Origin of the sequence: Enterobacter sp. BIDMC92 (assembly GCF_001030225.1) — a bacterium.
Lineage (GTDB): Bacteria > Pseudomonadota > Gammaproteobacteria > Enterobacterales > Enterobacteriaceae > Enterobacter > Enterobacter sichuanensis.
Genome location: NZ_KQ087598.1, coordinates 3,539,375 through 3,770,060, shown reverse-complemented (window position 1 = coordinate 3,770,060; position 230,686 = coordinate 3,539,375). Strand labels below are relative to the sequence as shown.

207 protein-coding genes, 4 tRNA genes, 3 rRNA genes, 1 other RNA gene, 7 pseudogenes and 1 other annotated feature (2 of these 223 cut by a window edge) are annotated in these 230,686 nt (G+C 55.2%); of the genes and pseudogenes, 135 read left to right on the top strand and 87 right to left on the bottom strand.

What is annotated here, in order from left to right:
• The 4 genes in view from hypD to hypA are tightly spaced (at most 2 nt apart) and all read right to left on the bottom strand, a layout consistent with a single transcriptional unit that may run on beyond the window.
• A protein-coding gene (gene hypD / locus SP99_RS17615) for a hydrogenase formation protein HypD (protein ID WP_047959344.1) crosses the window boundary here: on the bottom strand, positions 1-929 show its 5' portion. 193 nt of this gene lie to the left of the window's left edge; 929 of the gene's 1,122 nt are visible here — the first part of the coding sequence; the start codon lies at positions 927-929; its stop codon lies beyond the left edge, outside the window.
• 2 nt (positions 930-931) lie between these two features.
• On the bottom strand, positions 932-1,204 hold the full coding sequence (locus tag SP99_RS17610) for a HypC/HybG/HupF family hydrogenase formation chaperone (protein ID WP_047959343.1): 273 nt from the start codon (positions 1,202-1,204) through the stop codon (positions 932-934).
• Positions 1,195-2,058: a hydrogenase nickel incorporation protein HypB gene (gene hypB / locus SP99_RS17605; RefSeq protein ID WP_047959342.1), complete on the bottom strand. Its 864-nt coding sequence runs from the start codon at positions 2,056-2,058 to the stop codon at positions 1,195-1,197. Before hypB ends, SP99_RS17610 begins: the two co-directional genes overlap by 10 nt.
• Before the next feature lie 2 nt (positions 2,059-2,060).
• A complete protein-coding gene (gene hypA, locus SP99_RS17600; protein ID WP_025757091.1) occupies positions 2,061-2,411 on the bottom strand; it encodes a hydrogenase maturation nickel metallochaperone HypA in 351 nt (116 codons plus the stop codon).
• A gap of 211 nt (positions 2,412-2,622) precedes the next feature.
• Between hypA and hycA the strand changes: the two genes are divergently transcribed.
• From hycA to hycI, 9 genes are all read left to right on the top strand, one after another.
• A complete protein-coding gene (gene hycA, locus SP99_RS17595; protein ID WP_025757092.1) occupies positions 2,623-3,087 on the top strand; it encodes a formate hydrogenlyase regulator HycA in 465 nt (154 codons plus the stop codon).
• Positions 3,088-3,157: 70 nt separating this feature from the next.
• Complete coding sequence (locus SP99_RS17590; protein ID WP_047959341.1) at positions 3,158-3,766, top strand: 4Fe-4S dicluster domain-containing protein; 609 nt, start codon at positions 3,158-3,160, stop codon at positions 3,764-3,766.
• Complete coding sequence (gene hycC / locus SP99_RS17585; RefSeq protein WP_047959340.1) at positions 3,763-5,577, top strand: formate hydrogenlyase subunit 3; 1,815 nt, start codon at positions 3,763-3,765, stop codon at positions 5,575-5,577. The genes SP99_RS17590 and hycC overlap by 4 nt, the downstream gene beginning before the upstream one ends.
• 1 nt (position 5,578) lies before the next feature.
• Positions 5,579-6,502, top strand: a complete 924-nt coding sequence (locus tag SP99_RS17580; protein ID WP_047959339.1) for a respiratory chain complex I subunit 1 family protein — start codon at positions 5,579-5,581, stop codon at positions 6,500-6,502.
• 15 nt (positions 6,503-6,517) lie between these two features.
• Entirely contained in the window at positions 6,518-8,227 is a 1,710-nt protein-coding gene (locus SP99_RS17575; protein ID WP_047959338.1) for a hydrogenase large subunit, read from the top strand.
• A 9-nt stretch (positions 8,228-8,236) separates the two neighbouring features.
• On the top strand, positions 8,237-8,779 hold the full coding sequence (locus tag SP99_RS17570) for a formate hydrogenlyase complex iron-sulfur subunit (protein WP_047959337.1): 543 nt from the start codon (positions 8,237-8,239) through the stop codon (positions 8,777-8,779).
• Positions 8,779-9,546, top strand: coding sequence for an NADH-quinone oxidoreductase subunit B family protein (locus SP99_RS17565; RefSeq protein WP_047959336.1), 768 nt, complete (start codon positions 8,779-8,781; stop codon positions 9,544-9,546). The genes SP99_RS17570 and SP99_RS17565 overlap by 1 nt, the downstream gene beginning before the upstream one ends.
• The gene (locus SP99_RS17560) at positions 9,543-9,953 is read left to right on the top strand and encodes a formate hydrogenlyase maturation HycH family protein (RefSeq protein WP_047959335.1); all 411 of its coding nucleotides are present in this window, start codon (positions 9,543-9,545) and stop codon (positions 9,951-9,953) included. The genes SP99_RS17565 and SP99_RS17560 overlap by 4 nt, the downstream gene beginning before the upstream one ends.
• Positions 9,946-10,401, top strand: coding sequence for a hydrogenase maturation peptidase HycI (gene hycI, locus SP99_RS17555; protein ID WP_047959334.1), 456 nt, complete (start codon positions 9,946-9,948; stop codon positions 10,399-10,401). The genes SP99_RS17560 and hycI overlap by 8 nt, the downstream gene beginning before the upstream one ends.
• A gap of 81 nt (positions 10,402-10,482) precedes the next feature.
• Here the strand turns inward: hycI and SP99_RS17550 are convergent, their stop codons facing one another.
• Positions 10,483-11,907: a 6-phospho-beta-glucosidase gene (locus tag SP99_RS17550; RefSeq protein WP_047959333.1), complete on the bottom strand. Its 1,425-nt coding sequence runs from the start codon at positions 11,905-11,907 to the stop codon at positions 10,483-10,485.
• A gap of 18 nt (positions 11,908-11,925) precedes the next feature.
• Entirely contained in the window at positions 11,926-13,377 is a 1,452-nt protein-coding gene (gene ascF / locus SP99_RS17545) for a PTS cellobiose/arbutin/salicin transporter subunit IIBC (protein ID WP_047959332.1), read from the bottom strand.
• 214 nt (positions 13,378-13,591) lie between these two features.
• Here ascF and SP99_RS17540 point away from each other — a divergent pair, with 214 nt between their 5' ends.
• From SP99_RS17540 to SP99_RS17525, 4 genes are all read left to right on the top strand, one after another.
• On the top strand, positions 13,592-14,605 hold the full coding sequence (locus tag SP99_RS17540) for a LacI family DNA-binding transcriptional regulator (RefSeq protein ID WP_047959331.1): 1,014 nt from the start codon (positions 13,592-13,594) through the stop codon (positions 14,603-14,605).
• A gap of 134 nt (positions 14,606-14,739) precedes the next feature.
• Positions 14,740-15,285, top strand: a complete 546-nt coding sequence (gene hydN / locus SP99_RS17535) for an electron transport protein HydN (RefSeq protein WP_047959330.1) — start codon at positions 14,740-14,742, stop codon at positions 15,283-15,285.
• Positions 15,286-15,291: 6 nt separating this feature from the next.
• The gene (gene hypF, locus SP99_RS17530) at positions 15,292-17,508 is read left to right on the top strand and encodes a carbamoyltransferase HypF (RefSeq protein WP_047959329.1); all 2,217 of its coding nucleotides are present in this window, start codon (positions 15,292-15,294) and stop codon (positions 17,506-17,508) included.
• A gap of 1 nt (position 17,509) precedes the next feature.
• On the top strand, positions 17,510-18,532 hold the full coding sequence (locus SP99_RS17525) for a HoxN/HupN/NixA family nickel/cobalt transporter (RefSeq protein WP_047959328.1): 1,023 nt from the start codon (positions 17,510-17,512) through the stop codon (positions 18,530-18,532).
• On the opposite strand, the gene SP99_RS17520 is transcribed toward SP99_RS17525, so the two are convergent.
• From SP99_RS17520 to srlA, 10 genes are all read right to left on the bottom strand, one after another.
• A complete protein-coding gene (locus SP99_RS17520) occupies positions 18,505-20,169 on the bottom strand; it encodes an SgrR family transcriptional regulator (RefSeq protein ID WP_047959327.1) in 1,665 nt (554 codons plus the stop codon). The two genes, SP99_RS17525 and SP99_RS17520, sit on opposite strands and share 28 nt — an antisense overlap.
• Positions 20,170-20,300: 131 nt before the next feature.
• Complete coding sequence (nagE, locus tag SP99_RS17515) at positions 20,301-21,791, bottom strand: N-acetylglucosamine-specific PTS transporter subunit IIBC (RefSeq protein WP_047959326.1); 1,491 nt, start codon at positions 21,789-21,791, stop codon at positions 20,301-20,303.
• A gap of 217 nt (positions 21,792-22,008) precedes the next feature.
• Positions 22,009-22,167, bottom strand: coding sequence for a hypothetical protein (locus SP99_RS24930; RefSeq protein WP_164881264.1), 159 nt, complete (start codon positions 22,165-22,167; stop codon positions 22,009-22,011).
• A gap of 236 nt (positions 22,168-22,403) precedes the next feature.
• The gene (gene gutQ / locus SP99_RS17510; RefSeq protein ID WP_047959325.1) at positions 22,404-23,369 is read right to left on the bottom strand and encodes an arabinose-5-phosphate isomerase GutQ; all 966 of its coding nucleotides are present in this window, start codon (positions 23,367-23,369) and stop codon (positions 22,404-22,406) included.
• On the bottom strand, positions 23,362-24,135 hold the full coding sequence (gene srlR, locus SP99_RS17505) for a glucitol operon DNA-binding transcriptional repressor SrlR (protein ID WP_047959324.1): 774 nt from the start codon (positions 24,133-24,135) through the stop codon (positions 23,362-23,364). The genes gutQ and srlR overlap by 8 nt, the downstream gene beginning before the upstream one ends.
• Before the next feature lie 63 nt (positions 24,136-24,198).
• Positions 24,199-24,558 (bottom strand): transcriptional regulator GutM, encoded by a 360-nt coding sequence (gutM, locus tag SP99_RS17500; protein WP_047959323.1) that lies wholly within the window; start codon positions 24,556-24,558, stop codon positions 24,199-24,201.
• A 67-nt stretch (positions 24,559-24,625) separates the two neighbouring features.
• The gene (gene srlD / locus SP99_RS17495) at positions 24,626-25,405 is read right to left on the bottom strand and encodes a sorbitol-6-phosphate dehydrogenase (protein ID WP_047959322.1); all 780 of its coding nucleotides are present in this window, start codon (positions 25,403-25,405) and stop codon (positions 24,626-24,628) included.
• Between the two features lie 14 nt (positions 25,406-25,419).
• Positions 25,420-25,782 carry a PTS glucitol/sorbitol transporter subunit IIA gene (gene srlB / locus SP99_RS17490; protein WP_024907705.1) on the bottom strand — a complete coding sequence of 121 codons (363 nt, stop codon included), beginning with the start codon at positions 25,780-25,782 and terminating at the stop codon, positions 25,420-25,422.
• 12 nt (positions 25,783-25,794) lie between these two features.
• Positions 25,795-26,754, bottom strand: coding sequence for a PTS glucitol/sorbitol transporter subunit IIB (gene srlE / locus SP99_RS17485; protein WP_047959321.1), 960 nt, complete (start codon positions 26,752-26,754; stop codon positions 25,795-25,797).
• Positions 26,751-27,314 (bottom strand): PTS glucitol/sorbitol transporter subunit IIC, encoded by a 564-nt coding sequence (gene srlA, locus SP99_RS17480; protein ID WP_025757117.1) that lies wholly within the window; start codon positions 27,312-27,314, stop codon positions 26,751-26,753. The genes srlE and srlA overlap by 4 nt, the downstream gene beginning before the upstream one ends.
• A gap of 250 nt (positions 27,315-27,564) precedes the next feature.
• Between srlA and mltB the strand changes: the two genes are divergently transcribed.
• The 17 genes from mltB to SP99_RS17395 all read left to right on the top strand — a co-directional run bounded on the left by mltB (position 27,565) and on the right by SP99_RS17395 (position 41,788).
• Entirely contained in the window at positions 27,565-28,665 is a 1,101-nt protein-coding gene (gene mltB, locus SP99_RS17475; RefSeq protein WP_047959320.1) for a lytic murein transglycosylase B, read from the top strand.
• Between the two features lie 307 nt (positions 28,666-28,972).
• On the top strand, positions 28,973-29,626 hold the full coding sequence (locus SP99_RS17470) for a metal ABC transporter ATP-binding protein (RefSeq protein WP_047959319.1): 654 nt from the start codon (positions 28,973-28,975) through the stop codon (positions 29,624-29,626).
• Positions 29,623-30,483, top strand: coding sequence for a metal ABC transporter permease (locus SP99_RS17465; RefSeq protein ID WP_047959318.1), 861 nt, complete (start codon positions 29,623-29,625; stop codon positions 30,481-30,483). The genes SP99_RS17470 and SP99_RS17465 overlap by 4 nt, the downstream gene beginning before the upstream one ends.
• Before the next feature lie 14 nt (positions 30,484-30,497).
• Positions 30,498-31,376 carry a metal ABC transporter substrate-binding protein gene (locus SP99_RS17460; RefSeq protein ID WP_047959317.1) on the top strand — a complete coding sequence of 293 codons (879 nt, stop codon included), beginning with the start codon at positions 30,498-30,500 and terminating at the stop codon, positions 31,374-31,376.
• Positions 31,377-31,505: 129 nt separating this feature from the next.
• The gene (gene pncC, locus SP99_RS17455) at positions 31,506-32,003 is read left to right on the top strand and encodes a nicotinamide-nucleotide amidase (RefSeq protein WP_025757122.1); all 498 of its coding nucleotides are present in this window, start codon (positions 31,506-31,508) and stop codon (positions 32,001-32,003) included.
• An 89-nt stretch (positions 32,004-32,092) separates the two neighbouring features.
• Positions 32,093-33,151: a recombinase RecA gene (gene recA / locus SP99_RS17450; RefSeq protein WP_025757123.1), complete on the top strand. Its 1,059-nt coding sequence runs from the start codon at positions 32,093-32,095 to the stop codon at positions 33,149-33,151.
• Positions 33,152-33,219: 68 nt separating this feature from the next.
• Complete coding sequence (gene recX / locus SP99_RS17445; RefSeq protein WP_047959316.1) at positions 33,220-33,720, top strand: recombination regulator RecX; 501 nt, start codon at positions 33,220-33,222, stop codon at positions 33,718-33,720.
• A gap of 131 nt (positions 33,721-33,851) precedes the next feature.
• Positions 33,852-36,479 carry an alanine--tRNA ligase gene (gene alaS, locus SP99_RS17440; RefSeq protein ID WP_045286060.1) on the top strand — a complete coding sequence of 876 codons (2,628 nt, stop codon included), beginning with the start codon at positions 33,852-33,854 and terminating at the stop codon, positions 36,477-36,479.
• Positions 36,480-36,720: 241 nt separating this feature from the next.
• The gene (csrA, locus tag SP99_RS17435) at positions 36,721-36,906 is read left to right on the top strand and encodes a carbon storage regulator CsrA (RefSeq protein ID WP_000906486.1); all 186 of its coding nucleotides are present in this window, start codon (positions 36,721-36,723) and stop codon (positions 36,904-36,906) included.
• 342 nt (positions 36,907-37,248) lie between these two features.
• A tRNA-Ser gene (locus SP99_RS17430) sits at positions 37,249-37,341 on the top strand.
• Between the two features lie 4 nt (positions 37,342-37,345).
• A tRNA-Arg gene (locus tag SP99_RS17425) sits at positions 37,346-37,422 on the top strand.
• A gap of 64 nt (positions 37,423-37,486) precedes the next feature.
• Positions 37,487-37,563 (top strand) — tRNA-Arg (locus SP99_RS17420).
• A 117-nt stretch (positions 37,564-37,680) separates the two neighbouring features.
• The gene (yqaB, locus tag SP99_RS17415; protein WP_025757126.1) at positions 37,681-38,247 is read left to right on the top strand and encodes a fructose-1-phosphate/6-phosphogluconate phosphatase; all 567 of its coding nucleotides are present in this window, start codon (positions 37,681-37,683) and stop codon (positions 38,245-38,247) included.
• Entirely contained in the window at positions 38,244-38,672 is a 429-nt protein-coding gene (locus SP99_RS17410) for a YqaA family protein (RefSeq protein WP_025757127.1), read from the top strand. Before yqaB ends, SP99_RS17410 begins: the two co-directional genes overlap by 4 nt.
• Before the next feature lie 83 nt (positions 38,673-38,755).
• Positions 38,756-40,300 carry a glutamate--cysteine ligase gene (gene gshA / locus SP99_RS17405; RefSeq protein ID WP_047959315.1) on the top strand — a complete coding sequence of 515 codons (1,545 nt, stop codon included), beginning with the start codon at positions 38,756-38,758 and terminating at the stop codon, positions 40,298-40,300.
• Between the two features lie 153 nt (positions 40,301-40,453).
• Positions 40,454-40,969, top strand: a complete 516-nt coding sequence (gene luxS, locus SP99_RS17400; protein ID WP_025757129.1) for an S-ribosylhomocysteine lyase — start codon at positions 40,454-40,456, stop codon at positions 40,967-40,969.
• A 54-nt stretch (positions 40,970-41,023) separates the two neighbouring features.
• Positions 41,024-41,788 (top strand): AraC family transcriptional regulator, encoded by a 765-nt coding sequence (locus tag SP99_RS17395; protein ID WP_047959314.1) that lies wholly within the window; start codon positions 41,024-41,026, stop codon positions 41,786-41,788.
• Here SP99_RS17395 and leuA read toward each other — a convergent pair.
• From leuA to SP99_RS17330, 13 genes are all read right to left on the bottom strand, one after another.
• Entirely contained in the window at positions 41,775-43,430 is a 1,656-nt protein-coding gene (gene leuA / locus SP99_RS17390) for a 2-isopropylmalate synthase (RefSeq protein ID WP_047959313.1), read from the bottom strand. The genes SP99_RS17395 and leuA overlap by 14 nt on opposite strands.
• 146 nt (positions 43,431-43,576) lie before the next feature.
• A complete protein-coding gene (gene emrB, locus SP99_RS17385) occupies positions 43,577-45,124 on the bottom strand; it encodes a multidrug efflux MFS transporter permease subunit EmrB (RefSeq protein WP_025757132.1) in 1,548 nt (515 codons plus the stop codon).
• Between the two features lie 16 nt (positions 45,125-45,140).
• On the bottom strand, positions 45,141-46,313 hold the full coding sequence (gene emrA / locus SP99_RS17380; RefSeq protein WP_045286064.1) for a multidrug efflux MFS transporter periplasmic adaptor subunit EmrA: 1,173 nt from the start codon (positions 46,311-46,313) through the stop codon (positions 45,141-45,143).
• 126 nt (positions 46,314-46,439) lie between these two features.
• Complete coding sequence (mprA, locus tag SP99_RS17375) at positions 46,440-46,970, bottom strand: transcriptional repressor MprA (protein ID WP_047959312.1); 531 nt, start codon at positions 46,968-46,970, stop codon at positions 46,440-46,442.
• A 314-nt stretch (positions 46,971-47,284) separates the two neighbouring features.
• Positions 47,285-48,469: an MFS transporter gene (locus SP99_RS17370; protein WP_047959311.1), complete on the bottom strand. Its 1,185-nt coding sequence runs from the start codon at positions 48,467-48,469 to the stop codon at positions 47,285-47,287.
• 201 nt (positions 48,470-48,670) lie between these two features.
• Positions 48,671-49,666 carry a glycine betaine/L-proline ABC transporter substrate-binding protein ProX gene (proX, locus tag SP99_RS17365; protein ID WP_047959310.1) on the bottom strand — a complete coding sequence of 332 codons (996 nt, stop codon included), beginning with the start codon at positions 49,664-49,666 and terminating at the stop codon, positions 48,671-48,673.
• Positions 49,667-49,675: 9 nt separating this feature from the next.
• Positions 49,676-50,740 (bottom strand): glycine betaine/L-proline ABC transporter permease ProW, encoded by a 1,065-nt coding sequence (gene proW / locus SP99_RS17360; protein ID WP_047959309.1) that lies wholly within the window; start codon positions 50,738-50,740, stop codon positions 49,676-49,678.
• Entirely contained in the window at positions 50,724-51,935 is a 1,212-nt protein-coding gene (gene proV / locus SP99_RS17355) for a glycine betaine/L-proline ABC transporter ATP-binding protein ProV (RefSeq protein WP_045286363.1), read from the bottom strand. Before proV ends, proW begins: the two co-directional genes overlap by 17 nt.
• 330 nt (positions 51,936-52,265) lie before the next feature.
• Positions 52,266-53,225, bottom strand: a complete 960-nt coding sequence (gene nrdF / locus SP99_RS17350) for a class 1b ribonucleoside-diphosphate reductase subunit beta (RefSeq protein WP_045286361.1) — start codon at positions 53,223-53,225, stop codon at positions 52,266-52,268.
• Positions 53,226-53,234: 9 nt separating this feature from the next.
• Entirely contained in the window at positions 53,235-55,379 is a 2,145-nt protein-coding gene (nrdE, locus tag SP99_RS17345) for a class 1b ribonucleoside-diphosphate reductase subunit alpha (RefSeq protein ID WP_047959308.1), read from the bottom strand.
• Positions 55,352-55,762 (bottom strand): class Ib ribonucleoside-diphosphate reductase assembly flavoprotein NrdI, encoded by a 411-nt coding sequence (nrdI, locus tag SP99_RS17340; protein WP_021241965.1) that lies wholly within the window; start codon positions 55,760-55,762, stop codon positions 55,352-55,354. Before nrdI ends, nrdE begins: the two co-directional genes overlap by 28 nt.
• The gene (gene nrdH / locus SP99_RS17335; RefSeq protein WP_047959307.1) at positions 55,759-55,998 is read right to left on the bottom strand and encodes a glutaredoxin-like protein NrdH; all 240 of its coding nucleotides are present in this window, start codon (positions 55,996-55,998) and stop codon (positions 55,759-55,761) included. The genes nrdI and nrdH overlap by 4 nt, the downstream gene beginning before the upstream one ends.
• A gap of 252 nt (positions 55,999-56,250) precedes the next feature.
• Positions 56,251-56,577: an ElaB/YgaM/YqjD family protein gene (locus tag SP99_RS17330; RefSeq protein ID WP_025759729.1), complete on the bottom strand. Its 327-nt coding sequence runs from the start codon at positions 56,575-56,577 to the stop codon at positions 56,251-56,253.
• Positions 56,578-56,737: 160 nt separating this feature from the next.
• Here SP99_RS17330 and SP99_RS17325 point away from each other — a divergent pair, with 160 nt between their 5' ends.
• Complete coding sequence (locus tag SP99_RS17325; RefSeq protein WP_008502568.1) at positions 56,738-57,082, top strand: DUF2002 family protein; 345 nt, start codon at positions 56,738-56,740, stop codon at positions 57,080-57,082.
• A 32-nt stretch (positions 57,083-57,114) separates the two neighbouring features.
• On the opposite strand, the gene alaE is transcribed toward SP99_RS17325, so the two are convergent.
• Positions 57,115-57,564, bottom strand: a complete 450-nt coding sequence (alaE, locus tag SP99_RS17320) for an L-alanine exporter AlaE (RefSeq protein ID WP_025759727.1) — start codon at positions 57,562-57,564, stop codon at positions 57,115-57,117.
• Positions 57,565-58,056: 492 nt separating this feature from the next.
• On the opposite strand from alaE, the gene stpA reads away from it, so the two are divergent.
• Entirely contained in the window at positions 58,057-58,461 is a 405-nt protein-coding gene (gene stpA / locus SP99_RS17315; RefSeq protein ID WP_047959306.1) for a DNA-binding protein StpA, read from the top strand.
• Between the two features lie 38 nt (positions 58,462-58,499).
• Here stpA and SP99_RS17310 read toward each other — a convergent pair whose 3' ends face one another.
• The 3 genes from SP99_RS17310 to SP99_RS17300 form a co-directional block, all read right to left on the bottom strand.
• Positions 58,500-58,679, bottom strand: a complete 180-nt coding sequence (locus tag SP99_RS17310; protein WP_025759725.1) for a hypothetical protein — start codon at positions 58,677-58,679, stop codon at positions 58,500-58,502.
• Between the two features lie 79 nt (positions 58,680-58,758).
• Positions 58,759-59,280 carry a rhodanese family protein gene (locus tag SP99_RS17305; protein WP_047959305.1) on the bottom strand — a complete coding sequence of 174 codons (522 nt, stop codon included), beginning with the start codon at positions 59,278-59,280 and terminating at the stop codon, positions 58,759-58,761.
• A 9-nt stretch (positions 59,281-59,289) separates the two neighbouring features.
• Positions 59,290-59,589: an ArsR/SmtB family transcription factor gene (locus SP99_RS17300; RefSeq protein ID WP_045286358.1), complete on the bottom strand. Its 300-nt coding sequence runs from the start codon at positions 59,587-59,589 to the stop codon at positions 59,290-59,292.
• 178 nt (positions 59,590-59,767) lie between these two features.
• Between SP99_RS17300 and SP99_RS17295 the strand changes: the two genes are divergently transcribed.
• Positions 59,768-59,926: a YqaE/Pmp3 family membrane protein gene (locus SP99_RS17295; RefSeq protein WP_045286357.1), complete on the top strand. Its 159-nt coding sequence runs from the start codon at positions 59,768-59,770 to the stop codon at positions 59,924-59,926.
• Here the strand turns inward: SP99_RS17295 and SP99_RS17290 are convergent.
• A complete protein-coding gene (locus SP99_RS17290) occupies positions 59,923-60,852 on the bottom strand; it encodes a LysR substrate-binding domain-containing protein (protein ID WP_025759721.1) in 930 nt (309 codons plus the stop codon). The genes SP99_RS17295 and SP99_RS17290 overlap by 4 nt on opposite strands.
• Before the next feature lie 318 nt (positions 60,853-61,170).
• On the opposite strand from SP99_RS17290, the gene SP99_RS17285 reads away from it, so the two are divergent.
• The 6 genes from SP99_RS17285 to SP99_RS17260 all read left to right on the top strand — a co-directional run bounded on the left by SP99_RS17285 (position 61,171) and on the right by SP99_RS17260 (position 68,739).
• Positions 61,171-61,776, top strand: a complete 606-nt coding sequence (locus tag SP99_RS17285; protein ID WP_025759719.1) for an ankyrin repeat domain-containing protein — start codon at positions 61,171-61,173, stop codon at positions 61,774-61,776.
• Positions 61,777-61,883: 107 nt separating this feature from the next.
• Entirely contained in the window at positions 61,884-63,425 is a 1,542-nt protein-coding gene (fdrA, locus tag SP99_RS17280) for an acyl-CoA synthetase FdrA (RefSeq protein WP_047959304.1), read from the top strand.
• On the top strand, positions 63,425-64,840 hold the full coding sequence (locus SP99_RS17275) for a YlbE family protein (RefSeq protein ID WP_047959303.1): 1,416 nt from the start codon (positions 63,425-63,427) through the stop codon (positions 64,838-64,840). Before fdrA ends, SP99_RS17275 begins: the two co-directional genes overlap by 1 nt.
• Before the next feature lie 11 nt (positions 64,841-64,851).
• Positions 64,852-66,405, top strand: a complete 1,554-nt coding sequence (locus tag SP99_RS17270) for a hypothetical protein (RefSeq protein WP_047959302.1) — start codon at positions 64,852-64,854, stop codon at positions 66,403-66,405.
• Positions 66,402-67,358 (top strand): carbamate kinase family protein, encoded by a 957-nt coding sequence (locus SP99_RS17265; RefSeq protein ID WP_047959301.1) that lies wholly within the window; start codon positions 66,402-66,404, stop codon positions 67,356-67,358. Before SP99_RS17270 ends, SP99_RS17265 begins: the two co-directional genes overlap by 4 nt.
• Position 67,359: 1 nt before the next feature.
• A complete protein-coding gene (locus SP99_RS17260) occupies positions 67,360-68,739 on the top strand; it encodes an amidohydrolase family protein (RefSeq protein ID WP_047959300.1) in 1,380 nt (459 codons plus the stop codon).
• A gap of 104 nt (positions 68,740-68,843) precedes the next feature.
• Here SP99_RS17260 and SP99_RS17255 read toward each other — a convergent pair whose 3' ends face one another.
• Positions 68,844-69,446, bottom strand: a complete 603-nt coding sequence (locus SP99_RS17255; RefSeq protein WP_025759711.1) for a short chain dehydrogenase — start codon at positions 69,444-69,446, stop codon at positions 68,844-68,846.
• A 97-nt stretch (positions 69,447-69,543) separates the two neighbouring features.
• Between SP99_RS17255 and SP99_RS17250 the strand changes: the two genes are divergently transcribed.
• The 3 genes from SP99_RS17250 to SP99_RS17240 all read left to right on the top strand — a co-directional run bounded on the left by SP99_RS17250 (position 69,544) and on the right by SP99_RS17240 (position 72,236).
• The gene (locus SP99_RS17250; protein ID WP_047959299.1) at positions 69,544-70,431 is read left to right on the top strand and encodes a LysR family transcriptional regulator; all 888 of its coding nucleotides are present in this window, start codon (positions 69,544-69,546) and stop codon (positions 70,429-70,431) included.
• Positions 70,432-70,451: 20 nt separating this feature from the next.
• The gene (locus SP99_RS17245; RefSeq protein ID WP_025759709.1) at positions 70,452-71,633 is read left to right on the top strand and encodes an aminotransferase-like domain-containing protein; all 1,182 of its coding nucleotides are present in this window, start codon (positions 70,452-70,454) and stop codon (positions 71,631-71,633) included.
• Between the two features lie 84 nt (positions 71,634-71,717).
• The gene (locus SP99_RS17240; protein WP_047959851.1) at positions 71,718-72,236 is read left to right on the top strand and encodes a DUF6622 family protein; all 519 of its coding nucleotides are present in this window, start codon (positions 71,718-71,720) and stop codon (positions 72,234-72,236) included.
• A 2-nt stretch (positions 72,237-72,238) separates the two neighbouring features.
• On the opposite strand, the gene SP99_RS17235 is transcribed toward SP99_RS17240, so the two are convergent.
• On the bottom strand, positions 72,239-72,658 hold the full coding sequence (locus SP99_RS17235; RefSeq protein WP_047959298.1) for a hypothetical protein: 420 nt from the start codon (positions 72,656-72,658) through the stop codon (positions 72,239-72,241).
• A 69-nt stretch (positions 72,659-72,727) separates the two neighbouring features.
• Here SP99_RS17235 and SP99_RS17230 point away from each other — a divergent pair, with 69 nt between their 5' ends.
• The gene (locus SP99_RS17230; RefSeq protein WP_231584252.1) at positions 72,728-73,486 is read left to right on the top strand and encodes a helix-turn-helix domain-containing protein; all 759 of its coding nucleotides are present in this window, start codon (positions 72,728-72,730) and stop codon (positions 73,484-73,486) included.
• 14 nt (positions 73,487-73,500) lie between these two features.
• On the opposite strand, the gene SP99_RS17225 is transcribed toward SP99_RS17230, so the two are convergent.
• The 7 genes from SP99_RS17225 to SP99_RS17200 all read right to left on the bottom strand — a co-directional run bounded on the left by SP99_RS17225 (position 73,501) and on the right by SP99_RS17200 (position 90,871).
• Entirely contained in the window at positions 73,501-73,848 is a 348-nt protein-coding gene (locus tag SP99_RS17225) for a HigA family addiction module antitoxin (RefSeq protein WP_045286350.1), read from the bottom strand.
• Positions 73,849-73,858: 10 nt separating this feature from the next.
• Positions 73,859-74,158: a type II toxin-antitoxin system RelE/ParE family toxin gene (locus tag SP99_RS17220; RefSeq protein ID WP_047959297.1), complete on the bottom strand. Its 300-nt coding sequence runs from the start codon at positions 74,156-74,158 to the stop codon at positions 73,859-73,861.
• A gap of 189 nt (positions 74,159-74,347) precedes the next feature.
• Positions 74,348-74,524, bottom strand: coding sequence for a hypothetical protein (locus SP99_RS24760; protein WP_156167805.1), 177 nt, complete (start codon positions 74,522-74,524; stop codon positions 74,348-74,350).
• A gap of 327 nt (positions 74,525-74,851) precedes the next feature.
• Positions 74,852-76,021, bottom strand: a complete 1,170-nt coding sequence (locus SP99_RS17215; protein ID WP_156167815.1) for a beta-barrel domain-containing protein — start codon at positions 76,019-76,021, stop codon at positions 74,852-74,854.
• A 10-nt stretch (positions 76,022-76,031) separates the two neighbouring features.
• Positions 76,032-78,224: a type I secretion system permease/ATPase gene (locus SP99_RS17210; RefSeq protein ID WP_047959295.1), complete on the bottom strand. Its 2,193-nt coding sequence runs from the start codon at positions 78,222-78,224 to the stop codon at positions 76,032-76,034.
• Positions 78,221-79,624, bottom strand: coding sequence for a TolC family outer membrane protein (locus SP99_RS17205; protein ID WP_047959294.1), 1,404 nt, complete (start codon positions 79,622-79,624; stop codon positions 78,221-78,223). The genes SP99_RS17210 and SP99_RS17205 overlap by 4 nt, the downstream gene beginning before the upstream one ends.
• An 81-nt stretch (positions 79,625-79,705) precedes the next feature.
• Positions 79,706-90,871 carry a BapA/Bap/LapF family large adhesin gene (locus SP99_RS17200; protein WP_047959293.1) on the bottom strand — a complete coding sequence of 3,722 codons (11,166 nt, stop codon included), beginning with the start codon at positions 90,869-90,871 and terminating at the stop codon, positions 79,706-79,708.
• Between the two features lie 765 nt (positions 90,872-91,636).
• Here SP99_RS17200 and SP99_RS17195 point away from each other — a divergent pair.
• From SP99_RS17195 to SP99_RS17185, 3 genes are read left to right on the top strand one after another with little or no spacing between them, the layout of a single operon-like run.
• Positions 91,637-92,164, top strand: a complete 528-nt coding sequence (locus tag SP99_RS17195) for a tetratricopeptide repeat protein (protein ID WP_047959292.1) — start codon at positions 91,637-91,639, stop codon at positions 92,162-92,164.
• A 7-nt stretch (positions 92,165-92,171) separates the two neighbouring features.
• Entirely contained in the window at positions 92,172-92,702 is a 531-nt protein-coding gene (locus tag SP99_RS17190; protein WP_082137917.1) for an RNA polymerase sigma factor, read from the top strand.
• A complete protein-coding gene (locus SP99_RS17185; RefSeq protein WP_047959290.1) occupies positions 92,699-93,490 on the top strand; it encodes an anti-sigma factor family protein in 792 nt (263 codons plus the stop codon). Before SP99_RS17190 ends, SP99_RS17185 begins: the two co-directional genes overlap by 4 nt.
• Here the strand turns inward: SP99_RS17185 and SP99_RS17180 are convergent.
• Together SP99_RS17180 and SP99_RS17175 are read right to left on the bottom strand one after the other, a co-directional pair.
• Positions 93,482-94,039 (bottom strand): YceI family protein, encoded by a 558-nt coding sequence (locus SP99_RS17180; RefSeq protein ID WP_047959289.1) that lies wholly within the window; start codon positions 94,037-94,039, stop codon positions 93,482-93,484. The genes SP99_RS17185 and SP99_RS17180 overlap by 9 nt on opposite strands.
• Positions 94,040-94,196: 157 nt before the next feature.
• Positions 94,197-94,553 carry a hypothetical protein gene (locus SP99_RS17175; protein WP_008502540.1) on the bottom strand — a complete coding sequence of 119 codons (357 nt, stop codon included), beginning with the start codon at positions 94,551-94,553 and terminating at the stop codon, positions 94,197-94,199.
• Between the two features lie 535 nt (positions 94,554-95,088).
• On the opposite strand from SP99_RS17175, the gene SP99_RS17170 reads away from it, so the two are divergent.
• Positions 95,089-95,865: an isocitrate lyase/PEP mutase family protein gene (locus tag SP99_RS17170; protein ID WP_047959288.1), complete on the top strand. Its 777-nt coding sequence runs from the start codon at positions 95,089-95,091 to the stop codon at positions 95,863-95,865.
• Positions 95,849-96,895 carry a bifunctional transcriptional activator/DNA repair enzyme AdaA gene (locus SP99_RS17165; protein ID WP_047959287.1) on the top strand — a complete coding sequence of 349 codons (1,047 nt, stop codon included), beginning with the start codon at positions 95,849-95,851 and terminating at the stop codon, positions 96,893-96,895. The genes SP99_RS17170 and SP99_RS17165 overlap by 17 nt, the downstream gene beginning before the upstream one ends.
• Before the next feature lie 132 nt (positions 96,896-97,027).
• Here the strand turns inward: SP99_RS17165 and SP99_RS17160 are convergent, their stop codons facing one another.
• Positions 97,028-97,495, bottom strand: a complete 468-nt coding sequence (locus SP99_RS17160) for a hypothetical protein (protein WP_053060164.1) — start codon at positions 97,493-97,495, stop codon at positions 97,028-97,030.
• A 298-nt stretch (positions 97,496-97,793) separates the two neighbouring features.
• On the opposite strand from SP99_RS17160, the gene SP99_RS17155 reads away from it, so the two are divergent.
• The 9 genes and pseudogenes from SP99_RS17155 (at position 97,794) to SP99_RS17120 (ending at position 104,193) form a co-directional block, all read left to right on the top strand.
• Positions 97,794-98,240, top strand: a complete 447-nt coding sequence (locus SP99_RS17155; RefSeq protein ID WP_047959286.1) for an STM2901 family protein — start codon at positions 97,794-97,796, stop codon at positions 98,238-98,240.
• The gene (locus SP99_RS17150; protein WP_047959285.1) at positions 98,240-98,554 is read left to right on the top strand and encodes a DUF1493 family protein; all 315 of its coding nucleotides are present in this window, start codon (positions 98,240-98,242) and stop codon (positions 98,552-98,554) included. Before SP99_RS17155 ends, SP99_RS17150 begins: the two co-directional genes overlap by 1 nt.
• Before the next feature lie 97 nt (positions 98,555-98,651).
• Positions 98,652-98,812: pseudogene (locus SP99_RS25125) on the top strand (phage polarity suppression protein); the annotation flags it as partial.
• Between the two features lie 94 nt (positions 98,813-98,906).
• Positions 98,907-99,230 (top strand): hypothetical protein, encoded by a 324-nt coding sequence (locus SP99_RS17145; protein ID WP_047959284.1) that lies wholly within the window; start codon positions 98,907-98,909, stop codon positions 99,228-99,230.
• A 185-nt stretch (positions 99,231-99,415) separates the two neighbouring features.
• Positions 99,416-99,759 (top strand): annotated as a pseudogene (locus tag SP99_RS17140) (transposase); the annotation flags it as partial.
• Positions 99,760-100,479: 720 nt separating this feature from the next.
• Positions 100,480-101,988 (top strand): group II intron reverse transcriptase/maturase, encoded by a 1,509-nt coding sequence (gene ltrA / locus SP99_RS23980; protein ID WP_047959925.1) that lies wholly within the window; start codon positions 100,480-100,482, stop codon positions 101,986-101,988.
• Positions 101,989-102,068: 80 nt separating this feature from the next.
• Positions 102,069-102,526 (top strand): annotated as a pseudogene (locus tag SP99_RS17135) (IS3 family transposase); the annotation flags it as partial.
• Positions 102,527-102,564: 38 nt separating this feature from the next.
• Positions 102,565-102,747, top strand: a pseudogene (locus SP99_RS25385) (hypothetical protein); the annotation flags it as partial.
• A gap of 198 nt (positions 102,748-102,945) precedes the next feature.
• Positions 102,946-104,193 (top strand): HNH endonuclease, encoded by a 1,248-nt coding sequence (locus SP99_RS17120; protein WP_231584251.1) that lies wholly within the window; start codon positions 102,946-102,948, stop codon positions 104,191-104,193.
• Between the two features lie 70 nt (positions 104,194-104,263).
• Here the strand turns inward: SP99_RS17120 and SP99_RS25120 are convergent, their stop codons facing one another.
• Complete coding sequence (locus tag SP99_RS25120) at positions 104,264-104,902, bottom strand: hypothetical protein (RefSeq protein WP_231584250.1); 639 nt, start codon at positions 104,900-104,902, stop codon at positions 104,264-104,266.
• A gap of 633 nt (positions 104,903-105,535) precedes the next feature.
• Here SP99_RS25120 and SP99_RS24425 point away from each other — a divergent pair.
• Positions 105,536-106,269: pseudogene (locus SP99_RS24425) on the top strand (IS3 family transposase); the annotation flags it as partial.
• A gap of 170 nt (positions 106,270-106,439) precedes the next feature.
• Entirely contained in the window at positions 106,440-107,609 is a 1,170-nt protein-coding gene (locus tag SP99_RS17105; protein WP_047959281.1) for a PIN domain-containing protein, read from the top strand.
• 69 nt (positions 107,610-107,678) lie between these two features.
• Here the strand turns inward: SP99_RS17105 and SP99_RS17100 are convergent, their stop codons facing one another.
• The 4 genes and pseudogenes from SP99_RS17100 to SP99_RS23975 all read right to left on the bottom strand — a co-directional run.
• Complete coding sequence (locus SP99_RS17100) at positions 107,679-110,000, bottom strand: AAA family ATPase (protein ID WP_047959280.1); 2,322 nt, start codon at positions 109,998-110,000, stop codon at positions 107,679-107,681.
• Positions 109,963-110,649 (bottom strand): ABC-three component system middle component 1, encoded by a 687-nt coding sequence (locus tag SP99_RS17095; protein ID WP_047959279.1) that lies wholly within the window; start codon positions 110,647-110,649, stop codon positions 109,963-109,965. The genes SP99_RS17100 and SP99_RS17095 overlap by 38 nt, the downstream gene beginning before the upstream one ends.
• Positions 110,639-111,877, bottom strand: coding sequence for an ABC-three component system protein (locus tag SP99_RS17090; protein ID WP_047959278.1), 1,239 nt, complete (start codon positions 111,875-111,877; stop codon positions 110,639-110,641). Before SP99_RS17090 ends, SP99_RS17095 begins: the two co-directional genes overlap by 11 nt.
• A gap of 151 nt (positions 111,878-112,028) precedes the next feature.
• Positions 112,029-112,298: pseudogene (locus SP99_RS23975) on the bottom strand (integrase); the annotation flags it as partial.
• A gap of 231 nt (positions 112,299-112,529) precedes the next feature.
• Between SP99_RS23975 and hxsD the strand changes: the two are divergent.
• From hxsD to SP99_RS17065, 5 genes and pseudogenes are all read left to right on the top strand, one after another.
• On the top strand, positions 112,530-112,802 hold the full coding sequence (hxsD, locus tag SP99_RS17085; RefSeq protein ID WP_047959277.1) for a His-Xaa-Ser system protein HxsD: 273 nt from the start codon (positions 112,530-112,532) through the stop codon (positions 112,800-112,802).
• Positions 112,802-114,190, top strand: a complete 1,389-nt coding sequence (gene hxsB, locus SP99_RS17080) for a His-Xaa-Ser system radical SAM maturase HxsB (RefSeq protein ID WP_047959276.1) — start codon at positions 112,802-112,804, stop codon at positions 114,188-114,190. The genes hxsD and hxsB overlap by 1 nt, the downstream gene beginning before the upstream one ends.
• Complete coding sequence (gene hxsC, locus SP99_RS17075) at positions 114,183-115,295, top strand: His-Xaa-Ser system radical SAM maturase HxsC (RefSeq protein ID WP_047959275.1); 1,113 nt, start codon at positions 114,183-114,185, stop codon at positions 115,293-115,295. The genes hxsB and hxsC overlap by 8 nt, the downstream gene beginning before the upstream one ends.
• Positions 115,292-115,927, top strand: a complete 636-nt coding sequence (hxsA, locus tag SP99_RS23970; protein ID WP_072060280.1) for a His-Xaa-Ser repeat protein HxsA — start codon at positions 115,292-115,294, stop codon at positions 115,925-115,927. Before hxsC ends, hxsA begins: the two co-directional genes overlap by 4 nt.
• 68 nt (positions 115,928-115,995) lie before the next feature.
• Positions 115,996-117,808 (top strand): annotated as a pseudogene (locus SP99_RS17065) (DUF6119 family protein).
• On the opposite strand, the gene SP99_RS17060 reads toward SP99_RS17065, so the two are convergent.
• The 4 genes from SP99_RS17060 to smpB form a co-directional block, all read right to left on the bottom strand.
• Positions 117,795-118,211 (bottom strand): hypothetical protein, encoded by a 417-nt coding sequence (locus tag SP99_RS17060; RefSeq protein WP_047959272.1) that lies wholly within the window; start codon positions 118,209-118,211, stop codon positions 117,795-117,797. The pseudogene SP99_RS17065 and the gene SP99_RS17060 overlap by 14 nt on opposite strands.
• 38 nt (positions 118,212-118,249) lie before the next feature.
• Positions 118,250-119,479 (bottom strand): integrase domain-containing protein, encoded by a 1,230-nt coding sequence (locus tag SP99_RS17055; protein ID WP_047959844.1) that lies wholly within the window; start codon positions 119,477-119,479, stop codon positions 118,250-118,252.
• Positions 119,480-119,644: 165 nt separating this feature from the next.
• Positions 119,645-120,008, bottom strand: a transfer-messenger RNA (tmRNA) gene (ssrA, locus tag SP99_RS23965).
• Between the two features lie 89 nt (positions 120,009-120,097).
• The gene (gene smpB, locus SP99_RS17050) at positions 120,098-120,580 is read right to left on the bottom strand and encodes an SsrA-binding protein SmpB (RefSeq protein ID WP_024908331.1); all 483 of its coding nucleotides are present in this window, start codon (positions 120,578-120,580) and stop codon (positions 120,098-120,100) included.
• Positions 120,581-120,736: 156 nt separating this feature from the next.
• On the opposite strand from smpB, the gene SP99_RS17045 reads away from it, so the two are divergent.
• On the top strand, positions 120,737-121,174 hold the full coding sequence (locus SP99_RS17045; RefSeq protein WP_003863117.1) for a type II toxin-antitoxin system RatA family toxin: 438 nt from the start codon (positions 120,737-120,739) through the stop codon (positions 121,172-121,174).
• Positions 121,164-121,451, top strand: a complete 288-nt coding sequence (locus SP99_RS17040) for an RnfH family protein (protein ID WP_025759268.1) — start codon at positions 121,164-121,166, stop codon at positions 121,449-121,451. The genes SP99_RS17045 and SP99_RS17040 overlap by 11 nt, the downstream gene beginning before the upstream one ends.
• Before the next feature lie 103 nt (positions 121,452-121,554).
• Here SP99_RS17040 and bamE read toward each other — a convergent pair whose 3' ends face one another.
• The 3 genes from bamE to nadK form a co-directional block, all read right to left on the bottom strand.
• Positions 121,555-121,893 carry an outer membrane protein assembly factor BamE gene (bamE, locus tag SP99_RS17035; protein WP_008502502.1) on the bottom strand — a complete coding sequence of 113 codons (339 nt, stop codon included), beginning with the start codon at positions 121,891-121,893 and terminating at the stop codon, positions 121,555-121,557.
• 138 nt (positions 121,894-122,031) lie between these two features.
• On the bottom strand, positions 122,032-123,693 hold the full coding sequence (gene recN, locus SP99_RS17030; RefSeq protein WP_047959271.1) for a DNA repair protein RecN: 1,662 nt from the start codon (positions 123,691-123,693) through the stop codon (positions 122,032-122,034).
• Between the two features lie 85 nt (positions 123,694-123,778).
• On the bottom strand, positions 123,779-124,657 hold the full coding sequence (gene nadK / locus SP99_RS17025; protein WP_008502500.1) for an NAD(+) kinase: 879 nt from the start codon (positions 124,655-124,657) through the stop codon (positions 123,779-123,781).
• Between the two features lie 122 nt (positions 124,658-124,779).
• Between nadK and grpE the strand changes: the two genes are divergently transcribed.
• Positions 124,780-125,373 carry a nucleotide exchange factor GrpE gene (gene grpE / locus SP99_RS17020; RefSeq protein WP_008502499.1) on the top strand — a complete coding sequence of 198 codons (594 nt, stop codon included), beginning with the start codon at positions 124,780-124,782 and terminating at the stop codon, positions 125,371-125,373.
• Positions 125,374-125,425: 52 nt separating this feature from the next.
• On the opposite strand, the gene SP99_RS17015 is transcribed toward grpE, so the two are convergent.
• Together SP99_RS17015 and SP99_RS17010 are read right to left on the bottom strand one after the other, a co-directional pair.
• Positions 125,426-126,712: an HlyC/CorC family transporter gene (locus SP99_RS17015; RefSeq protein ID WP_025759264.1), complete on the bottom strand. Its 1,287-nt coding sequence runs from the start codon at positions 126,710-126,712 to the stop codon at positions 125,426-125,428.
• A gap of 18 nt (positions 126,713-126,730) precedes the next feature.
• Positions 126,731-127,522, bottom strand: coding sequence for a cytochrome C assembly family protein (locus SP99_RS17010; protein ID WP_032623031.1), 792 nt, complete (start codon positions 127,520-127,522; stop codon positions 126,731-126,733).
• A 166-nt stretch (positions 127,523-127,688) separates the two neighbouring features.
• On the opposite strand from SP99_RS17010, the gene ffh reads away from it, so the two are divergent.
• From ffh to SP99_RS16975, 7 genes are all read left to right on the top strand, one after another.
• Entirely contained in the window at positions 127,689-129,050 is a 1,362-nt protein-coding gene (ffh, locus tag SP99_RS17005; RefSeq protein WP_008502496.1) for a signal recognition particle protein, read from the top strand.
• A 116-nt stretch (positions 129,051-129,166) separates the two neighbouring features.
• The gene (gene rpsP, locus SP99_RS17000) at positions 129,167-129,415 is read left to right on the top strand and encodes a 30S ribosomal protein S16 (RefSeq protein WP_003863133.1); all 249 of its coding nucleotides are present in this window, start codon (positions 129,167-129,169) and stop codon (positions 129,413-129,415) included.
• 15 nt (positions 129,416-129,430) lie between these two features.
• Positions 129,431-129,970, top strand: a complete 540-nt coding sequence (rimM, locus tag SP99_RS16995; RefSeq protein WP_021241995.1) for a ribosome maturation factor RimM — start codon at positions 129,431-129,433, stop codon at positions 129,968-129,970.
• 31 nt (positions 129,971-130,001) lie between these two features.
• Positions 130,002-130,769 carry a tRNA (guanosine(37)-N1)-methyltransferase TrmD gene (trmD, locus tag SP99_RS16990; protein WP_008502493.1) on the top strand — a complete coding sequence of 256 codons (768 nt, stop codon included), beginning with the start codon at positions 130,002-130,004 and terminating at the stop codon, positions 130,767-130,769.
• Between the two features lie 43 nt (positions 130,770-130,812).
• Complete coding sequence (gene rplS / locus SP99_RS16985) at positions 130,813-131,160, top strand: 50S ribosomal protein L19 (RefSeq protein WP_002914145.1); 348 nt, start codon at positions 130,813-130,815, stop codon at positions 131,158-131,160.
• Between the two features lie 132 nt (positions 131,161-131,292).
• Positions 131,293-131,697: a DUF2946 domain-containing protein gene (locus SP99_RS16980; protein ID WP_047959270.1), complete on the top strand. Its 405-nt coding sequence runs from the start codon at positions 131,293-131,295 to the stop codon at positions 131,695-131,697.
• A gap of 38 nt (positions 131,698-131,735) precedes the next feature.
• Entirely contained in the window at positions 131,736-133,106 is a 1,371-nt protein-coding gene (locus SP99_RS16975) for a PepSY-associated TM helix domain-containing protein (RefSeq protein ID WP_047959269.1), read from the top strand.
• A 2-nt stretch (positions 133,107-133,108) separates the two neighbouring features.
• Here the strand turns inward: SP99_RS16975 and SP99_RS16970 are convergent, their stop codons facing one another.
• The 4 genes from SP99_RS16970 to SP99_RS16955 form a co-directional block, all read right to left on the bottom strand.
• The gene (locus SP99_RS16970) at positions 133,109-133,594 is read right to left on the bottom strand and encodes an OmpA family protein (RefSeq protein ID WP_047959268.1); all 486 of its coding nucleotides are present in this window, start codon (positions 133,592-133,594) and stop codon (positions 133,109-133,111) included.
• A 12-nt stretch (positions 133,595-133,606) separates the two neighbouring features.
• The gene (gene dgcN / locus SP99_RS16965) at positions 133,607-134,827 is read right to left on the bottom strand and encodes a diguanylate cyclase DgcN/YfiN (RefSeq protein WP_047959267.1); all 1,221 of its coding nucleotides are present in this window, start codon (positions 134,825-134,827) and stop codon (positions 133,607-133,609) included.
• Positions 134,820-135,308 (bottom strand): regulatory sequestration protein YfiR, encoded by a 489-nt coding sequence (locus SP99_RS16960; RefSeq protein WP_224753061.1) that lies wholly within the window; start codon positions 135,306-135,308, stop codon positions 134,820-134,822. The genes dgcN and SP99_RS16960 overlap by 8 nt, the downstream gene beginning before the upstream one ends.
• Before the next feature lie 201 nt (positions 135,309-135,509).
• Positions 135,510-135,884 (bottom strand): DUF2799 domain-containing protein, encoded by a 375-nt coding sequence (locus tag SP99_RS16955; RefSeq protein ID WP_025759255.1) that lies wholly within the window; start codon positions 135,882-135,884, stop codon positions 135,510-135,512.
• A gap of 214 nt (positions 135,885-136,098) precedes the next feature.
• Between SP99_RS16955 and aroF the strand changes: the two genes are divergently transcribed.
• The 3 genes from aroF to SP99_RS16940 are packed head-to-tail and all read left to right on the top strand — an operon-like array spanning position 136,099 to position 139,234.
• Positions 136,099-137,169 (top strand): 3-deoxy-7-phosphoheptulonate synthase AroF, encoded by a 1,071-nt coding sequence (gene aroF / locus SP99_RS16950; protein WP_025759254.1) that lies wholly within the window; start codon positions 136,099-136,101, stop codon positions 137,167-137,169.
• 10 nt (positions 137,170-137,179) lie between these two features.
• Positions 137,180-138,301 carry a bifunctional chorismate mutase/prephenate dehydrogenase gene (tyrA, locus tag SP99_RS16945; protein WP_025759253.1) on the top strand — a complete coding sequence of 374 codons (1,122 nt, stop codon included), beginning with the start codon at positions 137,180-137,182 and terminating at the stop codon, positions 138,299-138,301.
• A 60-nt stretch (positions 138,302-138,361) separates the two neighbouring features.
• Positions 138,362-139,234: an SMP-30/gluconolactonase/LRE family protein gene (locus tag SP99_RS16940; RefSeq protein ID WP_025759251.1), complete on the top strand. Its 873-nt coding sequence runs from the start codon at positions 138,362-138,364 to the stop codon at positions 139,232-139,234.
• On the opposite strand, the gene pheA is transcribed toward SP99_RS16940, so the two are convergent.
• The 4 genes from pheA to bamD form a co-directional block, all read right to left on the bottom strand.
• Positions 139,231-140,391 carry a bifunctional chorismate mutase/prephenate dehydratase gene (gene pheA / locus SP99_RS16935; RefSeq protein ID WP_047959266.1) on the bottom strand — a complete coding sequence of 387 codons (1,161 nt, stop codon included), beginning with the start codon at positions 140,389-140,391 and terminating at the stop codon, positions 139,231-139,233. The two genes, SP99_RS16940 and pheA, sit on opposite strands and share 4 nt — an antisense overlap.
• Before the next feature lie 30 nt (positions 140,392-140,421).
• Positions 140,422-140,547, bottom strand: a sequence feature (Phe leader region).
• Positions 140,499-140,546, bottom strand: a complete 48-nt coding sequence (gene pheL, locus SP99_RS24750; protein WP_100249759.1) for a pheA operon leader peptide PheL — start codon at positions 140,544-140,546, stop codon at positions 140,499-140,501. It overlaps the preceding feature by 48 nt.
• A 110-nt stretch (positions 140,548-140,657) precedes the next feature.
• Positions 140,658-140,999 carry a ribosome-associated translation inhibitor RaiA gene (gene raiA / locus SP99_RS16930; RefSeq protein WP_008502470.1) on the bottom strand — a complete coding sequence of 114 codons (342 nt, stop codon included), beginning with the start codon at positions 140,997-140,999 and terminating at the stop codon, positions 140,658-140,660.
• Between the two features lie 268 nt (positions 141,000-141,267).
• Entirely contained in the window at positions 141,268-142,005 is a 738-nt protein-coding gene (bamD, locus tag SP99_RS16925; protein ID WP_023308867.1) for an outer membrane protein assembly factor BamD, read from the bottom strand.
• A 131-nt stretch (positions 142,006-142,136) separates the two neighbouring features.
• Between bamD and rluD the strand changes: the two genes are divergently transcribed.
• The 8 genes from rluD (at position 142,137) to SP99_RS16885 (ending at position 153,459) form a co-directional block, all read left to right on the top strand.
• Positions 142,137-143,117 carry a 23S rRNA pseudouridine(1911/1915/1917) synthase RluD gene (rluD, locus tag SP99_RS16920; RefSeq protein WP_047959265.1) on the top strand — a complete coding sequence of 327 codons (981 nt, stop codon included), beginning with the start codon at positions 142,137-142,139 and terminating at the stop codon, positions 143,115-143,117.
• The gene (yfiH, locus tag SP99_RS16915) at positions 143,114-143,845 is read left to right on the top strand and encodes a purine nucleoside phosphorylase YfiH (RefSeq protein WP_025759247.1); all 732 of its coding nucleotides are present in this window, start codon (positions 143,114-143,116) and stop codon (positions 143,843-143,845) included. The genes rluD and yfiH overlap by 4 nt, the downstream gene beginning before the upstream one ends.
• 129 nt (positions 143,846-143,974) lie before the next feature.
• Entirely contained in the window at positions 143,975-146,548 is a 2,574-nt protein-coding gene (gene clpB, locus SP99_RS16910) for an ATP-dependent chaperone ClpB (RefSeq protein WP_025759246.1), read from the top strand.
• A gap of 430 nt (positions 146,549-146,978) precedes the next feature.
• Positions 146,979-148,518, top strand: a 16S ribosomal RNA gene (locus SP99_RS16905).
• An 85-nt stretch (positions 148,519-148,603) separates the two neighbouring features.
• Positions 148,604-148,679: transfer RNA gene (locus tag SP99_RS16900), tRNA-Glu, on the top strand.
• Positions 148,680-148,862: 183 nt separating this feature from the next.
• Positions 148,863-151,766 (top strand): 23S ribosomal RNA (locus SP99_RS16895).
• A gap of 70 nt (positions 151,767-151,836) precedes the next feature.
• Positions 151,837-151,952, top strand: a 5S ribosomal RNA gene (rrf, locus tag SP99_RS16890).
• The 16S, 23S and 5S rRNA genes sit together here with 1 tRNA gene alongside, the layout of an rRNA operon.
• 211 nt (positions 151,953-152,163) lie before the next feature.
• A complete protein-coding gene (locus SP99_RS16885) occupies positions 152,164-153,459 on the top strand; it encodes an MFS transporter (RefSeq protein WP_047959264.1) in 1,296 nt (431 codons plus the stop codon).
• On the opposite strand, the gene SP99_RS16880 is transcribed toward SP99_RS16885, so the two are convergent.
• From SP99_RS16880 to trxC, 5 genes are all read right to left on the bottom strand, one after another.
• A complete protein-coding gene (locus tag SP99_RS16880; protein ID WP_047959263.1) occupies positions 153,456-153,779 on the bottom strand; it encodes a YfiM family lipoprotein in 324 nt (107 codons plus the stop codon). The genes SP99_RS16885 and SP99_RS16880 overlap by 4 nt on opposite strands.
• Positions 153,780-153,824: 45 nt before the next feature.
• On the bottom strand, positions 153,825-155,180 hold the full coding sequence (pssA, locus tag SP99_RS16875; RefSeq protein WP_047959262.1) for a CDP-diacylglycerol--serine O-phosphatidyltransferase: 1,356 nt from the start codon (positions 155,178-155,180) through the stop codon (positions 153,825-153,827).
• Between the two features lie 110 nt (positions 155,181-155,290).
• A complete protein-coding gene (locus SP99_RS16870) occupies positions 155,291-157,954 on the bottom strand; it encodes a bifunctional acetate--CoA ligase family protein/GNAT family N-acetyltransferase (RefSeq protein WP_047959261.1) in 2,664 nt (887 codons plus the stop codon).
• A gap of 35 nt (positions 157,955-157,989) precedes the next feature.
• Complete coding sequence (gene tapT / locus SP99_RS16865; protein WP_047959260.1) at positions 157,990-158,688, bottom strand: tRNA-uridine aminocarboxypropyltransferase; 699 nt, start codon at positions 158,686-158,688, stop codon at positions 157,990-157,992.
• Positions 158,689-158,757: 69 nt separating this feature from the next.
• Positions 158,758-159,177, bottom strand: a complete 420-nt coding sequence (gene trxC, locus SP99_RS16860) for a thioredoxin TrxC (RefSeq protein WP_025757627.1) — start codon at positions 159,175-159,177, stop codon at positions 158,758-158,760.
• Between the two features lie 204 nt (positions 159,178-159,381).
• Here trxC and SP99_RS16855 point away from each other — a divergent pair, with 204 nt between their 5' ends.
• Positions 159,382-160,467: a tRNA/rRNA methyltransferase gene (locus tag SP99_RS16855; RefSeq protein ID WP_025757629.1), complete on the top strand. Its 1,086-nt coding sequence runs from the start codon at positions 159,382-159,384 to the stop codon at positions 160,465-160,467.
• Positions 160,468-160,506: 39 nt separating this feature from the next.
• Here SP99_RS16855 and ung read toward each other — a convergent pair whose 3' ends face one another.
• Complete coding sequence (ung, locus tag SP99_RS16850) at positions 160,507-161,196, bottom strand: uracil-DNA glycosylase (protein ID WP_047959259.1); 690 nt, start codon at positions 161,194-161,196, stop codon at positions 160,507-160,509.
• A gap of 313 nt (positions 161,197-161,509) precedes the next feature.
• Between ung and grcA the strand changes: the two genes are divergently transcribed.
• Positions 161,510-161,893: an autonomous glycyl radical cofactor GrcA gene (gene grcA / locus SP99_RS16845; RefSeq protein ID WP_008502190.1), complete on the top strand. Its 384-nt coding sequence runs from the start codon at positions 161,510-161,512 to the stop codon at positions 161,891-161,893.
• Between the two features lie 49 nt (positions 161,894-161,942).
• Here grcA and srmB read toward each other — a convergent pair whose 3' ends face one another.
• Positions 161,943-163,271 (bottom strand): ATP-dependent RNA helicase SrmB, encoded by a 1,329-nt coding sequence (srmB, locus tag SP99_RS16840; protein WP_047959258.1) that lies wholly within the window; start codon positions 163,269-163,271, stop codon positions 161,943-161,945.
• A 132-nt stretch (positions 163,272-163,403) separates the two neighbouring features.
• On the opposite strand from srmB, the gene trmN reads away from it, so the two are divergent.
• Positions 163,404-164,141 carry a tRNA(1)(Val) (adenine(37)-N(6))-methyltransferase TrmN gene (gene trmN / locus SP99_RS16835; RefSeq protein WP_047959257.1) on the top strand — a complete coding sequence of 246 codons (738 nt, stop codon included), beginning with the start codon at positions 163,404-163,406 and terminating at the stop codon, positions 164,139-164,141.
• On the opposite strand, the gene nadB is transcribed toward trmN, so the two are convergent.
• Positions 164,126-165,745, bottom strand: a complete 1,620-nt coding sequence (gene nadB, locus SP99_RS16830) for an L-aspartate oxidase (protein ID WP_025757635.1) — start codon at positions 165,743-165,745, stop codon at positions 164,126-164,128. The two genes, trmN and nadB, sit on opposite strands and share 16 nt — an antisense overlap.
• Positions 165,746-166,088: 343 nt before the next feature.
• On the opposite strand from nadB, the gene rseD reads away from it, so the two are divergent.
• The 12 genes from rseD (at position 166,089) to acpS (ending at position 175,502) form a co-directional block, all read left to right on the top strand.
• Positions 166,089-166,172: a rpoE leader peptide RseD gene (gene rseD / locus SP99_RS25380; protein ID WP_141237592.1), complete on the top strand. Its 84-nt coding sequence runs from the start codon at positions 166,089-166,091 to the stop codon at positions 166,170-166,172.
• Complete coding sequence (rpoE, locus tag SP99_RS16825; RefSeq protein WP_006176728.1) at positions 166,169-166,744, top strand: RNA polymerase sigma factor RpoE; 576 nt, start codon at positions 166,169-166,171, stop codon at positions 166,742-166,744. The genes rseD and rpoE overlap by 4 nt, the downstream gene beginning before the upstream one ends.
• Positions 166,745-166,775: 31 nt before the next feature.
• The gene (gene rseA / locus SP99_RS16820) at positions 166,776-167,426 is read left to right on the top strand and encodes an anti-sigma-E factor RseA (protein WP_025757638.1); all 651 of its coding nucleotides are present in this window, start codon (positions 166,776-166,778) and stop codon (positions 167,424-167,426) included.
• The gene (gene rseB, locus SP99_RS16815; RefSeq protein WP_025757639.1) at positions 167,426-168,379 is read left to right on the top strand and encodes a sigma-E factor regulatory protein RseB; all 954 of its coding nucleotides are present in this window, start codon (positions 167,426-167,428) and stop codon (positions 168,377-168,379) included. Before rseA ends, rseB begins: the two co-directional genes overlap by 1 nt.
• Entirely contained in the window at positions 168,376-168,852 is a 477-nt protein-coding gene (rseC, locus tag SP99_RS16810) for a SoxR-reducing system protein RseC (RefSeq protein WP_045284608.1), read from the top strand. Before rseB ends, rseC begins: the two co-directional genes overlap by 4 nt.
• Positions 168,853-169,037: 185 nt before the next feature.
• Positions 169,038-170,837: a translation elongation factor 4 gene (gene lepA / locus SP99_RS16805; protein WP_025757641.1), complete on the top strand. Its 1,800-nt coding sequence runs from the start codon at positions 169,038-169,040 to the stop codon at positions 170,835-170,837.
• 15 nt (positions 170,838-170,852) lie between these two features.
• On the top strand, positions 170,853-171,827 hold the full coding sequence (gene lepB, locus SP99_RS16800) for a signal peptidase I (RefSeq protein ID WP_045284607.1): 975 nt from the start codon (positions 170,853-170,855) through the stop codon (positions 171,825-171,827).
• Between the two features lie 222 nt (positions 171,828-172,049).
• On the top strand, positions 172,050-172,730 hold the full coding sequence (gene rnc / locus SP99_RS16795) for a ribonuclease III (RefSeq protein ID WP_003860711.1): 681 nt from the start codon (positions 172,050-172,052) through the stop codon (positions 172,728-172,730).
• Positions 172,727-173,632: a GTPase Era gene (gene era / locus SP99_RS16790; RefSeq protein ID WP_025757643.1), complete on the top strand. Its 906-nt coding sequence runs from the start codon at positions 172,727-172,729 to the stop codon at positions 173,630-173,632. The genes rnc and era overlap by 4 nt, the downstream gene beginning before the upstream one ends.
• A 17-nt stretch (positions 173,633-173,649) precedes the next feature.
• A complete protein-coding gene (gene recO, locus SP99_RS16785; RefSeq protein ID WP_045284606.1) occupies positions 173,650-174,357 on the top strand; it encodes a DNA repair protein RecO in 708 nt (235 codons plus the stop codon).
• Between the two features lie 33 nt (positions 174,358-174,390).
• Positions 174,391-175,122: a pyridoxine 5'-phosphate synthase gene (gene pdxJ, locus SP99_RS16780; protein WP_025757646.1), complete on the top strand. Its 732-nt coding sequence runs from the start codon at positions 174,391-174,393 to the stop codon at positions 175,120-175,122.
• Complete coding sequence (gene acpS, locus SP99_RS16775) at positions 175,122-175,502, top strand: holo-ACP synthase (RefSeq protein WP_025757647.1); 381 nt, start codon at positions 175,122-175,124, stop codon at positions 175,500-175,502. Before pdxJ ends, acpS begins: the two co-directional genes overlap by 1 nt.
• Here acpS and SP99_RS16770 read toward each other — a convergent pair.
• Together SP99_RS16770 and SP99_RS16765 are read right to left on the bottom strand one after the other, a co-directional pair.
• Positions 175,499-175,759 (bottom strand): YfhL family 4Fe-4S dicluster ferredoxin, encoded by a 261-nt coding sequence (locus SP99_RS16770; RefSeq protein ID WP_047959256.1) that lies wholly within the window; start codon positions 175,757-175,759, stop codon positions 175,499-175,501. The genes acpS and SP99_RS16770 overlap by 4 nt on opposite strands.
• 46 nt (positions 175,760-175,805) lie before the next feature.
• Positions 175,806-176,654, bottom strand: a complete 849-nt coding sequence (locus tag SP99_RS16765) for a MurR/RpiR family transcriptional regulator (RefSeq protein WP_047959255.1) — start codon at positions 176,652-176,654, stop codon at positions 175,806-175,808.
• A 118-nt stretch (positions 176,655-176,772) separates the two neighbouring features.
• Between SP99_RS16765 and murQ the strand changes: the two genes are divergently transcribed.
• The 4 genes from murQ to tadA are packed head-to-tail and all read left to right on the top strand — an operon-like array spanning position 176,773 to position 180,242.
• Positions 176,773-177,666, top strand: a complete 894-nt coding sequence (gene murQ, locus SP99_RS16760; RefSeq protein ID WP_047959254.1) for an N-acetylmuramic acid 6-phosphate etherase — start codon at positions 176,773-176,775, stop codon at positions 177,664-177,666.
• 11 nt (positions 177,667-177,677) lie between these two features.
• On the top strand, positions 177,678-179,039 hold the full coding sequence (locus tag SP99_RS16755; RefSeq protein ID WP_047959253.1) for a PTS transporter subunit EIIC: 1,362 nt from the start codon (positions 177,678-177,680) through the stop codon (positions 179,037-179,039).
• A gap of 3 nt (positions 179,040-179,042) precedes the next feature.
• Complete coding sequence (gene yfhb / locus SP99_RS16750) at positions 179,043-179,678, top strand: phosphatidylglycerophosphatase C (RefSeq protein ID WP_025757653.1); 636 nt, start codon at positions 179,043-179,045, stop codon at positions 179,676-179,678.
• Between the two features lie 24 nt (positions 179,679-179,702).
• Entirely contained in the window at positions 179,703-180,242 is a 540-nt protein-coding gene (gene tadA / locus SP99_RS23220; protein ID WP_032672482.1) for a tRNA adenosine(34) deaminase TadA, read from the top strand.
• On the opposite strand, the gene mltF is transcribed toward tadA, so the two are convergent.
• Positions 180,130-181,680, bottom strand: a complete 1,551-nt coding sequence (gene mltF / locus SP99_RS16745; RefSeq protein ID WP_047959252.1) for a membrane-bound lytic murein transglycosylase MltF — start codon at positions 181,678-181,680, stop codon at positions 180,130-180,132. The genes tadA and mltF overlap by 113 nt on opposite strands.
• 267 nt (positions 181,681-181,947) lie before the next feature.
• Between mltF and purL the strand changes: the two genes are divergently transcribed.
• The 5 genes from purL (at position 181,948) to glnB (ending at position 190,262) form a co-directional block, all read left to right on the top strand.
• Positions 181,948-185,835: a phosphoribosylformylglycinamidine synthase gene (purL, locus tag SP99_RS16740; RefSeq protein WP_047959251.1), complete on the top strand. Its 3,888-nt coding sequence runs from the start codon at positions 181,948-181,950 to the stop codon at positions 185,833-185,835.
• 532 nt (positions 185,836-186,367) lie between these two features.
• A complete protein-coding gene (gene qseE / locus SP99_RS16735) occupies positions 186,368-187,795 on the top strand; it encodes a two component system sensor histidine kinase QseE/GlrK (RefSeq protein WP_047959250.1) in 1,428 nt (475 codons plus the stop codon).
• Position 187,796: 1 nt separating this feature from the next.
• Positions 187,797-188,534, top strand: coding sequence for a two-component system QseEF-associated lipoprotein QseG (qseG, locus tag SP99_RS16730; RefSeq protein ID WP_025757659.1), 738 nt, complete (start codon positions 187,797-187,799; stop codon positions 188,532-188,534).
• Positions 188,521-189,858, top strand: a complete 1,338-nt coding sequence (gene glrR, locus SP99_RS16725) for a two-component system response regulator GlrR (RefSeq protein ID WP_047959249.1) — start codon at positions 188,521-188,523, stop codon at positions 189,856-189,858. Before qseG ends, glrR begins: the two co-directional genes overlap by 14 nt.
• A gap of 65 nt (positions 189,859-189,923) precedes the next feature.
• A complete protein-coding gene (gene glnB / locus SP99_RS16720; RefSeq protein ID WP_003860685.1) occupies positions 189,924-190,262 on the top strand; it encodes a nitrogen regulatory protein P-II in 339 nt (112 codons plus the stop codon).
• A 62-nt stretch (positions 190,263-190,324) separates the two neighbouring features.
• On the opposite strand, the gene hmpA is transcribed toward glnB, so the two are convergent.
• On the bottom strand, positions 190,325-191,515 hold the full coding sequence (gene hmpA, locus SP99_RS16715) for an NO-inducible flavohemoprotein (RefSeq protein ID WP_047959248.1): 1,191 nt from the start codon (positions 191,513-191,515) through the stop codon (positions 190,325-190,327).
• Positions 191,516-191,819: 304 nt separating this feature from the next.
• Between hmpA and glyA the strand changes: the two genes are divergently transcribed.
• Positions 191,820-193,073 carry a serine hydroxymethyltransferase gene (glyA, locus tag SP99_RS16710; RefSeq protein ID WP_025757663.1) on the top strand — a complete coding sequence of 418 codons (1,254 nt, stop codon included), beginning with the start codon at positions 191,820-191,822 and terminating at the stop codon, positions 193,071-193,073.
• Positions 193,074-193,127: 54 nt separating this feature from the next.
• Here the strand turns inward: glyA and SP99_RS16705 are convergent, their stop codons facing one another.
• Positions 193,128-193,550, bottom strand: coding sequence for a DoxX family protein (locus tag SP99_RS16705; RefSeq protein ID WP_023615984.1), 423 nt, complete (start codon positions 193,548-193,550; stop codon positions 193,128-193,130).
• 173 nt (positions 193,551-193,723) lie between these two features.
• On the opposite strand from SP99_RS16705, the gene SP99_RS16700 reads away from it, so the two are divergent.
• Positions 193,724-194,869: a 3-phenylpropionate MFS transporter gene (locus SP99_RS16700; protein ID WP_047959247.1), complete on the top strand. Its 1,146-nt coding sequence runs from the start codon at positions 193,724-193,726 to the stop codon at positions 194,867-194,869.
• On the opposite strand, the gene csiE is transcribed toward SP99_RS16700, so the two are convergent.
• A complete protein-coding gene (gene csiE, locus SP99_RS16695) occupies positions 194,864-196,141 on the bottom strand; it encodes a stationary phase inducible protein CsiE (RefSeq protein ID WP_047959246.1) in 1,278 nt (425 codons plus the stop codon). The genes SP99_RS16700 and csiE overlap by 6 nt on opposite strands.
• A 125-nt stretch (positions 196,142-196,266) precedes the next feature.
• Between csiE and SP99_RS16690 the strand changes: the two genes are divergently transcribed.
• Together SP99_RS16690 and SP99_RS16685 are read left to right on the top strand one after the other, a co-directional pair.
• On the top strand, positions 196,267-196,905 hold the full coding sequence (locus SP99_RS16690; RefSeq protein ID WP_047959245.1) for a DUF1007 family protein: 639 nt from the start codon (positions 196,267-196,269) through the stop codon (positions 196,903-196,905).
• The gene (locus SP99_RS16685) at positions 196,896-197,876 is read left to right on the top strand and encodes a nickel/cobalt transporter (protein ID WP_047959244.1); all 981 of its coding nucleotides are present in this window, start codon (positions 196,896-196,898) and stop codon (positions 197,874-197,876) included. The genes SP99_RS16690 and SP99_RS16685 overlap by 10 nt, the downstream gene beginning before the upstream one ends.
• A 49-nt stretch (positions 197,877-197,925) precedes the next feature.
• Here SP99_RS16685 and suhB read toward each other — a convergent pair whose 3' ends face one another.
• Positions 197,926-198,729 (bottom strand): inositol-1-monophosphatase, encoded by an 804-nt coding sequence (gene suhB / locus SP99_RS16680; protein ID WP_003860668.1) that lies wholly within the window; start codon positions 198,727-198,729, stop codon positions 197,926-197,928.
• 131 nt (positions 198,730-198,860) lie between these two features.
• Between suhB and trmJ the strand changes: the two genes are divergently transcribed.
• The 11 genes from trmJ (at position 198,861) to sseB (ending at position 207,639) form a co-directional block, all read left to right on the top strand.
• The gene (gene trmJ / locus SP99_RS16675) at positions 198,861-199,586 is read left to right on the top strand and encodes a tRNA (cytosine(32)/uridine(32)-2'-O)-methyltransferase TrmJ (protein ID WP_047959243.1); all 726 of its coding nucleotides are present in this window, start codon (positions 198,861-198,863) and stop codon (positions 199,584-199,586) included.
• Between the two features lie 214 nt (positions 199,587-199,800).
• Entirely contained in the window at positions 199,801-200,292 is a 492-nt protein-coding gene (iscR, locus tag SP99_RS16670) for a Fe-S cluster assembly transcriptional regulator IscR (protein WP_047959242.1), read from the top strand.
• A 119-nt stretch (positions 200,293-200,411) separates the two neighbouring features.
• Entirely contained in the window at positions 200,412-201,626 is a 1,215-nt protein-coding gene (gene iscS / locus SP99_RS16665; RefSeq protein WP_047959241.1) for a cysteine desulfurase, read from the top strand.
• Positions 201,627-201,650: 24 nt separating this feature from the next.
• Positions 201,651-202,037, top strand: coding sequence for a Fe-S cluster assembly scaffold IscU (gene iscU, locus SP99_RS16660; RefSeq protein WP_003860661.1), 387 nt, complete (start codon positions 201,651-201,653; stop codon positions 202,035-202,037).
• A 13-nt stretch (positions 202,038-202,050) separates the two neighbouring features.
• On the top strand, positions 202,051-202,374 hold the full coding sequence (gene iscA / locus SP99_RS16655) for an iron-sulfur cluster assembly protein IscA (protein WP_003860659.1): 324 nt from the start codon (positions 202,051-202,053) through the stop codon (positions 202,372-202,374).
• An 80-nt stretch (positions 202,375-202,454) separates the two neighbouring features.
• Positions 202,455-202,970, top strand: a complete 516-nt coding sequence (gene hscB / locus SP99_RS16650; RefSeq protein WP_047959240.1) for a co-chaperone HscB — start codon at positions 202,455-202,457, stop codon at positions 202,968-202,970.
• A gap of 14 nt (positions 202,971-202,984) precedes the next feature.
• Complete coding sequence (hscA, locus tag SP99_RS16645; RefSeq protein ID WP_047959239.1) at positions 202,985-204,835, top strand: Fe-S protein assembly chaperone HscA; 1,851 nt, start codon at positions 202,985-202,987, stop codon at positions 204,833-204,835.
• 1 nt (position 204,836) lies between these two features.
• On the top strand, positions 204,837-205,172 hold the full coding sequence (gene fdx / locus SP99_RS16640; RefSeq protein WP_003860652.1) for an ISC system 2Fe-2S type ferredoxin: 336 nt from the start codon (positions 204,837-204,839) through the stop codon (positions 205,170-205,172).
• Between the two features lies 1 nt (position 205,173).
• Positions 205,174-205,374: a Fe-S cluster assembly protein IscX gene (iscX, locus tag SP99_RS16635; protein ID WP_003860650.1), complete on the top strand. Its 201-nt coding sequence runs from the start codon at positions 205,174-205,176 to the stop codon at positions 205,372-205,374.
• Between the two features lie 60 nt (positions 205,375-205,434).
• Positions 205,435-206,721: an aminopeptidase PepB gene (pepB, locus tag SP99_RS16630; RefSeq protein WP_047959238.1), complete on the top strand. Its 1,287-nt coding sequence runs from the start codon at positions 205,435-205,437 to the stop codon at positions 206,719-206,721.
• Between the two features lie 141 nt (positions 206,722-206,862).
• On the top strand, positions 206,863-207,639 hold the full coding sequence (sseB, locus tag SP99_RS16625) for an enhanced serine sensitivity protein SseB (protein WP_047959237.1): 777 nt from the start codon (positions 206,863-206,865) through the stop codon (positions 207,637-207,639).
• Positions 207,640-207,657: 18 nt separating this feature from the next.
• On the opposite strand, the gene SP99_RS16620 is transcribed toward sseB, so the two are convergent.
• The 4 genes from SP99_RS16620 to SP99_RS16605 all read right to left on the bottom strand — a co-directional run bounded on the left by SP99_RS16620 (position 207,658) and on the right by SP99_RS16605 (position 212,288).
• Positions 207,658-208,428: a MurR/RpiR family transcriptional regulator gene (locus tag SP99_RS16620; protein WP_047959236.1), complete on the bottom strand. Its 771-nt coding sequence runs from the start codon at positions 208,426-208,428 to the stop codon at positions 207,658-207,660.
• The gene (sseA, locus tag SP99_RS16615; protein WP_047959235.1) at positions 208,428-209,273 is read right to left on the bottom strand and encodes a 3-mercaptopyruvate sulfurtransferase; all 846 of its coding nucleotides are present in this window, start codon (positions 209,271-209,273) and stop codon (positions 208,428-208,430) included. Before sseA ends, SP99_RS16620 begins: the two co-directional genes overlap by 1 nt.
• Positions 209,274-209,363: 90 nt before the next feature.
• Positions 209,364-210,731, bottom strand: coding sequence for a 6-phospho-alpha-glucosidase (locus tag SP99_RS16610; protein ID WP_047959234.1), 1,368 nt, complete (start codon positions 210,729-210,731; stop codon positions 209,364-209,366).
• Between the two features lie 12 nt (positions 210,732-210,743).
• The gene (locus tag SP99_RS16605; protein ID WP_047959233.1) at positions 210,744-212,288 is read right to left on the bottom strand and encodes a PTS transporter subunit EIIC; all 1,545 of its coding nucleotides are present in this window, start codon (positions 212,286-212,288) and stop codon (positions 210,744-210,746) included.
• A gap of 286 nt (positions 212,289-212,574) precedes the next feature.
• Between SP99_RS16605 and SP99_RS16600 the strand changes: the two genes are divergently transcribed.
• The 11 genes from SP99_RS16600 to SP99_RS16550 form a co-directional block, all read left to right on the top strand.
• Positions 212,575-217,527 (top strand): alpha-2-macroglobulin family protein, encoded by a 4,953-nt coding sequence (locus tag SP99_RS16600; protein ID WP_047959232.1) that lies wholly within the window; start codon positions 212,575-212,577, stop codon positions 217,525-217,527.
• A gap of 1 nt (position 217,528) precedes the next feature.
• Entirely contained in the window at positions 217,529-219,853 is a 2,325-nt protein-coding gene (gene pbpC, locus SP99_RS16595) for a peptidoglycan glycosyltransferase PbpC (protein WP_047959231.1), read from the top strand.
• A 156-nt stretch (positions 219,854-220,009) separates the two neighbouring features.
• Complete coding sequence (gene ndk, locus SP99_RS16590) at positions 220,010-220,441, top strand: nucleoside-diphosphate kinase (RefSeq protein WP_003860625.1); 432 nt, start codon at positions 220,010-220,012, stop codon at positions 220,439-220,441.
• Positions 220,442-220,610: 169 nt separating this feature from the next.
• On the top strand, positions 220,611-221,777 hold the full coding sequence (locus SP99_RS16585; protein WP_047959230.1) for a dual-specificity RNA methyltransferase RlmN: 1,167 nt from the start codon (positions 220,611-220,613) through the stop codon (positions 221,775-221,777).
• A gap of 291 nt (positions 221,778-222,068) precedes the next feature.
• Positions 222,069-223,100, top strand: a complete 1,032-nt coding sequence (gene rodZ / locus SP99_RS16580; protein WP_047959229.1) for a cytoskeleton protein RodZ — start codon at positions 222,069-222,071, stop codon at positions 223,098-223,100.
• A 26-nt stretch (positions 223,101-223,126) separates the two neighbouring features.
• On the top strand, positions 223,127-224,245 hold the full coding sequence (gene ispG, locus SP99_RS16575) for a flavodoxin-dependent (E)-4-hydroxy-3-methylbut-2-enyl-diphosphate synthase (RefSeq protein WP_025757688.1): 1,119 nt from the start codon (positions 223,127-223,129) through the stop codon (positions 224,243-224,245).
• A gap of 80 nt (positions 224,246-224,325) precedes the next feature.
• Positions 224,326-225,600 carry a histidine--tRNA ligase gene (gene hisS, locus SP99_RS16570; protein WP_047959228.1) on the top strand — a complete coding sequence of 425 codons (1,275 nt, stop codon included), beginning with the start codon at positions 224,326-224,328 and terminating at the stop codon, positions 225,598-225,600.
• 13 nt (positions 225,601-225,613) lie between these two features.
• Positions 225,614-226,234 carry a YfgM family protein gene (locus tag SP99_RS16565; protein ID WP_047959227.1) on the top strand — a complete coding sequence of 207 codons (621 nt, stop codon included), beginning with the start codon at positions 225,614-225,616 and terminating at the stop codon, positions 226,232-226,234.
• A gap of 10 nt (positions 226,235-226,244) precedes the next feature.
• The gene (bamB, locus tag SP99_RS16560) at positions 226,245-227,423 is read left to right on the top strand and encodes an outer membrane protein assembly factor BamB (protein ID WP_025757693.1); all 1,179 of its coding nucleotides are present in this window, start codon (positions 226,245-226,247) and stop codon (positions 227,421-227,423) included.
• Between the two features lie 112 nt (positions 227,424-227,535).
• Positions 227,536-229,011, top strand: coding sequence for a ribosome biogenesis GTPase Der (der, locus tag SP99_RS16555; RefSeq protein ID WP_047959843.1), 1,476 nt, complete (start codon positions 227,536-227,538; stop codon positions 229,009-229,011).
• Between the two features lie 300 nt (positions 229,012-229,311).
• Positions 229,312-230,686, top strand: the 5' portion of a protein-coding gene (locus SP99_RS16550) for a peptide MFS transporter (protein WP_047959226.1). It continues 170 nt past the right edge of the window; 1,375 of the gene's 1,545 nt are visible here — the first part of the coding sequence; the start codon lies at positions 229,312-229,314; the stop codon falls past the right edge of the window.

Here is a 230,686-nt window from a genome sequence, read left to right as displayed (position 1 = left end):
GGGCGGAAATGCGCTTCGGCGTCGAGCGCGCGATAGGCCGGTGTCAGGCGCACGCCGGATTCGGCAATCAGCCCCAGGCCACGCCATTCGCTGTCGCCTTCGACGCAAAACACGTCGGCTATCGCCTGCTGTGCCCGTTCATTTCCTGCATCCGGCACCACGCGGCGGTACTGGTTTTCCACGGTACTCAGGGCCGCTATTTTCTGCTCAACCAGCATGGTGACACCTTGCAGTAGATCAAGAGGTTCGAAACCAGCGACCACTAACGGACGATTGTACTGTTCAGCGATAAAACCGTAGGCATCTGTGCCAATCACCATGCTGACATGGCCCGGCGCCAGGAAGGCGTCAATCCCGTTTCCCGGCGCTTCCAGCAGGCTGCGTAGCGTGGGGATGAGCGTGATGTGCTGGCAGAAGAAGAAAAAGTTATCGACGCTGCGCGCTTTCGCCTGCTGCAGCGTAATGGCGGTGGCGGGCATGGTGGTTTCAAACCCCAGGCCAAAAAACACGATTTTGCGCGTGGGGTTATCCGCTGCCAGCGTCAGGGCATCCATCGGCGAATAGACGATCCGAATGTCGGCTCCGCGTGCTTTTGCCTGCAGCAGCGAGCCGTTTTTTCCCGGAACGCGCATCGCGTCGCCAAAGGTGCAGAAAATGACGTCGGGCCGGCTGGCAATCTCGATACAGCTGTCGATGCGCCCCATCGGCAGCACGCAGACCGGACAGCCGGGGCCATGGATAAACTCGATGTTCTCCGGCAGCAGCTGGTCGAGGCCAAATTTGAAAATGGCGTGCGTATGTCCGCCGCACACCTCCATGATCCGCAGCGGGTTTTCCGCCGTGTAGTCCAGCAGCGCCGCACGCGTTTTCAGATGCCCGATAAGCTGTAGCACCTGCTCGGGCGCGCGGTATTCATCCACATAACGCATGATTATCGCTCCTCGCCATACAGCAGCGCCCCCACGTCCGGCTCCACGTCGAACATGTTCTGCAGCGCCTCCAGCGTGTCGCGGGCTTCCGTTTCGTTAATCACGCTCATGGCGAACCCCACGTGGACCAGCACCCACTGGCCGAGACGCGAGACGCCGGTTTCATCGCTGCTGCCCACCAGCGTCAGGTCGACGTCGCGCAGGATGCCGCAGACCTCGACTTTGGCCTGATTACCGTCAATGGCATAAATCTGTCCCGGTACGCCTATGCACATCGTTCGTTCTCCAGCCAGTGTAACCAGCTGTCCATGCCGTCGCCGCGGGTAGCGGAGACCAGCAGGATCTCAATATCCGGGTTCACCTCGCGGGCCCAGGACAGGCATTTATCCACGTCGAAGTTCAGGTACGGCAGCAGGTCGACTTTGTTGAGCAGCATGATGGAGGCGGCGGCAAACATATGCGGGTACTTCAGCGGCTTGTCTTCGCCTTCGGTCACCGAAAGCACCGCGACTTTGTGCCGTTCGCCCAGGTCGAAGCTCGCCGGGCAAACCAGGTTACCGACGTTTTCAATAAACAGGATGCCGTTATCTTCAAGCGGCAGGCGCGGGGCGGCGTCGGCGATCATCTGCGCATCGAGATGGCAGCCCTTGCCGGTATTCACCTGGATCGCCGGGGTACCGGTTTCGCGAATGCGCGCCGCGTCGTTAACGGTTTGCTGATCGCCTTCAATCACCGCACAGGAGACGCGCCCGTTCAGGCGGTTGAGCGTTTCCGTGAGCAGCGTGGTTTTGCCGGAGCCGGGGCTGGAGACCAGGTTCAGCACCAGCTGTCTGCGGGCGGCGAAGCGGGCACGGTTACGGTTGGCGATCTGGTTATTCTTGTCCAGGACGTTGATTTCCACCTCCAGCATCTGACGCTGGCTGATGCCCGGCGCGTGGGTACCCGCTTCGCCGTGGCCGTAGTGAAGATCGCCCGCATCGGATCGTTGCGGGGAGAAAGCGATCCCGGTCAATGCCGCAGAAGGGCGTGGGGCAGGTGCAAAGGGCGCGGAGCGAAACGCGGAGTGGGGGTGATGTTCATCCCCTTCTATATACAGGTTGCCTTCGGCGCAACCGCAGGTACTACACATACTTACTCCTTCTCGATTTCGAGGCGTTGGATCTGCATGCCGTCATCCGCCACGATGCGAAGAAAGGTGCTCTGACACTGCGGACAGCGCTGTACCTTCGACGACAGCAGGGTGACGTACTGCTGACACTGCTCGCACCAGCACTCCGCCTGCTGCTCTTCAATATGCAGTTCGCAGCCTTCCGCCAGCGTGCCGCGGCACACCAGTTCAAAACAGAAGGTCAGGGCGCTGGTTTCGACGCAGGAAAACGCCCCGACCTTCAGCCAGACGCCGGTGACGCGTTTTGCGTGGTTTTGCACAGCCTGCTGTTCGATAAGTTCCAGAGCCCGCTGGCAGAGGGTGATTTCGTGCATGACGCCTCCTCAATGAATTGCGCCATTGAATGCAATAACAATGCCATCTTGGTTTTTGTTAAGGCGTGTCGATGTCAACGCTGTCGAAATGACACGTCGACACCGCAAAATTGACAGCCAGTTTTTAATTAAAACTATTAAAAATCAGTTGGATAAAAACTGGCATGGAATCTGCTTAACAGCCGCTATCTCCATTAAACGGATACCTTTTATGACTATTTGGGAAATCAGCGAAAAAGCAGATTACATCGCGCAGCGTCATCAGCAGTTACAGGACCAGTGGCATCTTTACTGCAACTCTCTGGTTCAGGGCATCACCCTCTCGAAAGCGCGTCTTCACCATGCGATGAGCTGTGCGGCGCAGGGGGACATGCGCTTTGTCCTCTTCGGCCATTTCATCATCAATGTCACCCTGGCGGATAACTTCAACAGCCACACCATTGAGTACCACCTTGAGACAAAAGACGGCGAAAAACAGTGTATTGCGAAAGCACAGCTGATGGCCGACGGCATGGTGGACGGCCACGTCAGCAACCGCGATCGCCAGCAGGTGCTGGAGCACTATCTGGAAAAAATCGCCCCGGTTTATAACAGCCTGTACGCCGCCGTTGAACACGATCTCCCGGTCAACCTGAAGCAGCTGATGGACGGAAATGCCTCAGCGAACGTGGCCTGACCCCTGTGTGTCGAAAAGTGTCGACAAGACAGTTTTTCGTCAAAAATGACTATCACCAGAGGATGACCCGGTGAACCGTTTTGTAATTGCTGACTCGACGGTCTGTATTGGCTGTCGAACCTGTGAGGCGGCGTGTTCGGAAACGCATCGCCTGCATGGGCTGCAGTCCATGCCGCGCCTGCACGTCATGCGTAATGAAAAAGAGTCTGCCCCGCAGCTCTGCCATCACTGTGAAGATGCCCCTTGTGCGGGTGTCTGTCCCGTAAATGCTATCACCCGCGTGGACGGCGCTGTCCAGCTGAACGAAAGCCTTTGCGTAAGCTGCAAGCTGTGCGGCATTGCCTGTCCGTTCGGCGCGATTGAATTTTCCGGCAGCCGCCCGCTGCATATTCCGGCGAATGCCAACTCGCCAAAAGCCCCGCCCGCGCCGCCTGCTCCGGCACGCGTCAGCACGCTGCTGGACTGGGTGCCCGGCATCCGCGCCGTTGCGGTGAAGTGCGACCTGTGCAGCTTTGATGAACAAGGCCCGGCCTGCGTGCGCACCTGTCCAACCAACGCGTTGATTCTGGTTAATATTCGCGACATCGCCCGTACCCGCAAGCGTAAACGCGAGCTGACCATCAACAGTGATTTTGGCGACCTTTCTCTGCTACAGACGCTTAACGAGGGGGCGAAATGAACGCGGCGATGATGATGACCAGCGCGGTAGCGTACTTTGCGGCCGCCGCGGTTCTGGCGTGGCTTCTGTCATTCCATAAAACCCTGAGCGGCTGGGTCGCCGGGATTGGCGGGGCGGTCGGCAGCCTGATGACGCTGGTGGCAGGCGGGATGGTTGTGCTCGACGGACACACCGTGGACACGCTCATGCCGCTCATCCGTCAGACCGTTGCGATCACGCCGCTGAACGCCATCTGGCTGGTGACGTTTGGCCTGTGCGGGCTGTTTATCAGCCTGTTCAATATCGACTGGCACCGCCATCAAAACACCAGGGCCAACGGCCTGCTGATTAATCTGCTGATGGCGACGGCGGTCTGCACCGTTACCGCCAGCAACCTCGGCGCGCTGGTGGTGATGGCGGAGATCATGGCGCTCTGCGGCGTCTTCCTGACGGGGTGCAGTACCTCCGGCAAACTGTGGTTTGCGCTGGGACGTCTCGGGACGCTGCTGCTGGCGCTGGCCTGCTGGCGGGTGTGGCAACGCTTCGGCACGCTGGACTTCGCGGCGCTTAACGGTCAGCCGCTGGGCAGCGACGTCTGGCTGCTGGGCGTGGGGGGCTTTGGCCTGCTGGCCGGGATCATCCCGCTGCACGGCTGGGTGCCGCAGGCGCATGCGAATGCCTCAGCGCCCGCCGCTGCGCTCTTTTCCACGGTCGTGATGAAAGTCGGGCTGTTCGGCATTCTGACGATCACCCTGACCGGCGGCCAGCCGCCGCTGTGGTGGGGCGTGGTGTTGCTTCTCGCCGGTATGGTTACCGCCTTTGTCGGTGGGCTGTACGCGCTGATGGAGCACAATATTCAGCGTCTTCTGGCGTATCACACCCTTGAAAATATCGGCATCATCCTGCTCGGTCTTGGCGCGGGCGTGACAGGTCTGGCGCTCAATCAACCGGCGCTGATTACCGCCGGGTTTATCGGCGGTCTGTATCACCTCGTCAACCATAGCCTGTTTAAAAGCACCCTGTTCCTGGGGGCGGGATGCGTCTGGTTCCGCACCGGTCATCGCGACATCGAAAAGCTCGGTGGCATTGGCAAAAAAATGCCGGTGATATCTCTCGCCATGCTGGTCGGGCTGATGGCGATGGCCGCGCTGCCGCCGCTGAACGGCTTTGCCGGGGAGTGGGTTATCTACCAGTCCTTCTTCGCGCTCGGCCAGAGCGAGGCGTTTATCGCCCGTCTGCTAGGGCCGCTGCTGGCGGTCGGGCTGGCGATTACCGGGGCGCTGGCAGTGATGTGCATGGCGAAAGTTTACGGCGTCACCTTCCTCGGCGCGCCGCGTACGCGTGAGGCGGAAAACGCCTGCTGCGCACCGGTACTGATGGGGACAAGCGTGGTTGCGCTGGCGCTGTGCTGCATCGCGGGCGGCGTGGCCGCGCCGTGGCTGCTGCCGCTGCTGGGTAATGCCATTCCGCTGCCGCTGACCGTGGCAAATACCACCGTTTCCCAGCCAATGGTCGCGCTGCTGCTGATTGGCGCACCGCTGCTGCCGTTCATCCTGATGCTGTTCTTCAAACGCGACCGACTGGTCTCCCGCTCGCGCGGGACTGCGTGGGCCTGCGGCTATGAACACGAACAGTCGATGGTGATTACCGCTCACGGTTTCGCCATGCCGGTGAAAGAGAACTTCGCCGCCGTGCTGAAGCTGCGCCACTGGCTGAACCCGGGGCAGTGGGTGCCGGGCTGGCAGAGTGCCGCCGCGCCTGTGCTGTTCCGCCGTCTGGCGGTCATCGAACTGGCGGTGCTGGTGGTGATTGTGATTTCACGAGGAGCCTGACATGAGTCTGTTACTGGCAATTCTTCAGGCGCTGGTGCTGTTCGCCGCTGCGCCGCTGCTTTCCGGGGTGAGCCGCGTGGCGCGCGCCCGGATGCACAACCGTCGCGGGCCTGGCGTGCTTCAGGAATACCGCGATCTCTTCAAACTGCTCTCGCGTCAGAGCGTCGCCCCGGATGCCGCAGGCTGGGTCTTCCGCCTGACGCCGTTTGTGATGGTGGGCGTGATGCTGACCATCGCCACCGCGCTGCCGGTGGTGACAGTGGGCTCGCCCCTGCCTGCGCTCGGTGATCTGATTACGCTGATCTACCTCTTCGCCATCGCCCGCTTCTTCTTCGCGATTGCGGGTCTCGACACCGGGAGCCCGTTTACCGGCATCGGTGCCAGCCGCGAGGCGATGCTGGGCGTGCTGGTTGAGCCGATCCTGCTGCTGGGACTGTGGGTCGCCGCGCAGGTCGCGGGTTCAACCCATATCAGCTTTATCACCCACACCGTTTACCACTGGCCGCTTGCCCGCTCCATTCCGCTGTTGCTGGCGCTCTGCGCCTGCGCGTTCGCCACGTTTATCGAGATGGGCAAGCTGCCGTTCGATCTGGCCGAAGCGGAGCAGGAACTGCAGGAAGGGCCACTCACCGAATACAGCGGCTACGGCTTCGCGGTGCTGAAGTGGGGCATCAGCCTCAAACAGCTGGTGGTGCTGCAGATGTTTGTCGGCGTCTTCTTCCCGTGGGGGCAGATGACGCACTTCTCCGCGGGCAGTCTGGTACTGGCCGTGGTGGTGGCCGCCCTCAAGCTGCTGGTCGGCGTGCTGGTGATTGCCCTGTTTGAAAACAGCATGGCGCGCCTGCGTTTTGTGGAAACGTCGCGCATCACCTGGGCCGGTTTTGGTTTTGCATTTTTAGCGTTCGTCTCCTTGCTGGTGGCGTGATTAAAGAGAGTTTTTATGTCTGAAGAAAAGAAAGGTCAGCAGTATCTCGCCGCGTTGCATCAGGCTTTCCCCGGCGTGGTGCTGGAGGAGTCCAGGCAAACCAAAGACCAGATAACCATCACCGTAAAAGTGAACTCTCTGCCGGAAGTGGTGGAGTTTCTCTACTACCAGCAGGGCGGCTGGCTGTCGGTGCTGTTCGGTAACGACGAGCGTCAGCTGTGCGGCAATTACGCTGTGTACTACGTGATGTCGATGGAGCAGGGGGAGAAGTGCTGGCTCACCGTGCGCGTGGAAGTCGATCCAAATAAACCGGAATACCCGTCCGTCACCCCGCGCGTACCTGCCGCCGTCTGGGGCGAGCGCGAAGTGCGCGACATGTACGGCCTGGTGCCGGTCGGCCTGCCGGATGAGCGCCGCCTGGTGCTGCCGGACGACTGGCCGGATGAACTTTATCCCCTGCGCAAAGACAGCATGGACTACCGTCAGCGCCCGGCGCCGACCACCGACAGCGAAACCTACGAATTTATCAACGAGCTGGGCAGCAAGAAGAACAACGTGGTGCCGATCGGCCCGCTGCATGTCACCTCCGATGAGCCGGGCCACTTCCGCCTGTTCGTTGACGGCGAAAACATTATCGACGCCGACTACCGCCTGTTCTACGTCCATCGCGGTATGGAAAAGCTGGCGGAAACCCGCATGGGCTACAACGAAGTCACGTTTCTTTCTGACCGCGTGTGCGGCATCTGCGGCTTCGCCCACAGCACCGCCTACACCACTTCGGTGGAGAACGGCATGGGGATTGTGGTGCCGGAGCGCGCGCAAATGATCCGCGCCATTTTGCTGGAGGTGGAACGCCTGCACTCCCACCTGCTGAACCTCGGCCTGGCCTGCCACTTCGTCGGCTTTGACTCTGGGTTTATGCAGTTCTTCCGCGTGCGCGAAGCGTCGATGAAGATGGCGGAGATCCTTACCGGGGCGCGTAAAACCTACGGCCTGAACCTGATCGGGGGGATCCGCCGTGACCTGCTCAAAAACGACATGATCCAGACCCGTCAGCTGGCGCAGCAGATGCGCCGGGACGTGCAGGAGCTGGTGGATATGCTGCTCAGCACGCCCAATATCGAGCAGCGCACCGTGGGCATCGGCCGTCTTGACCCGGAAATAGCCCGCGATTTTAGCAACGTCGGCCCGATGGTGCGCGCCAGCGGCCACGCCCGCGATACCCGCGCCGATCACCCGTTCGTCGGCTACGGTCTGCTGCCGATGACCGTGCACAGCGAGCAGGGCTGCGACGTCATCTCCCGCCTGAAGGTGCGTATCAACGAGGTGTTTACCGCGCTGAATATGATCGACTTTGGGCTCGATAACCTGCCGGGCGGCCCGCTGATGGTGGAGGGGTTCACCTATATTCCGAATCGCTTCGCGTTGGGCTTTGCCGAAGCGCCGCGCGGGGATGACATCCACTGGAGCATGACCGGCGACAACCAGAAGCTCTACCGCTGGCGCTGCCGTGCGGCGACCTACGCTAACTGGCCAACCCTGCGCTACATGCTGCGTGGCAACACCGTTTCTGATGCACCGCTGATCATCGGCAGCCTCGATCCATGCTACTCCTGCACCGACCGCATGACCGTGGTGGACGTGCGCAAGAAGAAAAGCCAGGTGGTGCCGTACAAAGAGCTTGAGCGCTACAGCATCGAGCGTAAGAACTCGCCGCTGAAATAAGGACTCGCCATGTTTACCTTTATCAAAAAAGTGATCAAAACCGGTGTGCAAACCAGCCGCTATCCGCTGGAGCCGATGCCGGTCGATAAAAACTTTCGCGGCAAGCCGGAGCATAACCCGCAGCAGTGCATCGGCTGCGCGGCCTGCGTCAACGCCTGTCCCTCGAATGCCTTAACGGTGGAAACGGATCTTCAAACCGGCGAGCTGGCCTGGCAGTTTAACCTCGGGCGCTGCATCTTCTGCGGCCGCTGCGAAGAGGTCTGCCCGACGGTCGCCATTCGTCTGTCGCAGGAATACGAGCTGGCGGTATGGAAGAAAGAAGATTTTCTCCAGCAGTCGCGCTTTGCCCTGTGCCACTGCCGCGTCTGCAGGCGTCCGTTCGCCGTGCAAAAAGAGATCGACTACGCCATCGCGCTGCTGCAGCACAACGGTGACGCCCGCGCGGAGCATCATCGGGAAAGCTTTGAAACCTGTCCGGACTGTAAGCGGCAGAAATGCCTGCTGCCGTCCGACCGCATTGATATTACCCGCCATATGAGAGAGGCCAGCTGATGGACAATTTACTCGGCCCGCGCGACGCGAACGGCATCCCGGTGCCAATGACGGTGGACGAATCTATCGGCCTGATGAAGGCGTCGCTGCTGAAAAAAATCAAACGCTCGGCCTACGTCTACCGCGTGGACTGCGGCGGCTGCAACGGCTGCGAGATTGAGATCTTCGCCACCCTGTCACCGCTGTTTGACGCCGAGCGTTTCGGCATCAAAGTGGTGCCTTCTCCGCGTCATGCGGACATCCTGCTGTTTACCGGGGCGGTGACCCGCGCCATGCGCTCGCCGGCGCTGCGGGCCTGGCAGTCCGCGCCGGATCCGAAAATCTGCATCTCGTACGGGGCCTGCGGCAACAGCGGCGGTATCTTCCATGACCTCTACTGTGTGTGGGGCGGTACCGACAAAATCGTGCCGGTGGATGTCTACATTCCGGGCTGCCCGCCGACGCCTGCCGCAACGCTGTATGGCTTTGCGATGGCGCTTGGCCTGCTGGAGCAGAAAATCCACGCCCGCGAGCCGGGCGAGATCGACAACCAGCCTGCGGCCATTCTGCACCCGGACATGGTGCAGCCGCTGCGGGTGAAGGTCGACCGCACGGCGCGCAGGCTGGCGGGCTATCGCTATGGCCGCCAGATTGCCGACGATTATCTGCGCCTGCTGAGCCAGGGCGAGCATCAGGTCGCACGCTGGCTGGAGGCGGAAAACGATCCGCGTCTTAATGAGATTGTGGCGAACCTGAACAGCGTAGTGGATGAGGCACGTATCCGATGAGTGAAACGGTGGTGTTCAGTCAGCTGAGCCGTAAGTTTATTGATGAGAACGATGCCACGCCGGATGCGGCGCAGCAGGTGGTCTATTACAGCCTGGCGATTGGGCATCACCTCGGGGTGATTGACTGCCTGGAAGCGGCGCTGAGCTGCCCGTGGTCTGACTATCTGGCGTGGATTGCCACGCTGGAGGAGGGCAGTCCGGCGCGGCGCAAAATGGAAGGCGTGCCGAAGTACGGTGAGATCGTCATCGACGCCAACCACATTGCGATGCTCGCCAACGCCTTTGACGCGGCGCTGAGCAGGCAAACCCCCGGGCAGCAGGCATGGAGTAAAACGCTGCTCGGCATGCTGCATGATATTCATCAGGAGAGCGCCATCTACCTGATGGTGAGGAGATTACGTGACTGACGTTTTACTGTGTGTCGGCAACAGCATGATGGGCGACGACGGCGCGGGCCCGCTGCTGGCGGAGATGTGCGCCGCGAACCCGCAGGGCAACTGGGTGGTGATAGACGGCGGCAGCGCGCCGGAAAACGACGTGGTCGCCATTCGCGAGCTGCGCCCGGAGAGACTGTTAATCGTCGATGCCACCGATATGGGGCTCAATCCCGGCGAGATCCGCCTGATTGACCCGGACGATATCGCAGAGATGTTTATGATGACCACCCACAATATGCCGCTGAATTACCTGGTGGATCAGATCAAGGACGACGTGGGGGAGGTGCTGTTTCTGGGCATTCAGCCGGACATTGTCGGGTTTTATTACCCGATGACGCCGCCAGTGAAAGAGGCGGTGAGCGTGGTGTATTCACGGCTTGCCGGGTGGGTGGGGGACGGAGGATTTTCCCGGCTCTGATCAGCGCCCGGTGGCGCTACGCTTACCGGGCCTACGGTTTTGTAGGCCGGGTAAGGCGAAGCCGCCACCCGGCAAAACATGCTACGCCAGATCCGCCCCGTTACTCGCAATCACCTTCTTATACCACCAGAACGATTTTTTGCGCTTTCTGTCCAGCGTGCCGTTGCCGGCATCGTCGCGGTCGACGTAGACAAACCCGTAGCGCTTGCTCATCTCCCCCGTTGAGGCCGACACCAGGTCAATGCAGCCCCAGGTGGTGTAACCCATCAGCGGCACGCCGTCCTCAATCGCGTCGCCCATCGCGCGGATATGCTCGCGCAGATAGCTGATGCGGTAGTCGTCGTTAATCTCGCCGTTTTCATCAATGACGTCTTTCGCTCCGAGGCCGTTTTCCACCAGGAACAGCGGCTTCTGGTAGCGGTCGTACATCATGTTCATGGTGATGCGCAGGCCGAGTGGGTCGATGCCCCAGCCCCATTCGCTCACCTCAATGTGCGGGTTGCGCAGGGATTTCACGATGTTCGCCGCGCTGGTGTTGCCCGCGTTCATGTCTGCCGACGCGCAGCGCGAGGCGTAATAGCTGAACGAGACAAAATCGACGGTGTTTTTCAGCAGTTCGTCATCGCCCGGATCTTTAACAATCACCACCCCTTTTTCGCGGAACACGCGGGCAGAGTAGGCCGGATAGCGGCCGCGCGCCTGCACGTCGATAAAGAACAGGTTCTCGCGGTCTTTCTCCAGTGCCATCCACACGTCTTCCGGCTTGCAGGAGTAAGGGTAGAAGTTCCCACCCGCCAGCATGCAGCCGACCTGGTTTTCCGGGTTCACCTCATGGGCGATTTTGGTCGCCAGCGCGCTTGCCACCAGCTCGTGGTGCGCGGCCTGGTATTTCACCTGGTCTTCGTTTTCACCTTCTTCAAACACCAGCCCCGCACCGGAGAACGGGCTGTGCAGCATGATGTTGATTTCGTTGAAGGTCAGCCAGTATTTCACCAGCCCGTTAAACTCTTCAAAGCAGGTGCGGGCGTAGCGGGCGAAGAAATCCACCATCTTGCGGTTGCGCCAGGATCCATACTCCGTTACCAGGTGCATCGGCACGTCGAAGTGGCAGAGGGTCACCAGCGGCTCGATGTTGTACTTTTTGCACTCTTCAAACACCGCGCGGTAGAAGGCAATGCCCTCTTTATTGGGCAGCGGTTCGTCGCCGTTCGGGTAGAGGCGGCTCCAGGCAATCGAGGTGCGGAACACCGTAAAGCCCATTTCCGCCATCAGGGCGATGTCTTCTTTATAGCGATGGTAAAAATCTATCGCCTCGTGGCTCGGGTAGAACTCGTCGTCACGCAGCGAAAAACGCTTTTCCTTACCGAGCTTTACCGCCAGGCGATTCGCGCCGTGGGGGATCATATCGACCGTGGTCAGTCCCTTGCCGCCTTCACGGTAAGCCCCTTCACTCTGGTTGGCGGCAAGCGCGCCGCCCCATAAAAATCCTTGTGGAAAAACAGACATTTTTACCTCGCTTTCAATTTATGCTTTTGCTGCGTTGTTCGGTACCGGTGCGCTCTGCAGGGCACGCGCTTTTTCGGCGTCGTCTTCGACCGGGATATCCTCAAACCCTAAAAGCAGGGTCAGAACAAACGACAGGACCACTGCCAGACCCATCACGCCAAACACCCAGACGATGGTCATCGGGTTTGCCGGGTCAAAGAACTGCACGCTGGTAAACAGCCCCGGCGCGGCCATTGAGTGGCTGGCAAGCCCGGCGATACCGGCCACTGCGCCGCAGATAAAGCCGCTTATCAGGCTGGCAATCAGCGGGCGTTTCAGACGGATAGCGACGCCGTACAGGGCCGGTTCAGAGATCCCCGCCATAATGGCAGAGGCCGCCGCCGCCAGCGCCGTCTGGCGCAGTTCCGGGTTTTTAGTTTTCCACGCCACTGCCAGCGACGAACCACCGAGCGACAGGTTGGCGCCGATCTCTGACGGCATGACCATCCCTTCTTTGCCCGTTTCGGCAATGGTCTGGATGATGGTTGGGGTAAACACGCGGTGCATCCCGGTCATTACCAGCAGCGGCCACAATGCGCCCATGATCGCCACGGAGAGCCAGCCCAGGTAACCGTGAATGGTGTAGACCAGCGCGGAGATGGCGCTACCGATCCAGATCCCCAGCGGGCCAATCAGCACGATGGCGAGCGGGGCGGCAATCAGCACGATCAGCATCGGCTTCAGGAAGTTTTTGGTCACCGCCGGGGTGATGCGATCCACCCAGCGTTCGATGTACGACAGGCACCAGGTCATCACCAGCGCCGGAATAACGGTGTAGGTGTATTTCACCGCGGTCACCGGAATAAAGGCGAACTCAACGTGTTCACCCTGCGCGGCTTTCGCCATCAGCTCGATAAAGCTCGGGTGGACCAGCACACCGGCAATGGCAATCGCCAGCGACATGTTGGTCTTGAATTTCACCGCCGCCGAGGCCGCCACCATCAGCGGCAGGAAGAAGAACGCGCCGTCGCCGATGACGGTCAAAATGGTGAGCGTCGGTGCGCCTTTTGGCAGCACGCCGGTCATCTCAAGGATCATCGCCAGCAGTTTAACCATCGAACCGCCGATGATCGCCGGGATCAGTGGGGACATGGTGCCGATCAGCGCGTCGAGGATCCCGGCGCCAATGCGGCGCAACGTCAACTTCTGCGGCCCTTCCGGTACCTCGGGCAGCAGGTCCGTCGGCAGCAGGCTCACCACCTCGCGATACGCCTGAGAGACGGTATTGCCAATGATCACCTGGCACTGGTTGTCGTTGCGCACGACGCCGAGCACGCCGCTGATGCTTTTCAGGCGCGCCGCGTCGATAAGGCTTTCGTCTTTCAGAACGAAGCGCAGACGCGTCATGCAGTGGGTGAGGGCGACGATGTTCTCTTTACCGCCTAGCGCGCTGACCACGTCGTTCGCCAGCGCTGCGTAATTTTTGGCCATCGGATGAGATCCTGTTATCGTTGTGAGAAATGTAGGAAACCGGTTCCACATAATCATCATGAGTTTTTATGGATGAAACAAGATCGCTTTTTGACCATATTTTTGTTTCGTGATGCAGATCGCAATGACGTGCTGAAAGCGTGATTTTGCCGCTGCGACAATTTTTCCGCAGTGCAGTACACTGCGGTCCATCAGATTCAGACGGAATAACAACATGACCACGATGCTTGAAGTGGCGAAGCGGGCAGGCGTTTCGAAGGCCACGGTGTCCCGGGTGCTGTCGGGAAATGGCTACGTCAGCCAGGAGACCAAAGACCGGGTGTTTCAGGCCATTGAAGAGAGCGGCTATCGCCCGAATTTACTGGCGCGCAACCTGGCGACCAAACGTACCCAGACGCTGGGGCTGGTGGTGACCAACACCTTGTATCACGGCGTCTACTTCAGCGAACTGCTGTTTCACGCCGCGCGCATGACCGAAGAAAAAGGGCGGCAGCTGATCCTCGCCGACGGCAAGCACAGCGCTGATGAGGAGCGCGAAGCGATCCAGTACCTGCTCGATATGCGCTGCGACGCGGTGATTATCTATCCGCGTTTCCTGAGCGTGGAAGAGATGGATGAGATCGTCGAGAAGTGCGAGCAGCCCATTATGGTGCTCAACCGCCGCCTGCGGAAAAACAGCAGCCACTGCGTCTGGTCCGATCATAAAGCCTCGAGCCAGGATGCGGTGGCGCAGCTGATTGCGAAAGGGCACCGGGAGATTGCGTTTATCACCGGCTCGCTGGACTCCCCCACCGGGGTTGAGCGTCTCTCCGGCTACAAGGACGCCCTGGCGCAGCACGGCATTCCGCTGCGCGAAGGGCTGATTGCGCAGGGGAAGTGGAACCCGGCAAGCGGCGCGGCGGCGGTGGCCGAACTGCTTGCGCGCGGTGAACGTTTTACCGCGCTGGTGGCGAGTAATGACGATATGGCAATCGGTGCCATGAAGCAGTTGCACGACAGCGGCGTTGCGACACCGGAGGCGGTGTCGGTGATCGGTTTCGACGATGTGGCGATAGCCCCTTACATCGTGCCGTCGCTCTCCAGCGTGCGCGTCCCGGTGACGGAGATGATTAAAGAGACCATCAGCCGCCTGATCTTCATGCTCGACGGCGGTGAGTTTAAATATCAGCAAACCTTCTCCGGTGAGCTGGTCCTGCGTGACTCGGTTATTGACGGCCCGCATCGCTGATGTCGACAGCTGTCATCGTCACAAATGACGATGACAGCCCCAGTGTCGATTATAAAATTGCGATAAATCAAAGCTTTAATAATTGGCACGGTTTATGAATATCTCCGCGCATAACTGTAATGCTGGAGAAGCAGATGAACCGTTTTATTATGGCCGATGCCAGTAAGTGTATTGGTTGCCGTACCTGCGAAGTGGCGTGCGTGGTTTCCCATCAGGCGGATCAGGATTGCGCGTCGCTCACCCCTGAGACGTTTTTACCGCGCATCCACGTCATTAAAGGCGTGAATATTTCCACCGCCGCTATCTGCCGTCAGTGCGAAGATGCGCCGTGCGCCAACGTCTGCCCGAACGGGGCGATCACGCGTGAAAAAGGGTTTGTGCATGTGATGCAGGAGCGCTGTATTGGCTGCAAAACCTGCGTGGTTGCCTGCCCGTATGGCGCGATGGAAGTGGTGGTTCGTCCGGTCGTGCGTAACAGCGGCATGGGACTGAACGTGCGGGCGGAGAAAGCCGAAGCCAATAAATGTGACCTCTGCTACCACCGCGAAGCTGGCCCTGCCTGTATGGAAGCCTGCCCGACCCACGCGCTGGTCTGCGTGGATCGCGATAAGCTTGAGCAGATGAGCGCCGAGAAGCGCCGCCGCGCGGCGTTCGACACGTCGTCATCGCTGTTGTTCTGAGTCGTTATGAGCGGTAACGGCATCCAGCTGCGGGTGCGTGGCAAGGTGCAGGGCGTGGGGTTCCGTCCCTTCGTCTGGCAGCTTGCGCAGGCACTGCAGTTGACCGGCGATGTCTGCAACGACGGAGAGGGCGTGCTGGTGCGCCTCGCGGGTAATGGGGGGCATTTCACCGCGAGGCTGCGCCAGGACTGCCCGCCGCTGGCACGCATCGACAGTATCGACACGCAGCCCTTCACCTGGACGCATGTGCCGGAGGCGTTCACCATCCGCCACAGCGCGGGTGGGATGATGGACACCCAGATTGTACCGGATGCTGCCACGTGTCCCGCCTGTCTGGCGGAGATGAACGATCCGCACGAGCGCCGTTACCGCTACCCGTTTATCAACTGTACCCACTGTGGCCCGCGTTTCACCATTATTCGCGCCATGCCCTATGACCGTCCGGCCACGGCAATGGCGCCATTCCCGCTCTGCCCGCCGTGTGAGGCGGAGTATCGCCATCCCGCGGACCGACGTTTTCACGCCCAGCCGGTCGCCTGCCCGGACTGTGGTCCCGCGCTTGAGTGGCGGGCAGGGGAGGTTACTGCTGCCCGTGAGGCTGCGCTGCGCGCGGCGGTGCAGATGCTGAAAAACGGCGGTATTGTCGCCATCAAAGGTCTGGGGGGCTTTCACCTCGCCTGTGATGCACTCAACCCGCGGGCGGTGGCGAGGCTGCGGGCACGCAAACAGCGGCCAGGAAAACCGCTGGCAGTGATGATCCCGAACGCGGATGGGTTACCTGAGCCGGTTCAGACGTTGTTATGTTCGCCCGCCGCACCCATCGTGCTCACGCCAACAGCATGGCTGCCCGCCTTCCCGGAAGGTATCGCGCCGGGTCTGGACACCGTGGGCATCATGCTTCCTGCGAACCCGCTGCAGCATCTTCTGATGATGGACTGCCAGCGCCCGCTGGTGATGACCTCCGGCAATCTCAGCGGCAGACCGCCTGCCCTCACCAACCAGCAGGCACTGGATGAGCTCAGCGACATCGCGGACGGCTTCCTGCTGCATAACCGTGACATCCTGCAACGGATGGACGATTCAGTGATGGATCGGGACGGTGTGATGCTGCGCCGCGCGCGTGGTTTTGTGCCGGATGCCATCACGTTACCTGCCGGGTTCGAAAATATTCCCGCCATGATATGCACCGGGGCGGATATGAAAAACACCTTCTGCCTGGTGCGCGGAAACCAGGCGGTGCTGAGTCAGCATTTTGGCGATCTCAGTGACGACGGTGTGGAAGCGCAATGGCGTTCAGCGCTGTCGGTGATGCAGGGCATTTACGCCTTTCAGCCGGAGCGCGTCGTGTGCGATGCCCATCCGGGATACCGTGCTCGCCAGTGGGCGCAAGCGCAGGCATTGCCTCTTGAAAATGTGCATCACCATCACGCCCACGCAGCGGCGTGCCTGGCCGAAAACGGCTGGCCGCTCGTTGGCGGAGACGCTATCGCCCTGACGCTGGACGGGATCGGCATGGGTGAAAACGGTGAGCTGTGGGGCGGAGAGTGCCTGCGGGTGAACTATCTTACCTGCGAACGTCTGGGGGGGCTGCCGGCCGTGGCGCTACCGGGTGGCGATCTCGCGGCCCGGCAGCCGTGGCGAAATCTCCTCGCCCACTGTCTGGCGTTTGTCCCTGACTGGCAGCATTACCCGGAAACGCGTGCGGTACAACGCCAGAACTGGCCGCTGCTGGCAAAGGCTATCCTGCGCGGCATCAATGCGCCGCGGGCGTCGTCGTGCGGTCGCCTGTTTGACGCCATCGCCTGCGCACTGGGTATCGAAACCCAATCCTGGGAAGGGGAAGCCGCCTGTCGGCTCGAAGCCCTGGCGTCGCAGTGCGAAGGCGCTGTGCATCCGGTCACGCTGTCGGTGGGTAATCTCTCCCTGTTCTGGCAGCAATGGCTGGCGTGGCAAGCGGAACCCAGCGCGCGCGCCTGGGCGTTTCACGACGCGCTGGCAAAAGGGCTGGCGGAGCTCGCCGCGTTCCATGCCCGGCGCTTGTCGCTGACCACGGTGTGTTTCAGCGGCGGCGTGTTGCATAACCGTCTGCTGCGCGCGCGTCTGCGTCATTATCTTTCTGACTTTACGCTTCTTTTTCCTTCGCGCCTGCCCGCAGGTGACGGAGCGATCTCCTTCGGGCAGGCGGTGGTCGCCGCTGCCCGGTCATGTTCACAAAGGATTTAAAATGTTACGACTCTTACGCAATGAACCTCGCGCCGCGCTTCTGCTGCTGGCTCTGGTAATGGCAAACCTGCTGGCCTGGGGATGGGCATGGCACACCTTCAGCGACAGCACGGCGCTGATGGCGGCAAGCCTGCTGGCCTGGTGCTACGGACTGCGTCATGCGGTGGATGCCGACCACATTGCGGCCATCGATACCGTGACGCGTAAGATGATGCAGCAGGGAAAACGCCCGTCCGGCGTCGGGGCCTGGTTCTCGCTGGGGCACTCTACCATTGTGGTGCTTGCCTCCATTGCGATTGCCGCGACCGCCACGGCATTTCAGAAGAATATGGCGTGGTTTCACGAGACCGGCAGCCTGATTGGCACGGCGGTGTCGGCGACCTTCCTGCTGGCAATGGCGCTGGTGAATATGGTGATCCTGCGCGGCGTATGGCGCAGTTTCCAGGCGCTGAAAAACGGCAAGCCCGTGCAGGGGGAGATTGCGCTTCCGGCGCAGGGCGGGGTGATGAACTGGCTGTTCGGCGCGACGTTCCGTCTGGTCAACAAAAGCTGGCAGATGTACCTGGTCGGTTTTCTGTTTGGCCTGGGGTTTGATACCGCTACCGAGATTGGCGTGCTGGGTATTTCTGCCGCCAGCGCCTCAAACGGCATGTCGGTGTGGTCCATCATGGTCTTCCCGGCGCTCTTCGCCAGCGGCATGGCGCTGGTGGATACTCTCGACAATTTGCTGATGGTGGGGGCCTACGGATGGGCGTTTAACAAGCCACAGCGCAAGCTTTACTACAACATGACCATCACCGGCACCTCCGTGGTGGTGGCGCTGTTTATCGGCGGGCTGGAAGCGTTGGGTCTGCTGATGGACAAATTTGACCTCAGCGGCGGCGTCTGGGATGTGATTGGCGCGGTGAACGACAACCTGGGCAACGCCGGGTTTGTGGTCGTCGGGCTGTTTGTCGCCTGCTGGCTGATCTCGATGGTCAACTACCGCTGGCGCGGCTACGACGCGCTGGTGGTACGTTCCTGAGCTGGCGGCAGCCAGGCGCGGGTAAAATCGAGCCAGCCGCTGGCGGTCAGCACAATGTCCTGCACGTTTTCCAGGGTATTAAGACGATAGCGGTAGTGGAACAGCGGCGTGCAGGCGCCGCTTTCAAGTAAGGACTGGAAGAAAGACGGCAGCGCTGTTTGCAGGCTCTCCTCGCTTTCGCAATAGCGCATCAGGGTCTGCTTCGCTTTTTGCCACGGACCCTGCCCCAGGGCGGTGGCCCAGGCAGGCTCTTCAGTAAACCACTCTGCCAGCGCAAAGACCGGCAATTCCCCCGCCAGATAATCCCCCAGTAAGATATCCGCCTGCGTCAGCGCATCGGGGACATGCCACGCCTCACGATCTTTCCTGTGGATGATCAGCTCGCAGCCGCGCTTTTTCAGGCGTGTTTGCAGCATGCTGGCAAGCTCGCACAGCTCAGGCGTGTGATAGCAAACCAGCGACAGGGTGGCGGGAAGCGCCACCCCGGACGCTTCCGGAAATACGGGGGTCGTGATGCCGGGAAGAATTTCCGTGCGGGTGTCGACATCATCCCGGTGGATGTTCTGCTGATTAATCTGCTGAATTTCCTGACGCAGCCAGGCCGCCAGCGGCTGCGGCAACCCGACGTTGAGCATCAGCCAGGCAAAGCCACTGCTGATGGAGGTAACGGACCCCCGGGCATTTTCGCCTTTCCCTACGGTGATCCAGGCGGTTTTTTCCGTCTCGCTGCGGGTTCGCCAGAACTCGATCGCATGCAGCAGCGGGTGCGCCGCAAAGTACCACGGCTGGCGCTCAAGGCGCAGGTAGTGCGAATGATGATGGGCGATAGCAAAGGGACCTGCGCCAATACCCGGCTGTTGCGGATGCGGCAGGCGACAGGCGTGATGCGCCAGACGATGGGCCAGCATGGCATCGGGTGCGGTGAGTGCGATCTCCAGACACCAGGGGGCGACAAGCGATACCTGAGTAACGTGCGCGAGCCCTGCGCTGCGGGCCGGGTCGGCCAGCAGCTGGTGCAGCGCGCTGAGAATATCTTCATCACTGATGGCCTGCCCGTTATGCCAGTGCGCGCCGCTGCGCAGGTAGAAGCGCCAGCGCAGTTTGTCATCATCAATTTCCCAGTGGTGGGCTAAATCCGCTACCGGCTGCGGGTGGCCGGGCGCGTAGCGCGTCAGCCCCGCGTGAACCGCGCAGATAATATGCTGTTCGGCACGGCGGCGCTGAAGAGACGGATCAAGCGACGTGAGGGCGCGGTACCAGGGTATGCGCAGCGTTGGCTGATGTTTTAGCCATTTTCCGCCTAAAAACGGGGTAATGATGTGATGCAGGCTGGCCGGATCACCGTCTGCCAGCTGCAGCGCGCTCTGGTAATCCCCTTTCTCCAGACAGGCGTGCATCAGCGGCGCACTCAGTTCGCTGGTGGTCGCCAGGCAATGCAGGATGGCCCGATGCCCGCGACCCGGCTGGGCGTTCCAGCTTAGCCAGCCGCTCTGTGCGAGCTGGCGCAGCAGGGTGCGCGCGTGGCGTTCGCTGCACACTGCCACCTCTGCCACTTCCGCGATGGTGGTCGGCTTTGGCGCAGCACCGTAATGCTGATAAAGCCGTTGATACTGACGGATTTTCTGAAGCTGGCGCATAGCGACATTCCGGTGACGATAGGGGATGTTGAGAGTGTAGGGTGTTTTGCGGAATAAATAAGGTCTGGATAGGTGAAGTGTTCCGGTTTTATTCCCTCTCCTGTGTGGAGAGGGAACAGGAACGCTCAGCGTCAGGCTTCTGTCTGTGCCCGAATCTTCAGAGCAATGCTTTCAGCCTGAGGGCCGAGTATGACCTGCGCATTCTGGGTACCCATTTTCAGAATACCTTTGGCACCCAGCGCTTTCAGCGCCGGTTCATCCAGCACGCTGTTATCCACCAGCGTCAGGCGCAAGCGGGTAATGCAGGCGTCGACACTCTTCAGGTTTTCTTTACCGCCCAACGCCACGATGTACCGGGCAATGGCCTCGTTTTGATCGTCAGACCCACCCGTGATGGTGTCCTCCTCCTCGCGTCCCGGCGTTTTCAGCTTAAAGACGCGGATCGCGAAGGTGAACACGACAAAATAGATCGCGAAGAACAGCACAATCAGCGGGATTAAGATCCACGGCTTCGTGGCAAGTCCCCAGTTAAGCACAAAGTCGATCAACCCGGCTGAGAAACCAAAGCCGTGCAGCACACCGAGGCTGTTGGCGACCACCATGCTGACACCCGCAAGGACTGCATGCAGGGCATACAGGGCCGGTGCGAGGAACAGGAAGGAGAACTCAATCGGTTCGGTGATGCCGGTCAGGAAGGCCGTCAGCGCTACAGAGAGCAGCATCCCGCCTACGGCTGAACGGCGGGCTTTCGGCGCGGCAAAATACATCGCCAGCGCAGCACCCGGCAGACCGCCCATAAAGATCGGATATGCCCAGGCCATGTAAACGCCGGCATGCGGGTCACCTGCGAAGAAGCGGTTAAGGTCGCCACGGGTCAGGTCGGTGGCAATCTGCGTGACAGAGGACCCCTCGATGCCCGGTACGGCACCGCCGACCACCAGACCTTTCACCACATCCGGTGCGAGGCAGATGTTATGTACCGCACTCGCGGCGTCATAGGTGACCTTCAGACAGTCGCCGAGGCTAAACCAGAAGACGGAGTGCAGAATGTAGTGCAGGCCAAACGGAATCAACGCGCGGTTGAGCACCCCATAGATAAACCAGCCCGGTTCGCCGCTGCGGGAAACGAGCAGGCTGAAGGTATCAATCCCGTGCTGCACGGAAGGCCAGACGTAGCCGCACACCCAGGCGATGAACAGGCAGATAAGCCCGGTTACGATCGGGACCAGTCGCTTGCCCGCAAAGAAGGCGAGGAAGTCCGGCAGTTTGGTATTCGAGAAGCGGTTATAGCAGTGGCCTGCGACCACGCCAGCAATAATCCCTGCGAAGAAGGACATGTTAATGGATGCGTTAATGACCGCCGTGGCTTTGGTCAGCACCAGGAAGCCGACGGCACCGGCAAGGGCGGCCGCGCCCGCGTTGTCTTTAGCCAGACCAATGGCGATGCCAAGGGCAAAAAGTAGCGGTAAGCTGTCGAAAATACCGCCCCCCGCACTGGCAATAAAGGGAATATTAAAAACATCGGGCTGACCGAGACGTAATAAGATCGCCGCCACAGGTAGCGTGGCGATGGGCAACATCAGGGCTTTACCCAGACGCTGCAAATAACTAAATGCATTCATGAGAGTGGGTTCCAGTAAAACTTAATTCACATCGAAAAATAACAGTTTTTATTTTAATGCGAAAGCAGGATGGATGAAATTGTGATGCAGCATAAATTAATTTAATTATATTTGTTCAGCTAATTTATATTTAAATAAACAATGATGAATTGAATTATTTGTTCCGGTTTTTGCCGGGTTGCGCGGGGCATACCCGGCCTGTAAGCTTTGGGCGCACTCATTTTTTAGGGGCGCTCACGGGCATCATCAGTTCGCGCAGACGTTCAATGCGCGCCTCCGGGCTCAGGTAGAGCCAGCGAAACAATATATGCTCTGATTTTTTAACCTGCTTAAAATAGGTTGAAAGATAGTGTAGTTCTTTAGTGAAAGTCGCCATGGGAGGTCTCCGGCTGAGTAATTAATAATCAGACTAAGCCGGAATCAGGGAATAAAACAGGTTGATGTTTTACACCTGTTCCGCATTTAAACCGTTATGGACAGAATAAATAAGGGATTAATAATGATTTACCTAATATGTATTTACTTCATGAATAAAATGCGTAAAAGAAAGCGGGCTCCTGAGATGGACGTCGCCAGCCGACACCGACTGGCGAAGCGCCATGGACTGAAGCGTTAGATAATCCCGGCCTGGTAGAAATCCTGCAGGTTGATGGCGCCGCACAGTTTGCCGGCGTCATCCACCACCGGCGCGGCGGTGATTTTGCGTTTCATCAGGCTCTCTTTGGCCTCAATAGCGCGGCTCTCAGCGTTCAGCGTTAGCCCGCCCCGGGTCATCGCTTCTGACACCTGGGATTCCAGCTTGCCGCCACCCACCAGCCAGCGCCTAAGGTCCCCGTCGGTAAAGACGCCCTTCACAAAGTCCTCGTTGTCACACACCGCCACCAGGCCCAGGCCGGTGCGGCTGAGTTCCAGCATCGCGTCCATAACGCTGGTATCGAGCTTAACCTGCGGAATGGCATCGTCGGTGCGCATCAGATGGTGCACTTTATTGAGCAGTCGTGCGCCGAGCGCGCCCGCCGGATGCGAACGGGCAAAATCTTCTTCGTTAAAGCCGCGCGCCTGCATTACCGCCATTGCCAGCGCGTCGCCCATCATCAGCGTGTTAACGGTACTGGAAGTGGGGGCGAGATGCATCGGACAGGCTTCGCGCTCCACGGAAATATCCAGCGTCGCTTTGGCGGCCAGCGCCAGCGGCGAGCGGGATTTTCCGGTCATCGCCAGCAGAGCGACCGCCTTTTCCTGCAGGCGCGGAATGATGAGATCCAGCTCTTTGGCTGAACCGGAGTAAGAGATAAACAGCATCACGTCGCGGCTTTCGATCATCCCCAGATCGCCGTGCAGCGCTTCTGCCGGATGCACGAAGAACGCCGGTGTCCCGGTGCTGGCCAGGGTCGCGGCAATCTTCTTGCCGATATGGCCGGATTTGCCGATCCCGGAGACAATCACCTTTCCTTCGCACTGGATAATGGTGTTGGCCGCGCGCACAAACTCATCGCCCAGACGCTCCGGCAGGCGGCTGGCTTCCTGCAGTTCCAGCATCAGGGTCTGGCGGCCAGCGTTTAACAGAAAATCACTCATCTTTCTCTCCGGTTACGATCACGTCGATGCCTTTCTCTTCCAGCGCTTTTTTGAACGCCGGGTCGATACCTGCGTCGGTAATCAGTTTGTCGACGCTTTCCAGGCTGCAGACAATGTTGGGGCTTTTACGGCCAAACTTCGACGAGTCCGCCATTAAAATCACTTCCCGCGCGGCGTTACACATCGCTTTGCTGACGTTGAACACCTCGTTGAAGGTGGTGACGCCCGCGTTCAGGTCGATGCCGTCGGTCCCCATAAATAGTTTATCGAAGCTGAAGTGGTCGAAGGCGTTCTCGGCCAGTTGCCCGTGAAACGACGCGGATTTTTTACGGAAGGTGCCACCGGGCATCAGGATGGTCTGCTCGCTGTCAAACTCTGACAGGGCGTTGACGATGTGCAGACTGTTAGTCATCACGGTGATGTTATTAAAGCGGCTGAGCAGGTGGATCATCTGCAGCACGGTGCTGCCGGCGTCGAGGATAATGGAGTCGCCATCGTGGATAAATTTCACCGCCGCTTCGGCAATCAGCGCCTTCTGGTGGGTGTTGATCAGCGTTTTGTGATCGATGGGCGGGTCGGCTTCGTCTTTATTGAGCACCACGCCGCCGTAGGTTCGAATGACGGCGCCAGAATTTTCGAGCAATACCAGGTCTTTGCGTATTGTCGTGCCGGTGGTGTCAAAGTAGTGGGCCAGATCGTCTACCGAGCATTTTCCCTGCTTTTGCAGATACTCGAGAATGGCCGCCTGCCGCTGACGAGGTTTCATAGGCGCTTCGTTCCTTAGGTTGCGAAATGATAATTTCGCAAGGCTATAGCTTTCACAACGAAATTATCCATGTTTCAGATTAAGCGCTAATGATAGTGCATTCTGACAGAGTGGATCATGGGGAAAGATCACATCAGGCCGCAATTCCTGCAACGAAATGCCGTTGATTGCCTGGATTTTCACCGGCCGCGCAAAGACGGTCATCCCGCGCATGATCAGGGAATCGCAGATGTTATTGTTTTCATCCAGCGCAACCGCGACGACGACCCGCGGTTTGAAACGTCCGCCGGACCGCCCGACGCCCACGCGACCTTTCTGGCACAGGGCGTCAAACGCGCGGTTAAACTGGTGGATCTGCCAGCCGCCAAACGCCATCTGGCAGATCCAGGCGAGGGCGGCGACGGTGATGAGTGCGGTGACCATATCGGCTCCTTGTTGTATTCCCTCTCCCTGTGGGAGAGGGTTAGGGTGAGGGCATCCGCCCGCTCGATCAGAACATCACCTGTCCGCCGGTGACGTTAATCGACTGCCCGGTGCAGTACGAGGCTTTCGGGCTGGCGTAAAACAGCAGCATGTTCAGCACGTCCTGATAATCGCACCCGCGCTTCAGCGGCACTTTATCGATGTAATACTGCTCCACCTCTTCCTCTTTGATGCCAAGCTTGGTGGCGTACTGCGGCAGCAGGGACTGGAACATCGGCGATTTCAGCAGGTTGCCCAGCATCAGCGAGTGAACGGTGATCCCGTATTCGGCCAGATCCAGCGCCAGGGACTGCGTCAGCCCCACGCCGCCAAACTTCGCCGCGCTGTAGCCGGAGTTGTGCTTACTGCCCACTTTCCCTGATTTGGAGTTGATCTGAATGATGCGCCCCTGAATGCCGTCGCGGATCATCAGACGGGAAAACTCGCGGGCGCAGAGGAAATAGCCCACCAGATTGACCTGCAGCGAGCGGTCAAAATCCCCCAGTTCGAAATCGCTGATAAACGCGGCTTTTGCGATTCCCGCGCTGTAGACCAGCAGGTCGGTACGACCAAAAATTTCATCCACGCCGCGGGCCAGCGCCATCACGCTCTGCTCGCTGGTGGCGTCGGCACCAAAGCCGTACGCCATTCCTTCGCCAAACTCGGTATTGATGCTATCCGCCACGCGGGCGGCTTTTTCACTCTGAATGTCCACTACCGCCACGCGGTAACCTTCTGCGGCAAGCCCACGGCAGAGGAACTCGCCTAAGGTTTGTCCCCCACCAATGACAACGGCAACCTGACTCATGTCTATCTCCTTAATTACGCAACAAATTTTAACGTGCAGCCTGGGGTGACAGCCTGCGGAACCGGACCATCGACGTGAACCGTGCCGGGATATTCCGCCTGCGGCTGACCATCAAAGCGCAGGGTGATGTGGCCCAGCTCGCGCAGGTTTTGCTCAGCCACGTCGCCGACGGCGGTCACGGCATAGCGCGCCTCGCCCAGCTCCAGCTGGCTACCGGCCTTCAGCTCGCCCTTCAGCTCGCCGTGGCAGTGAATAAAACAAAACTCTTCGATATCCGCAGGCGCGCCTTCGCGGAAGGTGATCAGCATCTGGTCGCTTAATGCATCGGCTGCGCTCTGGCCGATGCGGGTAATGGTGGTCTGGTAAATCACGGTCATTGCAAAAACCTCTTATTGATAAATAAAGCCAGAGACAAACCAGGCAATCAGCACCGTCGGAGCGCCCGTCAGGAAGCGGCTGACCAGCACGGACGGCACGCCCACGCGCACGGTGTCCTGGCGCGCTTCGGCCAGCGACAGCCCAACGGGGATGAAGTCGCACGCCGCCTGAGCGTTAATGGCAAACAGGGCGGGCAGGGCGAGGTGCGGGGGAATATTGCCCAGGCCAATCTGCACGCCAATCAGCACGCCGATGACCTGGGCAATCACCGCGCCCGGGCCGAGGAACGGCGACAGCAGCGGGAAGGAGCAGATCAGCGCCAGCGTGACCAGCCCGAGCGGATGGCTGGCGAGCGGGGCAAGGCCGTGGGCAATCCAGTCACCCAGACCAGACGCCATGATGATGCCGATCAGCGCCGAGACGAATGCCATAAACGGCAGGATGGTTTTCAGCACCGTGTCGATGGTGTCGCGCCCGGACTGGAACAGCACCGCCACGGCGGACCCCATGCCCATCCCGACCTTTGCCAGCAGGCCATCGCTCTGCTCGGTGATCTTCTTGCTGGTGTCGTAATCGCGCGGGGCCGCTTTTTGCGGCGCGGGAGTGCCATTCACCAGAGTGATGTTGTCCTCCTTCACACCCGACACATAAATGTCTTCAAGGATGTACTGCGCCAGTGGGCCTGATTTTCCGGTGGAGTGAATGTTCACCGTTGGAATGCGACGCTTCGGATAGATGCCGCAGCGCAGCGTGCCGCCGCAGTCGATCACCGCCACGCCGATTTCCGCTTCCGGCGGTTCGCCCTCTTTGAAGCCATCGACCGATTCCCAGCCGGTCAGTTCATGCAGCTTGTCGACGATCGCCGGGCGCGTGCCCGCGGTGATGTAGACGATTTTTTTGCCTTCGGTGGCGTCGAACTCCAGCGGGCCGCCCCAGCCGCCTGTGCCTTTCTCAATGCGGATCCGGTTCATGCTGTGGCTCCTGAAAGCTGGACTTTCTGTTCAAGCTGGATGCCCATTTTTTTCTCGAAAATGGCGGTGGTGAGGTCCGTCACCCAGCCGCGGAAGAAGTTGGTCACCAGACCAACCAGCAGATAGCTCACCGCCAGCGGGCCGAGCGGCAGGCCAAGGGTGGTGAGACCGCTGGCGATCCCGAGATAAACAAAAAGCTCGCCGGGGTTGATGTGCGGGAACAGGCCGTTCATGGAATGGCAGCTGTAGGAAGCGGCAGCGTAATAACTCGGCTTGTACTTTTCTGGCATAAAGCGACCGAGGCTTAAGGTCATCGGGTTGCAGAACACGAAAGTGCCGATGAAAGGTAACACCAGGTAGCGGGACAGCGGGTTCCCGGCGCAGCGCTGGGCGAAACGTTCAATGCGCTGCTGGCCGATAAAGTTTATCAGCGCGTTCATGATCACCAGCAGGCTGATCAGCAGGGGCAGGATCCCGGTCACCATGCCGGTGAACACTTCTCCGCCTTTCTGAAACAGCCCGATGAACCACTCGGCGCCGTGGGTGATGGTTTCTATCATTCTTCTCTCCTCTGGGCTTTTGTTTTTGTATTACCGCGACTAATAATAATCACTTTGAAAGGTTTTAAAGTGTTAATCAGATCTCACAATGAAAGAAAAATGGATTATTTTGAAAGTTAATCGATGAGGGGAGGGATTTTCGGTGGAAAAAAGGGCGGATTTGCGTGGGGGAGGTGTGTACTGCTTCCTTGAGGTGTTGCGGATGCTTTACCATACTGGGTTCTTATCGAACCCGTAAAATGGATGTCTCATGTTCAAGCGTCGTTATGCAGCGCTGTTGCCTGCGCTTATTCTGCTGTCTGCCTGTAGTAGCAAACCTAAGACCGAAGCCGTTCAGCAAACGGCGGGCGCGCCTTCCGGAGGATTCCTGCTGGAGCCGCAGCACAATATGATGCAGATGGGCGGCGACTTCGCGAACAACCCGGCGGCCGAGCAGTTCATCGATAAAATGGTGAGCAAACACGGCTTTGACAGACAGCAGCTGCACGAAATTTTGTCGCAGGCCAAGCGTCTGGACTACGTGCTGCGCCTGATGGACAGGCAGGCGCCGACGGCCCAGGTGCCGAGCGGGCCAAACGGTGCGTGGCTGCGCTATCGCAAACAGTTTATTACCCCGGACAACGTGCAAAACGGCGTGGTGTTCTGGAATCAGTATGAAGATGCGCTCAACCGCGCCTGGCAGGTGTACGGCGTACCGCCTGAAATCATCGTCGGGATTATCGGCGTGGAAACCCGCTGGGGTCGCGTGATGGGGAAAACCCGCATTCTGGATGCGCTGGCGACGCTCTCCTTTAACTATCCGCGCCGTGCGGAGTATTTCTCTTCCGAGCTGGAAACCTTCCTGCTGATGGCGCGTAACGAACAGGACGACCCGCTCGAACTGAAAGGATCGTTTGCCGGTGCGATGGGCTACGGCCAGTTTATGCCGTCCTCCTATAAACAGTATGCCGTCGACTTTAACGGGGATGGTCATATCAACCTGTGGGATCCGGTGGATGCCATCGGCAGCGTGGCGAACTACTTCAAAGCGCATGGCTGGACGCCGGGTGGTCAGGTTGCCGTACAGGCAAACGGCGAGGCGTTTGGCCTGGAAAACGGCTTCAAAACCAAATACAGCGTCGCACAGCTGACGGCGGCGGGCTTAACGCCAACGCAGCCGCTGGGCAATGTTGATCAGGTGAGCCTGCTGCGCCTGGACGTGGGAACGGGCTATCAGTACTGGTACGGCATGCCGAACTTCTACACCATTACCCGCTATAACCACAGCACCCACTATGCGATGGCTGTATGGCAGCTGGGTCTGGCGGTATCCCAGGCCCGCGTGCCGGCAGCGTCGCCGTTTAGTCAGTAATTCGCTCTGACGGGTAGGCCGGGTAAGGCAACGCCGCCACCCGGCATGGCTGCGCGCACGGTGCGGCCTGATACCCTGCCCCTCTCCCAAGGGAGAGGGGCGTTTTGCAGAAACATTTCGCCACACTCCCGTTTCAAACGCGCCATTTACATCTCAGTCACCTTTGATTATTGTTATGTTATAACATTAATTATGGTGTCGAGATGTCAACGTCCCTTTTTTCTCTCTCTGCGCCCGTTCGGCTTTTGCTGGCGCTGGTGCTTGTTCTCTTTATCGGCCTGGCTGTGCGCTGGGCGGTGGCATTGCCATGATTGTGATGGATGAACTGATTGCGGGTTATGACCGTATACCAGTCACGCGTGCGCTCTCCGGCTTGATTGAGCGGGGAAGCATGACCGCCATTATCGGCGCTAACGGCTGCGGGAAATCCACGCTGCTGAAAACGCTCGCCGGGTTTATTCCCCCCGTAAACGGCAGCTTCCGCTGGCAGGGAAAGCGCCCGGTCATTGGCTGGCTGGCGCAGCGTCACGCGCTGGAGGCACAATTTCCCGTGACCGTACAGGATGTCGTCAGCATGGGCTGCTGGCCGGGTATTTCGCTATTTTCCGCTCTCCGTCGGGAAAAACGCTTGCGTATTGCCCGCGCGCTGGAACGCGTGGGGCTCGAATCCATGGCGTTATCCACTATCGATGAGCTCTCCGGCGGTCAGTTTCAGCGCATGCTGTTTGCCCGCATCCTGGTACAGCAGGCACCGCTGGTGATGCTCGATGAGCCCTTTACCGGGGTCGATGAAGCCACCTGCAATGTACTGATGGATCTGATGCTGGAGATGTATATGCAGGGTCAAACGCTGCTTGCGGTACTGCACGACAGCGAGCGCGTGTCGCGCCACTTCCCGCAGACGTTAAGGCTGGACGCTGACATTCCCCAATGGAAGACCGAGCGGGTGAGGGTGGCATGATCTGGCATCTTTTTTTTCAGCCGTTTATCGAGTACGGCTTTATGCGTCGCGCGCTGGTGGTTTGTCTGGCGCTTTCTGTCAGTACCACCGCGCTCGGCGTGTTTCTGCAGCTGCGCCGGATGAGCCTGATGGGCGATGCCCTTTCACACGCCATATTGCCCGGCGTTGCCGTGGGCTATCTGCTGAACGGCATGTCACTGCTTGCAATGAGTATCGGCGGATTTATTGCCGGGATTGCCGTCGCGCTGGTGGCCGGGCTGGTCAGCCGTCGTACGCCGCTTAAAGAGGATGCCAGCTTTGCGGGGTTCTATCTTGGCTCTCTGGCGCTGGGCGTGACGCTGGTATCGCTGCGAGGCTCGAATGTCGATCTGCTGCACCTGCTGTTTGGCTCCATTCTGGCGGTGGATAACGACGCCGCGCTGTTTGTGGCAGGCGTTTGCATGTTCACGCTGCTGGCGCTGGCGGTTTTCTATCGCGGGCTGGTGTCCGAGGCGTTTGATACCGCCTGGCTGCAGGTAAACTCCCGCTGGCTGCCAGGCCTGCTGCACGGACTGTTTTTGGCGCTGCTGGTGCTTAACCTGGTGGCCGGATTTCAGGTGCTTGGCACGCTGATGGCTGTCGGGCTGATGATGCTGCCGGCGGTGGCGGCACGCTGCTGGGTGCGCACGCTGCCAGGGCTACTCCTGATGGCGGGCGTTAGCGGCATTTTTTGCGCGTGGCTGGGGCTAAGCCTCTCCTGGGCGGTGAGTCTGCCCGCCGGGCCGTCCATCGTGCTGACGGCCAGCGCACTGTTCCTGATTTCTGTCTTATTTGGTACGCGAAGCAGGCTCGCGGGCAGCCTGCGTACGCTTTTTTAACGTAAGGGGAAATGATGAAACGTACAGGATTAATGGTGGCGCTCGCGCTGGGGATGATGTCGCAGGGGGTGATGGCGAAAACCCTGAATGTAGTCGCCAGCTTTTCGATACTGGGGGATATCACGCAGGAGGTGGGCGGCGATCGGGTGAATGTGACCACGCTGGTTGGGCCGGACGGCGATCCGCATACCTTCGAACCCTCACCGAAAGACAGCGCGGCGCTGAGCAAGGCGGATGTGGTGGTGGTGAACGGTCTGGGTCTGGAGGGCTGGATTGACCGTCTGGTGAAGGCCTCCGGATTTAAGGGCCAACTGGTGGTGGCGTCAGCAGGTGTCAAAACACACACCCTGGAAGAAGAGGGCAAAACCGTGACCGATCCGCATGCGTGGAACAGCGCGGCGAATGGCGCACTGTATGCGCAAAATATTCTGAACGGGCTGGTAAACGCCGATCCGCAAGACAAAGCCGCGCTGGAAGCGTCCGGAAAAAGGTATATCGCGCAGCTTAACCAGCTGGACAGCTGGGCCAAAGCGCAGTTCAGCCAGATCCCGCAGGCGAAGCGTAAGGTGCTGACCAGCCACGACGCTTTTGGTTATTTTGGCCGCGCCTACGGCGTGACATTTATGGCACCGCAGGGGCTCTCTTCTGAGAGTGAAGCGAGCGCGGCGCAGGTTGCGGAAATTATCAATCAGATCAAAGCCGACGGGGTGAAGACCTGGTTTATGGAAAATCAGCTTGACCCGCGGCTGGTGAAGCAGATTGCGTCGGCGACAGGGGCACAGCCGGGGGGCGAACTTTACCCGGAAGCGCTGTCCTCCAAAGGCGGCGTGGCGGATACCTACGTTAAGGCGTTTCGCCACAATGTGAATATCCTCGCCAACAGCATGAAATAATCTTTCGCTTGCCGGTGCGCCCGCACCGGCTATTTTCTGAAGCCCCCTCGTAAAACCGGAAGTGCATCCCCATATCTGACGAGAAAGTGCTATCTTGTGCAGCACGTTTTTCTGATGCCTGGAGCGAGAATGACTGACCATGAATTGATGCAGCTGAGCGAGATAGTGGGCCTGGCGCTTAAGCAACGTGGGGCGACCGTCACCACCGCTGAGTCCTGTACGGGCGGCTGGGTTGCCAAAGCGATTACCGATATTGCCGGCAGTTCTGCCTGGTTTGAACGTGGCTTTGTGACCTACAGTAACGAAGCAAAAGCACAGATGATTGGCGTGCGGGAATCCACCCTTGAACAGCATGGCGCGGTCAGCGAACCGGTGGTGATCGAGATGGCGATTGGCGCGCTCAAAGAGGCACGGGCCGATTACGCGATCTCCATTAGCGGCATCGCGGGTCCGGACGGCGGCAGCGACGTGAAGCCTGTCGGCACCGTCTGGTTTGGGTTTGCCAGCGCCAAAGGCGAAGGGATCACCCGCCGGGAGTGCTTTAGCGGCGATCGCGAAAGCGTGCGTCGTCAGGCCACCGTTTATGCGTTAAAAACGCTCTGGCAACAATTTCTACAAAATACTTGATACTGTATGACCATACAGTATAATTGCACCAACAGAACAGAAATCCACGGTGAAGCACAGTCGCTTCTCCCGGCATGACAGGAGTAATAATGGCTATCGACGAAAACAAACAGAAAGCGTTGGCGGCAGCACTGGGCCAGATCGAAAAGCAATTCGGTAAAGGCTCCATCATGCGCCTGGGTGAAGACCGTACCATGGATGTGGAAACGATCTCCACCGGTTCGCTTTCTCTGGATATCGCGCTGGGCGCGGGCGGCCTGCCAATGGGCCGTATCGTAGAAATCTACGGGCCAGAATCCTCCGGTAAAACCACCCTGACGCTGCAGGTCATTGCCGCCGCTCAGCGCGAAGGTAAAACCTGTGCGTTCATCGATGCCGAGCACGCGCTGGATCCGGTTTATGCACGTAAGCTGGGCGTGGATATCGACAACCTGCTCTGTTCTCAGCCGGACACCGGTGAACAGGCGCTGGAAATTTGTGACGCGCTGGCGCGCTCCGGTGCGGTTGACGTTATCGTGGTCGACTCCGTGGCAGCACTGACGCCAAAAGCGGAAATCGAAGGCGAAATCGGCGACTCTCACATGGGCCTCGCGGCACGTATGATGAGCCAGGCGATGCGTAAGCTGGCCGGTAACCTGAAGCAGTCCAATACGCTGCTGATCTTCATCAACCAGATCCGTATGAAAATTGGTGTGATGTTCGGTAACCCGGAAACTACCACCGGTGGTAACGCCCTGAAATTCTACGCCTCTGTCCGTCTGGATATCCGCCGTATCGGTGCGGTGAAAGAGGGCGAGAACGTTGTCGGGAGCGAAACCCGCGTGAAGGTTGTGAAGAACAAAATTGCAGCGCCGTTCAAACAGGCTGAATTCCAGATCCTCTACGGCGAAGGGATTAACTTCTTCGGCGAGCTGGTTGACCTGGGTGTGAAAGAGAAGCTGATCGAAAAAGCAGGTGCCTGGTACAGCTACAACGGTGACAAAATTGGTCAGGGTAAAGCGAATGCGATCGCCTGGCTGAAAGAGAACCCGGCTGCGGCGAAAGAGATTGAGAAGAAAGTGCGTGAGCTTCTGCTGAATAATCAGGATGCTACTCCAGACTTCGCGGTGGATAGCGCGGATGCTGAAGAAACCAACGAAGACTTTTAATTCTTTCGTTTAACAATGAAGGGCTGCTGATGCGGCCCTTTTTGCATTTCTGAATCAGCAGGTTTTTTATGAGTGAACCGACGACCCGCCGACCCGCATATGCACGCTTACTGGACCGAGCGGTACGCATTCTTGCTGTCCGTGACCACAGTGAACAGGAGCTGCGCCGAAAACTGTCGGCGCCGGTGATGGGTAAAAACGGGCCGGAAGAGATTGATGCCACCGCGGAAGATTATGATCGGGTGATTGCCTGGTGTTACGAGCACCACTATCTGGATGATGATCGTTTCGCTTCCCGGTTTCTCGCCAGCCGAGGCCGCAAAGGATATGGACCGGCGCGCATTCGCCAGGAGCTAAACCAGAAAGGCGTTTCCCGTGAGTCCATTGAAAAAGCGATGCGTGAATGCGACACCGACTGGTGTGCGCTGGCAAAAGAGCAGGCGATCCGCAAGTACGGTGAACCCCTGCCGCACGGATTTTCAGAAAAAGTTAAAATCCAGCGCTTTTTGCTCTACCGCGGCTTCCTGATGGAAGATATTCAGGATATCTGGCGTAATTTTGCCGATTGAACGCATGCGGGATTTTACTTCCCACTAAAGAAAACTTATCTTATTCCCACTTTTTCCAGTAGCTGGCCTGTCCAGGGGTTTACCGATACAGACCTGCTACGACATTTCGTTAGCTTGATTTCAGGATAATTATGAGCAAGAGCACCGCTGAGATCCGTCAGGCGTTTCTCGATTTTTTCCATAGTAAGGGACACCAGGTTGTTGCCAGCAGCTCCCTGGTACCGAACAACGATCCGACTCTGCTGTTTACCAACGCCGGGATGAACCAGTTCAAGGATGTGTTCCTTGGTCTCGATAAGCGTAATTATTCCCGCGCCACAACCTCACAGCGTTGCGTGCGTGCGGGCGGTAAACACAACGACCTGGAAAACGTCGGTTACACCGCGCGTCACCACACGTTCTTCGAAATGCTGGGTAACTTCAGCTTCGGCGACTACTTCAAACACGATGCCATTCAATACGCGTGGGAACTGCTGACCGGTGAAAACTGGTTCAACCTGCCGAAAGAGCGTCTGTGGGTTACCGTCTATGAAACCGATGACGAAGCCTATGAAATCTGGGAAAAAGAAGTCGGGATCCCGCGCGAGCGTATTATTCGCATCGGTGATAACAAAGGCGCGCCATACGCGTCGGACAACTTCTGGCAAATGGGGGATACCGGTCCTTGCGGTCCGTGCACCGAGATCTTCTACGATCACGGCGACCACATCTGGGGCGGTCCTCCAGGCAGCCCGGAAGAAGACGGCGATCGCTACATCGAGATCTGGAACATCGTCTTCATGCAGTTCAACCGTCAGGCCGACGGTACCATGGAGCCGCTGCCGAAGCCTTCCGTTGATACCGGTATGGGCCTGGAGCGTATTGCCGCGGTTCTGCAGCACGTTAACTCCAACTACGAGATTGACCTGTTCAGCACTCTGATCAAAGCCGTTGCGGACGTCACCGGCGCGACCGATCTGAACAACAAATCGCTGCGCGTTATCGCCGACCATATCCGTTCCTGTGCGTTCCTGATCGCCGACGGTGTTATCCCGTCGAATGAAAACCGTGGCTACGTGCTGCGTCGTATCATTCGTCGCGCCATCCGTCACGGTAACATGCTGGGCGCGAAGGACACCTTCTTCTATAAACTCGTTGGGCCACTGATTGGCGTGATGGGTGCTGCCGGTGATGAGCTGAAACGCCAGCAGGCGCAGGTAGAGCAGGTTCTGAAAACCGAAGAAGAGCAGTTTGCGCGTACACTGGAGCGCGGTCTGGCGCTGCTGGACGACGAGCTGGCGAAACTGAAAGGCGACACACTGGATGGCGAAACCGCTTTCCGTCTGTACGACACCTATGGCTTCCCGGTTGACCTGACGGCAGACGTTTGCCGCGAGCGCAACATCAAAGTTGACGAAGCGGGCTTCGAAGCGGCGATGGAAGAGCAGCGTCGTCGCGCGCGTGAGTCCAGCGGTTTCGGTGCAGACTACAACGCAATGATCCGCGTTGATAGCGCGTCTGAATTCAAAGGTTACGACGCGCTGGAACTGACCGGTAAAGTGACCGCCCTGTTTGTTGACGGCAAAGCCGTAGACAGCATCAGCGCAGGTCAGGATGCGGTTGTCATTCTGGACAAAACCCCGTTCTATGCGGAATCCGGCGGTCAGGTTGGCGATAAAGGCGAACTGAAAGGCAACGGTTTCAGCTTCAGCGTGAGCGACACCCAGAAATACGGCCAGGCGATTGGTCACCAGGGCAAACTGGTTTCCGGTTCTCTGAAAGTGGGCGAGGGCGTACAGGCTAACGTTGATGAAGCTCGCCGCGCGCGCATTCGTCTCAACCACTCTGCAACCCACCTGATGCACGCTGCACTGCGCGAGGTGCTGGGTACCCACGTTGCACAGAAAGGTTCTCTGGTTAACGACAAAGTGCTGCGTTTCGACTTCTCGCATTTTGAAGCGATGAAACCGTCTGAAATCCGTGCGGTGGAAGATCTGGTGAACGCGCAGATCCGTCGTAACCTGCCTATCGAAACTCATATCATGGATCTCGAGGCGGCGAAGAAAAAAGGCGCGATGGCGCTGTTTGGTGAGAAATATGACGACCGTGTTCGCGTGTTGAGCATGGGCGACTTCTCTACTGAGCTGTGCGGTGGTACTCACGCCTCCCGCACCGGTGACATCGGCCTGTTCCGCATTGTTTCCGAGTCGGGGACGGCGGCAGGTGTGCGTCGTATTGAAGCGGTGACCGGTGAAGGGGCGATTGCCAGCCTGCATGCGCAGAGCGATCAGCTGCACGACATCGCGCAGCTGCTGAAAGGCGATAGCCAGAACCTGGGCGAGAAAGTGCGTGTTGCACTGGATCGCACGCGTCAGCTGGAAAAAGAGCTGCAGCAGCTGAAAGAGCAGGCTGCGGCGCAGGAGAGTGCAAACCTCTCCAGCAAGGCTGTAGACATTAAGGGCGTTAAACTGCTGGTCAGCGATCTGGCGGGGGTTGAGCCTAAGATGCTGCGTACTATGGTCGACGATCTCAAGAACCAGCTTGGTTCCACCGTTATCGTGCTGGCGACAGTGGCAGAAGGTAAGGTTTCTCTGATTGCGGGCGTCTCTAAGGATGTGACCGACCGCGTAAAAGCAGGGGAGCTGATTGGTATGGTCGCTCAGCAGGTGGGCGGCAAAGGTGGCGGTCGTCCGGACATGGCGCAAGCCGGTGGTACGGATGCGGCGGCACTTCCGCAAGCTTTGGCCAGCGTTGAAAGCTGGGTAAGCGCGAAACTGTAATAACTACAAAGCACAAGCAGACGCCATAGCGGTAACGTTATGGCGTCTTGTTCACTGTGCTATCGATAACGATAAAGTCAGGTTGAGTTTGTGTATATCGGCTAAACTTACGTTTAACAGAATGTGATGCCGTGACTGCTTACACTTTACGTGTTTGTCATCGCTTACTTTTTGGCGTTATATGATGGATAATGCCGGGATACAAGAGACCCGACTCTTTTAATCTTTCAAGGAGCAAAGAATGCTGATTCTGACTCGTCGAGTTGGTGAGACCCTCATGATTGGGGATGAGGTCACCGTGACAGTTTTAGGGGTAAAGGGTAACCAGGTACGTATTGGTGTTAACGCTCCTAAAGAAGTATCTGTCCACCGTGAAGAGATCTACCAGCGTATCCAGGCTGAAAAATCCCAGCAGTCCAGTTACTGATATTGTCGCGTCTCGCTGTCGGGCGAGACGCAACCCTCCTGTCATTTTTCCTGCTCAAAGTTACCGTTTAATTTCAACCGCTCTCTTTTTAACCACTCCGTTACCCTTTACTCGTCTCTGCACTGCCTTTTCTGCCACAGTTTTATGTGAAGATGCCTGCAAAATCCGCTTATAAAACACCCTCTTTGCGGCTTTTACATGCGAATTGCCTGTGATTTGTGCAAACGATAAAAGCTTTTGGAAAATTGTTTGACTTATAAGTCCCAGAAAGTAATATATGCGCCACGCAGCGACGAGAAGCTCTTAACGAGTCACTCGAAGCACTCGAAAGAGGCGTTGTGTGGTGAGGTGGCCGAGAGGCTGAAGGCGCTCCCCTGCTAAGGGAGTATGCGGTCAAAAGCTGCATCCGGGGTTCGAATCCCCGCCTCACCGCCATTTTGCATCCGTAGCTCAGCTGGATAGAGTACTCGGCTACGAACCGAGCGGTCGGAGGTTCGAATCCTCCCGGATGCACCATCTATTACTTCATATTGCTTTAGAAGTGATATGAATATCGAGCAGTACAGTAGTAAATCCCGATGCATCCGTAGCTCAGCTGGATAGAGTACTCGGCTACGAACCGAGCGGTCGGAGGTTCGAATCCTCCCGGATGCACCATCTTCTCCTTCTTTGTTTATTCCTTCGACGTTCCGTCAGCAATCACACTCTCAGTCAGCGACAAAAAACACCTTTTACGATAAAGTAATGCTTTGTTAATCGTTTAGCGAGAGCACGATGTACGCACAGTATGACGGTTTGATCTTCGATATGGATGGCACTCTCCTGGATACCGAACCTACGCATCGTCAAGCCTGGACTGACGTCCTGGGCCGCTACGGCATGCGTTTCGATCTTCAGGCGATGATTGCCCTTAACGGATCGCCCACCTGGCGTATTGCGCAGGCCGTGATTGAACTGAATCAGGCCGATCTCGACCCGCACCTGCTCGCGCGCGAAAAAACCGATGCGGTAAAAGCCATGCTTTTAGATACTGTCCGCCCGCTGCCGCTGGTTGACGTGGTAAAAGCGTGGCACGGACGTCGCCCAATGTCGGTCGGCACGGGCAGCGAAAGCGCGATTGCAGAAGCTTTACTCAATCATCTTGGCCTGCGCCACTATTTTTCTGCCGTGGTCGCCGCCGATCATGTTAAACATCATAAGCCCGCACCGGACACCTTCCTGCTTTGCGCAGAATTAATGGGCGTCCCGGCGGCAAAATGCGTCGTGTTTGAAGATGCCGATTTCGGTATTCAGGCCGCGCGTGATGCCGGCATGGCTGCGGTGGATGTGCGCTTACTGTGAGTGACGCACTGTCACTTGCCTCATTATTCGCCAGCAGTTTCTTAAGCGCCACGCTGTTACCGGGCAATTCGGAAGTGGTGCTGGTGGCGATGCTGTTGTCCGGCGTGAGTCAGCCCTGGCTGCTGGTGTTAATAGCAACAATGGGTAATAGCCTTGGAGGGCTGACTAACGTTATTCTTGGGCGTTTCTTTCCGCTGCGTGAGACATCGCGCTGGCAGGAAAAGGCAGTCGGCTGGCTAAAACGCTATGGCGCTGCCACGCTGTTATTAAGCTGGATGCCTGTAATAGGCGATTTACTGTGTCTGCTGGCGGGATGGATGCGCATCTCCTGGGGACCAGTGCTCTTTTTTTTGTGCCTTGGCAAAGCGGTGCGTTATGTCCTTGTGGCATGGGCAACGCTGCAGGGTATGACGTGGTGGCACTAATTGGTGGAATGAATACGCGACCTTCAATCGTCAACCATTACAATTATGCTGAGTAACATTACTTTGACAGGCGGGAGGTCAATTTGATCCCGGACGTATCTCAGGCGCTGGCCTGGCTGGAAAACCACCCTCAGGCATTGAAGGGTATTCAGCGTGGTCTTGAGCGTGAAACGCTGCGCGTTAACGCGGACGGTAGTTTAGCGACGACGGGTCACCCGAAGGCGTTAGGCTCGGCGCTGACACATAAATGGATCACAACCGATTTCGCTGAAGCACTGCTGGAGTTTATCACCCCGGTAGAAGGCGATATTGATCATATGCTGACGATCATGCGCGATATCCATCGCTACACGGCGCGCAATCTGGGCGACGAGCGTATGTGGCCTCTCAGCATGCCGTGTTATATCGAGCAGGGCCAGGAGATTGAGCTGGCACAGTACGGCACATCGAATATCGGCCGGCTGAAAACGCTCTACCGTGAAGGGCTGAAAAACCGCTACGGCGCGTTGATGCAGACAATTTCGGGCGTGCACTACAATTTCTCGCTGCCAATGGCTTTCTGGCAGGCGAAATGCGGTGAAACAGATAAGGACGCGATCTCCGCGGGCTATTTCCGCCTGATCCGCAACTATTACCGCTTCGGCTGGGTTATTCCTTATCTGTTCGGTGCGTCGCCGGCCATCTGCTCGTCGTTCCTGCAGGGGAAACCGACGACGCTGCCGTTCGAGAAGACCGAGTGTGGAATGTACTATCTCCCGTATGCCACTTCTCTGCGTCTGAGCGATCTGGGTTATACCAATAAATCGCAAAGCAATCTCGGTATTACGTTTAACGAATTGCACGAATATGTGGCAGGATTGAAGCGGGCGATCAAAACCCCGTCGGAAGAGTACGAGAAAATCGGCCTCGAAAAAGACGGTAAGCGCCTGCAGATCAACAGCAACGTCCTGCAGATTGAAAACGAGCTGTATGCGCCAATTCGTCCTAAGCGCGTGACGCGCAGCGGTGAAACCCCGTCGGATGCGCTGCAGCGCGGTGGGATTGAATATATTGAAGTGCGCTCGCTGGATATCAACCCGTTCTCACCGATTGGCGTTGATGAACAGCAGGTTCGCTTCCTGGACCTGTTTATGGTCTGGTGCGTGCTGGCGGATGCGCCGGAAATGAGTTCAGACGAACTGCTCTGTACCCGTACAAACTGGAACCGTGTGATTCTGGAAGGGCGTAAACCGGGTCTGACGCTGGGTATCGGCTGTGAAACCGCGCAGTTCCCGCTGACGAAAGTCGGTAAAGATCTGTTCCGTGACCTGAAGCGTGTTGCCCGGACGATGGACAGCATGGAGGGCGGCGACGCGTATCAACAGATTTGCGACCAGCTGGTGGAATGCTTTGATAATCCGGAGCTGACGTTCTCAGCACGCATTCTGCGTTCTATGATTGATCAGGGCATTGGCGGTACCGGGCGTTCGCTTGCGGCGGAATACCGTGAGATGCTGTTGCAAGAGCCATTAGAAGTCCTGAGCGAAGCGGATTTCGTTGCGGAACGCGATGCGTCCGTGGTGCGTCAGAAAGAGGTTGAAGCGGCGGATACGGAGTCGTTTGAGGCGTTTCTGGCGAAGCAGGCTTAAGCAGAAAAGAAAAAGGCCACATCGCTGTGGCCAAAATATACATCTCTGAATTCAGGGATGATGATAACAAATGCGCGTCTTTCATATACTCAGACGCGCATTCTGTAGAAGAGTTCAGTTTATTTTAAAAAAAATCACTACCGGAGGTGACGTATGCCGTTATTAGATAGCTTTACTGTCGACCATACCCGTATGGAAGCACCTGCAGTCCGCGTGGCGAAGACCATGCACACCCCGCACGGCGACACGATCACCGTCTTCGATCTGCGTTTCTGCGTGCCAAACAAAGAAGTGATGCCGGAGAAAGGCATTCATACGCTGGAACACCTGTTCGCTGGCTTCATGCGTGACCACCTGAACGGCAACGGCGTTGAGATCATCGATATCTCTCCAATGGGCTGCCGTACCGGCTTCTACATGAGCCTGATTGGCCAGCCTGAAGAGAAACGTGTGGCAGATGCCTGGAAAGCGGCCATGCAGGACGTGCTGAAGGTAAAAGAGCAGAGCCAGATCCCTGAGCTGAACGTTTACCAGTGTGGGACTTACCAGATGCACTCTCTGGAAGAAGCGCAGGAGATTGCGCGTCACATCATCGAGCGTGATGTCCGCGTGAACAGCAACGAAGAGCTGGCCCTGCCAAAAGAAAAACTGCAGGAACTGCACATCTAGTGCACCTTTTCCCTCTCCCACCGGGAGAGGGTAGGGTGAGGGTGGTTTAATCGCATGACCACAACCTTAACCTTCTCCTTTACCCATCGTCCCCTTGTGCCGTTTGCCCATGATTACGTTCATGGTGACAGCGAGCCGTGGCATGAGCATGACTGCGCCCAACTGCTGCATACCCTGAGCGGCGTGGTACGGGTAGATACCGCATCCGGCTGCTGGGTTGTCCCTCCGGGCCGCGGCGTCTGGCTACCGGCGGGTACCCGTCACTCGCTGCGTATTACCGGCGATGTGGCGGCGCGCACGCTGTTTATCGATCCGCTGGCGCGGGCCGATCTCCCGGCCACCTGCCAGATCGTGCAGATCTCCCCGCTGCTGCGGGAACTGATCCTCGCTGCGCTCTCGCTTCCCGAGTCTTACGCACCGGGGAGCCGAGACGAACGCGTGTATGAGCTCATTCTCGATGAAATCCGCCTTATGCCGGTACTGCCGTTTCATCTCCCGGAGCCGGAAAGTGAACCGCTACGCCGTCTTTGCCAGCAGATCCGCCAGACCGCCGGGGAGAGCTGGAGCAGTGCACAAGCCGCGAGCCTGCTTGGCATGAGCGAGCGCACAATGAACCGCCATTTTCAGCAGCAGACGGGATTAAGCTACGGTGAGTGGCTGAGACGGGCGCGCCTGCTGGAGGCGCTGGTGCGGCTGGCGCAGGGCCAGCCGGTGCTTCGGGTGGCGCTGGAGCTGGGTTACGGCAGTCACAGCGCCTTCACGGCCATGTTCCGCCGGGTGATGGGTATTTCACCCAGCGACTACTTCAAAGACAGCTAACTGCATTAAAAAGTGCCTGAAGCGAGGCGCGCGAGACGTCGCTGTCAATTCCCACGCCCCAGCGGCTGCTGCCGTCCTGAAACAGGCAGCGAATGTACGCCACCGAACGGCTGTCGCTGCGTTCGCCTAACGAATGTTCGTGATAATCCTTAATCACGAACGGCGTGTTGACCCAGCGGCTTAACCCCTGAGCGGCGGCGGACAGCAGGCCGTTACCCTGACCTTCGAGCTGGCGCGTTCCCCCCTGCGTATAGATGCTTGCCGTCAAACGCAGCTGGCCGTCCTGCTGGCCATCGCTGCGATAGGATTGCAGCGCAAACGGCGGCGTTGCCACCAGGCCGTAGCGGGTGCGGAACAACTGCCACAGCGCGTTTTGCGTCATCTCTTTTCCGTGACGGTCTGTTTCCTGCTGTACGTGCTGGCTGAAATCCTGCTGCAGGGCGCGGGGTAATTTCAGACCATGATTCTGCTCGATAAGCCACGCGCTGCCGCTTTTCCCTGACTGGCTGTTAACGCGGATCACCGCTTCGTAGGTGCAGCCGATATCCTGCGGGTCCACGGGCAGGTAGGGCATCTCCCAGCGGTCGCCTGGCATGCGGGCATCAAAGCCTTTTTTGATGGCGTCCTGGTGCGAGCCGGAGAAGGCGGTATAGGCCAGCCGTCCAGCCCACGGATGGCGCGGATGCACCGGCAGCTGGTTGCAGGTTTCCACCACTTCCACCACCCGGTTCATATCGCTAAAGTCCAGATTCGGGCTAATACCCTGGCTGTAAAGATTCATCGCCAGCGTCACCAGGCAGACGTTGCCTGTACGTTCCCCGTTCCCGAACAGGCAGCCCTCCACGCGGTCAGCGCCCGCCATCACGGCCAGCTCGGCACTGGCGACGCCGGTGCCGCGGTCGTTATGCGGATGCACGCTGATGCAGACATCGCGGCGGCGGCTAAAGTGGCGACAGAAATACTCGATCTGGTCGGCATAGACGTTCGGCGTGCTCACTTCGACGGTCGCGGGTAAGTTGATCACCATCGGGCGTTCGTCGCACGGCTGCCAGATCTCCGCCACGGCTTCACAAATCTCCAGCGCAAATTCCGGCTCGGTAAAGCAGAAGGTCTCCGGAGAGTATTCGTACTGCCAGCGGGTGTCGGGATTTTCCTCGCACAGCTTACGGATGAGACGCGTGGCGCGCGTCGCCAGCTCAACGATTTGCCCTTTCTCCATGCCGAATACCAGGCGGCGGAACAGCGGAGCGGTGGCGTTATACAGATGGACGGTGGCCTGCTTCGCGCCGCGCAGGGATTCAAAAGTACGATGGATGAGATCTTCCCGCGCCTGAGTAAGCACCTGAATCGTGACGTCATCCGGAATGCGGTTCTCTTCAATCAGCTGGCGGACAAAGTTGAAATCCGTCTGCGAGGCGGAGGGGAAAGCGACCTCGATCTCTTTAAACCCGCAGCTCAGCAGCAGATCCCAGAACTGCAGCTTGCGCGCGCTGTCCATCGGCTCGGCAAGGGCCTGGTTACCGTCGCGTAAGTCGGTGGAGAGCCAGCGCGGCGCGCGGGTAATGCGTTGCTCCGGCCAGCGGCGGTCAGGAAGGGAAATAGCGGGATAAGGCTGGTATTTGTCGGCGGGTGTGTTCAGCATGATGCGCTCCTGTTGTCTTTTCACTATCGTGAAGGGATTTCAGGCGCGCTGCTTTATCGGAACTGACAATTGCTGTCGCGTTTTGGACAGGGAGGTGATGGTTGCCGGGTGGCGGCTACGCCTTACCCGGCAACCCGCGCAGAGGACTAATGCGCGCCGCCACCCCCGCCACCGGCACCAAACGGCGGTCTGGCAAACCACACCAGCCCCAGCAGGACGATAAAGATCCCTGCCGAAATCCAGAAAATCTCGTTAGCCGAGATAATCAGCCCCTGGTTGGTGATCTGCTGGGCAATCCAGCCGGACGCCTGCTGCTCCGTCATGCCCATTCCCTGAAGCTGGCTATACATCTGCTGCGCATTCGGGTTGTAGGGATTCACCGCTTCGGTCAGCTGCGCGTGGTGCATCGATTCACGGTTTGTCCACAGGGTGGTGGTGATCGACGTCCCGATGGAGCCCGCCAGCGTACGGGTGAAGTTCGACAGGCTCGACGCGGCTGCCAGACGCTCAGGCGGCAGGCCGGAGAGCGTGATGGTGGTCAGCGGCATAAAGAAGCACGCAACCGCGAAGCCCTGAATAAACTGCGGCCACGCAGAGGCACCAAAGTCCATTCCCGGCTCAAAGGTATACGCGCGCCAGTAGAAGCACACCGCATACATAATGAAGCTGAAGGTCACCAGCCGACGCATGTCGAGCTTGTGGGCAAAGCGGCCAATAATCGGTGACAGCAGGACCGGGATCACCCCGACCGGTGCGGACGCCAGACCCGCCCAGGTTGCGGTATAGCCATACACCTCCTGCAACAGCTGCGGAAGCAGAACAATCGCGCCGAAGTAGAGCATATAGGCGAGGCTGATACACAGACAGCCGATGGTGAAGTTTCGCGACTTAAAGAGCGAGAGATCGACTATCGGGTTTTCGTCCGTCAGCTCCCAGACAATCAGGAAGCTCAGCGACACCACCGCGACAATGGTCAGGATGATAATTTCCTGCGAGTTGAACCAGTCGAGCTCTTTACCACGGTCGAGCATGATCTGCAGACTGCCGATGCCGAGGATCAGCAGCGCCAGACCGATGCTGTCGATACGCCGCTGCTCGGTACGCGTTTCACGGCCGCGCAGGGATTGCAGCGTCATCAGCACCACGACGGCACCAATCGGGACGTTGATAAAGAAGATCCAGCCCCAGTGGTAGTTATCGCTGATGTAGCCACCCAGAATCGGTCCGCAGATAGGCGCGACGATAACGGTCATCGACCACAGCGCCAGCGCGACGGAGCGTTTTGCGGGAGGGTAGTTGCTCAACAGCAAACTCTGGGAGAGCGGGATCAGCGGCCCCGCGACTATCCCCTGAATGACGCGGAAGAAAATCAGCATCGTCAGGCTGCTGGACATGCCGCAGGCCCAGGAGGCCAGCACAAACGCCACCGTGGACCAGAGGAACAGCTTCACTTCCCCGACGCGCTTCGCCAGCCAGCCGGTAATCGGAATGGAGATGGCGTTCGCCACCCCAAACGAGGTGATGACCCAGGTTCCCTGGCTCAGGGACGAGCCAAGGTTACCGGCGATGGTCGGGATGGCCACGTTTGCGATGGTGGAGTCCAGCACCTGCATGAATGTCGCCAGCGACAGCGCAATGGTCATAATGACCAGCTGCGCGCCCTCCAGCGGTTTTTGCGGCTTTTGCTGTTGCATAACGCTCACCTTCGGATTAACCGGCGTTTGCCTTCACGATGTCATCGATCAGCTTGTTGACCGGATCGAGGCTAATTTCACGGGCGTTACTCTCATACGCCGGGCTGCTACGCACCTGGCTTGCCAGGATCTGACCGTCGCGGTTGGCGGTGTCGACCGTCACAAGCGTGGAGAGGCCGATACGCAGCGGGTGATCCGCCAGCTGTTTGGCATCCAGTTCGATACGCACAGGAAGACGCTGAACCACTTTGATCCAGTTACCGGTGGCGTTCTGCGCGGGCAGCAGGGAGAAGGCGCTGCCGGTCCCCATATCCAGACCAACCACTTTCCCGGTGTATTTCACGTCATCGCCATAGATGTCGCTGACAACCGTCGCGGTCTGGCCGATACGCATATGGGCGAGCTGCGTCTCTTTAAAGTTGGCATCAACCCACAGATTGTCCGCCGGCACGACCGCCATCAGCGGGGTGGTAGGGCTAATCTGCGCCCCTGGCTGGACGGAACGGCGGGAGACATAGCCGGTCATCGGGCTGACGATTTTGGTACGCTGCAGGGCAAGCCATGCGTTGCGGACTTCAGTCGCGGCCTGCTGTACAGCTGGCTGGTTTTCGAGGCTGGTGCCCAGCACCATCGCCTGGTTGGCGTTGTACTGTTGAATGGCGACATCCAGCTGTGCCTGAGCGCTGGCAACGGCGTCACGCGCGTGCTGCAGCTCTTCACGGCCAATCAGGTTGGCGCTGCCGAGCGGTACGCGGCGGTTCAGGTCGCTCTGCGCCTGGGCGAGTGCGGTTTTCTGCACGTCGATGTTGGCCTGCAGCTGTTTGCTGTTGATCATCAGCTGGCGGGTCTGACGGACGCTGGAGGCCAGCGCGGTCTTCGCTTTCTCAAATGCCTGCTGGGCGTCGGTCGGATCGAGGGTCACCAACACATCGCCTTTTTGCACAAAGTCGGTATTGTCAGCCCAGACTTTCGTCACGCTGCCTGACACCTGCGCCATAATTTGTACCTGGTTCCCTGCCACGTACGCGTCGTCTGTTTCCTCAGCATGACGCAGTACTAAAAACCAATAGATCCCATATGCCACGGCAATAATGATAAAGAGCAAGGTCAACAGAAGAAGGGCGCTCTTACGTTTGCCTTTCTTATTGGCCGGTTGCTGCGGGGTAGTGCTCTCCGCATTTGCGCTCATTGTTGTTCTCCACGATCTTCTTATTTTCACATCGGCTGAGCCGACCTGTTGTCAGAAAGGCCAGCAGTGTGACGTGCTGGCCTGTCGGTTTTCTTATGAATCTGGATGGTTGAGCGTGTCGTCGCGTTAGCGCAGCGCCTCAAGAACGGCGCCGTCTTCATCCATCTGGTCCAGACGGGTGAGCAGCTTGCGAGTGATATGCTCAAGCTGGTCGCGCTCGGCAGCGCTGAGGGCGGACCACAGTTTGTGCAGGCAATTGTGCTGAGGTGGCAGCACCTCACGCAGGAACTGGTGACCTTTGTCGGTCAGTTGCAGATGCAGGCAGCGGCGATCGTTGTCGCTTTCACGGCGTTCAATCCAGCCACGCTTTTCAAGCTCATCGGCAATACGGGTCGCATTGGTACGGGAGGAGCCCAGCGCGCAGCTCAATTCGGAAGGCTGAATACTGTGGTTTTCCTGAGACTCCAGCGTAATCAACGCCATAAACAACGTCTCGTTAATCCCTTGAGCTTTCAGCATTTTATTACGGTTTTCCAGTAGCTTACCCTGCATGTGCATGCACAGGCGAGTCAGCAGGATTTCCTGGTACGGGAAGTCCTCATGGCGACTGGCGCGGAATTTAAGCATTTGTTCAATGGGCGTAAACGAACTATCCATTTGGGCATAACCTCATTAATTACAGCCGATATAGTAACGACGGTGACAAATAATGTAAATGAATTATTTGTGCGGTTATATCCGCCAAATTAATGTCACCATCAGAAAGCGCCGGGTAAGTCCGTGACCCGGTGAGCACAGAAAGGGTAGGGTGTGAACCCGCTGAAGAGAGGATGTGAGGACGGGGGTCTGAACTGTTCATGCCGATTGTAAATATGTCACCCACATTAAAATTTCTGGGATAAATGATTACGTTTACATTAACAGACTGAGGGGCCTCTTTACACCCTAAGAGGCCCAACGCAATGTAAAACTTAATGAATTGCTTCCTGGCGATGGTAACCGCGCCACCATACCACCAGGTTGAGTGCGGCAACGATGGCGCCAATCCCACACACGCCGGACCAGCCGGCATGCTGCCACGCCGAGGCGGAAATGAGTGAACCCGCTGCGCCGCCAATAAAGTAGCTGGTCATGTATCCGGCCGTGAGGCGGTTACGCGCCTCTGGCTTCACGCGGTAAATCACGGTCTGATTGGTGATATGAACGCCCTGCACGGTGAGATCGAGCACCAGAATACCGACGATCAGCGCCAGTACCGAGACGTGTCCGTACCAGATTGCCGCCCAGGAGAGCAGGAGTAAAATCAGCCCTGCGGAGGTGGTCAGGTGAGATTTGCCCTTGTCGGCCAGCCCGCCCGCGGGACGCGCGCCCAGCGCGCCAGCGGCACCGGCCAGACCGAACAGACCAATCACTCCTTCGGAATAATTGAACGGCGGGGCGGCAAGCAGAAACGCCATCGACGTCCACAGAATGCTGAAGTTAGCGAAGGTGAAACAGCCGAGCAGGGCGCGGGTGCGCAGAAGTTTATCCTGCGTGAACAGGCTAAACACGGAGGCCAGCAGCTGCGGATAGTTCAGATGGTTCTCCTGCTTCACCTTCGGCAGCCCGCGCCACAGCGCCAGTGCCATAACGACCATCAGGACGCTCGCCACCCAGTAAACGGTGCGCCAGCCGCCGAGGCTTGCCAGCAGTCCTGCAACGGTACGCGCCAGCAAAATCCCCAGCAGCAGGCCGCTCATAATGGTACCCACCACCTTGCCGCGTTTTTCCGGGGAGGCGAGGGTCGCCGCGAGAGGCACCAGAATTTGTGCCACCACGGAGAACAGCCCCGTAAGCGCGGTACCGACGATCATCATCGTCAGCGACTGGCTGCTGGCGGTGATCAGCATCCCGCCGGCGGCCAGCAGGGTCATTGAGACAATCAGCATCCGGCGTTCAAACATATCGCCCAGCGGCACCAGGAACAGCAGCCCGGCGGCATAGCCGAGCTGCGCGGCCGTAACAATAAAGCCTGCGGAGCTGGCAGAAAGGTTGAACGCGCGGGCGATGGTGTCGAGAAGAGGTTGCGCGTAGTAGTTACTGGCGACCGCCAGACCCGTTGCCACGGACATTAAAAGGATGAGTGCGGGGCTAAGCCCTTGAGTTGTTTTGGTCATTAGTTTCAGGAATCGTTAGTGAAGTGATTATTTTTCCGGAAACCATAATAGCTAATGATTGTGAATAGTGGAGGATTGTTACGTGATGGATTGTGCGGTTTGGGCCCCTCACCCTAGCCCTCTCCCCAAAGGGGAGAGGGGACTTTATACACCCTCTCCCCTTTGGGGAGAGGGCCGGGTGAGGGGGGCAGGTCTGTATTTTTACTTCTGCGCCGCAAGCGCCTCTTTCACCCAGCCGTCAAACTGCTGCTGGTGGGCTTTGATCCAGCCGTCCACGTGACCTTTCACATCCGCCTCAGAGGATTTGCCCGCATGCATCATTGCGTTCTGGGCGTTAATGTCCGCCAGCGGCAGCTTCATCACGGAGAACAGCTTCGCCGCCGCCGGGTTTTTTTCCGCCCAGGCTTTGTTGGCGACGATGTGCATGGTGTTCACCGGGAAACCGTAGTTCATGCCGTTCGGCAGTTTAGTGTCGATATCCTTTTGCTCACCCGGCAGGGAGGAGAACGGCACCTGCAACCACACCACGTCTTTACCCGGCTTCAGCACGTCGCTCACCCAGTATGGCGTCCAGGTGTAATAGATCACCGGTTTGCCCTCTTTGAAGCGGGCGATGGTGTCGGCCATCATCGCCGAATAGTTGCCGTGGCTCACCTCGACCGTTTTCGCCAGATCAAATGCTTTGTTCTGGTGGTTAATCACCGCTTCACAGCCCCAGCCCGGCGAGCAGCCCATCATGTCGGCTTTACCGTCGCCGTTGGTGTCGAACAGCTTCGCGATCTGCGGATCTTTCAGCTGTGCAATATTGGTGATGTGATACTGGTCGGCGGTTTTCTTGTCGATCAGATAACCCTGGGCCGCACCGGTTACAAAAGTGCCTTCGCGGTAGAATTTCTTATCGCCACCGGCGGCGGCATACATATCGTCGTGCAGCGGCTGCCAGTTTACGGCGGTAAAGGTGGCATCACCGGAGGCAATCGAGGTGTAGCCGACGTTGTAATCCACTTCGCTCGGCGTGTTAACCGTGTAGCCCAGCTTCTCCAGCGCGCGGCTGACCAGCAGGGTCTGGAAGCTCTCTTCCGAAATGGTGCTCTGCACCGGCTGCACGGTAATGCCTTTACCCGGCAGGTCAGCGGCGAATGCGCTGGTGGAGACAAGGGTGGCAAACGCTGTGGCAAAAAGTACGCTCTGTCGCATCGTTGTTCCTTATTTAATGAATGGGCGGGTGAGTAACCCGACGGGGCCGGTGGTGTACCAGCGACGGTTGCCGCGACTGCGTGAATCACGACCGACGGCCTGGGTCAGGCGGTCAAGAATAATGGCGAGGATCACAATCCCGACGCCACCAACGGTAGCCAGTCCCATGTCGAGACGGCCAATGCCGCGCAGCACCATCTGACCGAGACCGCCAACGGCAATCATCGAGGCAATCACCACCATCGACAGCGCCAGCATCAGCGTCTGGTTAACGCCTGCCATGATGGTCGGCATTGCCAGCGGGAGCTGAACCTTAAACAGCATCTGACGCGGGCTGGCGCCAAACGAGCGTGACGCTTCGATCAGATCCGCAGGGACCTGGTTAATGCCCAGAATGGTCAGACGAATAATCGGCGGCAGGGCGAAGATAATGGTCACCACGACCCCCGGCACGTTGCCGATGCCGAACAGCATGACGATAGGTACCAGATAGACGAACGCCGGCGTGGTCTGCATCGCATCCAGCAGGGGACGAATGATCTTCGCCGCCCTCGGACTGCGCGCCAGCCAGATCCCCATCGGCAGGCCGATAACAATGCAGAAGAGCAGGGCGGTCAGCACCAGCGCCAGAGTGATCATCGCCTGCGACCAGGCCCCGATGGCACCGATCGCAATCAATGAGATCAGCGTGGCGATCCCCATCCCCGCGCTGCCAAACTGCCAGGCGATCAGGGAAAACAGCACAATCGCCACCGGCGCTGGCATGCCCAGCATCAGCTGCTGGAAGCCGTTAAGGATGTAATCCACCGGGATGCGGATCCCCTGGAAGAGCGGTCGGAAGTGAGTGACCACCCAGTCGATCCCCTCCGTGACCCAGCTGTCCAGCGGGATCAGCGTCTTGTGGAACGGATCCATAATATTGAAATGCTCTGGCGCAGGCGCGGGCGCGCTGTTCAGCCAGTCTGCCGCACCACCGCCGTCGGCAGGGGTTGGCGTGGAGCCCCACGCATCGGCAGTTTGCGCCGCGCTGTCCGCGGCTTCAGTGGTACCCCACGGGTTAGATTGATCGGTCATTGTTTGCCCCCTCGCGATCTAAAGCCTGCAGCAACATGCGTTTTGAGATGATGCCGACGTACTGTTGTTCCTCACCCACGACCGGCACGGCGCATGGCGCCTGGCCGACGTGAGAGAGCAACTCGCTGAGCGGCGTTTCGGCGTCCACGGCAAGCGGAGCGTCAATTAACGCCGCATCGATTCCCTGGTTTTCGCCAAGGGCGGTTTTCAGAGAGTCGATGGAGACAACGCCAACAAATTTATTGCCGCGTTCAACCAGATAACCGTATTCACGGTCTTCGTCCTGCAGCAGCTTGAGGGCCGAGCGCGGGCCAAAACCGGGCGTTTTACGGATAATGCCGTTGGGCGTTCTGCGGGCAATATCTTTGGCGCTAAAGACCTGGCTAATATCCACGCCGCGGAAGAAGGTGCGCACATAATCATTGGCCGGATTATTGAGAATTTCATCCGGCGTGCCGACCTGCACCACTTCACCATTTTGCATAATGGCAATACGGTCGCCAATTCGCATGGCTTCATCCAGATCGTGAGAAATAAAAACAATGGTGCGCTGATGTTTCGCTTGTAATTTTACCAGCTCATCCTGCATCTCGGTGCGAATTAATGGGTCGAGGGCCGAGAAGGCTTCATCCATTAATAAAATATCCGGATTAATGGCTAATGCGCGGGCTAATCCTACGCGCTGGCGCATGCCGCCGGAAAGTTCATCCGGGTACGCATGGGCATAATTCTCCAGCCCGACCTGACGCAGCGCATCAAGGGCTTTTTCCTGACGTTCCTGAGCGGGCGTACCGGCTAATTCCATGCCAAAGGCGGTATTATCCAGCACCGTCATGTGCGGCATCAGCGCGAATGACTGGAACACCATCGCAATCTTCTTTCTGCGCACCTCGCGAAGCTCAGCGTCGGATATTCTGGCGATATCCACGCCGTCAATCAGCACCTGCCCGCGGGTGGGTTCAATCAGGCGATTGAGAAGGCGAACCATAGTGGATTTACCCGAACCGGATAATCCCATGATGACAAAAATCTCGCCTTCTTCAATGGCCAGACTGGCGTTTTTCACGCCAAGCGATAGCCCGGTTTTTTCCAGAATTTGCTCTTTCGAAAGGCCTTTCTCAATATATTTGAATGCGCGCTGTGGATGCTCGCCAAATACCTTATAAAGATTTTTCACTTCTAATTTAATTGCCATGCAATAGAGAGTGTCCTGTTATTTGTTTATGTCGATATGATTACCATGGTAAATTGTTAACGGGCATAACCCTAACATACTGAGAATCTGAGACAACCCTGTGTTTGCTTATGACGTGAATTTTCAGGTCAGCGAAACGGCTGAATTTCCCATGAGTAAAGGGCTGAGCGTGGTTTGAATTTTTCTCAATTTTTTGCTGCGGCATCGGGGAATTTCGCCTGAACATGACGATTCAGGCGAATATGACGTGGAAATGACAGTGTAGTCGCTTTGTAAATATTCGAGAGAAAAATGTTGGGTTTATATTAAATTAACGAACGTTAGCGTTCATTAAAAATCCCAGTCTTCGTCCTCCGTTTCCACCGCTTTACCCATCACGTACGATGAGCCAGATCCCGAGAAGAAATCGTGGTTTTCGTCGGCGTTGGGCGACAGCGCGGACAGAATCGCCGGGTTGACCTCCGCCATCTCCGGCGGGAACATCGCGTCGTACCCCAGGTTCATCAGCGCCTTGTTGGCGTTGTAGCAGAGGAAGGCCTTCACGTCCTCCTCCCAGCCGGTACCGGCGTACAGTTCCTCGGTATAGCTCAGCTCGTTGTCGTACAGATCCATCAGCAAATCGAGCGCAAACCCTTTGAGTTCCTCACGCTTCGTCTCGCTAACTTTCTCAAGTCCTTTCTGATATTTATAGCCGATGTAATACCCGTGTACCGCTTCATCGCGGATGATAAGGCGAATCAAATCGGCGGTGTTGGTCAGCTTGCCGCGGCTCGACCAGTACATCGGCAGCCAGAAGCCGGAATAGAAGAGGAAAGATTCCAGGAACACGCTGGCGATTTTCTTCTTCAGCGGCTCATCAGCCTGATAATAGTCCAGCACCAGACGGGCCTTGCGCTGCAATGACTCGCTCTCCTCACTCCAGCGGTACGCGGCATCCACATCTTTGGTCTGGCACAGCGTGGAGAATATCGAGCTGTAGGAGCGGGCGTGCACCGCCTCCATAAAGCTGATGTTGGACATCACCGCCTCTTCGTGAGGCGTCAGCGCATCATGCATCAGGGCGGGTGCGCCGACGGTATTCTGGATGGTGTCCAGCAGCGTCAGACCGGTAAAGACGCGGATCGTCAGCTGCTGTTCGGCGTGGCTTAGCGTTTGCCAGGCCGGAATATCGTTGGAGAGCGGGACCTTTTCCGGTAGCCAGAAGTTGCTGGTCAGCCGGTTCCACACTTCCAGATCTTTGTCGTCCTGGATTTTGTTCCAGTTAACGGCGCTCACGCGTGACAGTTTCATCCTTTCTCCTTACAGCGCGCAGGACACGCAGCCTTCAATTTCGGTGCCTTCCAGCGCAAGCTGGCGCAGGCGAATGTAGTAGAGCGTTTTAATGCCTTTTTTCCAGGCGTAGATCTGCGCTTTATTGATATCTCGCGTGGTGGCGGTGTCCGGGAAGAAGAGCGTCAGCGACAGCCCCTGATCCACATGTTTTGTCGCCTCGGCGTAGGTATCGATGATTTTCTCCGGGCCGATCTCGTACGCGTCCTGATACAGCGCCAGGTTCTCATTGGTCATAAACGGGGCAGGGTAGTAAACGCGCCCGGTTTTGCCTTCCTTGCGGATCTCTATTTTTGACACAATCGGGTGAATGCTCGACGTGGCGTGGTTGATGTAGGAGATAGACCCGGTTGGCGGCACCGCCTGCAGGTTCTGGTTATAGATGCCGTAACGCATCACGTCATCTCGCAACTGCTGCCACATTTCGCGCGTCGGCAGGACGATCCCGGCGCGGGCAAACAGCTCACGCACTCGCGCTGTTTTCGGCTGCCAGTCGCCTTCCAGGTATTGGCTGAAATACTCCCCGCTGGCGTAGCGGGAGTGCTCAAAGCCCGCGAAGCGCTGGTTACGCTCGCGCGCCAGCATCATCGAGGTGTGCAGCGCATGCCAGGTGATGGTGTAAAAATAGAGATTGGTGAAATCCAGCGCTTCCGGGCTGCCGTAGGCAATGCCTTCCCGCGCCAGATAGCCGTGCAGGTTCATCTGCCCAAGGCCGATAGCGTGCGACGCGGCGTTACCTGCTTCAATGGACGGCACGCTGCGGATGTGGCTCATGTCCGACACCGCCGTCAGGCCGCGAATGGCCGTCTCCACCGTGCGGCCAAAGTCGGGGGAATCCATGGTATGGGCAATATTCAGCGACCCGAGGTTACAGGAGATATCCTTGCCGATCTCCGCGTAGTCGAGGTTCTCATCGTAGGTTGACGCGCTGTTGACCTGCAAAATCTCCGAGCACAGGTTGCTCATGTTGATGCGCCCGGCAATCGGGTTGGCGCGGTTCACCGTGTCCTCGTACATGATGTACGGATAGCCGGACTCAAACTGAATTTCGGCAAGCCGCTGGAAGAAATCGCGGGCGTTGATATATTTTTTGCGAATACGATCGTCGGCCACCAGTTCGTCGTAGCGCTCGCTGATGGCCACATCGCCAAAGGCTTTGCCGTAAATTCGCTCGATGTCATACGGCGAGAAGAGCGCCATCTCAGCATTCTCTTTGGCAAGCCGGAAGGTGATATCCGGGATCACCACCCCCAGCGACAGGGTTTTGATACGGATTTTTTCGTCGGCGTTTTCGCGTTTGGTATCCAGAAACCGCAGAATATCCGGATGGTGCGCATGCAGGTAAACCGCGCCTGCACCCTGACGCGCGCCAAGCTGGTTGGCATAGGAGAAGGCATCTTCCAGCATCTTCATCACCGGGATCACCCCGGAGGACTGGTTTTCGATGCGCTTGATCGGCGCCCCGGCTTCACGCAGGTTAGAGAGCAAAAACGCCACGCCGCCGCCACGTTTGGAAAGCTGTAGCGCTGAATTCACCGCGCGGCCAATTGACTCCATATTGTCTTCAATGCGCAGCAGGAAGCAGGAGACCAGCTCGCCGCGCTGGGCCTTGCCGCAGTTGAGGAAGGTTGGCGTGGCGGGCTGGAAGCGCCCGGAGAGGATCTCATCGCTTAGCCGTTGCGCCAGCGCTTCATCACCCTGCGCCAGCGTCAACGCCACCATCACTACGCGATCTTCAAAGCTTTCCAGGTAGCGTTTACCGTCAAAGGTTTTCAGGGTGTAGCTGGTGTAGTACTTCCATGCACCAAGGAAGGTCTGGAAACGAAAACCGCTGGCGTGCGCGCGTTCAAAAAGCTTCACAACGAAGGGGCGTTGATAGCGGGACAGGACGCGTGCGTCGTAGTAGCCCTCTTTGATCAGATAGTCGAGGCGCTCATTCTGGCTCGCAAAGGTCACGCTGCTGGGCCGCACATGGGCGGCAAAAAAGGCGTCCACCGCCTCGCGATCTTTCCCGAACTGAATGCGCCCCTGACGATCGTAGAGGTTAAGCATTGCGTTTAATGCGTGATAATCCGGCGTCGCCTGAATTACCCGTTCTGCGGTTGTCGTTGCCAAAATTCGTTCACTCCTTTACGCACGTTTTCGACGTCCTGTTGTGTCCCCATGAGCTCGAAGCGATAGAGATACGGCACGCCGCATTTTTGAGAGATGACATCCCCGGCGCGGCCAAAGGCATCGCCGAAATTGCGGTTGCCCGCCGCAATCACGCCGCGGATCAGCCCGCGGTTATGAGGATCGTTGAGAAAGCGGATCACCTGACGGGGAACGGCCCCCGCCGTGCCGCCGCCGCCATAGCTCGGCACTACCAGAATGTACGGTTCCTCTACCCGGATGCGCTCCCGCTCGTTGAGCGGAATGCGCACCGCAGGCAGCCCGACGCGCTCAATAAAACGAAGCGTGTTTTCCGAGCTGCTGGAGAAGAAAACCAGCCCACTCATGCCCGGACGGCCTGCGCGCTCAGGCGGTTGATCATGTCCGGGCGGAAACCAGACCAGCTAAGCTCCCCGGCGACAACGACCGGAAGCTGACGGAACCCCTGCGCGCGCAGGGTGTCGGCGGCCTCGGGCTGCTGGTCAATATTCACCATTTCAAAAGCCACCCCACGGCTTTCCATCGCACGTTTTGTGGCGTGGCACTGAACACAATCGTTACGTGTGTAAATAATAATGCTCATGATTCGTATTTCCATTTAAAATGAGAGAGCGGCGCGAATCATCGCGTCAGGTTGTGTGTCTCTTGCTAAAAGGAATACTAGATGTAGTTGTCTTAACTTTCAACCATACAAGATATGGGAAATTTAGATTGATATCGCCCCTGTGATGAGCACAGCGGGGCAGGGCGGACTGTACGGGTTTTTCAGGCGTTCGGGCAAAGAAAAGCCCCGGTAGCCGCTGGCCACCGGGGCAGAAAAACAACTCACAAGGCGTTATTTACGCAGGCTAAGCAGGGCTCCGACGAAGATCCCGACTGCCGCCACCGTGCCCAGCGTGCAGAGCGGTTTCTCGCGCACGAAGGTGGTTGCGCAGCTGACCGCATCGCAGGCCGCCTGAGTCGTACGGGTACGTCCGTTCAGACGCGCACGGGTTTCACGGAGCAGAGACTGAGCCTTACGTTTAGCCGCATCCGCTTCGTCCTTCGCGCCACTTCCCCAGGATTTCAGCACCTCTTCCAGCGAATCCGCTAATTGGCTGACATCATTACGAATATCCTGCGCGTCGTCATTAATATCGTTTCGGTTCGGTCTGTTAAACATACGTTCCTCCGTAATCTTGTGTTCCCGTTCAGTTTAGTTCAGAAATTTAATATCTGAAGCGCATCACGCGTTATCCGGCAGTTTATGGACTATTCTGAAAGCCCTGCTAATGCTGAATACTGTAAGGTTGCCGGGCAGGAAAAGATAACGAGGAAAAGATATGTATTTACGACCTGATGAGGTGGCGCGCGTTCTTGAAAAAGAGGGATTCACCATGGATGAGGTGACACCAAAAGCGTATGGTTATCGCCGTGGCGAGAATTACGTTTACGTTAATCGTGAAGCAAGAATGGGACGTACCGCTCTCATTATTCACCCGACGCTGAAAGACAGAAGTTTGTCATTTGCTGAACCAGCCTCGGATATTAAAACCTGCGATCATTATCAGCAATTCCCGCTCTATTTAGGCGGCGAGACGCATGAGCATTATGGTATTCCGCATGGCTTCAGCTCGCGTATGGCGCTGGAACGGTTTTTGAAAGGCCTGTTTGGCGACGTACAGTAAACTTGCGACTGGCGTTCGCCAGTCGCTTCACATTACGCTTTTGCCTGGCTGTACTGGCTGACCCTGAACAGGCGGCGACAGTAGTCGAGAAAATAGCCATACACCGCCCCCATCAGCATTGAAATCACAATATTTGAGCTGACCGCCGCCGCGATCTGGTGCCAGTCCGCCCCCACCGTCAGCAGAATGGCCACGTAAACCGGAGACTGGAAGGTCACATACGCCAGAACGTCTGCCAGGTTTTTCACCCAGCCAGCGGGGCTGAGTCGCCGCGCAAAACGCATTACCGCATCGCGGTATAAACCGTAAGGCCAGGCAATAATAATATTGACCGGGATCGCCACCAGGCGAGAGGAAAGTGACTGCTCAAAGGTCATTCCGGAGAGGAATATTTCAATCAGCATGTTCACGACGGAACAGTAGACAACCATCGCGAAAGTATCCGCTACCGCATGGCGCAGGCGTGATTGCGGTGAGAACATGGCTGAACTCCTTGAGAAGAACACAAAAGAAACGATTTTCCCGCAGCGTATAGTGCTTTAGGTTGGTTTGTTTGACATGTATAGCGTATCTCTCTGGGTTTGAACTAACAACTAGTGATTAATTTTTATTTAATCGCGTTTTGTCCACAAAATTCTCTAAAAATGATTGTTTTTTGACCGGTTCGTTATAATCTGTCCCGCTTAATAGTTTTTTGTTTATAAACAATGTGTTATTGGCGATGGTGCTGACGTGTGTGTAAGTGTCGTTCCAGGTGGCGCAGAATGCTGAAATTTTGCTTAAGGTTGACCATTTATAGTGGTTCAGAGGTCAATGAAAACATAACCCGCAAACCGAATATGATAATATAAAGGGTGACATATAAAGTATTGGCATTATTGGTAGAGCGGACCCGTGGGTAGATATTTTCACTGAAATGAATTATTCTTTCGGTGATTTATCTATTTACCCCAAAGAAAAGGTTTTCAAATAATATGTCTTTGACGTTACAGAATCTTAATAATATCCGAACTCTGCGCGCCATAGCGCGTGAATTATCCCTGGACGTTCTTGAGGAAATGCTGGAAAAGGTCAGGGTCGTTGCCGAAGAGAAACGTAGTGAGCTGGCGGAATTAGAACAGCAGCGCGCTGAGCAGCAGGAAAAAATTAATGCCCTGCTGGAACTGATGAAAGCCGATGGTATTTCTCCAACCGAACTGCTGAACTCTGAACGGGCGCTGGCGGGTAAAACGGTGAAAAAACGTAAACCGCGTGAAGCGAAATATCGCTTTATTGACCAGAACGGTGAAGAGAAAACGTGGACCGGTCAGGGCCGCACGCCGAAGCCTATTGCCAGCGCGCTGGCTAACGGTAAATCACTGGATGATTTTCTGATCTAATCCGTGAGCCGGGCGGAAGCGTCCGCCCGGATGTCTGTTTAGCAGACGCCGAAATCACCTTCTTCGCTATACAGCACGACCTCTGCTGCTTTCAGGGTAAATTTCTCACCCTCTTCATTGCTGGCCTGCACCGCCACAATGCTATCCCCCTTCACGTCGAGCACTTTCAGTTTTGGCCCGCCCTGACGCGGTTGTACATAATCACCGACAGCAAACATAGAACCTCCTCATCGTTTTAGCGATCTTCACCTTAGCCCACGCAGGACGTCGGGTACAGCGTATTTCACCGATGACGGATTACGAGGTACGCCGGTTCCAGGGCATCACCCTGAGCAGTCTCGCCATACCGCAAAAGCCCGTCACACCGGCGAACAGCAGCCCGGCTCCGACAAAACCGCTGAGCAGGAAAAAGCCGCCGGAGACGCTATAGCCCAGCACCACGCCGCAAAGAATGAGCAGCCCGGCGGCAATCTGCACCTGACGCATCAGCGGCAGCGGCTGGGATCTGTCTTCGACGGTCTGCAGCCCGGCCTGCTTCCAGCCCTGAATGCCCCCTTCGATCACAAAGGCCTGAGCGGGCGAGGCTGCCCGGGCAAGGCGATCGGCATTGCCCGAGGTCCGGGCACCGGACTGGCAGTGGAAAATTATCGTGTCACCGGCCCCGGCTTTAAGCCCTGCAGGCAAGGTATCCAGCGGCACGGACTGGGCGACAGGAATATGCTCGCGGGCGTATTCGTCGGCATCACGGATATCAATCAGTTTTGCCCCTTCTGCGACGCGCGCGCTGGCCTGTTGAGGTGAAATCAGAGGAAGTGACATGGCGGCTCCTTACGGACAATAAACGGTTTTCAGGGTGCTGATGAGCTGATGCACCGCATCGTTTTTAATGAAATAGAGAATGCGCTGCGCGTCGCGGGTGCTGTCGATCAGACCCTCTTCACGCATACGCGCCAGATGCTGCGACGTGGCAGAGGCGCTAAGGCCGGTCGCGCGGGCCAGTTCGCCTGCGCTGGTCCCCGGCGCGCCACAGAGTGTGCAGAGGATCAGCAGCCTGCGTGGATTGCTCATCGCTTTTAAAAGGGTGGCGGCCTGCTCTGCGCTGGCCTGAAGCTGTTCGAGTTCAGTCATGATAATTTAGCATTTACTTAATTAAGGTAATGCTAAAGTAATTGCGGGCATTAAGCCAGTGTCAAAAGCGTAAAAGAGGGTAAAAGCGAGGCATGGAACTGGCGCAGACCGATAAACTGACTACGCTTAGAGGGTGTTCTTTTATTATTTTCAATGGATTAGCTTGCACGGAGTTTTTATGGGTTTTTGGCGTATTGTTTTTACCATCCTGTTGCCGCCGCTGGGCGTTCTGTTGGGCAAAGGGTTTGGCTGGGCGTTTATCATCAACATTCTTCTGACGCTGCTGGGCTACTTCCCCGGCCTCATTCACGCGTTTTGGGTACAAAGCAAAAGCTAAGCGCGCCAGAGTAAGTCGCTGTAGATCCCGGTCAGCACGCCCTGTGGGCCAAACTGTTGTTTGATCCAGCGCGTGACCTGGCCGGTTGCGGCATGCTGCGTGGCGAGCAGCATGCGCGAGTCCTGACGCGGGTTATTGATACGTCGTGTCACCAACAGCCCGTCTTCCACCGCTTCCCGCGCCATATATTCCGGCAAAAATCCTATCCCTTCCCCCAGGATCTGACACTGGCATTTGGTATTAAAGTCCGGCACCAGAATCGCCTCCTGTCCGTGCAGCAGCCAGCCGACCTTCTTGTTAATGGTATGTGCCGTATCTTCCACCATGATGTTGGGATACAGGCGCAGCTGGCTCTCCGCTATCGGTTCCGGGACGAAGGCCAGCGGGTGTTCCGGCGCGATGGCAAACACCCAACGGATGGCGCCGATCTCGGTGTAATCAATCCCGCCGCCGTCGAGCAGCGTGTCCGGGGCACCAATGGCGATATTGGCCTGGTTATTAATGATCGAGTCCCAGACGCCGTTATACACCTCGGTGGTGACGGTGATCTGGCAGGTAGGAAACTGTTTTTTCAACACCTGCAGCAGCCGCGCGGTATGGCGCGGGGTGTATAACAGCTGATTAATACAGATGCGCACCCGCGCTTCGATGCCCTGAGAAATGGTATCAATTCCGCGCTTGATGGCATGAAAATCATTCAGCAGGTCGGTCGCTTTGCGATAAAAGTAAAAGCCGGACTCGGTCAGCTCAATGCTGCGCGTGTTGCGGACAAACAGCACCACGTCCAGTCCGGTCTCCATCCGCTTAATGGTGTAACTGATGGCCGAAGTGGTCACGCCCAGTTCGGCAGCCGCCTTGCTGAAGCTGCCGAAACGTGCCGCGGTCGTGAAGGCCAGCAAATTCTCTTCAGTAAAGATCGAATTCATATTACGGCTCCAGGTTGCCATCAGTTTTGAACATATTTTAACAGCCTCGCAACACGGTATTTGACGCCGGTCACAGTTCTGATGATTTACTACAGGCCTCGTCGTGCAAGGCTTTATCAGGCATAAGAACAATGTCGTCTGCGGCGATAAAAAGCGGCCAGCCATAAGGAAAAGGTTGCACAGACGCACGTTTTAGCTGAACTATTGAATTTAACTCAACAATGAATTGACTGTCGATGAATGATTTTTAAGCGGATTCTTTTCTGAAAGGGCTGTTGCTATTCTCAGGTCATCAGCAACACATCATCGGGAGTCTTTATGTCTGCGAACGAACTCGTTACTGAATTTCTGCTGGCGGCAGAGCAGGGCAATGCCGACGCGCTAAAAGCCTGTCTGGAGAAAGGCGTGGATATTAACGCCACCAACCGTCAGAAAAGAACCGCGATTATTCTTGCCAGCCTGAACAAACATTATTCCTGCGTGTCCTTATTAATTGATGCCGGCGCGGATATTGATAAACAGGACCAGACCTGTTTTAACCCCTTCCTGATTAGCTGCCTGACCAACGATATCACCCTCCTGCGGCTGATATTACCCGCGAACCCGGACCTCGACCGCCTGACCCGCTTCGGCGGCGTGGGCATTACCCCTGCCAGTGAAAAAGGGCACGTGGACATTGTGCGTGAGCTGCTGGAAAAAACCGATATTAACGTCAACCACACCAACTTTGTCGGCTGGACGCCGCTGCTGGAAGCCATCGTATTAAATGACGGCGGAGCGAAGCAGCAGGAGATTGTGAAGCTGCTGCTGGAACACGGCGCGAACCCGCATATGACCGACAAATACGGCAAAACGCCGCTCGAACTGGCGCGGGAAAAAGGCTACCACGAGATAGCCGACCTGCTGCTGGCGGCGGGCGCATAACGTATTCGGCCAGCCTTTTCCGGCTGGCCAGTAATTAAAAACGCATTTTTACCGACGTGTATTTCGCACGACGGCGGCCCCCTTTTATCCGCTCTCAGGAGAAAATAATGCCCACGAAAATCGTGATTAAAAAGAACACGTATTTTGACTCCGTCTCATTAATGTCCGTTTCCACCAAAGCCAATAAATTGCCGGGCGTCGAGCAGGCCTTTGTGGCCATGGCGACGGAGATGAATAAAGGCGTCTTAAAAAACCTCGGACTGTTAACGCCGGAATTAAATGAGGCTAAAAACGGCGATCTGATGATCGTGATTAAAGGCGACGCGGCCAATGATGAAACCCTGGCGGCGATTGAGGCGCTGTTCACGCGTAAAGAACGCCAGGGCGCTCATGAAGCACGCTACGCCACGATTGCCAGCGCCAAAACCCATCGTCCTGATGCCAATCTTGCGGTCATTTCGGTCAACGGAACCTTTGCCGCCCGTGAAGCGCGTCAGGCGCTGGAAAACGATCTTAACGTGATGCTGTTCTCCGATAACGTGTCGCTCGACGACGAGCTGGCGCTGAAGCAACTGGCTCACCAGAAAGGCTTGCTGATGATGGGGCCAGACTGCGGCACCGCCATTATCAACGGCGCGGGGCTGTGCTTCGCCAACGCGGTACGCCGCGGGCCCATTGGGATTGTCGGCGCATCCGGTACCGGCAGCCAGGAGCTGAGCGTGCGCATCCATGAATTTGGCGGCGGCGTATCGCAGTTGATTGGCACCGGCGGGCGCGATCTCAGCGAGAAGATCGGCGGCCTGATGATGCTCGACGCCATCGGGATGCTGGAGGCCGACGAGGGCACAGAGGTGATTGCGTTGATCTCCAAGCCGCCGGCCCCCGCCGTGGCCGAAAAAGTGCTGGCCCGGGCGCGAGCCTGCCGCAAGCCCGTTGTCGTCTGTTTCCTTGGGCGCAATGAGCCGCCAGCAGATGAAGACGGGCTGCAGTTTGCGCGCGGCACCAAAGAGGCGGCCCTGAAGGCCGTCCTGCTCACCGGCATCAAAAAATCGTCTCTGGACCTGCACCCGCTCAACTGGCCGCTGATTGAAGCGGTGCGCGCCCGCCTGACCCCGCAGCAGAAATACATTCGCGGCCTGTTCTGCGGCGGCACCCTGTGCGATGAAGCGATGTTCGCGGCGCTGGAAAAATTCGACGACGTCTACAGCAACATTCAGCCGGATCCGGCGAAGCGCCTGCGCGATATCAACGTCAGCCAGGCCCATACCTTCCTCGATTTTGGCGATGACGATTTCACCAACGGCAAGCCGCACCCGATGATCGACCCGACCAACCGCATCAGCCGCCTGCTGCAGGAAGCGCGCGATCCGGAAGTGGGGGTGATTGTGATGGACTTCGTGCTGGGCTTCGGCGCGCACGAGGATCCGGTCGGGGTGATGCTCGACGCCATCAAAGAGGCGCAGGCCATTGCGAAAGCCGATAACCGTCCGCTGGAGATCCTCGGCTACGTGCTGGGTACCGATCAGGATCCGCAGCAGCTGGCGCAGCAGTGCCAGCGGCTCACCGATGCCGGCGTCATCTGGGCCAGCAGCAGTACCAACACCGGATTACTGGCCCGTGAATTTGTCTGCAAAGGGGAGAAAGCATAATGACTACCTTATTTAACCAGCCGCTGGACGTGATTAACGTCGGCATCGCGATGTTCAGTGACGATCTCAAAAAACAGCACGTACCCGTCACCCAGCTCGACTGGACGCCGCCGGGGCAGGGCAATATGCAGGTTGTTGAGGCGCTCGACCAGCTGGCACAAAAACCGCTGGCGGAGAAGATCGCCGCCGCCAACCAACTCGCTCTTGAGCGCATCATTCAGTCTCATCCGGTGCTGGTGGGCTATGACCAGGCGATTAACGTTGTGCCGGGGATGACCCGCACTACCATCCTGCATGCTGGTCCGCCTGTGGCCTGGGAAAACATGTGCGGAGCGATGAAAGGTGCCGTCACCGGCGCGCTGGTGTTTGAAGGGCTGGCGACGGATCTGGAGGACGCGGCCAGGCTGGCGGCCTCCGGGGAGATCACCTTCTCGCCGTGCCACGAGCACGACTGCGTGGGCTCCATGGCGGGCGTCACCTCCGCGTCGATGTTTATGCACATCGTTGAGAACAAAACCTATGGCAACCGCGCGTTCACCAACCTTAGCGAACAGATGGCGAAGATCCTGCGCATGGGCGCCAACGACCAGAGCGTGATCGACCGTCTGAACTGGATGCGCGACGTGCTCGGCCCGATGCTGCGCGACGCCATGAAGATTATCGGTGAAATCGACCTGCGCCTGATGCTGGCCCAGGCGCTGCACATGGGCGATGAGTGCCACAACCGCAACAACGCGGGCACCACGCTCCTGATCCAGGCGCTGACGCCGGGGCTGATTCAGGCGGGCTACCCGGTTGAGCAGCAGCGCGAGGTGTTTGAGTTTGTCGCCAGCAGCGACTACTTCTCCGGCCCGACGTGGATGGCGATGTGTAAGGCCGCGCTGGATGCCGCCCACGGCATTGAATACAGCACCGTGGTCACCACCATGGCGCGTAACGGCTACGAGTTTGGTCTGCGCATCTCCGGCCTGCCGGGACAGTGGTTCACCGGCCCGGCGCAGCAGGTGATTGGCCCTATGTTTGCGGGCTATAAGCCGGAAGATTCCGGGCTGGACATTGGCGACAGTGCAATTACCGAAACCTACGGCATCGGCGGCTTTGCGATGGCAACGGCCCCGGCGATTGTCGCCCTCGTGGGTGGCACGGTGGAGGAAGCCATCGACTTCTCCCGCCAGATGCGTGAAATCACCCTCGGCGAAAACCCGAACGTCACCATTCCGCTGCTCTCGTTTATGGGCATCCCGAGCGCTATCGACATCACCAAAGTCGCTGGCAGCGGTATTCTGCCGGTCATCAACACCGCCATTGCCCACAAAGACGCGGGCATCGGCATGATTGGGGCGGGCATTGTACACCCGCCGTTTAGCTGTTTTGAAAAGGCGCTGTTGACCTTCCGCGATCGCTACTTTTTATAAGGCATGCATCCATGAAAAACATGAAACTGGAGTGGAAAAGAGGTGACTGGGCGGCCTATTTCGGGTTGATGACCAACAACCTGACCAATTTGCTGACCATGATGGGGTTGCTCATTTTTGTCGTCGGCATCCCGAAGGAGATTGTTTATGGACGCATTGCGCCCGCCTTCGGGCTGGCGGTGCTGGCGGCGAGTATTTGCTACGCATGGTTCGGCATGCAGATGGCGCGCCAGACCGGGCGCACGGATGTGACCGCGCTGCCGTCCGGCCCCAGCGCGCCGTCAATTTTTACCGTGACCTTCCTGGTCCTGATGCCGGTGTATCAGCAAACGGGCGATGCGGAGTTTGCCATTCAGATTGGTCTGGTGTGGTGTTTTGTTGAGGCGATGATCCTGGCAGGCGGTTCGTTTTTAGGGGAAACCATCCGCAAGATGATCCCGCGAACCGTGCTGCTGTCGTGCCTGTCCGGCCTGGGCCTGCTGCTGCTGGCGATGAACCCGATGCTGCAGGCGTTCGAAGCGCCCACCGTGTCGTTCATCGTCCTGCTGCTGATCTTCATCAACTGGTTCGGTAAAAAGCCCATTTTTGCCCGCATCCCGACAGGGCTGCTGCTGCTGATTGCCGGCACGGCCCTGGCGTGGATCTCCGGCCTGCAAAGCCCGGAGGCGATTAAAGCCTCGATGTCATCGTTCGGCTTTAACCCGCCGCAGGTGCATGTGGAAGGGTTCCTGCAGGGGCTGCCGCACGCGCTGCCGTATCTTGCCTCGGCAGTTCCGCTGGGCCTGGCGAACTATATCTTTGACCTGGAGAACATCGAAAGCGCCCACGCGGCGGGGGACGAATACCCGACGCGTAAAGTGATGCTGGCGAACGGTCTGGCGTCGATGCTTGGTTGCCTGATGGGCAATCCGTTCCCGGTCACGGTCTATGTCGGCCATCCGGGCTGGAAAGCGATGGGGGCGAGCATCGGCTACACGCTGGCTTCCGGCGTGACCATGTTCATCGTGCCGCTGTTCGGGCTGGGGGCGTTTATGCTCGCCATCATTCCGATGACCGCCATCGTGCCGATTCTGGTGTTTATCGGCGTCGTCACCGCCAACCAGGTGGTGCGGGAAACGCCGAAGGTGGAGGTCCCCGTCATCTTCATCTGCCTGTTCCCGTGGATCGCCAACTGGGCGCTGACCATGATGAACAGCGTGATGGGCGCGGCAGGGACAAGTGCGGCGAAAATCGGCACCGACGTGCTGCACAGCAAAGGGATCTACTACGAAGGGCTGATGCATCTCGGCAACGGCGCGCCGCTGGCCAGTATGCTCTGGGGCTGTATCGCCATCTTTGCCATCATCAACAAACCGCTGCGCGGGGCTGTCGCTGCCACGGGGGGCGCGCTGCTGGCGCTGTTTGGCGTCATCCACGCCCCGGTAGTGGGCTTTGCCGAAGGCAGTTCGCTGATGTTCGTGACGGCCTACCTGATGGTGGGCGGTATGTTTGTGGTGAAGCATGTACTGGATAGCCGCGAAACGGCGAGCGTCGAACCCGGCCCGATTGTGAAGGAAAACGTATGAAAGAGCTTATGGTCGTCGCCATTGGCGGCAACAGCATTATCAAAGACAACGCCAGCCAGTCGGTTGAGCATCAGGCGCAGGCGGTAAAAGCGGTGGCAGAGTCTGTGCTGGAAATGCTGGCCTCGGACTATGACATCGTGCTGACCCACGGTAACGGACCTCAGGTCGGGCTGGATCTGCGCCGCGCCGAAATCGCCCACGAGCGGGAAGGGCTGCCGCTGACGCCGCTGGCGAACTGCGTGGCGGACACGCAGGGAGGAATCGGCTATCTGATCCAGCAGGCGCTCAACAATCGCCTGGCCGCCCGCGGGGAGCAAAAAGCGGTCACGGTCGTCACGCAGGTGGAGGTGGATAAAAACGATCCCGGCTTCAGCCATCCGACCAAACCCATCGGCGCGTTCTTCAGTGAGGCGCAGCGTGATGAACTGCAGCAGGCGCACCCGGACTGGCACTTTGTTGAAGATTCAGGCCGGGGCTATCGCCGCGTGGTGGCGTCCCCCCAGCCGCTGCGCATCGTTGAAGCGGAGGCTATCAAGGCGTTGACGCAAAAAGGCTTTGTGGTGATCGGCGCGGGCGGCGGCGGGATCCCCGTTGTGCGTTCGGCGCAGGGCGATTACCAGAGCGTGGATGCGGTGATTGATAAAGATCTCTCCACCGCGCTGCTGGCGCGCGAGATCCGCGCCGACGTGCTGGTTATCACCACCGGGGTGGAGAAGGTGTGCGTCAACTTCGGCAAGCCGAACCAGCAGGCGCTGGACACCGTCAACGTGGCGCAGATGATGCGCTACATGGAAGAGGGGCATTTCCCGGCGGGCAGCATGCTGCCCAAAATTGTCGCCTCGCTGGCGTTTTTACACCACGGCGGCAAGCGCGTGATCATCACCTCGCCGGACTGTCTGCCCGCCGCGCTGCGCGGGGAAACCGGCACCCACATTGTTAATGAAGGAAGATAAGATGAGTGAGAATAAAAGCCGCCGTGAATTCATTAGCCAGAGTGGCAAAATGGTCACCGCCTGCGCGCTGTTTGGCGCGACCGGATCCGTCGCGTATGCTGCTGATTCCGCAAAGCCACTCTGCGAGACCGGTAAACCGATGACCATCACCGCGAAACATTACTATCTGGACAACGTGCTGCTTGAAGCCGGGTTCAACTTTGGCGGCAGCGTGGCGACAAGTACCCGCACCGAGCTGAAAACGCTGGAGATTAAAGACGGCAAGATCGTCGCCCTGCGCGACAATAAAAGCCACGCGGTCGCCTCGCTGCCGCACTATGACGCGGGCGGCAAGCTGATGCTTCCGGCAATGCGCGATATGCACATCCACCTGGATAAAACCTTTTACGGCGGACCATGGCGGTCGCTCAACCGCCCGGCGGGCACCACCATTCAGGACATGATCCGTCTTGAGCAGAAGCTGCTGCCGGAGCTGCAGCCGTACACCCAGGCGCGGGCGGAAAAGCTGATCGACCTCATCCAGTCGAAAGGCTCTACCATCGCCCGCAGCCACTGCAATATCGAGCCGACCTCCGGCCTGAAGAATCTGGAAAACCTGCAGGCGGTTTTATCGCGCCGCAAGCCCGGCTTTGACTGTGAAATTGTCGCTTTCCCACAGCACGGGCTGCTACTGTCAAATTCCGAAAAGCTGATGCGTGAGGCGATGCAGGCCGGGGCGCACTACGTGGGCGGGCTGGACCCTACCAACGTTGACGGCGCGATGGAGAAATCCCTCGACACCATGTTCCAGATTGCGCTGGACTACGACAAAGGGGTGGATATTCATCTGCATGAAACCAGCCCGGCGGGCGTGGCGGCAGTGAATTACATGGTGGAAACCGTGGAAAAAACGCCGGAGCTGAAGGGCAAACTGACCATCAGTCACGCCTTTGCGCTGGCGACGCTTAACGAACAGCAGGTGGATGACATCGCCACCCGCATGGCGGCGCAGCAGGTGACCATCGCCTCTACCGTACCGATTGGCACGTTGCATATGCCGCTGAAGCAGCTGCGGGATAAAGGCGTGTTTGTGATGACGGGCACCGACAGCGTGATCGACCACTGGTCGCCATACGGTCTGGGGGACATGCTGGAAAAAGCCAATCTTTATGCCCAGCTCTACATCCGCCCGAACGAGCAGACACTCTCTCGCGCATTAGGTATTGCCACCGGCGACGTGCTGCCGCTCAACGACAAAGGCGAGCGCGTGTGGCCAAAAGCGCAGGACGACGCCAGCTTTGTGCTGGTGGACGCCTCCTGTTCAGCCGAAGCCGTAGCGCGCATTTCCCCGCGTACTGCGACCTTCCATAACGGCAATCTGGTCTGGGGCTCGGTGGGATAAAAGCGAGCCGGGTGGCGCTGCGCTTACCCGGCCTACATTTGAATCGTAGGTCGGGTAAGGCGCAGCCGCACCCGACAATGCAGTTTACTGCTGTGCACAGCGCCTCAGTAGCCCACCTTATACACCCGCCCGCTCTGCACGCCTTCCACGCTGCGGCGATAGGCTTGCGCCACCGTCGCGGCAGGCACGCTTTCGAAGCCCGGGAAGAAGCCATCGTAGGTTTCGACGGATTCGGTGAGCACCGTCGGGCTAATCAGGTTGATGCGGATCCCGCGCGGCAGCTCACAGGCCGCGGCGCGCACAAACCCTTCCAGGGCCGCATTCACCGTGGTGGCATTCACGCCCTGAGCGATCGGCTCGTGCGCCACGATGCCGCTTATCAGGGTGATCGAGCCGCCTTCGTTCAGGTAGTGCTGGCCGGTCAGCGCCAGGCGCACCTGCCCGAGCAGTTTATCCTGCAGACCCTGATTGAAGTCGCTGTCCTTCATGGTGGCCAGTGGGCCAAAGTAGAGTCCGCCGCTGGCGGAGACAATGGCATCCACCGGGCCGATTTTTTCAAACAGCGCCTGGACGCTTGCCTGCGAGGTAATATCCACCTGATAGTCACCCTGCGTGCGGCCCACGCGGATCACCTCGTGGCGACGACTCAGCTCTTCACTTACCGCACGACCCACTGTACCGCTGGCACCAATAATGACGATTTTCATAGCCGACTCCTTCTGTTGTGAGCCTCCATTCTTTAATAAATTAAAAACCGGATAAACTGGGCTAAAGTTAGAAGATTGCTAACCAGAGGTTTGGAATATGGATAAGCTTCGCGGCATGGAGACCTTCATCGCGGTCGTGGAAAGCGGCAGCTTTACCGGTGCCGCATCCCGGCTGGAGATGTCGTCGGTGATGGTGGGGAAGTACATTGCATTGCTGGAATCGCAGCTCGGCACCCGTCTGCTGGAGCGTAATACGCGGCGGCAAAGTTTGACCGACGCCGGACGGGTCTATTATGACGAAGCAAAGCGGGTGCTGGAGCAGGTATCGATTGCCGAAAGCGCGGTGGAGCGTCTGCGCGCCGCACCGGCCGGTACGTTGCGCGTGACGGCACCGACCTCGTTTGGGGGCTGTGTTATTGCCCCGCTGACCGCAACGTTTTTGCAGCGCTACCCGGACGTGCGCGTGGAGCTGGACCTGACCAACCGGATGGTGGATCTGGTGGAGGAGGGTGTCGATCTGGCCATTCGCATTGGGGATATTCATCACGACGATCTGGTGGCGAAATATCTCTGCCCATACCGGATGGTGATCTGCGCCGCGCCGGACTATCTGGCGCGCTACGGCACGCCACAAACGCCCGCCGACCTGGTGAATCACCTTTGCCTCTCCCACAGCGTATGGACTGAGCGCAACGAGTGGCGGCTACCGGGTGTCGAAGGGGAGGTGCGCTGGAAGCGGGATGCGGTATTAAGATGCAACGACGGTTACGGGCTGCGGATGGCGGCACGCGCCGGAGCGGGGCTGTTGCTGCAGCCGGAAGTGCTGGTGGCGGAAGAGCTGGCAAGCGGCAGGCTGGTGCGGGTGCTGGAAAATTACATCCCGCAGCCGAGGCCGGTGCATCTGCTGTGGCGCCAGGATTTACGCCCGCTGCCTAAGCTTACGGAATTTATCGCTCATATTCTGCTAAGATTGGGCACACTATAAAAAAAGAAGGTAAGCAAACAATGTCTGTGAATAAACTCGCCAGCAGTGCGCAGGGCCTGCAATCATCTGCCATCCGTGAATTATTAAAACATAGCAAAATGGCAGGCGTTATATCGCTGGGCGGGGGGATCCCTAACCCGGCCTTATTCGATCACGAAGGCCTGAAAATGGCCGCGGATGCCGTACTCTCACAGCATTTTGGCGAAGCCTTTCAGTACGGTCTGACCGAAGGCGTGCCGGGACTGCGCGAAGAAATTCAGCGCATCTGTGAAGGGCGCGGCATTGCCTGTAAAGCTGATGACGTGGTAGTGACATCCGGTTCGCAGCAGTCCCTGGACGTGCTGGCGCGGGCGTTGATTAACCCCGGCGATACCGTCGTTGTCGAGCGCCCAACCTATCTCGCTGCCCTGCAGGTGTTCGGCCTGGCGCAGGCGAATTTTGAATCCGTAGGCACTGATGGCGACGGCATGATCGTCGACGAACTCGAAGCGCTGGTGAGCAAAAAAGCCATTAAAGCGGTTTATATTGTGCCGACCTTCGGCAACCCTGGCGGGGTTACGCTTTCTGAAGCGCGTCGTAAAAAGCTGGTGGAACTCTCGAAGCGCCATGACTTCGTGATCATCGAAGACGATCCGTACAGCGAAATTAACTACACCGATGAGCTCTTCCGTCCGTTACTTGCCCATGCCAAAGCTATCGGTAACGAAGAGAACGTGGTGTATACCTCCACCTTCTCTAAAATTCTCGCGCCGGGCACGCGCGTAGGCTGGGTGCTGGTGCCGGAGTGGCTGAAGCGCGCGGTGGTGAATCTGAAGCAAACCACCGACCTGCACACCAGCACTCTGTCGCAGCTGATGACCTACGAATACCTGAAAACCGGCCGTCTGCCGGATCAGATTAAAATGATCCGTGAGGCCTATCGTCAGAAATTCCAGACCTTCGCCACGGAACTGGAGGCGGAGCTGGGCGATGTAATGTCGTTCCACAAGCCAAAGGGCGGCATGTTCCTGTGGGCGAAAATGAACAACGGTATGAACACCACCCGCTGGCTGGAAAAAACGTTAAGTAATGGCGTAGTCTTTGTACCGGGCGAATTTTTCTACTGCAATGAGCCAGACCCTTCAACGCTGCGTATGTCGTTTGTCACGCCAACGGATGAAGATCTGAAAGAGGCGGTTCGTCGTCTGAAAAAATCGCTGTAAGAGACCTGCGCATAACGGTGGTTCTGCCGTTATGCGCAACAGGCGTTCAGGGCGGCAAAGCCGCGATCGTTCATGGTGATCTCCATGTTTGAATTTCTGATCGGTGTTGTGACGCACACCCCCGTCTGGGTGTGGGTGCTGTTTCTCTTCCTTCTCTCTCGCGGCATAAAAGCCCGCAAGCCCGCGACCGTGACCCTGGAGCGGCTTGCCATCATTCCAGGGATCTTTCTTGTCTGGGATATCTACGATCTGGTGGTCTATCGCCAGCTGACCTTTGTGGCGGTAGCACTGTGGTTCGCAGGGATCGTTATCGGCGCGGCGCTGGGGTATGTCCTGATTAAGCGGACGGTTGTCACGCGTACGGATGCGCCGCGCACCCTGTTCCGTCAGGCTGATTACACGGCGCTACCGTTTATGATGCTGGCGTTTGGGGTGAAATATGTGCTGGGCGTCATGAGCGCCATCTCTCCCCAGACCCTGCAGCAGCCCGCGATGAGCGCGCTGGCAATTGTCTCCGGCGGCGTCTTTGCGGGCGTATTTATCGGCAAGTTTGTGCGCTATGTCGGGGTGTATAACAGCGTCGCCCTGAACCCGGCGGAGTGACGTTACTGTGTCGCGTGGGCCAGCGCGCGGTCTGATGCATTGCCGCTGAGGGCTCGCGTGACCTCATGGATCCGCCAGATTTTCCCTTCACGCAGCGCCGCAAACATATACACCTCCAGTACGGCCTGATGACCCTCCGGATAGGTCACCGTCACGATATGGCGGTCTGCCAGAAGGTGGTTCTGGCAGCTTATCTCCTCCACGGTGAATGCGATCTCGCGGATCTGCGCGCGAACGTGGTTCAGGTGCTGTACAAAACCCTGATAATCAAGCGCATGGCCGTCTGTGAACTGCTGGTAGTCGGCAGTGAATACCTCTACCGGATCGATTTCGCCTGTAAAGAGACCCGTCAGCAGGCAGGCCATGTTCTCGCGCTGTGCGCTGTTTTCTGCAGGGGCGAGCAGGGATGTGATAATACGCATGATGACTCCTTGTGTGGGTGAGCCACCATTATCCTTGACAGAGGAAGGCGCAGTTTCTGTAATACGTCTATGAATAACGATTTTCGGTCAAATGCGATGTTCAGCACTGAGATACTCAGTCATCCCGGCGGCTATCGTACTCCGTGGCACAGCCATCATCCCGGCCAGCTCTGGCGCATTCAAACAGGGCTGCTGGTGATTGAGACGCAGCAGGGGCGTGCGGTGGTACCGGCAAAACATATCGGCTGGATCCCGCCCGGCCAGCAGCACGCCGCCTTTGCGGAAAGCGCCGTTGAAGGCTGCGCGATCTACCTCGATCCTGAGCAGTGTGCTGCGCTTCCCGGTGCGCCTGCGCTTTTCGAACCCGACGATCTCACGCATGCGCTCTTTTCGCGTGTAAGCGCGGGAGGAAGTGAAGGCGATCCGCGAAAGCTCGCTCTGCTGCTGGATGAACTTGCCTTGGCACCACAGGTCCGTTATTACCTGCCTGTACCGACAGATTCGCGCCTGAAGCGCGTGGTCAGGCATCTGCTGCAGTTCGTCGATGATAACCAGACGGTTGAGGACCATGCCCGCCAGGCGGGGATGAGCGTGCGTACGTTCAACCGTCTGTTTCGTGCCGGGACCGGCATGAACTTCGTCAACTGGCGGCAGCTGGCGCGCGTTATGCAGGCAATGGAGTGGCTCGCGGCGGGAAAACCGGTGGGGTGGATCGCGCTGTCGTGCGGTTACAGCAGCGTCAGCGCATTTATTGAGGTTTTCAGAGCATGGACCGGTAAAACGCCGGGACAGTGGGCGGTTAAAGAAGTCCCTTTTGGGCGAAGGTAATGCGCGTGGCTGGATCAGGCGACATCCGGCTGACCAGATTTCCTTTTAGCCATGACTTCTGCAACGGTCTTTATACGGCTTAATTCCTCCTGCGTCCTGGAGTTAGATTGCGCTTCCCAGATATCGACGTTCAGTTGTAAATTCAGCCAAAATTCAATAGTGGTATCAAAGGCCTTTGCCAGTTTTATTGCCATATCGGCAGTAAGCTTGCGATTGTTATTGACCAATGCGCTGATGGAGTTGCGGTGGACATTAAGCATCTCCGCCAGATCGCTGATTTTAAGATTGAGCGGTTCAAGGTACTCGTACTGCAACACGTCGCCCGGCGTGGTGGGTTTGCGGAGTGCCTGCTGAAGTGTCATAGATGATGCCTCACTTGTGTTGCGTGTACTTGTGTGGAGAGAGGTAGAGATCGTCTGCTTTACCCGCAGTCCAGCGAAAAACGAGCCTGTATTGTTTGTTGACCCGGATTGAAAAATAGCCTTTCAACGGAGGATTCAATGCTTCATACATGTTGCCCGGTGGCGATAGCAAATCCCGGTGCGAGGTTGCTGCATTGATGATATCGAGCTTTCTTGCAAGCGCTGTTTCCAGATTTGAAGGAATAACGTTGCTCGATCTTCCGTAAAGAAAAAAATCCTCAAGCCATTGATCCCGAAAATGATTAATCATAATGCCGGAGTGCTCCAGTCCATGAAGCTAAATGAATGATAATGCACTCTTGCACTGTGCGCAAGTGCATTTTGTCTGCGGGTAATATTACCTGAGTGGTGGTTGAAAGGAAGCGGGATGTATGACTAAGAGTAAATTCTCCGAGGTGGATTCCACTTCGGCTGGCATGCGGCTTAATGCCCGGCGGCGCTACGCTTGCACGGGCCTACGGGAATGTAGGCCGGGTAAGGCGAAGCCGTCACCCGGCAATCCAGAATCGGTCTCTTCCACCAGCGCTTCGCAATAGCGTTGGCAGTTGTCGGCAAGTTCGGTGAAGTCGGTATTGTGGTCGAAAGGGGTCGTGAAAAGTGCGTTGCTGGTGGTCATATGACAGTTTCCATTAAGTGATTAAGACACTGCAAGAGAAATGCCATTTTCCCGGGTGGCAGGACTGAACGGAGTTGGCATTACCGGCCTTAATGGACACCGGCGCGTCTTGCGACGCCCCCGTCCAGCCCACCATTGGAATGTAGCCAGACGCACGGAGCAACAAGCACTTACGCCGCCATTAAGTTTAACCGGGATGCCAATCCCGACGCCAGATTTTGCTGGCGTGGGAGAAACATACGCCCGGTTAACCCTAATAAAAAGAAGGTTGTTTTGGAGAAATGAAACCCTGCGAGGCGGCTTCAGAAAACGATGTAAGGTGTTTCATCACCGCTCCCTCAGCGCCTCTTTCGCCCGGTTAAACGGTTTAATCATGTAATCCAGCACCGTTTTCTCACCAGTCTTGATATCCACCGTCGCAATCATCCCAGGCACAATCGAGAAGCGCCTGCCCGCCTTATTCACCAGATAATCCTGGCTGGTGCGGATAAACACCCGGTAATAGAACACCTCCGGCTTGGCTTCGTCCTGGATGGTGTCCGGGGAAATGGTCTCGACCACGCCGTGCAGCCCGCCGTAAATGGCGTAGTCGTAGGCCGTGATCTTCACCAGCGCTTCCTGGTTCGGATGGATAAACGCGATATCACGCGGCGAGAGGCGGGTTTCGATCAGCAGATGGTCGTCCACCGGCACAATCTCCATCAGCTCGCCGTTGGGCGGGATCACGCCGCCTATGGTGGTGACCTTGATGTTTTTCACGATCCCGCGCACCGGGGATTTCACCGTCAGCCGCGTGACGGAATCCTGACGGCCTTTCAGAACCGCCGCGACCATATCGACTTCCGCATTGGCTTTGGAAAGCGCCTCGCGCGCCTGCACGTAATACTGCGAACGCATGTCGGTGAGCTTCAGCTCCAGATCACTTTTCTGCCGCTGCAGGCGCAGCACCTCCACGTGGCTGGCGGCACCGGTTTTCACCAGCCGCTGGGTGATGGCCAGCTCTTTATTGGCGAGATCGAGCGCGGCGCGCAGCTCCCGCTGGGTATCCTCCAGCTGCGCACGCCGCGAGTTGAAGAGCCGCGTTTCGTCGGCAATCAGATCCGGCCATTTCGCCAGCGAAGGGGGGAACTTCAGCGGCAGATCGTTCACCTCGGCGTACAGGCGGGCGCTGGAAGCCAGAGACGCGCGGTAGCGCGCCGCGCTTTCTCCGACGTTCGACTCGGAACGGGTAGGATCAAGGCGCGCCAGCACCTGCCCGGCCTGCACCTGATCGCCCTCGTGGACATTCAGCTCGGTGAGGATCCCGCCGTCCAGCGACTGTAATACCTGCTCGCGCGAGCTGGGGATCACCTTCCCGGAGCCGGTGGATACCTCGTCCAGCACGCCAAACCACGCCCAGACCCCCAGCACCACAAACATCAGCAACGAAAAGATCACGATCCGACGCGCGCCGGTGTAGCCGCTTTCGGAGTCGAGGGCGTTATCCAGATCGTCCATTGCCGCAACGTCACGCTGACTGATTTTCATTTTTCCACTCCCTTGCGGCGGCTGCCTGCTGTTGTTGCATGCGACTGTTGTTCAGCGCCTGCGCTTTCGGGGCATCCATCACCAGCATGCCATCCTTGAGCACCACCACCCGCTCGACCAGTTCCAGCACCGGTACGCGATGGGTGGCGACGATCAGGGTGCGGTTGCCGAGCCAGTCGCCCAGCCGCTGGATAAACTCCCGCTCGGTGTGCTCGTCCAGCGACGCGGTGGGTTCATCCATCAGCACGATATTCGGGTCGCGCAGCAGCATGCGCGCCAGCAGAATCGACTGGCGCTGCCCGCCGGAGAGTCCCACGCCGTTTTCCATGATCGGGTAGTCGAGCCCCTTCGGCAGCTTCTGCACAAAGCCCGCCGCGCCGGTCAGCTCCAGCGCCTCGAAAATCTCTTCGTCGGTGGCGCGCGGCATGCCGAGGGTGATGTTTTCACGCAGGGTGCCGTAAAACAGCCGCGCGTTCTGGGTCATAAAGCCGACGTTGCGCCGCACGTCGGCGACGTCGAGATGCGGCAGGCTGAAGTTGTCGAGCCGCAGTTCGCCGGCCGCCAGATCCATTCCGCCCGCCATCGCCTGCAGCAGGGTCGATTTCCCGGCGCCGTTGCGCCCGAGGATCGCCACTTTTTCGCCCGGTTTGATCTCCAGACGGTTGATGCGCAGCGCCATGCGCGGATCCTCCGGGTGATAGCGGAACTGCGCCTGTTCAAAGAGATAGTGCCCGCGCAGCACGTCCTGACGGATCGGCGTCTCTTCGCGCTGGTTCTCGGTGGGAAGCTGCATGATACTGTCCAGCCCCTCTTTTGCCGCTTTGACCTGCTGCCAGCGGGCCAGCACGCCGCACAGCGTCGCCATTGGGGCAATCATCCGTGAGGCCAGCATTGAGGCGGCCACCACCGAACCGGTGGTCAGGGTGCCGTCGATCACCATCGGTGCGCCGACCACGATCACGGCAGCGTAAACCAGGCTCTGGATAGTCATCCCCCAGCTGATCAGGTTCTGTGTCAGCTCGCGGGTGCGCAGGCCGGATTCTGCGGTGATCTGGATATAGCTGTTCCACTGCTGCAAAAAGCGGTTTTCCGCCTGCATCAGCTTGATGTCCTCCAGCCCCTGCACGCTCTCCACCAGCACCGCGTTGCGCAGGGTCGATTCATGTGCCGACTGCTTCGCCAGCGCCGCCAGCTTCTTCTGCAGCAGCAGGCCGGGCAAAACCATGATCACCGCGGCAACCGGCGCGATCCACGCCAGCTGCGGGGCGATGATCGCCAGCACGACAACAAACAGCAGGAAGAAGGGCAGATCGACAATGGTGGAGATGGTGGAGGAGGTCACCATCTCGCGGATCTGCTCCAGCTCGCGCAGCTGTGAGATAAAGCTGCCGGTGGAGCGCGGAATCGCGCTGTTGCGCAGCCGCAGGGCGTGGCCGAATACGCGGTCCGAGACGCGCAGATCCGAGCGCTTGCCCAGCAGATCCATAATGTGCCCGCGCGCCACGCGCAGCACGAAGCCAAACAGGGTGGCAATGAGCACCCCGATGGTCAGGACGTAGAGCGTCGGATAGGACTGGGCGGGGATCACCCGGTCGTATACCTGCATGGAAAAGACAATCCCCGAAAGCGACAGCACGTTGATAAACAGCGCGGCGAGCATCACCCAGCTGTAGGGGCGCAGGTCGCGCATTACCAGCCGGTAGAGCCAGTCCGGACGGTATTTCGAGATATAGGCGTCCACCCGGCTGTCCTTCAGCGCCGCCAGCGGCCTGAGAGCGATAACGTGACGGATGGCGGGCAACATCCCCGTCATCGACAGCCTGTTGGTGTAGGTCTGGTCGTCGAAAAAGCTGACCTCCAGCGTATCGTCGCCGTCGAAGTGTTCGATCACCCCGATCCTGCCGTCGTTCAGCGCCACGACTACCGGCAGACGCCAGCTGTTGAGCGACGCCTTATCGGCTGTGAGCAGCTGAAACGACAGCCCCGCCTCACGGGCAAGCTGAGTAAGAGCGGGTACCATCGGTTTGCCTTTTAGCCACGGCGCGCCCGCCAGCAGGGCGCCTGGGGAGCAGGCGACGCGGTAGCGCGTGGCGACAAAGCCAAAAGCCTGCGCCCACTGGACCAGGGCTTCATCCGTCATGTTTTCACCTTGCGGAATCTCACGCTGCTTCATGGCTGGATCTCCACGGTCTGGATGGTGCGGTTATCAAGGTCAAACGCATGACGCAGCTGCCCGGTGTTGTAGAGGCAGTTGAGCTGCAGCTGGTGCAGCTGGCCGAGGGTCTGCTGCTGGGTGAAACGTGCCTGATAGACCTCCTGCTCGGCGTTGAGCACGTCGAGCAGCGGGCGTGAGCCCAGGTCAAGATACTGCTGCTGGTACAGCTCGCGGGTGCGGGCGCTGAGCGCCTCCTGGCGGCCCTGAATCTGCAGGGTACTGAGCAGGCTCATCACCTGGCTGCGCGCCTCCAGCAGCTTCTGGCGCACCTCAAGCCGGGTGCGCTGGATGGTGGACTGCGCCGCTTCCACCGCGTGTCCGGCGGCGTTACGCCGGGCGGTGAGGCCGCCGCCCTGATAGAGCGGCATCTGCACTTTCACCCACGCGGAGTACTGGGTGCGATCCCGCGTTTCGTTTCCCGCGTAGCGGTCGTTGAGGTAATGGCGCACCTCCGGCTCCAGCGAGACGGTGGGCGTCATCTGCGCGTCAGCATAGTCAAGGTTGGCCTGGGCGACGTTGGCCTGCGCCCATGCTGCTAACACCGCGGGAACCAGACGATCGTCCGGCTCGGCGACGTCGCAGCTGCGGGCCAGCTTTTGCGGAAAATCGTTTCCTACCTCGTTCAGTGAATTCCAGCCGAGAAAACTCATCAGCGTGGCGCGGGCGCTGTCCAGACTGGCCTGGTACTGCATCAGCTGGGCGCGGGCCCCTTCGATGCGGGCATCGGTCTGTACCACGTCAGAAAGCGAAGTCGCCCCTTCGTCGTTACGCTGGCGGGTCAGCTTGCCAATCGAGGAGAGGGCGTCGAGCTGCTCTTTGGCGGTGTCGACCATCTGTTGCCAGGTTTGCACCTGCACCATGGCGATGGCGGTATCATGGGCGATGGTATCGATGCTCACCAGCACGTTCGCCTGCTGCTGGGCCACTCCGGCGCTTTCGGCACGCACCTGGCTTGCCACTTTGCCAAAGTCATACAGCATCTGGGAGAGAGAAAGAACCAGCGACGGGGTAAAGCCGTTATCGTCGCCGTCATGGCTGTAGCCGTTGTCCATACCGGCATTAATCTGTGGATAGTATTTTGATTTCGCGACGTCCACCTCTTCGCTCTGCTGGTAGAGTTTTCCCACCGCTTCGCTAATCGCCGGGTGCCAGGTCACGGCGCGGTTAACGGCGTCGCTCAGCTGCAGCGTGCCGGGGGCGGCATTGCCCGCGACAGGCGCCACGCGGCCATTCAGTGAGGGGAGTTCCTGCGTTTCGCGAAGTTGTCCGGTATTGATCGTTGCCGCCGGGTTCGCGCAGAGAGCGGGTACAGAGATCAGGCAGCACGAGAGCCACCAGTAAGGCATCTTCATTCCCATGTCATGTCCCTAATAAAATAAGTACAGCTTTATTGTTTATGCCCGGGCGCTGTGCGCCCGGGTCAGGTACTACAGGTGCTATCAGGTAACGATGTGGTGCTGGTTGACTAACTCGTCGTAGGTGGTCTGAACGCCATCAAGCGTAACGAGTGCACTATTAGCGTAGGTGGTTCCTGTCCCATCACGGTCGATGGAGATCACGGTATTGCCATTACTATTAGTAACATGGAGATAATTACCGAGCGTTGAGGCACTACCGTTCCAGCCCACCAGCAGATCGCCGATGTCGATTTTGTCCCCCTGAGCCAGCGAGAAGTTGGTCCAGTGATCGCCAGTGCTGTTCCCCGCCGTGGCGTTGCCTGCGGTGCTGTTCAGCACCTGGTAAATCAGCGTATCGCCGTAGGCCGTACCGGTTATGACGTCGTTATGTTCAGAGCTGATGAACTGCGGCGCCATATTGATGGTCAGCGTGGCGCTGTCCGTTTTCCCGTTGGCATCGGTCAGGGTGTAGTTGAAGGTCTCCTTCGAGGTGATGGATGAGAGCGACACCCCGGTATTGAGGGTGTAGGTGTAGTGGCCGTCCGCGCCAATCGCCAGCGTGCCGTAATGGCCCACCACGTTCACCGTGGTGCTGCCGGTATACGGATCCAGCGTGGTGGTCACGCCGTTATACCCGGTAATGCTTACGCGGGTGTCCACCGAGTGCAGCTGATCCATCGCCCCGGCGGAATCCGTGCCGTCGAAGATGTTGCCGTCAACCGTGTGGCCACTGGTCGCGTCGAACTGGCTGAGCGAGTAGGTGGTGCCGTTGACGCTTGGGGTAATGGTGATGGTGCCCACGCTCAGCCCCGGTACGCTGCCGGTATAACTCAGCGTATAGGTCCCGGCGCTCAGGTCCAGCCCGGTCAGCGGAACGTCGATACTGCCGCCGAGCAGCGAACCGCCGCTGAAGGAGCCGTTACGGATCACCCCGTTGGCGTCGCTGATCGCCCAGTTCACCGTCAGACCGCCCAGCGCCAGCAGCGAGGAGACGCTAAAGTGCAGCGACGCGTTATGCAGCGCGGTGTTTGGATCCACCACAAAGGTGCCGCTTCCGCTGCCCTGGGTGGACGAGAACAGCGCCGTCGTCCACTGGGCGCTGCCGACGGTGGTATCGGAGTAGGTCGACGTGTGGTGTACCGAGGTCACGTCCATCGCGGCGCTGACGTCGTTAACCGCATCCATCGCCCGCGCGGTTGGGGTGATGTTAAGCGTCGCCGTATCCTTCGACCCGTCTGGCGCGGTGATGGTGTAGACAAACGTATCCGGGGTGCTGATATGGTCCGCGCCCATGCCGCTCTTCAGGGTATAGGTGTACTGGCCGGACGAATCGATGGTCAGCGTGCCGTATTCCCCCTGAATGGTGGTGGTGCCACTGCTGTTGACCGCCACGCCGTTCACTTCCGAGACCACCGTTCCTGCCGGAACCGGGTCATTGGTCAGCACGTCGCCCGTGGTTGTCTCGCTGATACTCGCCACGCTGTAGACATGATCCTGCAGAACGCTCAGCGTATAGCCCGTCAGCGCGGTGATCCCCGCCGCGGTATTGAGCAGGAACAGATACTCCCCGGCAGGCAGGTTCAGCGTCAGCTGAGGTGACGTGCCGCCCAGCAGCGGGGCGCGCAGCCAGCCCGACTCAACGCGAACCTGCTCGAAGGTTTGGGTGGCGTTGTTGAACTTATAGACGTACAGATCGAACACCGACGCCAGCGCCACGCCGCCTACGGAGGCCTGGATGGTCATGGTGCGGGTGGTGCCTTCCTCCACGTTGTAGATGATCGGGTTGGTCATGTCGTCCAGCAGGTTCAGCCCGAGCGTGTTGCCGAGATTGATCCCCACCAGGGTAAAGCCGCTTTGCGACGAGGTACCGTTGTCGATGGCGTGTACGCTGGTGTCGAAGGTCAGGGAAGCCGTATCGTCAACGGCGACAATGCCGTTCGTTACGCCGCCCGCGCCGAGCGACAGCACGAGGTTTGCCGACGCGCTGATGCCGTTATGGGTAATGGTGTAGGTGAAGCTCTCCGTGCGGCCTATCACCGCGGCGCTGGTGTCGGTGAGGTTATAGGTGTAGCTGCCGTCGCGGTTAATGGTCAGCGTACCGTACTGCCCCTGTACGACCGTGCCGTCAGCGTTCACGCTGGTGGTGACCCCCAGCGCGTTGGTGACGGCGGAGACCGTCGTGCCTGCCGGGGCGTTGTCGCTCCCCGCGGTTGGGTCGGTATCGAGGATCACGTTGCCGTTCAGGCTGGTGTCGCCGGTGACGGTGCCCGCGCTGGTCTCTTTCACCGCCACGTCGAGGCTGGTGTACGAGCCGGTGGCCAGCAGGTTGGTGTTATAGCTCAGCACGCGATAGTCACCGTTAGCCAGCCCGGTGAGGTTCAGCGATACGCCGGTGGCCCCCAGTGTCAGCAGGTCGGCGAACTGCGGCTGGCCGGTATCGACCACCGTGGTCCAGGTGCCGTTAACGCTGTCGAAACGCTGCACCACCAGCTCAAGGGTGTTGAGCAGAGAGAGCACGGCGCCGGTGGCGTTGGCATTCACCACGATGTCGGCACTGCCGCCGCTGCCTACCGTGAAGTCCACCTGAGCGGTGTCATTCCCCAGCAGCGTCAGGACATTGCCCACCGCACCCACCAGCAGGAAGCCGTAATCGCTGTACTGGCTGTTGGTGACGGTGGCGGTGGTGCTGAGATCCAGCTCTTCGACGTTATTGCTGGCGGAGAGCGGCACCACTGGCGCGAGGGCTGAACCCGGCTGCGAGGTATTCCCCGCGGCATCGGTGGCGGTGATCTGCAGCGTCTGACCTTCCGTCTGTTTGTTGAGGAAGGTGTAACTGTAGGTCCCGTTGCTTCCCGCGGTGGTGGTCACTGTGGTGCCGTCAGCAAGACGGATGGAGACGGTGCTGCCGGCCTCCGCGTTGCCGGTCAACACGCTGCCGTCGGCGTTGAAGGTGCCCGTCGGCGCCGTTGGGGCGGTGAGATCGACGATCACGGTGGTCGCGCCGGAGACCGGGCTGGTACCGGCGCTGTTACTCGCGGTGGCGGTAAAGGCGTGAGCGCCTTCACCTAACGCCGGAGTGGTGAAGCTCCAGTTGCCCGAACCGTCGGCCACCACGGTGCCCATTGACACGCCGTTGTTATACAGCGTGACGGTGGAGCCCGCCAGGGCCGTCCCGCTCAGGGTTGGCGTGGTGTCATCAGTGGTTTTGCCGTTGGTCAGATTGCCGGTCACGGTGCCCACGTTATCGTTGATGCTGGCGATAACCGGCGCGTTCGGGATCGGCGTAACAGGCGCGGTGACCGAGGCGCTGAGGCTGGCGTTACCCGCCTTGTCGGTGGCGTAGACCAGCAGGGATTCACCGTCGGTCTGTGCCGGGGAGATGGTCGCGTTAAAGTTGCCGCTGCCGTCCGCCGTTGCGGTACCGAGCACCGTGCCGGTGCTGCTGGTGATGGTGACGGTACTGCCCGCTTCGGCGGTACCGGTCACGTGCGTCCCGTTGGTGATGACCGCAAGGCTGCCCGGTGCGCCAGGCGCGGTCAGATCCACCGTTATGGTGGTAGGGGCCGATGCCACGCTGGTGTTGCCCGCCGCATCCGTGGCGGTGGCGGTAAAGGTATGAGAGCCTTCCGCCAGTGTGGTGGTGGTTTGCGGCAGCGTCCAGTTGCCGTTGGCATCAGCGGTGACCGTGCCAACCAGGGTAGCACCGTCGTAGATGCGCACGGTGGCATTGGCTTCCGCGGTACCGTTCAGCGTCGGACGCGCGTCGTTGGTTGGGTTGCCGCCGGTTATCGGTCCGGTGATGCTGCCCACATCATCCACGACCGAGCTGATGACCGGCGCCGCTGGCGCGGTGGCATCGACGTTGATCACATACCCGGTGGTGGGGGTGCTGGCGTTGCCGGCCGCATCCGTGGCGGTGAAGGTCAGGCTGTGCTGGCCGTTCGCGAGCGGTGTGGTTGGCGTAAAGCTCCACGCCCCACCGGTGGCGGTCACGCTGCCAATCTGCACGCCGTTATCGAAGATTTTCACCGTCGCGCCCGCTTCCGCCGTACCGGTCAGGGTCGGCTGCGCGTCGTTGGTTAATCCGCCGTTGGCGATCGGCGTGGCGGCATTACCGACGTCATCCACAATGCTGCTCAGCGAAGGCTGCGCAGGCGGTGTGGTGTCGATAGTCAGGCTGAAGGTTGCTGACGGAACGCTGGTGTTGCCTGCCGCATCCGTCGCGCGGGCCGTGAAGCTGTGCGCGCCCGTCGCCAGGGTGGTGTTAAGCAGAATACTCCAGCTTCCGCTGGCATCCGCGGTGCCGGTTCCCACAAGTGTTGCACCTTCATAGATATTGACGGTGGCAAACGGCTCGCTGGTTCCGACAAGGCGCGGCACGGTGTCGTCGGTGGTCTGCCCGGAGCTGAGTGCGCCGGTGATACTGCCCACATCGTCAATCGCCTGGCTGATAACCGGCGCGTTTGGCGGGGTAGTATCCACCACCAGGGTGAAGCCAGAGGAGGCCGGGCTGACGTTGCCCGCCGCATCGGTGGCCGTGGCAGTCCAGGTGTGGCTGCCATTCGCCAGCGGTGTGGACGGCGTAAAGCTCCATGCGCCGCTGCCGTTCGCCGTGGCGGTGCCGACCGGCTGACCATTCTCGTAAATCGTAATGGTGGCATTGGCCGCCGCCGTGCCCGTCAGCGTTGGCGTGGTGTCATCGGTGCTCTGGCCGGAGGTGAGCGGGGCCTGCACGCTGCCGGCATTGTCCGCCGCGGTGGAGATCACCGGTGCTGACGGGGCGACCGTGTCCACCGTCAGGTTAAACGGTGCCGTGGTGGCGCCCGTGTTGCCTGCGGCGTCGGTGGCGTTGAAGGTGATGGCGTGCGACCCTTCGGCGAGCGCGGTGCCCGGGGTAAAGGTCCAGTTCCCCTGAGCGTTGACCACCGCGGTGCCAATTTCGCTACCGTCCACAATGATATGCACCGTGGAACCGACTTCGCCCGTGCCGTTGAAGGTTGGACGCGCATCGTTGGTGCTGTTACCCGACGTGAGCGTACCGGTGACCGGGCCGACATCGTCAATCACGCTGGTGATCCCCGGTGCGGAAGGGCCCGTGGTATCGACAGTGAAGACGAAGACCGGCGAGTTGGCGGAGACGTTCCCGGCGGCATCGCTGGCGTTGATACGGATGTTATAGCTGCCATCCCCCAGCGCCGGGTTAGGGGTAAAGCTCCAGTTGCCGTTGCTGTCTACCGGGGCGGTGCCAATTTCCACGCCGTTGTTCAGAATGTGGATGGTGCTGCCCGCGGTACCTCTCCCGGTGAGGGTTGGCGTCGCGTCATTGGTGACCTGGCCGGTCGTGAGATTCCCGACAATTCCGCCCGCCGCGTTGTCGCTGACGGTATCAAGCACAGGAACCCCGGGAGCCGTCAGGTCGACCACCACGCCCCAGGTATTGGAGACCTGGCTGACGTTACCCTGCGGATCGGTGGCGATAGCGGTAAAGCTGTGCAGCCCTTCACCGAGGGCGGTTTCAGGGGTAAACGACCATGCGCCGGTGCCATCCGCGGTGACCACGGCAATCTGCGTGCCGCCATCGAAGATCGTCACGACGCTGTTCGCATCTGCCGTACCGGTAATCGTTGGCGTCGCGTCGTTAGTCGGATCGCCGCTGACCACGGTGGTGGGGGCGTTGCCGACATTATCGGTGACGTTGGTGATCACCGGTGTGGTGGAGAGCGTATCAACCACGATGGTAAAGCCCGTCGAATCTCCGCTCTGGTTTCCGGCCGGATCGGTCTCGCGGATGGTCAGGACGTTATTACCCTCAGCCAGCACAGGCGTCGTGTAACTCCAGGTGCCCGTGCTGCCGACTTGCGTGGTCCCCAGCAGCACGCCGTTGCTGTAAACGGAGATGGTATCGCCCACCGCGCCGGTGCCGGTAAGGGTCGGCTGGTTGTCGTTGGTGGCCTGGCCGCTGGTCAATGGGCCGGTGCCCGGCGCGACATCATCAATCACCGCGCCTATGGTTGGGGTGTCTGGGGCGGTGAGGTCGATGGTCACCGTGGCGGCCGGGGAACGGCCACTGGTGATTAAGTTGGCCGTGGTAGTCGCTTCAAAGAAGTGATCGCCAGCGCTCAGCGGTACGAGCAGCTGATAGCTCCATGTGCCGCCTGACCCCACCAAAATTGTGGTCAGCGGGATCAAACTGCCGTCCAGGTAGAGCGTGACGAGACTGCCGGCAGGGGCCGTTCCGCTGATGACCGGGGCGGTATCGTCCGAGGTTTTACCCAGTACGTTGCCCGTTACGTCCCCGATATTGTCAGTGATGTCGGTGATGATCGGTACATCCGGCAGACCTGGCAACGTACCGGTAACGGTATAGCTCGCGCCGGGGCTGCCGTTGCCTGCCTCATCGGTGGCGATCACGGTCAGCGTTTTACCGTCCTGCTGGGCCGGGCTGAGTGCGATGGAGAAGCTGCCGTCAGCGGCGGCGACACCGGTCCCAATGACCACATTACCGTCTTTTACGGTGATGGTGGCACCTTCTTCCGCCGTACCTGTCAGTGGCGTGCCCTGCGCGGCCACGTTGATATTGACCGGGTCTGCCGGCGCGACGGTATCCACCGTTACGCTAAGCGGAGCTGAACTGCCGGAGGCGTTACCTGCCGGGTCAACCGCAGAGACGGTAAAGGTGTGGGGGATATCCGACAGCGTACTGCCCGCGGTCCAGCTCCAGCTGCCATCCGGCTGTACCGTCACCTGCACAGGTGATGGCGTGCCATCCACGGAGACAATCACCGTGCTGCCCGGCTCGCCTGTACCGGTGAGGGTTGGCGTGCTGTCGCGGGTGTAAAGCGTGCCGTTTGCGAACTGGCTGTCTGAGATCGCGTTAATCTGCGGTATTTCAGGCGCAACGGTATCCAGCGTGACGGTAAAGACCGGGCTGGTGGCGCTGACGTTACCCGCCGCGTCAACGCCCGCCACGGTGATGTTAAGCGGACCGTCGGTCTGGGCCGGCAGGGTGAAGGACCATTCGCCATTGGTTACGTCAACACGTCCCACCTCGGCGCCGTTGTTATAGACGATCACCTTCTCGCCGTTGACGCCGGTTCCGCCGACGGTAGGCGTGGCGTCCGTGATCGTACTGCCATTTGCTCCGCCGCCGACGGCACCAATGACCGGAACGTCCGGTGCCACGGTATCAACGGTAATCGTAATGCCGGGTGAGGTGGCCGAAACGTTGCCCGCCTCATCTGTCGCCGTGGCGGTAAACTGGTGGCTTCCCTCGTCAATATCGCTCTCAGGACGCCAGCTCCAGTTGCCATTGCTGTCTACGGTGACGCGACCCACTTCGGTGGCAGGCTGATTATTAATGCTGTCATAAATAATAATCACGTCGTTTGCCGTACCGGTGCCGCTGAGTACCGGACGCGGATCGTTCGTCGTTTCGCCATCGGCAACCGGGCCGGTTATCTGGCTCACGCTGTCGGTGACGGTAGGTGCATCAGGCGTGGCCGGTGCGTCGGTATCAATGGTGATGGTCACCGGCTGGGACGGGGCGCTTTCATTGCCCGCGCCATCCTTGTTGGTGACGGTGAGGGTGATGTCATAGGTGCCGTTATCCAGCGGGGTCGCTGGCGTCCAGCTCCAGTTGCCGTCGCTGCCTACCGGGACCTCATCAACTTTGACGCCGCCGATATAGATAGCGACGGTATCACCCGCCTCCCCGGTGCCGCTCAGCGTTGGGGTGGTATCGCGGGTAACTTCTCCCGGATTCAGCGCGACCTCGGTAGTGCCGCCGTCCGGATTGACGGTTACGGCCGGGGTATCCGGCGTAGCAGGCGCGACGGTGTCCACCACCAGCTCGAACGGATCGGAGACGGTGGTGTTCCCGGCGGCATCCGTGGCATGGACGGTGATCGAATGCGGGCCATCGGTGAGCGGAGTCGTTGGTGTAAAGCTCCAGCCGCCATTGCCGTCGAGGTCAGCGGTACCGAGCAGGGTATCGCCGTCATAGATGGTGATAATGGTACCCGCTGGCGCGCTGCCCTGCAGCTGCGGTAGGGTGTCATCCGTGGTATCGCCACTGCTGAGCGGGCCCTGCACGTCGCCCACGCTATCGGTCACGGTGGCGATGGTCGCGGCAGGCGGCGGCGTGATATCGACGGTAAAGGTAAAGCCGCCGGAAGGTGAACTGCTGTTACCTGCCGCATCGGTCGCGACGACGGTTAAGGTATGTGAGCCATTGTTAATCGGGGTGGCGGGGGTAAAGCTCCATGCGCCGTTGCTGTCGGCGACCGTCGTGCCAATGCTGTTACCGTCCAGACGAATGGTAACCGTCGCGCCCGGTTCGGCGGTGCCGTTGAGCGTCGGGGTCGGGTCGTTGGTGGTTTCACCCACGTCAAGCGCACCGGTGCGGCCTTCAACATTGTCCACCACCTGCGTAATGACCGGCGTGCCAGGGGCGACGCTGTCGACCGTAATACTCCAGGTGTTAGAGGTTCCACTGACGTTGCCTGCCGCGTCGATGGCTTTCGCACTCAGCACATGGCCGCCTTCATGCAGATGCACGCTTGGGGTAAAGCTCCACTGACCGGAATCCGGAATGATAAATGTGCCGATTTGATCGCTGCCGCTGTAGATATAGATCCGCGTGCCCGCCTCGCCGGTGCCGCTGATGGTTGGCGTTGCATCGTTGGTCAGCCCGCCCTGAGTGATGGTGCCCGTGGTGCCCGGGACGTCATCGACAACTGAGACAATCACCGGGGTTTGCGCCGGGGTAATGTCCGGCGCGAGAGCTGGCGTGGTTGGCCCGGTATTACCGGCAGGGTCGGTTGCATCTGCGGTCAGGGCTTCACCGTTGGCTTTTGGCGGATTCAGCGTCACGCTAAAGTTGCCCTGGTCGTCGGTAACGGCCTGGCCGACAATGACATCCCCCTGGCGAATGGTTACGGTGCTGCCCGCTTCTGCGGTTCCGGTAACGGTGGTGCCATCGCCGGAAACCACCACGTTGTCCGGTGCCAGAGGAGCGGTGTTATCGGGTGCTGTGGCCGTGTTCGGCAGGCTGGCATTGCCGGCGCCGTCGGTCGCGATGACGGTCAGCACCTCACCGTTGGTCTGGGCCGGGCTGATTGGCGTGCTGAAGGTGCCATCATCATTGGCGGTGGTTGTGCCGATAACCGTGCCGTCCGGCCCTTTAATGGTGACGGTGCTGCCAGCTTCCGCCGTGCCGCTGACGCTTTGTCCGTCCTCCGAGACCTGCAGGTTGCCAGGTGCCTGAGGCGGGGTGGTGTCTGTGGCGGTGACGGTGGCGGCCGGGCTCTGGTTACCTGCGGCGTCGGAGGCCACGACAGAGATCTCCTGACCGTTGGTTTGCGCAGGCGTCAGCGTGGCAACGAAATTACCGTTACCGTCTGTCGTCGTGCGGCCGATCTCAACGCCGTCGCTGTTGGTGATCACAATGGTGCTGTTAGGCTCGGCGGTGCCGGTGATCTGCGTGCCCTCAGGGTTAAGGGCAATGACAGGCATGGCTGGCGGAGTGGTATCCACAATGAAGGTGATCGGCTGCGACATCGCGCTGGTGTTACCGGCCGCGTCGGTGACCTGTACGGTGATCGAGTGGGCCCCCTCTGCAAGCGGGCTGTCTGGCTTGATGCTCCAGGTGCCGTCAGGCTGGACCTTAATTGTGCCCACCAGTACGCCATTATCGTAGAGGGAGATGGTCCCGCCGGGCTCGCCTCGCCCTGCCAGAATCGGTTGAGAGGCATCGGTGAACAGGCCAGAGGTAATCGCCCCTTTAATGAGGCCCGTATCATCGTTCAGCACAATCGCAGTCGGGGTGCCTGGCGCGGTGAGATCGACAGTAATGGTGTAGACCGGGGACGCCGGACCGGTGTTACCGGCGGCGTCCGTTGCCCGGACGGTAAGCTGATGCGTGCTTTCGCTGAGATCCACCGGCGGAGTGAAGGTCCAGACGCCGTTGCTGCCGGTAACCGCCGTGCCAATGGCGACAGAGCCATCATAAATGGTCACCGTGGAGCCCGCCTCTGCGGTGCCGCTGAGTTGTGGTCGCCGATCGTTGGTGCTGCCGCCGTTACTGATTGATCCGGTCACCGGATCGACATCATCCGTTGCGCTGGTGATAACAGGTGCGCCTGGCGCGACCGTATCCACGATAAAGTTAACGGCACCGGATGCCGGGCTGGTATTGCCTGCCGCATCGGTGGCGGTGGTGGTGATGGTGTGGCTGCCGTTGGCGAGATCGCTGGTGGGGGTAAAGCTCCAGCTCCCTTTGGCATCTACTTTGGTGGTGCCAATCTGCTTGCCGTTATCGTAAAGGGTGATGGTGCTGCCGGGCTCGCCGATGCCGCTGAAGGTCGGGCGGGCATCATCAGTACGCTGGCCGTTTTCCAGCGGGCCAGCCGTGGCGCCCGCATCGTCGTTCACGATCAGGATATCCGGGGCATCCGGCGCGGTGGTGTCCGGGGCGGTCACCGTCGTGCCCGGGCTGGTATTTCCCGACGGATCCGTTGCGGTGGCGGTGATCTGTTCGCCGTTGGTCAGCGGTGTTCCCAGGTCGACGGTGAATTTACCATCGCTGCCAGTTTTGCCGGTGCCGATCACGTTGCCGTTGGCGTCTTTCAGCGTGATGGTGCTGCCAGGTTCGGCGCTACCGGTGACGGTTTTACCGTCCGCAGAGAACTGAAGGCCGGTTGGGGCATTCGGCGGCGTGGTATCCGGATCGGAAGGGTTTGTCGGCGTGCCGGGGTTCGAGTTGTTGTCATCGTCACCTCCACCACCACCGCCTCCGGTGCTTGCCGCCGCCGCGATGCCGCCCGCGGCGACAATGCCACCCAGTACCCATGGCCAGATGGCGGCACCACCGGCATCACTGCCTGACGCCGCAAGCAGGACGTCTGTAGAGGCAATGGATTCATAGGTGGCCGCACCGGCGGGATCCTGGACCCACCACAGCACCCCTTCACTGTCCTGCAGAACCAGCTGGCTCGCCCCCTGCGCATCGGTGACGTAGAAATTTTTAAGTGTAATCACCTCGCCGGAGTGGAGCGTGATCACCAGATCGTTACCGCTGCGGGCGAAATCGGCCACATTAGCTCGCTCAACCTTAAGCTCAACGATAGAGGAATGGTTCAGGGTTACCTGAGTGCCTTCCGTGGTGGTTTCCACACCGGTAAGTTTCGATATAACAGAGATTTGGCTCATTTATTTTTGACTCCAGCAGCGTTGTCGTGAACGGCGAGCGAGATGAGCCATCTGCGTGAAGGGTAAAGCGCGCTCCCGGCGGAGTGGCTGTTATAAAGCAGCACTCACCGTTATTTTTAGGGCGCACGATGCCCGCCAGGATTCAGAGTGGCAACATCAGAGCGAATCTAATGACATATGAAAGCGATCAGTTTTAATTCGTGTTTTGCGTCGTATAAAACCCTGTAATTAATAGAGGAATTGGTTTTTGAGGATATAAAAATGATATAGCCAGAAAACTCTGAATCTGCAACTTAAGCGTTGGGAAATAACGAGGTAAAAATCAAAGGTGTATTAATGCATTCATGTTGTTTATAAAATCACTTATCTATCTTTATGTTTTTAAACATCTTTGTGTGAAGGCCAGGCGCTGTTTAATCCTGTTTTGATGTAGTGTGATAATTGGTAGGGAGGCGGGTTAAAAATAATTAAAAACGGTACTATTTAATCGTGCTTAATGTGCATTTAAGTTAGGGTAACGTTTTTGATATAAGATATATTATGTTACTTGAAAAATGAAATATATTTTCATGCCCGCTTGAATTTCTGCTATCACGCGAAACGAATAACATTAAGAAGACAAAAATGAATATAACCTGATTCATTTTCACTGCGGCGATAACGTCAGCCTGATGTTAAGACAGTAAAAAAATGAACCGGAAAATGAATAAAAATCATCAGCCGGGCGTTTACTGATGTCACTCTCTTTTGACTCAGGAGCTTACTATGAATACCACCTCGTTTCGTCTTGTCCCGCTGTTGATTTTTTCCCTGCTGTCTCCGCTGGCGCTGGCCATGGGCGATAATAGTACCGAGAGCAAAACGCCTGACTGTCCGTCCGGACAGGTGTATGACAGCGCCACGCAGAAATGCGTGCCGGACAAGAGCAGCAGCCTCAGCGACCAGGACAAAACCAACTATGCGTACCATCTCGCGAAAAAAGGAGAGTACCAGGCGGCGCTGAACCTGCTGGATTCCCTGAAAAACGGCAACACGGCAGAAGCGTGGAACTATCGCGGGTATGCCACCCGTAAGCTTGGCCGCACGGATGAAGGGATTGGTTACTACCAGCGTGCGCTGGCTATCGCCCCGAATTATGCCAAAGCCCGGGAATACCTCGGCGAAGCGTGGATGGTGAAAGGACGGCCTGACCTCGCGAAAGAACAACTGAAGGTGATTGCCGGTATTTGTGGCCACTCCTGCGAGGAGTACCGTGACCTGCAGGCCGCCATCAACGGACATCCGGAATCCTGATTTTCTCGTGGAGGGAAAACCCATCGCTAGCCGTGAGGTTCGTCAACAGCTTGCCGCACACCTGCCGCGCCTCTGGCGCTATGGGCTGGTGTTGTCGCGAAACCGGGATATCGCCGAAGAGCTGGTTCAGTCCACCTGCGTGCGCGCGCTTGAAAGAAGCAGCCAGTATACGCCGGGTACACGCATCGACAGGTGGCTGTTCGCGATCCTGCACTCCATCTGGATCTCTGAGCTTCGGGCACGGCACGTTCGTCAGGGGCAGGGGTTTGTCGCCAGCGACGAGCTTCTGGCGCCGGACACCCGTGAGCAGGCTGAGACGCGCCTGCATTACCTGAAGGTGATGCAGCGCGTTAACGCGCTGCCTGAAGCCCAGCGAAACACGGTATTTTTGGTTTATGTCGAAGGCTTTACCTACCAGGAGGCGGCGGACACCCTGGCGGTGCCAGTCGGTACCGTGATGAGCCGGCTGGCCACGGCACGGGCAAGGCTTGCCAGATCCGTCGATGTATTGCCTCCGGTCAAGGAGAAACGCTCTTGAACTCGCACCGTTTTACACCGCCCTATAACGACGAAGCTATCGTGGCATGGATAGATGGCGAGATGTGTTGCGCCGACGCGCAGCAGTTTGAAGAACAGTTGAAACGTGACGAACGCCTCTCCGGGCGGACCGCCGAGCTGATGAAAAGCAGCGAGGATTACGCCGGGGCGTTTGCCTCCCTGCTGGACGACGCGCCTTTGGCAGAGATGGAGGCGCGTCTGGCGGCACTTCCCGACCCGCAGGCCTCCACGCCGCCCGGCGTCAGCAGGCGGGCGCTGATTGCCGCCTCGGTCAGTTTTTTGCTGGTGGGGTCCGGGCTGGGGTATCTGCTGCGTCCCGCTTTCGCCCCTGACGATGAGAACGCCCATATCCGCGACCTTGAAGCACAATATATGTCCCTGTACAGCGTGGAGACCCTGCTGGATATGGACAGCGCCGCGCCGGTCCTGCAGCGCGGGCTGGAACGGGCCGCGCAGGATATCGGTATAAAACTGCAGATGGCGCAGCTAACCCTGCAGGGAGCAGAGCTTAAAATGGTGCGCATGCTGCGCTATGAAACCACCTCGATCGCGCAGGTTGCGTGGATCAACGCCGACTACGGCCCGATGGCGCTCTGCATCTCTCCTGTCGATGAGAAGACAACGGCCTCTTTGCGTCAGGAGCAGCGGCACACTATGAACCTGGCGTGGTGGCAGGATGCGGGCTACCAGTTTGTCCTGATTGGCCGCAACCCGTCGTCTCACCTGCGGGAAAACGCGGAACAGCTGCAGCGCGCGATCTCAGGATGACGGCACCGTGTTCGTCTGTATCGCAATGGCGATGGCAATCCGATCGTCAACGACCAGCGCGAATTTATCCATCCCGTAGGACGCGCGAGATATCGCGGTGGTGGCATCCAGCGTGAGGGCCTGCGCATGCGGGTCTTTCACCATCGCCTCCAGGAGCACCGGTCGGGCGATATTGCGTACGGTCAGCGTGCCGAACACCCTGAACCGTCCGGCGCCCTGGGCGACCACCCGGGAGCTGATGAACTCGATAGTCGGGTAATGCTCTGCATCAAAAAACATATCGCTTTTCAGTTGCCAGGTGAGCAGCTTGTTTGAGGCCACCAGGGTTGCCACGGGTATGGTGACGTGGATATGGTCGTCGAGGTCGTTATCCGGATTGAGCGTTACGGCACCCGTCACGCCGCTGAATGTCGCCCAGGAAAGAATACCGCCAAAGGCATGCCACGAAAGCCGAATGGCGGTATTTTCGGTGTCGATAAGGTAGCTTGTGGGGGCAGCTAACGCCCACGGACAAACCAGAATCAGCAATATCACCAGGCGTCGTAGCATCTCAGGATCTCAGTCAGGGGGGCTGGGAGTAAACGCGTCACCCCCGGGATCTATTCGACTTTTTTGCGTCATCAGAGGCGTCTTGTGAGAAGTGTAGACTTCGGGAAGCAAAGCGGCAGGGAATAAAAAAGGCCGCGTGGGCGGCCTTTCGGAGGGGTTACTCAGTGACTTTCTTTTCCAGCTCGCTGGCACCTTCTTTGGTTTTGTTCCAGCCTTTCTCAGCGCCTTCTTTGGTGGCATCCCACCCTTTCTCGGTGCCTTCTTTGGTTTTATGCCAGGCTTTCTGGGAATCTTCGCTGACCTTGCTGCCAAAGCTCTCGCTTTTACCTTCCGCAGCGTGTTTCTGCTTCAGCTTCAGCTCTTCACCTTTGTTCTGCTCTTCATGCAGTTTTTGCTTCGCCTCGTTGGCGTTTGCGTTCGCCGCCGCGACGGTATCGTCAGTTGCATGTGTGGTCGCAGCAAATACTGGAGAAGCCAGCAGAACGGCAGATAATGCGATAATTGTTTTTTTCATAATATCCTCATTTAACGTTATCGGTTATGAGCGTGATTCAGCATGGCACAGACGAAACGGGGTGGCTTTAGGAAAAAACTGTAATGAGATCAATGTGCCGTGATGAACGGTATTTCTCTTGAGGATTATCCAAAGGATAAAACGCCTGTTTCAATGAGGGCGGCAAGGGTCAGGAGAATGAAGAGAATGACGACGATGGGTCTGTACATAGTGAGGTTCCTTCCGGGTTGGGGCGGCTAATCCGTAGCGCTGGGTGGTGTGGATTTTTTATTCTCCATAGGGGAAGGGGAGGTGTCGTTGATGCTGGTCAAATGGAAGGGGGTAACAATATAAAGTACTGGTCAATATCGCAGACGATGCGGCACGCTGGGCGGTGCTTGCCATGCTGAAAGCCAGCACGTGACCCTGAAAGGTATCAGTCTGGTTCGCCCCCGAGTTCAGACGACGTTTGCGAAAAAATGGTCGTCTGAATTTCGGTTGTGACGCTCTGACGGAATGCTTAGATTCATTTTCAATCTATCGAGAGGATATGAATATGAACTTTGCAGACCTCCACAACCCGCATAAACCCCTTCTTATCGCTAACGTCTGGGATGCTGCCAGTGCTGTCGCGGCGCAAGAAGCCGGTTATCAGGCACTGGGAACGTCCAGCGCAGCAATCGCGTCCACACTGGGATATGAAGACGGGCAGGGAATGCCGTTTGATGAGCTATTTTATATGGTCACCCGTATCCGGGCTGTCAGTAAACTGCCATTGAGCGTTGACATGGAAGCAGGGTATGGGGATTCAGCCGAAGAGATAGCAGCCAACCTCAGGCGCCTTGCACAGACAGGCGTAGCAGGCGTTAACTTTGAAGACAGCAGAGTCATAAACGGGGTGCGTCAGCTTGACGATGCCTCTGATTTTTTCCGTATTCTGAGCACAGTATGTGATGCGCTGAGAAGCGAAAATTGTCGCCTGTTTCTGAACATCCGGACTGATACTTACCTGCTCGGGCATAAAGATGCGTTGCAGGAGACAATATCACGGGGTCAGCGCTATAAAGCTGCAGGGGCTGACGGCCTTTTTGTTCCCTGCCTGACGTCAGAGAAAGACATCAGCCTCATTGCAGAGGCAACGGGGCTGCCTCTGAATGTGATGTGCATGCCCGATCTTCCGTCATTCGACAGGCTGAAACGGGCCGGGGTAAGCCGCATTTCAATGGGCAATTTTGTTCATTCGGCCATGCAGTCAACGCTGTCTGACGTTATGCATGCGATCCGATCTCGTCAGACGTTTGAAGGACTTTTTAGTGATGAAAATAACCGATAAGAATTTATGCGATATCTGGTATCAGGCATTACTTGAGCGTGCTTCAGAATATACTGGCGTGTTTTTTGTTGGCGTCAAAACCACGGGCGTATTCTGTATTTCGGTTTGTCGGGCACGAAAACCCAAACGAGAAAATGTCGAGTTCTATAAAGATGCCAAATCTGCCCTTGCGGCCGGCTTTCGTCCCTGTAAGGTCTGCCGACCCGCTGAAAATGCGCACAGCGCGCCATTATTTGTTGAACAGGCGCTTGCGCTTGTCAGGCGCGATATTAAATCTCGCGTAACCGACGCGGAGCTTCGTCAGCATGGCATCAGTCCGGAGCGGGTAAGGCGCTGGTTCCTGCAACATCACGGCATCACTTTTCAGGCTTTCCAGCGAATGCAGCGGGTCAACGTTGCCCTGCAGGAGCTGAAAAGCGGACGCGCGGCGACGGACGTTGCGCTGGACAATGGCTATGAATCCCTGAGCGGGTTTGGTTATACCTACAAGCGGCTTACTGGCGCAGCGCCGACTCAGACAACCCAGGTGATTGTGATTCACCGGTTTACCACCACGCTTGGGCCGATGTTTGTCTGTGCAACAGAGCGGGGAGTGTGCCTGCTGGAGTTTACCGATCGCCGGATGTTAGAAACAGAATTTCGCGATATTCAGCGGTTATTTAACGCCAGAATTGTCACCGGAGAAAACAGCCATACCCGGCAGGCAGTAAAAGAGATTGGCGAGTATTTTGCCGGAACGCGCCGACAGTTTGATCTTTCTTTAGATGCTCCGGGCAGTGATTTTCAACAATCCGTCTGGCAAGAACTGCGTGCAGTTCCTTATGGACAGACATCACACTATCAGGCCATTTCACTGAGGCTTAATAAGCCAAATGCTGTGCGCGCCGTCGCTGCTGCTAATGGGGCAAACCGGATTGCGATTGTGATCCCCTGTCACAGGATAATTGGAAAAGATGGCGCGATGACGGGTTACGGAGGGGGAATTTCACGCAAAGAATGGCTTATTGAGCATGAGAGGAAGAATGTTTAATGGCGTGATGTTTCTGTGTGGCCGGGAAATTTTATGGGCTTTAAGGTCTTCATCAGTCGCTGAGTCTGCATACTTCTCAGGAGCATTTATCCAGCTTAGCGGAAAGCCTTTTCATTCTGTTAAATACTGACTTCAGCTTACGTTTTCCGACGCCGGTGCGGCAGTTACCGTTATGTACTTTTTCAGACCTGACGCCCGTTTAACACCTTTGGGATCCGAAACAAAAGGAAGCCGCAGACGAGGTGAATCGGATACTTTCAGTGTCCAGATATAATCCCCAATAAACCTGAAGTCCACGCTATCGTCAGTAACCTGGAGATCCGCAAAAGTTCCTGTCGAGTACTCATTTCCTAAATGAACAATTTCTTTAAGCCCGTCATGAACGTCAATAAGGGCAATTGTCAGGGATTCTTCAAAAATAATGTCATCCGTCAGAAACAGGATATAGCGCTGTTCATTAACCTGGACTGCTGCTTCAAGCACCTTCCCCGGTACAAGAATGCCGGTGCTTTTACCATTGAGCACAACGTCAGATTGAGCCTGGGATACATCGGTAGCTTCGCGAACCTGAACCAGAGATACTGAATTAACCTGTTGCATAATCACTTCCACAAACGTCCTGTTTCCCATGCAGCAAAAGCACTGCCGACGAAGCCATCGATAGTTGTGCCAACGTCCCCTATTGAATGATAAGGCCGTCTGGCAATTTCTGGTATCCATTGAAGCCTGAATACGCGCAAAGTTGTTCATGCCGGGAACCTGGATTGCATCCTTTCCCAACATTTTTTGTCGTGGCATCGTCTGATCCCAAAATTAGGATAACGCTAAGGTGTATGTTCTGGACGGTACCAAAGGCCAGTATTAGGATTTAGTTCTTCAGCTTAAACAGGGAAAGGTTATGGATACGACCAAACAGTTAAACGGAACATACTTCTTTGATGGAATGAGCGTCGATAAAGAGGAGCTACTTTACTGGCTTCTTCTGGATGAATTTAAAAAGCAGTTTAGTGATGTGATTGACTTGCTGGCAATTGCTTCCATGTTGGTCAGCTTGCCGGTAATTCCTGTTAGCGGGAAACTGGGGGCAGGTGCTGCAACCAGGGGAACAAGCCCGCTTTCTCTTGGGCTTCGTACGCTTACCCGACAGCGTTTTAAGCAGGGCCGTAGAACCATGACCAGGGCAAAACTCTTACGTGGCGAGTGGGCATACACAACCAGTATAGGGGCATACATCGGGAGATGGCTCCCTTGGGTTGGTGCCGTACTGACGGCCTATGACCTTGCTATGATCACCCATAACGTTATCCACCGTTATCAGCTTATCGTTGGGCCAGGAAAAAGGTAATGACAGACAAAGCCACACTCGTCAGGGAACTCATTAAAAAACACTTCTGGGAAATGTCGGACGATACCTCTGTAAGCACAGGGAAACAAAGTGTGCTGCCGGAAGATATGACTGATTTCCTTGAGGAATATTCAGAAAGTCTGGATGTGGATATGTCTGGCTTCGTCTTTAATCGTTACTTCCCAAATGAGGGGATTCGCTTCCTGCCAAATGCGATATTGCCCCGCTATCTTAGAACCGATCATCATGCGCCCGAGCCGTTGACAGTGAGTATGCTTATTGAATCGGCGAATGCGGGTCGCTGGCTTTTTTAACGGTAAGACAGGATAAACCGTGCCATTATCAGCCCTTTCGGGGGAGAATAATGCTGCCAGGTTAATGCTTGCGAGTGATGGCTACAGCGGCCGGAGCCTGCAAACGCTGCGCGAGATTATCGGTGTGAATAATGGAACATAATCCAGGCTGTAGGGTGTTATATCCGCTTGCATAAAGAGGTACAGCGCATCAGCATCCGCGACCGATTAAATGATTTTATGCAGGCGCACTGCGTGGAGCTAGCCGCCGCCCAGGCTGGCAAGAGGTATCCAAAACCGCAATCACTCTGGATGCGACCAGTAGTAGCATTACAGGTTGGCAGATGTACCAGATAACTAAAGGGAACTGATTATGCCACAAGATTTGGAATTTTCGCTTTATCCTCCTGTCTGGCCTGCTGTGGTCTATTTTATTGTATCTATTGTGGTTTTCTTCTTGCTTTATTTGGGGAGGTTAAAAGTTAACAGGCTTCATAAATATCCATTATTTATTGCTTATATGGTATTTGTAATCGCTATTGCATCCATTCAGATTAACATCTTTGCAAATGGCTACGAATTTGTAAGCGGCTTTTTGCATATTAATTTTGATCCCTATCGATATGACTCGGTATATTGGGGATCCTTGTTTTTCTCCATGCTTTACTTGCTGGCGACGCCTAAGAACAATTTTTAGCGTTCCAACTTTAATAGAGACGCGGTAGTTCAACGTGTCGGTTTTAGGGGCTGAGAATATGTTATAAGCAATAGTGGGCTGTCCTATGTGGTTAAGGTTGCGGCCAGCGATCACATGCGCGCCGTGTGGACTGACTCCGCCCTGATAGACGATCCTGCCCTATAGTTTGAGCATAGGAGGAGCGTATGGGCACCCCACGATTTACACCTGAATTTAAGGAAGAAGCCGTCCGTCAGATAACGGAATGCGGTTATTCCGTCGCCGAAGTTTCTGACCGGCTGGGCGTTTCAGCACACAGTTTCTATAAGTGGTTGCGGGCTCTTAAACCCGATAACAGCGAGCAGCATGCCCGTGATTTACTGGAAGCGAAAAGCGAGATCCTGAAGCTCAGGGCCCAACTGAAGCGCACTGAGGAAGAACGGGACATTCTGAAAAAGGCCGCGCGGTACTTTGCAAGGGAGCCCGACTGAAGTACCGCTTTATCAATGAGCACTGCACTGTATGGGGTGTCATGACGATGTGTCGGGTGTAGTGCGTTGTGCGGGCCAATCAGGTCTGGGTCACCGATATTACTTATAGTGTGCCCGGAGTTCAGGGTGAGCATGGATGCTCAAATGAACCACGAGTCTGTCTGGAATATTGAACCGGTAACTCACGATGAGGAGCCCAACAATCCCACCGGGTGTGACGGTGGAGAACCTGAGCGGCAGTGACCTGCGGCATGCCTGCAGGGTGATGTAACCCGCTGACAACGGGGATTGAGGCGAGATCACTAAGCCGAGATGATCCTCAAGGTTGAGTACTGAAAGGCTGAAGAACATGAACCCGTTAATCCGCCTCTGTGGGTTGAAAACGTCACCACGGCCTACGTGATCTGACAGGCCGTGCAGAAGGCACCGACAATGACAGATATGCAATGTCGGACGAAAGTGTTTTGACATGTATGCGAAACACCGGGACAGCAACGCCTATCACACTCGCGTTGCTGACTTCTGCCAACTTGCAGCAAGCAAGGATAAAGAGTGCGACGGGCAGCCTCCTCAGTATGTTTGAGTCCAGACAGGTAAACCGGGGAAGGTCAGCGACGGATGTTAAGGAGGCATGGCTCCGATGACGCGCTGGCTGGCGGAGCTTCCGTAGTAGTCCGCGATGGGGAAAACCCATTACATGGCGAAGGGGAGCAGTTTAGATGTGTTTGCGGTGAGAACTAACTGACCTAATGAGGTGAAGACCTTTGATAATCAGCGAAATGCAACGCAAGCTTGCCACATGGGCAGCCACCGATCCGTCCCGACGGATTGAACGGCTGCTCCGTCTGATAACACGACCAGAATGGCTGGCTGAAGCGGCACGGATCACACTTTCATCAAAGGGGGCACATACTCCCGGCATTGATGGTGTGAATAAAGCAACGCTGCAGCCCAGACTGGCTGTTGAGCTGCAAATCCTCAGGGATGAACTTCTCTCAGGTCATTACCAGCCCTTGCCTGCCAGACGGGTTTACATCCCGAAAAGCAACGGCAAACTGCGACCACTGGGTATCCCCGCGTTGCGGGATCGTATTGTTCAGCGGGCCATGCTGATGGCGATGGAGCCGATATGGGAGAGTGATTTTCATACGCTCTCGTATGGCTTCCGGCCTGAACGCAGTGTCCACCACGCGATCCGCACGGTGAAATTACAGCTCACCGACTGTGGAGAAACCCGGGGACGCTGGGTGATTGAAGGTGATTTGTCCAGCTACTTTGACACTGTACACCATCGACTGCTGATGAAAGTCGTACGCCGCAGGATCAGTGACGCACGTTTCATGGCTCTGCTGTGGAACACCATCAAAGCAGGACATATCGATGTTGGCCTCTTTCGCGCTGCCAGTGAGGGTGTGCCACAGGGCGGCGTAATATCGCCGGTATTGTCGAATATCATGCTCAATGAGTTCGATCAGCACCTGCATAAACGCTACCTGAGCGGGAAGGCCAGAAAGGATCGCTGGTACTGGAATCACAGTATCCAGCGGGGCCGGAGTACTGCAGTCAGGGAAAACTGGCAATGGAAACCTGCCGTTGCTTACTGTCGCTATGCCGATGATTTTGTACTTATCGTCAAAGGCACCAGAGCACAGGCGGAAGCCATCAGGGAGGAGTGTCGTGGCGTGCTTGAAGACAGCTTGAAACTCAGGCTGAACATGGACAAGACCAGAATCACCCATGTAAACGACGGTTTTATCTTTCTGGGTCACAAGATCATCCGCAAACGCAGTCGTTACTGCGATATGCGGGTGGTGTCGACGATCCCGAAGGAGAAAGCCAGAAACTTCGCCGCATCGCTGACGGCATTGTTATCGGGCAATTACAGTGAAAGCAAAGTCGATATGGTTGAGACCCTCAACCGGAAACTGAAGGGCTGGGCCATGTTCTATCAGTTCGTTGATTTTAAGGCCAAAGTCTTCAGTTATATTGACCGAGTGGTGTTCTGGAAGCTGGCTCACTGGCTGGCCCGCAAATACCGTACCGGTATTGCATCCCTGATGAGGTGGTGGTGTAAATCGCCGAAACCAGGTCAGAGCAAAACGTGGGTTTTATTTGGTAAAACCAATAACGGCAAGCTCTGCGGTGAAGTGCTGTACCGGTTGGTGGGGCAAGGCAAGAAGCTGTTCCGCTGGCGACTGCCCGAAGGTAACCCTTACCTGAGGACGGAAACCAGAAACACGTATACATCGCGCTACACTGAAGTGGCAATGGCGTTCGCCAGCGTTTAAATGGAGAGCCGGATGCGCTGAAAGGTGCACGTCCGGTTCGGAGAGGAGAGGCAGGGAAATAGTCCGACTACGCCCTGCCTCTTACTCTACTCCGCACCTGGCAGGGCTGGCTGCATCTGGCGGTGGTTATCGATCTCTTCGCCCGTAACGTGGTGGGCTGGTCGATGAAGCCACTCTCTTTCGCGAACTCGCGCTGGACGCTCTGATGATGGCCGTGTGGCGTCGAAAACCGGACGGCGAGGTTATCGTACATAGCGATCAGGGCAGCCAGTACGGCAGTGACGACTGGCAGCGCTTCTGTCGGGCCAATAACCTGGCGCCTGGCATGAGCAGGCGTGGCAATTGCCAGGATAATGCGGTGGCCGAATCGTTCTTCAGTTCGCTGAAAAAAGAACGGATCAGAAAACGCATATATAAAACCAGGGATCTGGCCCGGGCGGATATCTTCGATTACATTGATGTGTTCTACAACCGGGCCCGGCGCCACAGTCATCTCGGCGGCGTCAGTCCGGGGGCCTTCGAACAGGTCTCGTCGTGAGGACAGAATTTATCTATGGGCATGGGGTCAGTCCAGACAGACGTTTCCGGATCTTCAATTTGGTGGATGGTTTTCATCTTGAGATGCAGGTGATAGGAATCGATTTGTTTATCCCGGCTCAATGTGTCATCCGGGGACTGTATCGGATAGACATCCTGGATTTTTATCTGTTCAAAACACTGAACGAGGTACGGGACTTCACAAAGCGCCGCCTGACAGATACAACAGCGAGATACCTTAATAATCCCTTAAGAATCTGATGTCGAAGGAATACGTGCTGATGGTTGAAAAAACGGAAGTCGAAAAAGTGTGTGGGGAAAAAAGAGGTGAGCTTTCACCTAATGTGGTTTGCATCGGCTTAGTTAGGAAGTTAATATCTTATAAATCAGTCCGTTTAATATGAGGTGTGAATATTTCACATGAATTACTTCTGGATTACGCAAAGCCCATGGTCACAAAAAAAAGAACTTGAGAATGGTTGGATCAGCGCAAGGCCCGCAAAAAAATACAACCATTATAGAGAAATGGTTAAAACCATTAAGAAAGGCGACCTCATTTTTTTCTGTAGTCGTGGGGTAATAAATCATGTAGGATTTGCGCTCGCTTCGTCTATGTCAGAAACTGACAAAGTAGGTGAAATCTGGAAGGTTAAGATTAAATCTTATCAGTTGGAAATGCCAATAGAGATTAGAAATCACAGTGAATATCTCTTAGAAAAAAGAGCAGAGAAGTATTCGCCAATCACTTATTTAGGTACGGCGCATCAAGGCTATTGCTCAGTGATAAGTAAGGTAATTGCATGGTATTTACTTTCAAGGGCTGGAGTATATTATAAAAATAACAGTATAGTTGAATTGGAAAAAACTATAGGATACAGAGATTCGAAATCGGTAAGCCATAGAGTTTCAAACTTAAATGCTTTGATGTCTTCTCTCTCTAGAGAGAACATTTTAGACACACTAGATAAGTTTGGTGAGTTGATATATTCTGATTATAAATACCAAAACTCTACAACCTATGACCTTGAATATGATGGAGTTAGATATCCACCTAAAGTCATTTTTGGTATTTCAGCTATTGCATTGATTAATAGACCTTTGTTTGCTGATGAATTTAGCGGAGGAGTCAATTCACCTTGTTTTCATATATTAGAAAAACTTGGGTTTAACATCGTTAAAAAGAAAAAATCTAGTGATGGGAATGAATTTGAAGATATTGATTTTCTAATCAATGATATTGAAATGATTGAAAATGACGATTCACTCTCGGTAACAGAACGCGAACAGCTTATAGCCGCACGTAAAGGTCAAGGGAAGTACAGAAAAGAATTAATTAAACTATATGGGAAGTGTATCATTACTGATATTCCGTATGAATTTATGCTTAGAGCAAGCCATATCAAGCCTTGGAAAGTATCAAATAATAAAGAACGTCTTGACCCTTTTAATGGTTTTTTACTTTCTTCAAATGTGGATATTTTATTTGATAAAGGTTTCTTGAGCTTTGAAAATAGTGGTGAGTTAATTTTATGTAATGAGTTAAAAAATGAATTCACGCTTCGTCTTTTGGGGATCGACATACGCAAAAAAGTGATGATACCCCCAGGCTCTTTCAAATATCTAGATTGGCATCGTAAAAATTTTTTTGGACGATACAAAGGGAAATAAACCCCAATGTCTTTGAGTCAGTATATATTTAAAATATACTGACTTGATTGTGTTAGAACCAAATCCTACATTAGAATTTTGGCTGTTTTGATTTGTCATAACAGCTTTTGGTAAATGAGGCCTCGCTATCTATATAGGCAATACTTGTTAAAATTACTTTACATGTTAAATTGCCAACATTAAATTCTTTGGATTTTCCTAGTTCAAGAGTGTAAGGTTCATTATCGAATTGACCCTCTACGGTAGTGCTATAAACATTTTGCGCGGATATATATAAATTATTTTCTGTTAATGCATAAGATTTGCCTCTTTTTAGTATAAATTCATCGTGTTTTGATACAACCGTTTGTAAGTATTCATTGGCAGAGTTTAAAGCGGCTTCTTTTTTCATTAGCTTGGATCTGATATCTTTGTTTTCAAGTTTTAATTTATCATTATCTAATTCTAAATAATTCAATCTGTTTCTTTCGTCTATTCTTAAATTAAGAGATTCAACTGATTTATTTATTTTTAATAAAGTCTCAGGCAGCTTCCATTCATTTGATTTTTCATATACTGAAATTTGATTGTTTAAATCATTTATAGTTTTGGAATAGGTATAGTCAAAAAAAGTCCAAAGACCACCTAAAAGACCACCTATAGTCGTTAAAAAAAGGCCAGTAACGTATTTGGGGTTCCACCCGTTACTTTTTTTATCAGTAGTTTCCATGTCAACAATTCTCAAATGTTAAATTAAATGGAATATATCATTTGAACTGTAAGACAATCAATAACATATACATAAAAAATGTTGCATCCCTTGATCTTCTGCGGCAACTAGGAGAATGCCTTTGACTTATTCGTCTCTCCGGCTCCGCCAGGTTAGTAACGCGCTGGTAAAACCTCAGAAAATCGAGCCCATGTAAATTTGACGTTATGTCCTGCTGTTACTCAGTAGCTCCCTTATGTTTGTTGGGCATTGTTAATTTATCCGACTAAATTTTAAATATTCTGAACAATCTAGAGGAGCTTAAACTACCCGATACTGGGATTAGCATGAGGTTTTCAAGAGATACCCCTTCAACCCAACCCGATTCAAATCCGGATATGCAATCATCGCTTCATAATACCCATCCCCGATCATGCGTGGTGGGCTTAGTAGTACTCCGCTCAGACACGCCAACTCTACCATCCGAACCACCTCCGGCTTGTTGCCGATATTAAGGGTGATTTGCGTCCAACTGTAGTGGTTTACTGAATTTGGCCACCTGAACAGAGGTGATATGCTCATCTCAGAACAATACAGGTGTCCCAATGAAAAAAAAGAAATTTCAGCGCAGAGTTTAAACGCGAATCCGCTCAACTGGTCCTTGATCAGAACTACACCGGTGCAGCTGCGGCCAGTGCTATGGAAGTGGGGCTTTCTACCATGACGCGATGGGTAAAGCAGTTACGAGATGAACGACAGGGCAAAATACCTAAAGCCTCCCCTATAACCCCGGAACAGATTGAAATACGTGAGCTAAAGAAAAAGCACAACGCATTGAAATGGAAAACGACATATTAAAAAAGGCTACCGCGCTCTTTATGTCGGACTCCCTGAACAGTTCTCGTTAATTGAGAAACTCAGAGCGCAGTATCCTGTGGTCACACTCTGCCATGTGTTAGGGGTTCATCGCAGCAGCTACAAATACTGGGTGAAAAGCCCCGAAAAGCCCCGAAAAGCCAGACGGCAAGCGGGCTGTATTACGTAGTCAGGTTCTGGAGCTGCATAACATCAGCCATGGCTCTGCTGGCGCGAGAAGTATCGCCATCATGGCAACCCTGAGAGGCTTCAGAATGGGACGCTGGCTTGCCGGCAGGCTTATGAAAGAACTGGGACTGGTGAGTTGTCAGCAACCCACCCACCGGTATAAACGTGGTGGCCATGAACACATCGCTTTCCCAAATCACCTTGAGCGACAATTCGCAGTGACAGAGCCTAATCAGGTATGGTGCGGCGATGTGACGTATATCTGGACAGGCAGGCGCTGGGCTTACCTTGCCGTTGTTCTCGATCTGTTCGCTAGGAAACCGGTAGGCTGGGCGATGTCATTCATCTAAGTAGGGGGTGTTGCCAGAACAAACCGACAACGATCGTGGATTGCAAGGAAATCCTTAAAACCACTTTCTTACTATACAATATTACCTTGGCACTTTAAAAAGCATTTGTCAACATCTAATACTAGTATTATCTTTAAATAAAAGGAAGTTTTTAGGAGAAAGTTTTGAAAATTTTAATTGATACGAATATCTTTCATAATTCATATTATATCAAATCTGCTGACTTGCGTTTAATGTTAAGTTATATAAATAATGAGAGTCATGTATTACTCATTTCGGATATAGTATTAAAAGAAGTGGAAAAACACTTTCGGGATGGTTACGATGCAGCTAAAAAAAAGCTAACCTCTGCATTGATTGAGTATAACAGGTTTTTCCCTATGGGCGATGAAACGAAAGTTGAACATTTTGAAGGTTTTACTGATGCAGATGATCGGAATCCGATTAGATATGATTTTTTAAAACAGATATATAAATATATTGATAAAAATAAAGTAATAATTATTAAATCTGATGAAGTATCGCATCAATGGATTTGTAAAAAAGCGTTTAATATTGAGAAGCCTTTCAAAAACGATGGTTCAGGCTATAAGGATAGTTTAATTTGGCTTTCTTTCTTGAATTATCTTATTGAAAATAAAGTTGAAAATGAGGAAGTGGCTTTTGTCTCTAACAACTCTCATGATTTTTCTTCCCCAGAGCAAATATCTAATAAAAAAATAGGGATGGGAGTCTTGCATGATGATCTGAAGGCTGATATTAGTTCTCTGGGTGTAAAAGCAGATATTAAATATTTTCATTCAGTATCTAATCTTATGAGCCACTATTCTGTAGAGAAAGAGAGGTATCCTACGTCATATGTAGATATCAAAAACTATATTGAAATTGGTATGTTTGAAATGGACTTGGGAACTTTTCTTGAAGATTCATTTTTTAAAAAGGCGGACAATATAAATGTTACTGACAGTAAAGGTCAGGTAGATTTATATTTTAAGGCTAAGGCTGTTTATATAGGCAGATTTTCTAAAGTTAAACTTGAGATAATACAAACTGAGTTGAGTGATTTCGGTATATTGTGCAGATGTCGTTTAGATTACAGTCAAGTTGAAGTTGAACTTACGTTTGACAAAAATGATGATACTTATTACAAATCCCTGTTGAATCATGAGAAACGTCATTCTTTGAATGATTATGGCAATGATTTTTCTTTAAGCATGAATCACTCTATGCAAATTGAAACGACATTCATATACGTACCAAAGGAAAATAAAGAATACAACGAGGACTATGGTAGTATTACAGATATAAGTATTCAATATATTTACTTGGGGTGATTTTCAAAAAGGAAAGGCGTTATATAATTTAATATAGCTAAGGTATATCAATACCCTAGCTATAAATTTCTATTTACCGGTATGTGATTGCATGTTGAAGGGTTTTTGCGTCAAACCTGCACGCATGAATCTAAACCTGAGATATGAAGAAATATTATCTTCATGTGATGAGAGTATCAACTGCCTATTACTTAACTCACAGCGTAGCAAGTCGCTTAAAGAAGCTATATTTATCTCGTCAAGAGATTGAGCTGGATCATCTATCAGAACAAGGGGGGACTTCGCATACACTTTATTAAGTGATAGGAAAAAGGCCAAGCTCAATGCCGATAGCTGTCCAGAACTCATTGACATGGTTGCGTCATGTTCTGATTTTTCTGCTGTGCAGAACCTCAGTCTATCTCCATTCCCTTCATCTATAAATAGTCCTAAGCCACGTTGATAGTTTTGGATAAGTCTACCGCTATAAATATGGAACGTTAACTCTATATCAGCGATGGTTTTTTTAGAATAATCTTTGTTTAGTATAGTGAGTTGTTCCTTTAATGTGGTAATTTTCTGTTTAGCATTTGTTAAGGCTTTATCCATATCTAACAAATCGTTAAGCTCTTTTTTTAAAGCTTTAAGTCTAAGATTATTCGCTTCATTCATTTTGTATAAGAAATATTTATCTTTTCGATTGATCTGTTCTAAGTCTATGTTGAAAACATCATCTGGTGTAGCGAATGATTCATTCAAGACTGATTCCCATCCTTCAGGAAGTGAAATCAGCTCATTTTTCTTTTGTTGACGTATCAACGATACTAATGATTGTTTCCTTGATTCTATTTCTTCTGGTAAATCTGTAAAGGTCTGCGGGTAAGATATTCCGATTTGTGAAAGTCTTTCATTTATTCTTTTTATTTTTTCGAATATGCTTTCTGACTTTTGTAAACTATCAAATAATTTTTTGTCAAATTTAAGATGTGTTTGTGCTTCTACCAAACGCTGAATCTCAGCATCCTTAGATTGCTTTATTTCATCGAGTTCGGCTTGTAGCTGTTTCCCTACATTATCTAATAAACTTTCTAAAGATTTACTTTTAATATCGATTGCGTCTAATAGCAGATCTTTTGTGATCCAGTCATGCCCACAAAGTAGACAATGTTTTTCTGATAGATAAGTTTTCTTTTGATGTTCTTCTATTAATTTCTTTCTTGCTTGGCTAATCTCTACAAGAATAGCATTTTTCTCACCTATTTCTTTTTTGTAATTATCTCTAAGTTGTAAGTGTCTTTTAAAATCGATAATATTTATATTTGTATTATCTTTGATTTTATCAGTATCATCCTGACTTATCGAATCTTCCTTCTTACGCAAAATGCTTAAAGATAAATTCATCCCATTGTTAATCTTATTCTTTTGAGCCAGTTCCGGGTAGGCTTCAATATGATGTCCTACTTTTATTACCTCGGTTAATAGCTTTTCATTTTTGCTTATGAAATTTTCTATTCTGGCATTATCAATAATTACGCGAAGCTGTTCTTTGTTAGTAATTAGTTTTTTAAGTAATGAAATTTTATTCTCATTTTTTTCTGTTGTTTCAATATCAGAAAAAATTGAAGGGTTCTCAACATCCCATGACGGCGTAGTCAGATGAGTTGATATTTTTTCATACTGCACAGGATTATTATCATTTGTTCCTGGTACACCTATCGCTTGAATTTGAGATGTAATTGAATCCCTCTTTTGAATGAAATTCAGACCGGTTGATTTCCTCGTCAATGTACTTTGAACTCGTCCACATAAATTTATGATTTCAGTTAGTTCACTAACGTTCATCAAACCACTGATAGCATTTTTTCGCTGCCTAATACTGTTAGCAAAAATAAATGAACTCTGTCCTTGTTCAAGATAGTTAAGAAAGTTGTAGTTATCAGTGAATTTTTCGCCTAATATTTCATCAAGTTCATTTTGTGTAATTAAGGTGCTGTTTTCGTAAGAGTCTAACAAACCTAATTTATAGAGTTTAAATATGCTAAAATTATCTGCTTTATTATTCTGTATTATTTTTAAATCTTTTGCATGTGCTCTGCGTGAAAAGTAAAGTTTCTCATTATTATCATTCGCCATCTCGACACTGATTTCGATATCATCCTCTCCATTTGTTTTGTTCCAGAAAAGATTATCACTATAATTTTTAATGCCTCCTGGCATTATTGTTTCACATAGTTGTACAATTCTTTTTATTTTTCCTGTAAACAATAATTCTAAAGCATCATATACGCTTGTTTTGCCATATCCATTAGGGCCTTCAAGTGTCAACAAAGAAGAACTCTCAAAATCGAATTCGACTTTATCAAACGCTTTGAAGTTATTTATTCTCAGCTTTGATAGCTTCCAGTTCTTCATTTATTAATTCCTCAATTAACATTTCTAAATTTACATCACTTTGTTTATTTGCTGTGCTGATCTTGGTATATATCTCAGATAAATTTAATGAATCTACCAGCGTGTTGATTTGGAGATCAATTGGAACAATATCCTTTTCTATATCAGGCATTTCTAAAAAAGGTAGTTTAATGAAAATTCTAGCTGCCATGTTATACAGGCTGGGTCGGGATGGATCTGCTTTATATGTGGAGAATTCTTCATGATCTGAGAGAACTGCTCTAAGATTATTAAAGTTCTTCCCGGAAATTAATTGATTCTCTTCATTTGAATAATACAATACATACTTTTTGAAATGATAAGCATTTTCTTCTATATCAAATATACTTTTTTCATATTGCTTGTAATTTGAAAGCTTGTCGAGTTGAAAAACTATTATAAGATCAGTGTTTTTTGCAAAAGCTGGAGCTTCTAAAAGTTCAGTTGGGATGTTGTTAATAATTAACTCATTAATGAAACTCGCATCTTCAAGTTTATCAGTTCTGTAGATTATTATATATCGACGTAATGCATCTTTCTCCTTTTTAAAAAAAGAAATATTTTCTAGCGTACTTTCAACTTCTATAAATTGGTGATCTTCAATAGCTTGTTTTATAAAATTATTTAGCATTTAGTTCCGCCTCTGCTTTATCAGTAGAGATAACCCTTAAATCAAATTCCCTAACAATATGGTTATTGTTCTCTTTAGAGTCGTTAATTTTTGTGATTTTTTCTGAGGTTGCTGAAATTATCGTATCATCTGATACTTTATAGGCTATTATATTATTATATTCATAAAGCAACGATGCAAGTGTAGCATTATCCCTTATGTGATTTTTCAACTCTTCTTGGAATGAAGTGTTTCGTCTTCTTCCATCTCTAATTGTCAAAGCTGTTGGGAGATATTTATCTATTTTTTTAGAATAATGAGGCAAGCCCATTAGTTTTGGTATGTGGGATATTGCTGCTACTACATCAAGATAATCCCGGACATCATCTTCATTTATAACATTGTTTTGTCTGTGAGGCTGTAAAGAGGTATGCAATTGTATGGCAGAGTTATAATTCAAGCTATAAATAAATCTGAAAACGTTTGATATCGATTCAATTTGCTTCACGCTAAAAGCGTCCAAGTCATTATAGAACTCAGTTTCAATAATATTTGTTATTTTTTCTTTGGTTAATAATGCTTGATATATTTCGTCTGTCCGATTAAGTGGGGGGGATATTAGTAATTCCCAAAAAATGCTACTTGCGATTCTATTATGATATGCTGCGTAGTCTTGTTTTTGTCCATTGTGAACTAAATTATGAATTACAATTACTTTATTAGTTATTAACTCTGAGAGTAAAGTGGATTTTTCAATAATTAAATTTTTTGTTTTAATCAACTTATTGGTATCTAAAAACAATTCAATTTGCTCATCAATCAATTCATTTATTTTTGATAGTAAACAGTATTTAATATCGCCATAACTGTAAAACTCCACTATTTTCCCATCATTACTTGTATAATTTTCAAAATTATCAAGTTCTTTAGCTACATGAAAATATCTGATTGTATTTTCATCACAGTCAGTAGCTATACATGCTGCTTTATAAATAGCTTTGACATATTCAGAACGATATTGCGATAGCTTTGCTTTCACTTGATGAGTTGATATCACCTTGCCATCACAATAAATAGCAAAGTCATCTGTGCTATCTAATTGCAACTCAAAATTATCAATTATTCTTTGTTGAAATGATTTTGCCGTTAATAGTTTCAGGCAGTGATAAAGAGCTACTTTCCCTTGGTAAACAAACCCCCCCCAAGAACTGATCGCACTTTCTGGCAGTGTTTCCTCTATGTTAGACATTTTTTATCCTATGAAAATTTTACTGAACATAGCTATAAATCAGAATTCTTACATAGACATACTAATCATTTTTAGTGCGATTGAAATGCAAAATGTTCACTATCTTGCTCATAAATGTGAGAAAGTTCAATTATGAGAGCAGCTAAAGATTTTAATCGGTATATCCTTCTGTTGAGGTTAACTTGCCAATAACACTTATTGATGAGTTTCCAAAGGATGCTGCTTCTACATACTCACCCCACCAGAGCATCATCTCTCTACGCAGTTCAAGGTATTGAGCACGATTGTAGGCTCTCCTGACTTCGTAAGTATCGATATGTGCTAACGCAGCTTCAATCACATCAGGAGGAAATCCTTTCTCTTTAAGCACTGTTGAGGCAATAGCTCTCATCCCATGACCGACAAAAAGATCTTGAAGCCCATACTTATAATGGCATGTTAGCCTCCTAAATTTTCACCTGTTCGAGCTGCTGATGATAATCGGAAAATATCATTATTTACATAGGGATAAGCAACATCATTTTTCAGAATCGCCATTCAGATGCTAACATCCTGTAACATATTAATTAAATGGTGTATCCTCATTTCTATAGGAAAAATCCGCTTTAAAGCGGTTGCTGATTGTGATTATTAGTTTTGTGAGGCAATGGCAATGTGCGAAAGGACGTTTAAAAAAGATGTTTATTCTGAATGGGTTATACGCAATAGCCTGTACTGGATGACTTCTCTTACTCAGTGGAAACTTTGTGAAGATATATCCTCCTGGACAATCTCTTTTGAAAACGATGGTCCCGAATGCCTCTATGAATTCGAGAGGCTGCTGAATGATTATGCTTTGCGAGAAAAACTACAGCATAAAACGGGGGCGTTGAGAGATTCTATTGTCCATAAAGTGCTTCGCAGTGTCGATGAAAGGCTTTCGTAATGGAATTGATGCCATTCAATTTTGACAGATTGCCTAATGGACGGGTTTTTATAAGCAACCTCGCTGGCTTTCATCACTTCATTAATGAGCAAGAGCTGCTTGATCTTTCTGATGAGCAAATCAGTGCGGAGCAATCAAACGCACTAGAAAGCAAGCTGTTCATAACCAACGAAAGCTCATCAGCTATTGCTTCCTATGCTTTAAGTTCTGCTTTTGCAAAACGATTGATGAATGAACTGGCGATCAGGCCAATTTTCATGATTGTGCCCACATTGCGCTGCGACCATACCTGCAAGTATTGTCAGGTCAGTAGAGCTTCAGTGAACGCCTCTGGTTATGATCTAGATCCCGATCTCATCCCTGATATCATTTCGACTATCAAAAAACTATCGACACCACCTTACAAGGTAGAGATACAGGGTGGAGAGCCACTCTTGCGGTTCGATTTAATTCAGTCTATCTATGAGCATTGTACTGAAACGTTGGGAAGCACCGATTTTGAGATGGTGATAGCATCAAGCCTGTCTGTCTTGAATGAGGATATGCTTGAATGGTCGAGAAACAGGAACATAACGTTCTCTATTTCGCTTGATGGTGAGGAAGTTGTTCACAACAGTAATCGAATTCTTGGTCATGGGCTTGCTTATAGTAGAACAGTATCAGGAGTAGAGGCTATCAAACGGTCTTTAGGCGCTGGTCGCGTTGCAACGGTTACTACAGTTACTAAAGATCTTATCAGGCATCCTGAATCGATTGTCCAGGCTCACTTGTCTCTTGGCCTCAAGGACATGTTTATCCGACCTGTTAGTCCCTATGGGTTTGCACAAAAAGCATCGTTCACCTTTTCTATGGACGAATACTTAAGTTTCTATGCCTCGTTGATAGATGAAATCCTTAAGATCAACATTGAAGGGATAAGGGTTGTGGAACATTCGGCCTCCATTCATCTGAAAAGGATCTTCAATCCCGGTTTTAGTGGTTATGCGGATTTGAAGTCGCCAAGTGGGGTCGTGCTTAACAGTATTCTTTTCAATTATGACGGTCGAGTATATGGCAGCGATGAGAGCCGTATGTTGCAGAAGGTGAACCCTGAAACGGAATTCAGTGCGGGTGAGGTTAAGACGCTATCATTTTCCAAGAGTCCTTACTATAACGCAGTATTGAGTTCATCGTTCAATTTTGCTCTGCCAGGTTGTGATACATGCGCGTATCAACCTTTTTGCGGTGCAGACCCATGCCAGAACATAAGTGTACAAGGTGAGCCTGTCGGTGATAGGAGTCGTTCAACGTTTTGTCAGTATCACAAGGGAATGTTCAGGTATCTGATGAACTCCATCTCAGAAGGTGGTCCGAAGGCTGAGATGCTAAAAGGATGGGCATATGTCTGAGGTTATCAGGAACGATATCTTTCATTTTGCTTCAAAAAAGAATGTGCCCACAGGGTTCTATCGGTTATGCAAACAAAAACCAGTGAACCCTTTATTCTTTTTGCCCAATTTGCTGGTAGTTGCTGAAAGCAATAATGATGCCATTCTACCATGCTTTGATTACTCTGTTATTAGCACTGAATTATTTGAGTCAATTGAAGATGGAGATATTGGGGTAATTAACAATGGCAATATGATCCGCGTTATTCTGTCCCGCAGAGCCAATCATAATACTGTCTTAGTAACGGAACGCTGCAATAACTTGTGTCTCTTTTGTTCGCAGCCACCAAAGAAATCAAATGATGACTGGCTACTTACCCAATCAGCCCTTGCTATCGCTTCATTTGGGTTGAATGGAGTAGTTGGGGTCAGCGGTGGTGAACCTTTGCTGTATGGAGATGATTTCCTTAACTTCATTGATTTTATCATCGAGAATTCACCAGGTACTGCTTTGCATGTTTTAACAAACGGACGCAAATTTGCTGATACCAACTTTACTCATGAAATGGCAAAGCGAAGTAAAAAGATAAAAATCACCTTTGGTATACCGCTCTACTCATCAAGACCACTTGTGCATGATCATTTGGTAGGAAGTGATGGCGCATTTAATGAAACGGTTAAGGGGTTAATCAATGCAGGGAACTCAGGGATTAATATCGAACTTAGAGTTATTCCGACACTGGCTAACTATACGGAATTGGATGACATCGTAGAGTTCGTTGGCCGTGTTTTCTCCAACATCAATCAGATTTCCCTTATGGGGTTGGAATCTATCGGTTGGGCGCGAAAAAACTGGTCAACAATCTTCATTGAACACAGCAGCTATAGTGAGAAAATAACCTCCGCTATAGACGCTGCACACAGGTCAGGTATACCTCTAACAATTTTTAATTATCCTTTGTGTCATCTTCCTGAAAGAGCCTGGGAGCTTGCTGCTCAGTCGATCTCTGATTGGAAAAATTACTATCCTAAAGAATGTGATGAATGCACTCAGAAGTCTTCCTGTGCTGGTTATTTCAGTTCTTCAACGGGCCGTTTTCATCAACCACCGAGACCAATTTTATGAAAAAATTTAATTTTGCTGCTCTACTTCCGGGGTTTTTGGCACTCAATAATTCTGTATGGGCAAGTGATTCATCTACCGGAGCAAGTGATTTGCCTGGTATGACTCTTAATGAACATGATTTAGTGATAGCCCCACTTAACACCGAAGTTCCATTCTACATTGCAGGGCATCGCAGTCATAGCTCCCATCGTAGCCATAGTTCTCACCGTTCATCATCAGGTGGCGGGTACTATGGTGGCAGCACTCCCTATTATCCAAAAACATACAGCTCACCAAGTTCATCTGGGTCTTCAAGTTCAGGAACAAGTTCCGCATCGTCCTCTTCCTCTGTGCGTTCGCTTCGTTCTAACGACAATAACAACTCTACTACTACGAATTCTGTTGGAACTACAGAAGCTAACCGTGCAAGTAATGAGCTGACTTCTGGTACAGAGAAGCGTAAGCGCTTAATCATGCGGGTTCAATTCGCTTTGCTGGACAAAGGTTTTTACAACGGGAATATTGACGGCATAATGGGGCCTTCCACAAGGCAGTCAATAAAAAATTATCGCATTGCGAACGGACTACCAGTGCCCTCAAGTGAAACCTTAGATACACAGTTGTTAAATTCATTGAGTATTTTAGCTCGATAAATCAAGTATATTAAAAATTATTCACTTTAACATTAACTTGTATGAATATATATTTCAGAGGCGATTAAATGTCAGTCAGCTATAACATATATAGAATGCCATATAAGAGTCTTCCAGAATTGACAAAAAAAATCATTAAAGAAGGGCTTGTCGAACAAAAAACTATTCTACATCAATCTTATCAACTCAAATTTTATTTTTCTGATAAGTTAAAAGGAAATGAAGTATGGTGGTGGGATGTTTTTAGTGATTTCTTCAATGAAGAAATTGAAAAGCCTCATAATATATTCTATTTTGGCCTGCTAATAGGATTTAAAGAAAAGGACCCTGAGAATTGCTATCTTATCAGTCTTGGTAAATCACATTTTTATCTCAGCAAGTTTATTGAAGCAGACTTTGGGCTGAATGTGGCAATGCGTATAGCTAATGATGAAAATATTTTACTCAAGAAAAGCAGATTCTTTTGTGGGGGAAAGAGTCAGGAGGCATCCTCATACTCACAGTTTGTTCAAGGATCATATTTTCCTGGCGAATCCATCGAGCATCTCAAAACAAAAGCCAAAGAAACTGACAAGTGGGGATGTAATAATATAACTTTTTCTGATTCAATTCAGCTAAGTTTGGATGGTGCCCCTACTGCATTAGTCGATGTTTTCAATGATATTGATTCTTCGTTGGCAACCAAAGAGAAAATCGAATTTCCTAAATCGGAAAAAATCACTGACGAGTCAAAGATCGATGAGCTTGATAATTATCTACTTCAATCGATCATTACAGATGATGCAAAAGTTATTATTGATGAGATTCAATCTTTTGGTGCCTCTATTGTAATTAATAATTCTTTGACATTTTTTAAATTGCACACAAAAGTTGAGGGGAGTGGAAAGTATCTTCAATCATCAGATAAAATTAATGACATAAAAATAGCAGATGTAAAGAAATTCATAAAAACTAACCACATAAAAGATGTCAATAAAGTTTTTGTTAAGATAACTAATGAAAATAACAGTGGTCATACAGCCTCGTTAAAAGAAATATTGAGCATTACTTATAGCGAGGGCAGTGAGCACTTCTTCCTTAAGAGGGGAGGATGGAGTCGATTTAACTCTGCTTTTATGAAGTATTTGTCTACTTCTTTAGCCAGTATAAAATTTGAGGTTAAAGATGCTCTTAAGGAAGACGACTTCAAAGTATGGCAAGCTGAAAAAATAAAACAAATCGCAGAAGGAACTTCTAAAGACAAATTAGAATATAGAGAGTATTATTTTAATGAAAAGATGTCTGATGAGAAAGGTTATATACTTCTAGATCGCCAGCTAAAAAAAATACCATCCTTACGTGATAATGGCAAGGACTACAATGTTGAAGTTGCAGATCTTTATAAAAATGGAGAGATTATTGCTGTAAAGATATCAGATAAACCGCATGATCTAATTTATAATATTGAACAGTCAAAAACTACAATTCAAACTATAGTAAGAGGAGTAGTAAACTTTGAAGAGACAATTACTGATGTGGTTTTATGGATCTCAACTACTACAAAAGCTAAAAAATTAATTGACATCAATTCTATTCAATTTTTATTGGCGGTTCAAACTTGGAAGGAAGTTGTTGAAGGATTTAATCTGAAACCAAAGATATATTATTCACATCACGACAAATCCCAAAAGAAAAAGGGAAAGAAAAAAAACGCATCTTAAATCTCAACTTAGAATTGGTTATGGAGAAAGATATCAGGCTATAGCGTCTCAGTATCGCTCCAATATTGGTGTGGGTTATGTATCACCGATACTACCAAAATTATTATGTTTTAGGTATGGTGATTTACCGCCATACCTCTTTTGTATTTATCTCGCAATGATGTTGTTTACTTTTGTTTAAGTCTTCTAAGCTTCATACTTTCTAATGAGAATAATAATAGAGTTGTGCTGTATATAAAACCAGAGTTAGTTAATAACTTTAAATTTAATGCTTCAGGATTTTCACTGAGAAAATGAAAGGCATAAACTAAGTATACAGCTAAAGTAGCCGTTCCAATTGTTGGTCCAATATCGCCTTGATCATGAGGTTCAAGGTTTACATTGAACTTAAAAATTAGCCATTCAAATCCCCAAGTTAAAAAAACAACTAATATCATGGCTGCAAATAATTTCACAATGTTATCTGCTGATGGATTCATTAGAACCGATTGTTCCTGAAAAAATTCGCAAAGTGAGAGTCCGAAAAAAATAAAAAAAAGCGGTCTGGAACTGAATTTTTCAAAAACTTTGAATAAGGCTTCCATTTTCTGCACCTTCAGGATTATATTAACTATTCTGATGCCTAGGCTACCAGAGCATTTAATCTTTGAGCTTGAACGTAATCACTCCACCATTGCATCAAACTCTGTCGCTCTATCAGATATTCTGCACGATTGTATGCTGCGATAATCTCATCTTTTTTTGAGTGGGCAAGGGCTGCCTCAAGAACTTCAGCTCTGAACTTACCAGACTCCTCTGCCGCTGTTCTTGCAATAGAACGCATACCGTGAGCTACAAGCTCGCCTCCAAACCCCATTCGGATGATAGCTGCGTTGGCTGTTTGTTCATGCATATGGTTAAGAGGCGCTTTAATGCTAGGGAAAACCCATTCACTATGTCCACTTATTGAATTCATTAATTCAAGGATGTGCAAAGCTTCTTTACTCAAAGGAACTTTGTGAGGCTTTTTCATTTTCATAAAATCAGCAGGAATGTTCCAAATGCTGTTGGTTGTATCAATATCAGACCACCTTGCACGAACGGCTTCACCCGGACGAACCCATGTCAACAATTGCCATTCAATTAGCATACGTGTTTCCAACCGGATTGAAGCATTCGTCAAGGATTCCATAAACCTTGGCAATTCGCTTGGGGGAAGGGCAGGCATATTTTGCTTTTTTGGTTTACTGAATCTTTGGCCAAGGTTGTCAGCCGGGTTGAACTCAATAAGTTCTTCAGTGGCTGCCCACCGGAAGATTTCATTCAGACGGGAAATGATGCGGCGTAGAGTTTCCAACACCCCTCGTTGCTCAATAGGATCAAGGTGTTGTTTTAAGAGCTTAGGCCGGATCTCATTGATAGGGACATTACCCAGACCAGGAAAGACATTTCTCTCTAAGCTGCGCCAGATGTCTGCTGCATGGTCTTGTGAGATACCTGATGTCTTTACCTTCTCATCTAACCATTTCCGCGCTACGGCTTGGAGAGTGTGCTCAGTAGCACTCTTTAATGCCTTCGCCTTATCGTTGTTATGGATTTGTGGATCAACACCATTTGCCAGAAAGGAAAGATATTCATCACGTAAGGCTCTGGCTCTTGCCAGTGTAAGGTGAGGATAGGTCCCAAGGCTCATTTTGGTTCTTTTTTTACTCACTGGCACTGCATACCTGAAATACCAATTCTTCTTTCCTCCTTTCGAGAGGGGAGCGATTCGTAGTATCAAACCATCTCCGTCAAACAAGTTGATTTCTTTGTCGGCTGGCTTGGTGCTTTTGATTTCAGTGTCAGTGAGCTTCTTAGCGATTTTTGCCATTTTGGGACCCTCGGTTTTTGGACCCTTCTTAGTGGGTCCCATTCAGGGTGCCATATGTGATAGTTCTCAGCAATTCTCACTGGACGACAATAGACGTAAAAAAGCCCGCAGAGCTTGTGCTATGCGGGCTTAGTAGACTTCATTGTACTTCAAACAACTAAAAAGTGGTGGAGCTGGCGGGAGTTGAACCCGCGTCCGAAATTTCTACATCCTCGGTACTACATGCTTAGTTTGTCTTTACATTCGCACGCCAGCTGCGGACAGACACGCCACTAACGAACTAGCCTGATTAGTTTTAACGCTTCAACCCCAGGCAGGGCTTCCACGCGATCTCTTTTGGGTTTGACCTCTCTTTAATCCCCGTCTTAAGAGCGGAAGCTAGGGAGAGAGGGCTCAGAGCAGGTTATTAAGCTGCTAAAGCGTAGTTTTCGTCGTTTGCGACTATTTTTTTGCGGCTTTTAACGAGGCAAACCGCCCCTCGGCATGCACCTTGGGTTTCGCAAATCCCGTCGAATCCAGAATCAGCCCCAATAGTGTTGAACTAAGTATACCAGATTTCACTTCCTGGATACCAGCCCGGAACGCTAACTTATTGAATAGTACAATAAGTGTGCAGAATCAACGTCCTGCGTTTTTCATGATGCGCGCTTTGTCGAGCTGCCACTCGCGCTCTTTCAGGTCAGTACGTTTGTCGTGCTGTTTTTTACCTTTCGCGACGCCAATTTTCACTTTACACCAGGCGTTTTTCCAGTACAGCGACAGGGCGACCACCGTGAAACCTTCACGGTTAATGCGCCCGTAAAGGGATTCCAGCTCACGCTTGTTCAGCAGCAGCTTACGGGTGCGCGTTGGGTCACACACGTAGTGTGACGAGGCGACGGTCAGCGGCGTAAAGTTCGCACCGAACAGGAAGGCTTCGCCATCTTTCAGGATCACGTAGCTATCGCCGATGTTGGCTTTCCCGGCGCGCAGCGATTTTACTTCCCAGCCCTGCAACGCAAGGCCCGCTTCGAATTCTTCTTCAATGAAATACTCGTGGCGAGCACGCTTGTTGAGCGCAATGGTCGCCGAGCCTGGTTTATGTGCTTTTTTCTTCGTCATAAGTGTCGTAAAGCCGTCGGTAATCTGATTTCAAAAAGTCACCTCATTGCGTCCTGTGAGGTCTAACGCGCTATCTTAGCACGAGATGAGGCTTAGCGTTTTTTTAACAGGTGATAAATGTTATTATTTGTCCGTTGTGTGACCATGGGAAATGCTATGCCTCAGATTAGCCGTACTGCGCTTGTGCCTTACAGCGCGGAACAAATGTATCAGTTAGTGAACGATGTTCAGTCTTATCCAGAGTTTATTCCGGGATGCACCGGGAGCCGCGTTCTGGAGTCCGGCCCGACGCAGATGACGGCGGCAGTGGATGTCTCCAAAGCGGGGATCAGCAAGACGTTCACCACCCGTAATACGCTGACGAGCAATCAGAGTATTTTGATGCATCTGGTGGATGGTCCGTTTAAAAAGCTGATGGGAGGCTGGAAATTTACGCCACTGAGCGCTGACGCCTGTCGCATTGAGTTCCATCTGGACTTTGAGTTTACCAATAAGCTGATTGAGCTGGCGTTTGGCCGCATCTTTAAAGAGCTGGCCTCGAACATGGTTCAGGCGTTCACTACCCGCGCCAAAGAGGTTTACAGTGTCGCATAAGATTGCGGTAGAAGTGGTGTATGCGTTGCCGGAGAAGCAGTACCTGCAGCGCGTGACGCTGGAAGAGGGGGCGACCGTCGAAGCGGCTATCCGCGCTTCCGGCATCCTTGAGCTTCGCAGCGATATCGACCTGGCGAAAAATAAGGTTGGAATTTACAGCCGTCCGGTGAAGCTGGGGGATGTGCTGAAAGAGGGCGACCGGGTGGAGATTTATCGTCCGCTGATTGCTGACCCGAAAGAGCTGCGTCGCCAGCGTGCGGAGAAATCTGGTAAGTAGCGGTTTCTTTCCCTCACCCTGACCCTCTCCCCAATGGGGCGAGGGGATCAACAGAAAACAAAAAAGGTGCTCAATGAGCACCTTTTGCATTTCTGACACCGAGTTATTTGGTCAGGGCAGGCTTATTGTCGATGTTGGTCAGCACACCAGCGCTGCTGAAGGTCAGCGTCAGGGTCTGCTGGGTTGCATCTTCATGGCCCGGCTTCTGACGGAAGACATAGAACCAGGTGTTAGTGCCGAACGGATCGGACATCATCGGGGTTCCCAGTGCATAAGCGACCTGCTGTTGTGTCATCCCCACACGGATTTTGGACACATCGTTAGGGGTAAGGTAGTTCCCCTGGTTGATGTCAGGACGGTAAACCACTTTCTCCAGAGTGGAACAGCCTGCGGTCAACATCAGAAGAACCGCTGCGGCAGCGGTCAGCATTTTACAACGCATAGTGATTTGATTCCTTTTCGGGCCCGAGCAGAACGCGGCTCATATGTAATATGCCGATGATAATAGACCTTGCCCCACTTTGAAACCGGTCTGGCGGCGTTTTTGTTGTTCTGTATGACCCTGAGATCCCGAAAAAGTTTATGCCGCCAGCAGTTCTTTCGCGTTCGCGAGCGTATTACGCGTCACTTCGCTGCCGCCGAGCAGGCGCGCCAGCTCCTGCAGACGTGCACGTTTATCCAGCGGCTTCATGTGCGTTTCGGTCATCTCGCCGTCGGTTTCCTTACTGACGATAAAGTGATGATGTCCACAGCCCGCTACCTGCGGCAGGTGGGTGACACACATCACCTGCGTTGATTCGCCTAACTGGCGCAGCAGTTTACCGACCACCGCCGCCGTCGGGCCGCTGATCCCGACATCCACTTCATCGAAAATCAGCGCCGGGGTTTCCATTTTACGCGCGGTAATCACCTGAATTGCCAGCGCAATACGCGACAGTTCACCGCCGGACGCCACTTTGGAGATTGCCTGCAGCGGCTGCCCCGGGTTGGTGGTGACGCGGAATTCGATGCGATCCGCACCTTCTGCCGTCAGGTGGTTTTCTTCGAAGCGAACATCAATGGTGAAGATGCCGTGCGGCATCGCCAGCGTGTGCATGCTGTCCGTGATGTGCTGGCTCAGTTCCTGAGCGTAATGCTGACGGATGTCGTGCAGCTTTTGCGCTGTCGCCAGCGCCTGTTCATGGTGCAGGCTCACTGCCAGAGAGAGGGTTTCCAGGGAGTCAGCCTGATCGTCAAGCTGCTGCTGCTCTTCCAGCAGAGACTGATAGTAGCCCGGCAGCTCTTCCGGCGTGACGTGATGCTTACGCGCCAGGGAGATCTGACGGGAGATTCGCTGTTCAAGTTCAAACAGACGGTTCGGGTCGAGATCGAGACGCTCACAGTAGTGGCGCAGTTCGTCACCGGCTTCGGAGATCTGAATGGCCGCCTCTTCCAGCATATCCAGGACGCCAGAGAGTTTGCTGTCCATGCCGACCAGTTCGGTAAGCAGCTGACGAACGTTATACAGCTGGCTCTGCAGGTTCACATCTTCGCCATCCGCCAGCAGGTTGAGCGCATTCTGGCTGGTTGAGAGCAGGTGGCCGCTGTTTGCCAGGCGTTTGTACTCTTCGTCGATTTGCTCAAACTCACCCGGCTGCGGGTTAAATTCGTTCAGCTCTTTAAGCTGGTATTCCAGCAGCTCCGCACGGGCGGCACGCTCCTGGCTTTGCTGTTGATGCTGGGCAAGTTCCCGGCAGCTTTGATGCCACTGGCGATAGTGCTCAGCCATCAGTTGAGTAAGCGCGTACTCACCCGCATAGCCGTCCAGCAGCGCTTTCTGCTGTTCGGGTTTAACCAATTGCTGATGCGCGTGCTGACCGTGGATCTGGATAAGCAGCTGGCCAAGTTCGCGCAGCTGGGAAAGCGGAACCGCCGTGCCGTTGATAAAGCCACGTGAGCGACCGTCGCTGCTGATCACGCGGCGAAGTAAACACTCACGTCCATCTTCAAGCTGGTTCTGTTCCAGCCAGCGCTGAGCAGCAGGGGTGTCTTTCAGGGAGAAACGGGCGCAAAGGTCGGCACGGTTCGCGCCCATGCGCACCATGTCGCCCTCTGCACGGCCGCCAAGGCACAAGCCGAGGGCATCAATGGCAATGGATTTACCTGCACCGGTTTCCCCGGTGATCGCCGTCATGCCGCTGTGGAAATCGATCTCAAGCTCACGAACAATGGCAAAGTTGCTGATGGTCAGTTGTGCCAGCATAATTGTTTTCCTGTATGAAAAACCATAACTGTGTTTTCATACAGTATAAACTGGTTTTATATACAGTAAAGTGCTGGATGCAAAATCAGAACAATTTTTTTGACCAGCCAAGCTTCGAGCTTAATGTGTTGAAATAGCTGTAATCTTTCGGGTGAATGAGATTCAGGTGGTAATCACACCGGCGAATAAGGACGTCTTCACCCTCCTGGATTGGCAGCGCTATCTGACTGTCGCAGCTGATCTCCAGGTCGTTACGCCGGTGCGAGAACCGCAGACGTATCGTGCTGTCGCCGTTGATGACCAGCGGCCGGGCAGAGAGCGTGTGCGGGAACATCGGCACCAGGGTAATGGCATCCAGAGACGGGGTCAGGATCGGCCCGCCGGCAGAAAGCGAGTAGGCGGTTGAACCGGTCGGGGTGGAGATAATCAGCCCGTCAGAACGCTGGGAGAAGGCAAAGATTTCATCGATATACACCTCGAATTCAATCATGTGCGCCACTTTACCGGGGTGGAGGACCACCTCGTTAATCGCGGTGCTGATGCGTTTCTGGCAATCCTGCTGGCACACCTGCGCTTCCAGTAAAAAGCGCTTTTCACTGATATAGTGGCCTTCCAGCACGTCGGCCAGCTGCTGCTGCGCATTGTCCGGGTCGAGGTCGGTGAGAAAGCCGAGATTGCCACGGTTGATGCCGATGACCTTGATGTCATACCGCGCCAGCGTGCGGGCCGCGCCGAGCATGTTGCCGTCGCCGCCCACCACCACGGCGAGGTCGGCCTGTTGGCCAATTTCCGCCAGCGTGCCGGTTTTGACGCTCTTCAGCTGCAGCTCCTGGGCAATCTGCTGCTCGACCATCACTTCATAGCCTTTGCTACACAACCAGCGATACAACATTTCATGTGTCGTCAATGCGGTAGGGTGACGCGGATGCCCGACGATCCCAATACACCTGAAATGATTATTCATTTTCTGGAGGTCCTTGTGCCTGATGAATGATGACAATCTGTCTTGTTCCCTTGAATCCCGGAAACTGATCCCCATAATAAGCGAAGTTAGCGAGATGAATGCAGAAAAACGCGGAGAAATTCATGAGTAGTAAAGAACAGAAAACGCCTGAGGGGCAAGCCCCTGAAGAAATTATCACGGAACAGCACGATGAAGTTGAGGCTGTAGAGCCAGACGCATCTGCTGAGCAGGTGGACCCGCGCGATGAAAAAATTGCGAATCTGGAAGCCCAACTGGTAGAAGCACAGAATCGCGAACGCGACAGTGTTCTGCGCATCAAGGCGGAGATGGAAAACCTGCGTCGTCGTACCGAGCAGGACGTTGAGAAGGCGCACAAGTTTGCGCTGGAGAAATTCGTCAACGAACTGCTGCCGGTGATCGACAGCCTCGATCGCGCGCTGGAAGTCGCTGACAAAGCGAATCCGGACAACGCGGCGATGATCGAAGGCATCGAGCTGACGCTGAAATCCATGCTCGACGTGGTGCGTAAGTTTGGCGTGGAAGTGATTGCCGATACCGACGTGCCGCTGGATCCAAACGTTCACCAGGCCATTGCGATGGTGGAATCTGAAGAGATTGAAGCCGGTAAAGTGCTGGGCGTGATGCAGAAAGGCTACACCCTGAACGGCCGTACCATTCGCGCTGCGATGGTAACCGTGGCGAAAGCGAAAGCGTAATTTGCCGCACGCGTAGTGCCGGGTGGCGGCTTCGCTCACCCGGCCTACAACCTTACTCAGCGATACTTTCGCGCAGGGGTTTTACGGGCAGGACCTTCACCTGCTTAATCATATTGTCCTGCACGTCCAGGATATCAATATCGTACTGTTCAATGCGCACCCGCGTGCCTGCCGCCGGGATCTCCTCCAGCGCTTCCAGAATCATCCCGTTAATGGTGCGAGCCTCATCTTCAGGCAGATGCCAGTTAAAGGCTTTGTTGAGTTCGCGAATGTTCGCGCTGCCGTCAATCAGTACCGAACCGTCGTTCTGCGGGGTGACCTCTTCCGCGAGGGAAGGGGACATTGAGGTGGTAAAGTCTCCGACAATCTCTTCCAGAATATCTTCGACCGTCACCAGGCCCTGAATGTCGCCGTATTCATTGACCACCAGGCCAACTTTCTTCTTGTTACGCTGGAATTTCACCAGCTGCGTGCTGAGCGGGGTGCCTTCCGGCACGTAGTAAATCTCGTCGGCGGCGCGCAGCATCACCTCTTTGGTGAACTCTTTTTTCTCGGTCATCAGACGGTAGGCTTCGCGCACGCGCAGCATGCTGATGGCGTCATCCAGCGAGTCGCGATACAGGACAATGCGCCCGTGCGGGGAGTGCGTCAGCTGACGGACGATGGCTTTCCAGTCATCATTGATGTCGATACCGACGATTTCATTACGCGGCACCATGATGTCGTTCACGCTCACTTTTTCCAGATCCAGCACCGAGAGGAGCATGTCCTGGTTACGTCGGGAGATCTGCGAGCGGGACTCGTTCACTATGGTGCGCAGCTCCTCTTTGCTGAGCGCGCTGCTGATGGTGACATCGGCTTTGATCCCCACCATCCGCATCAGGACGCGCGTCACCATGTTCAGCAGCCAGACCAGCGGCATCATCAGAATTTGCAGCGGTGCCAGCAGGAAGCTGCTCGGGTAGGCGACTTTCTCAGGGTAAAGCGCGGCGATGGTTTTCGGCAGCACTTCGGCAAACACCAGCACCACAAACGTCAGCACGCCGGTGGCAATCGCCACCCCTGCGTTGCCGTACAGGCGCATCCCGACGATGGTGCCGAGGGCAGAGGCCAGAATGTTGACGAGGTTGTTGCCGATGAGCACCAGGCTAATCAGGCGATCCGGCTTGCGGAGCAGCTTTTCAACGCGACGTGCGGCACGGTTACCCTGTTTAGCACGATGACGTAACCGGTAGCGGTTTAAGGTCATCATGCCGGTTTCCGAGCCGGAGAAATAGGCGGAGATGACCACCATGACGATCAGGATAACGATCAGCGTGGTGGTAGAGATGTGTTCCAGGGGGAACTCCTTTGTTTCTTAGCCAGCAAATTGCTGTATGAAGCGGCTGCCAAAATAGGCAAGGGTGAGAATGCCCGCACCCGCGACGTTGAACCAGACCACGCGGCGACCGCGCCAGCCTTCATGATAATGGCCCCATAACAGGACAATATAGACAAACCACGCAATGATGGAGAGCACCGCTTTATCGATATTCTCCACGCTGAACAGGTTCTTCATATAAAACAGACCCGTGCAGAGCGTCAGGGTCAGCAGCACCACGCCCACCTGGGTGATGTGAAACATTTTACGCTCAATCACCATCAGCGGTGGCATCTCATGGTTAAACGCCAGCTTTTTGTTTTTCAGCTGGTAGTCAATCCAGGCGAGCTGCATGGCGTAGAGCGCGGCGATGATCAGCGTCGCGTAGGCAAAGAGCGACAGACCGATATGAACCAGCATACCCGGCGTCGCCTCCAGATGCGTAATGAACTCATTAGGCATAAAGGTGGCTAAGGCCAGATTGATCAGCGCGAAGGTATACACAATAGGCAGCAGCAGCCAGCCGCGATTTTTAGAGGCCACGATGGTCATCACCGTACAGATCATCAGGCTGACCAGCGAGCCGACGTTGAGGACGCTCAGGTTTTGTACGCTGCCATCGCCGGGGATAATGCGTGATTCCAGCGCAAACGCGTGGCTAATCAGTGCGATCACCGCCGAAAGAATAGCCATGCGCCGCCAGCCGCTGTTTTTTTGCAGCAGTCCGGGAATGATCAGCGCGAGGCTGACAGAGTAGGCAACAAGGGCGATCAGTGCGAAAACAGGCATATAGGCATCGACAGTTGTCTTAATAAGAAAGAGAAGCAGTATAACGTCACGTGACGCCTGCTCCAACCGTTGCATAACAACAAAGGCGCCTTCATGTTATACTCCGGCAAAATTCTGTGTATGTGTCGCTCATGGCGGCCCAACGTTTCTACTCAGGCGAGAGACAATGTTTGATAATTTAACCGATCGTTTGTCGCGCACGCTGCGCAACATCAGCGGCCGCGGACGCCTTACCGAAGACAACATCAAGGAAACGCTGCGCGAAGTGCGCATGGCGCTGCTGGAAGCAGACGTCGCGTTGCCGGTTGTTCGTGATTTTATCAACCGCGTTAAAGAGAAGGCGGTTGGTCATGAAGTTAACAAGAGCCTGACCCCGGGTCAGGAGTTCGTCAAAATCGTTCGTAACGAACTGGTTTCGGCGATGGGCGAAGAGAACCAGGTCCTGAACCTGGCGGCTCAGCCACCGGCCGTGGTGCTGATGGCGGGCCTGCAGGGTGCGGGTAAAACTACCAGCGTCGGTAAGCTGGGTAAATTCCTGCGTGAGAAGCACAAGAAGAAAGTGCTGGTGGTGTCTGCGGACGTCTACCGCCCGGCGGCGATCAAGCAGCTGGAAACCCTGGCTGAGCAGGTCGGTGTGGATTTCTTCCCGTCAGACGTCGCCCAGAAACCTGTCGATATCGTTAACGCGGCGCTGAAAGAGGCGAAGCTGAAATTCTACGACGTGCTGCTGGTGGATACCGCCGGTCGTCTGCACGTTGACGAAGCGATGATGGACGAGATCAAACAGGTGCATGCCTCTATTAACCCGGTAGAGACCCTGTTTGTTGTTGACGCCATGACCGGTCAGGATGCGGCGAATACCGCAAAAGCGTTTAACGAAGCCCTGCCGTTAACCGGCGTGGTGCTGACCAAAGTGGACGGTGACGCCCGCGGCGGTGCGGCGCTCTCCATTCGTCATATCACCGGTAAGCCGATCAAATTCCTCGGCGTGGGCGAAAAAACCGAAGCGCTGGAGCCGTTCCATCCGGATCGTATTGCCTCCCGTATCCTCGGCATGGGCGACGTGCTGTCGCTGATCGAAGATATCGAGAGCAAGGTTGACCGCGCGCAGGCTGAGAAGCTGGCCAGCAAGCTGAAAAAAGGTGACGGTTTCGATCTGACCGACTTCCTTGAGCAACTGCGTCAGATGAAAAACATGGGTGGCATGGCAAGCCTGATGGGCAAACTGCCGGGCATGGGCCAGATCCCGGACAACGTGAAAGCGCAGATGGATGACAAGGTTCTGGTGCGAATGGAGGCGATCATCAACTCGATGACCCTCAAGGAACGCGCTAACCCGGATATCATCAAAGGTTCCCGCAAACGCCGTATCGCAGCCGGTTGCGGCATGCAGGTGCAGGACGTTAATCGTCTTCTGAAACAGTTCGACGACATGCAGCGCATGATGAAGAAAATGAAGAAAGGCGGCATGGCGAAGATGATGCGCGGCATGAAAGGGATGATGCCTCCCGGTTTTCCAGGGCGTTAATCGCTTTTGAGATTGCTTTTTGCCCGAAAATGAGTAAAATTTTCGGGCTTTTAATATGACACCCGGGCTCCGTTCCTCGATGGGGCCCGGTTGTTTTATTCACACAAGAGGATGTTATGGTAACTATTCGTTTAGCACGTCACGGCGCTAAAAAGCGTCCGTTCTACCAGGTTGTTGTGACTGACAGCCGTAATGCACGCAACGGTCGCTTCATCGAGCGCGTTGGTTTCTTCAACCCACTGGCCGCTGGCGCAGAAGAAGAAACTCGTCTGGATCTGGATCGTATCGCTCACTGGGTTGGCCAGGGCGCTACTGTTTCCGATCGCGTTGCTACGCTGATCAAAGCAGCAAACAAAGCAGCTTAATCTGTCACGGTGGTCATGATGAGCAATAAAGCACCTGTTGAACCGATCGTATTGGGAAAAATGGGTTCTTGCTACGGTATCCGTGGTTGGCTCAGAGTGTTTTCCTCCACTGAAGACGCTGATAGCATTTTTAATTACCAGCCCTGGTTTATCCAGAAAGGCGGTAAGTGGGAAGAGGTCGAGCTGGAAAGCTGGCGTCACCACAATCAGGACATCATCATCAAGCTGAAAGGCGTTGACGATCGTGATGCCGCGAATGCGCTGACTAATTGTGAAATTGTCGTGGATTCGTCGCAGTTGCCACAGCTGGAAGAGGGCGACTACTACTGGAAAGACCTTATGGGTTGCCAGGTAGTCACTACTGAAGGCTACAGCCTGGGGAAAGTCATCGATATGATGGAAACCGGGTCAAATGACGTTCTCGTCATTAAGGCAAACCTGAAAGATGCATTTGGCATCAAGGAGCGGTTGGTCCCGTTCCTCGATGGACAGGTTATCAAGAAAGTCGATCTCACTACTCAAACCATTGAAGTAGATTGGGATCCTGGTTTTTAAATTCTCCGGATAAACGGTAAAAGACGGCGCTATGTGGATTGGCATAATTAGCCTGTTTCCTGAAATGTTCCGCGCGATTACCGATTACGGGGTAACTGGCCGGGCAGTAAAGAATGGCCTGCTGAGCATCCAGAGCTGGAGTCCTCGTGACTTTACTCATGACCGGCACCGTACCGTGGACGATCGTCCTTACGGCGGCGGACCGGGGATGCTAATGATGGTGCAACCCTTACGGGACGCCATTCACACAGCAAAAGCCGCGGCAGGTGAAGGCGCAAAGGTGATTTATCTGTCACCTCAGGGACGCAAGCTTGATCAAGCGGGCGTCAGCGAACTGGCGACGAATCAAAAGCTGATTCTGGTCTGTGGTCGCTACGAAGGGATAGATGAGCGCGTAATTCAAACCGAGATTGACGAAGAATGGTCTATCGGCGATTACGTTCTCAGCGGTGGTGAGTTACCCGCAATGACGCTGATTGACTCCGTCGCCCGGTTCATTCCGGGAGTACTGGGCCATGAAGCTTCGGCAACGGAAGATTCCTTTGCCGATGGGTTGCTGGACTGTCCACACTATACCCGTCCTGAAGTGTTAGAAGGGATGGAGGTCCCGGCAGTGTTACTGTCAGGAAACCATGCCGAGATACGTCGCTGGCGTTTGAAGCAGTCGCTGGGCCGAACCTGGCTTAGAAGACCTGAACTTCTGGAAAACCTGGCTCTGACTGAAGAGCAAGCAAAGTTGCTGGCCGAGTTCAAAACTGAACACGCGCAACAGCAGCATGAACATGATGGGAATGCGTAATACGCTCCCGAATATCAGTTTACCCAGGATAAGAGATTAAATTATGAGCAACATTATTAAGCAACTTGAACAAGAGCAGATGAAGCAGGACGTACCTTCCTTCCGTCCAGGTGACACCGTGGAAGTGAAAGTATGGGTTGTTGAAGGTTCCAAAAAACGTCTGCAGGCATTCGAGGGCGTGGTTATCGCTATTCGTAACCGCGGTCTGCACTCTGCATTCACTGTTCGTAAAATTTCCAACGGCGAAGGCGTTGAGCGTGTCTTCCAGACTCACTCTCCGGTAGTTGACAGCATTGCTGTTAAACGTCGTGGTGCTGTACGTAAAGCTAAACTGTACTACCTGCGTGAGCGTACTGGTAAGTCTGCTCGTATTAAAGAGCGTCTGAACTAAGATTCGCTTAAGCGACATCCTGTTAGAAAGGGCTGGCCGAAAGGCCGGCCCTTTTTTTATTCCATCGCACCTCTCGCGTTAACCCTTTTGTCATAAATCATTTACAATGCTTGCCTCTTGAATGGAGGGGAAGTGGATAACGTACTGCATCAGCATAGTTGGAAACGCGCAGCGGCATTGACCGCGCTGTTCGCGATCCTGCTGATCGTGGTAGCACCCCTTATCTCCGTCTCGCTGCAGAAAGATCCCATGAGCGCCATGCCGGGCATGCATCATGACATGAGCATGATGTCGATGGACGAGCATCACGGCGATATGCCACACACGATGCCTGTCGACCATGCGGAAGCGTGCGGCTACTGCGTGCTGTTAGCGCATGTCCCTGGCGTGATGCTGGCGCTCATCGTCCTGCTCAGCGTGGTGCTGCAGAGGCTTCGCGTTAAGCCGCCGCGTCAGGCGGTCAAGCACTGGCACTTCTTCCCCTGGCTTTACCCTGATACCCGCGCGCCGCCGCGGCAGTCTGCTTTTTCCCAATAAAAAAATATCGATAACTTTTTGCCTTAAAAAGGAAAAGTATGACTACCTGCACCTCGCGCGCGGCATGGGGAAACCTGCTGCGTCGCCTTCATTTCTACGTTGGGCTGTTTGTCGGCCCGTTTATCTTCTTCGCCGCGCTAACCGGGACGCTGTATGTGGCGACCCCACAGCTGGAAAACGCACTCTACCGGCACGCGCTCCACACGGATTCTATAGGCGAGCCACTGCCTCTGGCGGAACAAATCGCCGTGGCGGAAAAAACCGTTGGATCAGATTTACGTTTGCACGCCGTTCGTCCGGGGCTGGTTAAAGGTGAAACCACCCGCGTGATGTTCGCTGACCCGAAACTTGGGCCATCGGAGAACCGGGCTATCTTTATCGATCCGGTGAGCCTGGCGGTGCTGGGAGATCTGACGGTATACGGTACCAGCGGGATTTTACCCCTGCGTCAGACTATTGATTACCTGCATACGTCCCTGATGCTGGGCGACATTGGGCGCCTCTACAGCGAGCTGGCGGCCTCCTGGATGTGGGTTGCCGCGCTGGGCGGTATTGCCCTGTGGTTTTATACCCGACCCAAACGACGGATCAACAATCGCTTCCAGAACCGGCGTCGCGTGCACGTGACGCTGGGCTGGGTTTTGCTGGGCGGAATGCTCTTATTCTCTGCAACCGGTCTGACCTGGTCCCAGTGGGCTGGCGGGAACGTTGATAAGCTGCGGGCAGAGATGAACTGGCTCACCCCTCAGGTGAACACCACGCTCTCCGGTGTGCCGGAGAGCGTGGATGAACATGCCGAACACCATAGCCATCACGGCGGAATGATGATGCCGGAGATGGCGATGGATCTGACGCAGTTTGATGGGGTCTTAAGCGCGGCGCGTAAAGCGGGGATTGATGCCAGCAAGCTGGAGATCCGCCCGGCGCAAACGGCAGATCGCGCCTGGACGGTGACGGAAATCGATCGCAGCTGGCCGACCCAGGTGGACGCCGTTGCGGTTGATCCGCATACGATGCAGGTGCTGGACCGAACCCGATTCGGGGATTTCCCGCTAATGGCAAAACTGACCCGCTGGGGTGTGGACTTCCATATGGGGATCTTATTCGGGCTGGTGAATCAGCTGCTGCTCGTAGCGTTCGGCCTTGCTCTGTGCGTGCTCATCATCTGGGGATACCGGATGTGGTGGATGCGTCGTCCGGCGCAATCGACAGTGAGTCCGGTACAGACGCTTTGTCAGAGCTGGCTGGCGTTGTCGGGATGGGGAAAGGGCGTTACGGTGATAGTCAGCCTGCTGCTGGGGCTGGCCCTGCCAGTCATGGGCGTGAGTCTGGCGCTGTTTGTTCTGGTGGACTGGCTACGCTGGCGAGCGGCAACAGGGGTGTCGCTCGCCGAATCTTCCGCTAAATAACCCTATGGCGTGCTGATAACCACGGCAACCCGGCGGTTTTCAGCACGTCCTTGTGGGGTACTGTTACTCGCAACCGGGTATTTTTGACCCAATCCCTGCGTGGTGAGATTGCTGCGCGGGATATTCGCTCCCTTCGCCCAGGCGTCGGCCACGGCATTGGCGCGTTTTAATGACAGCGCATTGTTGTAGCTTTCTTCACCGTAATTGTCCGTGTGACCGTCCATTCGCGCGTGGTTCAGGCCGGTTTCGGCAAGGCGAGAGGCCATGGACTTGATCTGTGTTTCACTTTCCGGTCGCAGCCGGGCGTCATTTTTATCAAACAGGATGGTATCCGACAGGCCAAGTGACCAGTCACCGTTCAGTTCGTTAAAACCGTAAGACTTCATCGCCGCGATTTGCTCAGGAGTGAATTTGCCTTCCGGCGGCGACTGACAGCCTGCCAGAACCATTGAGGCCAGAACTAACGGCGTGAAGTATCGTTTTAACATAGTGTATCCTTTCTAACTTATTGTTTTCGTACGCTGGTTTTTAACCTGGTACATATTGCGGTCAGCCCTCTCCAGTAATGCTTCCACGGAAGCATTTTCCCACGCCAGAGCAAAGCCAATGCTGAGTGACATTGATGCTTTTTGTCCGTTATGGAGATCAAACGGACGGATAAATTGCTGCGAAAGCGCAGCACAAATGTGTTGAACCTCAAGCTCAGAGTGCACGCCGTAGAGCACCATGGCAAATTCGTCACCGCCAAGGCGATAGGACTGATGACGCTTGTCGCCAAACTCCATCATCCTGCTCGCCACTTCAATTAGCACGCAGTCTCCTGCCGCATGTCCCCAGGTGTCGTTAATAAACTTAAAGTTATCACCGTCGAGGAAGAGCAGGGCCGAGTTGGTTCTGGCTGAAGGGTCGTTCATTAAGGCTGCAATGCTGTTACGAAACGCCGCACGGTTGGCAAGGCCGGTGAGCGGGTCGTGCATGGCGGTCCGCAACAGCTGGGCGTTCTTGGCCTGCAGTTTTAGCTGCCACTCTTCCATCTCATCCAGAAGACTGTTGAAGTCTTCACCAAACTGGTGAAACTCTTCGATGCGGCCATCTTTCACCCTGCGGGAGAAGTTGCGGTTAGTGCGGACATCATGCACGACGTCGGTGATGTTTTGCAGGGCCGTCACCATACCGTGATGCAAAGACTGGGTAATGGTGAGTGCGACGACGGTAGCAAAAAGAATGCAGCCGGTAAGCACGGCAAACGACATCCAGATGAAATGACTGATGAGACTGTCTCGCGCGGTAAGGCGAATTTCGCCGACCATTGCGCCGTTATGCATGATGGGCTGCGCAACCGGAACGGGAAAAAGCCAGCGACTGACCAGGGCGCCCAGCGTGTCGTTATTATCCTCCGGGTTCCAGGACCAGTAAGCAAACCGCTTTTTATGCGCGTTGACCACCTCGGCCACGGCAAACTGCCCCTGTTTACCCAGGGCCGCAAGCGTTTCGTTGGCCGCAAGAGAATCGTTGAACACCAGCGAGGCTTCCAGGCTGTGGCTCATTGTTGCGCCAGTTAATTCCAGGTTCTTTTGCGCGTATTGTTTTAACGTCACAACAGAAGCAAAACAGAGCAACACCCATATTAACGTCATCGTGATGATGACGCTTATCATGCTGTTTCGCCTCAACGTTCTTTTAAACGTCGGACGTGGCGTTGAAGTGAAATCTTTATCCATGCTGCTTATTCCGTGCAAGCATTAATACATCCGGATTGACTCTAACGCCACTGCGCGTCAGCGCATCCAGATTGACGGAGAACCTTACCTGGTCGCGATCGATCATCAGGCAAAACGCGCTGCCAATTACACATTCCGGATTTTGCTCTGAGATTAAAAGTAATGCTCTGCCCTGATATTGACTTATTAATTCAAGTTGTTTGGCCGGTGATTCAGACCCGAAATAAATAGCATCGCACGTCGCGGCCAGGGCTTCCCGATCGTTACGCACAATAACGGGAGTGTAAGGTAACTCGCTATGCCCCTCATTGCTGCTGAGTGCGTGAGTATAATGAGAGGTGGCGTAGACGCAGAGTTTAGGCTGTCCGGAAAGTGACGGCCATCGCGTATAGCTCACTATGCCTGAGACAATCGAACGTACCGATTTATCCGTTTCCGTGAGCGTGCCTGCCGTCGCCGGGCCCACCATAAAGAACAGCATTAGCACCAGAGTAAGTCGGAACAAAGAGTTCAAGAATGAATTTCTCACCAGAATCCGCCACAACGCTCCGGAAATAGATGTCCTTAAGAGTTGCGGGCAGAATACCATTGTTTATCAAAGCCGTCATTATGTCAGGAATAGCGTCCGGCCGACCTAAGCTAAATCCTACAGTTGTTTATTTTTCGATGAATAAAAACAGATTTAATTCAGTCTGCTGGAACGCATACTTTCATCCATTCCTTGTTGCCATGCGGTATGCAGTTTTGCGGCGTTTTCGACAGTATCGCAACTGGCAGGAAAAGATTTGCCTGCTAAACCCCAGGCGTGGATAAAGCCTTCTTCGCAAACTTTCTTCTGACCATCGGCATAGCCGCGAAGATATTCACTACGATCAACGTGTGGATCGTTAAAACTATCGGCCAGGGTCTGGTTATCTTTAACCGGCAGGCCGTTCATGGCGTCTTCTTTACCTGCATCAAACCAGGATGGACTGGTCCAGTCGGGCTGGAAGGTGTAAGGATTGATCTGGCAGCCCGATAACAACAGCGACAACAGCACAAGAGCAATTGAACGCATAGCCATTCTCCTTTTTTCTTCAGCATAGCCTGGCAAATGATAGCTCGTATGTAATTTAATCTTTACGTTTTTACCGGCTGATATTGGCAATAAAATGGCTTCTGTAAATTAAAGTGTACGTATTTTGGATTGAAATGTTTACTTTTTATGGTATCGTGGTGTCACCTCATTGAGGAAAACAACTATCGCAAACGAGCTTTACAGGATCGCCATCATGCAAAAAGACGCGCTGAACAACGTACATATCACTGACGAACAGGTTTTAATCACGCCGGATCAACTGAAAGCGGAGTTCCCGCTGAGCGTCGCGCAGGAGGCTCAGATTGAGCACTCGCGCCAGACCATTTCTGACATCATCGCCGGTCGCGATCCGCGCCTGCTGGTGGTATGTGGTCCTTGCTCCATTCACGATCCTGAAACCGCCATTGAGTACGCTCGTCGATTTAAAGCATTAGCGGAGGAGGTCAGCGATAGCCTCTATCTGGTGATGCGCGTCTATTTTGAGAAGCCACGTACGACCGTTGGCTGGAAAGGGTTGATTAACGATCCGCACATGGATGGCTCGTTTGATGTGGAAGCAGGCCTGAAGATTGCGCGTCGCCTGCTGGTGGAGCTGGTCAGCATGGGGCTGCCGCTGGCAACCGAAGCGCTGGATCCAAACAGCCCGCAGTACCTGGGCGATCTGTTCAGCTGGTCCGCCATTGGTGCGCGTACCACGGAATCACAAACCCACCGCGAGATGGCGTCTGGCCTGTCGATGCCGGTTGGCTTTAAAAACGGTACCGATGGTAGCCTGGCGACGGCGATCAACGCCATGCGCGCTGCCGCCATGCCGCACCGCTTTGTCGGTATTAACCAGGCAGGCCAGGTGTGTCTCCTGCAAACCCAGGGCAACCCGGACGGGCATGTGATCCTGCGCGGCGGTAAAGCGCCGAACTACAGCCCGGCAGATGTGGCGCAGTGTGAAAAAGAGATGGAGCAGGCGGGACTGCGCCCGGCACTGATGGTAGATTGCAGTCATGGTAATTCCAATAAAGATTACCGTCGTCAGCCTGCGGTTGCGGAATCCGTGGTCGCGCAGATCAAAGATGGCAACCGTTCGATTATCGGACTGATGATTGAGAGCAACATTCATGAAGGCAATCAATCATCTGAACAACCGCGCAGCGCAATGAAGCACGGCGTATCCGTGACGGATGCCTGCATCAGCTGGGAGACCACCGATGCCCTGCTGCGTGAGATCCATAAAGATTTAAACGGCCAGCTGGCGGCGCGTCTGGCTTAAGAGGTTAGTTATGGTTGCTGAATTGACCGCATTACGCGATCAAATTGATGAAGTGGATAAGGCGCTGCTGGATCTGCTGGCGCGCCGTATGGCGCTGGTTGCCGAAGTCGGTGAGGTAAAAAGCAAATACGGTCTGCCAATTTACGTCCCGGAGCGCGAAGCCTCCATGCTGGCCTCCCGTCGCAAAGAGGCGCAGGCGCTGGGCGTTTCGCCGGATTTGATTGAAGATGTTCTGCGTCGCGTGATGCGGGAATCCTATTCCAGCGAAAACGACAAGGGCTTCAAAACCCTCTGCCCGTCCCTGCGTCCGGTGGTGATTGTCGGCGGGGCAGGGCAGATGGGGCGTCTGTTTGAAAAAATGCTGACCCTTTCTGGCTATCAGGTACGCATACTGGAAAAAGAGGACTGGGCACAAGCACCGGAGCTCATGAAAGATGCCGGGATGGTTATCGTCAGCGTGCCGATCCACGTGACGGAGCAGATCATCGGGAAACTTCCTCCTTTACCGAAAGACTGCATCCTGGTGGACCTGGCCTCTGTCAAAAATGGTCCGCTGCAGGCAATGCTGGCGGCGCATACCGGGCCGGTGCTGGGGCTGCACCCGATGTTTGGCCCGGACAGTGGCAGTCTGGCTAAGCAGGTGGTGGTCTACTGTGACGGTCGTCAGCCGGAAGCCTATCAGTGGTTCCTGGAACAGATTCAGGTCTGGGGCGCGCGGTTGCACCGCATCAGCGCGGTCGAACACGATCAGAACATGGCTTTCATTCAGGCGCTGCGCCACTTCGCCACGTTTGCCTATGGTCTGCATCTGGCGGAAGAGAACGTTCAGCTTGAACAGCTGCTGGCGCTCTCTTCACCGATCTATCGTCTGGAGCTGGCGATGGTCGGGCGTCTGTTTGCTCAGGATCCGCAGCTGTACGCGGACATTATCATGTCCTCCGAAAACAACCTTGCGCTCATCAAGCGTTACTATCAGCGATTTGGGGAAGCCATTACGCTGCTGGAGCACGGAGACAAGCAGGCGTTTATCGACAGTTTCCGCAAGGTCGAACACTGGTTTGGCGACTACGCGCAGCGTTTCCAGAGTGAAAGCCGCACGCTGTTGCGCCAGGCAAATGACAGTCGCCAGTAATGCGATGATGTATATACTAAAAGCCAGCATCGCTGGCTTTTTTCATTTTGGGGAACCGTCATGGCCGAACCGCAGTTGCTGTTCAATTACACCGGGCATCTGCCCGAATGCCCGACGTGGAGCGCGGAAGAGCGCGCACTCTACTGGGCGGATATTCTGGAAGGGGAGATCCACCGATACCATCTGCCGACCGCGGAACATACCGTGCTCTCTTTCCATGAGGAGGTGGGCTGTTTCGCACTGCGTGAGCGAGGCGGGTTTATCGTCGCTATGCGCACTGGCATCTGGCTGGCTGACAAGCATGGCCTTCTGCAGCGCAAGGTGTGCGATAACCCCTCTAATCCGCAGTTGGCGCGTTTTAATGATGGAGGAACCGACAGTCAGGGGCGCTTCTATGCGGGAACCTTCTGGGGACCGGGGGATTACAACGGCGCACTGCTGATGCGTATCGACAACGACCTGACGCCGAAAGTGATCCAGTGCGATATTCACGGGCACAACGGTTTAGCGTTTAGCCCGGATAATCAGTGGATGTTTACCTCAGACACGCCAAATGGTGTGATTTACCGTACGCCGCTCGATGCGCAGGGCGAACCGGGCAGGCGTGAGGTATTTCGTCAGTTTAAAGAGGGGGAGGGGATACCGGACGGCGCGGCAATGGATGTGGAGGGCTGCTACTGGAGCGCGCTGTTTGACGGCTGGCGTATCGCGCGTTTTTCTCCACAAGGGGAGCAGCTGGAAGAGTATGAAATGCCGGTACGTTGCCCGACCATGGTCTGTTTTGGCGGTGACGATATGAAAACGCTGTTTATTACCACCACGCGTGAAAACATGGATGCGCAGGAGGTGGCGCAGTATCCACTTTCCGGCGCCATCTTCACCCTGCCCGTTAACGTGGCAGGGATGAAGAAAAGCCGCTTTATCGAACGTTAGACTGGATCGACCGGCACGACGTTTTCGCTCGGATAGCAGCCCAGCACTTTCATTGAACGGGTAATTTCAACCAGTTCGCGCAGGGCTTTCTGCATGGAAGCAGACTCCAGGTTGGCCTGGATATCAAGGTAGAACATCTCTTCCCACGGGTTTCCGTGGATCGGACGTGATTCCAGTTTCGTTATGATCAGGTTGTGGTTACGCAGCACCAGCAGGGCTTCAACCAGCGCGCCGGCCTGCTGGCCGGTCGCCATCAGCAGCGTGGTTTTGGCTGGCACCTGGTCTGACACATTAATGGCCTTGCGGGCCAGCACCACGAAGCGGGTGATGTTTTGCGTCTGGTTTGCCAGGTTGCGTTCCAGCACCTGTAAACCATACAGTGCGCCGCCCGCTTCGCTACCGAGCGCCGCGACGGCGGGGGAGTTAGCCTGCGCGACTTTTTCCATTGCCGCGGAGGTGCTTTCGGTGTACTCGATTTTCCAGTTAGGGTAGCGGTTCAGAAACTGGCTGCACTGCTGGAACGGCTGCGGGTGGCTGTAGACGGTTTCGATCTTGCTCAGGTCCGTTGAGCCGGAGACCAGCACGCAATGATCGATAGGGATCGTCAGCTCACCAACCAGCGACAGACTGGTGTGCTGAAGCAAATCGTAGACGTCGTTGATGGCACCGGAGCTTGTGTTTTCAATCGGCACGACGGCGTAATCCGCCTGGCCGGTCTCGACCTGATTGAAAATATCGGCAAACTTCGCACAGCCGCTCTCAATAAATTCTTCGAAATGGCGTGCGGCATACTGACGTGCGGCCAGGTGAGAATAAGAGCCCTTCGGCCCGAGGAAGGCGATACGCGCAGAGTGAGGATTGGTTTTGTTCAGGTGCTGCTGGAGTAATGCTTGCTGGGTCAGAACAGAGTCTTCAATGATGAGCTGGAACAACCGGGTGATGTAATGGGCATCGAGGTGATGCGCTTTACCGAGCTGAATCAGTCGCTCCAGCAGATCGCGCTCGCGGTCAATATCCCGGACCGGGCGATGGGAGTCCAGCTTGGCTTTACCCACTTCGATGGCGAGCGCGCGGCGTTCGGCCAGCAGAGCCAGTAATTTTTCATCCAGTGCGCTGATCTTTACTCGCAGATCCAGTAACGGGTTTTCCGGTGTCATAGTGTTGCCTGTCTCATTTTATCGTTATCAATAAAAAAGGCCCCCCGGTGTGGGAGGCCTTGTTGTTCGTCTTCGCATTCTTTATCACACGACGAAACGCCTCCCGTTCAGGGGAAGGTAAAAAAGAATGCGAAGAAGAACGGTGTCAGTTTCATAAGGTCATCCTGTGATTGATATCGTTAAAGTACCCGTACTGTTTTCACCCTGTCAATAAAAAACAAAAAACGCGCCCGAAGGCGCGTTGGCGGTACACTCAATTTAAAGGATTACTCTTCTTCAACTTCTTCCGCGAAGCTGGCGTCTTTCACCGATGTTGTGGCGCGACGGGCTTCACCTTTGTGTTGCACTTTATTGAGCTGCCGTTCCAGCTTGTTGATCAAATCGTTAATAGCGGTGTACATATCCTCATGTTTTGCGCTGGCGACCAGATGGCCGTTTGGAGTATTGATAGTTGCGTCAGCGATGAAACCCTGCGGCTCCTTAGACAGGATGATATGTGGATTAATCAAATGTGTTTGCCATTTATCCAGTTTGGCGAGACGGTCTGCGACGTGCTGGCGAATTGCCGGAGTAATTTCCATTTGTTTACTGGTAATGTTCATTGTCATAAATTTTACCTCTTGTCTTTCCGTCTTGGTGATTCCAGCATACCCGACCCAATGTCAAAATGTGTGATTTAGATCACGTTATTTTGTCGGTTTTTGTCAGGGAATCTTTTTTGTGAGGCAGGGCAGGAAGAGGTGAGATTTACCTTGTGGAAGGCAAAAATTGCGGTCATAGTAGACGGGATGTGTTGAGGCTAAAGCGCTTCAGCGACGTTCATAAATGAATAAAAAAACGGCAGCCTTCGGGCTGCCGTTTTGCATTGAGGTCATATCAGGTGTTGCTGCTGTTGGCGGCGATGATTTTCGCCACTTTTTCAGCCTGAGCGGTCATCTGCATCTGACGGTACGCATTTTCCATCAGCTTCAGGCCGTCGCGCGTTGCCTGAGTATCCGGGTAATCGCGCAGCATACCTTCTACGCGGTTAACCACGGCAACCCATGCGCCACGGCGGGTATAGTATTCCGCCACAGAGTATTCATATTTCGCCAGACGATCTTTCAGGAACACCAGACGTTTGGTGGCGTCAGTCACGTACTGGCTGTTCGGATAGCCGCGCACCAGTTTGGAGAAGTCATTGAAGGCGTCACGCGCATGCTGCGGGTCACGGTCGGAACGATCCACGCCGAAGAAGCCCTGAAGCGCACTATCATCCAGCGCCATGTTGGTGAGACCGCGCATGTACATGACATAGTCGATGTTAGGATGAGTCGGGTTCAGACGCATGAAACGATCGATGGTTGCCTGTGCCAGCGGCAGATCGGCATTTTTATAGTATGCATAGATGAGATCTAACTGTACCTGCTGCGAATACGGACCAAATGGATAGCGATTATCCAACGCTTCCAGTTGCGTTATCGCCTGTTTCCAGTTACCGTCCTGCAACTTTTGTTGTGCAGTCGCATAGATTTCATTCGGCGGATTGTCAGGGACCTGTTCATTTGAACCGGAGCAGCCCACCAAAGCCAGGCTCAACGTGGCCGCTGCCACCAGATATTTCATGCGCGTCATGACGTTTTGACTTTCCTCAAATGTTTGTCCGGGAGAAACTCTGTTCCTGCTCCCGATTAAGACCAGCTACAATAGCACACTATATTAAACGGCAAAGCCGTAAAACCCAACGTTAAACGAAGAAGCAGTTTATGGCACAACGAGTAGAACTCACCGCAACAGTCTCCGAAAATCAGCTCGGTCAACGCTTAGATCAGGCTTTGGCCGAATTGTTCCCTGATTATTCGCGTTCACGCATAAAAGAATGGATCCTTGACCAGCGCGTGATGGTAAACGGCAAGATCTGGGACAAACCAAAAGAGAAAGTGTTAGGTGGGGAAGCTGTCGCCATCAATGCTGAAATCGAAGAGGAAATCCGTTTCGAGCCGCAGGATATCCCACTGGACATCGTCTACGAAGATGATGACATCCTGGTGATCAACAAGCCGCGCGACCTGGTGGTTCATCCGGGCGCGGGGAACCCTGACGGTACGGTACTTAACGCACTTCTCCATTATTATCCGCCCATCGCGGATGTTCCGCGCGCGGGCATTGTGCACCGTCTGGATAAAGACACGACCGGTCTGATGGTGGTCGCGAAGACTGTTCCAGCGCAGACCCGTCTGGTGGAATCGCTGCAGCTGCGCGAAATTACCCGTGAGTATGAAGCGGTAGCCATCGGGCATATGACCTCTGGCGGTACGGTGGAAGAGCCAATCAGTCGTCACCCAACCAAACGTACTCATATGTCGGTGCATCCGATGGGTAAACCCGCGGTAACGCATTACCGCATTATGGAGCACTTCCGCATTCATACGCGCTTGCGTCTGCGTCTGGAAACCGGGCGTACTCACCAGATCCGTGTTCACATGGCACACATTACCCATCCGCTGGTGGGGGATCAGGTTTACGGTGGTCGTCCGCGTCCGCCTAAAGGCGCATCGGATGAGTTCATCAGCGTACTGCGCAAATTCGATCGCCAGGCGCTGCACGCGACCATGCTGCGCCTTTACCATCCGATCACCGGTATTCAGATGGAGTGGCATGCGCCTATCCCACAGGATATGGTGGAACTTATTGACGCGATGCGTGCTGATTTCGAAGAACATAAGGATCAAGTGGACTGGATATGACCAAACTGATTGTCCCGGAGTGGCCATTGCCTGAAGGCGTGGCTGCCTGCAGTTCAACCCGCACTGGCGGCGTTAGCCAGGGTGCCTGGGAGTCTTTGAACCTCGGTGCGCACTGTGGCGATGATCCTGAACATGTTGAAGAGAACCGCAGGCGCCTGTTTGCTGCAGGGAACCTGCCGTCGAAACCGGTCTGGCTTGAACAGGTTCATGGTAAAGCGGTACTGAAGTTGACGGGAGAACCCTACGCTTCTAAACGTGCTGACGCCTCTTACAGTAATACTCCGGGCACCGTTTGTGCCGTAATGACGGCCGATTGCCTGCCGGTTCTGTTTTGTAACCGTGCAGGTACCGAGGTTGCCGCAGCGCATGCGGGCTGGCGTGGTCTGTGTGAAGGCGTGCTGGAGGAGACTGTCGCCTGCTTTAAGGATGACCCCGCCAATATCATGGCCTGGCTTGGCCCGGCCATCGGTCCTCGTGCATTTGAAGTAGGACCGGAAGTCCGCGATGCTTTTATGGAAAAAGATCCGCAAGCCGTGGACGCCTTCCAGCCTTCGGGGAATAAATATCTGGCCGATATTTACCAGCTTGCCCGTCAGCGCCTGAATAATGTTGGTGTGACGCAGATTTTCGGCGGCGATCGCTGCACCTTCACCGAAAAGGGTGATTTTTTCTCTTATCGCCGCGACAAGACCACAGGGCGTATGGCAAGTTTCATTTGGCTGATATAACCTAAAGAATCAAGACGATCCGGCACGTGCTGTTTTCTTTTCACATAATTCAGGTCATTAACCTTGAATAATTGAGGGATGACCTCATTTAATCTCCAGTAGCAAATTTGACCTGTTATGGGAGGAGTTATGCGTCTGGATCGTCTTACTAATAAATTCCAGCTTGCTCTCGCCGATGCCCAGTCCCTCGCACTGGGGCACGACAACCAGTTTATCGAACCTCTTCATTTAATGAGCGCCTTGCTGAATCAGGAAGGGGGATCGGTACGTCCTTTATTAACGTCTGCTGGCATTAATGCTGGCCAGTTGCGCACCGCCATCGATCAGGCGCTGAGCCGTTTACCGCAGGTCGAAGGGACCGGCGGGGACGTGCAGCCGTCGCAGGATCTGGTGCGTGTGCTGAACCTTTGCGACAAGCTGGCGCAAAAACGTGGAGACAACTTTATTTCGTCAGAGCTGTTTGTTCTGGCGGCGCTTGAATCACGCGGTACCTTGACCGACCTGCTGAAATCTGCCGGAGCAACCACCGCCAATGTGACTCAGGCGATTGAGAAAATGCGCGGAGGTGAAAGCGTGAACGATCAGGGAGCCGAAGACCAACGTCAGGCTTTGAAGAAATTTACGGTCGATCTGACCGAACGTGCTGAACAGGGCAAACTTGACCCGGTGATCGGCCGTGACGAAGAGATCCGCCGTACGATTCAGGTACTGCAACGTCGTACCAAGAACAACCCGGTACTGATTGGTGAGCCGGGTGTCGGTAAAACTGCCATCGTTGAAGGGCTGGCGCAGCGTATCGTGAACGGTGAAGTGCCGGAAGGGCTGAAAGGCCGCCGCGTACTGGCGCTGGATATGGGCGCGCTGGTGGCCGGTGCGAAATACCGCGGGGAGTTCGAAGAGCGTCTGAAAGGCGTCCTTAACGATCTCGCGAAACAGGAAGGCAACGTTATCCTGTTTATCGACGAACTGCACACCATGGTCGGTGCTGGTAAGGCGGACGGCGCGATGGATGCCGGGAACATGCTGAAACCTGCGCTGGCGCGCGGTGAACTTCACTGCGTCGGTGCTACTACGCTTGATGAGTACCGTCAGTACATTGAAAAAGATGCTGCGCTGGAACGTCGTTTCCAGAAAGTGTTTGTCGCTGAGCCAAGCGTTGAAGATACCATCGCGATTTTACGTGGTCTGAAAGAGCGCTATGAACTGCACCACCATGTGCAGATCACTGACCCGGCCATCGTAGCGGCTGCGACGCTTTCGCATCGTTACATCGCCGACCGTCAGTTGCCCGATAAGGCCATCGACCTGATTGATGAAGCGGCTTCAAGCATTCGTATGCAGATTGACTCGAAACCGGAAGAGCTGGACAGACTTGACCGACGCATCATTCAGCTCAAGCTGGAACAGCAGGCGCTGAAGAAAGAGTCTGATGAAGCCAGTAAGAAACGCCTGGATATGCTCAATGAAGAACTGGACGATAAAGAGCGCCAGTATTCCGAGCTGGAAGAAGAGTGGAAAGCCGAGAAAGCTTCCCTGTCCGGTACGCAGACCATTAAAGCTGAACTCGAACAGGCAAAAATTGCCATTGAGCAGGCGCGACGCGTGGGCGACCTGGCGCGAATGTCCGAGCTGCAGTACGGCAAAATTCCTGAGCTGGAAAAACAGCTTGAGATTGCGACGCAATCGGAAGGTAAAACGATGCGTCTGTTGCGTAATAAAGTCACGGATGCCGAGATTGCTGAAGTCCTTGCTCGCTGGACCGGCATTCCGGTAGCACGCATGCTTGAAGGTGAGCGTGAAAAACTGCTGCGCATGGAGAACGATCTCCACAATAGGGTGATTGGCCAGAACGAGGCGGTTGAAGCGGTATCGAATGCTATTCGTCGTAGCCGTGCAGGGCTGTCCGACCCGAATCGCCCGATTGGTTCCTTCCTGTTCCTGGGGCCGACCGGTGTTGGTAAGACCGAGCTGTGTAAAGCGCTGGCTAACTTTATGTTCGACAGCGATGATGCAATGGTCCGTATCGACATGTCCGAGTTTATGGAAAAACACGCCGTTTCGCGTCTGGTCGGTGCGCCTCCAGGATACGTTGGTTATGAAGAGGGTGGGTACCTGACAGAAGCGGTGCGTCGTCGTCCTTATTCCGTCATCCTGCTGGATGAGGTGGAAAAAGCGCATCCGGATGTGTTCAACATTCTGCTTCAGGTCCTGGACGATGGTCGTCTGACAGACGGACAGGGGAGAACGGTTGATTTCCGTAATACGGTTGTCATCATGACCTCGAACCTGGGCTCCGATTTGATTCAGGAACGTTTCGGTGAACTGGACTACAGCCATATGAAGGATCTGGTGCTGGGTGTGGTAAGCCATAACTTCCGTCCGGAGTTCATCAACCGTATTGATGAAGTGGTGGTGTTCCATCCGCTGGGTGAGAAACACATTGCGTCGATTGCGCAGATCCAGCTGCAGCGTCTGTATAAACGTCTGGAAGAACGTGGATATGAAATTCACATCTCCGATGAAGCGCTGAAACTGCTGAGTAAAAATGGTTACGATCCGGTTTACGGTGCGCGTCCATTAAAACGTGCTATCCAGCAGCAGATCGAAAACCCGCTGGCGCAGCAGATCCTCTCCGGGGAGCTGATTCCAGGAAAAGTGATTCGTCTGGAAGCCAACGACGATCGCATTGTGGCAGTGCAGTAGGTCACAAAACGCAAAAACGAGCCGCTTACGGCTCGTTTTTGTTTAAAAACCAGGCGAGAATTGAGGTCTGGAGTCAGATTTGCCTGGAAAGTGAGCAGTCAGTAAATAATTTTCACTTTATCCTTGCAGGTTCGGAATTACTCCCTATAATGCGCCTCCACTGACACGGAACAACGGCACACACGCCGCCGGGTCAGCAGAGAAAAGCGAAAATAAGCGCTTGACTCTGAGGCGGGAAAGCGTAATATGCACACCCCGCGCCGCAGCGAAAACGAAGCGGCACTGCTCTTTAACAATTTATCAGACAATCTGTGTGGGCACTCAAAGTGACATGGATTCTTAATGTCTTCGGACAATAAATGAATACCAAGTCTCAACGAGTGAACACGTAATTCATTACGAAGTTTAATTCAATGAGCATCAAACTTTTAAATTGAAGAGTTTGATCATGGCTCAGATTGAACGCTGGCGGCAGGCCTAACACATGCAAGTCGAACGGTAGCACAGAGAGCTTGCTCTCGGGTGACGAGTGGCGGACGGGTGAGTAATGTCTGGGAAACTGCCTGATGGAGGGGGATAACTACTGGAAACGGTAGCTAATACCGCATAATGTCGCAAGACCAAAGAGGGGGACCTTCGGGCCTCTTGCCATCAGATGTGCCCAGATGGGATTAGCTAGTAGGTGGGGTAACGGCTCACCTAGGCGACGATCCCTAGCTGGTCTGAGAGGATGACCAGCCACACTGGAACTGAGACACGGTCCAGACTCCTACGGGAGGCAGCAGTGGGGAATATTGCACAATGGGCGCAAGCCTGATGCAGCCATGCCGCGTGTATGAAGAAGGCCTTCGGGTTGTAAAGTACTTTCAGCGGGGAGGAAGGCGTTGAGGTTAATAACCTCAGCGATTGACGTTACCCGCAGAAGAAGCACCGGCTAACTCCGTGCCAGCAGCCGCGGTAATACGGAGGGTGCAAGCGTTAATCGGAATTACTGGGCGTAAAGCGCACGCAGGCGGTCTGTCAAGTCGGATGTGAAATCCCCGGGCTCAACCTGGGAACTGCATTCGAAACTGGCAGGCTAGAGTCTTGTAGAGGGGGGTAGAATTCCAGGTGTAGCGGTGAAATGCGTAGAGATCTGGAGGAATACCGGTGGCGAAGGCGGCCCCCTGGACAAAGACTGACGCTCAGGTGCGAAAGCGTGGGGAGCAAACAGGATTAGATACCCTGGTAGTCCACGCCGTAAACGATGTCGACTTGGAGGTTGTGCCCTTGAGGCGTGGCTTCCGGAGCTAACGCGTTAAGTCGACCGCCTGGGGAGTACGGCCGCAAGGTTAAAACTCAAATGAATTGACGGGGGCCCGCACAAGCGGTGGAGCATGTGGTTTAATTCGATGCAACGCGAAGAACCTTACCTACTCTTGACATCCAGAGAACTTTCCAGAGATGGATTGGTGCCTTCGGGAACTCTGAGACAGGTGCTGCATGGCTGTCGTCAGCTCGTGTTGTGAAATGTTGGGTTAAGTCCCGCAACGAGCGCAACCCTTATCCTTTGTTGCCAGCGGTCCGGCCGGGAACTCAAAGGAGACTGCCAGTGATAAACTGGAGGAAGGTGGGGATGACGTCAAGTCATCATGGCCCTTACGAGTAGGGCTACACACGTGCTACAATGGCGCATACAAAGAGAAGCGACCTCGCGAGAGCAAGCGGACCTCATAAAGTGCGTCGTAGTCCGGATTGGAGTCTGCAACTCGACTCCATGAAGTCGGAATCGCTAGTAATCGTAGATCAGAATGCTACGGTGAATACGTTCCCGGGCCTTGTACACACCGCCCGTCACACCATGGGAGTGGGTTGCAAAAGAAGTAGGTAGCTTAACCTTCGGGAGGGCGCTTACCACTTTGTGATTCATGACTGGGGTGAAGTCGTAACAAGGTAACCGTAGGGGAACCTGCGGTTGGATCACCTCCTTACCTTAAAGAACCTGCCTTTGCAGTGCTCACACAGATTGTCTGATGAAAAGTAAATAGCAAGGCGTCTTGCGATTGAGACTGACACGTCCCCTTCGTCTAGAGGCCCAGGACACCGCCCTTTCACGGCGGTAACAGGGGTTCGAATCCCCTAGGGGACGCCACTTGCTGGTTCGTGAGTGAAAGTCACCTGCCGTCATATCTCAAAACTGACTTGCGAGTCACGTTTGAGATATTTGCTCTTTAAAAATCTGGATCAAGCTGAAAATTGAAACGACACACATGTTATGTGTGTTCGAGTCTCTCAAATTTTCGCAATCATGAAGTGAAACATCTTCGGGTTGTGAGGTTAAGCGACTAAGCGTACACGGTGGATGCCCTGGCAGTCAGAGGCGATGAAGGACGTGCTAATCTGCGAAAAGCGCCGGCGAGGTGATATGAACCTTTGACCCGGCGATGTCCGAATGGGGAAACCCAGTGTGTTCCGACACACTATCGTTAACTGAATACATAGGTTAACGAGGCGAACCGGGGGAACTGAAACATCTAAGTACCCCGAGGAAAAGAAATCAACCGAGATTCCCCCAGTAGCGGCGAGCGAACGGGGAGCAGCCCAGAGTCTGAATCAGCTTGTGTGTTAGTGGAACGGTCTGGAAAGTCCGACGGTACAGGGTGATAGTCCCGTACACGAAAACACACAGGTTGTGAACTCGAAGAGTAGGGCGGGACACGTGGTATCCTGTCTGAATATGGGGGGACCATCCTCCAAGGCTAAATACTCCTGACTGACCGATAGTGAACCAGTACCGTGAGGGAAAGGCGAAAAGAACCCCGGCGAGGGGAGTGAAAAAGAACCTGAAACCGTGTACGTACAAGCAGTGGGAGCACCTTCGGGTGTGACTGCGTACCTTTTGTATAATGGGTCAGCGACTTATATTCTGTAGCAAGGTTAACCGTATAGGGGAGCCGAAGGGAAACCGAGTCTTAACTGGGCGTTAAGTTGCAGGGTATAGACCCGAAACCCGGTGATCTAGCCATGGGCAGGTTGAAGGTTGGGTAACACTAACTGGAGGACCGAACCGACTAATGTTGAAAAATTAGCGGATGACTTGTGGCTGGGGGTGAAAGGCCAATCAAACCGGGAGATAGCTGGTTCTCCCCGAAAGCTATTTAGGTAGCGCCTCGTGAACTCATCTTCGGGGGTAGAGCACTGTTTCGGCTAGGGGGCCATCCCGGCTTACCAACCCGATGCAAACTACGAATACCGAAGAATGTTATCACGGGAGACACACGGCGGGTGCTAACGTCCGTCGTGAAGAGGGAAACAACCCAGACCGCCAGCTAAGGTCCCAAAGTCATGGTTAAGTGGGAAACGATGTGGGAAGGCACAGACAGCCAGGATGTTGGCTTAGAAGCAGCCATCATTTAAAGAAAGCGTAATAGCTCACTGGTCGAGTCGGCCTGCGCGGAAGATGTAACGGGGCTAAACCATGCACCGAAGCTGCGGCAGCGACACTATGTGTTGTTGGGTAGGGGAGCGTTCTGTAAGCCGTTGAAGGTGACCTGTGAGGGTTGCTGGAGGTATCAGAAGTGCGAATGCTGACATAAGTAACGATAAAGCGGGTGAAAAGCCCGCTCGCCGGAAGACCAAGGGTTCCTGTCCAACGTTAATCGGGGCAGGGTGAGTCGACCCCTAAGGCGAGGCCGAAAGGCGTAGTCGATGGGAAACAGGTTAATATTCCTGTACTTGGTGTTACTGCGAAGGGGGGACGGAGAAGGCTATGTTAGCCGGGCGACGGTTGTCCCGGTTTAAGCATGTAGGCGGAACGATTAGGTAAATCCGGTCGTTTTTTAACGCTGAGGTGTGATGACGAGGCACTACGGTGCTGAAGTAACAAATGCCCTGCTTCCAGGAAAAGCCTCTAAGCATCAGGTAACATCAAATCGTACCCCAAACCGACACAGGTGGTCAGGTAGAGAATACCAAGGCGCTTGAGAGAACTCGGGTGAAGGAACTAGGCAAAATGGTGCCGTAACTTCGGGAGAAGGCACGCTGATATGTAGGTGAAGCCCCTGCGGGTGGAGCTGAAATCAGTCGAAGATACCAGCTGGCTGCAACTGTTTATTAAAAACACAGCACTGTGCAAACACGAAAGTGGACGTATACGGTGTGACGCCTGCCCGGTGCCGGAAGGTTAATTGATGGGGTTAGCGGTAACGCGAAGCTCTTGATCGAAGCCCCGGTAAACGGCGGCCGTAACTATAACGGTCCTAAGGTAGCGAAATTCCTTGTCGGGTAAGTTCCGACCTGCACGAATGGCGTAATGATGGCCAGGCTGTCTCCACCCGAGACTCAGTGAAATTGAACTCGCTGTGAAGATGCAGTGTACCCGCGGCAAGACGGAAAGACCCCGTGAACCTTTACTATAGCTTGACACTGAACACTGGTCCTTGATGTGTAGGATAGGTGGGAGGCTTTGAAGTGTGGACGCCAGTCTGCATGGAGCCGTCCTTGAAATACCACCCTTTAATGGCTGGTGTTCTAACGTAGACCCGTTACCCGGGTTGCGGACAGTGTCTGGTGGGTAGTTTGACTGGGGCGGTCTCCTCCCAAAGAGTAACGGAGGAGCACGAAGGTTAGCTAATCCTGGTCGGACATCAGGAGGTTAGTGCAATGGCATAAGCTAGCTTGACTGCGAGAGTGACGGCTCGAGCAGGTGCGAAAGCAGGTCATAGTGATCCGGTGGTTCTGAATGGAAGGGCCATCGCTCAACGGATAAAAGGTACTCCGGGGATAACAGGCTGATACCGCCCAAGAGTTCATATCGACGGCGGTGTTTGGCACCTCGATGTCGGCTCATCACATCCTGGGGCTGAAGTAGGTCCCAAGGGTATGGCTGTTCGCCATTTAAAGTGGTACGCGAGCTGGGTTTAGAACGTCGTGAGACAGTTCGGTCCCTATCTGCCGTGGGCGCTGGAGAATTGAGGGGGGCTGCTCCTAGTACGAGAGGACCGGAGTGGACGCATCACTGGTGTTCGGGTTGTCATGCCAATGGCACTGCCCGGTAGCTAAATGCGGAAGAGATAAGTGCTGAAAGCATCTAAGCACGAAACTTGCCCCGAGATGAGTTCTCCCTGAGCCTTTAAGGCTCCTGAAGGAACGTTGAAGACGACGACGTTGATAGGTCGGGTGTGTAAGCGCAGCGATGCGTTGAGCTAACCGATACTAATGAACCGTGAGGCTTAACCTTACAACGCCGAAGATGTTTTGGCGAAGAGACGACACAAGATTCAGCTTTGATACAGATTAAACAGAATTTGCCTGGCGGCTTTAGCGCGGTGGTCCCACCTGACCCCATGCCGAACTCAGAAGTGAAACGCCGTAGCGCCGATGGTAGTGTGGGGTCTCCCCATGTGAGAGTAGGGAACTGCCAGGCATCAATCAAGAAGAACCCCGTACCGTAAGGTGCGGGGTTTTTTGCTTTGTGTTTTTACTGCTCTGGCCTTTCTCTTAATCCATTATCCTGCTAATGGAATGTGTGATCTTTGTCTCAATGTTATTTATAACAAAATTATAACATTTCATTTACGAGGCAATTGAGTTTCAGAACTCAATACGCCGTAGTCTATGGCAGGAGCATAATCACAATGACAGAAAGCATTACATCAAACGGGACGCTGGCTAACAGTGATACCCGAAGAAGGGTATGGGCCATCGTCAGCGCCTCTTCAGGGAACCTGGTTGAATGGTTCGACTTTTACGTCTACTCATTCTGTTCACTCTATTTCGCTCATATATTCTTCCCATCCGGCAACACCACTACGCAACTCCTACAAACAGCGGGTGTATTTGCTGCAGGATTCTTAATGCGACCCATTGGTGGCTGGTTGTTCGGCCGCATTGCGGATCGTCAGGGGCGTAAGGCCTCCATGCTGATTTCGGTCTGTATGATGTGTTTTGGCTCTCTGGTGATCGCCTGCTTACCGGGCTATGAATCGATTGGTACCTGGGCACCGGCGCTACTTTTACTGGCCCGCTTATTCCAGGGGTTATCAGTGGGGGGCGAATACGGTACCAGTGCGACCTACATGAGTGAGATTGCGCTGGAAGGACGGAAAGGCTTTTACGCTTCATTCCAGTATGTCACGCTGATTGGCGGTCAACTGCTGGCCATTCTTGTGGTGGTGATCCTGCAGCAGATCCTGACGGATGAACAGCTTCACACCTGGGGCTGGCGGATCCCGTTCGCAATGGGGGCCGCGCTGGCGATCGTTGCACTTTGGCTACGCCGTCAGTTAGATGAAACTTCTCAGAAAGAGGTCAGAACGCTGAAGGAAGCGGGAACGTTTAAAGGATTATGGCGTAACCGCAAAGCTTTTCTTATGGTGCTGGGCTTTACTGCAGGGGGCTCTCTCAGTTTTTACACATTTACCACCTATATGCAAAAGTACCTGGTGAACACCACCGGGATGCACGCCAACGTTGCCAGCGTTGTCATGACTGTAGCGCTGTTTGTCTTTATGCTCATACAACCAATCATCGGGGCGCTCTCGGATAAAATTGGCCGCCGAACGTCGATGCTTATTTTTGGTGGATTATCGGCGCTCTGTACCGTTCCTGTTTTGACTGCCCTTCAGCATGTATCCTCACCGTATGCTGCATTTGCGCTGGTTATGCTGGCGCTGGTGATTGTCAGTTTCTACACCTCGATCAGCGGGATACTGAAAGCCGAAATGTTCCCGGCGCAGGTACGTGCTTTAGGGGTAGGGCTCTCTTATGCGGTCGCCAACGCGTTGTTTGGCGGATCGGCGGAGTATGTTGCGTTGTCTTTTAAATCATGGGGAAGCGAAACGACATTCTTCTGGTACGTAACGGGAATGGGGGCGCTGGCCTTTATTGTCTCTCTGATGTTGCATCGCAAAGGGAAAGGTATTCGGCTTTAATAGTGCGCCATCTGCCACACGGCATAGCCGGTCGTTGCGCCAGCGACGTCCCAGGCGAAATCTTTCCAGCTCCAGCCGCTCCCTGCGGGGCGGCTATCCCACAGCTCTTTTGACGCCCCAAGCCCGACTGAGAACATTAGCCCAATCGTCGCGCTCCGATCCTGGCTGTATCCCTGATGTTGCGCATACTCATTACCGGCGGCGGACAGCATAGCGGAAGCGAGAAAATGTTGTGCTTTATCCTGTCCGGACCAGTTATCGTTGGCCATATGGCTACAGCCACTCAGTAAGATAACGCTCAGCAACAGAAGAATACGCATCAACGGGCTCCATAAAAAAGCCCTGCGGGTGGCAGGGCCTGGGTATTACAGAATACGGCTGATAAGTCGGTCGATACGGATTCGACGTAAGCGGCGAATAAGCTTGCGAACTTTCACCGGATAATCGGCAATACTCTGCAGTTCGCGGTAGTGATTCACCACGGTTGTATGCGTGCGAATCAGTTCCAGCTCACGTTCACGCTTTGCGGCTAATTCATGCTGAGGGTCATGGATCAGGATAGCGTTTTCCAGATCCAGTCGCCACGCGCGTGGGTTCAGGTTGTTACCTGTCAGCAGCATCCACTCATCGTCTATCCACATGCCTTTCAGATGGTAACTGTTGTCTTCATCTTTCCAGAGACGCACAACCAGTTGGTCGGTATTAACGTAGTATTGTAAACGGCTCAGGAAACGGCGCAGGTTAATCTCATAGAGATAAGGCAGCGCACCGATAATTTTGAACGGTTGATCTTCAGGAATGAAGAAGTCGTTTGCGGTTTTATCACCGACGATGATTTCCACTTTTTTGCCGTCGCGCAGTAGCTGAATGATATTGCGCACCAGCACGGCAGGAAGGTTGAAGTACGGCGTACAAATGGTGAGTTTCTGCTCCGCGCACGGCATCAGATGGAAGATCGTTTTGTTCAGCTGGCTGGATTTACCGAGCCCGACCAGCGGGGTAACGGATAACTCTTCGTTGTTTGCATCACCCTGGAAATGATAGACCGCATCACGCAGCTCCTGACGGAAGGCGCGAACATCATTTTTGATCTCCGGGCTTTTAGGACGCTCAGGATCGTCAAGACGATTAACGCCACGGCCATGGACCAGATTTTTATCAACCCAGTTGAACATGATATCGGCCATCTGCGGATTGCGAATCAGATGGTAACGGTCGTAGCGATACTTATCGAGCTGATGCAGGTAAACATCATTCAGACTGGCGCCGCTGTAAAGCACGCTGTCATCGATGATAAAGCCCTTGAAATGAAGGACGCCGAGCGCCTCACGGGTATTGACTGGCACGCCATAAACAGGCACATCAACGCCAGGATTTTCCTGCGCCGTGCGGCAATACCAGTCAGCATTGGTGTTTGAAGCGGCAGCGCCGATACGGCCTCGCTGAGCGCGATGCCAGTCCACCAGCACGCGAACATCCAACTCTGGACGCTGACGTTTGGCTTCATAAAGTGCGTTCAGGATCGCACGCCCGCCTTCATCTTGTTCAAGATACAGCGCCACAATGCAAATGCGTCGCGTGGCACTGGCAATCTTTTCCAGAAGCGTCTCCCGAAAATGCGCAGGAGCGTAAAAGAACTCTACATCATCAACTGACTGAGAAATCTTCGGTAGTTGAGCAAGGTGTTGTTGATGTTTATTACGCTTAAATTTTGACAACATCACAGTGCGTTTCTTCTCTGTTCATTGAAGGGTTGTTTGTACCATGCAAACAACATAAGCGGACAATGATACCACCAGTCCCGTCCAAAGTGGGTAACATTTCCAGTAGCTTACTCGTGTTTGTCTGCTGATGTCAGGCTCAGGGACAGGGCAACAATACCTTCGTCCAGCTGAATATCAACATCAAATCCAAGTTTTCGCGCCAGGGTCACCATACCGCGATTGTTAGGCATAGTAATGCCATTGAGACGTAACAATCCGTGATCTCGCGTATAACTGATGAGTTTTTCCAGCAGCCGTCTTCCCAGCCCCAGACCTTTGAGGTCGGAACGTACCAGTACAGCAAACTCTGCATCAACGTTATCCGGGTCAGAAATAGCACGCGTAACGCCAAGGATCTCATCCCCCTTATCAGAGCGACGAACGGCCACAAACGCCATTTCTCGATCGTAGTCGATCTGGGTCATATTGGCTAAATCATCGTGGGTAAATTCGTTGATTTCGCTAAAATAGCGATAATAAAGATCCTCTTTCGTGACCTGAGAGATAAAGGCCCGCAGCTGGGGTTCATCTTCCGGAAGAATAGGACGGAACAGCGAACGTTCTCCATTTTTCATCTCTACCCACTCCTCCAGTTGCAGAGGATATGGACGGATTGCCAGACGGCTCTCGCTGTCTCCTTCAAATGGCGCGATATCCAGCGTCACGTCCAGCGCCGTGAACTCATTGCCGGAGGCAAGGAGCGGGTGGATATCCAGCCGCTGGATCTCGGCGCAATCTACAATCAGGTTAGACACCTGGACCAGGAACTGACTTAACCCGGCAATATCGAGCGGACGCAGCGCACTCCGGCCACGGATCTTTTTGCTTTTAATTGCCTGAATGATCAAATAGCGCGCCAGATTCATGTTCAGCGGCGGTAATGCCACCACGGCTTGCTCTTCCGGACGCCACTCAACGCCGCCTTCTCCCAACATGATCAGCGGGCCAAACACGGGGTCGTGTTCAACCACGACCCGCAATTCCTGAGCCCCTGCGCGGTTAGCCATGCTTTGCACCAGCAGCCCGTGGATCCGTGCCTGCGGCCAGGCCATTTTGACCCGATCGAAAATGGCATCTGCAGCCTGCTGCACCTCTGTCGCCGTGCGCAGGTATAACATAACCCCCTGAACATCGGACTTATGCGGAATATCCGGGGAGCGCAGCTTCAGGGCCACCGGATAGCCTATCTGCTCGGCTATGTGTACTGCCTCCGCGCTGTCGCTGGCGATCCAGGTCGGCAGGGTTTGCATGCCGTAACTGCCCAGAATGGGCTGAACTTCATGCGTATCAAGCGACGTCGCTCCCTCTTCGATAGCCTGCTGCAACAGCCGGTGAACGTCGACGGTATTCGCCGTCAGATTACCGGGCAGCGCCGGCGTTTCACGCAGCTGTTTCTGGTTGCGGCGATATTCCACCATGTGCATAAACGCGGTGATGGTGCCTTCCGGTGTACGGTAGGTTGGCAGCCCGGCTTCGCTGAACAAGCGTCGCGCCTCCTGAGAGGAAAACTCGCCGCACCAGTTGGTGAGCAGGGTGACATATTTGCCTCGCGGATGAGTACGCACGGCATCAATAAGCGCCCGCGCGCTTTCACTGCCCGGGGCGACCGCGCTGGGGGAGTGGATAATCATCAGCGCATCGAAATCCTGGCTGTCCAGTAAAATGGAGATAGCGCTAATATAGCGCTCGCTGCTGGCGTCATCGCGCAAATCAAGCGGGTTGCCGGGCGTCACGCTGGTCGGAAGCGCGTCTCTCAGGCGCTGCAGCGTCTCTTCACTCAGGGTTGCCAGCTTGCCGAAGCGGCGCCACAGTTCATCCAGCGCGAGGGCGGCAGGCGCGGCGCCGTTACTGACTATCATTAACTTCTCGCCGCGCAGCGGGCGCATATGGCTTAACGTTTCAACGGCGGAAAACAGCTCGTGCGTATCCTGTACCCGCAGCAAACCCGCGCGTTGAATGGCTGCATCCCAGGCGGGATCCATACCGGAATGGGAATGCAGCAGACGTTGGGCCGCAGGGCTGCGACCGCTTTTGATCACCAGGATCGGCTTATTACGCGACGCACTTCGCGAAGCCGATACAAAGCGACGGGCGTCGCTAAGATGCTCAAGATAAAGCAGGATCGCACTGGTTTTGCTGTCTCGTGCGAGAAAATCCAGCAGTTCATCAACGTCGATATCCAGGCTATCGCCCAGGGCAATGAAGTAAGAAAATCCCATTTCACGCTGCTGCGCCCAGTCGAGAATGGTGTTTGATACCGCAGCCGACTGCGAAATAAACGCGAGCTTGCCTTTGCGGATCGGTACCGGAGAGAAGCTGGCATTCAGCCCCTGCCAGGGAGCGAGCAGACCCAGACTGTTTGGCCCAAGAATGCGCATCTGATAGCGGCTGGCGCAGGCCAGAAGTTCGCTTTTTTGCTCAGGGGGAGACGAGAGAATAATGCAGGTTTTACATCCCTTCTTGCCGAGTGATTCCAGCAGTTCCGGATTTCGCTTCGCATTGGTACAGAGTACGGCAAGATCCGGCACGAAAGGCAGGCTTTGCACATCGGGCCAGGCCAGTACGCCCTGAACCGCTTTATAAGCCGGCGTGACGGGCATGACGGGGCCATTAAATCCACCGGCCAGCAGGTTACGCATCATCAGATAGCCTGCACGATCCGGTTTCATTGATGCGCCGATGACGGCAATGGATTTAGGACGAAGTAGCGCTTCTAACCCTCGCTGGCTCATGCAGGCCTCCTGTGAATGCAAGCGACCTGATGATTTTAAACGCTTTCTGGCTCTGTTGCTGTGACACTGCCCTTATGAACGGTTTTTCCCGCCAGATAGCGCTCCCGGAAACGTGAGAAATGGTTGCCCAGTGCGCCTGCCGCCGCGGTATCTCCCGCTAAATCCAGAAGCGCTATGGCCACTTCGGCGGTGCAGTATTGCCCGTCAGCATGCGCTTCACGCAGCCGATAGGTGGAGATGCGGGAAAGATCGACAGAAATCACCGGCAGGGCGTCGAGGTAAGGGCTCTTGCGAAACATTTTCCGCGCTTCGGTCCAGGTGCCGTCGAGCATAATAAACAGCGGTGGTTTCCCGGATGGCGGTACCGAAAGCACCTGGCGATCGGCCCCTGCATAAGAGGCGGGAAAAACGACCATCGGCTGATAGTCCGGGCTTGCCACCAGATCGAGCAGGGCCTGAGGGGGTTCCGTACGGGACCACTGAAACGCGGCGGTATCCGGCAGAATATCGGCGATCAGACGTCCCGTATTGCTGGGTTTCATCGGCTCGGTGTCGAACATGACCAGACAAAAACGACTCTCTGCCGTACCCGGGACCAGCGTCTCACACAGACAAACCTTCAGCGGTAACAGGCAGCGCTGACAGCGACGAATACGATTGCCGCGGGCAAGAAAGGGGCGAGTCGCGCGGGCAAGGCGCTCGGCGCGTAATTGAAGAACAGCGTTATTTGTCATGGGCGAAATGGAGGAAAAACCCTATTTTCGCAGAGGCGGGAACGGGGCACAAGATGTGCCCCGTGAATGTTACAGTGATTCGTTAAGCCAGCTATCAAACGGGGCTTTTGGAACCGCACCGTTGAGCATGTCGACCACTTCACCCTTTTTGAAGATCATAATGGTCGGAATGCTGCGGATCTGAAAACGCGCGCTAAGCTCACGCTCCGCCTCAGTATTGACCTTAACAAAGCGCATTTTACCGCTGCGCTCTTCGGCGACATCTTCAAAGATCGGCGCGAAGTTTCGGCACGGGCCGCACCATGGTGCCCAGAAATCGACCACCACAGGGAGATCGTCCTTGAGGAGTTTGTCCAGCGTAGCACCCGTCGCGTTAATGACATCGCCATCAAACAATTCATGGCCACAACGTCCGCATTTCGCACCATCTTCGATCCGATCGTCCGGAATGCGATTAAGAGCCTGACAGTTGGCACATACGGTATTCATAACTAACCTCTGATAGAGCCGTGGGACAGCGGCAGTGCGCCGATTATGTTTCCAATATGTTACATATTATCAATGAGCCTGTTTGAAACAACAATGCGTTTTATTCAATGAGAACAATAGTCACAGGCTTTTGTACGAAATTATGGCTATGCGCTGGCACATCGGGTAATCTGCGCGCTTCGCGCAGCGCTGGTGGAGAAAAGCATGAACGACGAAATGAAAAACAAAAGCGGCAAGGTCAAAGTGATGTATGTCCGCAGTGATGATGACTCTGATAAACGCACCCAAAATCCGCGTACCGGAAAAGGTGGCGGGCGTCCGGCGTCTTCTCGTGCAGACGGTGGCCGTCGCCCCGCCCGCGATGACAGAAACAACCGCGGTGATGACCGCAAACGTGATGACCGTAAACGTGACGATCGCAAACGCGATGACTTCTCACGTGATAACGCCTCCCCGTGGCGCACCGTTTCGCGCGCGCCGGGTGACGAGACGCCAGAAAAAGCCGATCACGGCGGTATCAGCGGTAAAAGCTTTATCGACCCGGAAGTGCTGCGTCGTCAGCGTGCGGAAGAGACCCGTGTGTATGGCGAGAACGCCTGCCAGGCGCTGTTCCAGAGCCGTCCTGAGTGTATCGTCCGCGCCTGGTTTATCCAGAGCGTAACCCCGCGCTTTAAAGAAGCGCTGCGCTGGATGGCTGCAAACCGTAAAGCTTACCACGTGGTTGATGATGCCGAACTGACCAAAGCGTCAGGAACCGAGCACCACGGCGGCGTTTGCTTCCTGATCAAAAAACGTAACGGCACAACCGTTCAGCAGTGGGTCAGCCAGGCGGATGCCGATGACTGCGTGCTGGCGCTGGAAGATGTCGGCAACCCGCACAACCTGGGTGCAATGATGCGCAGTTGCGCACACTTTGGCGTGAAAGGCGTGCTGCTGCAGGATGCTGCGCTGCTGGAATCCGGCGCCGCGATCCGTACTGCCGAAGGCGGAGCCGAGCACGTTCAGCCGATCACCGGCGACAGCGTTCTGGATGCCCTGGAGCAGTTCCGTAAAGCGGGCTATTCCATTGTCACGACGTCGAGCCATGCTGGTACGCCGCTGTTTAAAGCGACGCTGCCGCGTAAAATGGTTCTGGTGCTGGGTCAGGAGCGCGATGGTTTGTCTGACGCGGCGCTCTCCAGTGCGGATCTGAGCGTTTCTATCGACGGGACAGGTAATGTGGAAAGTCTGAACGTGTCCGTTGCGACCGGCGTACTGCTGGCCGAATGGTGGCGTCAGAATAAGGCATAAGCCTCTTATGTGCCGGGTCAGCCCCGGCACATTCAAACCTTACTCGCTTTCTGCCGGCAACACAGGCATCCAGTCAATCGGCGTTTCGCCACGTTTTTCCAGCCATTCATTCGCCAGAACAAAATGATTACTGCCAAAGAAGCCGCGATGTGCAGACAGCGGTGACGGATGCGGTGCTTTCAGGACATGATGACGCTGACGGTCGATGATCGCCCCTTTCTTCTGCGCATGCGATCCCCACAGTAAAAATACCACCCCTTCACGATGCTCATTGATAAGGCTGATGACTTTATCGGTGAACGTTTCCCAGCCCAGGCTGGCGTGCGAGTGCGCCTGGCCCGCTCGTACGGTGAGCACGGTGTTTAATAACATCACGCCCTGGCGCGCCCAGCTTTCCAGGTAACCGTGAGTGGGACGGGTAAACCCGGGCACGGTTCCCTCAAGCTCTTTATACATATTGAGCAGAGAAGGAGGGATAGCCACGCCCGGACGTACGGAAAACGCCAGCCCGTGCGCCTGGCCCGGACCATGGTAAGGATCCTGGCCAAGGATAACGACTTTAACATCGCTCAGCTCGGTATAGCGAAACGCGTTGAAAACATCTTTCTGCGGAGGATAAATCGTCTGGCCAGACTGTCGCTCTGCCGCAACGGTACTGAGGGTGTTGATAAAATAGGGTTTCTGTTTCTCTTCTGCCAGCACATCGTGCCATGTCAATGGGGTGGTCATCTCGCTCTCCTGCGGATCTCATTCTGCGTCTAGCTTAACCGTTAAAGTCGCGGGTGCAAAATCAGAGGCGGAAATAGGCGTAAGTTACTCAATTTGTGTTGAAATTATGCGTTATAAGTTGAATTGGTAAGATCGTAAAATTGATCTGGAACAATAAAATCAGACCACACTCTTTATGTGGTTGGTGTTTTTGTTGATTTAAATCAATAAATCACCGATGTGTGAATGTTATATATACACACAAGAAACAATGGTTTTACCAATTGGCCGCGCGAGGCCGGCATCAGTTAATGTAGCCTAAGGGAGGCAACACATGATTACAGGTATCCAGATTACTAAAGCTGCAAATGACGATCTGCTCAACTCTTTCTGGCTGCTGGACAGTGAGAAAAACGAAGCGCGCTGTGTCGTCGCGAAAGCAGGTTTTGCTGAAGACGAAATCGTGCCAGTGAGCAAACTGGGCGAGATCGAGTACCGTGAAATCCCAATGGAAGTGAAACCGGAAGTGCGCGTGGAAGGTGGTCAACACCTGAACGTTAACGTGCTGCGCCGCGAAACGCTGATGGACGCGGTTGAGCATCCGGAGAAGTATCCACAGCTGACCATTCGCGTGTCCGGCTATGCTGTGCGTTTTAACTCTCTCACCCCAGAGCAGCAGCGCGACGTTATCGCGCGTACCTTTACTGAAAGCCTGTAATGGCTTCAGGCTGGGTGGAATAAAAAAGCCGGGATTCCCCGGCTTTTTTTTACTCTTCTGTTTTTGGCTCTGTCGCGGCAGAGCTTGGCTTACGGCGCTTACCAATATTTTTGGTATCGCGGTGGCGCTGTTTCACGCGCGGCTTCTCTTTTTCTTTCTCTTTTCGCTCAGCACGTTTCGCGAGTGCTTTCTTGGACGGTTTACCCGTCATCTTCTCACTCGGCGCACGTGTGGTCGGGCGGAGCTCGTCGATGACGCGCGCTTTCAGCGGCTCATCAACATAGCGGCCAATTTTCTTCAGCAGCAGGTAGTCATGAGCCTCGACCAGTGAAATCGCAATACCTTTGCGACCCGCGCGGCCGGTACGACCAATACGATGCAGATAGGTATCTCCGCTGCGCGGCATATCGAAGTTAATGACGTGGCTGACGTCCGGGATGTCGATCCCGCGTGCGGCAACGTCGGTGGCAACCAGCACGTTAACACGGCCATCGGTCAGGCGCTTAATGCCTTCGGTACGCTTGATCTGCGCCATCTCGCCTTCAAGATAGCAGTTGTTGATGCCGGCATTACGCAGCATTTCAGCCAGCTCGTGTACACGCTCGCGCTTACGCACGAATACGATGGTACGGGTAGCTTCTTCCTGCTTCAGCAGGTGCTTAAGCAACGCCACCTTGTGCTCAAGATTGTCTGCGCGGTAGTACCACTGGTGGATCTTCTTACGCTCGCGTGTGGACGGCGTGGCAGACACTTCAACCGGATCATCCAGCAGACGCTCTGCGAAATCATTAATTGCTTCCCCTTCGAGGGTGGCAGAGAACAGCATCGTCTGGTTTCGCCAGCGCGTCTCACCGGCAATGTGCTCGATATCCTGGGCAAAGCCCATGTCCAGCATGCGGTCGGCTTCATCAAGAATCAGCGTTTCAACCGCGCGGCAGTCGAAGTTCTCTTCTTTGATGTACTGCAGCAGACGGCCCGTCGTCGCCACGACGATGTCCTGGTTTTCGCTGAACACTTCGGCGTGGTTCATGTACGCAACGCCGCCAGTGATGGTGGCAATATCCAGATGCGTATTCGCCGCGAGTTCACGCGCGTGATCGGCAACCTGCATAGCCAGTTCGCGCGTAGGCGTCAGGATTAAAATACGCGGCGGGCCAGATTTTTTACGTGGAAAATCGAGCAGATGCTGCAACACAGGCAGCAAATAGGCTGCTGTCTTCCCCGTGCCGGTTGGCGCAGAACCGAGCACATCGCGGCCCTCAAGCGCAGGCGGAATGGCCGCTGCCTGAATGGCGGTCGGGCGTGTAAAGCCTTTGCTCTCAAGGGCATTGAGCAGGCTTTCATCGAGTTCAAGTTCGGAAAAAGTCGTTACAGTCATGTTCTACCTCTGTGTGGGGCGCTGATTATAGACGTTACGGCTGTAATCTTCATCTGTTTGTATGGATATCGCTTTCCGGCCACTTCGCTTTCCCCTATGCTACTCCAGTTTCACTTAGAAGGTTGCCCTGACATGTCTCAACTCAAAGCGCAGCTGCGCCGCGATGGTTTTACGTTTAAACAATTTTTTGTCGCTCACGATCGCTGTGCCATGAAGGTCGGTACAGACGGTATTTTACTGGGAGCGTGGGCGCCTGTCGCAGGCGTTAAGCGTATTCTTGATATCGGTACCGGCAGCGGGCTGGTGGCGTTGATGCTGGCGCAACGTACTGAAGAGCATGTCACCATTGACGCCGTCGAACTGGATGCGCAGGCAGCAGAGCAGGCGGGTGAAAATGTGGCTGAATCCCCGTGGGCGGCCCGAATGAGAGTGGAGTGCGTGGATGTGCTGGCCTGGGCGCCTGAACAGACCGCACGATACGATTTGATCGTCAGTAATCCTCCGTACTACGAGCCCGGCGTTGAGTGCGGTACGCCTGAGCGTCAGCAGGCGCGTTATACCCATTCCCTCGATCATAAAGCCCTGCTCATCAGTGCGGCAGAACTCATCTCTGAAGACGGTTTTTTCTGTGTCGTGCTGCCGGAAAGCACGGGCAACACATTTATTGGTATCGCCCAGGAGATCGGCTGGACGTTACGTCTGCGTACTGATATTTCGGACACGGAAGGTCGGCTGCCGCACCGCGTGCTGCTGGCGCTCTCGCCGAAAGAGGGGGAGTGCTTTAATGATCGAATGGTGATCCGTGGGCCAGACCAGCGTTATTCCGAAGATTACACTGCCCTGACCCAGGCGTTTTATCTGTTTATGTAAACCTGCGGGGCGAGTATTGACGGGCCGGACTCCGCAAGCTGATCCGGATAGTCCAGGGTATAGTGCAAGCCGCGGCTCTCTTTACGCATCATCGCGCAGCGAACGATCAGCTCGGCAACCTGTACCAGGTTACGCAACTCCAGCAAATTGTTGGAGACACGGAAATTGGCATAGTATTCATCAATTTCCTGCTGCAGCATGGTGATGCGGCGCAACGCGCGTTCAAGACGTTTCGTGGTGCGCACAATTCCGACGTAATCCCACATAAACAGCCGTAGTTCATGCCAGTTATGCTGGATCACGACCAGCTCGTCCGGGTTTTCCACACGGCTTTCATCCCAGGCCGGTAAGTGCTCTGTCTCACGGGCATAAGGCATGCGTTTCGTGATGTCTTCTGCGGCAGACCAGCCGTACACCAGACACTCCAGCAGCGAGTTAGAGGCCATACGGTTCGCGCCGTGAAGGCCGGTATAACTCACTTCACCGATAGCATACAGGCCATCCACATCGGTACGACCATGATCGTCAACCATTACGCCACCGCAGGTATAGTGAGCGGCTGGGACAATGGGGACCGGATCGCGGGTTAAATCAATGCCCAGACCGAGCAGTTTTTCGTAAATCATCGGGAAATGCTGACGAATAAATTCTGCAGGCTTGTGGCTGATATCGAGATACATGCAGTCCACGCCAAGACGTTTCATCTCATGGTCAATGGCGCGAGCGACGATATCGCGGGGGGCCAGTTCGCCCCGGTCGTCAAAGTCCGGCATAAAACGGGTGCCGTCAGGGCGTTTCAGGTAAGCCCCTTCTCCGCGCAGGGCTTCCGTCAGCAGGAAGTTGCGTGCCTGCGGGTGAAACAGGGCGGTTGGGTGAAACTGGTTAAACTCGAGGTTCGCTACGCGACAACCGGCACGCCAGGCCATAGCGATCCCATCTCCGGAGGCAATGTCCGGATTAGTGGTGTACTGATACACTTTGGAAGCCCCCCCCGTCGCCAGCACGACGGCTTTCGCCTGACAGGTTTCCACCTTCTCTTTATTCCGGTTCCAGACCCAGGCACCCACCACGCGACGCGTGCCGGGCAGGCCAATTTTGTCGGAGATAATCAGGTCAACGGCATTACTTCGCTCAAGCACCCGAATATTAGGATGGTTCAGCGCTTTACTGACCAGCGTGGTCTCTACCTCTTTTCCGGTGGCATCCGCTGCGTGCAGGATGCGGCGGTGGCTATGGCCGCCTTCTCGGGTCAGGTGGTAGCTCTCTTCACCGTTGGGCTGGACCTGGGTATCGAATAACACCCCCTGGTCGATGAGCCACTGAACGCAATGACGGGCATTGCTGGCGACAAACTCTGCGGCGTGCGCATCCACGATCCCGGCCCCGGCGATCAGCGTATCGTCGACGTGGGATGCAATGCTGTCTGTTTCATCAAACACGGCGGCAATGCCACCCTGGGCGTAAAACGTGGAACCTTCACTGATCGGCCCTTTACTCAGAACGATTACGTTCTGGTGCTCGGCCAGGCGTAGCGCCAGAGAGAGCCCGGCAGCGCCGCTGCCGATGATCAATACATCACAATGGAGTTCGGGTGTTGTGTTCATGATTGTTGTTTAATTTACTAAACAGTGTTGAGTCAGAATAGCACCCGTGTGCGATATATCGCACGTTTTTTTTAAAGGTTGTTGCAATGGCTAAACGAGTAAGCCGAGGTAAACGGAGGGTAAATGAGTGAAATTATTTTGCGAAGCAGATCGTTAGCGTCAGATTTTGTGGTGAAATAAAGACTGTGTTGCGTTACTCTTCTGGCGGGAAAAAGATGTTTCTTGTCAGAAAGTGGTGCGTATCGTGAACAGACTTATAATGAGAGAAAATGACCAGTCTGCGGCGCGATGAACAAAAACAAAGGCGTTACGGAACTTATTGAAGAACAGACACTCTAATTCGGTGCTTGCTCAAAGTGCAGTGTTTTTAGAGTGGCGTTTCGCTAACGCGTGGAATTTAGGTTTGGGGAGACATTACCTCGGATGAGCGAGCAGTTAACGGACCAGGTCCTGGTTGAACGGGTCCAGAAGGGAGATCAGAAAGCCTTTAACTTACTGGTGGTGCGCTACCAGCATAAGGTGGCGAGCCTGGTTTCCCGCTATGTACCGTCAGGCGACGTGCCTGATGTGGTGCAAGAGTCTTTTATTAAGGCCTATCGCGCGCTGGATTCTTTCCGGGGAGATAGTGCTTTTTACACCTGGCTGTACCGTATTGCGGTCAATACGGCAAAGAACTATCTGGTCGCTCAGGGCCGTCGTCCGCCATCAAGTGATGTGGACGCTATCGACGCCGAAAACTTCGAAAGTGGCGGCGCACTGAAAGAAATTTCGAACCCTGAGAACTTAATGTTGTCAGAAGAACTGAGACAAATCGTTTTTCGCACGATCGAGTCGCTCCCGGAAGATTTACGCATGGCAATTACGTTACGGGAGCTGGATGGTCTGAGCTATGAAGAGATAGCCGCTATCATGGATTGTCCGGTCGGCACGGTACGTTCACGAATTTTCCGTGCGCGAGAAGCCATTGATAATAAAGTTCAACCGCTTATCAGGCGTTGACGATAGCGGGATACTGGAAAAGGTATTAGGCATGCAGAAAGAAAAACTTTCCGCTTTAATGGATGGTGAAACGGTAGATAATGAGCTGCTCAACGAGCTGTCTCATTCTCCCGAAATGCAAGAGACCTGGGAGAGTTATCATCTCATCCGTGACACCCTTCGCGGTGATACCGGCGAGGTTCTCCATTTCGATATCTCAGCACGCGTCATGGCGGCAATTGAGAATGAGCCTGTTCATCAGACCACTCCGCTGATTCCTGAAGCTCAACCCGCGCCCCACCAGTGGCAGAAAATGCCATTCTGGCAAAAGGTGCGTCCGTGGGCCAGCCAGCTTACCCAAATGGGTGTGGCTGCATGCGTATCGCTTGCAGTTATCGTTGGCGTCCAGCACTATAATGCTCAATCTGAAACTAATCAGCAGCCAGAAGCGCCAGTGTTTAATACACTGCCGATGATGGGCAAAGCCAGCCCGGTCAGTCTGGGCGTACCGGCTGATGCTTCCGCCAGCGGCGGCCAGCAACAGCAGGTCCAGGAGCAGCGCCGTCGCATTAATGCGATGTTGCAGGATTACGAGTTGCAGCGTCGTCTGCACTCTGAACAGCTTCAGTTTGAGCAGGCGCAAACACAGCAAGCCGCTGTGCAGGTGCCCGGAAACCAAACTTTAGGAACGCAATCGCAGTAATGAAGCAACTTTGGTTCGCCATGTCTCTGATGGCGGGTAGCCTGTTCTTCTCTGCCAACGCCTCGGCTGATGTTTCATCCGGGGCGTTGTTGCAGCAAATGAATCTGGCCAGCCAGTCACTCAATTACGAGTTGGCATTTATCAGCATTAACAAGCAGGGCGTCGAATCGTTACGCTATCGCCATGCCCGTCTTGATAACCAGCCACTCGCCCAGCTTTTACAGATGGATGGTCCGCGTCGTGAAGTGGTCCAGCGTGGTAACGAAATCAGTTATTTCGAGCCAGGCCTGGAGCCTTTTACGCTGAATGGCGACTACATCGTTGATTCTCTGCCGTCACTGATTTACACCGACTTTAAACGGCTTGCTCCTTACTACGATTTTATTTCGGTAGGGCGTACACGTATCGCGGACCGGTTGTGCGAGGTGATCCGCGTGGTTGCCCGGGACGGAACGCGCTACAGCTATATTGTCTGGATTGACGCGGAAACCAAACTCCCCATGCGTGTAGATCTGCTCGACCGTGACGGTGAAACGCTGGAACAGTTCCGCGTGATCTCCTTCAGCGTGAACAACCAGGTTGGTAACAGCATGCAGAATCTGGCGAAAGCCAGCCTGCCGCCACTGCTTTCTGTTCCGGCCGGGGATTCCGTGAATTTCAACTGGGTACCGTCATGGATCCCACAAGGGTTTAGTGAGGTTTCCAGCAGCCGTCGGCAGTTGCCAACGATTGAAACGCCAGTGGAATCGCGTCTCTATTCCGACGGGTTGTTCAGCTTCTCGGTGAATATTAATCGCGCAACGGCAAACAGCGCCGAACAGATGCTGCGCACCGGGCGTCGTACGGTCAGTACCACGGTACGCGATAACGCTGAGATCACCATTGTGGGCGAGCTTCCCCCGCAAACGGCGAAGCGCATTTCCGACAGCATTAAATTCAGGACCGCACAATGATTAAAGAGTGGGCTACGGTCGTCTCGTGGCAGGATGGCATTGCGCTGGTGAGCTGTGATGTAAAAGCCTCATGTAACAGTTGTGCCTCCAGAGCCGGTTGCGGTAGCCGCGTGCTGAATAAGCTCGGGCCGCAAACTACGCACACGATTTCTGTGCCAAGTGAGCAACCGCTAATGGCAGGGCAGAAGGTAGAGCTGGGTATTGCCGAAGGGAGCTTGCTCAGTTCCGCGATGCTGGTTTATCTCTCTCCGCTGGTCGGGCTGTTTATTATGGGCGGCCTGTTCCAGATGCTGTTTGCTACCGATGTGGCCGCCATGTGCGGTGCTGCACTGGGTGGCGTGGGGGGATTCTGGCTTGCCAAAGGTCTCTCTCCGAAGCTCGCGACGCGTGAGGAGTGGCAGCCTGTCATTCTTAGCGTTGGCCTTGCGCCAGACCAGCTTCGCGTTGAAACGCTCTCTTCTGAGGCCCGGTGATCCATCGGGCTTTATCATTTTTTACGTCCTTAAACAGAAAACGTCCTTTCTTCACGCTATACCTGTCTCTAAGTGCATTTCCAGGTAGCGAGGATGTAGTGTAGAATGCTGCGTTTTCGCACTGAAAAACGTCAGGCTAAGAACAGCGGCCTCCAGGAATTCGTAAGGCATAATTATTTAACTATATGAAGAACATACGTAACTTTTCGATCATTGCTCACATTGACCACGGTAAGTCGACGCTGTCTGACCGTATTATCCAGATTTGCGGTGGCCTGTCTGATCGTGAAATGGAAGCCCAGGTTCTGGACTCCATGGACCTGGAACGCGAACGCGGTATTACCATTAAAGCGCAGAGCGTCACGCTGGATTACAAAGCGGCTGATGGCGAAACCTATCAGCTGAACTTTATCGACACCCCAGGCCACGTTGACTTCTCCTATGAGGTTTCACGCTCGCTGGCGGCCTGTGAAGGCGCGCTGCTGGTGGTCGATGCCGGGCAGGGCGTAGAAGCTCAGACCCTGGCAAACTGCTACACCGCGATGGAAATGGATCTCGAAGTTGTGCCGGTTCTGAACAAGATCGACCTGCCAGCCGCCGATCCTGAGCGCGTAGCGGAAGAGATTGAAGATATTGTCGGCATTGACGCGACCGACGCTGTGCGCTGCTCGGCGAAAACCGGTGTCGGCGTGACCGACGTGCTGGAACGCCTGGTGCGTGATATTCCGGCCCCGGAAGGCGATCCGGATGCTCCACTGCAGGCGCTGATTATCGACTCCTGGTTTGATAACTATCTGGGCGTTGTCTCCCTGGTGCGTATTAAAAACGGCACCCTGCGTAAAGGCGACAAAATCAAGGTCATGAGTACCGGACAGGTCTACAACGCCGACCGTCTGGGTATTTTCACGCCAAAACAGGTCGACCGTACCGAGCTGACATGCGGCGAAGTAGGCTGGCTGGTCTGCGCCATCAAAGACATCCTCGGCGCGCCAGTGGGCGATACCCTGACCGGTGCACGTAACCCGGCAGAAAAAGCGCTGCCAGGCTTTAAAAAGGTCAAACCGCAGGTTTATGCGGGCTTGTTCCCGGTCAGCTCTGACGACTACGAAAACTTCCGTGATGCGCTTGGCAAACTGAGCCTGAACGATGCCTCCCTGTTCTACGAGCCAGAAAGCTCAACGGCGCTGGGCTTCGGTTTCCGCTGCGGCTTCCTCGGTCTGCTGCACATGGAGATCATTCAGGAGCGTCTGGAGCGTGAATACGATCTGGATCTGATCACCACCGCACCGACGGTAGTGTATGAAGTTGAAACCACGTCGAAAGAGGTGATTTACGTCGACAGCCCGTCCAAGCTTCCGCCGCTGAACAACATTCATGAGCTGCGTGAGCCAATTGCAGAGTGTCATATGCTGTTGCCTCAGGAATACCTGGGTAACGTCATTACGCTGTGCGTTGAGAAGCGAGGCGTGCAGACCAACATGGTATACCACGGTAACCAGGTGGCGCTGACCTATGAAATCCCGATGGCGGAAGTGGTTCTCGATTTCTTCGACCGTCTGAAGTCGACCTCCCGTGGCTATGCGTCGCTGGATTACAACTTCAAGCGTTTCCAGGCCTCCAACATGGTACGTGTGGACGTGCTGATCAACGGTGAGCGTGTGGATGCGCTGGCGCTGATCACTCACAACGACAATGCGCCATACCGTGGTCGCGAGCTGGTTGAGAAGATGAAAGATCTGATCCCACGCCAGCAGTTTGATATCGCGATCCAGGCGGCCATCGGCAACCACATCATCGCGCGTTCTACCGTGAAGCAGCTGCGTAAAAACGTTCTGGCGAAATGTTATGGCGGTGACGTCAGCCGTAAGAAAAAGCTGCTCCAGAAGCAGAAAGAAGGTAAGAAGCGTATGAAGCAGGTCGGTAACGTCGAGCTGCCGCAGGAAGCATTCCTTGCCATCCTTCATGTTGGTAAAGACGGCAAATAACCCTAAGGAGTTGGCATGGCGAACATGTTTGCCCTGATCCTGGTCATTGCTACCCTGGTGACAGGTCTGTTGTGGTGTCTGGATAAGTTTATCTTCGCCCCAAAACGTCGCGAACGTCAGGCTGCCGCGCAGGCAGCCACTGGCGACGGGATTGACGCGAAAACCCTGAAAAAAGTTGGCCCGAAACCGGGCTGGCTGGAAACAGGCGCCTCAGTCTTTCCGGTGCTGGCGATTGTGCTGGTGGTACGTTCGTTTATTTACGAGCCGTTCCAGATCCCATCCGGTTCCATGATGCCAACGCTGCTGATTGGCGATTTTATTCTGGTAGAGAAGTTTGCCTACGGCATTAAAGATCCTATCTACCAGAAAACGCTGATCGAAACCGGTCATCCGAAACGCGGCGACATCGTGGTGTTCAAATATCCGGAAGATCCGCGCCTGGACTACATCAAGCGCGCGGTAGGTCTGCCGGGTGATAAAGTGACCTACGATCCGGTTGCGAAGGAAGTCACCGTTCAGCCTGGCTGCAGCTCCGGTACCGCGTGTGAAAATGCGCTGCCAATCACCTACTCCAACGTTGAGCCAAGCGATTTTGTGCAGACTTTTGCCCGTCGTAACGGCGGTGAAGCGACCAGCGGGTTCTTCCAGGTCCCGAAAGGCGAAACCAAAGAGGACGGTATCCGTCTGGTTGAACGCAAAGAGACGCTGGGGGATGTGACTCATCGCATCCTCACTGTGCCGATCGCGCAGGATCAGCTGGGTATGTATTACAAACAGCCGGGCCAGCAGCTGGCGAGCTGGATCGTACCGCCTGGACATTACTTCATGATGGGTGATAACCGCGATAACTCTGCGGACAGCCGTTACTGGGGCTTTGTGCCGGAAGCGAATCTGGTGGGTAAAGCAACCGCGATCTGGATGAGTTTTGAGAAGCAGGAAGGCGAATGGCCGACCGGCGTACGCCTGAATCGTATTGGCGGAATCCATTAATTCGCATTAAAAGAACACGTAGCCGCGTTATTTCGCGGCTACGTGAATTATTTCCACGATAAATCTCTTCGAACTAACGACATCCCCTGTCGTTGTGTATAGAATATTCCCCCGAAGTTTAAGGTTGGCCCTGCAAGGGTGCCACGGCACACGAAACCGCGTTGGTTTTCTCAGGTCGGTTTCGTGTGCTGCATTTTTGACGCATTCATTTATTGGTATCGCATGAACCCCATCGTAATTAATCGGCTTCAACGGAAGCTGGGCTACACTTTTCATCATCAGGAGTTGTTGCAACAGGCATTAACCCACCGCAGTGCCAGCAGCAAACATAATGAGCGTCTCGAGTTTTTAGGCGACTCTATTTTAAGTTTCGTGATTGCGAATGCGCTCTATCATCGTTTCCCGCGCGTGGATGAAGGTGATATGAGCCGCATGCGTGCCACGCTGGTTCGGGGTAATACCCTTGCGGAAATCGCGCGTGAATTTGAACTGGGCGAATGTCTGCGTCTTGGGCCGGGTGAACTGAAAAGCGGCGGCTTCCGTCGTGAATCTATTCTTGCCGATACGGTCGAAGCATTAATTGGTGGTGTGTTCCTGGACAGCGATATCCAGACCGTAGAAAAGCTGATCCTCAACTGGTATCAGACCCGCCTGGACGAAATCAGCCCGGGCGATAAACAAAAAGATCCGAAAACGCGTCTGCAGGAATATTTGCAGGGTCGTCATCTGCCGCTGCCATCGTATCTGGTGGTGCAGGTTCGTGGCGAAGCGCACGATCAGGAATTTACCATCCATTGCCAGGTCAGTGGCCTGAGTGAACCGGTGGTGGGCACAGGTTCAAGCCGCCGTAAGGCTGAACAGGCTGCCGCCGAACAGGCGTTAAAAATGCTGGAGCTGGAATGAGCATCGATAAAACCTATTGCGGATTTATTGCCATCGTCGGACGTCCGAACGTTGGCAAATCCACCCTGTTAAATAATCTGCTCGGGCAGAAAATTTCCATTACCTCGCGTAAGGCGCAGACCACGCGTCACCGCATCGTGGGCATCCATACGGAAGGCGCGTATCAGGCGATCTACGTCGATACCCCTGGCCTGCATATGGAAGAGAAGCGTGCCATCAACCGTCTGATGAACAAGGCGGCGAGCAGCTCCATTGGCGACGTAGAGCTGGTGATTTTCGTTGTTGAAGGGACCCGCTGGACGCCGGACGACGAGATGGTGCTGAACAAACTGCGTGACGGCAAAACGCCGGTCATCCTCGCGGTCAACAAAGTTGACAACGTGCAGGAAAAGGCCGACCTGCTGCCGCATCTGCAGTGGCTGGGCAGCCAGATGAACTTCCTCGACATCGTTCCGCTGTCCGCTGAGACCGGCCTGAACGTGGATACCATCGCGGGTATTGTGCGTAAGCACCTGCCGGAAGCGATTCACCACTTCCCGGAAGACTACATCACCGACCGTTCTCAGCGCTTTATGGCGTCTGAAATCATCCGTGAAAAGCTGATGCGTTTCCTGGGCGCTGAACTGCCGTACTCTGTGACGGTGGAGATCGAGCGTTTCCAGAGCAACGAGCGTGGCGGCTACGACATCAATGGCCTGATCCTCGTTGAGCGTGAAGGGCAGAAGAAGATGGTGATCGGCAACAAAGGCGCCAAGATCAAAACCATCGGTATTGAAGCCCGTAAAGATATGCAGGAGATGTTCGAAGCGCCGGTTCACCTCGAACTGTGGGTGAAAGTGAAATCTGGCTGGGCCGATGATGAGCGTGCTCTGCGCAGCCTCGGTTACGGCGAAGACCAGTAACCTAAGACGACGAGCATATGGATGGATGGCAGCGTGCCTTTGTCCTTCATAGTCGTCCCTGGAGCGAAACCAGCCTTATGCTGGACGTCTTCACGGAAGAGTCGGGTCGTGTGCGCCTTGTTGCCAAAGGCGCACGTTCTAAACGTTCTAATCTGAAAGGCGCCTTACAGCCTTTCACGCCGCTGCTGGTTCGCTTTGGCGGGCGTGGGGAAGTGAAAACCCTGCGCAGTGCCGAAGCCGTCTCCCTGGCGCTCCCCCTTTCCGGTATCACACTTTATAGCGGTCTGTACGTCAATGAACTTATCTCACGAGTTCTGGAACATGAGACGCGCTTCTCTGAACTGTTTTTCGATTATCTGCACTGTATCCAGGCCCTGGCTGGCGCAACCGGCTCGCCTGAACCCGCCCTGCGTCGTTTTGAGCTGGCCCTGCTGGGCCACCTGGGTTACGGTGTTGATTTTCTTCATTGCGCGGGTAGTGGGGAAGAGGTTGATGAGACGATGACCTATCGCTATCGCGAAGAAAAAGGGTTTATCGCCAGCGTTGTGATTGATAACAATACCTTTACCGGACGCCAGCTCCGGGCGCTGTATGAGCGTGAGTTTCCCGACCAGGACACCCTGCGCGCAGCAAAACGCTTTACCCGGATTGCGCTCAAGCCGTATCTTGGCGGCAAGCCCTTAAAGAGCCGCGAATTATTCAGGCAGTTTATGCCGAAACGTTAGACCACAGAATCGAAAAGAAAACCGAGGATTGTCATGGCTGAATTACTGTTAGGCGTCAACATTGATCACATCGCCACACTGCGTAATGCGCGCGGCACGGCGTATCCCGATCCGGTTCAGGCGGCGTTTATCGCTGAACAGGCTGGCGCCGACGGCATTACCGTTCACCTGCGTGAAGATCGCCGCCATATTACTGACCGCGACGTGCGCATTCTGCGTCAGACGCTGGATACCCGCATGAATCTGGAGATGGCGGTCACCGAAGAGATGCTGACCATTGCCTGCGAAACCCAGCCGCATTTCTGCTGCCTGGTGCCTGAAAAGCGTCAGGAAGTGACGACCGAAGGCGGTCTGGATGTTGCCGGCCAGCTCGATAAAATGCGCGATGCCTGCAAACGCCTGGCGGATGCTGGTATCCTGGTGTCTCTCTTTATTGACGCCGATTTCACCCAGATTAAAGCGGCGGCCGACGTGGGGGCGCCGTATATCGAAATTCATACTGGCTGCTACGCTGATGCCAAAAACGATGAAGAGCAGGCTAAAGAGCTGGAGCGTATCGCAAAAGCCGCGACTTACGCCGCGAGCCTGGGGCTGAAGGTTAACGCCGGACACGGTCTGACCTACCACAACGTCAAAGCCATTGCCGCCCTGCCTGAAATGCATGAGCTGAATATCGGGCATGCGATCATTGGCCGTGCGGTGATGAGCGGCCTGAAAGAGGCGGTCTCAGAAATGAAACGCCTGATGCTGGAAGCGCGTCAGTAATGGCCATTCTGGGCTTAGGCACCGATATCGTTGAAATAGCCCGCATTGAAGCGGTGATCGCCCGTAGTGGCGATCGCCTCGCAAGACGCGTGCTGAGCGATAACGAATGGGCTATCTGGGAAGCGCATCAGCAGCCGGTGCGTTTTCTGGCGAAGCGCTTTGCGGTCAAAGAGGCCGCCGCTAAAGCCTTCGGAACCGGCATTCGTAACGGTCTGGCGTTTAACCAGTTTGAGGTGTTTAACGATGAACTGGGTAAGCCACGCCTGCGTTTATGGGGCGAGGCGCAAAAGCTGGCGGAAAGGCTGGGCGTGAATCACATGCACGTGACGCTTGCCGATGAACGGCACTATGCCTGCGCGACGGTGATTATTGAAAGCTAGAGTTTGTCCGCATGGTGCATCAGAACAAACTTATCCCATAACTGCTCTTCGCTCTCAATGTGTGTCGGATCCTTCAGGATGGTATTCGGGATCGGGCACACTTTCTGACAGGTCGGCGTTTCATAGTGGCCGACGCACTCCGTGCAGCGGTCGCTGTTAATCTCATAAATGCTGTCGCCCATCGAAATGGCCTGGTTCGGACACTCCGGTTCGCACATATCGCAATTGATGCATTTTTTGGTAATTAACAGCGCCATCAGGAAATTCTCAGAAACAACACAAACTGGGCGGGCATTATACGCGTCAAACCAGTTTCTTTACCAGTTCTTCACTGTGACGAATACGATCTGGCGCATGCTCCAGATCCTGTTGCACCAGCGCCATAAACAGCAGGTCGGTCAACATCATTTGCGCACTCGTCGAGGAGATCGCGGCGCTGCGCGTGGCCTGCTCTGCTGCAATGGTATATAAACAGCGCGTAGCCCGCTGCTGCAGGGCATTTGGCGTAAAACCGGTAATCGCCAGAATTTTACCGCCGACGCGCAGGGCTTCATCGGTGGCCATATTGATTTCACGGCGCTCGCCGGAATAGGAGATCGCCAGCAGCAGATCGTCAGGATCCATCGCCTGTACGGTCGCCAGCAGGGCGTGCATATCCTGCTCGACGATGGCGTTAAGCCCAATTTTTGTCAGCTTCCAGCCAAAGTTACGCGCCACCAGTCCGGACGCGCCGATGCCGGTCAGTATGATACGCCGTGCGCCACGCAGCATCGCCACGCTCTCCAGCAACTTCTCTTCGGTATTCACGTCAAGCGTCGCATGCATCGCTGCGACGTTCTCCTTGATCAGCTTTTCGCCCACCAGCCGCATCGGATCATCCCCGCGGATCTGATTATGCACCGGCATAGACTGCGGGTTGGGGTTGCTTGCCAGCGCTTCACTGATCGCCAGTTTGAGGGCAGGGAACCCCTTAAAACCAATCTTCTGGGCAAATTTCACCACGCTTGACTGGCTCACCCCGGCTTCGCTCGCCAGCTGCTGCGAGCTGAGATGGCGCGCGCGATCGGGTTGAGAAAGCAGAAAATCCGCCAGCTTTTTGTCGCTTTGAGCAAAGCCTGCATAACGCTGGCGAATGCGAATTAAACAGTTCATAGGTTCTCCTGGCGAAAATGTGATTGTCTGCGCAAATACGAATAGTGCTCGCCTGAATGAATTTTATATTCCATTATAGTGAGATTATTATGAATTAAAAATTCTTGAGGTACAAAAGATGAATCTGGGCTCACTTGTTTCAGAAACCCGTAACCCGCAAACCATGGATCTGGATGCTCTCTCCACGCTGGAGCTGGTTAACCGCTTTAATCAACAGGATACGCTGGTCGCGCAGGCAGTGAAAGAGACATTGCCTGAGGTGGCGAAAGCGGTCGATGCGGCGGCGGAAGCCCTCAAGGCCGGTGGACGCATTATTTACATGGGCGCGGGTACCAGCGGACGTCTTGGGGTGCTGGATGCCTCTGAGTGTCCACCGACCTTTGGGGTGCCGCACGGCCTGGTGGTCGGGTTGATCGCAGGGGGACCTGGTGCGCTGCTGAAAGCCGTTGAAGGGGCGGAAGATAATAAACAGTTGGGGGAGGATGACCTGAGAGCGCTGAACCTGACGGCGCAGGATCTGGTGGTCGGGCTGGCGGCCTCCGGGCGCACGCCATACGTCATTGGCGGTCTGGAGTACGCTAACCAGACTGGCTGCACGACGGTGGCCATCTCCTGTAATCCGGGCTCACCGATTGCCCAGGTGGCGGCTATCGCCATCTCGCCGGTTGTCGGGCCGGAAGCGCTCACCGGATCCACACGCCTGAAATCAGGTACCGCGCAAAAGCTGGTGCTCAATATGATCTCCACTGGCGCGATGGTGAAATTTGGCAAGGTGTATCAGAACCTGATGGTGGATATGCAGGCCACCAACGTCAAGCTGGTGGACAGAGCCTGTCGCATGGTGATGGAAGCGACGGGCGCCAGCCGTGAAGAAGCTGAAGCGGTCCTCAAACAGACCGATCATGACGTTAAACCGGCGATTCTGATGATCTTAAGCGGGCTGGATGCGGCGGCGGCGAGAGCCCGACTCGACGCGCATCATGGCTTCTTACGGGCTGCATTAGAAAACTAACAGAGGCGTGTATGGACAAAACAGCAGCGCTCGCCAGCGATATCCTGCAGGGTATTGGTGGGGAACAAAATATTCAGCGTCTCGAAAACTGCATGACGCGCGTGCGCGTCGAGGTGCATAACGACGACCAGCTTGATGTGCCGCGTCTGAAGCAACTCTCCGGCGTCAGCGGCTACGTAAAACAGGGTGAGCAACATCAGCTTATCGTCGGGCCGGGAAAAGCGGCGCAGGTTGTTGATGCCATGCGTGCGCTGATGGGCGGTGGGTCGAGCGTGTCGATGGACGATGCTGAACGCACCAAAGCGCAGGCAAAGGCCAAATACAAAGCCCCCATGAGCGATGTGCTGCGACAGCTGGCAAACGTCTTTATTCCGCTGATCCCGGCGTTTATTGCCTCGGGCCTGATCACCGGGATCATCAATATCCTCAAGCGACCGGATATTGTGGGGGATTTCGCCACGCAGTATCCAAATCTGTTGGGTATCCTTGGGATCTTTGGCAGCGCGGTGTTTGCCATCATGAACATTCTGGTCGGGGTCAATACCGCGAAGGTGTTTGGCGGCTCGCTGGCCATGGGTGGGGTGATGGCGGGGATCTTGTCCAGCCCGCAGCTGGCGCAGATAACCCTGTTCGGTGAGGCGCTGCAGCCGGGGCGCGGCGGGGTGATTGCGGTGCTGCTGGTGGTCATCCTGATGTGCTGGATCGAGAAAAGGCTTCGCGCGGTTCTGCCAGGCTCCATCGAGCTTATCCTTAACCCGCTGCTGACCACGCTCATTACCGGTAGCGTCGCGGTAGTGGCTCTCCAGCCGTTAGGCGGGTGGATCTCTGAAGCCATTGCCCACGGTGCGTCGCTGGCGATTGACCGTGGCGGCCTGTTAGTGGGGGCGGTGCTGTCAGGTACCTTCCTGCCGCTGGTACTGACCGGCCTGCATCAGGGGCTGGTACCGATCCACGTCGAGCTGGTTCAGGCGCATGGCTATAACGCGCTGCTGCCTATTCTGTCGATGGCGGGGGTAGGGCAGGTCGGCGCGGCGATTGCCGTACTGATGAAAACCCGCAATGCACGTCTGAAGAAGGTGATTAAAGGAGCTCTGCCGGTCGGACTGCTCGGTATTGGCGAACCGCTGATTTTTGGCGTCACGCTGCCGCTGGGTAAACCGTTCCTTGCTGCATGTCTGGGCGGTGCGGTAGGCGGGGCGCTGATCAGCTACTGGAAAGTCGCCACCGTGATCACCTTTGGACTTTCCGGTTTACCGCTGGCGTTAACCATCGTCACCGGAAAAGTCATGCTCTATCTGTTAGGCTATTTAGTAGCAGTGATCGCCGGGTTCCTGTTTACCTGGCTGTTAGGCTTCAACGACCCAGAGGAGTAAGGTTTGGCAAAGCACGCGCGTCGCATTGTCTTTTTTGACCTGGATGGAACGCTGCATCAGCAGGATATGTTTGGCACGTTTATGCGTTACCTGCTGCGGCGTCAGCCTTTGAATGCGCTGCTCGTATTGCCGCTCTTACCGGTGATCGGTATCGCGCTGCTGGTGAAAGGTCGTGCAGCGCGATGGCCGATGAGCCTGCTGCTCTGGGGATGCACGTTTGGCCACAGCGAAGCGCGGCTCAAACAGCTTGAGCAGGATTTTGCCCACTGGTTTCGCGGCCATGTCGCCGCGTTTCCTGTCGTACAGGCGCGCCTCACCGGTTACCTCGACGCCAACGATGCCGACATCTGGCTGATTACAGGCTCCCCGCAGACGCTGGTGGAGCAGGTCTATTTTGATACCCCCTGGCTTCCCCGCGTCAACCTTATCGCCACGCAAATAGCGCGGGGTTACGGCGGCTGGGTGCTGACCATGCGCTGTCTGGGGCATGAAAAAGTGGTGCAACTGGAGAAACGCATCGGTACGCCGCTGCGCCTGTACAGCGGCTACAGCGACAGCAAACAGGACAACCCGCTGCTCTATTTCTGCCAGCATCGCTGGCGCGTCACTCCCGCGGGCGAACTTCAGCAACTCGAATAGTCTTATCCATAAGGGGTGTGTATAATGCCGCCCGCTTTTCGAGTGGAGTATCAACCGTTGCCAAACCCTGAATACAGTCATGAATACTGGATGCGCCACGCGCTTACGCTCGCGCAGCGTGCCTGGGACGAAGGCGAAGTGCCCGTGGGCGCCGTGCTGGTTCACAACAATCAGGTGATTGGCGAAGGGTGGAACCGCCCGATTGGACGCCACGATCCGACCGCCCATGCCGAAATCATGGCGCTTCGCCAGGGCGGTCTGGTGCTGCAAAACTATCGTCTGCTTGATACCACGCTGTATGTCACGCTTGAACCTTGCGTGATGTGTTCCGGTGCGATGGTGCACAGCCGGATCGGTACCCTGGTCTTTGGCGCGCGGGATGAAAAAACCGGTGCAGCCGGTTCACTGATGGACGTGCTGGGTCATCCTGGAATGAACCACCAGGTGAAGACTATCGGTGGGGTACTTGCACCAGCGTGTTCGGCGCTATTAAGCGATTTCTTTCGAATGCGCCGTCAGCAGAAAAAGCAACAAAAGGCAGAATTGAAGCGCTCGGACGATTAAGCTCGTCCGGTGCCACGACCGGGTAACTTTCTGCCAGCTGTTTTGCCTCTGTTGCCTCTTTCTCTTTCTCCAGCAGATATCCGACCAGGCTAATCTGATATTTACGGATATTTTCCACGTAGGCGTACGCTTCATGGCCGCGCGCGTAACCGTATGTCAGCTTGTTATACCAGGGCTTCTGGCTCAGCAGCGGCAGGCGCTGTTTTACGTCTGACCAGCTGTCGGGGTTACCTTTGGTTTTCGCCGTCAACGTGCGTGCATCCAGCATATGCGCGTAGCCCATATTGTAAGCCGCCAGCGCAAACCAGATCCGCTCTTCTTCCGGCACCGTTTCCGGTACTTTAGCCATCATATCCTGCAGGTAGCGCGCGCCGCCGCTGATGCTCTGCTCGGCATCGGTACGGTCATTCACGCCCAGGCTCAGCGCGGTATTTTTGGTTAACATCATCAAACCACGTACGCCAGTCGGAGACGTGGCCTGGGTATCCCAGTGGGATTCCTGATACGAAATAGCCGCCAGCAGTTTCCAGTCAATTTCCTGGGCGTATTTTTCGAACAGCGGCTGCAGGTCCGGCAGGACGCTGTCTACCGCGCGCAGGAAACTGCGGGTGTCAACGTAGTCAAAGTCATCACCATGGCCGAGGTACTTCTCTTCGAGACGCGCCAGGGTACCGTCTTCATTGATGGTGTTGAAGAAATCGAGCATCGCGGCAGAGAGGGTCTGGTCGTTGTCGAGCTGGGTAAACCAGGTGACAGGCTGTTCGTCGGTGACGTCCAGCGCCACGGCGATTTCAGGATGCACGCGCTGGAAAAGGCTGATCGCGACCGAATCGGCGATGGTGTACGGCACTTTCTGATCTTTAACCTGTTCCAGCAGCTCCGTCGTGCCGAGTTTCGCCTCCACCGTCCAGCTCAGGTCCGGGTATTTCTTCTCCTTGAGTTCGCGCAGATCGTCAATCACCACATGGCCTGGGGCAATCGTCAGCTGTCGATCGTTAATCGACGCCAGCGAGCGCGGACGCTGGCTCCCGACACGATAGACAAGCTGTTGCGAAACGGAGTAGTAGGTCGGGCCCGGCTGATAGTTTTTGCTGCGCTCGCTGTTATACACCAGCCCGGCGGCGAGGATGTCGGCATCGTCGTTGTCGAGGTCATCAAACAGCTGGTTGATATTCTGACGGACGGTGATTTTAAGCTTTACGCCAAGATAATCGGCGAACTGTTGCGCCAGTTCGTAATCCAGACCAATGATTTTGCCGTTGATGTCGCTGTAAATCAGCGGAGAGTTGAGGGTACTGACGCGGAGTTCCCCCCGCACCTGAATAGCGGCGATACGGTTTTCGGCTTTACCGAACCAGGGGATGGAAGGCCAGAGGGCCACTGCCAGCAGCAACGTCACAATGCCGATGAGCAGATAATTAATCTTTAATTTTTTCAATTAGTTAATTCTCTGCGACGCCGGTTGCCTCAGTCTGCTGTAGCCATGTTAACAATAAGGTTTGCCATTGAATGAGCGGCATTTTGCGTAAACTTGCGCCACTTGGCAACCAATTAGAGAGACAGGTCACAACTATTGTTAAAAGGCGACGTCGATTTTATTTCGACGCAAACGGTTTCGTCGGCGCTCAGGATTCTCTATAATGACGCCCGTTTTCCCCCCTTGCGCACACTGTAAGCGCCCCGGCGCTTCGAAGACGAGAGACTTATGATGGAAATTCTGCGTGGTTCGCCTGCACTGTCTGCCTTCCGTATTAACAAACTGCTGGCACGTTTTCAGGCGGCCGACCTTCCGGTAAGCAATATTTACGCTGAGTATGTCCATTTTGCTGACCTGAATGCCCCCCTGAATGCAGAGGAGCGCGTACAGCTGGAACGCCTGCTCAAGTATGGCCCAAGCCTGAGCAGCCATACGCCAACCGGCAAACTGATCCTTGCGACGCCTCGTCCGGGCACCATCTCCCCCTGGTCTTCAAAAGCCACCGACATCGCCCACAACTGTGGTCTGAGCCAGATTAACCGTCTGGAACGCGGCGTGGCGTACTATGTGGAAGCGTCAACCCTGAGCGACGCACAGTGGCAGGCGGTTGCGGCTGAACTGCACGATCGCATGATGGAGAGCGTGTTTGCCTCTCTCGATGACGCGCAGAAGCTCTTCTCCCACCATCAGCCTGCGCCGGTACAGAGCGTTGACCTGCTGGGGCAGGGCCGTCAGGCGCTGATTGACGCCAACCTGCGTCTCGGCCTGGCACTGGCAGAAGATGAAATCGACTACCTGCAGGATGCGTTTGTTAAGCTCAACCGCAACCCGAACGACATCGAACTCTACATGTTCGCGCAGGCGAACTCTGAGCACTGCCGCCATAAGATTTTCAATGCCGACTGGATTATCGACGGCGAACAGCAGCCGAAGTCGCTGTTCAAAATGATTAAAAACACCATGGAGAAAACCCCTGACCACGTGCTGTCTGCCTACAAAGACAACGCCGCGGTGATGGAAGGTTCCGAGGTGGGCCGCTTCTTCGCCGATCGCGAAGCAGGGCGCTATGACTTCCATCAGGAGCCTGCGCATATCCTGATGAAAGTGGAAACCCATAACCACCCGACGGCGATCTCCCCGTGGCCGGGTGCGGCGACCGGTTCCGGCGGTGAAATTCGTGATGAAGGGGCGACCGGTCGCGGTGCTAAACCAAAAGCGGGCCTGGTCGGTTTCTCCGTTTCCAACCTCCGTATTCCGGGCTTCGAGCAGCCGTGGGAAGAAGATTTCGGCAAGCCGGAGCGCATCGTTACCGCGCTGGATATCATGACCGACGGCCCTCTGGGCGGTGCGGCGTTTAACAACGAATTTGGTCGTCCGGCCCTGAACGGTTACTTTCGTACCTATGAAGAGAAAGTGGAGAGCCACAACGGCGAAGAGCTGCGTGGCTACCATAAACCGATCATGCTGGCGGGCGGGATCGGCAACATTCGTGCCGATCACGTGCAGAAAGGCGAGATCGTCGTTGGCGCGAAGCTGATCGTGCTCGGTGGGCCGGCGATGAACATCGGCCTGGGCGGCGGTGCGGCGTCTTCAATGACCTCCGGTCAGTCTGACGCGGATCTCGACTTTGCCTCCGTTCAGCGCGACAACCCGGAAATGGAGCGCCGCTGTCAGGAAGTGATCGACCGCTGCTGGCAGTTGGGCGACGCGAACCCGATCCTCTTTATTCATGACGTTGGCGCGGGCGGTCTCTCTAACGCCATGCCGGAGCTGGTCAGCGACGGCGGTCGCGGCGGTCGTTTCAACCTGCGCGATATCCTGAGCGACGAGCCGGGGATGAGCCCGCTGGAAATCTGGTGTAACGAATCTCAGGAACGTTATGTTCTGGCGGTTGCCGCAGATCAGCTGCCACTGTTTGACGAGCTGTGCCGCCGCGAGCGTGCGCCGTATGCCGTCATCGGTGAAGCAACCGAAGAGAAGCACCTGACCCTGAGCGACACCCATTTCGACAACCAGCCGATCGATCTGCCGCTGGATGTGCTGCTCGGTAAAACACCGAAGATGACCCGCGACGTGCAGACCCGTAAAGCGGCGGGCAAAGCGCTGGATCGTCAGGGCATCACCGTGGCGGAAGCGGTTAATCGCGTCCTGCACCTGCCGGCTGTCGCTGAGAAAACCTTCCTGGTGACCATCGGCGACCGTACCGTGACCGGTATGGTCTCACGCGATCAGATGGTGGGTCCGTGGCAGATCCCGGTGGCGAACTGCGCCGTGACCACCGCAAGCCTCGACAGCTACTACGGTGAAGCGATGGCGCTGGGCGAACGTACGCCGGTAGCGCTGCTGGACTTCGCCGCCTCTGCCCGTCTGGCCGTTGGTGAAGCTCTGACTAACATTGCCGCGACCCAGATTGGCGATATCAAACGCATTAAACTGTCCGCAAACTGGATGGCCGCAGCCGGTCACCCGGGTGAAGACGCGGGCCTGTATGAAGCCGTAAAAGCGGTGGGTGAAGAGCTCTGTCCTGCGCTGGGGCTGACCATTCCGGTGGGTAAAGACTCCATGTCGATGAAGACCCGCTGGCAGGAAGGCAACGAGCAGCGCGAGATCACCTCTCCGCTGTCGCTCATCATCTCCGCGTTTGCGCGCGTGGAAGACGTGCGTCATACCGTGACGCCACAGCTCCTGACCGAAGACAACGCCCTGCTGCTGATTGACCTGGGCAAAGGGCATAACGCGCTGGGTGCCACCGCGCTGGCGCAGGTTTACCGTCAGCTGGGCGATAAACCTGCCGACGTGCGCGACGTGGCGCAGTTGAAAGGTTTCTATGATGCCATCCAGGCGCTGGTGGCACAGCGCAAGCTGCTGGCCTACCACGACCGTTCCGACGGCGGCCTGCTGGTCACCCTGGCGGAGATGGCCTTTACCGGTCACTGTGGCGTTGAAGCGAACATCGCAACGCTGGGCGAAGACCATCTGGCGGCGCTGTTCAACGAAGAGCTGGGTGCTGTGATTCAGGTGCGTGCGGCAGATCGCGACGCCGTTGAAGCCCTCCTTGCGCAGCACGGCCTGGCAGACTGCGTGCACTATCTCGGTAAAGCCGTTCAGGGCGACCGCTTCGTCATTGAAGCAGACGGTCACGCCGTGTTCAGCGAGAGCCGCACCACGCTGCGTATGTGGTGGGCGGAAACCACCTGGCAGATGCAGCGCCTGCGTGATAACCCGGAATGCGCCGATCAGGAGCATAACGCGAAAGCCAATGACCAGGATCCAGGCCTGAACGTGAAGCTCTCTTTCGACATTAACGAAGACATCGCTGCGCCGTATATTGCGACGGGGGCGCGTCCAAAAGTGGCCGTGCTGCGCGAGCAGGGCGTTAACTCCCACGTTGAGATGGCCGCTGCCTTCCACCGTGCGGGCTTTGATGCTATCGACGTTCATATGAGCGACCTGCTGGCGGGCCGCACCGGTCTGGCAGATTTCCAGGCGCTGGTGGCGTGTGGCGGCTTCTCTTACGGCGACGTGCTGGGCGCGGGTGAGGGTTGGGCGAAGTCCATTCTCTTCAACAGCCGCGTGCGTGACGAGTTCGAAACCTTCTTCCACCGTCCGCAAACCCTGGCGCTGGGCGTGTGTAATGGCTGCCAGATGATGTCTAACCTGCGTGAGCTGATCCCGGGAAGTGAAGCCTGGCCGCGCTTTGTGCGTAACCAGTCTGACCGCTTCGAAGCGCGCTTCAGCCTGGTTGAAGTGACCCAGAGCCCGTCTCTGCTGCTGCAGGGGATGGTCGGTTCGCAGATGCCAATCGCCGTTTCCCACGGTGAAGGTCAGGTCGAAGTGCGTGATGCCGCGCATCTGGCCCAGCTTGAAAGCAAAGGCCTGGTGGCGCTGCGCTTTGTCGATAACTTCGGCAAGGTCACGGAAACCTACCCGGCTAACCCGAACGGTTCCGTCAACGGCATTACGGCGGTGACCAGCGAGAGCGGCCGTGCAACCATCATGATGCCGCACCCGGAGCGCGTGTTCCGTACCGTGAGCAACTCCTGGCACCCGGAAAACTGGGGCGAGGACAGCCCGTGGATGCGTATCTTCCGCAATGCGCGTAAACAGCTGGGTTAAGTTTTAGCGCACTCCCTGCAGGCCCGGTAAGCGTGAGCGCTACCGGGCTTTTTTGTGCCTGTCGCAAAATCGCGACAATCCTCGTATCGGGGTGTCTCTAAATGGAGACATCTAACTTATTGATTTATATATGACAGGAAAGGTTCCTGTTAGGGTGTTGCTTAATGGCGACACTTAGCCTGGAAATTATTCAACCGATAATGAACGGGCTAATTAAGTAAAATTCATAAATTTCAAGGTGTTAATTTTTTGTTTTGCATTCTGGCACGGGTGTTGCATAATATTAACCAGTGGCTCATTCACCTTCTTATGTCAGCCCCTTCGGGACGTGCTACATAAACTTCGAATGACGCACAAAAAGGTGCCTGCCGTCCAACTACTGATCATAGCGATGCTTTATCAGGCCAGGGCGAAACGTCGAGTTAGGCACCGCCTCATTCCATGACAAAGCCGGGTTTTTCCCCGGCTTTGTTGTATCTGAAGGGCAGACTCAGTTACGCTCTGCGTAAACCCCCATTAAGAGAGTAATGCGTTGAAACGCTGGCCCGTTTTTCCCCGCTCCCTGCGACAGCTCGTCATGATGGCCTTCCTGCTGATCCTGCTGCCGCTGCTAATCCTGGCCTGGCAGGCCTGGCAAAGTCTGAACGCGCTGAGTGCGCAGGCGGCATTGACCAACCGTACGACGCTCATCGACGCCCGACGCAGTGAGGCGATGACCAACGCCGCGCTGGAGATGGAGCGAAGCTACCGCCAGTATTGCGTGCTTGACGATCGGACCCTGGAAAAGGTTTATCAGAGTCAGCGTAAACGCTACAGCGAAATGCTGGACGCGCACGCGGGGGTACTGCCTGACGACAAGCTGTATCAGGCGTTACGTCAGGATTTGAACGATCTTGCGCAGCTGCAGTGCCACAATAGCGGGCCGGATGCCGCCGCCGCCGCGCGTCTTGAGGCCTTTGCCACCGCCAACACCGAGATGGTGCAGTCAACGCGCACGGTCATTTTCTCTCGCGGCCAGCAACTCCAGCAGGAGATTGCCGAGCGCGGCCAGTTTTTTGGCTGGCAGGCGCTGGTGCTATTCCTGGTGAGTCTTGGGCTGGTACTGCTCTTTACCCGCATGATCATCGGCCCGGTAAAGGGCATCCAGCGCATGATCAACCGCCTCGGGGAGGGGAAATCGCTTGGGGATACGGTCGCCTTTAAAGGCCCGCGCGAGCTGCGCTCCGTGGGCCAGCGCATTATCTGGCTGTCCGAGCGCCTGGCGTGGCTTGAATCACAGCGTCATCAGTTCCTGCGCCATATCTCTCATGAGCTTAAAACGCCGCTCGCCAGCATGCGTGAAGGGACTGAGCTGCTGGCGGACGAAGTGGCAGGGCCCCTCACTTCTGAACAGAAAGAAATTGTCGAGATCCTGGATAACAGCAGCCGCAATCTGCAAAAGCTGATTGAGCAGTTGCTGGATTACAACCGCAAGCTGGTGGATGGGGCGGTTGTACTGGAAGATGTCGAGATTGAGCCGCTGGTGGATATGGTGATCTCCGCCCATAGCTTGCCAGCAAGAGCTAAAATGATGCATACCGACGTAGAACTTAATGCGCCGGCGTGCCTGGCTGAACCCATGCTGCTGATGAGCGTTCTGGATAATCTTTACTCCAATGCGGTGCACTATGGTACTGAATCCGGTAACATTTATATCCGAAGCTATACGAATGGTTCACGGGTGTTTATTGACGTCGCAAATACCGGCACCCCGATCCCTGATGACGAAAAAACCATGATCTTCGAACCCTTTTTCCAGGGAAGTCATCAGCGGAAAGGCGCGGTGAAAGGCAGCGGTCTGGGCTTAAGCATCGCCCGGGACTGTATACGACGCATGCAGGGTGAGCTAAACATTGCCACGGACGCACGTTCCGATGTTTGCTTCCGTATCGAACTGCCCCTGAGCCGGAAAAATCAATAAAATGAATCTATGTCTGGTGAGTATGTCACACGTCTTTTTCCGCGCCATACGCGCGGTGTTTTCCCGCAACACGTTTCGCCTGGGCTTGCCCTGTTTAGTGCTGGCAGGCTGTGTTTCTCATGTGCCGCAAAGTGCGATTAGCGGTAAACAAGAAGATAAATGGCCAGATAACCAGCTGGCAGATTTTCTCTCAACCCGCTGCGACGATATCTGGAACCTGTCAGGCCACGACGTCGAAAGCAACCCGCTGTTCTGGCTGCGTGGTATAGATTGCGCCCAGCGTCTTGCGCCGGTTGAGGCCCGCTCGAAAGCGGCGATGCTGGATGACGACACCTGGCAGGACGCTTTCAAGCGCGGCATTTTACTGGCTGATGCCAAAATCACCCCCGTTGAACGCCGCGCCAACGTGACCCGACTGGACACCCTGGTGGTCAACCTGCCGGGCCAGGTGCGCCCGGTATACCAGCTCTGGCGTGATGGACAGACATTACAACTTCAGCTGTCTGAAGAGCGCTCCCGCTACAGTAAGTTGCAGCAGTCCACCGACAGCGAGCTTGATACGTTGCGTCAGCAGCAGCAGCATTTGCGTACGCAACTGGATACCACGACACGTAAGCTGGAAAACCTGACCGATATCGAAAGACAGCTCTCGTCGCGTAAATATCAGCCGGGGAGTTCATCCGCTGTACCGGACAGCGATACGCCGAAACAAGAGGATGTGAAGCATGACGAGCCGTAAACCTGCCCATCTCTTACTGGTGGATGACGATCCCGGGCTGTTAAAACTCCTGGGGATGCGTCTGGTGAGTGAAGGCTACAGCGTGGTGACCGCGGAAAGCGGGGTCGAGGGGCTGAAAATTCTCGGCCGCGAGAAAATTGATCTGGTGATAAGCGACCTGCGGATGGACGAAATGGACGGCATGCAGCTGTTCGCGGAGATCCAGAAGCAGCAACCGGGTATGCCCGTGATTATCCTGACGGCGCACGGCTCGATCCCGGATGCGGTTGCGGCAACCCAGCAGGGGGTATTCAGCTTCCTGACCAAGCCGGTGGACAAAGACGCGCTTTATAAGGCGATCGACAGCGCGCTGGAACATGCCGCTCCGGCGGGGGATGAAGCGTGGCGGGAGTCTATTGTCACCCGCAGCCCGATTATGCTGCGTTTGCTCGAACAGGCCCGAATGGTGGCACAGTCAGATGTCAGCGTGCTGATTAACGGCCAGAGCGGAACCGGGAAAGAGATCCTGGCGCAGGCGATCCATAACGCCAGCCCGCGCAGCAAAAATGCCTTTATTGCGATCAACTGTGGCGCGCTCCCGGAACAGCTGCTCGAATCTGAACTGTTTGGCCATGCCCGCGGCGCATTCACCGGCGCGGTCAGTAGCCGGGAAGGGTTATTTCAGGCGGCGGAGGGCGGCACGCTTTTCCTCGACGAGATTGGTGACATGCCCGCGCCGCTGCAGGTCAAACTGCTGCGCGTGTTGCAGGAGCGGAAAGTTCGCCCGCTGGGCAGTAACCGCGACATCGACATTAATGTGCGTATTATTTCCGCCACGCACCGGGATTTGCCGAAGGTGATGGCCCGCAACGAGTTTCGTGAAGATCTCTACTACCGTCTGAACGTGGTCAATCTGAAGATCCCCGCGCTGGCCGAGCGAGCGGAAGACATTCCGCTGCTGGCGAATCATCTTTTGCGTCAGGCGGCCGATCGTCACAAACCCTTCGTGCGCGCGTTTTCCACCGATGCGATGAAGCGGCTGATGGCCGCAAGCTGGCCGGGTAACGTGCGTCAGTTGGTCAACGTGATTGAGCAGTGCGTGGCGCTGACCTCGTCACCGGTGATCAGCGACGCGCTGGTGGAGCAGGCACTGGAAGGGGAAAACACGGCGCTGCCGACCTTTGCCGAAGCGCGGAATCAGTTCGAGTTGAACTATCTGCGCAAGCTATTGCAGATCACCAAAGGCAACGTGACCCACGCGGCGCGCATGGCCGGACGCAACCGCACCGAGTTTTATAAACTGCTGTCACGCCATGAGCTGGAAGCAAACGATTTTAAAGAGTAATGCCGTATGGTACTGTGAGCAACCGATTACGAAGCAGCTTACAGGCAAGAGTTTAAGGACCCACCATGAAAAAGATTGATGCGATTATTAAACCTTTCAAACTGGATGATGTACGTGAAGCGCTGGCGGAAGTCGGCATCACCGGGATGACCGTGACGGAAGTGAAAGGTTTTGGTCGTCAGAAAGGCCACACCGAGCTTTACCGTGGCGCAGAGTACATGGTGGACTTTCTGCCGAAAGTGAAAATTGAAATCGTGGTGAGCGACGATATCGTAGACACCTGTGTGGATACCATTATCCGCACGGCGCAGACCGGCAAAATTGGCGACGGTAAAATCTTCGTCTTTGACGTGGCGCGCGTGATCCGTATCCGTACCGGCGAAGAAGACGACGCGGCGATTTAAAACGTTGCCAGGCCGGGTTTCATCCGGCGAAAAAAAGCCCCTCTTTAGAGGGGCTTTTTGCATTACAGCACCTTATGCGGCCCGAAACATTCGTAATGAATGTTGTCTTTATTTATCCCCAGCTCGACCAGCTGCTTCGCGGCATACTGCATAAACGCCACCGGCCCGCAGAGGTAGAACTGCATATCCGGCGCGCTGAATGCGCCTTCATGCTGGCTCAAATTCATCAGACCTTCGCTCTCAAAGCGAGCGGCCGCGCGGTCAGCTTCCGTTGGCTGACGATACCAGGTGTGGGCGGTAAAGTGGGGCAGGCTCGCTGCCAGGGTTTTCACTTCATCAGCAAACGCATGCACGTCACCGTTCTCGGCGGCATGGAACCAGTTTACCTGGGCTGCGTGTTTTGACGCCGCCAGTGTATCCAGCATCGCCAGCATTGGCGTTTGTCCCACCCCAGCGGAGATCAGCGTGACCGGGGTAGTCGATTCAACTGTCATAAAGAAGTCACCCGCCGGCGCGGCCAGATGGACCACGTCACCCACGTTAGCGTCGTTGTGCAGCCAGGTGGATACCTGTCCGCCGTCCTCGCGCTTCACCGCAATGCGATAGCTTTTGCCGTTGGGCTTGCGGGTGAGGGAATACTGGCGGATCTCCTGGTGCGGGAAACCTTCAGGCTTGAGCCATACGCCCAGATACTGCCCTGGCTGATATTCCGCTACCGGCTGACCGTCTACCGGTTCAAATTCGAAGCTGGTGATTAAAGCGCTGCGCGGCGTTTTCTCAACGATGCGGAACGCGCGGGTGCCTTCCCAGCCGCCTTTCTTACTCGCGTTTTCGTTGTAAATCTGTGCTTCACGGTTGATAAACACATTGGCCAGCACGCCGTAGGCTTTGCCCCACGCGTCCAGAACCTCCTGACCCGGGCTGAACATCTCGTCCAGCGTTGCCAGCAGGTGAGCGCCCACAATATTGTACTGCTCGGGTTGGATCTGGAAGCTGGTATGTTTCTGCGCAATTTTCTCCACCGCAGGCAGCAGCGCCGCCAGGTTTTCAATGTTGCTGGCGTAGGCCGCAATGGCATTGAACAGGGCTTCGCGTTGATCGCCGTTACGCTGGTTGCTCATGTTGAAAATCTCTTTGAGCTCCGGGTTGTGCGTGAACATGCGATCGTAGAAATGGGCGGTCAGTTTGGGGCCGGTTTCGACCAACAGGGGAATGGTGGCTTTAACGGTAGCGATGGTTTGAGCGTCGAGCATGAGCGCGTCCTTCTGATGTTACTTTAATGATGTATTTTAAATGCATCTTATAAAAAATACCCCTGCGTTGTAAATGGTTCTTTGCAAGATGAAAAATATGCATCACAAACCTGAAAAGAAATCCGCTGGAAATCGCGAGATCTTTATTCCTCAAACCCTTGCGTGGCGGGTAGGAAAACGTTTGCGTAAAATCGTTTGTCAAGACCTGTTATCACAGAACTAATCAGTTATACTGTTGCCCGTCGTCCAACAGGACTGCCTTTTCAGGCCAAAATTTACTTGTTAGCTGAGTCAGGAGATGCGGATGTTAAAGCGTGAAATGAACATTGCCGATTATGATGCCGAACTGTGGCAGGCTATGGAGCAGGAAAAAGTACGTCAGGAAGAGCACATCGAACTGATCGCCTCCGAAAACTACACCAGCCCGCGCGTGATGCAGGCGCAGGGTTCTCAGCTGACCAACAAATATGCTGAAGGTTACCCGGGCAAGCGCTACTACGGCGGTTGCGAGTACGTTGATATCGTAGAGCAGCTGGCTATCGACCGCGCGAAAGCACTTTTTGGCGCTGACTACGCAAACGTTCAGCCGCACTCTGGCTCTCAGGCTAACTTCGCGGTCTATACCGCGCTGCTGCAGCCGGGCGACACCGTTCTGGGTATGAACCTGGCGCAGGGCGGCCACCTGACTCACGGCTCCCCGGTTAACTTCTCCGGCAAACTGTACAACATCATCCCTTACGGTATTGATGAGTCCGGTAAAATTGACTACGAAGACATGGCTAAGCAGGCTAAAGAGCACAAGCCGAAGATGATCATCGGCGGTTTCTCTGCTTATTCCGGTATCGTTGACTGGGCAAAAATGCGTGAAATCGCAGACAGCATCGGTGCTTACCTGTTCGTCGACATGGCGCACGTTGCGGGTCTGATTGCTGCGGGCGTTTACCCGAACCCGGTTCCACACGCTCACGTTGTGACCACCACCACCCACAAAACCCTGGCAGGTCCACGCGGTGGCCTGATCCTGGCGAAAGGCGGTGATGAAGAGCTGTACAAAAAACTGAACTCCGCTGTGTTCCCAAGCGCGCAGGGCGGCCCGCTGATGCACGTTATCGCGGCGAAAGCGGTCGCGCTGAAAGAAGCGATGGAGCCAGAGTTCAAGGTTTACCAGCAGCAGGTGGCTAAGAACGCCAAAGCGATGGTGGAAGTGTTCCTGAACCGTGGCTACAAAGTGGTATCCGGCGGTACTGAAAACCACCTGTTCCTGCTGGATCTGGTTGATAAGAACCTGACCGGTAAAGAAGCTGACGCAGCCCTGGGCCGCGCCAACATCACCGTGAACAAAAACAGCGTGCCAAACGATCCGAAGAGCCCGTTTGTGACCTCCGGTATCCGTATCGGTTCTCCGGCTGTGACTCGCCGCGGCTTCAAAGAAGCGGAAGTGAAAGAGCTGGCTGGCTGGATGTGTGACGTTCTGGACAACATCAATGACGAAGCGGTTATCGAGCGCGTCAAAGGTAAAGTGCTGGATATCTGCGCACGCTTCCCGGTATACGCATAATTCCTCTGCTTCGCAGAAATAAAAAAGGCCGCGCTTGCGGCCTTTTTTTATGGCTTAACGCCGGTCGAGGGAGATGGCACCGGGACCCACAATCGCCAGCAATATAAAGGCTCCCGCAATACTGACGTTCTTGTAGAAGTTAATCATATTCGGTACGACCGCATCACCGGTCATATCCCAGTAATGGTGGCCAATAATCGCCGTACCCAGCGTATAGAACACAAACAGTACGGCGAGAGGACGGGTGAAAAAGCCCAGCACGATCAGGATCGCGGCAGGCACTTCCATGACCACCGCAATAATGGCCGCCAGCATGGGCATCGGCGTACCCAGCGAAGTCATATATTGCACGGTGCCGCTAAACCCTGTCAGTTTTGGGTAACCAAAGATAATAAACAGTACGACAAGCGCGATGCGCCCAATCAGCAGCAGCAGATGACGTGACTGACCGAAATCGAGATAGCGAAGTGAGTTCATGGCAGAAATACCTCTGCAAGTGGAGTAATTTAAACGTAATACACATTTTCATTCCCTGCCATAAGCCAGACGACTGCACAAAATGTTATTTTTTCGTTAATTTATAGCAGGCTATCGACTTGCTTAATTTTTATATTCTCGCCAGACTATGGCCTCGATTTCGGGAGGGATTCATGGTCTTGCATTCCACGCGCTGGCTGGCGCTCAGCTATTTCACCTATTTCTTTAGCTACGGTATTTTTCTGCCTTTCTGGAGCGTCTGGCTCAAGGGGATCGGCCTGACGCCCGAGACCATTGGTGTCCTGCTGGGGGCCGGACTGGTAGCGCGTTTCCTCGGCAGCCTGCTGATTGCCCCGCGCGTCAGCGATCCCTCCTTACTGATCAAGGCCGTGCGCATTCTGGCTCTGCTGACCCTGGTCTTTGTGGCCTGCTTCTGGATCAACCACCAGTTTGCCTGGCTGATGGTGGTGATGGTTGGCTTTAACCTGTTCTTCTCGCCGCTGGTGCCCCTGACGGACGCGCTGGCGAACACCTGGCAAAAGCAGATCACTATGGACTACGGTCGCGTACGCCTGTGGGGCTCCATTGCGTTTGTGATTGGCTCGGCGCTGGTGGGGAAACTGGTCAGCCTTTACGACTACCGTGCCATTCTTGCTCTGTTGAGCATCGGTATTGCCTCGATGCTGCTGGGCATGCTGCTGCGACCATCGGTAATGCCTCAGGGAGAAAGCCGCCATCAGGAGAGCGCAGGCTGGCCCGCGTGGCGGAGTCTGGTTGCACAAAGCTGGCGTTTTCTGGCGTGTGTCTGTCTGCTTCAGGGGGCTCACGCGGCGTACTATGGGTTTAGCGCCATCTACTGGCAAGGCGCAGGATATTCGGCCTCTGCCGTGGGCTATCTGTGGTCGCTGGGGGTGGTGGCCGAAGTTGTGATTTTCGCCCTGAGCAAAAAGCTGTTCCGCCGCTTTGGCGCCCGTGATCTGCTGCTGCTTTCCGCCGTGTGCGGGGTGGCGCGCTGGGGCATTATGGGCTGGACGACCGATCTGCCGTGGCTGATTGTGGCGCAAATTCTTCACTGCGGCACGTTTACCGTTTGTCATCTGGCGGCGATGCGCTATATCGCGGCGCGCGAAGGCGGGGACGTTATTCGCCTGCAGGCGGTGTATTCAGCGGTCGCGATGGGAGGCAGTATCGCGATCATGACGGTCTTTGCGGGGTTCCTCTATCAGCACCTGGGGCACGGTGTCTTCTGGGTCATGGCGCTGGTGGCCTTACCTGCTATGGTTATTCGCCCTAAAGTGGCCCCTCGCGCGCCGCTATGATTCCAGCATCGCGCGAATATGCTCTTGCTGCTGTGCGTTCAGTGTCTCAACGGCATGAATGAGCGGCGGTGAGAACAGGGGCAGGGCAGTCGGGTAGGGGGTGATAACCAGCGCAGCTTCGCGCGGCGCCCCCTCTTTCTGAAACGCCTGCAGCGTCAGGTAGCGAATGTTGAGCGGCAGCAGCGTTAGCTCGCGAAGCTGCTGTTCAATCCGATCCTCACTGGTTTTATCGTCACCCGTCAGCAGGATCACCTGCTTTTCGTGCAGATCGGTCTCCTGCATCAGCCAGGCACCGAAAATCACCGCAACAAGGCTCATCTCTTCATCGGAAAAACGCAGCCCAAACTCCGCTTCCAGCTCAAACAGCGCTTCTTTGGTGGTGCGTAACAGGCGAGGGTAGAGACGGTGGATCTCCTCCGGCAGGCTATTGTCGATACCGATCTCAAACAGCGAACGGTCCAGCGCCTGTGCAAGATGGATATAGAGCTGATCGGTCAGGCCTTGCTCATCGCTGAAGTTCATCCCGGTCTGTGAGCGGAAACGGGCCACCATGCGCACGATGGCCCGGCGCAAACGTTGATCCTGCTGGTGTTTATCGAGCACCGGATCGGGCGTGCGGAGCATCATAAACAACAGCGCCAGAAACAGCTGTTCATCCCCGTGAGCTCCCTGCGGGACGCGCCGTTTCCAGTGCCGCACGATCTCCTGCGCCGTGAAATACTCCCCTCTCGACTGGGTCCAGCTGCGCTGAGAATGGGAAAACTGGGGCGTGTTTCCCAGCTGATGCTGAATAAGGCAGTATTGCAGATAGAGCTGTAAAAACTGCACGTCGCGGCATTCAAACTGGCGCTGGAGCTTGCGCGAACAGAAGTTGATCAGCGCCCGCAGGTTCGCGTCGTCGTAAAGCGGCCGGGCAATGCCGTGTTGTTTAAGCGCGGTTTTTAATGCAGGGGTAAACTGGTGCGAGACAAACTGCGGGCAAAGCCGCAGCGCCCGGCGCAACCAGTGCAGCAGGCATAAGCGCTGATTCAGGGCTGTGCCTTCAAGCCGGTAACTGCCGTCCTGGTGCGTGACGATATCCAGCCGGTGATAGCGCTGGATTTCATCGCGCGTCTCGGCTATATCTTGCCGTGCCATCGCTTCGTCCACGCCGTTGGCAGCGATTATGCTCTGTGCGGTGACGGCAGCATCGGGCAGGTAAAGCATCAAAAGCACCTGGCAGCGGCGCTGCGAACTGGAAAGCACAGATGGAATTTCAAGCGTCGTCATCATCTGTCGGGTATCCAGTGTGAATGTTTGATAAGAATAGCTAAAGGATGGGCGCTGAAAAGCGCGCCGGCAGGCCTTTCACTCAGGATTGCTGGGGAACATCACAGAATTTTTGACGTGAGGAATTGATGCAAACAGTTAAACAATGCGCGATGACGTTATTTTTGGCGGCGATCGGCTTCACTGCCAGCGCACACCCTCACAGTTTTATTGGCCTTAAAACCGAGCTGGTCACCGACGGCACGCAGCTGAGCGGCCTGAAAATGCGCTGGACGATGGATGAGATCACCTCGGCTGACCTGCTCTATGATGCGGGTAACGCAAAACCTGGCGATGAGATCTGGAAAAAATTGGCAGCGGAAGTGATGGCCAACGTGCTCGGCCAGCACTACTTCACAGAGTTCTGGCATAACGGACAAAAGGTCAAATTTCTGAACCGTCCCACGGAATACGGTATGACGCGTGACGGGCATCAGGCGGTACTGACGTTTGTGCTTCCGCTGGCGCATCCCCAGCCGCTGGCCGGGCAAAAATATACCTTTTCGACCTTTGATCCCACCTACTACGTCGACATGAGTTACGCCAAAGAGAGCGACGTACGGCTGCCTGCCGCGCTGCAAAAAAACTGCAAACTCTCTGTTCACACCCCGAACCCCAGCGAAGAGACGCGTAACTTTGCGATTTCGCTCGACAAAGAAGATGCCCCGCCTGAGGACATGGCGCTGGGCAAACAGTTCGCGCAGGAGGTGACCTTACAATGTCAGTGATTGCTTCTCCTCTTCGAAAACCACGCCGCTGGCTACATCTTTGGCCGCTGGCCCTCTTTTTGCTGTTCGGGGTGTGCGGCGCGCTGTGGCTATGGCAGACCTGGCCGCAGGTAATGATGAATAGCATTGTCTGGCAGCGTGAGGTTAACCAGCAGATGAGCGGGTTACTGAAAGCGGTGGCAGAAAACCCAACGAAAGCGGGCGGATCCCTGTTGGCGTTCAGTTTTCTCTATGGCGTTCTGCACGCGCTGGGGCCGGGGCATGGCAAAATCGTCATCACCACCTGGCTTGCCACCCATCCGTCGAAGCTTAAATCGAGCATCGGTCTGACGCTGGCCTCTTCGCTGCTGCAGGGAGGCGTGGCTATCGGGCTGGTGGTGGTGGTTCTTTCGCTGTTGCAGCTTCCCGCGCGCCAGCTGCACATGAGCAGTTTCTGGCTGGAGAAGGGGAGCTATGCGCTGGTGGGCGTGCTGGGGCTAATCCTCTGCTGGCGGGCGCTAAAAAGACTGCGCACGCTGCTGAAAAAGCCGACGTTCAAATCCTTTACACCGCATCATGTTCATGATGCCCACTGCGGCTGCGGCCATCAGCATCTGCCCACGCAGGAACAGCTGCAGAGCGGCGACGACTGGCGTGCGCGGTTGATGATTGTGCTCTCGATGGGCATGCGCCCGTGTTCGGGAGCCATCATGGTGTTGCTGTTCAGTAAAGTGATTGGCGTGTTCGGCTGGGGCATGTTGTCTGCGCTGGCCATGGCGGCCGGGACGTCATTGACGATTTCGTCGCTGGCTCTGCTGGTTCACAGCTTTCGTCAGCTGGCGGTAAAACTCAGCGGCAGTAAAACGCCGGTGTTGTGGCGACAGATAGGGTGGACAACGCTTGCGCTGGCGGGAGGCGTGATTCTGCTGGTGGCGGCGGTGACGATGTGGATGAGCGCCGTGCCGGTAGGAAGGGGATTGCGGCCTTTTTAAAAGGGGGCGGCCTGATGCCCTCTCCCACGGGGAGAGGGCATTTTCGGCATTAACGCTTCAGCGCATCGCTCAGCTCATCACGCATGTTTGCCAGCATGGCTTTAACAACGCGTGGGTTACCTGCAACGATGTTGCCGGTAGACATATAGTTATGGCCGCCGGTGAAATCACACACGATCGCGCCAGCTTCACGTGCGATCAGCTCGCCCGCTGCAAAATCCCATGGCTTCAGTGAGAGTTCGAAGTAACCGTCAACGCGGCCGGTTGCCACATAGGCCAGATCCAGCGCGGCAGAACCAGTGCGACGGAAGTCCGCGCATTCGGTGAACAGTTTGCCGAGGATATTCATATAGGTGGTCGCGTGCTGTTTCGCCTTGAACGGGAAACCGGTTGCCAGGATGGTGCCATCCAGATCGCGGGCATTGCTGCAGCGCAGACGGTAGCCGTTCAGCTGTGCGCCCTGACCGCGGGTCGCGGTGAACAGTTCGTTACGCATTGGATCGTAAACAACGGCAACTTCAGTACGGCCTTTAATGCGTACGGCGATAGACACAGAGAAGTGTGGCAGGCGTTTAACGAAGTTGGTGGTGCCATCCAGTGGATCGATAACCCATTGAACATCCTGATCGGTACCTTCATGTTCACCGCTTTCTTCGGTGATGATGGTGTGCTGTGGGTAAGATTTGCGGATCGTTTCGATAATAATCGCTTCTGCGGCTTTATCGACGTTAGTCACGAAATCATTGCTGCCTTTCTGGCTGGTTTCTACGGAGTCTGGCGTTTCGTAGTGTTTGGCAATTACATTACCCGCCTTGCGCGCTGCGCGCACGGCGATGGTCAGCATCGGATGCATCGGTCTCTCTCACTGGATGTTAAAGAACAGGAAAATCGGCGCAGAGTATAGCAGCGGGATCGGATTATGTCTCCCGTTTATGATAATATGCCCGAATATTCTTCAGACACTGAATTCAGACATTAAAAATTATGCTGCAAAACATTCGAATCGTGCTGGTCGAAACATCGCACACCGGCAACATGGGCTCTGTTGCCCGCGCTATGAAAACCATGGGCTTAACCAATCTCTGGCTCGTGAACCCGCTGGTGAAACCTGACTCGCAGGCGATTGCTCTGGCGGCCGGTGCCAGCGATGTGATCGGCAATGCACAGATCGTGGACACGCTGGATGAAGCCCTGGCCGGTTGCAGTCTGGTGGTGGGGACGAGCGCGCGTTCACGTACGCTGCCGTGGCCCATGCTCGATCCGCGCGAATGCGGCCTGAAAAGTGTCTCGGAAGCGGAACAGGCGCCGGTTGCGCTGGTGTTTGGCCGCGAGCGCGTTGGCCTGACCAACGACGAACTGCAGAAATGCCACTATCACGTCGCCATTGCGGCGAACCCGGAATACAGCTCGCTGAACCTGGCGATGGCGGTGCAGGTTATCGCTTACGAAGTGCGTATGGCCTGGCTGGCGACGCAGGAGAACGCGGCAGAACCGAAGGAAGAGACGGCGTATCCGCTGGTGGACGATCTGGAACGCTTCTATGGGCATCTGGAACAGACCCTGCTCTCTACCGGATTTATCCGTGAAGGCCACCCGGGGCAGGTGATGAACAAACTGCGTCGTCTGTTTACCCGCGCCCGTCCGGAAAGCCAGGAGCTGAACATCCTGCGCGGCATTCTGGCGTCGATTGAGCAGAAGAATAAAGAGTAGTGCCTATTTCCCCCTCTCCCCGTGGGAGAGGGCTGGGGTGAGGGCATCAGGCCGCACCCAGGTAAAACGGCACAGAAGGTTAAATACCTGACTAAAACAGTCAAGTAAATAGTTGACCATTTTAGTCAGGAATGTCAGACTTGGCCCTGCTATGCAATACCCCATTTTACTATAAAAAACCCCGGGCAGGGGCGAGTTTGAGGTTAAGTAAGACATGAGACTGACATCTAAAGGGCGTTATGCCGTAACCGCGATGCTGGACGTTGCGCTCAACTCCGAAGCGGGCCCGGTTCCGTTGGCTGATATTTCTGAACGACAAGGGATCTCCCTCTCTTATCTTGAACAGCTGTTCTCCAGACTGCGTAAAAATGGACTGGTTTCCAGCGTTCGTGGTCCGGGCGGCGGTTATCTGCTCGGTAAAGACGCGGGCTGTATTGCAGTCGGCGAAGTGATTAGCGCCGTAGACGAATCCGTTGACGCGACCCGTTGCCAGGGTAAAGGCGGCTGCCAGGGCGGCGATAAGTGCCTGACCCACGCGCTGTGGCGCGATCTGAGCGACCGTCTGACCGGCTTCCTGAACAACATCACCCTCGGTGAACTGGTGAATAACCAGGAAGTTCTGGACGTATCCGGTCGTCAGCATAGCCATGATTCCCAACGCAGCACCCGCGCGCAGGACGCTATCGACGTCAAATTACGCGCGTAATAAAACGATAAGTATTTCAGAATCAGGCCGGGGCAAAAACATGCCCCGTGTACTCGGTCGTACATCCAGCCGGTTGCCTGATTCCTTGCATTGAAGCGATGTACGGAGTTTATAGAGCAATGAAATTACCGATTTATCTCGACTACTCCGCAACCACGCCGGTGGACCCGCGTGTTGCCGAGAAAATGATGCAGTGTCTGACCCTGGACGGAAACTTTGGTAACCCAGCTTCCCGTTCACACCGTTTTGGCTGGCATGCTGAAGAGGCGGTTGATATCGCCCGTAATCAGATTGCTGACCTGGTGGGTGCCGACCCGCGTGAGATTGTTTTCACCTCCGGTGCGACCGAATCCGACAACCTGGCGATCAAAGGTGCAGCCAACTTTTATCAGAAAAAAGGCAAGCACATCATCACCAGCAAAACCGAACACAAAGCCGTGCTGGACACCTGCCGTCAGCTCGAGCGTGAAGGGTTTGAAGTCACTTATCTGGCGCCACAGAGCAACGGCATTATTGACCTGAAAGAGCTCGAAGCGGCCATGCGTGATGACACCATTCTGGTTTCCATCATGCACGTCAACAACGAAATCGGCGTGGTACAGGACATCGCGACCATCGGTGAAATGTGCCGCGCGCGCGGTATCATCTACCACGTTGACGCGACCCAGAGCGTGGGCAAACTGCCTATCGACCTGAGCCAGCTGAAAGTGGACCTGATGTCCTTCTCCGGCCACAAAATCTATGGCCCGAAAGGCATCGGCGCACTGTACGTTCGTCGTAAGCCACGTATCCGCATCGAAGCACAGATGCACGGCGGCGGTCACGAGCGCGGCATGCGTTCCGGTACCCTGCCTGTTCACCAGATCGTGGGCATGGGCGAAGCGTACCGCATTGCGAAAGAAGAGATGGAAACCGAGATGGCACACCTGCGTACTCTGCGTAACCGTCTGTGGGACGGCGTGAAAGATATGGAAGAAGTGTATCTGAACGGCGATCTCGAGCAGGGTGCACCGAACATCCTCAACGTGAGCTTTAACTACGTTGAAGGCGAATCGCTGATCATGGCCCTGAAAGACCTGGCGGTTTCTTCCGGTTCTGCCTGTACGTCTGCAAGCCTGGAGCCATCCTACGTGCTGCGCGCGCTGGGTATGACTGACGAGCTGGCACACAGCTCTATCCGTTTCTCTTTAGGTCGTTTCACTACCGAAGAAGAGATTGACTACACCATCAAGCTGGTTCGCAATTCCATCGGCCGTCTGCGCGACCTTTCTCCACTGTGGGAAATGTTTAAGCAGGGCGTGGATCTGAACAGCATTGAATGGTCACATCACTAATCGGTACATAAGGAGAATTCAATCATGGCATACAGCGAAAAAGTCATCGATCATTACGAAAACCCGCGCAACGTTGGCTCTTTTGACAACAGCGATGAATCTGTCGGTAGCGGCATGGTCGGTGCACCCGCGTGTGGCGACGTGATGAAGTTGCAGATTAAAGTCAACAATGAAGGTATCATTGAAGACGCGCGCTTCAAGACCTACGGCTGCGGTTCTGCTATTGCGTCCAGCTCCCTGGTCACCGAATGGGTGAAGGGCAAGTCTCTGGACGAAGCACAGGCAATCAAGAACACGGACATTGCTGAAGAGCTCGAACTGCCGCCGGTGAAAATTCACTGTTCAATTCTGGCAGAAGACGCGATCAAAGCCGCCATTGCGGATTACAAAAGCAAACGTGAAGCAAAATAATTGAGGTTTGAGTATGTCGATTACCCTTAGCGACAGCGCTGCCGCGCGAGTAAGCTCTTTTCTGGCGAACCGTGGTAAAGGCTTTGGCCTGCGACTGGGCGTACGTACCTCCGGCTGTTCTGGTATGGCTTACGTACTGGAGTTTGTTGACGAGCCGGCGTCTGATGACACCGTGTTTGAAGACAAGGGCGTGAAGGTGGTGGTCGATGGCAAAAGCCTGCAATTCCTCAACGGCACTCAGCTGGACTTTGTAAAAGAAGGCCTGAACGAAGGGTTCAAATTCACGAACCCGAACGTCAAAGACGAGTGTGGTTGCGGCGAAAGCTTCCACGTTTAATCGCGCGTTATCCGAAACCCCACCGTGGCGTTACCCGCCACGCGTGGGGTTTGTTCTAACAGGCTACCCCTGAGATTGTTATGGATTACTTCACTCTCTTCGGACTACCCGCTCAATACCCGATTGATCTCCAGGCGCTGACTACCCGTTTTCAGGACCTGCAGCGTCAGTATCATCCGGACAAATTCGCCAGTGGTACGCAGGCGGAGCAGCTGGCTGCGGTATCGCAATCTGCGACCATCAACCAGGCCTGGCAGACGCTGCGCCATCCGCTGGCGCGTGCAGAATATCTGCTTTCGCTCCACGGGTTTGATCTCGCGAGCGAGCAGCACACCGTGCGCGACACGGCGTTTCTGATGGAGCAGCTGGAGCTTCGCGAAGAGCTTGATGAGATTGAACAGGCCAAAGACGAAGCGCGTCTGGAACGTTTCATCACGCGCGTGAAGGGCATGTTCGATATCCGCCATCAGCAGATGGTGGAGCAATTGAACAACGAGACCTGGGACGTGGCGGCAGATACTGTGCGCAAACTCCGTTTTCTCGATAAACTGCGAAGCAGTGCTGAACAACTCGAAGAAAAGCTGCTCGATTTTTAATTTCGGAAGCAATTATGGCCTTATTACAAATTAGTGAGCCTGGCTTAAGTGCCGCACCGCACCAGCGTCGTCTGGCGGTCGGTATTGACCTGGGCACCACCAATTCCCTTGTGGCGACCGTGCGTAGCGGCCAGGCGGAAACGCTGGCTGACGAGCAGGGCCGCCATCTGCTGCCTTCCGTGGTCCACTACCAGCCGCAGGGTCACGCGGTCGGCTATGACGCTCGCGCCAACGCGGCACGCGATCCGGCCAACACCATCAGCTCGGTAAAGCGCATGATGGGCCGCTCGCTGGCCGATATTCAGACCCGTTACCCGCATCTGCCGTATCAGCTGCAGGCAAGTGAAAACGGCCTGCCGATGATTGCCACCGCGGCCGGTCTGCTGAACCCGATCCGTGTTTCTGCAGATATCCTCAAAGCGCTGGCGGCGCGCGCGACGGCGACCCTTGGCGGCGATCTGGACGGCGTGGTCATTACCGTTCCGGCCTACTTTGACGACGCACAGCGTCAGGGCACCAAAGACGCCGCGCGTCTGGCGGGCCTGCACGTGCTGCGCCTGCTGAACGAACCGACGGCCGCGGCGATTGCCTACGGCCTCGACTCCGGTCAGGAAGGGGTGATTGCGGTCTACGATCTCGGCGGCGGCACCTTTGACATCTCCATCCTGCGCTTAAGCCGCGGGGTGTTTGAAGTGCTGGCCACCGGCGGGGATTCCGCGCTGGGCGGCGATGACTTCGACCATCTGCTGGCGGATTACATCCGCGAGCAGGCGGGTATTGCCGATCGCAGCGATGCCCGCGTACAGCGTGAACTGCTGGATGCGGCCATTGACGCCAAAATCGCCCTCAGCGATGCGCCGTCAGCCAGCGTGAACGTGGCGGGCTGGCAGGGTGAAATCACCCGCGACCAGTTCAACGATCTGATCGCTCCGCTGGTTAAGCGTACCCTGCTGGCCTGTCGTCGCGCGCTGAAAGATGCCGGCGTTGAGGCTGACGAGGTGCTGGAAGTGGTCATGGTGGGCGGCTCCACCCGCGTGCCGCTGGTGCGTGAACGTGTAGGTGAGTTCTTTGGCCGCACGCCGCTGACCGCCATCGATCCGGACAAAGTGGTCGCTGTGGGCGCCGCGATTCAGGCCGATATACTGGTCGGCAACAAGCCGGACAGCGAAATGCTGCTGCTGGACGTCATCCCGCTGTCGCTGGGGCTAGAAACCATGGGCGGCCTGGTGGAGAAAGTCATTCCGCGTAACACCACTATTCCGGTGGCGCGCGCGCAGGAGTTCACCACCTTTAAAGACGGCCAGACCGCGATGTCCATCCACGTGATGCAGGGCGAGCGTGAGCTGGTACAGGACTGCCGTTCTCTGGCGCGCTTTGCGCTGCGGGGCATTCCGGCGCTGCCGGCGGGCGGGGCGCATATTCGCGTCACCTTCCAGGTGGATGCGGACGGCCTGCTGAGCGTCACGGCGATGGAGAAATCCACCGGCGTGGAATCGTCCATCCAGGTGAAGCCGTCCTACGGCCTGACCGATGGCGAAATCGCCTCCATGATTCAGGACTCAATGAGTTACGCCGAGCAGGATGTGAAGGCGCGTATGCTGGCGGAACAGAAAGTGGAAGCCGCACGCGTGCTGGAAAGCCTCAACGGCGCGCTCGCTGCCGATGCCGCGCTGTTAAGCGCCGCTGAGCGTCAGGTGATTGACGAGGCTGCCGCGCACTTAAGCGTGGTCGCCCAGGGCAATGACGCTGACGCAATAGAAGAAGCCATTAAAAACGTTGATAAACAAACCCAGGACTTTGCTGCTCGCCGCATGGACAAATCTGTCCGCGTCGCGCTGAAAGGCCAGTCCGTGGACGAGGTTTAATATGCCAAAGATTGTTATTTTGCCTCATGCGGACCTCTGTCCGGATGGCGCTGTTCTGGAAGCGAAGACCGGCGAAACCATTCTCGATGTTGCCCTGCGTGCAGGTATCGAAGTGGAACACGCCTGCGAGAAATCCTGTGCCTGCACGACGTGCCACTGCATCGTGCGTGAAGGTTTTGACTCTCTCGCCGAGAGCACCGAAGACGAAGACGACATGCTGGATAAAGCATGGGGTCTGGAGCCCGACAGCCGCTTAAGCTGCCAGGCCGCGGTAACCGATGAAGATCTGGTCGTGGAATTTCCACGCTACACCATCAACCACGCACGCGAGCACTAATATGGGACTGAAGTGGACAGACAGCCGTGAAATCGGCGAAGCGCTCTACGACGCGAACCCGGATCTCGATCCAAAGACCGTACGATTCACCGACATGCATCAGTGGATCTGCGATTTAGAGGATTTCGACGACGATCCCAACGCATCCAATGAAAAAATTCTGGAGGCGATTCTGTTAGTCTGGTTAGATGAAGCAGAATAAATAACATAACGGGCTGCCTTCAGGCGGCCCGTTTGCTAGTTGCTAATAAGGAAAAATAAAATGACCGAAGCGATGAAGATTACGCTCTCGAATCAGCCTGCCGACGCGCGCTGGGGCGAGAAAGCCACCTACAGTATCAACAACGACGGTATTACCCTGCACCTGACGGGCAACGATGATTTGGGCCTGATCCAGCGCGCCGCGCGTAAAATTGACGGCCTGGGCATTAAGCATGTCTCTCTGGCAGGCGAGGGCTGGGACACCGACCGCAGCTGGGCGTTCTGGGCTGGCTATAAAGGACCGAAAGGCACCCGCAAAATTGAGTGGGCCAACCTTGACGAAGCCGGTCAAAAAGAGCTGGAAAGCCGCCTGAACATCATCGACTGGGTGCGCGACACCATTAACGCACCGGCGGAAGAGCTGGGACCGGAACAGCTGGCGCAGCGCGCCGTTGATCTGCTGTGCGGCGTGGCCGGCGATAAAATGTCTTACCGCATCACCAAAGGTGAAGATCTGCGCGAGCAGAACTATATGGGGATCCACACCGTGGGCCGTGGTTCTGAGCGTCCTCCGGTGCTGCTGGCGCTGGACTACAACCCAACCGGCGATAAAGACGCGCCCGTCTTTGCCTGTCTGGTCGGGAAAGGCATCACCTTCGATACCGGCGGCTACAGCCTGAAGCAGAGCGCGTTCATGGACTCCATGAAGTCCGACATGGGCGGCGCGGCGACCATTACCGGCGCGCTGGCGTTTGCGATTACCCGTGGCCTGAAAAAACGCGTGAAGCTGTACCTGTGCTGCGCCGACAACATGGTGAGCGGTAACGCCTTCAAGCTGGGCGACATCATTCATTACCGCAATGGCAAAAATGTTGAGGTGATGAATACCGATGCGGAAGGCCGTCTGGTGCTGGCCGATGGTCTGATCGATGCCTCTGCCCAGAAGCCAGAGCTGATTATCGACATGGCGACCCTGACCGGTGCGGCGAAAACCGCCCTGGGTAACGACTACCATGCGCTGTTCAGCTTCGACGACAAGCTGGCTGCCCGCCTGCTGGCAAGTGCGGCGGCAGAGAACGAGCCGTTCTGGCGCCTGCCGCTGGCCGAGTTCCACCGCAGCCAGCTGCCATCTAACTTTGCCGAACTGAACAACACCGCAAGCGCGGCGTACCCGGCAGGGGCAAGCACCGCAGCCGGTTTCCTGTCCCACTTCGTTGAGAACTACCGCGAAGGCTGGCTGCACATCGACTGCTCCGCGACGTACCGTAAAGCGGCGGTTGAGCAGTGGTCCGCAGGCGCGACCGGTCTCGGCGTGCGTACCGTGGCGAATCTGCTGACGGCTGAGTAATCTTTTTTGCCGGGTGGCGCTACGCTTACGCGCGCCTTCGGAGTCATCATATTGCCCGGCGGCGCTGCGCTTGCACAGGCCTACGGTTTTGTAGGCCGGGTAAGCGAAGCGCCACCCGGCGTTTTTTGAAGTAGCCAAACTATGTCAGATACCAAAAACGAATTAGAAACCCTGCTGGAGCAGGCGGCGACCGAACCCGCCCACCGTCCGGCATTCTTCCGCACGCTGCTGGAATCCACCGTCTGGGTGCCGGGCACGGCCGCGGAAGGGGAGCAGGTTGTGGAAGACAGCGCGCTGGATCTCCTGCACTGGGAGAAAGACGACGGCTCTTCGGTGATCCCGTTCTTTACCTCGCTGGAAGCGCTGCAGAAAGCGGTAGAGGACGAACAGGCATTCGTGGTGATGCCGGTGCGCACCCTGTTTGAAATGACCCTGGGCCAGACGCTGTTCCTCAACGCGAAGCTGCCGACCGGAAAAGAGTTCACCCCGCGTGAAATTAGTCACCTGATCGGTGAAGAGGGTAACCCGCTCAGCACCCAGGAAGTGCTGGAAGGGGGCGAAACGCTGCTGCTGTCTGAAGTGGCCGAGCCGCCCGCGCAGATGATCGATTCCCTGACCACGCTGTTCAAAACCCTGAAGCCGGTACGACGCGCTTTCCTTTGCTCGATCAAAGAGCGTGCAGACGAAAAGCCGGTGCTGCTGATCGGTATTGAAGCCGATGGCGATTTCGACGAGATCGTTCAGGCGGCGGGAAGCGTGGCCACCGACACGCTGCCGGGGGATGAACCGATTGATATCTGCCAGGTGAAGAACGGTGAGAAGGGCATTAGCCACTTTATTACCGAGCACATCACGCCGTTCTACGAACGTCGCTGGGGCGGCTTCCTGCGCGATCTCAAAACCAACCGCATTATCTGATGACAGCGGGGTGAACCATCACCCCGTTGCTTCCAGCAGCAGTAAATCCATCAGCAGTACCAGATTCGACTCAAACGACGTCACGCCTGCGGCTTCGGCGGCGAAATGTACCGCCTCGTCATAGAGGGCAAAGTGCACATCCGCCATCCCCGCCAGCGTATTGGCCGAGGCGCGGGTAAACGCGACGATCGTCATACCGACGTTTTTGGCGATCCGCGCTTTATCCAGCACCTGTTCCGTTTCGCCGCTGCGCGAGACGGCAATAAACACCTCATAGCGCGCGGCATTGCTGAGAAAGATGTTCCGGCTGTCGCCCGGGCCGGAGATAAACGCTGTTTTGCCCAGCACCTGCAATTTCTTGGTCAGGTACTCCGCAAACAGATAGGAAAACCCGGCGCCGTAGAGAAAGAAGCTCTCTTTCTGGCGCAGCAGGTCGGCAAACTGCTGGCGCTTATCGTGCGTCACCCACTGAAAGGTGTGCTGATAGTTGGCGATAAACTGATTAAAAAGCGCAGGTAGTTCAGGGTGCGATTGCCCCTGAGCGGCAATGTGCGGGGTGTCGGAGAGCAGCTGTTTGCAGTGCCAGATAAACTCGCTATATCCGCTGAACCCCAGCTTCTGACACAGCCGCATAATGGTGGCGGTAGAGACGAACGTCGCCTGCGCCAGCTCACGAACCGTAATCTTGCCCACCAGCAGCGGGTGTTCTGTCAGGTGGGCGAGGACCCGATACTCCGCGCGGGTGAGCGATTCCCCGCGCGTTAACAGCGTGGCCAGGCGGTTATCCATTATTTTGCCGGTTCAACCGGCAGGTCGTCACGCGCACCCCATTCGCTCCAGGCACCGTCGTAGAGTGTGACGTCGTTAACGCCGAGCGTGGCGAGCGCCAGAATGACCACGCAGGCCGTGACGCCGGAACCGCAGCTGGCGATAACCGGACGGTGTAAATCCACGCCCTGACGCGCAAAGATGGCGCGCAGCTCGTCGGTGGTTTTCAGCTCGCCCTCAAACACCAGATCGCCCCATGGCACGTTCAGCGCGCCCGGAATATGTCCGCGCCTAAGTCCCGGACGCGGTTCATCCGCCTCGGCATTGAAGCGTGGCGCAGGGCGGGCATCAACGATTTGGGCCGTTTTTTCGTGGCTTATGACCAGCACGTCGGTCAGGCGTTTCACTACGTGCGCGTCGAACGTGGCATCGAATTCGCCTTCCGGCAGCGTCACGTCGCCCTGCTGAAGCGGCAGTTCGTCACGCTTCCAGCCCGCGAGGCCGCCTGCCAGAATCGAGACTTTTTCCACGCCGAAGTTTTTCAGCATCCACCACGCGCGCGGGGCTGAGAAGAGGTTACCTTCATCATAAACAACGAGGTGTTTGTCTTTGCTGACGCCCAGCTCGCGCATCGCCACGGAAAACGCTTCCGGACGCGGCAGCATGTGCGGCAGGGGAGAGGTGTGATCGGAGAGGGCTTCAATATCAAAAAATACCGCACCCGGCAGATGCCCGGCGCGGTATTCACCGGGCACGTCACGATGCTCTTGTCCCGGAGGGGCCATACGCGCGTCAATAATCTGCACTTCCGGATCGTCGCCGTGCTCAATCAGCCAGTCGGCAGCGACAAAATATGAGGTGGACATGGGTTGCCTCCATTCTTTTCCGTAAAAAAGGATTGTCGGTGTTTTTTCTGACACCGACAAGCAAACCACGTTCAACTCGCGAGCAAGCCCCTATTTTTTCACCGGTTCGCCGTCCTGCCAGGCTTTTTGCAGCGCTGGCCAGTAGTCGCGGTTAGCCTCGATCATCTCATCCAGTATCGCCTTCGCGTGTTCCATGGTCGGCACGGTGCGGTTGAGAGTGAAGGCCTGAAGGGCTTTTTCATAACTCCCTTCAATCGTCGCTTCCACCAGCAGCTGTTCAGAGGCGAGCTGCTGCTGCAAAAGGGTCTGATGGAACAGCGGCACCTGGCCGATGCGGACCGGCTCTGGCCCTTCGGAGGTGATATAAGCAGGCACTTCCACCACGGCATCGTAAGGCAGGTTGGTAATCGCGCCGCGGTTTTCCACCATCACCAGATGGCGGCTCCGCAGGTTAAAGGCCAGCGAGCAGGCGACGTCGACGATGAATTCACCGTGGACGCCCACGTGGAAGGCATCCGGCAGGATCCCGGTGCGCTTGTACTCTTCGGCGGCAGCGAACAGCTTTTTCTCGCGCCCGTCCATCACTTCATTGGCGCGGGTATAGTCCGGGTTCTGATGCGCCACAATCTGGTTCGGCATCAGGTAATACTGCAGATACGGGTTCGGCAGGTACTCCGGGAAGTTATCCATGATCGGCTTTATATTGCGCCAGGTTTTCACCCATGACGGATCCGAATGCTGCGGGTCGGTTTTGGCTGCATCTTCCGTCAGCAGGCCAAACTTTGCGATATGCTTACGCAGCTCCGGCAGCTTATCCTCACCGTCCACCCGCACGCGGGTAAACCAGCCGAAGTGGTTCAGACCAAAGTAGTCGACTTCCAGCTTGCGGCGATCGACACCCAGAATCGCCCCCATGTTACGCATCGCCGCCACCGGCATATCGCAAATGTTCAGCACGCGTGCGTTCGGGCGCAGGCGTCGCACCCCTTCCGCGACGATCGCCGCCGGGTTGGAGTAGTTCACGATCCACGCCTTCTCATGCGCGTAGCGTTCCACCCGATCGATAAGCTCTACCATCGGCAGAATGGTACGCAGACCATACGCCAGCCCGCCGGGCCCGCAGGTTTCCTGGCCAACCACGCCGTGGCGCAGCGGGATCTTCTCGTCCTGCTCGCGCATCTTGTACTGTCCGACGCGCATCTGGGCGAAGATAAAATGCGCGCCGCTGAAGGCCACTTCCGGGTCACCGGTGACGGTGAATTTAATGTTCTGGCTGTGGTCACGAATGACCTTCTCGACAACCGGTGCAATGGTGTTCTGACGCGTCTCGTCGATGTCGTAGAGGCGGATTTCAGCCAGCGGGAAATCCTGCAGGCGCACCATCAGGCTTTTCACAATACCCGGCGTGTAGGTGCTGCCGCCGCCGGCAATCGACAGAATGAATGGGGGTGTAAACATCTTTAGCTCCTTTCAGAGAAACGTCTCAACGGCTTCTCGCATTTTTTTGACATGCAGCCCGTAGACCACCTGAACGTTGTTACCTTGTTTGATAATCCCTTTCGCGCCGGTCGCCTTCAGGCGCGGCTCGTCGATGAGGTTGACGTCCTTCACCGTGACGCGTAAGCGGGTATAGCAGTTATCCACCACGTCAATATTTTCCCGACCGCCGAGACCCACCACGATGGATTCGCCCAGCCCGTCGTTGTTACCCTTCGCCTGGTACTCCTGCTTGCTGTAGAGGCGCGTCTCCTTATCGTCATCCTCACGGCCCGGCGTCTTCATGTCGAAGCGCAGGATCAGGAAGCGGAACACCACGAAGTAGAGGATGAACATGATCAGCCCGACCAGGAGGTACATCGGCCAGTTGGATTTCTCCGTGCCCAGCGGCAGGTTGTAGAGGATGAAATCAATGATCCCGTTAGCGCCGATGGCGTGAACGCCCAGCAGCGAGAACAGCATCATGCCGATGCCGGTCAGGACGGCGTGCACCACGAACAGCAGCGGGGCGACAAACAGGAAGGAGAACTCAATGGGTTCGGTAACGCCGACCAGCAGAGAGGTGAGCGCTGCCGGGATCAGAATGGCTTTCGCAATGGCTTTACGCTCCGGCTTTGCGGTCATGTACATCGCCAGCGCCGCCGCAGGCAGGCCGAACATCTTGCTGATGCCGCGGGCGTCCCACACCACGGTGCTGCTGAGCTGCTTCACCTCCGGGCAGGCCATCTCGGCGAAGTAGATATTGCGCGCGCCCTGGTAAACCGTGCCGCACACCTCCTGCGTGCCGCCCAGCTCGGTATACAGGAACGGGGTATAGACCAGATGATGAAGGCCGGTAGGCACAAGAATACGTTCCAGGAACCCGTAGATGGCGACGCCCAAAGGTCCGGAGCCCTTGATGGCCAGCGCCATCGCGCTAATCCCGTGCTGGGCAAACGGCCACACTTCACTCATTACCACGCCGAGCAGCATGGCGACCGGGAGCATCACAATAGCAACAAAGCAGTGGCCGGAGTAGATTGCCATCGCGCCGTTAAACTGTACGCCGGAGTATTTGTTGTACAGATAGCCGGAAAGCGCACCGGTCAGGATCCCGGCAAAAACCCCCATCTCCAGCACCTGCACGCCCAGTACCATGGTTTGCCCGGCCGCTTTCATCTGGGCTGCTGGTGCCAGCTCGCCCTGCAGCTGCAGCGTGACGTTCATGGCGTTGATAAACACCACAAAGGTCACCAGGCCAATCAGCGCGGCATAGCCTTTATCGCGCGTCGCGAGGCCAATCGGGATACCGACGGCAAACACCAGCGCCAGGTTGACCAGCACCGACACGGCCGATTTCGCGATAAGCTGACCAAGATGCTGAATAAAAGGATGACCAAGAAACGGCAGATACTCCGCGAGATTACCGTTACCCAGCACGTTACCAAAGGCGATAAACAGACCGACGATCGGTAAGATAAGTACCGGTCCGTACAATGATTTTCCAAAATTTTGTAGGGCGTTCACGGCTCGTTTCATGGCTTTCTCTCTTATTGAACCGCGCACTCGGGGTGCGTCTTGAGCTTAAAACTAGCAGGCTCCCGGCGAGCTTATCCAGCTATCTTGTTGTTTTAAAAACAAATGACGTGAAACGTTACATGTAACGTTTCACGCTGTGATCGGCGTAGCACCAGCGGGTTGCCGGTTTGACTCACTCTGCGAGTCGCTTTCCAGATTCTAAAATTGGACTTTTTGAATTAATGAAACTTGCGGATAATACTTATCCGGACGACGACCAACGGGCCCCGTGGGCCAGGGACAAAGGATGAAACCGTTTCGCTTAGCCGCGATCTCTCTCGCGCTGCTTACCACATTTACGCTTGTCGGCTGTGATAACAGCGACGATAACACTCAATCTGCGGCTCCCGCCGCTTCCACCCCATCAACACCGAAAGCCGCGGAAAAGCCCAACGCTGACAAGCTGGCAAAACTGGCGGCGCAGAGTCAGGGCAAAGCGTTAACCCTGCTGGATGCCTCTGAAGTGCAGCTGGACGGCGCGGCCACGCTGGTGCTGACATTCTCGGTTCCGCTGAATCCCGATCAGGATTTCGCGAAAACGGTGCATGTCGTGGACAAGAAAAGCGGCAAAGTTGACGGGGCGTGGGAACTTGCGCCTAACCTGAAAGAGCTTCGTCTGCGCCATCTGGAGCCCAATCGCAACCTGGTCGTCACCGTTGAACGTGGCCTGCAGGGGCTGAATAAGGCGACGTTCGGCACTGATTATGAAAAAGCCCTAACCACCCGGGACGTCGAGCCTACCGTCGGCTTTGCCAGCCGCGGCTCGCTGCTGCCGGGCAAAGTGGTCGAAGGTCTGCCGGTGATGGCGCTCAACGTTAACAACGTGGACGTCAATTTCTATCGCGTGAAGCCTGAATCGCTGGCCTCCTTTGTCAGCCAGTGGGAATACCGTAACGCGCTGACCAACTGGGAATCCGACAACCTGCTGAAGATGGCGGAGCTGGTGTACACCGGTCGCTTCGATCTTAATCCGGCGCGCAATACGCGTGAAAAATTGCTGCTGCCGCTAAAGGATATTAAACCGCTCCAGCAGTCTGGCGTGTATATCGCGGTCATGAACCAGGCCGGGCATTACAACTACAGCAATGCCGCGACGCTCTTTACCTTAAGTGATATTGGGCTGTCCGCTCACCGTTATCATAACCGCCTGGATATCTTTACCCAGAGCCTGGAGAACGGCGCGGCGCAGTCCGGCGTGACCGTGACCTTGCTGAACGACAAAGGGCAGACGCTCGCCGAAGCGAACAGCGACGGTGACGGTCACGCAAAGCTTGAAACCGACAAAGAAGCCGCGCTGATCCTGGCCAGCAAAGACGGTCAGACCACGCTGCTTGACCTCAAGCTACCGGCCCTTGACCTGGCGGAGTTTGACATCGCTGGGAGCCCTGGCTACAGCAAGCAATTCTTTATGTTTGGCCCGCGCGATCTCTACCGTCCGGGCGAAACGGTGATCCTGAACGGTCTGCTGCGCGACAGCGACGGTAAGCCACTGCCCGATCAGCCGGTGAAGCTTGACGTGCTGCGTCCGGACGGACAGGTGGCACGTACCGTTGTCGTGCAGCCTGAAAACGGTCTCTATCGCTTTAACTACCCGCTGGACAGCGGGGCGCAGACCGGCATGTGGCATATCCGCGCCAATACGGGCGATAACCTGCAGCGTCTGTGGGACTTCCACGTCGAAGATTTTATGCCTGAGCGGATGGCACTTAACCTGACGGGGCAAAAAGCGCCGGTTTCACCGCAGGATAACGTCGACTTTACTGTGGTGGGCTATTACCTCTATGGTGCCCCGGCCAACGGTAACACTCTGCAGGGACAACTTTTCCTGCGTCCACTGCGCGACGCGGTTCCGGCACTGCCGGGCTTCCAGTTTGGTGATATCGCCGAGGAAAACCTGAGCCGCAGTCTGGATGAAGTTCAGCTTACGCTGGATGAACAGGGGCGTGGCGAGGTCTCTACGGAGAGCCAGTGGAAAGAGGTGCACTCTCCTTTACAGCTGATCCTGCAGGCCAGCCTGCTGGAGTCAGGTGGTCGTCCGGTGACGCGTCGTGCTGAGCAGGCTATCTGGCCTGCAGCGGAATTGCCGGGCATCCGTCCTCAGTTCGCCAGCAAGGCGGTTTATGACTACCGCACCGATACCACCGTCAACCAGCCGATTGTCGACGAGAACGGCAACGCCAGTTTCGATATTGTCTATGCCGATGCCAGTGGGGCAAAAAAGGCGGTTTCCGGGTTACAGGTGCGTCTGATCCGCGAGCGTCGGGACTATTACTGGAACTGGTCCGAAAGCGAGGGCTGGCAGTCGCAGTTTGATCAAAAAGATCTGATCGAAGGCGAGCAGGAGTTAACCCTCAAGGCTGATGAAACCGGCAAAGTCACTTTCCCGGTTGAGTGGGGTTCCTATCGTCTGGAGGTTAAAGCACCGGACGACATGGTCAGCAGCGTGCGCTTCTGGGCGGGCTACAGCTGGCAGGATAATAGCGACGGCAACGGGGCTGCGCGCCCTGACCGCGTCACCCTGAAACTGGATAAACCGGGTTATCAGCCTGGCGATACCATCAACCTGCACATTGCTGCACCGGCCGCCGGCAAGGGTTATGCCATGATCGAATCCAGCGAAGGGCCGCTGTGGTGGAAAGAGATCGACGTCCCGGCAAACGGGCTGGATCTCGCTATCCCGGTCGACAAAGCCTGGAAACGTCACGATCTTTATCTCAGCACGCTGGTGGTACGCCCTGGTGATAAATCCAAATCCGCCACGCCGAAACGCGCGGTCGGCCTGCTGCATCTGCCGATGGGCGACGAAAATCGCCGCCTGAATATTGCGCTGGATAACCCGCAGAAAATGCGTCCAAACCAGACGCTCTCTGTGAAGGTAAAAGCCAGCGTGAAAGAGGGCGCAGTGCCGCAGAAAGTGAACGTGCTGGTCTCGGCGGTGGACAGCGGCGTGCTGAACATTACCGACTACGTCACGCCGGATCCGTGGCAGGCTTTCTTTGGTCAGAAGCGCTACGGCGCGGATATCTACGATATCTATGGTCAGGTCATTGAAGGCCAGGGCCGCCTCGCCGCGCTGCGTTTTGGTGGCGACGGGGATGAGCTGAAGCGCGGCGGCAAACCGCCGGTGAACCACGTCACCATTATTGCCCAGCAGGCGCAGCCGGTAACGCTGGATGCCAACGGGGAAGGCACCGTTACGCTGCCGATTGGCGACTTCAACGGCGAGCTGCGTCTGATGGCGCAGGCCTGGACAGAGGACGATTTCGGCAGCAGCGAAAGCAAAGTGATTGTTGCCGCGCCAGTGATTACTGAACTGAATACGCCGCGCTTCCTGGCAAGCGGCGATACTTCACGCTTAACGCTGGACCTCACCAACCTGACCGATCAGCCGCAAACGCTGAACGTGGCGTTAACCGCGACCGGCAAACTGACGCTGGAAGGGGCGCAGCCGCAGCCGGTGCGACTGCCACCAGGTGCGCGGACGACTCTGTTTATTCCGGTGCGCGCGCTGGACGGCTACGGAGACGGTGAAGTGACTGCGCAGGTGACCGGCCTGCAGCTTCCGGGCGAGACCTTTGCCCCGCAGCAGAAGAGCTGGAAAATCGGTGTCCGCCCGGCGTTCCCGGCGCAGACGGTGAATACCGGGGCCATGCTGAACCCGGGTGAGTCCTGGACAGCACCGGGGCAGCATATCAACGGCTTCTCTCCTGCAACGCTGCAGGGGCAACTGCTGCTGAGCGGTAAACCACCGCTCAATCTGGCGCGCTATATCCGCGAGTTGCAGGCTTATCCTTATGGCTGCCTTGAGCAAACCACTAGCGGCCTGTTCCCGTCGCTCTATACCAACGCGGCACAGCTGAAGGCGCTTGGCATCAAAGGTGATACGGACGACAAACGCCGTGCCGCCATTGATATCGGCATCTCCCGCCTGCTGCAGATGCAGCGTGATGATGGTGGTTTCGCGCTGTGGGATAAAAACGGTCCGGAAGAGTACTGGCTGACCGCCTATGTTACTGACTTCCTGGTGCGCGCAGGCGAGCAGGGTTACAGCGTGCCGGCCGACGCGGTCAATAACGCGAATAGCCGTTTGCTGCGCTATCTGCAGGACCCGGGCATGATGTCCATTCGCTACAGTGACGATACGCAGGCCAGCAAGTTCGCTGTGCAGGCCTATGCCGCGCTGGTGCTGGCGCGTCAGCAAAAAGCACCGCTGGGTGCGCTGCGTGAAATCTGGGATCGTCACGATCAGGCGACTTCCGGTCTGCCGCTGATGCAGCTCGGTATGGCGCTTAAGCTGATGGGCGATGCCCCACGCAGCCAGCAGGCGCTGGATCTGGCGCTCAAAACGCCGCGTAACGACAGTAAAACCTGGATGGCCGATTACGGCAGCACGCTTCGTGATAACGCGCTGATGCTCTCCCTTCTCGAGGAGTACAAGCTGTTGCCGGATGCGCAAAATACGCTGTTGAATGCGTTGTCTGAAGAGGCCTTCAGCCAGCGCTGGTTGTCAACGCAGGAGAGCAACGCGCTGTTCCTGGCCGGACGTTCGCTGCAAACCTTGTCCGGTGCGTGGCAGGCTCAAACCTCGCTGTCTGATACCGCATCAGGTGGGGAGCAGGCGCAGGTGCAAAACCTCACCGGTGACCAGCTTGGTGCATTGCAGGTCACCAATACCGGCACAACCCCGCTGTGGGTTCGCCTGGACAGCTCAGGTTATCCTGAAGATGCGCCACAGCCGAGCTCGAACGTGCTGCAGGTTGAACGTCATATTCTGGCAACCGACGGCAGCACGAAATCGCTCTCCTCTCTGAAGAGTGGTGAGCTGGTGCTGGTCTGGCTGGAGGTGAAAGCCAGCCAGAACGTGCCGGACGCGCTGGTGGTGGATCTTCTCCCTGCCGGTCTGGAGCTGGAAAACCAGAACCTGGCAAGCAGCAGCGCCAGCCTGCAGGACAGCGGCAGTGAAGTGCAGAACCTGCTGAGCCAGATGCAGCAGGCGGACATTCAGCATATGGAATTCCGCGACGACCGCTTTGTCGCAGCAGTGCCGGTGAACGAAGGTCAGCCGGTCACGCTGGTTTATCTGGCGCGCGCGGTGACGCCGGGCACCTATCAGGTGCCGGTTCCGATGGTGGAGTCTATGTACGTGCCGCAGTGGCGAGCCACGGGGGCGGCCAGTGGCCCGCTGATTGTTGTTCCGTAATATGCTGATGGCTCGTCTGATACGCTCCCGCTGGCTGTGGCTGGCGGGAGCGCTTCTCATTTTATGGGGGCTGATTCTGGCTGCTGACCGCCTGTGGCCGTTGCCTCTGAAAGAGGTTAACCCCGCCCGGGTCGTGGTGGATGAGAAGGGCACCCCACTCTGGCGTTTTGCCGATAGCGACGGCATCTGGCGCTATCCGGTGACGATCGAAGAGGTCTCCCCCCGTTATCTTGAGGCGCTGATCCAGTACGAAGATCGCTGGTTCTGGGATCATCCTGGCGTCAACCCGCTCTCTGTTCTGCGCGCCGCCTGGCAGGATTTAACTTCCGGAAAGGTTGTCTCCGGCGGCAGTACGCTCACCATGCAGGTGGCGCGGTTGCTGGATCCGCATCCGCGGACTCTGGGGGGCAAAATTCGTCAGCTCTGGCGGGCGTTGCAGCTGGAGTGGCATCTTTCCAAGCGCGATATTCTCACGCTCTATCTTAACCGTGCGCCGTTTGGCGGCACGCTGCAGGGCGTGGGAGCGGCAAGCTGGACCTATCTGGGAAAACCCCCGTCACAGCTCAGTTACTCCGACGCGGCGCTGCTGGCCGTGCTGCCTCAGGCACCAAGCCGTTTACGCCCGGACCGCTGGCCTGAACGGGCTGAAGCGGCGCGTAATAAGGTGCTCGACCGCATGGCGACGCAGGGCGTCTGGTCCGCAAAGCAGGTCCAGGAATCCCGTGAAGAGTCGATATGGCTGGCGCCCCGGCAGATGCCGCAGCTGGCACCGCTCTTTGCACGCATGATGCTAAGTAAAAGCCACGACACGAAAATTGTCACCACGCTGGATGCCGGTTTGCAACGGCAGCTGGAAGAGCTGGCGATGAACTGGAAATCCCGCCTGCCGGCCCGCAGCTCGCTGGCGATGATCGTCGTGGATCACACCGATATGAAAGTGCGCGGCTGGGTCGGGTCGGTGGATATTAACGATGACACGCGCTTTAGCCATGTCGATATGGTGAATGCGACCCGATCCCCCGGATCGGTGCTAAAACCGTTTATCTACGGCATGGCGCTGGATGAGGGATTGATCCATCCCGCCTCGTTGCTACAGGACGTGCCAAGAAAAACCGGCGATTATCGCCCCGGGAATTTTGACAGCGGATTCCACGGGCCGGTCAGCATGAGCGAAGCGCTGGTGCGCTCCCTCAACCTGCCCGCTGTGCAAGTGCTGGAAGCCTACGGGCCAAAACGGTTTACCGGCATGCTCAGTAACGCAGGCTTGCCGCTGATCCTGCCCGCGGGGGCGCAGCCGAATCTGTCCCTGATCCTCGGCGGGGCAGGCGCGCGGCTGGCCGATATCGCCGCGGCCTACAGCGCCTTTGCCCGCCACGGTAAGGCGGGAAGGCTGCGGCTACAGCCTGGCGATCCGCTCATTGAGCGTCCGCTGCTGTCTCCGGGCTCAGCGTGGATTATTCGCCGTATTCTGGCCAACGAGGCGCAGCCGCTACCGGATAACGCGCTGCCGCAGGTTGCGCCGCTGGCCTGGAAAACGGGCACCAGCTACGGCTACCGCGATGCCTGGGCCATCGGTCTGAATGCCCGCTACGTGATAGGCATCTGGACCGGAAGACCGGACGGTACGCCCGTGGCGGGACAGTTTGGTTTTGCCAGCGCCGTGCCGCTGTTAAACCAGGTGAATAACCTGCTTCAGTCACGTTCAACGATCGACGAAGCCCGCCTGCCGCGCGATCCGCGTCCGGAGAGCGTCGGGCGGGGCGTGATCTGCTGGCCGGGCGGCCAGTCGCTGCCGGAAGGCAGTGAAAACTGTCGACGTCGTCTGTCGACCTGGCTGCTGGAGGGGAGTGAGCCGCCCACGCTGCTGTTGCCGGAGCAGGAAGGCATACGCGGCATTCGTTTCCCGGTCTGGCTGGATAAAACGGGCAAACGTGTGGCGGCAGATTGTCCGGATGCAACAGAGAAAGACCTTGACGTCTGGCCGTTGCCTCTGGAGCCCTGGCTGCCTGCAAACGAGCGTCGTGCGGTACGCGTCCCACCTCCATCACCAGACTGTCCGCCGCTCTCGCAGGACGCGCCTGCGCCACTCATTCTGACCGGCATACGTGAAGGCGCCGTGATTAAACGCCTGCCGGGAGAATCCCGCGTTTCGCTGCCACTTCAGGTGACCGGCATTAGCGGCGAGCGCTGGTGGTTTTTGAACGGTGAACCGCTGAATGTGAAAGGGAAAGTTTACACATTACAACTTGATAAAGCAGGCGATTATCAGTTACTCGTTATGGATGAGACCGGGCAGGTTGTGACAGTGAATTTCGCGTTACAGTGACAAAAAAACAGCTTTCAGCGGTGAGCTGTTGCTGAAACTCGTCTTATTTTAAAAAAATGTTACCTGAATCCATAGGCAATGGCGCTATTGCTCATTATAATCCGCGCCACACCATACTCAGGTATGCAAAACAACAGAACATTGACAGAGGTTATCATGGCTATTGAACGTACTTTTTCCATCATCAAACCAAACGCGGTGGCAAAAAACGTTATTGGCAGCATCTTCGCTCGCTTTGAATCAGCAGGGTTCAAAATTGTTGGCACCAAAATGCTGCACCTGACCGTTGAACAGGCTCGTGGTTTCTACGCTGAGCACGAAGGTCGCCCATTCTTTGACGGCCTGGTTGAGTTCATGACCTCTGGCCCAATCGTGGTTTCCGTGCTGGAAGGCGAAAATGCAGTACAGCGTCACCGCGACCTGCTGGGTGCCACCAACCCGGACAACGCGCTGGCAGGTACCCTGCGCGCTGACTACGCTGACAGCTTCACCGAGAACGGTACTCACGGTTCTGACTCCGTTGAATCTGCTGCGCGCGAAATCGCTTTCTTCTTCGCTGAAGGCGAAGTGTGTCCACGTACCCGTTAATTTAACGGTTTCGTTTACACATTATTTTCGTAAATGCCACGTCCAGACGTGGCATCCCTGCGTCAGAGTTTGTACAATGCAACGCCCCGGACGAGCAGACCGCTTTCCGGGGCGTTTCTATTCAACCCTCCATGGGCCATAACGTGTAACAACGAGGCCGGTAAATATTATGTCTGAATTAGTGAATACCTCCGAAGTCGCCATTCCTGCGGTTCCCAATAAAAATGGAAAAATCAACCTGCTGGATCTGAACCGTCAGCAGATGCGCGAGTTCTTCAAAGAGATGGGCGAAAAGCCGTTTCGTGCCGATCAGGTCATGAAGTGGATGTACCATTACTGCAGCGACAATTTTGATGACATGACTGACATCAACAAGGCTCTGCGTAATAAGCTCAAAGAAGTGGCTGAAATTCGCGCGCCGGAAGTGGTGGAAGAGCAGCGCTCGGCCGATGGCACCATCAAATGGGCGATTGCGGTTGGCGATCAGCGCGTTGAAACCGTCTACATCCCGGAAGAAGACCGTGCCACACTGTGTGTCTCCTCTCAGGTGGGCTGTGCGCTGGAGTGCAAATTCTGCTCAACTGCGCAGCAGGGCTTTAACCGTAACCTGCGCGTATCAGAAATTATCGGCCAGGTCTGGCGTGCCGCGAAAATCGTCGGTGCGGCAAAAGTGACCGGTACGCGTCCCATCACCAACGTGGTCATGATGGGGATGGGTGAGCCGCTGCTGAACCTGACTAATGTGGTGCCGGCAATGGAAATCATGCTGGATGACTTCGGTTTTGGTCTGTCCAAGCGCCGCGTGACGCTCTCTACCTCAGGCGTTGTGCCTGCGCTGGACAAGCTCGGCGACATGATTGACGTTGCGCTGGCGATCTCCTTGCACGCGCCGAACGATGAAATTCGTGACGAAATTGTGCCGATCAACAAAAAGTACAATATCGAAACCTTCCTCGCCGCCGTGCGTCGCTATCTGGAAAAATCCAACGCCAATCAGGGCCGCGTGACCATCGAGTATGTGATGCTTGACCACGTCAACGACGGTACCGAGCATGCGCACCAGCTGGCGGAGCTGCTGAAAGATACGCCATGCAAAATCAACCTGATCCCCTGGAACCCGTTCCCGGGCGCGCCGTATGGCCGTAGCTCGAACAGTCGTATCGACCGCTTCTCCAAGGTGCTGATGGAGTATGGTTTCACCACCATCGTGCGTAAAACCCGTGGTGATGACATTGATGCCGCATGCGGACAGCTGGCAGGTGATGTGATTGACCGTACCAAACGTACCCTGCGTAAACGCATGCAGGGCGAGACGATCGCGGTTAAAGCTGTTTGATTAATATGCACTCACGGCGCATTATTTGCGCCGTGAAGCATAATCTTACTGAATAATCAGTCAGATTCGTGATGACTGATCAATAATTACGGTGCGTTTCATCCGACTTTCGGGCAGTATGTAACGACGTAACAACAGTTTAGCCGTTCGGGCAGGCTGTACTGTCATCTCCCGGCTGACAGTCTTATACTGTCTGTTCAAGGTTAACTGACCAGAAGTTTCGCGGTGCGGGTGGCATTGTGACTCACCGGCACCTGAACCCTTTTTTTCACGTACCAGTAGTTGTAGCGAATGAATACTGAAGCCACTCACGACCAACATGAAGCACTCTCCACTGGCGTTCGTCTTCGCAACGCCCGTGAACAACTCGGACTCAGCCAGCAAGCCGTTGCGGAACGCTTGTGCCTGAAGGTTTCCACGGTTCGCGATATTGAAGAAGATAAGGCGCCTGCCGATCTGGCTTCAACCTTCCTGCGCGGTTATATCCGCTCTTACGCAAAACTGGTGCACATCCCCGAAAACGAATTACTGCCAATGATGGAGAAGCAGGCACCGGTCCGTGCAGCAAAAGTTGCGCCGATGCAGACCTTCTCCCTGGGGAAACGTCGTAAAAAACGTGATGGCTGGCTGATGAGCTTTACCTGGCTGGTGCTGTTTGTGGTGGTCGGTCTGACCGGTGCCTGGTGGTGGCAAAACCATAAGGCACAGCAGGAAGAGATCACCACGATGGCCGATCAATCCTCGGCCGAACTCAACCAGGCCGGAACGAATAACGCCCAGAACGTGCCGCTGAATACCAACGGCGCGGCCTCCTCCAGCGAGCCACAGACGGCCGCGACAGAGACCCCGGCAACAGACGCGCCGGCGACCGGTACAGCACCGGCTCCGGATGCAACGGCGAACACCGCTGCGCCTCAGGCTCAGGATCAAAACACGGTGGTCTCTCCTTCCCAGGCGAATGTGGATACTGCGGCAAACGCGCCAGCGGCCACGCAGCCTGCAGACAATACCGCAGCGTCTCTGCCAACCAACCCGGCAGGTACTGCAACTCCTGAAGCCGATCCCAACGCACTGGTGATGAACTTCAACGCCGACTGCTGGCTGGAAGTGACTGACGCGACAGGTAAAAAGTTGTTCAGCGGCCTGCAGCGTAAAGATGGCACGTTAAACCTAACCGGCCAGGCGCCTTATAAACTTAAAATCGGCGCTCCGGCAGCGGTACAGATCCAGTATCAAGGAAAACCTGTCGACCTGAGCCGCTTTATCAGAACTAACCAGGTTGCACGTCTTACCGTTAATGCCGAACAATCAGCAGCACAGTAACAGACGGGCAACGCGGGAGATTTTTCATGCATAACCAGGCTCCGATTCAACGTAGAAAATCGAAACGGATTTACGTTGGGAATGTGCCAGTCGGCGATGGGGCACCTATCGCCGTTCAGTCGATGACCAATACGCGCACCACCGATGTGGAAGCCACGGTCAATCAAATCAAAGCATTAGAGCGAGTAGGCGCGGACATCGTTCGCGTCTCCGTCCCGACCATGGATGCCGCCGAAGCGTTCAAGCTGATCAAACAGCAGGTCAGCGTTCCTCTGGTCGCGGATATCCACTTCGACTACCGCATCGCACTGAAAGTGGCCGAATACGGCGTCGACTGCCTGCGCATTAACCCGGGCAACATCGGTAACGAAGAGCGTATCCGCATGGTTGTGGACTGCGCCCGTGACAAAAATATTCCTATCCGTATCGGCGTTAACGCCGGTTCCCTGGAAAAAGATCTGCAGGAAAAATACGGTGAGCCTACGCCGCAGGCGTTGCTTGAATCCGCGATGCGTCACGTTGATCATCTGGATCGTCTTAACTTTGATCAGTTCAAAGTCAGTGTGAAAGCGTCCGATGTTTTCCTGGCGGTGGAATCTTACCGTCTGCTGGCAAAACAGATCGATCAGCCTTTGCACCTCGGGATCACCGAAGCGGGCGGCCTGCGTAGCGGTTCTGTAAAATCCGCGATCGGTCTGGGGCTGCTGCTCTCAGAAGGGATCGGCGATACCCTGCGCGTGTCGCTGGCGGCCGATCCGGTTGAAGAGATCAAAGTCGGTTTCGATATTCTGAAATCACTGCGTATCCGTTCGCGCGGGATCAACTTCATTGCCTGCCCAACCTGCTCACGTCAGGAGTTTGATGTGATCGGTACGGTGAATGCCCTGGAGCAACGTCTGGAAGATATTATCACCCCGATGGACGTCTCGATTATCGGCTGCGTGGTGAACGGTCCGGGTGAAGCACTGGTGTCAACCCTGGGCGTTACCGGCGGTAACAAGAAAAGTGGTCTCTATGAAGATGGCGTTCGTAAAGATCGTCTGGATAATAGTGACATGATCGACCAGCTTGAAGCCCGTATCCGTGCTAAAGCCGCCATGATGGACGAGACACAGCGTATCAGCGTTCAGCAGGTTGAAAAATAACGTGATGGGAAGCCGCGAGCTTCCCATGTATGATTGAACCCATTCTTTGGGTTTTTTTTGTATATAGAAAGAGAATAAACGTGGCAAAAAACATTCAAGCTATCCGCGGCATGAACGATTATCTGCCTGGCGAAACCGCCATCTGGCAGCGCATTGAAGGCACGCTGAAGCAGGTGCTCGGCAGCTACGGTTACAGCGAAATCCGTTTGCCGATTGTAGAGCAGACCCCGTTATTCAAACGCGCGATCGGTGAAGTGACCGACGTGGTTGAAAAAGAGATGTATACCTTTGAGGACCGCAACGGCGACAGCCTGACCCTGCGTCCGGAAGGTACGGCGGGCTGCGTACGCGCCGGCATCGAACATGGTCTTCTGTACAATCAGGAGCAGCGCCTGTGGTATATCGGCCCGATGTTCCGCCACGAACGTCCTCAGAAAGGTCGTTATCGCCAGTTCAACCAGCTGGGTGTGGAAGTCTTTGGTCTGCAGGGGCCAGACATCGACGCCGAGTTGATTATGCTGACCGCCCGCTGGTGGCGTGCGCTGGGCATCTCTGAGCACGTTTCTCTTGAACTGAACTCTATCGGTTCACTGGAAGCGCGCGCTAACTACCGTGACGCGCTGGTGGCGTTCCTGGAGCAGCATAAAGATAAGCTGGACGAAGACTGCAAACGTCGTATGTACAGCAACCCGCTGCGCGTACTGGATTCAAAAAATGCAGATGTCCAGGCGCTGCTGAACGATGCGCCTGCACTGGGTGACTACCTGGACGACGAATCTCGCGAACACTTCGCAGGTCTGTGCAATCAGCTTGAAGCGGCGGGCATTGCCTACACCGTGAACCAGCGTCTGGTGCGCGGTCTGGACTACTATAACCGCACCGTGTTTGAGTGGGTTACCACCAGCCTCGGCTCGCAGGGCACCGTGTGTGCAGGCGGTCGTTATGACGGTCTGGTAGAGCAGCTTGGCGGTCGCGCCGCGCCTGCGGTTGGCTTCGCGATGGGCCTTGAGCGACTTGTTTTGCTGGTTCAGGCAGTTAATCCGGAATTTAAAGCAGATTCCGTTGTCGATATATACCTGGTAGCCTCAGGCGCGGAAACGCAGTCTGCGGCGATGCAGCTTGCCGAACGCGTGCGCGATGCGCTGCCGACGGTGAAGCTGATGACCAACCATGGCGGCGGCAACTTCAAAAAACAGTTTGCTCGTGCCGATAAGTGGGGCGCAAGTATTGCACTGGTGCTGGGTGAGTCCGAAGTGGCTAACGGCGAAGTCGTGGTGAAAGACCTGCGCTCTGGTGAGCAGACAACGGTAACGCAGGACGGCGTTGCGGCGCACTTGCGCACTCTATTGGGCTAAGGAGAAGGACTGCGTGGAAATTTACGAGAACGAACACGATCAGGTCGACGCGATCAAACGCTTCTTTGCTGAAAACGGCAAAGCACTGGTGGTTGGCGTTATTTTAGGTGTGGGTGCCTTGATTGGCTGGCGCTACTGGAACAATCATCAGGCGGATTCCGCGCGCGGCGCGTCTCTGACCTATGAAAATACCGTGAGTGCCATTCGTGCCGATCAGCCGCAAACGCTGGCGGCGGCAGAAAAATTTGCCGCTGACAACAAAAACACCTACGGTGCACTGGCTGCGCTGGAAGTGGCTCAGCAGTACGTTGATAACAACGAACTGGATAAAGCCGCTGCCCAGCTGTCCCAGGGCCTTGCTGCGGCCAGCGATGAAAACCTGAAAGCGGTGATCAACCTGCGCCTGGCACGTATTCAGGTTCAGCAGAAAAAAGCTGACGATGCGCTGAAAACGCTCGATACCATCAAAGGCGAAGGTTTTGCTGCCATCGTTGCCGATCTGCGCGGTGAAGCACTGCTGAGCAAAGGTGACAAAGCGGGCGCGCGTAAAGCGTGGCAAGCTGGCGTGGATAGCAAAGCATCACCTGCGCTGAGCGAAATGATGCAGATGAAAATAAATAATTTGTCCGTCTGAGAGGGACCCGATGCAATTGCGTAAATTACTTCTGCCAGGACTGCTTTCTGTTACGTTATTGAGTGGTTGTTCACTGTTCAGTGGCGAAGAAGACGTTGTGAAAATGTCCCCACTGCCGACGGTTGAAAACCAGTTTACTCCCTCCACCGCATGGAGCACCTCCGTGGGCGATGGGATTGGTGATTTCTATTCCAACCTGCATCCGGCTTTTGCCGACAGCGTAATCTATGCGGCTGACCGCAAAGGTACCGTGAAAGCGGTGAACGCAGATGATGGAAAAGAAGTGTGGTCTGTTAACCTGGCGGAAAAAGACGGCTGGTTCTCCCGTAAACCTGCACTGCTGTCTGGCGGCCTGACTGTTGCCGGTGGCCACGTTTACGTGGGCAGCGAAAAAGCACAGGTTTATGCCCTGAACAGCAGCGACGGCTCCATCGCCTGGCAAACGACCGTGGCGGGTGAGTCCCTGTCTCGTCCGGTAGTGAGCGACGGTCTGGTGCTGATTCATACCAGCAACGGCCAGCTGCAGGCGCTGAACGAAGCGGACGGTCTGGTGAAATGGACCGTAAACCTGGATATGCCTGCGCTCTCCCTGCGCGGTGAATCCGCACCGGCTACCGCATTTGGTGCTGCCATTGTGGGCGGTGACAACGGTCGTGTGAGCGCCGTGCTGATGCAGCAGGGCCAGATGATCTGGCAGCAGCGTATCTCCCAGGCCACTGGCTCAACGGAAATTGACCGTCTGAGCGACGTAGACACCACGCCCGTTATCGTTAACGGTGTGGTGTACGCTCTGGCCTATAACGGCAACCTGACCGCGCTGGATCTGCGCAGCGGCCAGATCATGTGGAAACGTGAGCTGGGCTCGGTGAATGATTTCATCGTTGACGGTAACCGCATCTATATGGTTGACCAGAACGATCGCCTGCTGGCGCTGAGCACCGAAGGCGGTGTGACGCTGTGGACGCAAAGCGATCTGCTGCACCGTCTGCTGACTGCACCGGCACTCTACAACGGTAGCCTGGTGGTCGGTGACAGCGAAGGGTATATGCACTGGATCGATCCGGATAATGGCCGCTTTGTCGCCCAGCAAAAAGTCGACAGTTCTGGTTTCCTGACCGACCCGGTTGTGGCTGACGGCAAACTGCTGATTCAGGCAAAAGACGGCACGCTGTACGCGATCACGCGTTAATTACCCGGCGGTTGTAGTATACTAAACGGCTCCTGTTCACACAGGAGCCGTTTTGACATTTTTAAAAACGCTGCGAAAGCGACGTTATTTTGAATTTAATGAGGCTTCAAACATGGTACCTGTGGTCGCGCTTGTCGGGCGCCCTAACGTTGGAAAATCCACTCTTTTTAACCGTTTAACACGCACCCGTGATGCGCTGGTTGCGGATTTCCCGGGGCTGACGCGTGACCGTAAGTACGGTCGTGCAGAAGTAGAAGGACGCGAGTTCATCTGTATTGATACCGGTGGTATTGACGGCACGGAAGATGGCGTGGAAACCCGCATGGCGGAACAGTCGCTGCTGGCGATTGAAGAAGCCGACGTGGTGTTGTTCATGGTGGACGCGCGCGCTGGCCTGATGCCGGCGGACTCCGCTATCGCCAAACACCTGCGTTCGCGTGAAAAACCGACCTTCCTGGTGGCGAACAAAACTGACGGTATCGATGCCGATCAGGCTATTGCTGACTTCTGGTCACTGGGTCTGGGTGAGATCTACCCGATTGCCGCATCGCATGGCCGCGGCGTAACCAGTCTGCTGGAAACTGTTCTGCTGCCGTGGGTTGACGAAGTTAACCCGCCGGAAGAGGTGGACGAAGACGCGGAATACTGGGCGCAGTTTGAAGACGGCAAAGCGGGCGAAGAAGAAGAGCCTGAAGACGATTTCAACCCGCAGGATCTGCCGATCAAGCTGGCCATCGTAGGTCGTCCAAACGTAGGTAAGTCTACACTTACTAACCGTATTCTGGGTGAGGAGCGCGTGGTCGTTTACGACATGCCGGGCACCACCCGTGACAGTATTTACATCCCGATGCAGCGCGATGAGCGTGAATATGTCCTCATCGACACCGCCGGGGTGCGTAAGCGCGGAAAAATCACCGATGTGGTGGAAAAATTCTCTGTCATCAAAACCCTGCAGGCCATTGAAGATGCCAATGTGGTGCTGCTGGTCATTGATGCGCGCGAAGGTATCTCCGATCAGGATCTCTCTCTGCTCGGCTTTATCCTCAATAGTGGGCGCTCACTGGTTATCGTGGTCAACAAATGGGATGGCCTGAGCAATGAAGTTCGTGAGCAGGTGAAAGAGACCCTCGACTTCCGTCTGGGCTTCATCGACTTTGCTCGCGTACACTTTATCTCTGCGCTGCACGGCAGCGGTGTGGGTAACCTGTTCGAGTCCGTGCGTGAAGCCTACGATAGCTCCACCCGTCGTCAGAGTACCGCCATGCTGACCCGTATCATGAATATGGCTGCTGAAGACCATCAGCCGCCGCTGGTGCGCGGCCGTCGCGTGAAGCTGAAATATGCTCACGCCGGTGGTTATAACCCGCCAATCGTGGTGATTCACGGCAACCAGGTAAAAGACCTGCCGGATTCCTACAAGCGCTATCTGATGAACTACTTCCGTAAATCGCTGGACGTGATGGGCACGCCTATACGTATTCAGTTCAAGGAAGGGGAAAACCCGTTCGCCAACAAGCGCAATACCCTGACGCCAAACCAGATGCGTAAGCGTAAGCGTTTGATTAAGCACATTAAGAAAAGCAAATAAACTTTGCTGAACATACGAAAGCCCGCGTTTATCGCGGGCTTTTTTTTGCCCAATCATACCGTCGGTTTTCTCTGTGTGATGTCAATCACTATTCACTTTTAACCATGTTTAAATCTAAGAAAGTAGACAATCGTCGAATTTTCATCTTAAAGTCCAGGGTCCGGTACTAGACAAAACTAGCGCCTGGTTATCAAATGGTTAACCAACTTTTCGCCACAGGTAAAAAATCGGCCAGATACGTAACTGGCTGGCGTACCTGCTGGTGTTTACAAGCACGACGACATACCTTTCGGGAGAATTATGCAATCCTCTGTTAATCAAAAAGAGAGCCGAACGTTCTTCGGCCATCCGTATCCCCTCGGCTCGCTATTTTTCACCGAGATGTGGGAACGTTTCTCGTTTTACGGCATTCGTCCGTTACTGATTCTGTTTATGGCCGCCACCGTCTATGACGGCGGGATGGGGCTGGCGCGTGAAAATGCCTCGGCGATTGTCGGGATCTTTGCCGGCACCATGTATCTGGCCGCGCTGCCGGGGGGCTGGCTGGCCGATAACTGGCTCGGCCAGCAGAGAGCCGTCTGGTACGGTTCAATTCTGATTGCGCTCGGTCACCTGTCGATTGCGCTGTCGGCCATCATGGGCGATAACCTGTTCTTTATCGGCCTGATGTTCATCGTTCTCGGCTCCGGCTTGTTCAAAACCTGTATTTCGGTGATGGTCGGTACCCTGTATAAAAAAGGCGACGCGCGTCGTGACGGCGGCTTCTCGCTGTTCTATATGGGCATCAACATGGGTTCGTTCATCGCGCCGCTGATTTCCGGCTGGCTGATCAAAACCCACGGCTGGCACTGGGGCTTTGGCATTGGCGGTATCGGGATGCTGGTCGCGCTGATTATCTTCCGCGTATTTGCCGTTCCGGCAATGAAACGCTATGACAGCGAAGTCGGCCTGGACTCTACCTGGAACAGCCCGGTCGTGAAACGTAACGGCGTAGGTGCCTGGCTGCTGGCCCTGGCGGTAGGTGTTGCGGTTCTCGTGACGCTGATTGCGCAAGGCGTGATTGTGATTAACCCGGTTGCGGTAGCCAGCGTGCTGGTTTACGTCATCGCGGCATCCGTTGCCCTCTATTTTATTTATCTGTTTGTTTTTGCGGGCCTGAACCGCAAAGAGCGCGCCAGGCTGCTGGTCTGCTTTATCCTGCTGATCTCGGCCGCGTTCTTCTGGTCCGCGTTTGAACAGAAGCCAACTTCGTTCAACCTGTTCGCCAACGACTACACTAACCGCATGATCGGTGATTTTGAAATTCCGGCGGTGTGGTTCCAGTCGATCAACGCCCTGTTCATTATTCTGCTGGCACCGGTGTTCAGCTGGGCATGGCCGAAGCTGGCGAGTATGAACATTCGCCCGGGCAGTATCACCAAGTTTGTCATCGGCATTCTGTGTGCCGCGGCGGGCTTTGGCCTGATGATGCTGGCGGCCGAAAACGTGCTGAGCAGCGGCGGGGCGGGCGTGTCGCCGTTCTGGCTGGTGGGCAGCATTCTGATGCTGACGCTGGGTGAGCTCTGCCTGAGCCCGATTGGTCTGGCGACCATGACGCTGCTGGCGCCGGAAAGAATGCGCGGCCAGATGATGGGGCTGTGGTTCTGCGCGAGTGCGCTGGGTAACCTGGCGGCGG

Excerpts from the sequence above, each read along its gene's own strand:
- SP99_RS17610 (WP_047959343.1), bottom strand. The coding sequence starts at position 1,204 with ATGTGCATAGGCGTACCGGGACAGATTTATGCCATTGACGGTAATCAG.
- hypB (WP_047959342.1), bottom strand. The coding sequence starts at position 2,058 with ATGTGTAGTACCTGCGGTTGCGCCGAAGGCAACCTGTATATAGAAGGG.
- hypA (WP_025757091.1), bottom strand. The coding sequence starts at position 2,411 with ATGCACGAAATCACCCTCTGCCAGCGGGCTCTGGAACTTATCGAACAG.
- hycA (WP_025757092.1), top strand. The coding sequence starts at position 2,623 with ATGACTATTTGGGAAATCAGCGAAAAAGCAGATTACATCGCGCAGCGT.
- hycC (WP_047959340.1), top strand. The coding sequence starts at position 3,763 with ATGAACGCGGCGATGATGATGACCAGCGCGGTAGCGTACTTTGCGGCC.
- SP99_RS17580 (WP_047959339.1), top strand. The coding sequence starts at position 5,579 with ATGAGTCTGTTACTGGCAATTCTTCAGGCGCTGGTGCTGTTCGCCGCT.
- SP99_RS17575 (WP_047959338.1), top strand. The coding sequence starts at position 6,518 with ATGTCTGAAGAAAAGAAAGGTCAGCAGTATCTCGCCGCGTTGCATCAG.
- SP99_RS17570 (WP_047959337.1), top strand. The coding sequence starts at position 8,237 with ATGTTTACCTTTATCAAAAAAGTGATCAAAACCGGTGTGCAAACCAGC.
- SP99_RS17565 (WP_047959336.1), top strand. The coding sequence starts at position 8,779 with ATGGACAATTTACTCGGCCCGCGCGACGCGAACGGCATCCCGGTGCCA.
- SP99_RS17560 (WP_047959335.1), top strand. The coding sequence starts at position 9,543 with ATGAGTGAAACGGTGGTGTTCAGTCAGCTGAGCCGTAAGTTTATTGAT.
- SP99_RS17550 (WP_047959333.1), bottom strand. The coding sequence starts at position 11,907 with ATGTCTGTTTTTCCACAAGGATTTTTATGGGGCGGCGCGCTTGCCGCC.
- ascF (WP_047959332.1), bottom strand. The coding sequence starts at position 13,377 with ATGGCCAAAAATTACGCAGCGCTGGCGAACGACGTGGTCAGCGCGCTA.
- SP99_RS17540 (WP_047959331.1), top strand. The coding sequence starts at position 13,592 with ATGACCACGATGCTTGAAGTGGCGAAGCGGGCAGGCGTTTCGAAGGCC.
- hydN (WP_047959330.1), top strand. The coding sequence starts at position 14,740 with ATGAACCGTTTTATTATGGCCGATGCCAGTAAGTGTATTGGTTGCCGT.
- hypF (WP_047959329.1), top strand. The coding sequence starts at position 15,292 with ATGAGCGGTAACGGCATCCAGCTGCGGGTGCGTGGCAAGGTGCAGGGC.
- SP99_RS17525 (WP_047959328.1), top strand. The coding sequence starts at position 17,510 with ATGTTACGACTCTTACGCAATGAACCTCGCGCCGCGCTTCTGCTGCTG.
- SP99_RS17520 (WP_047959327.1), bottom strand. The coding sequence starts at position 20,169 with ATGCGCCAGCTTCAGAAAATCCGTCAGTATCAACGGCTTTATCAGCAT.
- nagE (WP_047959326.1), bottom strand. The coding sequence starts at position 21,791 with ATGAATGCATTTAGTTATTTGCAGCGTCTGGGTAAAGCCCTGATGTTG.
- SP99_RS24930 (WP_164881264.1), bottom strand. The coding sequence starts at position 22,167 with ATGGCGACTTTCACTAAAGAACTACACTATCTTTCAACCTATTTTAAG.
- gutQ (WP_047959325.1), bottom strand. The coding sequence starts at position 23,369 with ATGAGTGATTTTCTGTTAAACGCTGGCCGCCAGACCCTGATGCTGGAA.
- srlR (WP_047959324.1), bottom strand. The coding sequence starts at position 24,135 with ATGAAACCTCGTCAGCGGCAGGCGGCCATTCTCGAGTATCTGCAAAAG.
- gutM (WP_047959323.1), bottom strand. The coding sequence starts at position 24,558 with ATGGTCACCGCACTCATCACCGTCGCCGCCCTCGCCTGGATCTGCCAG.
- srlD (WP_047959322.1), bottom strand. The coding sequence starts at position 25,405 with ATGAGTCAGGTTGCCGTTGTCATTGGTGGGGGACAAACCTTAGGCGAG.
- srlB (WP_024907705.1), bottom strand. The coding sequence starts at position 25,782 with ATGACCGTGATTTACCAGACCACCATTACCCGCATCGGCCAGAGCGCA.
- srlE (WP_047959321.1), bottom strand. The coding sequence starts at position 26,754 with ATGAACCGGATCCGCATTGAGAAAGGCACAGGCGGCTGGGGCGGCCCG.
- srlA (WP_025757117.1), bottom strand. The coding sequence starts at position 27,314 with ATGATAGAAACCATCACCCACGGCGCCGAGTGGTTCATCGGGCTGTTT.
- mltB (WP_047959320.1), top strand. The coding sequence starts at position 27,565 with ATGTTCAAGCGTCGTTATGCAGCGCTGTTGCCTGCGCTTATTCTGCTG.
- SP99_RS17470 (WP_047959319.1), top strand. The coding sequence starts at position 28,973 with ATGATTGTGATGGATGAACTGATTGCGGGTTATGACCGTATACCAGTC.
- SP99_RS17465 (WP_047959318.1), top strand. The coding sequence starts at position 29,623 with ATGATCTGGCATCTTTTTTTTCAGCCGTTTATCGAGTACGGCTTTATG.
- SP99_RS17460 (WP_047959317.1), top strand. The coding sequence starts at position 30,498 with ATGAAACGTACAGGATTAATGGTGGCGCTCGCGCTGGGGATGATGTCG.
- pncC (WP_025757122.1), top strand. The coding sequence starts at position 31,506 with ATGACTGACCATGAATTGATGCAGCTGAGCGAGATAGTGGGCCTGGCG.
- recA (WP_025757123.1), top strand. The coding sequence starts at position 32,093 with ATGGCTATCGACGAAAACAAACAGAAAGCGTTGGCGGCAGCACTGGGC.
- recX (WP_047959316.1), top strand. The coding sequence starts at position 33,220 with ATGAGTGAACCGACGACCCGCCGACCCGCATATGCACGCTTACTGGAC.
- alaS (WP_045286060.1), top strand. The coding sequence starts at position 33,852 with ATGAGCAAGAGCACCGCTGAGATCCGTCAGGCGTTTCTCGATTTTTTC.
- csrA (WP_000906486.1), top strand. The coding sequence starts at position 36,721 with ATGCTGATTCTGACTCGTCGAGTTGGTGAGACCCTCATGATTGGGGAT.
- yqaB (WP_025757126.1), top strand. The coding sequence starts at position 37,681 with ATGTACGCACAGTATGACGGTTTGATCTTCGATATGGATGGCACTCTC.
- luxS (WP_025757129.1), top strand. The coding sequence starts at position 40,454 with ATGCCGTTATTAGATAGCTTTACTGTCGACCATACCCGTATGGAAGCA.
- SP99_RS17395 (WP_047959314.1), top strand. The coding sequence starts at position 41,024 with ATGACCACAACCTTAACCTTCTCCTTTACCCATCGTCCCCTTGTGCCG.
- leuA (WP_047959313.1), bottom strand. The coding sequence starts at position 43,430 with ATGCTGAACACACCCGCCGACAAATACCAGCCTTATCCCGCTATTTCC.
- emrB (WP_025757132.1), bottom strand. The coding sequence starts at position 45,124 with ATGCAACAGCAAAAGCCGCAAAAACCGCTGGAGGGCGCGCAGCTGGTC.
- emrA (WP_045286064.1), bottom strand. The coding sequence starts at position 46,313 with ATGAGCGCAAATGCGGAGAGCACTACCCCGCAGCAACCGGCCAATAAG.
- mprA (WP_047959312.1), bottom strand. The coding sequence starts at position 46,970 with ATGGATAGTTCGTTTACGCCCATTGAACAAATGCTTAAATTCCGCGCC.
- SP99_RS17370 (WP_047959311.1), bottom strand. The coding sequence starts at position 48,469 with ATGACCAAAACAACTCAAGGGCTTAGCCCCGCACTCATCCTTTTAATG.
- proX (WP_047959310.1), bottom strand. The coding sequence starts at position 49,666 with ATGCGACAGAGCGTACTTTTTGCCACAGCGTTTGCCACCCTTGTCTCC.
- proW (WP_047959309.1), bottom strand. The coding sequence starts at position 50,740 with ATGACCGATCAATCTAACCCGTGGGGTACCACTGAAGCCGCGGACAGC.
- proV (WP_045286363.1), bottom strand. The coding sequence starts at position 51,935 with ATGGCAATTAAATTAGAAGTGAAAAATCTTTATAAGGTATTTGGCGAG.
- nrdF (WP_045286361.1), bottom strand. The coding sequence starts at position 53,225 with ATGAAACTGTCACGCGTGAGCGCCGTTAACTGGAACAAAATCCAGGAC.
- nrdI (WP_021241965.1), bottom strand. The coding sequence starts at position 55,762 with ATGAGTGGGCTGGTTTTCTTCTCCAGCAGCTCGGAAAACACGCTTCGT.
- nrdH (WP_047959307.1), bottom strand. The coding sequence starts at position 55,998 with ATGAGCATTATTATTTACACACGTAACGATTGTGTTCAGTGCCACGCC.
- SP99_RS17330 (WP_025759729.1), bottom strand. The coding sequence starts at position 56,577 with ATGTTTAACAGACCGAACCGAAACGATATTAATGACGACGCGCAGGAT.
- SP99_RS17325 (WP_008502568.1), top strand. The coding sequence starts at position 56,738 with ATGTATTTACGACCTGATGAGGTGGCGCGCGTTCTTGAAAAAGAGGGA.
- alaE (WP_025759727.1), bottom strand. The coding sequence starts at position 57,564 with ATGTTCTCACCGCAATCACGCCTGCGCCATGCGGTAGCGGATACTTTC.
- stpA (WP_047959306.1), top strand. The coding sequence starts at position 58,057 with ATGTCTTTGACGTTACAGAATCTTAATAATATCCGAACTCTGCGCGCC.
- SP99_RS17310 (WP_025759725.1), bottom strand. The coding sequence starts at position 58,679 with ATGTTTGCTGTCGGTGATTATGTACAACCGCGTCAGGGCGGGCCAAAA.
- SP99_RS17305 (WP_047959305.1), bottom strand. The coding sequence starts at position 59,280 with ATGTCACTTCCTCTGATTTCACCTCAACAGGCCAGCGCGCGCGTCGCA.
- SP99_RS17300 (WP_045286358.1), bottom strand. The coding sequence starts at position 59,589 with ATGACTGAACTCGAACAGCTTCAGGCCAGCGCAGAGCAGGCCGCCACC.
- SP99_RS17295 (WP_045286357.1), top strand. The coding sequence starts at position 59,768 with ATGGGTTTTTGGCGTATTGTTTTTACCATCCTGTTGCCGCCGCTGGGC.
- SP99_RS17290 (WP_025759721.1), bottom strand. The coding sequence starts at position 60,852 with ATGAATTCGATCTTTACTGAAGAGAATTTGCTGGCCTTCACGACCGCG.
- SP99_RS17285 (WP_025759719.1), top strand. The coding sequence starts at position 61,171 with ATGTCTGCGAACGAACTCGTTACTGAATTTCTGCTGGCGGCAGAGCAG.
- fdrA (WP_047959304.1), top strand. The coding sequence starts at position 61,884 with ATGCCCACGAAAATCGTGATTAAAAAGAACACGTATTTTGACTCCGTC.
- SP99_RS17275 (WP_047959303.1), top strand. The coding sequence starts at position 63,425 with ATGACTACCTTATTTAACCAGCCGCTGGACGTGATTAACGTCGGCATC.
- SP99_RS17270 (WP_047959302.1), top strand. The coding sequence starts at position 64,852 with ATGAAAAACATGAAACTGGAGTGGAAAAGAGGTGACTGGGCGGCCTAT.
- SP99_RS17265 (WP_047959301.1), top strand. The coding sequence starts at position 66,402 with ATGAAAGAGCTTATGGTCGTCGCCATTGGCGGCAACAGCATTATCAAA.
- SP99_RS17260 (WP_047959300.1), top strand. The coding sequence starts at position 67,360 with ATGAGTGAGAATAAAAGCCGCCGTGAATTCATTAGCCAGAGTGGCAAA.
- SP99_RS17255 (WP_025759711.1), bottom strand. The coding sequence starts at position 69,446 with ATGAAAATCGTCATTATTGGTGCCAGCGGTACAGTGGGTCGTGCGGTA.
- SP99_RS17250 (WP_047959299.1), top strand. The coding sequence starts at position 69,544 with ATGGATAAGCTTCGCGGCATGGAGACCTTCATCGCGGTCGTGGAAAGC.
- SP99_RS17245 (WP_025759709.1), top strand. The coding sequence starts at position 70,452 with ATGTCTGTGAATAAACTCGCCAGCAGTGCGCAGGGCCTGCAATCATCT.
- SP99_RS17240 (WP_047959851.1), top strand. The coding sequence starts at position 71,718 with ATGTTTGAATTTCTGATCGGTGTTGTGACGCACACCCCCGTCTGGGTG.
- SP99_RS17235 (WP_047959298.1), bottom strand. The coding sequence starts at position 72,658 with ATGCGTATTATCACATCCCTGCTCGCCCCTGCAGAAAACAGCGCACAG.
- SP99_RS17230 (WP_231584252.1), top strand. The coding sequence starts at position 72,728 with ATGAATAACGATTTTCGGTCAAATGCGATGTTCAGCACTGAGATACTC.
- SP99_RS17225 (WP_045286350.1), bottom strand. The coding sequence starts at position 73,848 with ATGACACTTCAGCAGGCACTCCGCAAACCCACCACGCCGGGCGACGTG.
- SP99_RS17220 (WP_047959297.1), bottom strand. The coding sequence starts at position 74,158 with ATGATTAATCATTTTCGGGATCAATGGCTTGAGGATTTTTTTCTTTAC.
- SP99_RS24760 (WP_156167805.1), bottom strand. The coding sequence starts at position 74,524 with ATGACCACCAGCAACGCACTTTTCACGACCCCTTTCGACCACAATACC.
- SP99_RS17215 (WP_156167815.1), bottom strand. The coding sequence starts at position 76,021 with ATGGACGATCTGGATAACGCCCTCGACTCCGAAAGCGGCTACACCGGC.
- SP99_RS17210 (WP_047959295.1), bottom strand. The coding sequence starts at position 78,224 with ATGAAGCAGCGTGAGATTCCGCAAGGTGAAAACATGACGGATGAAGCC.
- SP99_RS17205 (WP_047959294.1), bottom strand. The coding sequence starts at position 79,624 with ATGGGAATGAAGATGCCTTACTGGTGGCTCTCGTGCTGCCTGATCTCT.
- SP99_RS17200 (WP_047959293.1), bottom strand. The coding sequence starts at position 90,871 with ATGAGCCAAATCTCTGTTATATCGAAACTTACCGGTGTGGAAACCACC.
- SP99_RS17195 (WP_047959292.1), top strand. The coding sequence starts at position 91,637 with ATGAATACCACCTCGTTTCGTCTTGTCCCGCTGTTGATTTTTTCCCTG.
- SP99_RS17180 (WP_047959289.1), bottom strand. The coding sequence starts at position 94,039 with ATGCTACGACGCCTGGTGATATTGCTGATTCTGGTTTGTCCGTGGGCG.
- SP99_RS17175 (WP_008502540.1), bottom strand. The coding sequence starts at position 94,553 with ATGAAAAAAACAATTATCGCATTATCTGCCGTTCTGCTGGCTTCTCCA.
- SP99_RS17170 (WP_047959288.1), top strand. The coding sequence starts at position 95,089 with ATGAACTTTGCAGACCTCCACAACCCGCATAAACCCCTTCTTATCGCT.
- SP99_RS17165 (WP_047959287.1), top strand. The coding sequence starts at position 95,849 with ATGAAAATAACCGATAAGAATTTATGCGATATCTGGTATCAGGCATTA.
- SP99_RS17160 (WP_053060164.1), bottom strand. The coding sequence starts at position 97,495 with ATGCAACAGGTTAATTCAGTATCTCTGGTTCAGGTTCGCGAAGCTACC.
- SP99_RS17155 (WP_047959286.1), top strand. The coding sequence starts at position 97,794 with ATGGATACGACCAAACAGTTAAACGGAACATACTTCTTTGATGGAATG.
- SP99_RS17150 (WP_047959285.1), top strand. The coding sequence starts at position 98,240 with ATGACAGACAAAGCCACACTCGTCAGGGAACTCATTAAAAAACACTTC.
- SP99_RS17145 (WP_047959284.1), top strand. The coding sequence starts at position 98,907 with ATGCCACAAGATTTGGAATTTTCGCTTTATCCTCCTGTCTGGCCTGCT.
- ltrA (WP_047959925.1), top strand. The coding sequence starts at position 100,480 with ATGCAACGCAAGCTTGCCACATGGGCAGCCACCGATCCGTCCCGACGG.
- SP99_RS17120 (WP_231584251.1), top strand. The coding sequence starts at position 102,946 with ATGAATTACTTCTGGATTACGCAAAGCCCATGGTCACAAAAAAAAGAA.
- SP99_RS25120 (WP_231584250.1), bottom strand. The coding sequence starts at position 104,902 with ATGGAAACTACTGATAAAAAAAGTAACGGGTGGAACCCCAAATACGTT.
- SP99_RS17100 (WP_047959280.1), bottom strand. The coding sequence starts at position 110,000 with ATGAAGAACTGGAAGCTATCAAAGCTGAGAATAAATAACTTCAAAGCG.
- SP99_RS17095 (WP_047959279.1), bottom strand. The coding sequence starts at position 110,649 with ATGCTAAATAATTTTATAAAACAAGCTATTGAAGATCACCAATTTATA.
- SP99_RS17090 (WP_047959278.1), bottom strand. The coding sequence starts at position 111,877 with ATGTCTAACATAGAGGAAACACTGCCAGAAAGTGCGATCAGTTCTTGG.
- hxsD (WP_047959277.1), top strand. The coding sequence starts at position 112,530 with ATGTGCGAAAGGACGTTTAAAAAAGATGTTTATTCTGAATGGGTTATA.
- hxsB (WP_047959276.1), top strand. The coding sequence starts at position 112,802 with ATGGAATTGATGCCATTCAATTTTGACAGATTGCCTAATGGACGGGTT.
- hxsC (WP_047959275.1), top strand. The coding sequence starts at position 114,183 with ATGTCTGAGGTTATCAGGAACGATATCTTTCATTTTGCTTCAAAAAAG.
- hxsA (WP_072060280.1), top strand. The coding sequence starts at position 115,292 with ATGAAAAAATTTAATTTTGCTGCTCTACTTCCGGGGTTTTTGGCACTC.
- SP99_RS17060 (WP_047959272.1), bottom strand. The coding sequence starts at position 118,211 with ATGGAAGCCTTATTCAAAGTTTTTGAAAAATTCAGTTCCAGACCGCTT.
- SP99_RS17055 (WP_047959844.1), bottom strand. The coding sequence starts at position 119,479 with ATGGCAAAAATCGCTAAGAAGCTCACTGACACTGAAATCAAAAGCACC.
- smpB (WP_024908331.1), bottom strand. The coding sequence starts at position 120,580 with ATGACGAAGAAAAAAGCACATAAACCAGGCTCGGCGACCATTGCGCTC.
- SP99_RS17045 (WP_003863117.1), top strand. The coding sequence starts at position 120,737 with ATGCCTCAGATTAGCCGTACTGCGCTTGTGCCTTACAGCGCGGAACAA.
- bamE (WP_008502502.1), bottom strand. The coding sequence starts at position 121,893 with ATGCGTTGTAAAATGCTGACCGCTGCCGCAGCGGTTCTTCTGATGTTG.
- recN (WP_047959271.1), bottom strand. The coding sequence starts at position 123,693 with ATGCTGGCACAACTGACCATCAGCAACTTTGCCATTGTTCGTGAGCTT.
- nadK (WP_008502500.1), bottom strand. The coding sequence starts at position 124,657 with ATGAATAATCATTTCAGGTGTATTGGGATCGTCGGGCATCCGCGTCAC.
- grpE (WP_008502499.1), top strand. The coding sequence starts at position 124,780 with ATGAGTAGTAAAGAACAGAAAACGCCTGAGGGGCAAGCCCCTGAAGAA.
- SP99_RS17010 (WP_032623031.1), bottom strand. The coding sequence starts at position 127,522 with ATGCCTGTTTTCGCACTGATCGCCCTTGTTGCCTACTCTGTCAGCCTC.
- ffh (WP_008502496.1), top strand. The coding sequence starts at position 127,689 with ATGTTTGATAATTTAACCGATCGTTTGTCGCGCACGCTGCGCAACATC.
- rpsP (WP_003863133.1), top strand. The coding sequence starts at position 129,167 with ATGGTAACTATTCGTTTAGCACGTCACGGCGCTAAAAAGCGTCCGTTC.
- rimM (WP_021241995.1), top strand. The coding sequence starts at position 129,431 with ATGATGAGCAATAAAGCACCTGTTGAACCGATCGTATTGGGAAAAATG.
- trmD (WP_008502493.1), top strand. The coding sequence starts at position 130,002 with ATGTGGATTGGCATAATTAGCCTGTTTCCTGAAATGTTCCGCGCGATT.
- rplS (WP_002914145.1), top strand. The coding sequence starts at position 130,813 with ATGAGCAACATTATTAAGCAACTTGAACAAGAGCAGATGAAGCAGGAC.
- SP99_RS16975 (WP_047959269.1), top strand. The coding sequence starts at position 131,736 with ATGACTACCTGCACCTCGCGCGCGGCATGGGGAAACCTGCTGCGTCGC.
- SP99_RS16970 (WP_047959268.1), bottom strand. The coding sequence starts at position 133,594 with ATGTTAAAACGATACTTCACGCCGTTAGTTCTGGCCTCAATGGTTCTG.
- dgcN (WP_047959267.1), bottom strand. The coding sequence starts at position 134,827 with ATGGATAAAGATTTCACTTCAACGCCACGTCCGACGTTTAAAAGAACG.
- SP99_RS16960 (WP_224753061.1), bottom strand. The coding sequence starts at position 135,308 with ATGCTGTTCTTTATGGTGGGCCCGGCGACGGCAGGCACGCTCACGGAA.
- SP99_RS16955 (WP_025759255.1), bottom strand. The coding sequence starts at position 135,884 with ATGCGTTCAATTGCTCTTGTGCTGTTGTCGCTGTTGTTATCGGGCTGC.
- aroF (WP_025759254.1), top strand. The coding sequence starts at position 136,099 with ATGCAAAAAGACGCGCTGAACAACGTACATATCACTGACGAACAGGTT.
- tyrA (WP_025759253.1), top strand. The coding sequence starts at position 137,180 with ATGGTTGCTGAATTGACCGCATTACGCGATCAAATTGATGAAGTGGAT.
- SP99_RS16940 (WP_025759251.1), top strand. The coding sequence starts at position 138,362 with ATGGCCGAACCGCAGTTGCTGTTCAATTACACCGGGCATCTGCCCGAA.
- pheA (WP_047959266.1), bottom strand. The coding sequence starts at position 140,391 with ATGACACCGGAAAACCCGTTACTGGATCTGCGAGTAAAGATCAGCGCA.
- raiA (WP_008502470.1), bottom strand. The coding sequence starts at position 140,999 with ATGACAATGAACATTACCAGTAAACAAATGGAAATTACTCCGGCAATT.
- bamD (WP_023308867.1), bottom strand. The coding sequence starts at position 142,005 with ATGACGCGCATGAAATATCTGGTGGCAGCGGCCACGTTGAGCCTGGCT.
- rluD (WP_047959265.1), top strand. The coding sequence starts at position 142,137 with ATGGCACAACGAGTAGAACTCACCGCAACAGTCTCCGAAAATCAGCTC.
- yfiH (WP_025759247.1), top strand. The coding sequence starts at position 143,114 with ATGACCAAACTGATTGTCCCGGAGTGGCCATTGCCTGAAGGCGTGGCT.
- clpB (WP_025759246.1), top strand. The coding sequence starts at position 143,975 with ATGCGTCTGGATCGTCTTACTAATAAATTCCAGCTTGCTCTCGCCGAT.
- SP99_RS16885 (WP_047959264.1), top strand. The coding sequence starts at position 152,164 with ATGACAGAAAGCATTACATCAAACGGGACGCTGGCTAACAGTGATACC.
- SP99_RS16880 (WP_047959263.1), bottom strand. The coding sequence starts at position 153,779 with ATGCGTATTCTTCTGTTGCTGAGCGTTATCTTACTGAGTGGCTGTAGC.
- pssA (WP_047959262.1), bottom strand. The coding sequence starts at position 155,180 with ATGTTGTCAAAATTTAAGCGTAATAAACATCAACAACACCTTGCTCAA.
- SP99_RS16870 (WP_047959261.1), bottom strand. The coding sequence starts at position 157,954 with ATGAGCCAGCGAGGGTTAGAAGCGCTACTTCGTCCTAAATCCATTGCC.
- tapT (WP_047959260.1), bottom strand. The coding sequence starts at position 158,688 with ATGACAAATAACGCTGTTCTTCAATTACGCGCCGAGCGCCTTGCCCGC.
- trxC (WP_025757627.1), bottom strand. The coding sequence starts at position 159,177 with ATGAATACCGTATGTGCCAACTGTCAGGCTCTTAATCGCATTCCGGAC.
- SP99_RS16855 (WP_025757629.1), top strand. The coding sequence starts at position 159,382 with ATGAACGACGAAATGAAAAACAAAAGCGGCAAGGTCAAAGTGATGTAT.
- ung (WP_047959259.1), bottom strand. The coding sequence starts at position 161,196 with ATGACCACCCCATTGACATGGCACGATGTGCTGGCAGAAGAGAAACAG.
- grcA (WP_008502190.1), top strand. The coding sequence starts at position 161,510 with ATGATTACAGGTATCCAGATTACTAAAGCTGCAAATGACGATCTGCTC.
- srmB (WP_047959258.1), bottom strand. The coding sequence starts at position 163,271 with ATGACTGTAACGACTTTTTCCGAACTTGAACTCGATGAAAGCCTGCTC.
- trmN (WP_047959257.1), top strand. The coding sequence starts at position 163,404 with ATGTCTCAACTCAAAGCGCAGCTGCGCCGCGATGGTTTTACGTTTAAA.
- nadB (WP_025757635.1), bottom strand. The coding sequence starts at position 165,745 with ATGAACACAACACCCGAACTCCATTGTGATGTATTGATCATCGGCAGC.
- rpoE (WP_006176728.1), top strand. The coding sequence starts at position 166,169 with ATGAGCGAGCAGTTAACGGACCAGGTCCTGGTTGAACGGGTCCAGAAG.
- rseA (WP_025757638.1), top strand. The coding sequence starts at position 166,776 with ATGCAGAAAGAAAAACTTTCCGCTTTAATGGATGGTGAAACGGTAGAT.
- rseB (WP_025757639.1), top strand. The coding sequence starts at position 167,426 with ATGAAGCAACTTTGGTTCGCCATGTCTCTGATGGCGGGTAGCCTGTTC.
- rseC (WP_045284608.1), top strand. The coding sequence starts at position 168,376 with ATGATTAAAGAGTGGGCTACGGTCGTCTCGTGGCAGGATGGCATTGCG.
- lepA (WP_025757641.1), top strand. The coding sequence starts at position 169,038 with ATGAAGAACATACGTAACTTTTCGATCATTGCTCACATTGACCACGGT.
- lepB (WP_045284607.1), top strand. The coding sequence starts at position 170,853 with ATGGCGAACATGTTTGCCCTGATCCTGGTCATTGCTACCCTGGTGACA.
- rnc (WP_003860711.1), top strand. The coding sequence starts at position 172,050 with ATGAACCCCATCGTAATTAATCGGCTTCAACGGAAGCTGGGCTACACT.
- era (WP_025757643.1), top strand. The coding sequence starts at position 172,727 with ATGAGCATCGATAAAACCTATTGCGGATTTATTGCCATCGTCGGACGT.
- recO (WP_045284606.1), top strand. The coding sequence starts at position 173,650 with ATGGATGGATGGCAGCGTGCCTTTGTCCTTCATAGTCGTCCCTGGAGC.
- pdxJ (WP_025757646.1), top strand. The coding sequence starts at position 174,391 with ATGGCTGAATTACTGTTAGGCGTCAACATTGATCACATCGCCACACTG.
- acpS (WP_025757647.1), top strand. The coding sequence starts at position 175,122 with ATGGCCATTCTGGGCTTAGGCACCGATATCGTTGAAATAGCCCGCATT.
- SP99_RS16770 (WP_047959256.1), bottom strand. The coding sequence starts at position 175,759 with ATGGCGCTGTTAATTACCAAAAAATGCATCAATTGCGATATGTGCGAA.
- SP99_RS16765 (WP_047959255.1), bottom strand. The coding sequence starts at position 176,654 with ATGAACTGTTTAATTCGCATTCGCCAGCGTTATGCAGGCTTTGCTCAA.
- murQ (WP_047959254.1), top strand. The coding sequence starts at position 176,773 with ATGAATCTGGGCTCACTTGTTTCAGAAACCCGTAACCCGCAAACCATG.
- SP99_RS16755 (WP_047959253.1), top strand. The coding sequence starts at position 177,678 with ATGGACAAAACAGCAGCGCTCGCCAGCGATATCCTGCAGGGTATTGGT.
- tadA (WP_032672482.1), top strand. The coding sequence starts at position 179,703 with ATGCCGCCCGCTTTTCGAGTGGAGTATCAACCGTTGCCAAACCCTGAA.
- purL (WP_047959251.1), top strand. The coding sequence starts at position 181,948 with ATGATGGAAATTCTGCGTGGTTCGCCTGCACTGTCTGCCTTCCGTATT.
- qseG (WP_025757659.1), top strand. The coding sequence starts at position 187,797 with ATGAATCTATGTCTGGTGAGTATGTCACACGTCTTTTTCCGCGCCATA.
- glrR (WP_047959249.1), top strand. The coding sequence starts at position 188,521 with ATGACGAGCCGTAAACCTGCCCATCTCTTACTGGTGGATGACGATCCC.
- glnB (WP_003860685.1), top strand. The coding sequence starts at position 189,924 with ATGAAAAAGATTGATGCGATTATTAAACCTTTCAAACTGGATGATGTA.
- hmpA (WP_047959248.1), bottom strand. The coding sequence starts at position 191,515 with ATGCTCGACGCTCAAACCATCGCTACCGTTAAAGCCACCATTCCCCTG.
- glyA (WP_025757663.1), top strand. The coding sequence starts at position 191,820 with ATGTTAAAGCGTGAAATGAACATTGCCGATTATGATGCCGAACTGTGG.
- SP99_RS16705 (WP_023615984.1), bottom strand. The coding sequence starts at position 193,550 with ATGAACTCACTTCGCTATCTCGATTTCGGTCAGTCACGTCATCTGCTG.
- SP99_RS16700 (WP_047959247.1), top strand. The coding sequence starts at position 193,724 with ATGGTCTTGCATTCCACGCGCTGGCTGGCGCTCAGCTATTTCACCTAT.
- csiE (WP_047959246.1), bottom strand. The coding sequence starts at position 196,141 with ATGATGACGACGCTTGAAATTCCATCTGTGCTTTCCAGTTCGCAGCGC.
- SP99_RS16690 (WP_047959245.1), top strand. The coding sequence starts at position 196,267 with ATGCAAACAGTTAAACAATGCGCGATGACGTTATTTTTGGCGGCGATC.
- SP99_RS16685 (WP_047959244.1), top strand. The coding sequence starts at position 196,896 with ATGTCAGTGATTGCTTCTCCTCTTCGAAAACCACGCCGCTGGCTACAT.
- suhB (WP_003860668.1), bottom strand. The coding sequence starts at position 198,729 with ATGCATCCGATGCTGACCATCGCCGTGCGCGCAGCGCGCAAGGCGGGT.
- trmJ (WP_047959243.1), top strand. The coding sequence starts at position 198,861 with ATGCTGCAAAACATTCGAATCGTGCTGGTCGAAACATCGCACACCGGC.
- iscR (WP_047959242.1), top strand. The coding sequence starts at position 199,801 with ATGAGACTGACATCTAAAGGGCGTTATGCCGTAACCGCGATGCTGGAC.
- iscS (WP_047959241.1), top strand. The coding sequence starts at position 200,412 with ATGAAATTACCGATTTATCTCGACTACTCCGCAACCACGCCGGTGGAC.
- iscU (WP_003860661.1), top strand. The coding sequence starts at position 201,651 with ATGGCATACAGCGAAAAAGTCATCGATCATTACGAAAACCCGCGCAAC.
- iscA (WP_003860659.1), top strand. The coding sequence starts at position 202,051 with ATGTCGATTACCCTTAGCGACAGCGCTGCCGCGCGAGTAAGCTCTTTT.
- hscB (WP_047959240.1), top strand. The coding sequence starts at position 202,455 with ATGGATTACTTCACTCTCTTCGGACTACCCGCTCAATACCCGATTGAT.
- hscA (WP_047959239.1), top strand. The coding sequence starts at position 202,985 with ATGGCCTTATTACAAATTAGTGAGCCTGGCTTAAGTGCCGCACCGCAC.
- fdx (WP_003860652.1), top strand. The coding sequence starts at position 204,837 with ATGCCAAAGATTGTTATTTTGCCTCATGCGGACCTCTGTCCGGATGGC.
- iscX (WP_003860650.1), top strand. The coding sequence starts at position 205,174 with ATGGGACTGAAGTGGACAGACAGCCGTGAAATCGGCGAAGCGCTCTAC.
- pepB (WP_047959238.1), top strand. The coding sequence starts at position 205,435 with ATGACCGAAGCGATGAAGATTACGCTCTCGAATCAGCCTGCCGACGCG.
- sseB (WP_047959237.1), top strand. The coding sequence starts at position 206,863 with ATGTCAGATACCAAAAACGAATTAGAAACCCTGCTGGAGCAGGCGGCG.
- SP99_RS16620 (WP_047959236.1), bottom strand. The coding sequence starts at position 208,428 with ATGGATAACCGCCTGGCCACGCTGTTAACGCGCGGGGAATCGCTCACC.
- sseA (WP_047959235.1), bottom strand. The coding sequence starts at position 209,273 with ATGTCCACCTCATATTTTGTCGCTGCCGACTGGCTGATTGAGCACGGC.
- SP99_RS16610 (WP_047959234.1), bottom strand. The coding sequence starts at position 210,731 with ATGTTTACACCCCCATTCATTCTGTCGATTGCCGGCGGCGGCAGCACC.
- SP99_RS16605 (WP_047959233.1), bottom strand. The coding sequence starts at position 212,288 with ATGAAACGAGCCGTGAACGCCCTACAAAATTTTGGAAAATCATTGTAC.
- SP99_RS16600 (WP_047959232.1), top strand. The coding sequence starts at position 212,575 with ATGAAACCGTTTCGCTTAGCCGCGATCTCTCTCGCGCTGCTTACCACA.
- pbpC (WP_047959231.1), top strand. The coding sequence starts at position 217,529 with ATGCTGATGGCTCGTCTGATACGCTCCCGCTGGCTGTGGCTGGCGGGA.
- ndk (WP_003860625.1), top strand. The coding sequence starts at position 220,010 with ATGGCTATTGAACGTACTTTTTCCATCATCAAACCAAACGCGGTGGCA.
- SP99_RS16585 (WP_047959230.1), top strand. The coding sequence starts at position 220,611 with ATGTCTGAATTAGTGAATACCTCCGAAGTCGCCATTCCTGCGGTTCCC.
- rodZ (WP_047959229.1), top strand. The coding sequence starts at position 222,069 with ATGAATACTGAAGCCACTCACGACCAACATGAAGCACTCTCCACTGGC.
- ispG (WP_025757688.1), top strand. The coding sequence starts at position 223,127 with ATGCATAACCAGGCTCCGATTCAACGTAGAAAATCGAAACGGATTTAC.
- bamB (WP_025757693.1), top strand. The coding sequence starts at position 226,245 with ATGCAATTGCGTAAATTACTTCTGCCAGGACTGCTTTCTGTTACGTTA.
- der (WP_047959843.1), top strand. The coding sequence starts at position 227,536 with ATGGTACCTGTGGTCGCGCTTGTCGGGCGCCCTAACGTTGGAAAATCC.